The organism is Micromonospora sp. NPDC005686 (assembly GCF_042871665.1).
Taxonomy (GTDB): Bacteria; Actinomycetota; Actinomycetes; order Mycobacteriales; family Micromonosporaceae; genus Micromonospora.
Genome location: NZ_JBIAIY010000001.1, coordinates 380549 through 608949, shown reverse-complemented (window position 1 = coordinate 608949; position 228401 = coordinate 380549). Strand labels below are relative to the sequence as shown.

At 72.9% G+C, this 228401-nt stretch carries 206 protein-coding genes, 2 tRNA genes and 3 pseudogenes (1 of these 211 cut by a window edge); 80 read left to right on the top strand and 131 right to left on the bottom strand.

Annotated features, from left to right (window positions below; all coding sequences use genetic code 11):
- Together ACFYON_RS02790 and ACFYON_RS02785 are read left to right on the top strand one after the other, a co-directional pair.
- On the top strand, nucleotides 1–756 hold the 3' portion of the coding sequence (locus ACFYON_RS02790; RefSeq protein ID WP_354865111.1) for a MoxR family ATPase. It extends 222 nt beyond the left edge of the window; 756 of the gene's 978 nt are visible here — the last part of the coding sequence; the start codon falls outside the window, past its left edge; it ends in the stop codon at nucleotides 754–756.
- Nucleotides 753–2063: a DUF58 domain-containing protein gene (locus ACFYON_RS02785; protein WP_355095345.1), complete on the top strand. Its 1311-nt coding sequence runs from the start codon at nucleotides 753–755 to the stop codon at nucleotides 2061–2063. The genes ACFYON_RS02790 and ACFYON_RS02785 overlap by 4 nt, the downstream gene beginning before the upstream one ends.
- On the opposite strand, the gene ACFYON_RS02780 is transcribed toward ACFYON_RS02785, so the two are convergent.
- Complete coding sequence (locus ACFYON_RS02780) at nucleotides 2041–2994, bottom strand: stage II sporulation protein M (protein WP_355095343.1); 954 nt, start codon at nucleotides 2992–2994, stop codon at nucleotides 2041–2043. The genes ACFYON_RS02785 and ACFYON_RS02780 overlap by 23 nt on opposite strands.
- Before the next feature lie 41 nt (nucleotides 2995–3035).
- Between ACFYON_RS02780 and ACFYON_RS02775 the strand changes: the two genes are divergently transcribed.
- On the top strand, nucleotides 3036–3977 hold the full coding sequence (locus ACFYON_RS02775) for an RDD family protein (protein ID WP_387320493.1): 942 nt from the start codon (nucleotides 3036–3038) through the stop codon (nucleotides 3975–3977).
- A gap of 7 nt (nucleotides 3978–3984) precedes the next feature.
- On the opposite strand, the gene efeB is transcribed toward ACFYON_RS02775, so the two are convergent.
- The 14 genes from efeB to ACFYON_RS02705 all read right to left on the bottom strand — a co-directional run bounded on the left by efeB (nucleotide 3985) and on the right by ACFYON_RS02705 (nucleotide 20516).
- Complete coding sequence (gene efeB / locus ACFYON_RS02770; RefSeq protein WP_387320491.1) at nucleotides 3985–5307, bottom strand: iron uptake transporter deferrochelatase/peroxidase subunit; 1323 nt, start codon at nucleotides 5305–5307, stop codon at nucleotides 3985–3987.
- Nucleotides 5304–6428, bottom strand: a complete 1125-nt coding sequence (efeO, locus tag ACFYON_RS02765; RefSeq protein WP_355095337.1) for an iron uptake system protein EfeO — start codon at nucleotides 6426–6428, stop codon at nucleotides 5304–5306. Before efeO ends, efeB begins: the two co-directional genes overlap by 4 nt.
- A 28-nt stretch (nucleotides 6429–6456) precedes the next feature.
- Nucleotides 6457–7365, bottom strand: coding sequence for an iron uptake transporter permease EfeU (gene efeU / locus ACFYON_RS02760; RefSeq protein ID WP_387320489.1), 909 nt, complete (start codon nucleotides 7363–7365; stop codon nucleotides 6457–6459).
- A 190-nt stretch (nucleotides 7366–7555) separates the two neighbouring features.
- Nucleotides 7556–9055, bottom strand: a complete 1500-nt coding sequence (gene ahcY / locus ACFYON_RS02755; protein WP_357706556.1) for an adenosylhomocysteinase — start codon at nucleotides 9053–9055, stop codon at nucleotides 7556–7558.
- 289 nt (nucleotides 9056–9344) lie between these two features.
- Nucleotides 9345–10505 (bottom strand): mannose-6-phosphate isomerase, class I, encoded by a 1161-nt coding sequence (manA, locus tag ACFYON_RS02750; RefSeq protein ID WP_354865095.1) that lies wholly within the window; start codon nucleotides 10503–10505, stop codon nucleotides 9345–9347.
- Between the two features lie 3 nt (nucleotides 10506–10508).
- Nucleotides 10509–11585, bottom strand: a complete 1077-nt coding sequence (locus ACFYON_RS02745) for a cation diffusion facilitator family transporter (protein ID WP_387320487.1) — start codon at nucleotides 11583–11585, stop codon at nucleotides 10509–10511.
- A 28-nt stretch (nucleotides 11586–11613) separates the two neighbouring features.
- Nucleotides 11614–12810, bottom strand: a complete 1197-nt coding sequence (locus ACFYON_RS02740) for an SIS domain-containing protein (protein ID WP_354865091.1) — start codon at nucleotides 12808–12810, stop codon at nucleotides 11614–11616.
- Entirely contained in the window at nucleotides 12807–13013 is a 207-nt protein-coding gene (locus ACFYON_RS02735; protein ID WP_354865089.1) for a Trm112 family protein, read from the bottom strand. The genes ACFYON_RS02740 and ACFYON_RS02735 overlap by 4 nt, the downstream gene beginning before the upstream one ends.
- A 198-nt stretch (nucleotides 13014–13211) precedes the next feature.
- Nucleotides 13212–14216 (bottom strand): hypothetical protein, encoded by a 1005-nt coding sequence (locus ACFYON_RS02730; RefSeq protein ID WP_357706550.1) that lies wholly within the window; start codon nucleotides 14214–14216, stop codon nucleotides 13212–13214.
- A gap of 105 nt (nucleotides 14217–14321) precedes the next feature.
- Nucleotides 14322–15041, bottom strand: coding sequence for a deoxyribonuclease V (gene nfi / locus ACFYON_RS02725; RefSeq protein ID WP_354865085.1), 720 nt, complete (start codon nucleotides 15039–15041; stop codon nucleotides 14322–14324).
- A 16-nt stretch (nucleotides 15042–15057) separates the two neighbouring features.
- Entirely contained in the window at nucleotides 15058–15504 is a 447-nt protein-coding gene (locus ACFYON_RS02720; RefSeq protein ID WP_355096873.1) for a hypothetical protein, read from the bottom strand.
- Entirely contained in the window at nucleotides 15501–19286 is a 3786-nt protein-coding gene (locus tag ACFYON_RS02715) for a toxin glutamine deamidase domain-containing protein (RefSeq protein ID WP_387187284.1), read from the bottom strand. The genes ACFYON_RS02720 and ACFYON_RS02715 overlap by 4 nt, the downstream gene beginning before the upstream one ends.
- Nucleotides 19287–19742: 456 nt before the next feature.
- Nucleotides 19743–20099, bottom strand: coding sequence for a hypothetical protein (locus ACFYON_RS02710; RefSeq protein ID WP_354865079.1), 357 nt, complete (start codon nucleotides 20097–20099; stop codon nucleotides 19743–19745).
- A gap of 3 nt (nucleotides 20100–20102) precedes the next feature.
- Complete coding sequence (locus ACFYON_RS02705) at nucleotides 20103–20516, bottom strand: YbaB/EbfC family nucleoid-associated protein (RefSeq protein WP_354865077.1); 414 nt, start codon at nucleotides 20514–20516, stop codon at nucleotides 20103–20105.
- A gap of 78 nt (nucleotides 20517–20594) precedes the next feature.
- On the opposite strand from ACFYON_RS02705, the gene ACFYON_RS02700 reads away from it, so the two are divergent.
- Entirely contained in the window at nucleotides 20595–21830 is a 1236-nt protein-coding gene (locus tag ACFYON_RS02700; protein ID WP_387187282.1) for an SUKH-3 domain-containing protein, read from the top strand.
- Between the two features lie 3 nt (nucleotides 21831–21833).
- Here the strand turns inward: ACFYON_RS02700 and ACFYON_RS02695 are convergent, their stop codons facing one another.
- The gene (locus ACFYON_RS02695; protein WP_354865073.1) at nucleotides 21834–23273 is read right to left on the bottom strand and encodes an aldehyde dehydrogenase family protein; all 1440 of its coding nucleotides are present in this window, start codon (nucleotides 23271–23273) and stop codon (nucleotides 21834–21836) included.
- 142 nt (nucleotides 23274–23415) lie between these two features.
- Between ACFYON_RS02695 and ACFYON_RS02690 the strand changes: the two genes are divergently transcribed.
- Complete coding sequence (locus ACFYON_RS02690; RefSeq protein WP_354865071.1) at nucleotides 23416–24852, top strand: gamma-aminobutyraldehyde dehydrogenase; 1437 nt, start codon at nucleotides 23416–23418, stop codon at nucleotides 24850–24852.
- A gap of 5 nt (nucleotides 24853–24857) precedes the next feature.
- Nucleotides 24858–26129: a 4-aminobutyrate--2-oxoglutarate transaminase gene (gabT, locus tag ACFYON_RS02685; RefSeq protein ID WP_354865069.1), complete on the top strand. Its 1272-nt coding sequence runs from the start codon at nucleotides 24858–24860 to the stop codon at nucleotides 26127–26129.
- A 66-nt stretch (nucleotides 26130–26195) separates the two neighbouring features.
- Here the strand turns inward: gabT and ACFYON_RS02680 are convergent, their stop codons facing one another.
- Nucleotides 26196–26855, bottom strand: coding sequence for a hypothetical protein (locus ACFYON_RS02680; RefSeq protein WP_354865067.1), 660 nt, complete (start codon nucleotides 26853–26855; stop codon nucleotides 26196–26198).
- A 186-nt stretch (nucleotides 26856–27041) separates the two neighbouring features.
- Here ACFYON_RS02680 and ACFYON_RS02675 point away from each other — a divergent pair, with 186 nt between their 5' ends.
- The 4 genes from ACFYON_RS02675 (at nucleotide 27042) to ACFYON_RS02660 (ending at nucleotide 30761) form a co-directional block, all read left to right on the top strand.
- Nucleotides 27042–28325, top strand: coding sequence for a transcriptional regulator (locus ACFYON_RS02675; protein ID WP_354865065.1), 1284 nt, complete (start codon nucleotides 27042–27044; stop codon nucleotides 28323–28325).
- A gap of 39 nt (nucleotides 28326–28364) precedes the next feature.
- Complete coding sequence (gene adh, locus ACFYON_RS02670) at nucleotides 28365–29870, top strand: aldehyde dehydrogenase (protein ID WP_354865063.1); 1506 nt, start codon at nucleotides 28365–28367, stop codon at nucleotides 29868–29870.
- The gene (locus ACFYON_RS02665) at nucleotides 29870–30217 is read left to right on the top strand and encodes a DUF779 domain-containing protein (RefSeq protein WP_354865061.1); all 348 of its coding nucleotides are present in this window, start codon (nucleotides 29870–29872) and stop codon (nucleotides 30215–30217) included. Before adh ends, ACFYON_RS02665 begins: the two co-directional genes overlap by 1 nt.
- A gap of 100 nt (nucleotides 30218–30317) precedes the next feature.
- A complete protein-coding gene (locus tag ACFYON_RS02660) occupies nucleotides 30318–30761 on the top strand; it encodes a hypothetical protein (RefSeq protein ID WP_354865059.1) in 444 nt (147 codons plus the stop codon).
- A 19-nt stretch (nucleotides 30762–30780) separates the two neighbouring features.
- Here ACFYON_RS02660 and ACFYON_RS02655 read toward each other — a convergent pair whose 3' ends face one another.
- The 9 genes from ACFYON_RS02655 to ACFYON_RS02615 form a co-directional block, all read right to left on the bottom strand.
- On the bottom strand, nucleotides 30781–31092 hold the full coding sequence (locus ACFYON_RS02655) for a helix-turn-helix domain-containing protein (protein WP_013284175.1): 312 nt from the start codon (nucleotides 31090–31092) through the stop codon (nucleotides 30781–30783).
- The gene (locus ACFYON_RS02650) at nucleotides 31089–31436 is read right to left on the bottom strand and encodes a type II toxin-antitoxin system RelE/ParE family toxin (RefSeq protein ID WP_354865057.1); all 348 of its coding nucleotides are present in this window, start codon (nucleotides 31434–31436) and stop codon (nucleotides 31089–31091) included. Before ACFYON_RS02650 ends, ACFYON_RS02655 begins: the two co-directional genes overlap by 4 nt.
- Before the next feature lie 39 nt (nucleotides 31437–31475).
- Nucleotides 31476–32489 (bottom strand): agmatinase, encoded by a 1014-nt coding sequence (speB, locus tag ACFYON_RS02645; RefSeq protein WP_355094087.1) that lies wholly within the window; start codon nucleotides 32487–32489, stop codon nucleotides 31476–31478.
- Nucleotides 32486–33688, bottom strand: coding sequence for a saccharopine dehydrogenase C-terminal domain-containing protein (locus tag ACFYON_RS02640; RefSeq protein ID WP_354865053.1), 1203 nt, complete (start codon nucleotides 33686–33688; stop codon nucleotides 32486–32488). Before ACFYON_RS02640 ends, speB begins: the two co-directional genes overlap by 4 nt.
- Nucleotides 33688–35109, bottom strand: a complete 1422-nt coding sequence (locus tag ACFYON_RS02635; protein WP_354865051.1) for an FAD-dependent oxidoreductase — start codon at nucleotides 35107–35109, stop codon at nucleotides 33688–33690. Before ACFYON_RS02635 ends, ACFYON_RS02640 begins: the two co-directional genes overlap by 1 nt.
- Nucleotides 35106–35936: an ABC transporter permease gene (locus ACFYON_RS02630; RefSeq protein ID WP_354865049.1), complete on the bottom strand. Its 831-nt coding sequence runs from the start codon at nucleotides 35934–35936 to the stop codon at nucleotides 35106–35108. The genes ACFYON_RS02635 and ACFYON_RS02630 overlap by 4 nt, the downstream gene beginning before the upstream one ends.
- On the bottom strand, nucleotides 35933–36835 hold the full coding sequence (locus ACFYON_RS02625; RefSeq protein ID WP_354865047.1) for an ABC transporter permease: 903 nt from the start codon (nucleotides 36833–36835) through the stop codon (nucleotides 35933–35935). Before ACFYON_RS02625 ends, ACFYON_RS02630 begins: the two co-directional genes overlap by 4 nt.
- A gap of 76 nt (nucleotides 36836–36911) precedes the next feature.
- The gene (locus ACFYON_RS02620; protein ID WP_354865045.1) at nucleotides 36912–38069 is read right to left on the bottom strand and encodes an ABC transporter ATP-binding protein; all 1158 of its coding nucleotides are present in this window, start codon (nucleotides 38067–38069) and stop codon (nucleotides 36912–36914) included.
- Nucleotides 38066–39250, bottom strand: coding sequence for a spermidine/putrescine ABC transporter substrate-binding protein (locus tag ACFYON_RS02615; protein WP_354865043.1), 1185 nt, complete (start codon nucleotides 39248–39250; stop codon nucleotides 38066–38068). Before ACFYON_RS02615 ends, ACFYON_RS02620 begins: the two co-directional genes overlap by 4 nt.
- A 205-nt stretch (nucleotides 39251–39455) precedes the next feature.
- Between ACFYON_RS02615 and ACFYON_RS02610 the strand changes: the two genes are divergently transcribed.
- The 3 genes from ACFYON_RS02610 to ACFYON_RS02600 all read left to right on the top strand — a co-directional run bounded on the left by ACFYON_RS02610 (nucleotide 39456) and on the right by ACFYON_RS02600 (nucleotide 42848).
- Nucleotides 39456–39968 (top strand): Lrp/AsnC family transcriptional regulator, encoded by a 513-nt coding sequence (locus ACFYON_RS02610; RefSeq protein WP_354865041.1) that lies wholly within the window; start codon nucleotides 39456–39458, stop codon nucleotides 39966–39968.
- A gap of 148 nt (nucleotides 39969–40116) precedes the next feature.
- Nucleotides 40117–41463 carry an aspartate aminotransferase family protein gene (locus tag ACFYON_RS02605; protein ID WP_116504134.1) on the top strand — a complete coding sequence of 449 codons (1347 nt, stop codon included), beginning with the start codon at nucleotides 40117–40119 and terminating at the stop codon, nucleotides 41461–41463.
- A gap of 5 nt (nucleotides 41464–41468) precedes the next feature.
- Complete coding sequence (locus ACFYON_RS02600; protein ID WP_354865290.1) at nucleotides 41469–42848, top strand: FAD-dependent oxidoreductase; 1380 nt, start codon at nucleotides 41469–41471, stop codon at nucleotides 42846–42848.
- A gap of 163 nt (nucleotides 42849–43011) precedes the next feature.
- Here the strand turns inward: ACFYON_RS02600 and ACFYON_RS02595 are convergent, their stop codons facing one another.
- Nucleotides 43012–43383 (bottom strand): DUF3499 domain-containing protein, encoded by a 372-nt coding sequence (locus tag ACFYON_RS02595; protein WP_354865039.1) that lies wholly within the window; start codon nucleotides 43381–43383, stop codon nucleotides 43012–43014.
- Nucleotides 43384–43534: 151 nt separating this feature from the next.
- Between ACFYON_RS02595 and ACFYON_RS02590 the strand changes: the two genes are divergently transcribed.
- Nucleotides 43535–43984 (top strand): metallopeptidase family protein, encoded by a 450-nt coding sequence (locus ACFYON_RS02590; protein ID WP_018787548.1) that lies wholly within the window; start codon nucleotides 43535–43537, stop codon nucleotides 43982–43984.
- A 100-nt stretch (nucleotides 43985–44084) separates the two neighbouring features.
- Here ACFYON_RS02590 and ACFYON_RS02585 read toward each other — a convergent pair whose 3' ends face one another.
- The 6 genes from ACFYON_RS02585 to ACFYON_RS02560 form a co-directional block, all read right to left on the bottom strand.
- A complete protein-coding gene (locus tag ACFYON_RS02585; protein WP_013284161.1) occupies nucleotides 44085–44345 on the bottom strand; it encodes a WhiB family transcriptional regulator in 261 nt (86 codons plus the stop codon).
- 460 nt (nucleotides 44346–44805) lie between these two features.
- The gene (locus ACFYON_RS02580; protein ID WP_354865035.1) at nucleotides 44806–45144 is read right to left on the bottom strand and encodes a phospholipase; all 339 of its coding nucleotides are present in this window, start codon (nucleotides 45142–45144) and stop codon (nucleotides 44806–44808) included.
- A 13-nt stretch (nucleotides 45145–45157) separates the two neighbouring features.
- Nucleotides 45158–46555: a DUF4331 domain-containing protein gene (locus ACFYON_RS02575; RefSeq protein ID WP_354865033.1), complete on the bottom strand. Its 1398-nt coding sequence runs from the start codon at nucleotides 46553–46555 to the stop codon at nucleotides 45158–45160.
- Nucleotides 46556–46626: 71 nt separating this feature from the next.
- Nucleotides 46627–46920, bottom strand: a complete 294-nt coding sequence (locus tag ACFYON_RS02570; protein WP_354865032.1) for a hypothetical protein — start codon at nucleotides 46918–46920, stop codon at nucleotides 46627–46629.
- 151 nt (nucleotides 46921–47071) lie between these two features.
- Nucleotides 47072–49597, bottom strand: coding sequence for a bifunctional FO biosynthesis protein CofGH (locus tag ACFYON_RS02565; protein WP_354865030.1), 2526 nt, complete (start codon nucleotides 49595–49597; stop codon nucleotides 47072–47074).
- Between the two features lie 182 nt (nucleotides 49598–49779).
- Nucleotides 49780–50721, bottom strand: coding sequence for a hypothetical protein (locus ACFYON_RS02560; protein WP_354865028.1), 942 nt, complete (start codon nucleotides 50719–50721; stop codon nucleotides 49780–49782).
- 99 nt (nucleotides 50722–50820) lie between these two features.
- On the opposite strand from ACFYON_RS02560, the gene cofD reads away from it, so the two are divergent.
- Entirely contained in the window at nucleotides 50821–51768 is a 948-nt protein-coding gene (gene cofD, locus ACFYON_RS02555; protein ID WP_354865026.1) for a 2-phospho-L-lactate transferase, read from the top strand.
- Nucleotides 51765–52850, top strand: a complete 1086-nt coding sequence (locus ACFYON_RS02550; protein ID WP_354865024.1) for a coenzyme F420-0:L-glutamate ligase — start codon at nucleotides 51765–51767, stop codon at nucleotides 52848–52850. The genes cofD and ACFYON_RS02550 overlap by 4 nt, the downstream gene beginning before the upstream one ends.
- 14 nt (nucleotides 52851–52864) lie before the next feature.
- Here the strand turns inward: ACFYON_RS02550 and ACFYON_RS02545 are convergent, their stop codons facing one another.
- Both ACFYON_RS02545 and ACFYON_RS02540 read right to left on the bottom strand, forming a co-directional pair.
- On the bottom strand, nucleotides 52865–53854 hold the full coding sequence (locus tag ACFYON_RS02545; RefSeq protein WP_354865023.1) for a winged helix-turn-helix domain-containing protein: 990 nt from the start codon (nucleotides 53852–53854) through the stop codon (nucleotides 52865–52867).
- Between the two features lie 240 nt (nucleotides 53855–54094).
- Nucleotides 54095–55144: a hypothetical protein gene (locus ACFYON_RS02540; protein WP_354865021.1), complete on the bottom strand. Its 1050-nt coding sequence runs from the start codon at nucleotides 55142–55144 to the stop codon at nucleotides 54095–54097.
- Between the two features lie 39 nt (nucleotides 55145–55183).
- Here ACFYON_RS02540 and ACFYON_RS02535 point away from each other — a divergent pair, with 39 nt between their 5' ends.
- Nucleotides 55184–55753, top strand: a complete 570-nt coding sequence (locus ACFYON_RS02535) for an NUDIX domain-containing protein (protein ID WP_354865019.1) — start codon at nucleotides 55184–55186, stop codon at nucleotides 55751–55753.
- Nucleotides 55754–55813: 60 nt separating this feature from the next.
- Here the strand turns inward: ACFYON_RS02535 and ACFYON_RS02530 are convergent, their stop codons facing one another.
- Together ACFYON_RS02530 and ACFYON_RS02525 are read right to left on the bottom strand one after the other, a co-directional pair.
- The gene (locus tag ACFYON_RS02530; RefSeq protein WP_354865017.1) at nucleotides 55814–56905 is read right to left on the bottom strand and encodes a sugar phosphate nucleotidyltransferase; all 1092 of its coding nucleotides are present in this window, start codon (nucleotides 56903–56905) and stop codon (nucleotides 55814–55816) included.
- Between the two features lie 51 nt (nucleotides 56906–56956).
- Entirely contained in the window at nucleotides 56957–58102 is a 1146-nt protein-coding gene (locus tag ACFYON_RS02525) for a glycosyltransferase family 1 protein (RefSeq protein ID WP_354865015.1), read from the bottom strand.
- A gap of 150 nt (nucleotides 58103–58252) precedes the next feature.
- Here ACFYON_RS02525 and ACFYON_RS02520 point away from each other — a divergent pair, with 150 nt between their 5' ends.
- Nucleotides 58253–58942: a TIGR03089 family protein gene (locus ACFYON_RS02520; RefSeq protein WP_354865013.1), complete on the top strand. Its 690-nt coding sequence runs from the start codon at nucleotides 58253–58255 to the stop codon at nucleotides 58940–58942.
- A 16-nt stretch (nucleotides 58943–58958) separates the two neighbouring features.
- Here the strand turns inward: ACFYON_RS02520 and ACFYON_RS02515 are convergent, their stop codons facing one another.
- Both ACFYON_RS02515 and ACFYON_RS02510 read right to left on the bottom strand, forming a co-directional pair.
- A complete protein-coding gene (locus ACFYON_RS02515) occupies nucleotides 58959–60947 on the bottom strand; it encodes an acetoacetate--CoA ligase (protein ID WP_354865011.1) in 1989 nt (662 codons plus the stop codon).
- Nucleotides 60948–61101: 154 nt separating this feature from the next.
- The gene (locus ACFYON_RS02510) at nucleotides 61102–61617 is read right to left on the bottom strand and encodes an acyl-CoA thioesterase (RefSeq protein WP_354865009.1); all 516 of its coding nucleotides are present in this window, start codon (nucleotides 61615–61617) and stop codon (nucleotides 61102–61104) included.
- Nucleotides 61618–61640: 23 nt separating this feature from the next.
- On the opposite strand from ACFYON_RS02510, the gene ACFYON_RS02505 reads away from it, so the two are divergent.
- Complete coding sequence (locus ACFYON_RS02505) at nucleotides 61641–62297, top strand: hypothetical protein (RefSeq protein WP_354865007.1); 657 nt, start codon at nucleotides 61641–61643, stop codon at nucleotides 62295–62297.
- Between the two features lie 51 nt (nucleotides 62298–62348).
- On the opposite strand, the gene ACFYON_RS02500 is transcribed toward ACFYON_RS02505, so the two are convergent.
- A complete protein-coding gene (locus ACFYON_RS02500; RefSeq protein WP_354865005.1) occupies nucleotides 62349–63512 on the bottom strand; it encodes an acyl-CoA dehydrogenase family protein in 1164 nt (387 codons plus the stop codon).
- Between the two features lie 248 nt (nucleotides 63513–63760).
- Here ACFYON_RS02500 and ACFYON_RS02495 point away from each other — a divergent pair, with 248 nt between their 5' ends.
- Together ACFYON_RS02495 and ACFYON_RS02490 are read left to right on the top strand one after the other, a co-directional pair.
- Complete coding sequence (locus tag ACFYON_RS02495) at nucleotides 63761–65188, top strand: UDP-glucose/GDP-mannose dehydrogenase family protein (protein ID WP_354865003.1); 1428 nt, start codon at nucleotides 63761–63763, stop codon at nucleotides 65186–65188.
- Nucleotides 65189–65351: 163 nt separating this feature from the next.
- Complete coding sequence (locus ACFYON_RS02490; RefSeq protein WP_387320485.1) at nucleotides 65352–70259, top strand: SCO7613 C-terminal domain-containing membrane protein; 4908 nt, start codon at nucleotides 65352–65354, stop codon at nucleotides 70257–70259.
- A 471-nt stretch (nucleotides 70260–70730) separates the two neighbouring features.
- On the opposite strand, the gene purE is transcribed toward ACFYON_RS02490, so the two are convergent.
- The 6 genes from purE to mca all read right to left on the bottom strand — a co-directional run bounded on the left by purE (nucleotide 70731) and on the right by mca (nucleotide 78478).
- The gene (gene purE, locus ACFYON_RS02485; RefSeq protein WP_184682217.1) at nucleotides 70731–71222 is read right to left on the bottom strand and encodes a 5-(carboxyamino)imidazole ribonucleotide mutase; all 492 of its coding nucleotides are present in this window, start codon (nucleotides 71220–71222) and stop codon (nucleotides 70731–70733) included.
- The gene (locus ACFYON_RS02480) at nucleotides 71222–72379 is read right to left on the bottom strand and encodes a 5-(carboxyamino)imidazole ribonucleotide synthase (RefSeq protein ID WP_354864998.1); all 1158 of its coding nucleotides are present in this window, start codon (nucleotides 72377–72379) and stop codon (nucleotides 71222–71224) included. The genes purE and ACFYON_RS02480 overlap by 1 nt, the downstream gene beginning before the upstream one ends.
- A 67-nt stretch (nucleotides 72380–72446) precedes the next feature.
- Nucleotides 72447–74483, bottom strand: a complete 2037-nt coding sequence (locus ACFYON_RS02475; protein ID WP_354864997.1) for a thioredoxin domain-containing protein — start codon at nucleotides 74481–74483, stop codon at nucleotides 72447–72449.
- 49 nt (nucleotides 74484–74532) lie between these two features.
- Nucleotides 74533–77064 (bottom strand): putative bifunctional diguanylate cyclase/phosphodiesterase, encoded by a 2532-nt coding sequence (locus ACFYON_RS02470; protein ID WP_387187270.1) that lies wholly within the window; start codon nucleotides 77062–77064, stop codon nucleotides 74533–74535.
- A gap of 199 nt (nucleotides 77065–77263) precedes the next feature.
- Nucleotides 77264–77548 (bottom strand): hypothetical protein, encoded by a 285-nt coding sequence (locus ACFYON_RS02465; protein WP_354864995.1) that lies wholly within the window; start codon nucleotides 77546–77548, stop codon nucleotides 77264–77266.
- Nucleotides 77549–77596: 48 nt separating this feature from the next.
- Nucleotides 77597–78478, bottom strand: coding sequence for a mycothiol conjugate amidase Mca (gene mca / locus ACFYON_RS02460; RefSeq protein ID WP_354864994.1), 882 nt, complete (start codon nucleotides 78476–78478; stop codon nucleotides 77597–77599).
- A gap of 241 nt (nucleotides 78479–78719) precedes the next feature.
- Between mca and ACFYON_RS02455 the strand changes: the two genes are divergently transcribed.
- Both ACFYON_RS02455 and greA read left to right on the top strand, forming a co-directional pair.
- Nucleotides 78720–79154, top strand: a complete 435-nt coding sequence (locus ACFYON_RS02455; RefSeq protein ID WP_355047160.1) for a DUF4307 domain-containing protein — start codon at nucleotides 78720–78722, stop codon at nucleotides 79152–79154.
- A gap of 141 nt (nucleotides 79155–79295) precedes the next feature.
- Nucleotides 79296–79796: a transcription elongation factor GreA gene (greA, locus tag ACFYON_RS02450; RefSeq protein WP_354864991.1), complete on the top strand. Its 501-nt coding sequence runs from the start codon at nucleotides 79296–79298 to the stop codon at nucleotides 79794–79796.
- Nucleotides 79797–79949: 153 nt separating this feature from the next.
- On the opposite strand, the gene ilvA is transcribed toward greA, so the two are convergent.
- From ilvA to ACFYON_RS02425, 5 genes are all read right to left on the bottom strand, one after another.
- Entirely contained in the window at nucleotides 79950–81170 is a 1221-nt protein-coding gene (ilvA, locus tag ACFYON_RS02445) for a threonine ammonia-lyase (protein WP_355014911.1), read from the bottom strand.
- A complete protein-coding gene (locus tag ACFYON_RS02440) occupies nucleotides 81167–82054 on the bottom strand; it encodes a DUF4328 domain-containing protein (protein ID WP_387320483.1) in 888 nt (295 codons plus the stop codon). The genes ilvA and ACFYON_RS02440 overlap by 4 nt, the downstream gene beginning before the upstream one ends.
- Before the next feature lie 50 nt (nucleotides 82055–82104).
- Nucleotides 82105–83517 carry an amidase gene (locus ACFYON_RS02435; protein WP_355047162.1) on the bottom strand — a complete coding sequence of 471 codons (1413 nt, stop codon included), beginning with the start codon at nucleotides 83515–83517 and terminating at the stop codon, nucleotides 82105–82107.
- A gap of 16 nt (nucleotides 83518–83533) precedes the next feature.
- Complete coding sequence (locus ACFYON_RS02430) at nucleotides 83534–84676, bottom strand: cystathionine gamma-synthase (protein WP_387320480.1); 1143 nt, start codon at nucleotides 84674–84676, stop codon at nucleotides 83534–83536.
- Between the two features lie 98 nt (nucleotides 84677–84774).
- Nucleotides 84775–85821 (bottom strand): YncE family protein, encoded by a 1047-nt coding sequence (locus ACFYON_RS02425; protein ID WP_387320478.1) that lies wholly within the window; start codon nucleotides 85819–85821, stop codon nucleotides 84775–84777.
- A gap of 257 nt (nucleotides 85822–86078) precedes the next feature.
- Between ACFYON_RS02425 and ACFYON_RS02420 the strand changes: the two genes are divergently transcribed.
- Both ACFYON_RS02420 and msrA read left to right on the top strand, forming a co-directional pair.
- The gene (locus ACFYON_RS02420; protein WP_354864979.1) at nucleotides 86079–86492 is read left to right on the top strand and encodes an HIT family protein; all 414 of its coding nucleotides are present in this window, start codon (nucleotides 86079–86081) and stop codon (nucleotides 86490–86492) included.
- Between the two features lie 76 nt (nucleotides 86493–86568).
- The gene (gene msrA / locus ACFYON_RS02415) at nucleotides 86569–87228 is read left to right on the top strand and encodes a peptide-methionine (S)-S-oxide reductase MsrA (protein ID WP_354864977.1); all 660 of its coding nucleotides are present in this window, start codon (nucleotides 86569–86571) and stop codon (nucleotides 87226–87228) included.
- A gap of 66 nt (nucleotides 87229–87294) precedes the next feature.
- Here msrA and ACFYON_RS02410 read toward each other — a convergent pair whose 3' ends face one another.
- Together ACFYON_RS02410 and ACFYON_RS02405 are read right to left on the bottom strand one after the other, a co-directional pair.
- Complete coding sequence (locus ACFYON_RS02410; RefSeq protein ID WP_354864975.1) at nucleotides 87295–87648, bottom strand: hypothetical protein; 354 nt, start codon at nucleotides 87646–87648, stop codon at nucleotides 87295–87297.
- Nucleotides 87645–88112, bottom strand: a complete 468-nt coding sequence (locus ACFYON_RS02405; RefSeq protein ID WP_354864973.1) for a hypothetical protein — start codon at nucleotides 88110–88112, stop codon at nucleotides 87645–87647. The genes ACFYON_RS02410 and ACFYON_RS02405 overlap by 4 nt, the downstream gene beginning before the upstream one ends.
- 205 nt (nucleotides 88113–88317) lie before the next feature.
- Between ACFYON_RS02405 and ACFYON_RS02400 the strand changes: the two genes are divergently transcribed.
- The 5 genes from ACFYON_RS02400 (at nucleotide 88318) to ACFYON_RS02380 (ending at nucleotide 94868) form a co-directional block, all read left to right on the top strand.
- Entirely contained in the window at nucleotides 88318–90108 is a 1791-nt protein-coding gene (locus tag ACFYON_RS02400) for an N-acetylglutaminylglutamine amidotransferase (protein ID WP_355094396.1), read from the top strand.
- A gap of 2 nt (nucleotides 90109–90110) precedes the next feature.
- Nucleotides 90111–91943, top strand: a complete 1833-nt coding sequence (gene ngg, locus ACFYON_RS02395) for an N-acetylglutaminylglutamine synthetase (RefSeq protein ID WP_354864969.1) — start codon at nucleotides 90111–90113, stop codon at nucleotides 91941–91943.
- Nucleotides 91940–93124 carry an osmoprotectant NAGGN system M42 family peptidase gene (locus ACFYON_RS02390; RefSeq protein ID WP_355014909.1) on the top strand — a complete coding sequence of 395 codons (1185 nt, stop codon included), beginning with the start codon at nucleotides 91940–91942 and terminating at the stop codon, nucleotides 93122–93124. Before ngg ends, ACFYON_RS02390 begins: the two co-directional genes overlap by 4 nt.
- A 308-nt stretch (nucleotides 93125–93432) precedes the next feature.
- Nucleotides 93433–94362 (top strand): ribonuclease Z, encoded by a 930-nt coding sequence (locus ACFYON_RS02385; protein WP_354864965.1) that lies wholly within the window; start codon nucleotides 93433–93435, stop codon nucleotides 94360–94362.
- Nucleotides 94359–94868 (top strand): GNAT family N-acetyltransferase, encoded by a 510-nt coding sequence (locus tag ACFYON_RS02380; RefSeq protein WP_355047163.1) that lies wholly within the window; start codon nucleotides 94359–94361, stop codon nucleotides 94866–94868. Before ACFYON_RS02385 ends, ACFYON_RS02380 begins: the two co-directional genes overlap by 4 nt.
- A gap of 44 nt (nucleotides 94869–94912) precedes the next feature.
- Here ACFYON_RS02380 and ACFYON_RS02375 read toward each other — a convergent pair whose 3' ends face one another.
- Both ACFYON_RS02375 and ACFYON_RS02370 read right to left on the bottom strand, forming a co-directional pair.
- Nucleotides 94913–96283, bottom strand: a complete 1371-nt coding sequence (locus tag ACFYON_RS02375) for a cystathionine beta-synthase (RefSeq protein ID WP_354864961.1) — start codon at nucleotides 96281–96283, stop codon at nucleotides 94913–94915.
- Nucleotides 96284–96359: 76 nt separating this feature from the next.
- Entirely contained in the window at nucleotides 96360–96716 is a 357-nt protein-coding gene (locus ACFYON_RS02370) for a YkvA family protein (RefSeq protein ID WP_354864959.1), read from the bottom strand.
- Between the two features lie 140 nt (nucleotides 96717–96856).
- Between ACFYON_RS02370 and ACFYON_RS02365 the strand changes: the two genes are divergently transcribed.
- The 4 genes from ACFYON_RS02365 (at nucleotide 96857) to ACFYON_RS02350 (ending at nucleotide 101638) form a co-directional block, all read left to right on the top strand.
- Complete coding sequence (locus ACFYON_RS02365) at nucleotides 96857–97903, top strand: SGNH/GDSL hydrolase family protein (RefSeq protein ID WP_354864958.1); 1047 nt, start codon at nucleotides 96857–96859, stop codon at nucleotides 97901–97903.
- A gap of 76 nt (nucleotides 97904–97979) precedes the next feature.
- Complete coding sequence (locus tag ACFYON_RS02360) at nucleotides 97980–98792, top strand: SGNH/GDSL hydrolase family protein (RefSeq protein ID WP_354864956.1); 813 nt, start codon at nucleotides 97980–97982, stop codon at nucleotides 98790–98792.
- A 58-nt stretch (nucleotides 98793–98850) separates the two neighbouring features.
- Nucleotides 98851–100113: an acetyl-CoA C-acetyltransferase gene (locus tag ACFYON_RS02355; protein ID WP_354864954.1), complete on the top strand. Its 1263-nt coding sequence runs from the start codon at nucleotides 98851–98853 to the stop codon at nucleotides 100111–100113.
- 40 nt (nucleotides 100114–100153) lie between these two features.
- Nucleotides 100154–101638, top strand: a complete 1485-nt coding sequence (locus ACFYON_RS02350) for a CHAD domain-containing protein (protein WP_387257180.1) — start codon at nucleotides 100154–100156, stop codon at nucleotides 101636–101638.
- Nucleotides 101639–101677: 39 nt separating this feature from the next.
- Here ACFYON_RS02350 and ACFYON_RS02345 read toward each other — a convergent pair whose 3' ends face one another.
- The 4 genes from ACFYON_RS02345 to ACFYON_RS02330 form a co-directional block, all read right to left on the bottom strand.
- Nucleotides 101678–101998 (bottom strand): hypothetical protein, encoded by a 321-nt coding sequence (locus tag ACFYON_RS02345; protein ID WP_354864951.1) that lies wholly within the window; start codon nucleotides 101996–101998, stop codon nucleotides 101678–101680.
- Between the two features lie 17 nt (nucleotides 101999–102015).
- Entirely contained in the window at nucleotides 102016–102774 is a 759-nt protein-coding gene (locus ACFYON_RS02340; protein ID WP_355095627.1) for a Bax inhibitor-1/YccA family protein, read from the bottom strand.
- A 124-nt stretch (nucleotides 102775–102898) separates the two neighbouring features.
- A complete protein-coding gene (locus ACFYON_RS02335) occupies nucleotides 102899–103771 on the bottom strand; it encodes a Bax inhibitor-1/YccA family protein (RefSeq protein ID WP_354864948.1) in 873 nt (290 codons plus the stop codon).
- 110 nt (nucleotides 103772–103881) lie between these two features.
- Nucleotides 103882–103962 (bottom strand) — tRNA-Leu (locus ACFYON_RS02330).
- 90 nt (nucleotides 103963–104052) lie between these two features.
- On the opposite strand from ACFYON_RS02330, the gene ACFYON_RS02325 reads away from it, so the two are divergent.
- On the top strand, nucleotides 104053–105879 hold the full coding sequence (locus ACFYON_RS02325; protein WP_387320474.1) for a hypothetical protein: 1827 nt from the start codon (nucleotides 104053–104055) through the stop codon (nucleotides 105877–105879).
- A gap of 74 nt (nucleotides 105880–105953) precedes the next feature.
- Here ACFYON_RS02325 and ACFYON_RS02320 read toward each other — a convergent pair whose 3' ends face one another.
- The 8 genes from ACFYON_RS02320 to ACFYON_RS02285 form a co-directional block, all read right to left on the bottom strand.
- The gene (locus ACFYON_RS02320) at nucleotides 105954–107285 is read right to left on the bottom strand and encodes an NAD(P)/FAD-dependent oxidoreductase (protein WP_354864945.1); all 1332 of its coding nucleotides are present in this window, start codon (nucleotides 107283–107285) and stop codon (nucleotides 105954–105956) included.
- Between the two features lie 103 nt (nucleotides 107286–107388).
- Nucleotides 107389–107949, bottom strand: a complete 561-nt coding sequence (locus ACFYON_RS02315) for a hypothetical protein (protein ID WP_354864943.1) — start codon at nucleotides 107947–107949, stop codon at nucleotides 107389–107391.
- Nucleotides 107950–108063: 114 nt separating this feature from the next.
- Complete coding sequence (locus ACFYON_RS02310; RefSeq protein ID WP_354864941.1) at nucleotides 108064–109425, bottom strand: DUF58 domain-containing protein; 1362 nt, start codon at nucleotides 109423–109425, stop codon at nucleotides 108064–108066.
- Nucleotides 109425–110423 carry a MoxR family ATPase gene (locus tag ACFYON_RS02305; protein ID WP_354864939.1) on the bottom strand — a complete coding sequence of 333 codons (999 nt, stop codon included), beginning with the start codon at nucleotides 110421–110423 and terminating at the stop codon, nucleotides 109425–109427. The genes ACFYON_RS02310 and ACFYON_RS02305 overlap by 1 nt, the downstream gene beginning before the upstream one ends.
- On the bottom strand, nucleotides 110423–111007 hold the full coding sequence (locus ACFYON_RS02300; RefSeq protein ID WP_354864937.1) for a hypothetical protein: 585 nt from the start codon (nucleotides 111005–111007) through the stop codon (nucleotides 110423–110425). The genes ACFYON_RS02305 and ACFYON_RS02300 overlap by 1 nt, the downstream gene beginning before the upstream one ends.
- Nucleotides 111004–111732 (bottom strand): DUF4129 domain-containing protein, encoded by a 729-nt coding sequence (locus ACFYON_RS02295; protein ID WP_354864936.1) that lies wholly within the window; start codon nucleotides 111730–111732, stop codon nucleotides 111004–111006. The genes ACFYON_RS02300 and ACFYON_RS02295 overlap by 4 nt, the downstream gene beginning before the upstream one ends.
- A gap of 9 nt (nucleotides 111733–111741) precedes the next feature.
- Nucleotides 111742–112467 (bottom strand): uracil-DNA glycosylase, encoded by a 726-nt coding sequence (locus ACFYON_RS02290; protein WP_354865286.1) that lies wholly within the window; start codon nucleotides 112465–112467, stop codon nucleotides 111742–111744.
- A gap of 19 nt (nucleotides 112468–112486) precedes the next feature.
- Entirely contained in the window at nucleotides 112487–113191 is a 705-nt protein-coding gene (locus tag ACFYON_RS02285; protein WP_354864934.1) for a dienelactone hydrolase family protein, read from the bottom strand.
- A 177-nt stretch (nucleotides 113192–113368) separates the two neighbouring features.
- On the opposite strand from ACFYON_RS02285, the pseudogene ACFYON_RS02280 reads away from it, so the two are divergent.
- Together ACFYON_RS02280 and ACFYON_RS02275 are read left to right on the top strand one after the other, a co-directional pair.
- Nucleotides 113369–113730, top strand: a pseudogene (locus ACFYON_RS02280) (type II toxin-antitoxin system RelE/ParE family toxin).
- Complete coding sequence (locus ACFYON_RS02275) at nucleotides 113727–114044, top strand: helix-turn-helix transcriptional regulator (RefSeq protein ID WP_354864932.1); 318 nt, start codon at nucleotides 113727–113729, stop codon at nucleotides 114042–114044. The pseudogene ACFYON_RS02280 and the gene ACFYON_RS02275 overlap by 4 nt, the downstream one beginning before the upstream one ends.
- Nucleotides 114045–114126: 82 nt before the next feature.
- Here the strand turns inward: ACFYON_RS02275 and ACFYON_RS02270 are convergent, their stop codons facing one another.
- From ACFYON_RS02270 to ACFYON_RS02260, 3 genes are read right to left on the bottom strand one after another with little or no spacing between them, the layout of a single operon-like run.
- Nucleotides 114127–115104 (bottom strand): HAAS signaling domain-containing protein, encoded by a 978-nt coding sequence (locus ACFYON_RS02270; RefSeq protein WP_354864930.1) that lies wholly within the window; start codon nucleotides 115102–115104, stop codon nucleotides 114127–114129.
- On the bottom strand, nucleotides 115101–115433 hold the full coding sequence (locus tag ACFYON_RS02265) for a PadR family transcriptional regulator (RefSeq protein ID WP_041798804.1): 333 nt from the start codon (nucleotides 115431–115433) through the stop codon (nucleotides 115101–115103). The genes ACFYON_RS02270 and ACFYON_RS02265 overlap by 4 nt, the downstream gene beginning before the upstream one ends.
- 48 nt (nucleotides 115434–115481) lie before the next feature.
- On the bottom strand, nucleotides 115482–115670 hold the full coding sequence (locus ACFYON_RS02260; protein ID WP_355047172.1) for a hypothetical protein: 189 nt from the start codon (nucleotides 115668–115670) through the stop codon (nucleotides 115482–115484).
- A 178-nt stretch (nucleotides 115671–115848) separates the two neighbouring features.
- Between ACFYON_RS02260 and ACFYON_RS02255 the strand changes: the two genes are divergently transcribed.
- Nucleotides 115849–116037, top strand: a complete 189-nt coding sequence (locus ACFYON_RS02255) for a hypothetical protein (protein WP_176921700.1) — start codon at nucleotides 115849–115851, stop codon at nucleotides 116035–116037.
- 102 nt (nucleotides 116038–116139) lie between these two features.
- Here the strand turns inward: ACFYON_RS02255 and ACFYON_RS02250 are convergent, their stop codons facing one another.
- The 5 genes from ACFYON_RS02250 to eno are packed head-to-tail and all read right to left on the bottom strand — an operon-like array spanning nucleotide 116140 to nucleotide 120150.
- Nucleotides 116140–117069 (bottom strand): Ppx/GppA phosphatase family protein, encoded by a 930-nt coding sequence (locus tag ACFYON_RS02250; protein ID WP_355047185.1) that lies wholly within the window; start codon nucleotides 117067–117069, stop codon nucleotides 116140–116142.
- A gap of 42 nt (nucleotides 117070–117111) precedes the next feature.
- Nucleotides 117112–117621 carry an amino-acid N-acetyltransferase gene (locus tag ACFYON_RS02245; protein WP_354864926.1) on the bottom strand — a complete coding sequence of 170 codons (510 nt, stop codon included), beginning with the start codon at nucleotides 117619–117621 and terminating at the stop codon, nucleotides 117112–117114.
- A gap of 1 nt (nucleotide 117622) precedes the next feature.
- Nucleotides 117623–118180 carry a DUF501 domain-containing protein gene (locus ACFYON_RS02240; protein WP_151011594.1) on the bottom strand — a complete coding sequence of 186 codons (558 nt, stop codon included), beginning with the start codon at nucleotides 118178–118180 and terminating at the stop codon, nucleotides 117623–117625.
- Nucleotides 118181–118202: 22 nt separating this feature from the next.
- Nucleotides 118203–118838 (bottom strand): septum formation initiator family protein, encoded by a 636-nt coding sequence (locus ACFYON_RS02235; protein ID WP_354865282.1) that lies wholly within the window; start codon nucleotides 118836–118838, stop codon nucleotides 118203–118205.
- Nucleotides 118839–118866: 28 nt separating this feature from the next.
- Nucleotides 118867–120150 (bottom strand): phosphopyruvate hydratase, encoded by a 1284-nt coding sequence (gene eno / locus ACFYON_RS02230; protein WP_354864924.1) that lies wholly within the window; start codon nucleotides 120148–120150, stop codon nucleotides 118867–118869.
- A 212-nt stretch (nucleotides 120151–120362) separates the two neighbouring features.
- On the opposite strand from eno, the gene ACFYON_RS02225 reads away from it, so the two are divergent.
- Nucleotides 120363–121055: a hypothetical protein gene (locus ACFYON_RS02225; RefSeq protein WP_354864922.1), complete on the top strand. Its 693-nt coding sequence runs from the start codon at nucleotides 120363–120365 to the stop codon at nucleotides 121053–121055.
- Nucleotides 121052–121882, top strand: coding sequence for an NUDIX domain-containing protein (locus ACFYON_RS02220; RefSeq protein WP_354864920.1), 831 nt, complete (start codon nucleotides 121052–121054; stop codon nucleotides 121880–121882). Before ACFYON_RS02225 ends, ACFYON_RS02220 begins: the two co-directional genes overlap by 4 nt.
- Before the next feature lie 48 nt (nucleotides 121883–121930).
- Here the strand turns inward: ACFYON_RS02220 and ACFYON_RS02215 are convergent, their stop codons facing one another.
- From ACFYON_RS02215 to mfd, 4 genes are all read right to left on the bottom strand, one after another.
- Nucleotides 121931–123550: a DUF885 domain-containing protein gene (locus ACFYON_RS02215; RefSeq protein ID WP_387320473.1), complete on the bottom strand. Its 1620-nt coding sequence runs from the start codon at nucleotides 123548–123550 to the stop codon at nucleotides 121931–121933.
- Nucleotides 123551–123662: 112 nt separating this feature from the next.
- On the bottom strand, nucleotides 123663–124637 hold the full coding sequence (locus tag ACFYON_RS02210; protein ID WP_387188901.1) for a nucleoside triphosphate pyrophosphohydrolase: 975 nt from the start codon (nucleotides 124635–124637) through the stop codon (nucleotides 123663–123665).
- Nucleotides 124634–125404, bottom strand: a complete 771-nt coding sequence (locus tag ACFYON_RS02205; RefSeq protein ID WP_354864914.1) for a hypothetical protein — start codon at nucleotides 125402–125404, stop codon at nucleotides 124634–124636. The genes ACFYON_RS02210 and ACFYON_RS02205 overlap by 4 nt, the downstream gene beginning before the upstream one ends.
- Before the next feature lie 47 nt (nucleotides 125405–125451).
- Nucleotides 125452–129114, bottom strand: coding sequence for a transcription-repair coupling factor (mfd, locus tag ACFYON_RS02200; RefSeq protein WP_387188898.1), 3663 nt, complete (start codon nucleotides 129112–129114; stop codon nucleotides 125452–125454).
- A 157-nt stretch (nucleotides 129115–129271) separates the two neighbouring features.
- Between mfd and ACFYON_RS02195 the strand changes: the two genes are divergently transcribed.
- On the top strand, nucleotides 129272–130177 hold the full coding sequence (locus tag ACFYON_RS02195) for a cyclase family protein (RefSeq protein WP_355047174.1): 906 nt from the start codon (nucleotides 129272–129274) through the stop codon (nucleotides 130175–130177).
- A gap of 197 nt (nucleotides 130178–130374) precedes the next feature.
- Here the strand turns inward: ACFYON_RS02195 and ACFYON_RS02190 are convergent, their stop codons facing one another.
- A complete protein-coding gene (locus tag ACFYON_RS02190) occupies nucleotides 130375–131415 on the bottom strand; it encodes a S66 peptidase family protein (RefSeq protein WP_355047175.1) in 1041 nt (346 codons plus the stop codon).
- Between the two features lie 84 nt (nucleotides 131416–131499).
- Between ACFYON_RS02190 and ACFYON_RS02185 the strand changes: the two genes are divergently transcribed.
- Entirely contained in the window at nucleotides 131500–131706 is a 207-nt protein-coding gene (locus ACFYON_RS02185; RefSeq protein WP_355047176.1) for a hypothetical protein, read from the top strand.
- Between the two features lie 123 nt (nucleotides 131707–131829).
- A complete protein-coding gene (gene ppc / locus ACFYON_RS02180; RefSeq protein ID WP_354864904.1) occupies nucleotides 131830–134616 on the top strand; it encodes a phosphoenolpyruvate carboxylase in 2787 nt (928 codons plus the stop codon).
- A gap of 122 nt (nucleotides 134617–134738) precedes the next feature.
- Here ppc and ACFYON_RS02175 read toward each other — a convergent pair whose 3' ends face one another.
- Nucleotides 134739–135524 (bottom strand): hypothetical protein, encoded by a 786-nt coding sequence (locus tag ACFYON_RS02175; protein WP_354864902.1) that lies wholly within the window; start codon nucleotides 135522–135524, stop codon nucleotides 134739–134741.
- Between the two features lie 54 nt (nucleotides 135525–135578).
- Between ACFYON_RS02175 and ACFYON_RS02170 the strand changes: the two genes are divergently transcribed.
- A complete protein-coding gene (locus tag ACFYON_RS02170) occupies nucleotides 135579–136757 on the top strand; it encodes a DNA recombination protein RmuC (RefSeq protein ID WP_354864900.1) in 1179 nt (392 codons plus the stop codon).
- 148 nt (nucleotides 136758–136905) lie between these two features.
- Nucleotides 136906–140196: a S8 family serine peptidase gene (locus tag ACFYON_RS02165; protein ID WP_387188895.1), complete on the top strand. Its 3291-nt coding sequence runs from the start codon at nucleotides 136906–136908 to the stop codon at nucleotides 140194–140196.
- Between the two features lie 59 nt (nucleotides 140197–140255).
- Here the strand turns inward: ACFYON_RS02165 and ACFYON_RS02160 are convergent, their stop codons facing one another.
- Nucleotides 140256–140666, bottom strand: a complete 411-nt coding sequence (locus tag ACFYON_RS02160) for a hypothetical protein (protein ID WP_354865280.1) — start codon at nucleotides 140664–140666, stop codon at nucleotides 140256–140258.
- Between the two features lie 38 nt (nucleotides 140667–140704).
- The gene (locus tag ACFYON_RS02155; RefSeq protein ID WP_354864896.1) at nucleotides 140705–141700 is read right to left on the bottom strand and encodes a 4-hydroxy-3-methylbut-2-enyl diphosphate reductase; all 996 of its coding nucleotides are present in this window, start codon (nucleotides 141698–141700) and stop codon (nucleotides 140705–140707) included.
- 232 nt (nucleotides 141701–141932) lie between these two features.
- Here ACFYON_RS02155 and xseA point away from each other — a divergent pair, with 232 nt between their 5' ends.
- Together xseA and ACFYON_RS02145 are read left to right on the top strand one after the other, a co-directional pair.
- Complete coding sequence (xseA, locus tag ACFYON_RS02150; RefSeq protein WP_355047178.1) at nucleotides 141933–143099, top strand: exodeoxyribonuclease VII large subunit; 1167 nt, start codon at nucleotides 141933–141935, stop codon at nucleotides 143097–143099.
- Nucleotides 143100–143109: 10 nt separating this feature from the next.
- On the top strand, nucleotides 143110–143322 hold the full coding sequence (locus tag ACFYON_RS02145; protein WP_354864892.1) for an exodeoxyribonuclease VII small subunit: 213 nt from the start codon (nucleotides 143110–143112) through the stop codon (nucleotides 143320–143322).
- Between the two features lie 68 nt (nucleotides 143323–143390).
- Here the strand turns inward: ACFYON_RS02145 and ACFYON_RS02140 are convergent, their stop codons facing one another.
- Both ACFYON_RS02140 and ACFYON_RS02135 read right to left on the bottom strand, forming a co-directional pair.
- On the bottom strand, nucleotides 143391–144230 hold the full coding sequence (locus ACFYON_RS02140) for a hypothetical protein (protein ID WP_354864891.1): 840 nt from the start codon (nucleotides 144228–144230) through the stop codon (nucleotides 143391–143393).
- 93 nt (nucleotides 144231–144323) lie between these two features.
- Nucleotides 144324–145010, bottom strand: coding sequence for a DUF4245 domain-containing protein (locus ACFYON_RS02135; protein ID WP_354864889.1), 687 nt, complete (start codon nucleotides 145008–145010; stop codon nucleotides 144324–144326).
- 147 nt (nucleotides 145011–145157) lie between these two features.
- Here ACFYON_RS02135 and glpX point away from each other — a divergent pair, with 147 nt between their 5' ends.
- Nucleotides 145158–146189 (top strand): class II fructose-bisphosphatase, encoded by a 1032-nt coding sequence (gene glpX / locus ACFYON_RS02130; protein ID WP_091415773.1) that lies wholly within the window; start codon nucleotides 145158–145160, stop codon nucleotides 146187–146189.
- The gene (locus ACFYON_RS02125) at nucleotides 146186–147169 is read left to right on the top strand and encodes a DMT family transporter (protein ID WP_387188892.1); all 984 of its coding nucleotides are present in this window, start codon (nucleotides 146186–146188) and stop codon (nucleotides 147167–147169) included. The genes glpX and ACFYON_RS02125 overlap by 4 nt, the downstream gene beginning before the upstream one ends.
- Here the strand turns inward: ACFYON_RS02125 and ACFYON_RS02120 are convergent.
- Nucleotides 147166–148104, bottom strand: a complete 939-nt coding sequence (locus ACFYON_RS02120; RefSeq protein WP_354864887.1) for an NAD-dependent epimerase/dehydratase family protein — start codon at nucleotides 148102–148104, stop codon at nucleotides 147166–147168. The two genes, ACFYON_RS02125 and ACFYON_RS02120, sit on opposite strands and share 4 nt — an antisense overlap.
- A gap of 138 nt (nucleotides 148105–148242) precedes the next feature.
- Between ACFYON_RS02120 and ACFYON_RS02115 the strand changes: the two genes are divergently transcribed.
- The gene (locus ACFYON_RS02115) at nucleotides 148243–148929 is read left to right on the top strand and encodes a TetR/AcrR family transcriptional regulator (RefSeq protein ID WP_354864885.1); all 687 of its coding nucleotides are present in this window, start codon (nucleotides 148243–148245) and stop codon (nucleotides 148927–148929) included.
- Nucleotides 148930–148941: 12 nt separating this feature from the next.
- On the opposite strand, the gene ACFYON_RS02110 is transcribed toward ACFYON_RS02115, so the two are convergent.
- From ACFYON_RS02110 to ACFYON_RS02085, 6 genes are all read right to left on the bottom strand, one after another.
- A complete protein-coding gene (locus ACFYON_RS02110) occupies nucleotides 148942–149910 on the bottom strand; it encodes an NAD(P)/FAD-dependent oxidoreductase (RefSeq protein WP_354864883.1) in 969 nt (322 codons plus the stop codon).
- Nucleotides 149911–150014: 104 nt separating this feature from the next.
- Nucleotides 150015–150671 (bottom strand): rhomboid family intramembrane serine protease, encoded by a 657-nt coding sequence (locus tag ACFYON_RS02105; protein ID WP_354864881.1) that lies wholly within the window; start codon nucleotides 150669–150671, stop codon nucleotides 150015–150017.
- A 105-nt stretch (nucleotides 150672–150776) separates the two neighbouring features.
- On the bottom strand, nucleotides 150777–151478 hold the full coding sequence (locus ACFYON_RS02100) for a transglycosylase SLT domain-containing protein (protein ID WP_354864879.1): 702 nt from the start codon (nucleotides 151476–151478) through the stop codon (nucleotides 150777–150779).
- 233 nt (nucleotides 151479–151711) lie between these two features.
- Nucleotides 151712–153118, bottom strand: a complete 1407-nt coding sequence (locus tag ACFYON_RS02095; protein WP_354864877.1) for a PhoH family protein — start codon at nucleotides 153116–153118, stop codon at nucleotides 151712–151714.
- A gap of 311 nt (nucleotides 153119–153429) precedes the next feature.
- Nucleotides 153430–153855 carry a hypothetical protein gene (locus ACFYON_RS02090; RefSeq protein ID WP_354864875.1) on the bottom strand — a complete coding sequence of 142 codons (426 nt, stop codon included), beginning with the start codon at nucleotides 153853–153855 and terminating at the stop codon, nucleotides 153430–153432.
- A complete protein-coding gene (locus tag ACFYON_RS02085) occupies nucleotides 153852–154193 on the bottom strand; it encodes a hypothetical protein (protein WP_354864873.1) in 342 nt (113 codons plus the stop codon). Before ACFYON_RS02085 ends, ACFYON_RS02090 begins: the two co-directional genes overlap by 4 nt.
- A 264-nt stretch (nucleotides 154194–154457) precedes the next feature.
- Between ACFYON_RS02085 and ACFYON_RS02080 the strand changes: the two genes are divergently transcribed.
- From ACFYON_RS02080 to otsB, 3 genes are all read left to right on the top strand, one after another.
- A complete protein-coding gene (locus tag ACFYON_RS02080; protein WP_354864871.1) occupies nucleotides 154458–154898 on the top strand; it encodes an XRE family transcriptional regulator in 441 nt (146 codons plus the stop codon).
- Nucleotides 154899–155061: 163 nt separating this feature from the next.
- Nucleotides 155062–155415, top strand: a complete 354-nt coding sequence (locus ACFYON_RS02075; RefSeq protein ID WP_354864869.1) for a hypothetical protein — start codon at nucleotides 155062–155064, stop codon at nucleotides 155413–155415.
- A 69-nt stretch (nucleotides 155416–155484) separates the two neighbouring features.
- Nucleotides 155485–156309 (top strand): trehalose-phosphatase, encoded by an 825-nt coding sequence (otsB, locus tag ACFYON_RS02070; RefSeq protein WP_354864867.1) that lies wholly within the window; start codon nucleotides 155485–155487, stop codon nucleotides 156307–156309.
- Between the two features lie 44 nt (nucleotides 156310–156353).
- On the opposite strand, the gene ACFYON_RS02065 is transcribed toward otsB, so the two are convergent.
- The 4 genes from ACFYON_RS02065 to ACFYON_RS02050 are packed head-to-tail and all read right to left on the bottom strand — an operon-like array spanning nucleotide 156354 to nucleotide 161148.
- Entirely contained in the window at nucleotides 156354–157124 is a 771-nt protein-coding gene (locus tag ACFYON_RS02065) for an isoprenyl transferase (protein ID WP_354864865.1), read from the bottom strand.
- 31 nt (nucleotides 157125–157155) lie between these two features.
- Nucleotides 157156–158361, bottom strand: coding sequence for a geranylgeranyl reductase family protein (locus ACFYON_RS02060; RefSeq protein WP_354864863.1), 1206 nt, complete (start codon nucleotides 158359–158361; stop codon nucleotides 157156–157158).
- Nucleotides 158362–158408: 47 nt separating this feature from the next.
- Nucleotides 158409–159266, bottom strand: a complete 858-nt coding sequence (locus tag ACFYON_RS02055) for a hypothetical protein (protein WP_354864861.1) — start codon at nucleotides 159264–159266, stop codon at nucleotides 158409–158411.
- Between the two features lie 40 nt (nucleotides 159267–159306).
- Nucleotides 159307–161148 (bottom strand): phosphoenolpyruvate carboxykinase (GTP), encoded by a 1842-nt coding sequence (locus tag ACFYON_RS02050; RefSeq protein ID WP_354864859.1) that lies wholly within the window; start codon nucleotides 161146–161148, stop codon nucleotides 159307–159309.
- A 134-nt stretch (nucleotides 161149–161282) separates the two neighbouring features.
- Here ACFYON_RS02050 and ACFYON_RS02045 point away from each other — a divergent pair, with 134 nt between their 5' ends.
- Nucleotides 161283–162173 (top strand): GtrA family protein, encoded by an 891-nt coding sequence (locus ACFYON_RS02045; protein ID WP_387187502.1) that lies wholly within the window; start codon nucleotides 161283–161285, stop codon nucleotides 162171–162173.
- Between the two features lie 62 nt (nucleotides 162174–162235).
- On the top strand, nucleotides 162236–162925 hold the full coding sequence (locus ACFYON_RS02040) for a GtrA family protein (RefSeq protein ID WP_355014930.1): 690 nt from the start codon (nucleotides 162236–162238) through the stop codon (nucleotides 162923–162925).
- Nucleotides 162926–162982: 57 nt separating this feature from the next.
- Here ACFYON_RS02040 and ACFYON_RS02035 read toward each other — a convergent pair whose 3' ends face one another.
- Nucleotides 162983–163552, bottom strand: a complete 570-nt coding sequence (locus ACFYON_RS02035) for a PH domain-containing protein (protein ID WP_354864857.1) — start codon at nucleotides 163550–163552, stop codon at nucleotides 162983–162985.
- A gap of 109 nt (nucleotides 163553–163661) precedes the next feature.
- Complete coding sequence (locus tag ACFYON_RS02030; RefSeq protein ID WP_354864855.1) at nucleotides 163662–164534, bottom strand: biotin--[acetyl-CoA-carboxylase] ligase; 873 nt, start codon at nucleotides 164532–164534, stop codon at nucleotides 163662–163664.
- A 96-nt stretch (nucleotides 164535–164630) separates the two neighbouring features.
- Here ACFYON_RS02030 and ACFYON_RS02025 point away from each other — a divergent pair, with 96 nt between their 5' ends.
- A complete protein-coding gene (locus ACFYON_RS02025; RefSeq protein WP_354864853.1) occupies nucleotides 164631–166214 on the top strand; it encodes an acyl-CoA carboxylase subunit beta in 1584 nt (527 codons plus the stop codon).
- A gap of 43 nt (nucleotides 166215–166257) precedes the next feature.
- Here the strand turns inward: ACFYON_RS02025 and ACFYON_RS02020 are convergent, their stop codons facing one another.
- The 4 genes from ACFYON_RS02020 to ACFYON_RS02005 are packed head-to-tail and all read right to left on the bottom strand — an operon-like array spanning nucleotide 166258 to nucleotide 169471.
- Complete coding sequence (locus tag ACFYON_RS02020) at nucleotides 166258–167130, bottom strand: hypothetical protein (protein WP_355014900.1); 873 nt, start codon at nucleotides 167128–167130, stop codon at nucleotides 166258–166260.
- Complete coding sequence (locus tag ACFYON_RS02015; RefSeq protein ID WP_354864849.1) at nucleotides 167123–167626, bottom strand: SigE family RNA polymerase sigma factor; 504 nt, start codon at nucleotides 167624–167626, stop codon at nucleotides 167123–167125. Before ACFYON_RS02015 ends, ACFYON_RS02020 begins: the two co-directional genes overlap by 8 nt.
- 59 nt (nucleotides 167627–167685) lie before the next feature.
- The gene (locus ACFYON_RS02010) at nucleotides 167686–168669 is read right to left on the bottom strand and encodes a 2-dehydropantoate 2-reductase N-terminal domain-containing protein (protein ID WP_355014898.1); all 984 of its coding nucleotides are present in this window, start codon (nucleotides 168667–168669) and stop codon (nucleotides 167686–167688) included.
- Nucleotides 168670–168727: 58 nt separating this feature from the next.
- The gene (locus ACFYON_RS02005) at nucleotides 168728–169471 is read right to left on the bottom strand and encodes a M50 family metallopeptidase (RefSeq protein WP_354864845.1); all 744 of its coding nucleotides are present in this window, start codon (nucleotides 169469–169471) and stop codon (nucleotides 168728–168730) included.
- A gap of 239 nt (nucleotides 169472–169710) precedes the next feature.
- On the opposite strand from ACFYON_RS02005, the gene ACFYON_RS02000 reads away from it, so the two are divergent.
- Nucleotides 169711–170463 (top strand): GH25 family lysozyme, encoded by a 753-nt coding sequence (locus tag ACFYON_RS02000; RefSeq protein WP_354864843.1) that lies wholly within the window; start codon nucleotides 169711–169713, stop codon nucleotides 170461–170463.
- Between the two features lie 63 nt (nucleotides 170464–170526).
- On the opposite strand, the gene ACFYON_RS01995 is transcribed toward ACFYON_RS02000, so the two are convergent.
- Together ACFYON_RS01995 and ACFYON_RS01990 are read right to left on the bottom strand one after the other, a co-directional pair.
- Nucleotides 170527–170739 carry a hypothetical protein gene (locus tag ACFYON_RS01995; RefSeq protein WP_354864841.1) on the bottom strand — a complete coding sequence of 71 codons (213 nt, stop codon included), beginning with the start codon at nucleotides 170737–170739 and terminating at the stop codon, nucleotides 170527–170529.
- 87 nt (nucleotides 170740–170826) lie between these two features.
- Entirely contained in the window at nucleotides 170827–172815 is a 1989-nt protein-coding gene (locus ACFYON_RS01990) for a protein kinase (RefSeq protein ID WP_355014897.1), read from the bottom strand.
- Between the two features lie 91 nt (nucleotides 172816–172906).
- On the opposite strand from ACFYON_RS01990, the gene ACFYON_RS01985 reads away from it, so the two are divergent.
- The 6 genes from ACFYON_RS01985 (at nucleotide 172907) to ACFYON_RS01960 (ending at nucleotide 177499) form a co-directional block, all read left to right on the top strand.
- Nucleotides 172907–173119, top strand: coding sequence for an acyl-CoA carboxylase subunit epsilon (locus ACFYON_RS01985; RefSeq protein ID WP_355014896.1), 213 nt, complete (start codon nucleotides 172907–172909; stop codon nucleotides 173117–173119).
- 103 nt (nucleotides 173120–173222) lie between these two features.
- A complete protein-coding gene (locus ACFYON_RS01980; protein ID WP_355014895.1) occupies nucleotides 173223–173675 on the top strand; it encodes a hypothetical protein in 453 nt (150 codons plus the stop codon).
- Nucleotides 173672–175036: a hypothetical protein gene (locus ACFYON_RS01975; protein ID WP_387188889.1), complete on the top strand. Its 1365-nt coding sequence runs from the start codon at nucleotides 173672–173674 to the stop codon at nucleotides 175034–175036. Before ACFYON_RS01980 ends, ACFYON_RS01975 begins: the two co-directional genes overlap by 4 nt.
- A 14-nt stretch (nucleotides 175037–175050) precedes the next feature.
- Nucleotides 175051–176169, top strand: coding sequence for a S8 family serine peptidase (locus ACFYON_RS01970; protein WP_387189041.1), 1119 nt, complete (start codon nucleotides 175051–175053; stop codon nucleotides 176167–176169).
- Between the two features lie 10 nt (nucleotides 176170–176179).
- Nucleotides 176180–176836 (top strand): Maf family protein, encoded by a 657-nt coding sequence (locus ACFYON_RS01965; protein WP_355014894.1) that lies wholly within the window; start codon nucleotides 176180–176182, stop codon nucleotides 176834–176836.
- Nucleotides 176837–176845: 9 nt separating this feature from the next.
- Nucleotides 176846–177499: an O-methyltransferase gene (locus ACFYON_RS01960; protein ID WP_354864829.1), complete on the top strand. Its 654-nt coding sequence runs from the start codon at nucleotides 176846–176848 to the stop codon at nucleotides 177497–177499.
- Between the two features lie 13 nt (nucleotides 177500–177512).
- On the opposite strand, the gene ACFYON_RS01955 is transcribed toward ACFYON_RS01960, so the two are convergent.
- From ACFYON_RS01955 to ACFYON_RS01935, 5 genes are all read right to left on the bottom strand, one after another.
- Nucleotides 177513–177863 (bottom strand): hypothetical protein, encoded by a 351-nt coding sequence (locus ACFYON_RS01955; RefSeq protein WP_355094254.1) that lies wholly within the window; start codon nucleotides 177861–177863, stop codon nucleotides 177513–177515.
- Between the two features lie 136 nt (nucleotides 177864–177999).
- The gene (locus tag ACFYON_RS01950) at nucleotides 178000–178656 is read right to left on the bottom strand and encodes an MFS transporter (RefSeq protein ID WP_355094252.1); all 657 of its coding nucleotides are present in this window, start codon (nucleotides 178654–178656) and stop codon (nucleotides 178000–178002) included.
- Nucleotides 178657–178718: 62 nt separating this feature from the next.
- Nucleotides 178719–179474, bottom strand: coding sequence for an ABC transporter permease (locus ACFYON_RS01945; protein ID WP_355047183.1), 756 nt, complete (start codon nucleotides 179472–179474; stop codon nucleotides 178719–178721).
- 17 nt (nucleotides 179475–179491) lie between these two features.
- Nucleotides 179492–180451 (bottom strand): ATP-binding cassette domain-containing protein, encoded by a 960-nt coding sequence (locus tag ACFYON_RS01940; protein ID WP_354864823.1) that lies wholly within the window; start codon nucleotides 180449–180451, stop codon nucleotides 179492–179494.
- A 128-nt stretch (nucleotides 180452–180579) separates the two neighbouring features.
- Nucleotides 180580–181170 (bottom strand): PadR family transcriptional regulator, encoded by a 591-nt coding sequence (locus tag ACFYON_RS01935; RefSeq protein WP_354865270.1) that lies wholly within the window; start codon nucleotides 181168–181170, stop codon nucleotides 180580–180582.
- Nucleotides 181171–181303: 133 nt separating this feature from the next.
- Between ACFYON_RS01935 and ACFYON_RS01930 the strand changes: the two genes are divergently transcribed.
- A complete protein-coding gene (locus ACFYON_RS01930; protein WP_354864821.1) occupies nucleotides 181304–183055 on the top strand; it encodes a biotin carboxylase N-terminal domain-containing protein in 1752 nt (583 codons plus the stop codon).
- Between the two features lie 70 nt (nucleotides 183056–183125).
- Nucleotides 183126–184565, top strand: a complete 1440-nt coding sequence (locus ACFYON_RS01925) for a GuaB1 family IMP dehydrogenase-related protein (RefSeq protein WP_354864819.1) — start codon at nucleotides 183126–183128, stop codon at nucleotides 184563–184565.
- Between the two features lie 12 nt (nucleotides 184566–184577).
- Here the strand turns inward: ACFYON_RS01925 and ACFYON_RS01920 are convergent, their stop codons facing one another.
- A complete protein-coding gene (locus ACFYON_RS01920; RefSeq protein WP_354864817.1) occupies nucleotides 184578–185117 on the bottom strand; it encodes a TetR/AcrR family transcriptional regulator in 540 nt (179 codons plus the stop codon).
- Between the two features lie 87 nt (nucleotides 185118–185204).
- On the opposite strand from ACFYON_RS01920, the gene ACFYON_RS01915 reads away from it, so the two are divergent.
- Nucleotides 185205–185648 (top strand): DoxX family membrane protein, encoded by a 444-nt coding sequence (locus tag ACFYON_RS01915; protein WP_354864815.1) that lies wholly within the window; start codon nucleotides 185205–185207, stop codon nucleotides 185646–185648.
- Between the two features lie 48 nt (nucleotides 185649–185696).
- Here ACFYON_RS01915 and ACFYON_RS01910 read toward each other — a convergent pair whose 3' ends face one another.
- Nucleotides 185697–187319, bottom strand: a complete 1623-nt coding sequence (locus ACFYON_RS01910) for a DHA2 family efflux MFS transporter permease subunit (protein ID WP_354864814.1) — start codon at nucleotides 187317–187319, stop codon at nucleotides 185697–185699.
- A gap of 54 nt (nucleotides 187320–187373) precedes the next feature.
- On the opposite strand from ACFYON_RS01910, the gene ACFYON_RS01905 reads away from it, so the two are divergent.
- From ACFYON_RS01905 to ACFYON_RS01890, 4 genes are read left to right on the top strand one after another with little or no spacing between them, the layout of a single operon-like run.
- Complete coding sequence (locus ACFYON_RS01905; RefSeq protein ID WP_354864812.1) at nucleotides 187374–187889, top strand: MarR family transcriptional regulator; 516 nt, start codon at nucleotides 187374–187376, stop codon at nucleotides 187887–187889.
- Nucleotides 187890–187944: 55 nt separating this feature from the next.
- Nucleotides 187945–188469: a MarR family transcriptional regulator gene (locus ACFYON_RS01900; protein ID WP_355014893.1), complete on the top strand. Its 525-nt coding sequence runs from the start codon at nucleotides 187945–187947 to the stop codon at nucleotides 188467–188469.
- Nucleotides 188463–190196 carry an ABC transporter ATP-binding protein gene (locus tag ACFYON_RS01895; RefSeq protein WP_355014892.1) on the top strand — a complete coding sequence of 578 codons (1734 nt, stop codon included), beginning with the start codon at nucleotides 188463–188465 and terminating at the stop codon, nucleotides 190194–190196. Before ACFYON_RS01900 ends, ACFYON_RS01895 begins: the two co-directional genes overlap by 7 nt.
- Nucleotides 190193–192247, top strand: a complete 2055-nt coding sequence (locus ACFYON_RS01890; RefSeq protein WP_355014891.1) for an ABC transporter ATP-binding protein — start codon at nucleotides 190193–190195, stop codon at nucleotides 192245–192247. The genes ACFYON_RS01895 and ACFYON_RS01890 overlap by 4 nt, the downstream gene beginning before the upstream one ends.
- A gap of 70 nt (nucleotides 192248–192317) precedes the next feature.
- On the opposite strand, the gene thrS is transcribed toward ACFYON_RS01890, so the two are convergent.
- The 8 genes and pseudogenes from thrS to ACFYON_RS01850 all read right to left on the bottom strand — a co-directional run bounded on the left by thrS (nucleotide 192318) and on the right by ACFYON_RS01850 (nucleotide 201039).
- Nucleotides 192318–193532: a threonine--tRNA ligase gene (gene thrS, locus ACFYON_RS01885; protein WP_354864804.1), complete on the bottom strand. Its 1215-nt coding sequence runs from the start codon at nucleotides 193530–193532 to the stop codon at nucleotides 192318–192320.
- A 266-nt stretch (nucleotides 193533–193798) separates the two neighbouring features.
- Nucleotides 193799–194557 (bottom strand): annotated as a pseudogene (locus ACFYON_RS01880) (lytic polysaccharide monooxygenase); the annotation flags it as partial.
- A 195-nt stretch (nucleotides 194558–194752) separates the two neighbouring features.
- Entirely contained in the window at nucleotides 194753–195445 is a 693-nt protein-coding gene (gene urtE / locus ACFYON_RS01875; RefSeq protein ID WP_387188725.1) for an urea ABC transporter ATP-binding subunit UrtE, read from the bottom strand.
- Nucleotides 195445–196221 carry an urea ABC transporter ATP-binding protein UrtD gene (urtD, locus tag ACFYON_RS01870; protein WP_354864445.1) on the bottom strand — a complete coding sequence of 259 codons (777 nt, stop codon included), beginning with the start codon at nucleotides 196219–196221 and terminating at the stop codon, nucleotides 195445–195447. The genes urtE and urtD overlap by 1 nt, the downstream gene beginning before the upstream one ends.
- On the bottom strand, nucleotides 196218–197348 hold the full coding sequence (urtC, locus tag ACFYON_RS01865) for an urea ABC transporter permease subunit UrtC (protein WP_354864447.1): 1131 nt from the start codon (nucleotides 197346–197348) through the stop codon (nucleotides 196218–196220). Before urtC ends, urtD begins: the two co-directional genes overlap by 4 nt.
- Nucleotides 197345–198232, bottom strand: coding sequence for an urea ABC transporter permease subunit UrtB (urtB, locus tag ACFYON_RS01860; protein WP_354864450.1), 888 nt, complete (start codon nucleotides 198230–198232; stop codon nucleotides 197345–197347). The genes urtC and urtB overlap by 4 nt, the downstream gene beginning before the upstream one ends.
- A 76-nt stretch (nucleotides 198233–198308) precedes the next feature.
- Nucleotides 198309–199514 (bottom strand): urea ABC transporter substrate-binding protein, encoded by a 1206-nt coding sequence (urtA, locus tag ACFYON_RS01855; protein WP_354864452.1) that lies wholly within the window; start codon nucleotides 199512–199514, stop codon nucleotides 198309–198311.
- Between the two features lie 442 nt (nucleotides 199515–199956).
- Nucleotides 199957–201039, bottom strand: coding sequence for a substrate-binding domain-containing protein (locus ACFYON_RS01850; RefSeq protein WP_354864454.1), 1083 nt, complete (start codon nucleotides 201037–201039; stop codon nucleotides 199957–199959).
- Between the two features lie 96 nt (nucleotides 201040–201135).
- Here ACFYON_RS01850 and ACFYON_RS01845 point away from each other — a divergent pair, with 96 nt between their 5' ends.
- The gene (locus ACFYON_RS01845; protein WP_354864456.1) at nucleotides 201136–201600 is read left to right on the top strand and encodes a MarR family transcriptional regulator; all 465 of its coding nucleotides are present in this window, start codon (nucleotides 201136–201138) and stop codon (nucleotides 201598–201600) included.
- 7 nt (nucleotides 201601–201607) lie between these two features.
- Here ACFYON_RS01845 and ACFYON_RS01840 read toward each other — a convergent pair whose 3' ends face one another.
- The 7 genes from ACFYON_RS01840 to ACFYON_RS01810 form a co-directional block, all read right to left on the bottom strand.
- Nucleotides 201608–202354, bottom strand: coding sequence for an urease accessory protein UreD (locus tag ACFYON_RS01840; RefSeq protein ID WP_354864458.1), 747 nt, complete (start codon nucleotides 202352–202354; stop codon nucleotides 201608–201610).
- Nucleotides 202354–203124, bottom strand: coding sequence for an urease accessory protein UreG (gene ureG / locus ACFYON_RS01835; protein ID WP_354864460.1), 771 nt, complete (start codon nucleotides 203122–203124; stop codon nucleotides 202354–202356). Before ureG ends, ACFYON_RS01840 begins: the two co-directional genes overlap by 1 nt.
- The gene (locus tag ACFYON_RS01830) at nucleotides 203114–203806 is read right to left on the bottom strand and encodes an urease accessory UreF family protein (RefSeq protein WP_354864462.1); all 693 of its coding nucleotides are present in this window, start codon (nucleotides 203804–203806) and stop codon (nucleotides 203114–203116) included. The genes ureG and ACFYON_RS01830 overlap by 11 nt, the downstream gene beginning before the upstream one ends.
- Complete coding sequence (locus tag ACFYON_RS01825; RefSeq protein ID WP_354864464.1) at nucleotides 203806–205509, bottom strand: urease subunit alpha; 1704 nt, start codon at nucleotides 205507–205509, stop codon at nucleotides 203806–203808. The genes ACFYON_RS01830 and ACFYON_RS01825 overlap by 1 nt, the downstream gene beginning before the upstream one ends.
- On the bottom strand, nucleotides 205506–205946 hold the full coding sequence (locus ACFYON_RS01820) for an urease subunit beta (protein ID WP_387188729.1): 441 nt from the start codon (nucleotides 205944–205946) through the stop codon (nucleotides 205506–205508). The genes ACFYON_RS01825 and ACFYON_RS01820 overlap by 4 nt, the downstream gene beginning before the upstream one ends.
- The gene (locus tag ACFYON_RS01815; protein WP_073827834.1) at nucleotides 205943–206245 is read right to left on the bottom strand and encodes an urease subunit gamma; all 303 of its coding nucleotides are present in this window, start codon (nucleotides 206243–206245) and stop codon (nucleotides 205943–205945) included. The genes ACFYON_RS01820 and ACFYON_RS01815 overlap by 4 nt, the downstream gene beginning before the upstream one ends.
- A gap of 584 nt (nucleotides 206246–206829) precedes the next feature.
- Nucleotides 206830–206913, bottom strand: a tRNA-Leu gene (locus tag ACFYON_RS01810).
- Between the two features lie 158 nt (nucleotides 206914–207071).
- Between ACFYON_RS01810 and ACFYON_RS01805 the strand changes: the two are divergent.
- The 6 genes and pseudogenes from ACFYON_RS01805 to ACFYON_RS01780 all read left to right on the top strand — a co-directional run.
- A pseudogene (locus ACFYON_RS01805) lies at nucleotides 207072–207287 on the top strand (hypothetical protein); the annotation flags it as partial.
- A 1392-nt stretch (nucleotides 207288–208679) separates the two neighbouring features.
- Nucleotides 208680–210251, top strand: coding sequence for a hypothetical protein (locus ACFYON_RS01800; RefSeq protein ID WP_354873311.1), 1572 nt, complete (start codon nucleotides 208680–208682; stop codon nucleotides 210249–210251).
- 206 nt (nucleotides 210252–210457) lie between these two features.
- Nucleotides 210458–213019 (top strand): fibronectin type III domain-containing protein, encoded by a 2562-nt coding sequence (locus tag ACFYON_RS01795; protein ID WP_357711834.1) that lies wholly within the window; start codon nucleotides 210458–210460, stop codon nucleotides 213017–213019.
- A 19-nt stretch (nucleotides 213020–213038) separates the two neighbouring features.
- Entirely contained in the window at nucleotides 213039–214034 is a 996-nt protein-coding gene (locus ACFYON_RS01790; RefSeq protein WP_354873143.1) for a MoxR family ATPase, read from the top strand.
- A 2-nt stretch (nucleotides 214035–214036) separates the two neighbouring features.
- On the top strand, nucleotides 214037–215191 hold the full coding sequence (locus ACFYON_RS01785) for a DUF58 domain-containing protein (RefSeq protein WP_387188731.1): 1155 nt from the start codon (nucleotides 214037–214039) through the stop codon (nucleotides 215189–215191).
- Nucleotides 215188–217527, top strand: a complete 2340-nt coding sequence (locus ACFYON_RS01780) for a transglutaminaseTgpA domain-containing protein (protein ID WP_387320554.1) — start codon at nucleotides 215188–215190, stop codon at nucleotides 217525–217527. The genes ACFYON_RS01785 and ACFYON_RS01780 overlap by 4 nt, the downstream gene beginning before the upstream one ends.
- Before the next feature lie 144 nt (nucleotides 217528–217671).
- On the opposite strand, the gene ACFYON_RS01775 is transcribed toward ACFYON_RS01780, so the two are convergent.
- Together ACFYON_RS01775 and ACFYON_RS01770 are read right to left on the bottom strand one after the other, a co-directional pair.
- Nucleotides 217672–218472 carry an SDR family oxidoreductase gene (locus tag ACFYON_RS01775; RefSeq protein WP_387320466.1) on the bottom strand — a complete coding sequence of 267 codons (801 nt, stop codon included), beginning with the start codon at nucleotides 218470–218472 and terminating at the stop codon, nucleotides 217672–217674.
- A 1-nt stretch (nucleotide 218473) separates the two neighbouring features.
- A complete protein-coding gene (locus ACFYON_RS01770) occupies nucleotides 218474–219448 on the bottom strand; it encodes an LLM class F420-dependent oxidoreductase (RefSeq protein WP_354873314.1) in 975 nt (324 codons plus the stop codon).
- Nucleotides 219449–219573: 125 nt separating this feature from the next.
- Between ACFYON_RS01770 and ACFYON_RS01765 the strand changes: the two genes are divergently transcribed.
- Nucleotides 219574–220413, top strand: a complete 840-nt coding sequence (locus ACFYON_RS01765; protein WP_354873151.1) for a DUF1028 domain-containing protein — start codon at nucleotides 219574–219576, stop codon at nucleotides 220411–220413.
- A 6-nt stretch (nucleotides 220414–220419) separates the two neighbouring features.
- Here the strand turns inward: ACFYON_RS01765 and ACFYON_RS01760 are convergent, their stop codons facing one another.
- Together ACFYON_RS01760 and ACFYON_RS01755 are read right to left on the bottom strand one after the other, a co-directional pair.
- Complete coding sequence (locus ACFYON_RS01760; protein ID WP_354873153.1) at nucleotides 220420–221091, bottom strand: maleylpyruvate isomerase N-terminal domain-containing protein; 672 nt, start codon at nucleotides 221089–221091, stop codon at nucleotides 220420–220422.
- 6 nt (nucleotides 221092–221097) lie between these two features.
- The gene (locus ACFYON_RS01755) at nucleotides 221098–221979 is read right to left on the bottom strand and encodes a phosphatase PAP2 family protein (protein WP_354873155.1); all 882 of its coding nucleotides are present in this window, start codon (nucleotides 221977–221979) and stop codon (nucleotides 221098–221100) included.
- Nucleotides 221980–222071: 92 nt separating this feature from the next.
- On the opposite strand from ACFYON_RS01755, the gene ACFYON_RS01750 reads away from it, so the two are divergent.
- Nucleotides 222072–222743 carry a DUF3159 domain-containing protein gene (locus ACFYON_RS01750; RefSeq protein WP_354873157.1) on the top strand — a complete coding sequence of 224 codons (672 nt, stop codon included), beginning with the start codon at nucleotides 222072–222074 and terminating at the stop codon, nucleotides 222741–222743.
- Nucleotides 222744–223031: 288 nt separating this feature from the next.
- Here ACFYON_RS01750 and ACFYON_RS01745 read toward each other — a convergent pair whose 3' ends face one another.
- Nucleotides 223032–225929: a glycoside hydrolase family 48 protein gene (locus ACFYON_RS01745; RefSeq protein ID WP_387188751.1), complete on the bottom strand. Its 2898-nt coding sequence runs from the start codon at nucleotides 225927–225929 to the stop codon at nucleotides 223032–223034.
- An 859-nt stretch (nucleotides 225930–226788) separates the two neighbouring features.
- Between ACFYON_RS01745 and ACFYON_RS01740 the strand changes: the two genes are divergently transcribed.
- Nucleotides 226789–228282, top strand: a complete 1494-nt coding sequence (locus tag ACFYON_RS01740; RefSeq protein ID WP_354873159.1) for a GH1 family beta-glucosidase — start codon at nucleotides 226789–226791, stop codon at nucleotides 228280–228282.
- Nucleotides 228283–228401 lie beyond the last annotated feature (119 nt).

Sequence of the window (228401 nt, the reverse complement as noted above, 5' to 3'; positions counted from 1 at the left end):
CGGGTGCAGTTCACCCCCGACCTGATGCCCGGCGACGTCACCGGCTCGCTGATCTTCGACCAGCGCACCGCCGCGTTCACGTTCCGGGAGGGGCCGGTCTTCACCAACCTGCTGCTCGCCGACGAGATCAACCGCACCCCGCCGAAGACGCAGTCGGCGCTGCTGGAGGTGATGGAGGAGCGGCAGGTCTCCGTCGAGGGCGAGCGCCGTCCGCTGCCGGACCCGTTCATCGTCGCGGCCACCCAGAACCCCGTCGAGTACGAGGGCACCTACCCGCTGCCCGAGGCGCAGCTCGACCGCTTCCTGCTCAAGCTGACAGTGCCGCTGCCGGAGCGGGAGGAGGAGCTGGGCGTGCTGCGTGCGCACCACGCCGGCTTCGACCCGCGCGACCTGCGCGCGGCGGGCGTACGACCGGTGGCCGGCGTGGCGGACCTGGCCGCCGCCCGGGCCGAGGTGCGGAACGTGCACGTGGCCGAGCCGGTCCTCGGCTACATCGTGGACCTGTGCCGGGGCACCCGCTCCGCGCCGGCGCTGGAGCTGGGCGCGTCCCCGCGAGGCGCGACCGCGCTGCTGAACACCGCCAAGGCGTGGTCCTGGTTGGCCGGCCGCGACCACATCACCCCGGACGACGTCAAGGCGGTCGCCCGGCCCACGCTGCGGCACCGGCTGCGTGCACGCCCGGAGGCCGAGCTGGAGGGCGTGACCGTGGACGCGGTGCTGGAGTCGGTGCTGGCCACCGTGCCGACGCCGCGATGACCTGGCGGGCGGGTCTGCTGCTCGGCGCGGGCGCGCTGACGCTGCCGTTCTGGCCGGCGCCGTTCCTCGGCGTCGCCGTGCTGACCGCCGTGGTGCTGCTGCTGGTGCTGCTCGACCGGGCGTTGGCGGTCCCGCCGGACGCGCTGGTCGTGACCCGTTCCGGGGAGCGGACGGTCCGCCTCGGCGGCTCCGCCACCGTCTCGCTGCATGTGGCCAACCCGACCGACCGCACGCTGTACGCCCAGGTGCGCGACGCCTGGGTGCCGTCGGCCGGGGCTCGCCCGGACGTGCCGCCGGATCGCCTGCTCACCGTGCCGCCCGGTGGCGACGCCACGCTGCCGGTCCGGCTCACCCCGACCCGGCGCGGCGACCGGCCGGCGGTGGCGCTGACCGTACGCTCGCTCGGGCCGATGGGCCTGGGCGCCCGGCAGCGCGCCGGACGGCCCGCGACGCCTCGGTGGACGCTGCGCGTGCTGCCCCGCTTCGACTCCCGCCGGCACCTGCCGGAGAAGCTGGCCCGGCTGCGGGTCATCGACGGCGTGCAGGTGACCCGGGGGCGCGGTCACGGCACCGAGTTCGACACGTTGCGCGAGTACGCGGTGGGCGACGACGTCCGCTCGATCGACTGGCGGGGCAGCGCCCGCCGGGCCGACGTGCTGGTGCGCACCTGGCGCCCGGAGCGGGACCGGCGCCTGGTCTGCGTGCTGGACACCGGACGCACGTCGGCGGTACGCCTCGGCGACGAGCCCCGGTTGGACACCGCCATCGACGCGGCGCTGCTGCTCACCGCGCTCGCGGCCCGCGCGGGTGATCGGGTGGACCTGCTGGCGGCGGACACCGTGATCCGGGCCCGGGTCACCGGCAGCGGTCGTCCGGCGCTGCTCGCCCGGCTGGTCGACGCGGTGGCGCCGTTGCAGCCCGCGCTGGCCGAGACCGACTTCGAGCTGATCGCCGCCGAGGTGCTGCGCCGGGAGCGGCAGCGCAGCCTGGTGGTGCTGTTCACCGCGTTGGAGGCGGGCGCGATCGGCGACGGGCTGCTGCCGGTGCTGCCCCGGCTGGCCACCCGGCACCGAGTGGTGCTGGCCGCCGCCAGCGACCCGGTGCTGACCGGGCTCGCCACCGCCACTCCGGCCGGGCCGGACGACCCGTACGCGGCCGCCTCGGCGTGGCGGGCGCTGGCCGAGCGGGATCGGGTACGCGCCGCCCTGTCGCGCTACGGCGTGACAGTGGTGGACGTGCCCGCGCACCGGCTGGCCCCGGCCGTCGCCGACACCTATCTGCGCCTCAAGTCCCTCGGTCAGCTCTGACCACACGCCGGCCGAGCACCAGCGCGTACGCCAGGAAGGCCAGCCACACCGCGGCGCCCGCCGCCACCCGCAGCGGGATCGGCACGGGCGCCGGGGTGACGAACGCCTCGATCAGCGCGGAGACCGCGAACAGGCCGACCAGACCGGCCGCGACCACGACGGCGAGCTTTCCCGCCTCGGCGACCGCCCGGCCGCGCCCGAGGTGCGCGGGCGGGGCGATCCAGGCCCAGGCGGTGCGCAGTCCGACTCCGGCGGCGACGAAGATGCCGGTCAGCTCCAGCAGCCCGTGCGGGGTGATCATGCCGAAGAAGACGTCCGCCCGGCCGTAGGACACCATCACGCCGCCGACCACGCCGATGTTCAACGCGTTCTGCCACAGCAGCCAGAACACCGGCACCACGAGCACGCCGGCGGCCAGGCACTGGGCGGCCAGCCAGGCGTTGTGCGTCCACAGGTGGAACGCGAAGGTCGGCGCGGCGAACTCGCTGTAGTAGCCGGCGAAGCCGGAGTCGACGAGTTCCCGGGCGGCCTGCTCGCCGATGAACGCGGCGGCGGTGTCCGGGTTGCCGGCGACGAACCAGATGAGGAAGGCGGTCAGGGCGCTGAACCCGGTGGCCACGCCGCACCACCAGGGCCAGGCACGGTAGAGCGCGGCGGGCAGGTCGGCGGCCAGGAACCGGCCCACGGCCGCCCAGGACGGCCGGGGACGGCCGGTGACCCGGGCCCGCGCCGCGAGGACGAGATGGGACAGGCGGTTCACCAGCGCCGGCTCGGGGGCACGGGCGCGCAGCGCGGACAGGTGGGTGGCGCTGCGCTGGTAGAGCGCGACGAGTTCGTCGACCTCGGCCGCGTCGAGGCGACGCCGCCCGGTCAGGTGTTCCAGCCGCCGCCATTCGGCGTTGTGCTCGGCCACGTACGCGTCGAGATCCACTCACCCTCCCCCGTCCGGCGTCCATGGTGTTCACTGTCGGGGTGCGCGCGCAACCTCCCCCACCGGCCCGGTGGGCCGACGCCGGTCTGGTCAGCGGCGAGGCGGTGGAGCTGGACGTCCGGGCGGCCCGGCTGGGCTCCCGGGTGCTCGCCCTGCTGATCGACGCGGTGATCCAGCTCGTGCTGGCGCTGGTGCTCGGGACGGTGCTGACGGTGGCGGCGCTCGCCCTGCTGGGCGACGTCCTCGACGACGCCCTGGCCGGCGCGCTCCAGATCGTGCTGCTGGTGCTGGTCCTGCTCGGTTATCCGGTGGTGATGGAGCGCTTCGCCGGTGGCCGGACGGTGGGCAAACTGGCCGTGGGGCTGCGGGTGGTGCGGGCCGACGGCGGCCCGGTCGGTGTGGGCCAGTCGCTGACCCGGGCGCTCGTCGGCGTCGCGGTGGAGTGGCCCGGCCTGGTGCTGCCGCTGCTGAGCTGGGTCGCTGGCGTCACGGTGATGCTCACCGACCCGCGTGGTCGCCGGCTGGGCGACCTGGTCGCCGGCACGCTCGTGGTGCACACCCGCGGCGCCGCCGTGTGGCGGCCGCTGCCGCCGGCGCCCCCGCCGCTGTTGGCCTGGGGGACCACGCTCGACCTGACCCGGTTCGACGACGGGCTGGCGCTGGCCGTCCGGCAGTACCTGGACCGGTTGCCCCAGCTCGCCGAGCCGGACCGGTCCCGGCTGGGCCGGGCACTGTGGGCCGAGGTCGCGACGGTCACCTCACCGCCTCCGCCCTGGGCCGCGCCGGACTGGGTCTACCTGTCCGCCGTGCTGGCCGAGCGGGGGCGCCGGGCCGCGCTGCGGTTGGGCCGCACCCGGACGGTCACCGCCACGCTCTGGCCGGAGCTGGTCCCGGTGCCGGCGGGCGTATCGCACCCGGCCGCACAGGCCGCCGGGTTGCGGCCCGCCGCGCCGGAGGCCACACCCGGTCCGGTGCGCCGCTGAGCCGCGCTCAGGCGAACAGCGTCCGTCCCCACCAGTCTGCGGCGTCGCGGACGCCGGGCGGGCAGGCGAACAGGCCGCTGGAGACGTGCCGCAGGTACTCGTTCATCGCGTCGTTGCGGGCCAGCCGGGTCTGGATGGGTACGAACTGCCGGCGCGGATCCCGCTGGTAGGCGATGAAGAACAGGCCGGCGTCGAGCCTCCCGAGCCCGTCCGAGCCGTCCACGAAGTTGTAGCCGCGACGCAGCAGGCGGGCGCCGTTGTTCGCGTCCGGGTGGGCCAGCCGTACGTGTGCGGTGTCCGCGATGAGCGGCTCGCCGTCGTCGCCCTTCGCGGCGAAGTCCGGCTCGTCGAACTCGTCGCGCCGGCCCAGCGGGGCGCCGCTGCCCTTGGTCCGGCCGACGATCGTCTCCTGCTCGGTCAGCGGGCTGCGGTCCCACGTCTCGATCAGCATCCGGATCTTGCGGGTGACCAGGTAGGAGCCGCCGGTCATCCAGTCCGGGCCGTCGCCGGGCTGCACCCAGAGCTGGTCGCGCAGCAGGCCGGCGTCCTCGGCCTTGAGGTTTGCGGTGCCGTCCTTGAAGCCGAACAGGTTGCGCGGCGTGGCCTGGTCCCGCGACGTCGACGAGGTGCGTCCGAAGCCGAGCTGCGACCAGCGGACGCTCACCACGCCCATGCCGATGCGGGCCAGGTTGCGGATGGCGTGCACCGCCACCTGGGGGTCGTTGGCGCAGGCCTGCACGCAGAGGTCGCCGCCGGACAGCTCCGGCTTGAGCGCGTCCCCGGCGAAGTGCGGCAGATCGGCGAGGGCGGCCGGACGGCGGGCGGCGATGCCGAAGCGGTCCCGGCCCTGGGCGTCGCGGAACAGCGACGCTCCGAATCCGACGGTGAGGGTGAGCTGCGACGGCGGCAGGCCGAGCGCCTCGCCGGTGTCGTCCGGCGGCGCCTCGGGCATGCCGCCGACCGCGCCGATCACCCCGGCGTCCCGGCCGGCGGTCATCCGGGCCACGGCGGCGGTCCACTCCTGGAGCATCGCGACCAGCCGGTCCCGGTCCTTCGTGACCACGTCGAACGCGACGAAGTGCAGCCGGTCCTGGGCGGGGGTGGTGATGCCGGCCTGGTGCTCGCCGAGGAACGGCACGGAACCGGCGGCCGAGCCGGTGGCGGACGCCTCGTTCCCGCCGGCGAGCAGGGCGCCCGCGCCGCCCGCCACCCCGGCGACGCCGGCCACGCCGACGCCGGCCAGGGTCATCGCCCGGCGCCGGGACAGGCCGCGACCGGTCCGCTGGCTGTTCGGCTCGCTCGTCGCGTCACCGCCGGCCGGACCGGTCATCGCGCGACTGCCGCCGCGACCTTGCTGACCGGCTCGGCCAGCGCGTTCACCGCGTCCGACAGCTCCTTCAGCTCGGCCTTGCCGAGCTGCGTGTGCAGCTTCCAGCCGTCGCCGGCCCGGTGCCTGCCGAGCGTGGCCTCCACGTTGGCGAACTCGCTGTCGAGCTGCTTGACCAGGTCGGGCGCGCGCTGCTCCAGCGCCGGGCGCAGCGCGGCGATCGCCGCCTTCGAGCCCTCCAGGTTGGCGTTGAAGTCCCAGAGATCGGTGTGCGAGTAGCGCTCCTCCTCACCGGTGATCTTGCCGCTGGCGACCTCGTCGAGCAGCGCCTTGGCACCGTTGGCGAGCTGGAGCGGGGTGAGCTTCTCGGCGTCGGCCTTCGCCACGATCGCCTTCACGTCGGTCAGGAGCCGGTCGGCGATCGGACCGTCCTTGCTGATGTCGCCCGTGGTCCAGAGGTCCTTCTCGATCCGGTGGAAGCCGGTGAACTCCATCCCCTCCTCGACCACCTCCTCGCGGCCGTCGATCTTCGGGTCCAGGTCGCCGAAGCTCTCCGCGACCGGCTCGATCCGCTCCCAGTAGGTGCGGGCCACCGGGTACAGCGCCTTGGCCCTCGCCACGTCGTTCGCCTTGACCGCCGCCACGAACTCCTCGGTCTTTGTCAGCAACGCGGCGGTCTGGCTGCGCACGTACCGCTGGTAGCTCTCGGTGGCCTGGGTCAGCGCGGCGTCCGGTGCGACAGTCGCGGCGGTGCCGCTGACCTTGAGCGCGCCCCGGATGCCCCGGCCGCTCATCCCCGGCTTGCAGGCCGTCTCGTACGTGCCGGCGGCCAGCTCGACCCGCAGCTCACGGCTGAGCCCGGGTGCGATGTTCTCCACCTCGCCCATCACCCGGTCACCGGCCGCGTAGACGTAGAACTCGTTGACCTTGGAACCGCTGTTCGTCACCTTGAAGGTGACCTGACCGGCGTCGATCTCGGTGTCGCCGACCTCGCAGACGGTGTCGGTGGCCTTGACGGCGATCGGCCCGCCGTTCGTGGCGTCGGCGTCGTCACCGCCGCACCCGGCCAGTACGGCGACGGCGAGCAGCCCGGCGGCGGGCGCGACGAGTCGAGTGGTACGCATGGTGCGAGGTCTCCTCGGAAGGGGCGGGTCAGCCGCGGGGGGACGAGACGGCGGCCACGTCGGCCGGCACCGGCTCGGCGCGCTGAGCGGGGTCGACGGGCTGAGCGGGGTCGACGGGCTTGGCCGGCCGGCCCGGCCTGCGCAGGAACAGCGCGAGCACCGGCACCGCGTACGCGACCCAGGCGATCAGCTCCAGCACCGTCGGCGCGGCCGTGACGTTGAACATGCCGGCGAGCAGCGCGCCGTACCAGGAACTCGGGTCGAGCGTGCCCGAGATGTCGAACGCCAGGTCGTTCAGGCCGGGCAGCACGCCCGCCTCCTGGAAGTCGTGCACGCCGTACTTGAGGATGCCGGCGGCGACCAGGATGAGCAGCGCGCCGGTCCAGGTGAAGAACCGGCTCAGGTTGATCCGTACCGCGCTGCGATAGAGCAGGAATCCGATCACGACGGCGGTGGCGATGCCGCCGGCCAGCGCGAGCAGCGCGCCGGGCCCGGTGCCGCCGGCCGCGCTCTCGGCGGCCGCGTAGAAGATCAGCGCCGTCTCCAGGCCCTCACGGATCACGGCGAGGAACGCCATGCCGGCGACGGCCAGGGAGCCGACCGCGAGCGCGTCGGTGAGCTTGCCGCGCAGCTCACCGGCGATGGTGCGGGCGGCCCGGCGCATCCAGAAGATCATCCAGGTCACGAAGACCACGGCGGCGACCGAGGTGACCGCCTCGAACAGCTCGCGCGACTCGGAGGTGCGCAGCAGCGAGGTGGAGGTGTACTGGATCAGGGAGCCGAAGAGGACGGAGAGCGCCACGGCCAGGCCGACGCCGGCCCACACCTGCGGAAGCCGGTCCCGGCGCTGCGATTTGACCAGGAAGGCGACGAGGATGCTGACCACGAGCGTCGCTTCCAGGCCCTCACGCAGGCCGATCAGGTACGTGGCGAACATGGGAACTCCGTAGTCAGCCTTGCCTCAGTTAACTTAGGGCAGCCATACCTTGCTCCTGTTCTCAGCGAACGTCAAGCTGATCCGCGTAACGTCACCCGGTTCGACACTCGCAGGGCTTTCCCCCGTACGCGAAAAGGACCGGGGACGGCCGCGCGGCGGCCGACCCCGGTCCCTTCGGGAGCGTGGAGACTCAGTAGCGGTAGTGATCCGGCTTGAACGGACCCTCCGGGGAGACGCCCAGGTAGGCGGCCTGCTCCTTGGTGAGCGTGGTCAGCTTGGCGCCGAGCGCGTCCAGGTGCAGCCGGGCGACCTTCTCGTCCAGGTGCTTGGGCAGCACGTAGACGCCGATCGGGTACTCGTCGGTCTTGGTGAACAGCTCGATCTGGGCGATCGTCTGGTTCGCGAACGAGTTCGACATCACGAAGCTCGGGTGGCCGGTGGCGTTGCCCAGGTTCAGCAGGCGGCCCTCGGAGAGCACGATGATGGCGTGGCCGTCGTCGAAGTGCCACACGTCGACCTGCGGCTTGATGTTCTCGCGGGTCACGTCGCTGCGCTTGGCCAGGCCGGCCATGTCGATCTCGTTGTCGAAGTGGCCGATGTTGCCCACGATGGCCTGGTGCTTCATCCGCGCCATGTGCTCGTTGGTGATGACGTCGAAGCAGCCGGTCGCGGTGATGAAGATGTCGGCCTGCCCCACCACGTCGTCGAGCGTGGCGACCTGGTAGCCGTCCATCGCCGCCTGGAGCGCGCAGATCGGGTCGACCTCGGTCACCACGACCCGGGCGCCCTGGCCGCGCAGCGACTCGGCGCAGCCCTTGCCCACGTCGCCGTAGCCCATGACCACAGCCATCTTGCCGCCGATCAGCACGTCGGTGGCGCGGTTGATGCCGTCGATGAGCGAGTGACGGCAGCCGTACTTGTTGTCGAACTTGCTCTTGGTCACCGAGTCGTTGACGTTGATGGCCGGGAAGAGCAGCCTGCCGGCACGGTGCATCTCGTAGAGCCGGTGCACACCGGTGGTGGTCTCCTCGGTGACGCCCTTGATGTCGGCGGCGATCCGGGTCCACCGCTGGCCGTCCTCGGCCAGCGAGCGGTGCAGGAGTTCGAGGATGACCGCGTACTCCTCGGAGTCGGCGGACTCGACCGGCGGCACGACACCGGCCTTCTCGAACTCGGCGCCCTTGTGGACGAGCAGAGTGGCGTCGCCACCGTCGTCCAGGATCATGTTCGGGCCCTGCCCGTCCGGCCAGTTGAGCACCTGCTCGGTGCACCACCAGTACTCCGGCAGCGTCTCACCCTTCCAGGCGTAGACCGGCACGCCGGCCGGGGCCTCCGGGGTGCCCTCGGGCCCGACCACGATCGCCGCGGCGGCGTGGTCCTGGGTGGAGAAGATGTTGCAGGACGCCCAGCGGACCTGCGCGCCGAGCGCGACAAGGGTCTCGATCAGGACGGCGGTCTGGACGGTCATGTGCAGCGAACCGGTGATGCGGGCGCCGGCCAGCGGCTGGGCCTCGGCGAACTCACGTCGGATCGCCATCAGGCCGGGCATCTCGTGCTCGGCGAGCCGGATCTCCTTGCGCCCGAACGCGGCGAGCGACAGATCCGCCACCTTGTAGTCGCCCTCGGCGAGGGTGCTCGGCCGGGCCTGCGACGACGCGCCGCTGGAGGCCGCCGGGAGGGTGCTGGTCATGGAAGCTCCTGTCGAACGATGGTGGTGCGCAGCTTTCCACCTTACGCTCGCGGGCTACTCGCCCCGTGCTCAGTTGGCCGACCGCGCGATCGGCCGGCCTGCGGACAGCGCACGGGGCGGTCGGTGGTGAGCGGAATCTCCACTCACGGCCCGGCCGCCCCGCGCATCCCCCCGGTTTGGTTCCCCCGCACGTCACCGGACCTTTCGTCGCGACAACGCTGCGTACCCATAGGGTCACACCGCACCCAGGGACCGTCAAGCCGTTTCGGGAAAATCGGAATTGCCCGAATCAGGGTTCCCCGCAGGTGGCGACGAACGCCTCACCCGCCCCGCTCACCGCCAGCGGGCCGCCGGCCGCCGCACCGACCGCCGCCTGACCCGCGTCCAGCGTCACCACGCCCACGCCGTCGTCCACGGTCAGCTTCCCGGCCCGGCACAGCACCACCCGCGGCCCGGGCAGCGTCAGCCGCACCCCCGCCGACCCGGCGGCCACCTCGACCCGGTGCAGCGCGAAGTCCTCCACCGGCACCGGCCAGGTCAGCACCCCCGGCTCCACCTGCTCCGGCCGCAGCACCGGCCGGGTCAGCACCTCGAACCGGAGCACCCGTAGCAGCTCGTCCACGTCGACCCGCTTCGCGGTGAACCCGCCGCGCAGCACGTTGTCACTGGCCGCCATGATCTCCACGCCGGTGCCGCGCAGGTAGGCGTGCAGGTTTCCGGCCGGCATCCAGATGCCCTCGCCGGGCGCCAGCCGGACGTGGTGCAGCAGCAGCGCCACCACCACGCCCGGGTCGGCCGGGTAGCCGGCCGCCAGCGTGCGGACCAGTTCGGCGTCCGCCGAGCCCGGCGCGGCCTCCGCCGCCGCGAGCACGGCCGCCACCAGCCCGGCGCGCTCCGCCTGCGGCCAGCTCAACAGCAGGCGTACCGCATCCCGCAGCCCCGCCGGCTCGTCGCGCAACGCCGCCACCACAGGTTCCAGCGCGGGTACGCCGAACGCGGCGATGGCCGCCGCCGACTCCCCCGGGTCGCGGAAGCCGCACAGCGCGTCGAACTCCGAGAGCGCCACCAGCAACTCCGGCTTGTGGTACGGGTCGACGTAGTTGACCCGCCCCACGTCGGCGGCGTGCCCCGCGCGGGCCTGCTCGGCGTCCGGATGGGCCTGGAGGCTCAGCGGCGTGTCGGCCGCCAGCACCTTCAGCAGGAACGGCAGCCGGGTGCCGAACCGGCCGACCAGCCGCTCACCCAGCCAGTGGTCCGGCTCGGCCACCAGCAGTTCGGTGAGGCTGACCGGCCGGCCGTCGCGCTGCACGGTGGCCGGGGCGCCCGGGTGGGCGCCCAGCCACAGTTCCGCCTCCGGCCCGTTGCTCGGCACCGGCCGCCCCTGCAACTCGGCGATAGCGGTGCGCGAGCCCCAGGCGTAGTCACGGATCCGGCCCTGCAACAACTCCATCGGTCAGCTCCCGGGCCGCCCGGCCACCTCGCCGGTCGCGTGCGCCTCACCGGCCGTGTGCGTTTCACCGGCCGTGTGCGTTTCACCGGCCCTGTGCGCCTCGTCGGTTGTCGCCGCCTCCGGGACGGCGGTGTCCGCCGCCTGACCGGTGCCCGCGCGCTCGGCTGCCGGCGAGTAGATGTCCGGCTCCAGGTAGATCACCCGGGCGGTCGGCACCTCGCGGCGGATCCGCGCCTCGACGGCGTTGATGTCACGGGCCAGGTCGTGGGCGGTCTCCCAGGCCGGCACCGCGATCTTCGCGGCCACCATCAGCTCCTCCGGGCCCAGGTAGAGCGTCTTCATGTGGATGATCCGCTCCACCTCGGGACCGCTCGTGACGGCCTCTTCGATCTTGGCCAGCTCGCCCTGCTCGGCGCCCTCGCCGAGCAGCAGGCTCTTGGTCTCGACCGCCAGCGTGACCGCGATGACCACGAGCAGGACGCCGATCATCGCGGTGCCCGCCGCGTCCCACATGCCGTTGCCGGTGATCAACGTCATACCGACGCCGAACAGCGCGAACACCAGGCCGACCAGGGCGCCGAAGTCCTCCAGCAGAACCACCGGCAGCTCCGGGGCCTTGGCCCGGCGGATGAACCGGACCCAGGACTGGTTGCCCCGGATCAGGTTGGACTCCTTGATCGCGGTACGGAAGGAGAAGGACTCCATCACGATCGCGGCCACCAGCACCGCCACCGGCACCCACTGCCAGCTCTCGATCGGGTGCGGGTCGGACGCCTTGTGGTACGCCTCGTAGAGCGCGAACAGGCCACCGAGGCTGAACAGCACGATCGCCACGATGAACGCGTAGATGTAGCGCTCCCGGCCGTACCCGAACGGGTGCTGCGGCGTGGCCTGCCGCTTGGCCCGCCGGCCGCCGATCAGCAGCAGGCCCTGGTTACCCGAGTCGGCCACCGAGTGGATCGATTCGGCCAGCATCGACGACGAGCCGGTCAAGGCGAACGCGATGAACTTGGTGACGGCGATGCCGAGGTTCGCCGCCAGGGCGGCGACGATGGCCTTGGTGCCCCCGTTCGCGCTCATTCCCCGCCTCGCTCGATGCCCCGTATGTTCACTGGTTCGACAGCTCCTTCATCTCCGTGATGGCTGGTACCGCCATCGGGTCCAGTCCGTGTGCCAGGGCGAGGTAGATCGAGGCGAAGTCGGGGACCGCGACCAGCGACGCGAGCCGCTCCAGCGCGGAACCGCCCTCGGCGGTCACCACGTCGCAGCGCACCCCGCGCCGCTCGGCGAGCGTCTGCACCGCGTCCGCGCGCCGCTCCTCCACCGCGAGCGGCTCGTCGGTGTCGTCGTCGGCGTTGAGCCCGCCGTCGCGCAGCAGCACCAGCCGCAGCCGGGTGCCGTCGGACTCGTCGTCGCCCGGGTCGGCGAAGATGTCCCGCTCGCCCTCGGCCAGGCCGCCGAAGACCCCGTCGAGCAGGCCGACGCGGCCCCGGCCCGCCTCGCCCAGCGCACCGGCGACCACCGGGTAGCGGGCGTTCGCGGACAGCGTGTCGCCGAACCGCCGGGCGGCCACGGTGGCCAGCGGGGACGAACCCCACACGATCGGGATCGAACCGGACAGGCCCAGCGCCAGCGACTTCGCCGGGTTGACGAAGGACTCCGCGGTCGGCCGGCATCGATCGGCGTCGGCGTCCAGCCGGGCCGCCGTCTCGGCCAGATCGGCCTCGTTGACCTTCACGAGCCCGAGGGTACGGGCGGCGAGCAGAACCGGCACGGTGAGCGCCCAGAGGCTGGCCCGGGCCGGCGCGCGACGGGGCACCGGGATGAACGGGGCGCGGGCCCGCTCGGCCACCGATTGGAGTTGCGAGTCGGGCGCGCCGACCGCCACCAGCCGGGCGCCGCGCCGGTGCGCCGCCTCGGCCGCGCCGAGCGCCTCCGGGCTGCGACCGGACGCGCTCACCGCGATGACCACGTCCGCCGCGCCCACCCAGCCCGGCACGCCGGCGCTGCGGTGCGGGATGACCGGCACCGGACAGCGCGGCCCGGCGACGGTGGCCAGCACGTCACCGGTACGCCCGGCGGTGCCGATGCCGGCGATGACCACCGCGCGGGGCCGGCCGTCGTCGGCGAGCACTGACAGATTGGCCTCGGCGGCCAGCGCCGCCGACTCGCGTACCTGGGCGCCGGCGGACGCGATGTGCCGGAGCATGCCGCCCGGATCCCGCTCGGAGAGCTGCGCGGCGTCGTCCAGCAGGGCCTCGTCGGCGTGCCGGTGCCCGCTGACCCCGGCCGTACCCTCCATCACCGCGACGACCCGTCCTGCGCCTCGCCGGCGGCGGGTCCACCGCGCGCCTCATCGAGCAGGAGCACCGGGACGTCGTCCCGGATCTCGAAGATGCGACCGCACTCGGTGCAGGTCAGCGTCTGCGCCTGCGCGTCGTAGTCCAGCGGGGCGTGGTGCGTGTCCGGGCAGGCGAGGATGTCGAGCAACTGCGGGTCCAGGGCCACGGCGCGGCTCCTTCCACGTATGCGGTCTCACCGGTCGGCGGTGCCGATCGGCGCACGCGATCTTATCGGCCGGGCGGCCCCGGCACCGGGCCCGTTCGGCCCCGGTCTTCCGTCCTCCGGCCGGGCAGGTGGCGGTCACCGGGCCACGGCTTGACCACCCACCGTCACGGTAACCCCGGGAGCCGGTCGGGTTCCGGCTCAGTCCGGCAAGCGGGGCAGAACGGTCGTCGCGTCGCCGCCCGCCGGTGGCGGTGGCAGGACGGTCGTCGCGTCGCCACCCGCCGGGGCCGGTGGCGTCGTCGGGGCAGGCGCGGGCGCGGGCGCGCCGTACACGTTGCCGGCCGGGCGGGGCGGCGGCGTTCCCCCGTACACCGTGGGGGCCGGTACGGGCGTGCCGGAGCGGTAGGTGGTGCTGCTGCGCGGCAGCGGGACCGGCGGAAGGCCGCCGTCCGGGCCGCCGCCGACGCGGTTGCGGTCGGCGCGGTTGCGGCGTAGCAGAAGGACGATGAGGGCGACGCCGATGAGCACCAGCCCGATGCCGAACCACATGATCATGGATCCTCCGAACGACGAGTCGTCGGCCGCGGCGGTGGCCGGGGCGACGGCGGCGGCCACCGGCGACGTGCCGGCCGCCTCGGCCGCGGTGGTCTCGCTCGCGCTGGGCGTGGGCGAGGGCTTGCGGGACGGGCTGGGGCTCGGTGTGCGCGGGTCGCCCACCAGCCGAGCCGACCCACCGGCCCGGCCGAGCACCTCGCCGTCCGCGGCGCTCGCCTCGCCGGCCAGCTCCAGCCGCCCGCCGGCGACCCCGGCCAGGAAGGACACCCGGTAGCGCACGGTGACGGCCTTGCCCTTGCACAGCGGCCGGTCTACCGGCGCGACAGCGGCCGTGGCGACGGCGCCGCCGTCCCCGGAGACCTGCACCGGCACCCATCGCCGCCCGGACGCCACCTGCACCCGGACCTGATCGGCCCGCAGGCCGTCCAGGCGGAGCCCGACCGCGGTACGCAACCGCACGCAGCCGTCCGTCCGCTTGCGCACCTCGACCGCCACGGTGCCCGGCGGGCCACCGGCGGTGAAGCTGTTCGCCGAGCGCAGTCCCACCCGGTCGTCCCGGGCCGACGCGGGTGACGCGGGGACGGCGATCAGGGCACCCAGCAGCACGCCGACGACGGCCCACCGCGCCGCGTGCCACCCTGCCGACATCTCCACCTCACCGTTGCGTCCGGACCGGATCCGCCGGCCAGGTTACTACCGGCCCGGTCGGGCCCCGGAGCATCGAGCGGGCAACATGTGCGCCGCGCCACGCGGTCACCGCCCGCCCAGGTCACCGCCCGAACCGTCCGCCTCGGCGAGGGCCCGCCGGCAGAGCCGGTCGGCCGTCCGGGTCGTCTCCGGCAGCCGGTACCGGGGCGTCAGTGCCAGTACCCGTTCCACCGCGTCGTCCAACCCCATCCGGTGGCCGACGCTGACGAAGACCGGCCGGACACCGTCCCGGGTCCGCAGCACCCGCCCGACCACCTCGTCGCCGTCGCACAGGTCGGCGCTGTCGCCGCGCCGGGGGCCCGGCCCGGTCCACGTGCCGACGAGGGGCGTCTTGCCCACCCCGATCGTGGGCAGCCCGGTCACCAGGCCCAGGTGACAGGCCAGCCCGAACCGGCGTGGGTGCGCCAGCCCGTGCCCGTCACAGACCAGCAGCTCGGGACGGGTGGTGAGCCGGTCCAGCGCGGCGAGCAACGCCGGCATCTCGCGGAACGCGAACAGCCCCGGCACGTACGGAAACGCGGGTCGCCCCACGCACACCGCCTCGTCCACCACGTCGAGAGTGGCCGCGTCCAGAACCGTGACGGCCGCCGCGAGCAGGTCACCGTCGGGCGCGTACGCCACGTCCAGCCCGGCCACCGTCGCGGGCGCGACAGGACCGGGCCCGGTCAGGTCCACCCGGGACCGCAACTCCTCCTGTACGCGTCGCGCCTCGGCCACGTCGGCGGGCGGCACGTAGGCCACGCGTGGGTCATCGGTGGAGGGCATGACGTTCCGCCAGTTCTCAAGGTGCGGTGGAGGCGATGGTGGGGTCCGCGGCGGGGTCACCGGCCTGCTGGAGCTGCTCCTCGAACATCACGAACGTCCGCCGCCGGATGCCCTTGATCAGCGCGGCTTCCTCAGCGGTGAACGGCCGCCGCTCCGCGATGGCGGGCGCCTCGAGCGCCCGGACCGTCTCGTAGAGCGCGAAGATCGGCCCCTCGCCCCTCAGGCTCAGGCCGCGTTCTTCTTCGACCCGCTGCACGAACCGCTCAGGCGAAAGCACGAAGATTTCCTGCTCCCTGGCGAAGACGATCTCATCGATGATGTCGTTCGCAGGCCGCCAACCGCCCGTGGTGCGGTCCAGTCGCCACGCGGCTAGGCCGCCGTTGGCGGTCGGAAGGAACTTCACCGGATTGTCGTAGTAGTCGTAGTAGCCCGCGAGGCCGAGCCCGGCCACTGCATCCGTCACTGCGGCTCACCGTTCAAGGTCGTTTGAAGCGCGGCCCAGAAGTATTCACGCTGCCGTCGAACTATGCCCTTCCGGATCGCTACCTCCGTGGCAGACAGGCTACGTGCCTCGCTCCTGGGAACTGCCTCCAGGTCACGCCAGACTTCGAACAACGAGTGCTCCCACTCCGCCACCTGGTCAAGTGCCGCCAGATGAAGACGGAACTCACCGATGTGCCCGGCCGAGGTCTGCACTAAGAACTGAATATCTCGATACCCGCTGTCCTGGGGTTTGCGAAAGCGATCGCTGAAGTCCACCACCTGGAAACGAGGGTTGTTGCTCAGTTCGGCCAGTCCGGCATACAGGTCGTCAAGCGTCTGATAGGAGACCCTGCCTGCCGCAAGGTCGCGAAGGCGGGCAGCGTTTCCGCCATTCCGTTCGATCTTGTCCTCAGCCCGAACACGATCCTTCGGTCCGGGTCGTGGCTTGTACTCTGCTCCGTCCGCCGACATACCAGCCAGTTCACGCCCCAGCGAGTCAAGTTCACGCTGAGCGGTAACGGCCTCCTGGTAGAGGTGATCCAGATACTGATCGCGATACGCGAGGTCGTTAGAGCGTGATTTGTCGAAGCTCGGCTGGACAGCCACCGGCCGTTCGCCATCGAAGCGGCTACTCACCTGGATCTGCTGCGGACTGAGCGGGGTCGGCTCGATCGAAGGTGTGGGTGCCGTGGCAACAGCTTCGGAGCCGCGGTCTTGTATCTCCCCCAGTACGTCTTGCAACACGTCGATGGCCTGCTGGTGGCTCGCCAGGTGATGCAGGGTCAGCGGCCGGGCGGTCAGCGAGTTGGCGAGCTCCGGTGTCGCCAGGATCACCCGGACCAGGTCGGGCCGCTCCGCGAGCTGCCGCACCAGCGTCTCGGCGAGCAGTTCCTCCCGTCGCGGCGGCGCCTCCCAGCTCTGGTCGAGCATTCGCTGTACCCGCGGGTCGGCGAACAACCGGGTGAGGTCGGTCGCGGCGCCCTCGTCCAGCCCGGGTACGAGCCTCCGCAGCGCCGGCACGTCGGCGTGCTGCGCCAGTTCGACGGGCGTCACCCCGGCGGCGAAGGCGGCGTCCAGGTTCCCGCTCGCCGCGAGCACGTCGCGCACGTAGAGCCCGGCCGAGATCCGGTGGGCGTGCGCCTGCCGGTGGTCCTGCCGTACCCGGCTCGGTTCTGGCTCGACCGGCGGCGCGTTACCCGGCAGCGGTCCGTCAGCCCCGCGGTGGAAGGTGGTGGACTCGCCGAGCAGGTGAACATGGTTGAAGTCCGGGACGTGGCCGTCGGCGACTGGCGGCGGGGCCGGCGGCCGTGGCGGCTCCGGGCGGGGCAGCGGCTCGGGTAGGACGTTGTAGGTGCCGGGTGGGCGGCCGGTGAGCGGCAGCGGGCGGCCGTCGGGGCCGAGCACCAGAGCGTCGACGCCGACCACGTTGCTGCGATCCGGACGGCCGCTGTGGTGGTAGATCGGCCGGTCCGCCACCGCGCCCGTCTGCGGGTCGAGGAAGAGGACAGTGCCGTTCTGATTCAACGCCACCCACGCGTGCGACCCGCCGCCCTCGAAGCTGGTGATGAGGAACGCGTAGCTGCCGTGGCCGCCCGACGCGAGTTGCGCGTACAGATCCCGGTAACCGCCGTCCACCAACCGCTGCCGGTCCCGGCCGGTGATCCCGGGCCGATCCGGCGGGCAGAGGTTCTGGAACCGGCCGCCGGTCGTCTGCTCGACCCGCAGCGGTCCGTCCGCCTCGCCGCCCACCGGCCGGTTCACGTCGCCGTTCAGGTAGCCGTCGAACGTACGCGGCGCGGCGACGCGCGGCCTTCCGTGGACCCAGGTCTCGAACAGCGACAGCGTGCAGTCGAGGCAGTTGATCCCCCGGGTGGCGTCGGCCGCCGGGCCGCCGTCGTTGGCGAGACGGAACCAACCGCCGCGCCGGGGATCGGCGGTACGCGCGACGCTGCCGTCCGGGTTGCGCGGCATCTGCCGTTCGAGGTCGGTCTGGTGCAGCGCGAGCGGAGGCCGGAGTCCTCCCCGACGGCCGTAGGGCCGGGATCTGTCGATCGGCTCGGGATGGCCGTTACCGGTGAGCGCGGAGCGGTCGGCCGTCTCCACCGCACCGACGGCCAGGTCCGCCATGTCGTCGTTGATCCGGTAGAAGTCGAGGTCGTCCTCGACCATCACCTGCTCCGGAACAAGCCTTCCGGATAGGACGTGGCCCGCCTCCTCGCGCAGATCGGCCGCTTCCAGAGCGGCCTCATGCGACTCCCGGTGCCATCGTTCGGCTGCCAACGTCCGGCCGGTGCGACGCAACTCCATGGCCTGCGCGGCCCAGTCGCTGGCCCGTTCCTCGTGATACGTGGCCCGCTCGTGCAGCCAGTCGGCTCTGGTGTCACGCCGGCGGCTCTCGAACCACGTCCGCTGGGACTGCAAATAACCGCGATAGCGACGCCGGTCGAATGATTCCCGGTCGGCCACCAGCCGTTCCGCGCGCTCCCGGATGGTTCGCAGGTCGGGAGGCGGTGGGTTGAGCCTGCCGAGGTCGGGGCCCGGGGAATCGGCGGACGGCCGGGGCGGCGCCAATGACTCCAGCAGGGGGAAGCGGGAGTTCGGGTTCAGGTTCGGGCGTGGATCAGGGGCGGATGGTCCTGGGTACGGCGCCGTCTGCGGTTGCGGCGACGGCGCGGGCGGCGGCGTCGGGTGGCCGATTCCCGGGCCGGCCCGGTCCGACAGCGGCGCCGCCAGCGGCGGATGATCCGCAGTGGGCGGCGACAGCGCGGCCGGCGCCGCTCCCGCATGTACCGGGGTCAACGGCGGCGGGGCGTTGTCGATCGGCGCCACGACCGGACCAACGCCGCCATGGGCTCCGGTCGCGGGGAGGGACAGGCTGGCGACTGGCGCGTCCGTGACCACCGAGGACAACGTGGGGCTCGTGGCGACCGTCGGACGTGCCACGTCGTGCGGCACGGCATCGGTGTGCGGCGTCGTAGCCGTCGGCTCCAGGCCCGGGCGGGGCAGATCCACGGCGAGCGGGTGCGCCCCGGCGACTTCGGGCGAGACGTGCGTGGGGCTCACGGGGACCGCATCCGCCATCGCGCCGCCGCTCGGGACGACCGCCTCGGCGACCCGCTGGGCCGGGATCAGCCCGACCGGATCGGTAGCGGGCGGCACGTCCAGGCCGACCGGCGAGACCGGCAGCCCGCTCAACTTCCCGTCGAGGCGGTGGTGCAGTGCCGAGTCCGCCTGGCCGGTGGCGGAACCGGTCACACCGGAGGCCGCCGCACGTGCCAGATCCTCCAGCGACGGTCCGTTGCCGGTGGCCAGGCCCGCGGCGGTCTCGGCGAGCGTCTCCCCGGCCATCTCCCGCCCGAAGCGCTCGCCGATCTCCGCGAAGCGCCCGTTGGCGTGCCGGCCCAGACCGGCAAGCGGCGCGACCGCGCCGCCGGCGAATCCGCCGAGGGCCGACGTGCTCACGTCGGTCAGGTCGAGGCCGCTCCGCCGGCCGGTGGAGTTCTGGTACGCCTGGGTCCCGAGGCTGGTGGTCGCCTCCTGACCGGCCTCCAGCAGCCCGCCGATCGCGGCCCGCCGGGCCAGCTTGCGAGCGCCGGACTTGGCCACCTCCTTCGCGGCCCGTTCACCCGCCTCCTTGAGGCCCTGCTTGACCGCCTTGCGTGCGAGCTGGGCCACCAGCCGCTTGAAGATCTGCTGCACCACGACCCGCGTGGCGGTGACCGCTGCGGCGGCCGCCGGGGAGGCGGCGCCCAGGGTGAGCACGGCGGCCACCGCCAGCGACAGCAGCTCGATGACCAGGATGCCCAGCTCGATCCAGGCTTCCAGCTTCGCGCCCTCGATGTCGCAGCCGCAGGAGTCGACAAGTCGCGCCAGCTCGTCGGTGGCCGAGATCAGGACGTGCAGCGGCGCATCGTCACCCTCGGCGAGCTTGTGCCATGCCTTGTCGAACGCGCCGGCGACCAGGCCGACACCCCCGTAGCCGCTCCTCACCTCACCGGCGGCGGTTATCGCGTCGTCGCGCGGACGGGTCAGGACGCCGGCCACGCCGTACCACTGGTCGGCCAGGTCCCAGACGGACCGCTCGTTGCCCTCCGGCCACTCGACGCCGACCACCCAGTCGAGGGCCTCATAGATCCAGCCGGGCACGTCCCAAGGGCAGAAGTCGAGCGGGTGCGGGATCGGGCTGGGCAGCATGCTCACGCGCGGGTCCTCCGGTGGTCAGCGCCGGGGCCGATGGGGGTGGTGCCCTTGCTGCGGGATCTTCCCGAGGTCGCGGGCGTTGCTCAGGTCCGTCTCGACGGTGGCCGCGACCGAACGGACGACGTCCGACCCGAGCACCTCGAGCGATCGGCCGAGAAGCTCCCACGCGCGCAGCAGCGTCTCGGCGTAACCCTGGTAGTGCTTGTCGAAAGCGGCACCGATGTCGTCGCGGCCCCAGGGCCGCTGGGCGCTCGCGACGGCGATCGGATCGCCCGTCTCCTGCCGGGCCGCGCTCACCGCCCGCCCCGACAACTCCAGGTCAGCACCGCCGCGGCGGGCCCGGTCGGGGTCCAGCCAGATCTCTCCCCCGGCCACGTGTCACTCGCCGCGGGCCAGCACGGAGTCGGCCCGGCCGAGCAGCGCGCCGAAGTCGTTGGTACGCAGGAACTCGACCGACGGGGAACCCGGCGGCAGGTAGCCGGAGACCAGTTCCCGGGTCGCGGTGGTCGCGGCGGTGGAGGCGCGCAGCACGGTCTCGGTGATCTTCCGGCTCAACGCCCGGGCGTCCCGGTCGTGGAACACCCCCGGGCTCACCTCGACACTGATCAGCTCGCCTCGCGCGCCGACCACCGCGGTCACCTGACCGTCGTCGGAGCGTTCGGTTACCCGCAGCTCGGTCAGCTTGACCTGGAGTTCGTCCAGGCCGGACCGCAGGCGCTGGTATTGGCCGTACACCTCGTCGAATCGCGCGCGTAGTGCACGGTTCGCATCTCGGTCCGCACTCTCGGCCACCGTCGCTCCCCTTCCGTCACCGTGGGTAGGGCCGACCATACCGGGTGCCACGAAACCCGTGGGGTCCGGTAATTTCAGGTGGTGATCGAGCGACAGCAGGCCGAGCAGATCGCCTCCGTGTGGGCCCGGCGGGACTCCGAGCGTCTCGGTTTCCCCTGCACTCCGGTGGTCGAGGAATTCGACCTGGGCTACCTGGTCAGTTCCACGGTGTCGACCGACGCCCGGGCGCTGCCCGGCGACCTGCCGACCACTGTGATCGACAAGGAGACCGGCGAGGTGTCGACCTGGCCGCGGATCCCGGCACCGGCGGTCGAGGAGATGTACCGCCAGCGGCACCCGGCCGAGCCACGCGCGCCGCGTACCGTCGATCCGGCCGCCCAACTGCTCCGCGAGCTGACCCGGCTGCCCACACCCGGTGCGGCGGCGCACCTCACGCTCGACGGCCGGCGGCACGTCGCGCAGGGCGCGAAGGGCGACGTCGAGGTGCGCCACCATCCCCTCGTCCGGTCCTATCTGGACGAGCTACCCACCGGCCACCTGGTACGCGGCGGCGAGCGGCACGCCGAGATGATCGTCGTCTCCGACGCGCTGTACGAGCACGACCACCGCCGGACCGCCGAGGGCATGCCACCACTGTCCATCAAGGAGGCCCGCGACCTGCTCGGTGCCAGCCGGATCGAGAGCTTCCGCATCCGTGAGGCCGGTGACCCCGCCGCTGGCCCGGCCGAACTGCGCTGCGAGTCGTGCGTCAGGTTCCTGGTGCACGTCAACGTGCTGCCCTGGCCGGAACTGGCCCTCGCCGAGGAGTGGCAGTCCGAACCTCAAACAGCCCCCGAGCCCGGCCGGTTTCCCGACGAGGTGGCGAACGCGCTCGTGACCGCCGGCTGGCGACCCCACTTCGGCGACGAGGTGTCCGCCACCGCCTCGGTACGCAAGGTCAGCGAGGTCCGGGGCGCTCAGCACGCCCACGCCACCTTCCCGGCCGCGCTGGCGACGCTCACCGCCTTTCCCGGGCTGGTGACCGCACGCCAGGGCCCGGGCGAGGCGGTGTGGATCTCCCGCTTCGAGGTGCGGCCGCGAAAAGTGGCGCACACCGCCGACTCCCTCGCCGACTTCGCCGCCGTCCTGGGCGCCCGCCTCTTCCCGCTCGGCAGCGAACGTCAGGAGAGCATCCTCGCGGTCGACGAGCACGGCCGGATCTTCGCCCTCGACCAGGCCGGCGAGTGGTTCCTCGGCGAAGACATCGACGCCGCCCTCACCACCCTGCTACTCGGCCGCGCCCCCGCCCGGGTCCGCGACGACGGCACCTGGTGACGATCAGAGGGCCACGCCGGTCAGCACCGTGACCCGGGGCTCGGTGTAGTCGTCCATGGCGCTGCGCAGCCCTTCCCGCCCGACCCCGGAGCCCTTCATGCCGCCGTACGGCATCTGGTCGGCCCGGTACGACGGCACGTCGCCGACGATCACACCGCCGACCTCCAGCGTCCGGGCCGCGTCGAACGCCACGTCGAGCCGGTGGGTGAAGACACCGGCCTGGAGGCCGTACGCGGAGTCGTTGACGGCGGCGAACGCGGCCCGGTCGTCGGCGACCGGGGCGACCACCAGGACCGGCCCGAACACCTCCTCGGCGCACACCTTGGCGGCGGCGGGCACGCCGCTGAGCACGGTGGGCGGGTAGGTCGCGCCGTCGCGCCGTCCGCCGGTCTCGACGGTCGCGCCGGCGGCGACCGCCTCGTCCACCCAGCCCTCGACGCGCTGCGCCGCCTCGACCGACACCAGCGGGCCGACATCCGTCTGCTCGGAGCGCGGGTCGCCGGTGCGCAGCGCCCGCACCGCCGCGACGAGCCGGGGCAGGAAGCCGTCGTAGAGCCGTTCGTGCACGTAGACCCGCTGGACCGCGATGCACGACTGCCCAGCTTGGTAGTTGGAGAACGTGGCGATGCGCTGCGCGGCGAAGGCCAGGTCCTCGTCGGCCGACCAGTCCGCGCAGATCACCGCCGCGGCGTTGCCGCCGAGTTCCAGCGTGACGTGCTTGTCCGGCGCGGCCCGGCGGATGGCCGCGCCGACCGGCCCGGAGCCGGTGAACGAGACCACGGGCAGTCGGGGGTCGGTGACGAGTTCGGCGGCGCGCTCGTTCGGTAGCGGCAGCACCGAGAACATGCCCTCGGGCAGGTCGGTCTCGGCCAGGATCTCGCCGAGCAGCAGTGCGGTGAGCGGTGTCGCCGGGGCCGGCTTGACCACGATCGGGGCGCCGACGGCGAGCGCCGGGGCGACCTTGTGGGCGACCAGGTTGAGCGGGAAGTTGAACGGGGTGATGCCGAGCACCGGCCCGCGCGGCACGCGCCGGACCAGGGCGATCCGCCCGGTGGCGGCGGGGTCGGTGTCGAGCCGTTGCAGCTCGCCGGAGAAGCGGCGGGCCTCCTCGGCGGCCCAGCGGAACGTGGAGATCGCGCGCCCCACCTCGGCCTTGGCCCACTTGACCGGCTTGCCGTTCTCGGCGGTGATCAGGGCGGCGACCTCGTCGGCCCGCTCGGCGAGTCGGCGGGAGACGTGGTCCAGGGCCGCCGCGCGGGCGTGCGCGGGCAGGGCCGCGGCCTCCGCGGCCACCCCTGCGGCACCCGCGACCGCGGCTTCGACCTGGTCGGCCGTGGCGAGCGTGGTACGCCCCACCGCCTGCCCGTCGTACGGGTGGGTGGCTGTCAGTTCGCTCTCGCCGTGGGCGGGGCGGCCGGCGACGTAGAAGGCTCTCGGCTCCACGCCCGGCAGCCTAGACCACAGACGTCCACGCGGAAACAGTTGCTCAAACCCTTGTCTGCCTCGGATTTAGTAGCCAAGATGGCATTGAGATTGCGATAACCTCCGCCGACCCTCCCCCCGGCCACCTTCACGGAGACTACTGATGAGCGACCAGCAGCAGCTGCGCAACTTCGTCAACGGCGAGTACGTCGAACCGGTGGACGGCGGCTACGCCGACCTGATCGACCCGTGCACCGGCGAGGTCTTCGCCCAGGCCCCGGTCTCCGGCGCGGCGGACGTGGACGCGGCGATGAAGGCCGCCTCCGCCGCGTTCGAGACCTGGCGGGACGCCACGCCGGGCGAGCGGCAGCGGGCGCTGCTGAAGTTCGCCGACGCGGTGGAGGCGCGGGCCGCGGAGCTGGTGGACGCGGAGGTCCGCAACACCGGCAAGCCCCGGCAGCTCACCACCGAGGAGGAGCTGCCGCCGGCCGTGGACGAGCTGCGCTTCTTCGCCGGCGCGGCCCGCCTGCTGGAGGGGCGCTCGGCCGGCGAGTACCTGGCCGGGCACACCTCGTACGTGCGGCGCGAGCCGATCGGCGTCTGCGCCCAGGTGACGCCCTGGAACTACCCGCTGATGATGGCGGTCTGGAAGATCGCCCCGGCGCTGGCGGCTGGGAACGCGGTGGTGCTGAAGCCGTCGGACACCACGCCGGTGTCGACGCTGCTGCTGGCCGAGATCGCCGCCGAGCACCTGCCCCCGGGCGTGTTCAACGTGGTCTGCGGCGACCGGGACACCGGCCGGGCGCTGGTCTCCCACCCGACCCCGCAGCTCGTGTCGATCACCGGCTCGACCCGCGCGGGCATGGAGGTGGCCGCGGCGGCGGCGCCGGACCTGAAGCGGACCCACCTGGAGCTGGGCGGCAAGGCCCCGGTGGTGATCTTCGACGACGCGGATGTGGCGGCGGCGGCCGAGGCGATCGCGATGGGCGGCTACTTCAACGCCGGTCAGGACTGCACGGCGGCGACCCGCGTGCTCACCGGGCCGGGCATCCACGAGGACTTCGTGGCCGCGCTGACCGAGCAGGCCCGCAACACCCGCACCGGTGCGCCGGACGACGCCGACGTGCTCTACGGCCCGCTGAACAACGCCAACCAGCTCGCCCGGGTCAGTGGTTTCGTGGACCGCCTGCCCGACCACGCGAACGTCACCACCGGCGGTGGGCGGGTCGGCGAGCGCGGCTTCTTCTACGCCCCGACTGTGGTCTCCGGCGTACGCCAGACCGACGAGATCATCCAGGACGAGGTGTTCGGGCCGGTCATCACCGTGCAGCGCTTCTCCGACGAGGACGAGGCGGTGCGCTGGGCCAACGGCGTGGACTACGGCCTGTCCGCCTCGGTGTGGACGCGTGACCACGGCCGGGCCATGCGGATGACCCGCCGGCTGGACTTCGGCTGCGTCTGGGTGAACACGCACATCCCGTTCGTCTCGGAGATGCCGCACGGCGGCTTCAAGCACTCCGGCCACGGCAAGGACCTGTCGGTCTACAGCCTGGAGGACTACACCCGGATCAAGCACGTCATGCACAACATCGAGGGCTGATTCCGATGGCCACCAGCGAGGAGTTGCACAAGCGCCGGGTCGAGGCCGTGGCGCGGGGCGTGGGCAGCACGATTCCCGCGTACGTGGACCGGGCGGGCGGCGGCACGATCACCGACGTGGACGGGCGGGAGTGGATCGACTTCGCCGCCGGCATCGCCGTCACGAACGTGGGCAACTCCGCGCCACGCGTGGTCGAGGCGGTACGCGCGCAGGTCGAGCGGTTCACCCACACCTGCTTCATGGTCGCGCCGTACGAGTCGTACGTGGCGGTCTGCGAGCAGCTCAACGCGCTGACCCCGGGTGGCTTCGAGAAGCGCTCGGCCTTGTTCAACTCCGGCGCCGAGGCGGTGGAGAACGCGGTGAAGATCGCCCGGCACGCGACCGGGCGGCCCGCGGTGGTGGTGTTCGACCACGCGTACCACGGCCGGACCAACCTGACCATGGCGCTGACCGCGAAGAACATGCCGTACAAGCACCGGTTCGGGCCGTTCGCCGGTGAGGTGTACCGGGTGCCGATGTCGTACCCGCTGCGCGACGGCGGGCTGGACGGCGCCACCGCGGCGGCCCGCTCGATCGAGATGATCGAGAAGCAGGTGGGCGCGGAGAACGTGGCGGCGCTGCTGATCGAGCCGATCCAGGGCGAGGGCGGCTTCGTCGTACCCGCGCCGGGGTTCCTGCCGGCGTTGCGCGAGTGGGCGACGGCGGCCGGGGTGGTGTTCGTCGCCGACGAGATCCAGACCGGTTTCTGCCGCACCGGCGACTGGTTCGCCTGCGAGCACGAGGGCGTGCAGCCGGACCTGATCACGCTGGCCAAGGGCATCGCGGGCGGGCTACCGTTGGCGGCCGTCACGGGCCGGGCCGAGCTGATGGACGCGGTGCACGTCGGCGGTCTCGGCGGCACGTACGGCGGCAGTCCGATCGCCTGCGCCGCCGCGCTCGGGGCGATGGAGACGATGCGGGAGCTGGACCTGGCCGCCGCCGCCCGCCGGATCGGCGCGGTGATGGGCGAGCGGCTGGGCGCGATCGCCGCCGGTGACCCACGCGTGGCCGAGGTACGTGGCCGGGGCGCGATGCTCGCCGTGGAGATCGTGCAGCCCGGCACGCTGACGCCGGACCCGGCCGCCACGGCGGCGATCTCGGCGGCCTGCCACGCGGCCGGGCTGCTCACGCTGACCTGCGGCACCTACGGCAACGTGCTGCGGTTCCTGCCTCCGCTGGTCATCTCCGACGACGAACTGGGCCGGGGCCTGGACATCCTGGCGGCCGCCTTCGGCTGACCCCGGACGTGGAACACCATGGGCGTGACCTCCCCCGGGCCTGCCCATGGTGTTCCACCCGGGAACTCAGCGGATCAGCTCGACGGTGTTGCGCCGGACCAGGTTCTTGCCGGGTTCCCGGATCGCGTCCATGGCCGCCGTGTTCAGCAGCACGCAACTGCCCGACGGTCCGGTGACAGTCACCGTCACCGCCTTGCCGTTGTCCTGGTTCGTCACCCGCAGCCGGGTGCCCACCGGGAACTGACCGCTGGTGGCGGCCGGCGTACCGCCCTCGGCGAAGAACGTGATCGCGCCGGAGCAGACGCTGCCGCCGATCGGCTGCGCCGCGCCCGGCCGGGTCTCACCCGGCTGCGCGCCCGGCACCGGGGCGGCGGCACCGTCGAGGCGTTCCACCACGTTGCGGCGGATGACGTTCTTGCCCGGCTCGCGTACCAGGTCCATGGCGGCGGCGTTCAGCAGCACGCAGCTCCCGGACGGCCCGGCCACCGTCACCGTGGCCACCTTGCGGTTGTCCAGGTTCGTCACCCGCAGCCGGGTGCCCACCGGGAACCTGTCGCTCGTCGCGGCCGGCGGTCCGTCCTCGGCCGAGAAGGTCACCGAGCCGGCGCAGACTGATCGCGCGGCCGGCGCGGTGTCCGCGAAACCGAGTCCGGTCCCCACCGAGACCGCCACTGTCGCGGTCACCGCCACTGTCGCCGCCAGCACGTGCTTGCGCTGCACCCTCACGTTCTCTCCCGTCGTCGCTGTCGTTCGACGCGTGGTACGGACGGGAGGGCCGGACCGTTCGATCGGTCGACGGTCCACAACGGAACGTGACGCACCTGTGACGCTCCGGACGTCGTCGCCGATACGTGCCGCCGCGCCTTGGCGCTCGGGGGTGAGGTGGGTCACGATGGGCGGAAGGAGGCGCTGGTGGCTGACCCGTGGCTCGCCCTGGAGTTCGGCGTGGATCCGGCGGAGCGGATCGCGCAGGTCGGCGCCGCCCACGAGGCGTTCCTCGCCGCCGGCACCACCACCGGCGGGGTCCGGGAGGTGGTGGCCCGTTCCTGGAAGCGGTCCGCGCTGCTGGACCCGGAGGCCACGCCGCCTGTCGACCTCACCGACGGCGCGTTGGAGACCTACCGCGCCGCGCACCCGCTGGCCCGGGTGATGCCGCTGTTCCGTGACCTGCTCGGGGGCATCGCGCAGGACGGCGCGCACCTGATGGCCGTCTGCGACGCCGCCGGGCGGCTGCTCTGGGTGGAGGGCCACCCGGGGGTGCTGCGGCACGCCGAGCGGATGAACTTCGTGCCGGGTGCCCGCTGGGACGAGGCGCACGCCGGCACGAACGCGCCCGGCACCGCCCTCGCCGTCGACCACGGCGTGCAGATCTTCGCCACCGAACACTTCGTCCGGCCGGTGCAGCGCTGGACCTGCGCCGCCGCGCCGATCCACGACCCGGTCAGCGGCGCGCTGCTCGGGGCCGTCGACATCACCGGCGGGGACCACCTGGCCAACCCGCAGAGCCTCGCGCTGGTCCGGGCCACCGCCCGGGCCGCCGAGGCGTTCCTGGCCGGCGCCGCGCCCGCCGCGCCGGATGTGGCGTACGTGTCGGCGCTCGGCCGCGACGAGGCGGAACTGCGCGTCGGCGGCCGGCGCATCCGGCTCGGCCGGCGGCACAGCGAGTTGCTGGTGCTGCTCGTCGGCCATCCCGAGGGGCGCACCGGGGAACAGCTCGGCCTCGACCTGTACGGCGACGACAGGCGGCACCCGGTCACCCTGCGCGCCGAGCTGTCCCGGCTGCGCCGCGTGCTCGGCGAGGAACTGCTCGACTCCCGCCCGTACCGGCTGCGCCCGGCCGTGCGCGCCGACTTCCGTACCGTCACCGAACTGCTGGAACGTGGCGATCCGGCGGCGGCGCTGCGCGCGTACCCCGGGTCCCTGCTGCCCGGGTCGGACGCGCCGGGAGTCGCGCGGCTGCGCCGCCTGGTCGACGGCCAGTTGCGCGCCGCGGTGCTGGCCGGCGCCGACCCCGGCCTGCTGGTGGCCTGGACCGCGACAGCGGCCGGGTCCGACGACCTGGCCGCCTGGCAGGCCCTGGCGCGGGCGCTGCCGCCGGGCGCGCCGCGCCGGCCGCTCGCGTTCGCGCGGGCCCGCCAGCTCGCCGAGGAGTACGCGTTGCCGCGTGCAACGTTCCTGCAACGTCCCGGAAACTAGCCTGCCCGCCATCCACCCCAGACGGACGGCGAGGTACCCATGACGCGCTACGACGCCCCCACCCACTGGCAGTCCCGCTACGACCACTACATCGGCGGCGAGTACGTGAAGCCGCACGGTGGCAGGTACTTCGAGAACCCGACCCCGGTGACCGGGCAGACCTTCTGCGAGGTGGCCCGGGGCACCGCCGAGGACGTGGAGAAGGCGCTCGACGCGGCGCACGGCGCGGCCGGCGCGTGGGGCCGAACGTCGGTCGCCGAGCGGTCGCTGATCCTCAACCGGATCGCCGACCGGATGCAGGACAACCTGGAGTCCCTGGCGATCGCCGAGACGTGGGAGAACGGCAAGCCGGTACGCGAGACGCTGGCCGCCGACATCCCGCTCGCCATCGACCACTTCCGCTACTTCGCTGGGGCGATCCGGGCCCAGGAGGGCTCGCTCGGCGAACTCGACGACGACACCGTGGCCTACCACTTCCACGAGCCGCTGGGCGTGGTCGGGCAGATCATCCCGTGGAACTTCCCGATCCTGATGGCGGTGTGGAAGCTCGCCCCGGCGCTGGCCGCCGGCAACGCGGTGGTGCTCAAGCCCGCCGAGCAGACGCCCGCCTCGATTCACTACCTGCTCTCGCTGATCGGCGACCTGCTGCCGCCGGGCGTGCTGAACGTGGTGAACGGCTTCGGCGTCGAGGCGGGCAAGCCGCTGGCGTCCTCGCCGCGGGTGGCGAAGGTGGCGTTCACCGGCGAGACCACCACCGGGCGGCTGATCATGCAGTACGCCAGCGAGAACATCAGGCCGGTCACGCTGGAACTGGGCGGCAAGAGCCCGAACATCTTCTTCGACGACGTCAGCGCCGCCTCCGACGACTTCCTGGACAAGGCGCTCGAAGGCTTCACCATGTTCGCCCTCAACCAGGGCGAGGTGTGCACCTGCCCGTCCCGGGCGCTCATCCAGCGGGGCCACTACTCCGACTTCCTGGCCGCCGCCGTGGACCGGACCGGGCAGATCAAGCAGGGGCACCCGCTGGACACCGACACGATGGTCGGCGCGCAGGCGTCCAACGACCAGCTGGAAAAGATCCTGTCCTACCTGGACATCGGGCGGCAGGAGGGCGCGAAGGTGCTGACCGGCGGCGAGCGGTCCGACCTGGGCGGCGAGTTGTCCGGCGGCTACTACGTCCAGCCGACCATCTTCGAGGGCGACAACTCGATGCGGATCTTCCAGGAGGAGATCTTCGGCCCGGTGGTGTCGGTGACCTCCTTCGCCGACCTGGACGACGCCGTGAAGATCGCCAACGACACGCTGTACGGGCTCGGCGCGGGCGTGTGGACCCGGGACCTGACCACCGCGTACCGGGCCGGGCGGGCGATCCAGGCCGGCCGGGTGTGGACGAACTGCTATCACGCCTATCCGGCGCACGCCGCGTTCGGCGGCTACAAGCAGTCCGGCATCGGCCGGGAGAACCACAAGATGATGCTGGAGCACTACCAGCAGACCAAGAACCTGCTGGTCAGCTACTCGCCGAAGAAGCTGGGCTTCTTCTGATGGGCGACCCGGTGACAGTGACCCCCGCGGCGGCCGACCTGATCCGGTCGCTGCGGGGGCAGCACGGCCCGCTGATGTTCCACCAGTCCGGCGGCTGCTGCGACGGCAGCGCCCCGATGTGCTACCCGGCCGGCGAGTTCCGCACCGGCGGCTCGGACGTGCTGCTCGCCTCGCTCACGGTCGACGGGGTGCCCGAGCCGGTGGAGTTCTGGATGTCGAAGGCCCAGTGGGAGCTGTGGCAGCACACCCGGCTCACCGTCGACGTGGTGCCCGGCCGGGGCAGCGGCTTCTCCCTGGAGGCCCCGGAGGGCGTCCGCTTCCTCATCCGGTCCCACCTGAACCGCTGATCTGTCCGAGATCTTGCAGCTCCCGGGCATCGCGGCGGTGGGATGCTGACGCCGTCCACTTCGGAGTCGCGTCCCACCACCGCCCGACAGGAGCCCGCGCATGAACCCGGTCCGACAGCCAGTGCTCGCCGCCGGCCTCACCGCCCTGGCCACCGCCGCCACGCTCGGGCTCGCGCCGGGCGCCGCCGTGGCCGCCCCGGCGGCTTCCCCCAGCATCTCCGTCAACTGGTTCGGCGCGGCAGACGGGCGCGCGCACACCGCCACCGTCCGTGGCCGGTTCGACTGCGGCGCCGAGCGCGGCCTCGCGTACATCGAGGTGCACCTCGACCAGCGGCGCGGCTCGGTCACCGGTTTCGGATTCGGCGTGATCGGCGCGTGCACCGACGAGCGCACCGCCGGCACCTGGACCGCCACCATCCCCGCCGACCAGGGCAGATTCCGCCCCGGCCCGGCCACGGTGATCGCCCGCCTGGTGGTCGAGCCCAACTCCCTCACCGAGACCACCGAGCCCGTGCGCCTGCGCCCCCGCTGCGCCCGTCCCTGACCACGCCGACGGCCTCCGGTCAGGCTATCTGCCGGAGGTCGTCGCCGTAGTCGAAGATGATCCGCAGCCGGGCTCCGAGGGCGTTGGCGTACCGGCTCAGCGTGGCCACCTCGTTGACGTCGAGGTCGCCGTTCTCGATCTGGCTCACGCGGCCGGGCGTGACCCCCATGATCTCGGCGACCTGCCGCTGGGTGAGCCCCAGCCGCTTGCGCTCCTCGGCCAGGTGGAACGCGCTCACCCACGCGTCGGTCCGGGCGCGCTCCGCCTCGTACGCCTCGTCGTCGCCGCCGAGTTCGGCGCGGACCTCGTCCCAGTGATAGAACTCCGTCACGACTCCCCCCTTCGCTCGCGCTCGCTGTCGAGCCAAGCCTTGTAGGCAACCTCCGCCGCCGGGATGTGCTGCCGGTACCAGCGACTCCAGTTGCCCGCCTTGTTGCCGGCAACCAGGAGGACCGCCTGCGACCAGGGATCGAAGACGAACAGCACCCGGATCGCCACGTCCCGACCGGAGCGGGGCCGTAGCTCCTTCAGATTACGGAGACTGCTTCCGCGCAGCTTGTCCACCGCCACCCGAACGCTCTCGTACGACGCCGGGTCGTTGTCCCGCAGGTCGCGCAGCCAGTGCCGGACCTCTCCGGTCACCCGGATCGACCAGCGCTTCCCGTCCGCACCCACGCCCTGACTATAGCCCGAGCTAAACTCGGAGGGTAACGGTCAGCGGTCGTCCAACAGCGGCTGGGTGGGGTTCCACGGGGTGCCGGACTCCGCGTCGTGGCGGCGGCGGGCGATCGCTGACAGCGCCTCCAGCACCACCCGGTTGCCCAGGTACGCGGTGATGTCGGCGTGGTCGTACGGCGGGGCGACCTCGACCACGTCCAGCCCGACCACCGGCAGCTCGTAACAGACCCGGCGGACCGCGTCGAGCAGTTGCCGGGAGGTGAACCCGCCCGGCTCGGGTGTGCCGGTGCCGGGCGCCATTCCGGGGTCGACAACGTCCACGTCGACGGAGAGGAACACGCCCTCGCACTCGTCGGTCGCGATGCCGAACGCCTCGGTCAGGCAGGTGTCCAGCCCGCGCGCCACGATCTCGGTCATCTCGTACGAGCGCATCCGCTGCTCGGCCATCCACGCCAGCGTGTCCGGGCCGGGCCAGTAGCCGCGCAGCCCGATCTGGAGGAAGCGGTCGCCGCGCACCGCTCCGGAGGAGATGAGCCGCCGCATCGGCTGACCGTGCCCGTGCAGCGAGCCGAACTCCACGTCGCCGGTGTCGGCGTGCGCGTCGAAGTGCACCAGCGACACCCGGCCGAGCCCGTGGTGCCGGGCCACCCCCGTCGCGTCCGGCAGCGCGATGGAGTGGTCCCCGCCGAGCACCACCGGGATCGCCCCGGCGGAGGCGACCGCGTACACGGCGGTCTCCAGCGCGGCGAGCGAACGCTCGATGTCGCCGCCGAACATCTCCACGTCACCGGCGTCGTAGACGCACAGGTCCTGCAGAGCGTCCACACGCAGCGCCAGCGACGGACGGGAACCGTCGTGCGGCAGGTAGCAGGCCTGCCGGATGGCGGACGGGCCGAACCGGGTGCCGGGCCGGTGCGAGGTGCCGCCGTCGAACGGCGCCCCGATGATCACCACGTCCGCGTCGGCGTACGTGACCGGCTCCTCGACGGTGCACGGCGGCACGCCGAGGAACGTGATGTCGGGACCGTACATCGGGCCGTACCGGGTCATCGTTCCTCAATCCCCCACGGCGAACCGTAGCCGGTGAGCAGGTCCAGGAAGGGGGTCGGCGGGAACGCCTCCGGGCCGAGCACGCCCGTACCGGACCACGCGCCAGCGGCGAGCAGTTCCAGTGCGACGACCGGGTTCACCGCGGTCTGCCAGACCACCGCCTGGTGGCCGTACTCGGCCATCGACCACTCGTTGTCGACCACGTGGTACAGGTAGACGCGGCGCGGCCGTCCGTCCGGGCCGGTGCCGGTGACGTACGTGCCGGCGCAGGTCTTGCCACTCATCCGGTCGCCGAGCGTGGCCGGGTCGGGCAGCGCGGCGGCCACCAGGTCACGCGGCGACACCTCGACGCCGCGTACCCGCACCGGTTCGGTCGAGTCCAGCCCGAGCTTGTGCAGCGTGCGCAGCACCTCGATGAACTCGGCGCCGAGGCCGTACTTGAAGGTGACCCGCTTCGCCGGCACCCAGCGCGGGATGAGCAGCACCTCCTCGTGCTCGACGTTGACGCACTCGACCGGGCCGATGCCGGCCGGGAAGTCGAACACCTCCGGCTCGCTGAACGGTTCGGTGGTGAACCAGCCGCGCCCGGCCTCCCAGATCACCGGCGGGTTCAGGCACTCCTCGATGGTGGTCCAGATGGAGAACGAGGGCGCGAACTCGTACCCGGCGACTGTCAGGTTCGCGCCGTCGCGTACGCCGACCTCGTCGATCTCGGCGAACAGCTCGTCGGCGGCGTAGCGGGCGAAGACGTCGGACAGGCCCGGTTCGACGCCGATCCCGCAGAGCGCCAGCCGGCCGGCGTCGGCCCACCGCTGCCCGACGGCGAACTGCTCGTCGCCGAGCTTGACCCCGGTCTCGGTGTAGGGACGCTCGGGGTGCGGCCGGGACAGCGACATGGCCATGTCGAGGTAGTCGGCCCCGGCGGCGAACGCGCCGTCGAAGATCGGCATGACGAAGCGCGGGTCGACGGCGTTGAGGACGTGCGTGATCCGGTGCTCCCGGCACAGCGCGGCCACGGCGTCGGCGGAGGAGGCGTCGACCGTGGCCGCGACGAAACGGTCGCCGTGCCCGGCGACGGCCCGTGCCGAACGCGCCGGGTCGTGATCGGCGACCACCATGGTCTCGAAGAAGGAACGGCGGGCGGCGATGGATACGGCGGCGGAGCCGACGCCACCGGCGCCGACGAGCAGGATACGCATCAGGAGTCGAACCCCAGTCCAAGACGGTCGAGAGTACGGAGCCAGAGGTTGCGCCGACCGTCGTGCGCGTCGGCGCGGGCGAGCGACCAGCGGGTGAGGTTGATGCCGACGGACCGGACCGGTTCCGGCGGAAACGGCATCGGCTTGCGGCGCACCAGGTCGAGCCGGGTCAGCGGGGTGTCCTCGCCGGAGAGCAGGTCCAGCGTCACGCGGGCGCCGAACCGGGTCGCGCCGACGCCGAGCCCGGTGAACCCGGCCGCGTACGCCAGGCGCCCTTCGTAAGCGGTGCCGAAGAACGCGCAGAACCGGGTGCAGGTGTCGATGACGCCGCCCCAGCGGTGACTGAACCGCACGTCGGCGAGCTGCGGGAACGTGGTGAAGAAGTGCGACGCCAGCGTGTCGAAGGTGGCCTCGCGCTGCTCCAGCGCGGGCGCCACCCGGTTGCCGTAGTGGTAGATCGCGTCGTAGCCGCCGAACAGGATCCGGTTGTCGGCGGTGAGCCGGTAGTAGTGGAACTGGTTGCCGGTGTCGGCGAGCCCCTGCCGGTGCCGCCAGCCGATCGCGTCGCGCTGCGCCCCGGTCAGCGGCTCGGTCATCAGCGCGTAGTCGTAGACCGGCACGACCCAGGAGCGCAGCCGGCGCAGCAGCGGCGGGAACGCGTTCGTGGCGAGCACGACCTGCCGCGCCCGTACCGCGCCGGGTGCCGCGTCCGCGCCGCCCGCCGTGGTGGCGCGCAACCCGGCGCCGTCGCGGGCCAGCCCGGTGACGCGGGTGTGCTCGTGCACGCGTACGCCCAGGTCGAGCGCGGCCCGGCGCAGTCCCCAGGCGAGCTTCGCCGGGTCGAGCAGGGCCACCCGGTCGGTGTCCCACATCCCGCCCAGGTACGTCGGCGAGGCCACCTCGGCGCGTACCTCGTCCCGGTCGAGCAGCCGCACCTCGTGGCCGTACCGGCGGGCCAGTTCGGCGTCGGCGGCGAGCCCGTCGAGCTGGTACGGCTCGACCGCCACGGCCAGCTCGCCGGTCCGTTCGAAGTCGCAGTCGATGTCGTACTTCGCCACCGTGGCGGCGATGGCGTCCAGGTTCTCCCGGCCCAGCCGTTCCAGCTCGGCGATCTCGCCGGGGAACCGTTCGGCGCCGTTGGCGAGCCCGTGGGTCAGCGACGCGGCGCAGAAACCGCCGTTGCGCCCGGACGCCGCCCAGCCGCACGTGCCCGCGTCGACGAGCAGCACGTCGCGGTCCGGGTCGGCCTCCTTGGCCAGCAGCGCGGTCCACAGCCCGGCGTATCCGCCGCCGACCACCAGCAGGTCGGCGGCCTGCGACCCGGACAGCGGCGGCAGCGGGTCGGGGCGAACCGGGCGGTCCAGCCAGTACGACGCGGGCGCGGCGTCGGCCAGCGCCCGGCCGGTAGGCGGCGGTGTCATGGCTTCCCCGCCGGTGTGGCGACCACCGCGAGGGCGGCCCGCCGGGCCCGCCGCCCGCGCAGCGAGGTGGCCCCGACCAGCAGCAACGCGATCACGAACATGGCCGTGCCGATCACGTTCACCTGCGGCGGGATGCCGCGCTGGGAGGCGCCCCAGACGTACATCGGGAACGTGACAGTGGTGCCGGCGTTGAAGTTCGTGATGATGAAGTCGTCGAAGCTGAGCGAGAACGCCAGCAGCGACGCGGCCATGATGCCGGGCAGCACGAGCGGAAGCGTGATCCGGCGGAACGTCTGCCACTCGCTGGCGTACAGGTCCATGGCGGCCTCCTCCAGCCGCCGGTCCATGCCGGCGAGCCGGGCCTTCACGGTGACCACGACGAACGACAGGCAGAACATGACGTGCGCGATGACGATGGTCCAGAAGCCCTGCGGCACCCCGGCGGCGACGAACAGGGCGAGCAGCGAGGTGCCCATCACCAGTTCCGGGGTGGCCATCGGCAGGAAGATCAGCCCGTTGAGCCCGGACCGGCCGCGGAAGGTGTGCCGGACCAGCGCGAACGCCATCAGCGTGCCGAGGATGGTGGCGGCGACGGTGGCGATCAGGCCGATCTGCATGCTGCGCACCACGGCGTCGCACATGTCCGAGGTGACGCAGGGCTGCTTCCAGTTGTCGAGCGTGAACTCGTTGAAGTCGTAGGAGAGCCGGCTGGAGGGCCGGTTGAAGGAGAGACCGGCGACCACCATGATCGGCAGCGTCAGGTAGCCGAGGACGAGCAGGGCCACACCCATCACCCACCGGTCGGCGAGCCACCGTCGCACTCTCACAGGACCTCCTCCGTGCCGGCCCGGCGCAGGTAGACGAAGACGATCGCCAGGATCGCGGCCATCAGCAGGAACGACAGCGCCGCGCCCTGCGGGTAGTCCAGCCGGACCAGGAACGCCGAGTCGATGACGTTGCCGATCATGTACTCGTTCGGGGTGCCGAGCAGCTCGGCGTTGATGTAGTCACCGGTGGCCGGGATGAAGAACAGCAGCGTGCCGGCGATCAGGCCGGGCATCGACAGCGGCAGCGTCACCTTGGCGAACGCGCGCGCCGGGCTCGCGTACAGGTCACTCGCCGCCTCCAGCAGCCGGGGGTCGAGCCGCTCCAGGCTCGCGTACAGCGGCAGCACCAGGAACGGCAGGAAGTTGTACGTCAGACCGAGCACCACGGCGATCGGGGTGGCCAGCAGCCGGCCGTCCGACCCGAGCAGGTGCACGTCGCGCAGCAGCCCGACCAGCGCGCCGTTGTCCGACAGGATGGTCTTCCAGGCCAGCGTGCGCACCAGGAAGCTGGTGAACATCGGTGCCACCACCGCCACCAGCAGCAGGTTCTTCCACCGGCCGGCCTTCTGCGCGATCGCGTACGCCAGCGGGTAGCCCATCAGCAGCGCGAGCACCAGCGCGATGGCCGAGTAGAGGAAGGACCGGGAGAATTGCGGCCAGTAGGCCTGCAACGCGTCCGGGTAGTTGCTGAACGCCCAGGTCATGGCGTACCCGGTGGAGAGCGACCCGGCCGGGTCGTAGAGGCTGGCCGACGCGAGCTGCACCAGCGGAAGCGCGAAGAAGACGAGCAGCCAGACCGCGCCGGGCAGCAGCAACAGGTACGGCAGGAGGCGGCTGCGCCGCACCGGCGGCGGCGCCGGTTTCCCGGCGGAGGCCGGTACGTGGGCCAGCGCGCTCATGCCGCCACTCCGCTTCGCTCCGTGCCGTCATGAGGCACCTTCGCGCTGAGCCTGCCGATTCGCTCGCTGCGCGCGCTCATGGCAGCGCACCAACCGGCGGCTCGTCGAGCAGCGGCGCGGTCTGGTCGTCCTCACCGGCGGCCCGGGGCAGCAGGAACGCGTGCCGCGGATCCCAGTGCGCGGTCACCGCCGCGCCGACCGGCAGCTGACCGCCCAGCCCGCTGTTCGCGGCGAACGCGGTCAGCTCGCTGCCCCACGCGGTGCGCACCAGGTACTGGGTGCTCACCCCGACGTAGGAGGCGTCGGTGACGACGCCGCCGACGTGCTGGTGCCCGGCCGGCACCCGGTCCGGGCCGTCGGCCAGGTGCAGCTTCTCCGGACGTACGCCGAGGAAGGCCGGACCGTCGGTGAGCCGGGCCCGGCCGGCGGGCACCGAGAAGCGCGCGCCGTGCGCCGTGACCAGCACGTCGCCGGCGGCACGGCCGCCGGCTTCGGCGGCGAGCAGGTTGGACTGGCCGAGGAAGTTCGCCACGAACGCGGTGGCCGGGTATTCGTAGATGTCGGCGGGCGCGCCCAGTTGCTCGATCCGGCCGGCGTTCATCACCGCGACCGTGTCGGCCATCGTCATGGCCTCCTCCTGGTCGTGGGTGACGTGCACGAACGTGATGCCGACCTCGGTCTGGATCCGCTTCAGCTCGATCTGCATCTGCCGGCGCAGCTTGAGGTCGAGCGCGCCGAGCGGCTCGTCGAGCAGCAGCACCTGCGGGTGGTTGATGAGCGCCCGGGCAAGCGCGACGCGCTGCTGCTGGCCGCCGGAGAGCTGGGCCGGGCGACGCCGGCCGTACCCTTCGAGCTGCACCAGCGCGAGCATCCGCTCCACCTGGTCGCCGACCTTGCGGATGCCGCGGCGGCGCAGCCCGAACGCCACGTTCTCGTGGATGTCCAGGTGCGGGAAGAGGGCGTAGCTCTGGAAGACGGTGTTCACCGGCCGCTTGTACGGCCGCAGCCCGGCGATGTCCTCCTCGCCCAGCAGCACCTTTCCGCTCGTGGGCTGCTCCAGCCCGGCGATCATCCGCAGTGTGGTGGTCTTGCCGCAGCCGGACGCGCCGAGCAGGGCGAAGAACGAGCCCTGCGGGATGGTGAGGGTGAGGTCGTCGACGGCGGTGAAGACGCCGAAGCGCTTGGTCAGGTCGACCAGCCGCAGGTCACCGGCCGGGGTCTGCTGCCCCTTCACGCGCCGATCACCTGCTGGAACTTGGTCTCGTACTCCTTCTCCTGCGCTTCGTCGAGCGCCATGAAGACCTTGGCCTTGGACAGCATCGCGTCGTCCGGGAAGATCAGCGGGTTGGCCGCCAGGGCCGGGTCGATCTTCTCCATCTCGGCCTGCGCGCCCTGCACCGGGCAGATGTAGTTGACGTACGCGGCCAGCTTCGCCGCCACCGCCGGGTCGTAGTAGTGGTTCATCAACGCCTCGGCGTTGGCCTTGTGAGTGGCCTTGTTCGGCACCAGCATGTTGTCCGACCAGAGCATCACGCCGGACTCGGGCACCACGAACTTGATCTTCTCGTCGTCGAAGCCGAGCTGGACCACGTCGCCGGACCAGCCGATGCACGCGGCGATGTCGCCCTTGGCCAGGTCGGGCGCGTAGTCGTTGCCGGTGAAGCGCCGGATCTGCTTGCTGTCCACGGCCTTCTTGAGCTTGTTCAGCGCGTCGTCGAACTGGGCCGACGTGAACTTGGCCGGGTCGTGTCCGAGCGACTGGAGCAGCAGGCCGATGGTGTCGCGCATCTCCGACAGCACCGTCACCTTGCCCTTGAGATCGGGGCGGGTGAGCAGCTCGTCGACGGTGCGGATCTCCTTGGTGACGTTCGCGTTGTACGCGAGCCCGGCCAGCCCGGACTGCCACGGGACGGCGAGCTGGGTCTCGGCGTCGAAGGAGCGACCGCGCAGCGACTGCAGCAGGTTCGCCTCGACGTTGGGCATCTTCGACCTGTCCAGCTTCTGCACCCAGCCGAGGCGGATCACCCGGGCGGCCATCCAGTCGGTGAGCACCATGATGTCCCGGCCGGTGCTCTGACACCCGGCGAGCTGGTTGCGCACCTTGCCGAAGAACTCGTTGTTGTCGTTGACGTCCTCGGTGTACGTCACCTGGATGCCGGAGGCGGCGACGAAGGCGTCGAGCGTCGGGCGCTTCGACTCGTCCTTGTCGTCGGTGTCCATGTACTGCGGCCAGTTCGAGAAGGCGACCTTCTTCTCGGTGGCGGACAGGTCCTCGCTCTTGCATCCGGCTTCGGTCTGCTGGGCGCCCTTGGTCCCGCAGCCGGCCAGGGTGCCCGCGGTGGCGAGCAGTGCGGCCGAGCCGACGGTCCCGGTGAGCAGACCACGCCGGGTGAGGGGCCGGAGGGGACTACGCATGTGACGACTCCTTGGGGGGCATCGTCGGCGGCGGGACGGAGGGGGCGCGCCGGCGGGAGGGTCAGTGGCGATGGACGACTGATCCTGACATGAGAAAACCTCCCTTACAAGGGATTCCGTTGCCGGAATAGCTAGTCACCACGAAATACGCCAGACTGCGCGGGGCACTACGCTCAACACGGAGAATCGGACACGAGGAGCGTTGATGGTCAACCGGCATCACGAGAACGGAAACGGCGGCCGTCGTGTCACTGTGCGTGATGGGGCCAATCACGCTCTGCTCGATGACGTGGCCAAGCAGATCATCGAACAGCTCCAGGAGGACGGGCGCCGCCCGTACGCGAGCATCGGCAAGGCGGTGGGCCTGTCCGAGGCGGCGGTACGCCAGCGGGTGCAGCGGCTGCTCGACGCGGGCGTCATGCAGATCGTCGCGGTCACCGATCCGCTCCAGCTCGGCTTCCCCCGCCAGGCCATGATCGGGCTGCGCACCGACGGCGACCTGGAGTCGGTCGCCGACCGGCTCGCCGAGTTCGAGGAGATCGACTACGTGGTGATCACCGCCGGCTCGTTCGACCTGCTGGCCGAGGTGGTCTGCCGCAACGACGCGCACCTGCTGGAGATCCTGCAGAAGCTGCGCGGGGTTCCCGGCGTGCTCTCCACCGAGGCGTTCGTCTACCTGAAGCTGCGCAAGCAGACCTACAGCTGGGGCACCGCTTGATGCGGATTCCGTTGATACAGCGCTGACTCGACGCTGAATCCGTCGCGTTGAGGCTTGTTTACTTGCCTTATCCGCATCGCCTGTGGGATAACCGTGGGTAGAGCGGCCGGTGTCACCCCTGACCGGCCCGAGACCCGATGGGGCTGACATGGCCAACGCCACCGACCATCTCTGGATGCACTTCACCCGCATGGCGAGCTACCCCGCCGGCGAGGTTCCGACAATCGTCCGGGGCGAGGGCGCGTACGTCTGGGACGCGCAGGGCCGCCGCTACCTGGACGGGCTGGCCGGGCTGTTCGTCGTCAACGCCGGCCACGGCCGAGCCGAGCTGGCCGAGGCCGCCGCCAAGCAGGCCGGCGAGCTGGCCTACTTCCCGCTCTGGTCGTACGCCCACCCGAAGGCCGTCGAGCTGGCCGAGAAGATCGCCACGCTCACCCCCGGCGACCTGAACCGGGTCTTCTTCACCACCGGCGGCTCGGAGGCCGTCGAGGCCGCATGGAAGCTGGCCCGGGCCTACTTCAAGCGCACCGGCAAGCCCACCAAGCACAAGGTGGTCAGTCGCTACATCGCCTACCACGGCACCTCGATGGGCGCGCTGTCGATCACCGGCCTGCCCGGCATCAAGACCGACTTCGAGCCGCTGGTGCCGGGTGGCATCAAGGTTCCGAACACCAACTTCTACCGGGCCCCCGAGCACGGCGACGACCCCGAGGCGTTCGGCCGCTGGGCCGCCGAGGAGATCGGCCGGGCGATCGAGCGGGAGGGGCCGGAGACGGTCGCCGCCGTCTTCCTGGAACCGGTGCAGAACTCCGGCGGCTGCTTCCCGCCGCCGCCCGGCTACTTCGAGCGGGTACGCGAGATCTGCGACGCGTACGACGTGCTGCTGGTCAGCGACGAGGTGATCTGCTCCTGGGGCCGGCTCGGCGAGTACTTCGGCGCCGTCCGCTACGGCTACCAACCGGACATCATCACCACCGCCAAGGGCATCACCTCGGGCTATGCCCCGCTCGGTGCGATGATCGCCAGCGAGCGGCTGATGGAGCCGTTCCTCACCGAGACCGGCATGTTCGCGCACGGCGTGACGTTCGGCGGTCACCCGGTCTCCTGCGCCGTCGCGCTGGCCAACCTGGAGGTGTTCGCCCGCGAGGACCTGATCGGGCACGTCCGGGCCAACGAGGGCGCGTTCCGGTCCACCCTGGAGAAGCTGTACGACCTGCCGATCGTCGGTGACGTCCGGGGCGACGGCTACTTCTACGGCATCGAGCTGGTCAAGGACAAGACGACCCGGGAGACGTTCGACGAGGCCGAGTCCGAGCGGCTGCTGCGCGGCTTCCTGTCCACCGCGCTGTTCGACGCCGGGCTCTACTGCCGGGCCGACGACCGGGGCGACCCGGTCGTGCAGCTCGCCCCGCCGCTCATCGCCGACCAGCAGCACTTCGACGAGATCGAGCAGATCCTGCGCGCGGTGCTGACCGAGGCGTGGTCGCGGCTCTGACGCCGATGACGGGCTACCGGCACCTGTCGTACTGGCTGTCCGGCCTGGACGAACCGCTGACACCGCGACCCGGGTTGCCCGGCGACACGGACGCCGACGTGGCGATCGTGGGCGCCGGGTACACCGGGTTGTGGACGGCCTACTACCTGGCCGAGGCCGATCCCACGTTGCGCGTCGTCGTGCTGGAGCGGGAGATCGCCGGGTACGGCGCGTCCGGGCGCAACGGCGGCTGGTGCTCGGCGCTGTTCCCCACCTCGCTGCCGGCGCTGGCCCGGCGGCACGGCCGGGACCGGGCACTGGCCATGCAGCGGGCCATGCACGACACGGTCGGCGAGGTCGGGCGGGTCGCCGCCGCCGAGGGCATCGACTGCGACTGGCAGGCCGGCGGCACGGTGATGCTCGCGCGCAACGAGGCCCAGCTGCACCGGGCCCGGGCCGAGGTCGCCCAGGCCCACGCGCACGGGCTGACCGACGACGACCTGACGCTGCTCGACGCCGCCGAGGCCGCCGCGCGTTGCGACGCCGAGGGGGTACGCGGCGGCACGTACACGCCGCACTGCGCCGCCGTGCACCCGGCGAAGCTGGTCCGGGGCCTGGCCCGGGCGGTGGAACGCCGGGGCGTACGCATCCACGAGCGCACACCGGTGACCGCGTTGCGGCCGGGCGCGGCGGTGACCCCGGCGGGCGTGGTCCGGGCGCCGGTGGTGGTCCGCGCGACAGAGGGCTACACGCCAGGGCTGCCCGGTCAGCGGCGGACCGTGGCGCCCGTCTACTCGCTGATGGTGGCCACCCCGCCGCTGCCCGAGGAGACCTGGGCGCGGATCGGGCTGGCGCAGCGGGAGACGTTCTCCGACTACCGGCACGTCATCGTGTACGGCCAGCGCACCGCCGACGGCCGGCTCGCGTTCGGCGGGCGGGGTGCCCCCTACCACTACGCCTCCCGGGTGCGGCAGGGCTTCGACCGGGAGCCCCGGGTGTTCGCGGCGCTGCGCCGGGCGCTCGGGGAACTGTTCCCGGTGCTCGGGCCGGACGTGCCGGTGACGCACGCCTGGGGCGGGCCGCTCGGCGTGGCCCGGGACTGGGCCGCGTCGGTGGGGCTCGACCGCCGCACCGGGCTGGCCTGGGCCGGGGGCTACGTCGGTGACGGCGTCGGCACCAGCAACCTCGCCGGGCGTACGCTCGCCGACCTGATCCGGGGCGTGGACAGCGACCTGACCGCGCTGCCCTGGGTGGGGCACCGCTCCCCCCACTGGGAGCCGGAGCCACTGCGCTGGCTCGCCATGAACGCCGGCCTGAAGATCATGTCCTCAGCCGACCGCAGCGAGCCCCGCACGTCTCGCCCGTCCCGCCGAGCCGACCTCTTCAACCGCTTCCTGGGCCACTGACACCACCCGCTCCCCCCGTTCCCCCCGCCCACCCCGTTGATCATGAAGTTAGCGGCACTCAGGGAGATCGAAAACACCGTCAACTTCATGATCGACCGACGGGCGGGCGGGGCCCGGGCGGGGCGGGGCGAGGCGGGGCGAGGGCCCGGGCGGGGGCGGTGGGTCAGTGATGGGGTGGGATTACGCGCAGGTGGCCCCGGCGGCCCTGCTGGGGGGCCTGGGGCTTGGTGGTGGGCTCGTCCTCGGGGGGACGGGGCGGGGCCGGGCGGGCGGCTTCGCGTACCGCCTCGGCCAGCGCCACCAGGTCGTCGGTGGTGGGCGGCGGCGGCTCGAACTCGCCCTCGTGCCGCACCACGTCCCAGCCGCGCGGTGCGGTCAGGCTGCGGGCGTGCGGCTCGCACAGGTCGTACGTGTGCGGCTCGGCGAACGCGGCGAGCGGACCCACCACAGCCGTCGACTCGTTGTAGACATAGGTCAGCGTGGCGACCGCTTGCCGGGGGCAGCCGTTACGGGAGCAGCGCCGTGGTGACCTCACCGCGGCAGGGTATCCCCATTACCGGGTTTGGCGCACCGCTTCGCGTTACGACACGCCCGTCACGGAGATCACAATTCCGCCGATCGCGCACCGGCACGCCGGACGGCCGCGCGACGGCGGGTGGACCGCCGACCGGGCTACCCTGTCCGACATGACGAGCCCGCAGAACCGCCGCCCCGGCTCCGGCCGGCGCACCCATCGTGACCGGCACGGTCGCGGGCTGCGCGGGCGGCTGGTGCCGGCCACCGTGCCCCTGGCCCGGACGAAGGCCGAGGTCTTCGACGATCTGGTGCTCGACACGGTGGAGACGCTCGAACGCCGGTTCGCCAAGGAGCTGGCCGGGGTGGAGTTCGCGGTCGAGGACGTGCCGCCGGATCTGAACGTCTACGACTCGGACGTGCTGGAGGACGGCGAGGTGCCGCTCGCCCGGCTGCTGCCCGGGCGGCCCGGCCGCCAGGAGGTGCCGCCGCGGATCGTGCTCTACCGGCGGCCGCTGGAGTTCCGCGCGATGGACCGCGAGGACCTCGCCGACCTGGTGCACGACGTGATCATCGAGCAGGTGGCGAACCTGCTCGGGGTCGACCCCGACGAACTGGCCTGACACCGGCCGGCCCGGCTGGCGCCGCCACCCGGCCGGACGAGCCGACCGGACGGCGACCCGGGTCCGGGCGGCCCCCACCACCCACGGACCCGTACGCGGATCAGGCGGCGACCCGCCGCTTGAGCTTGCGCCGCTCCCGTTCGGAGAGGCCACCCCAGATCCCGAACCGCTCGTCGTGGCCGAGCGCGTACTCCAGGCATTCCGTCTTCACTTCGCACCGCGAGCAGATGCGCTTCGCCTCGCGGGTCGAGCCGCCCTTCTCGGGAAAGAACGCCTCCGGGTCGGTCTGCGAGCAGAGCGCTCGCTCCTGCCACTCCGGCGCGTTCCCGAGCAGGTCGGCCACCTCGAGCTGGCCGTCCATCGATTGCCTCCTTGTCGCGCACCGGCGTCATTCGCCGCTGCAACCCCCCACGCGAAAGGCGTGCCTGGCCGCACGGTCACCATTTGTTGCGTTCCGTGCGAACAACCCCATTCAAATTACACGCGTGTAATGCGTGCGCCGTCAAGCCAAACTTGATAATGGAGTCGCCCTCCCGACACGTCCGGGACGACCGCCGCGGTCGCCCGTAGCCTCGCAACCTGCCCTATCGATTCAGACCCCGGACGAGTAACGCCCTCCCCGGCGAGTTGCGGGAAGTTTTCTGCCGTGGCGCATCGCCGACAGGCCGGCCGGACGCCCCCGCCGGCCGCTCGTACCAAGATCAGAATTGGTGGGCCAAAGGGTAACGCGCCTCCCGCGGTAACGCCCGTCGAGCCGGCCAACGCCGACCGCGCCCCGTCCACCATGTGGACGGGGCGCGGGTTCCGGCACGACTGACGGATCAGTCCAGACGAGCTGGTTGGCTGGAGGGCCAGACGAATTCGGCGATCGACCCGCCGGTGACCGAGATCGCGCCGGCCGTCGTGTTCTCGTCCCACCAGACGGTATAAACACCCGCCTCCAGATCCGGGTAGACGGCACTGTGGAACACCCCGTCCCGGACATGCCGCTCGCGTACGGCGGAGTGGGTCCGCGGACCGTCGAGGTCCACGCGGCTGATCTCGATCTCCCGGCCGTGCAGGTCCCGGCCGGTGTGGATGATCAGTGCGCCCCGGTCGCCGCCGAGGTCGAGCACGACGCTGCCGACCTCCGACGGGCCGAGATCGTGGCGGTGTGACATTCGTCGGCTCCCGTCAGGACTTCTTCGCCTGCGGGTTGCCGAACCCGTCGTACGGCGTGCCGAGGAACGGGAAGTCGGCCAGGAACGGCGCTGTGACGTCGGCCGCACTCAGGCCCGGCGTCACGGCCGCCGCGGCGGCGTCCGGCCGGAACGTCTTGTCGACCAGCGGCACGGTCAGCCCGGCGATGGCGCGCAGCGCGATCGTCACCACGTCGTCGGCGACCCGGCGGCCGTTGGGGTATCCGGCCAGGTCGCCGCCGAGCACCCCGAACCGGTCCGGCGTGCGGGTGGGCCGGATCGCCGTGTTCAACCGCAGCATGTCCGCCTGCGTGTCGCCTGTGGTGTTGGCGAAGCCGTCGATCAGTCCGGCCGGGACGCCGGTGAGCAGGATCGCCACCAGATCGGCGCGCGGCTTCTTGGACTTGTTCAGCGCGTCCAGGTTTCCGAACACGCCCGGGTAGAGCGTCGGCAGCAGCGCGGCCAGCTCGGGCCGCTCGACGAACCCGGCGAACCGCTTGTCCTCCGACGGCGGCAGCGTGTTCCACAGGTCCTTCTTGGACATCGGCACGATGACCTCGTTGAACAACGGGTTACCGAGTCGCGAAACCTGGGTGAAGGGGCCGGCGGCGGTGTCGGCGGACACCCGGTCACCGAGCACCCGCACCTGCTGGCGGGACGCGCTGGTCCAGACCCCGATCGTCGAGGCACGGTCGGCGTAGCCGTAGCGGGCGGCCTTGCGGCGTACCTGGTTCAGCGGCACCTGCACGGCGAGGGAGTGCACGTTGAGCCGGTCCAGCGCGTTCACCGGCTCCCCCTCGCTCCGGAACAGCTTCTTGCCGGCGACGTGCAACTGCTGGAACGGCCGCAGCGTGCCCAGGTCGAACACCGCGCCCAGATCGACGAAGAAACCGTCGGCCCGCTGGCCGGCGAAGACCTTCTCGCCGGTGGACAGCTTGAACGTCGCCTGCCGGACCAGGTTCTGGTAGTTCGGGGTGGAGAGCGTGCCGACATTGCACGGCGGGCAGGGCAACCTGTGCGCCAGCACCCGGGCGCGGCCGTCGGCGATCCGGGTCAGCCGGTAGAACTGGCGCCGGTTCCAGTTCTTGCTCTCCAGCGACTCGATCGGCCCGGTGTTGTAGAGAAAACTGTTCTGGTTTGTGATCTCGGTAGTGAATTCGAAACGATAGGTGACGTCCGGATAACCGTCGCCGTCGTTGTCGATGTGAATCTCGTACCGGACGTCGTCACCGAACTCGAAGAAGTTCGGGCCGCCGGAGGGGAGCTGCACCGGCACGTAGTTGGCGATCAACGTCACGGTGTCCGGCTGGCTCGGTGTGACGAACGCGTACAGGTCGGAACTGTCGGCGACCGGATCCTTGGCGATCTCCGGGGCCTCGCGGTGAGAGGACATGGCGGACGCACCTTCGTCGGGGAACGGAAGTCGGAACCGGCACCGGGAGCCCGCGCCGGCGGAGCGTGGAATCAGCGCCGGCCGGCGGCGCGCACCAGGCGGTCGGCCAGGCCGCGGTCGCGTACCTCGACCCGGTTGGCGCCGACGAAGACGTCCATGACGCCGGCGGCGGCGTCGCGCAGGTGGACCACGATCGGTTCGTCGCGCCGGCTCGCCGTAGAGGCGTTCTGGGCGGCGGACAGGCCCGGCACGGTGAGAGCGGCGGCGCCCAGTGTCGCGCTCGCCGCGGCGGTGAGCGTCTGCCTGCGGGTCAACCGCGGCCAGGTCCGCCGTTTCGGCGCGTCGGTGGTCTCGTCAGTGCTCATCGGCAACCTTTCCGGACCGGCGCCGCAGCGCCGCAGCGGGCCGGGCACCCGGATGCCGCCGGGCCCCGGGTTCGGGGTCACCGGCGGCGGTCCTCGCCGAAACCGCCGCCAGCACCCACAGGTACGGCGCGCGGCGGGGAAAGGTTCGACCTCAGGCGCGGGCGTGACCGTACGCGGTCGTCCGCTTGCGGAACGGGCGCCCCGCGGCGGTGGCGATCGCCCGCAACTGCTCCTCGGTACGGGCCGAGCCGTTGCCCGAGCCGGCCATCCGGGAGATGGTCTCCTCCATCAGGGTGCCGCCCAGGTCGTTGCAGCCGCCGCGCAGCATCGCCACGGTGCCTTCGTCGCCGAGCTTCACCCACGAGCACTGGACGTTGTCGATCCGGCCGTGCAGCAGCAGCCGGGCCATCGCGTGCACCGCCCGGTTCTCCCGCCAGGTCGGCCCCGGGCGGGCGATGCCGGCCAGGTAGATCGGCGCGTTCGTGTGCACGAACGGCAGCGCCACGAACTCGGTGAACCCGCCGGTACGGTCCTGCACGCCGGCCAGCACCCGGAAGTGGGCGAGCCACTGGCCCGGGTGGTCCACGTGGCCGTACATCATCGTGGAGCTGGACCGGATGCCCAGCTCGTGCGCAGTGCTGACCACGTCGACCCAGGCGGCGGCCGGCAGTTTGCCCTTGGTGAGCACCCAGCGCACGTCGTCGTCGAGGATCTCGGCGGCGGTGCCCGGGATGGTGTCCAGCCCGGCCTCGCGGAGCTGGAGCAGCCACTCCCGCACCGGCACGCCGGCCTTCGCGGCGGCGGTGACGATCTCCATCGGGGAGAACGCGTGCACGTGCATGCCCGGCACCCGCGCCTTGATCGCGCGGACGATGTCGGCATAGCCGGTCACCGGCATCTTCGGGTCGATGCCGCCCTGGAGGCAGACCTCGGTCGCGCCGGCCGTCCACGCCTCCTCGGCGCGGTCGGCCACCTGCGAGAGCGAGAGCCGGAACGCGTCGGCGTCGCTCTCCCGCTGGGCGAACGCGCAGAACCGGCAGCCCACGTAGCAGACGTTCGTGAAGTTGATGTTGCGGTTGACCACATAGGTCACGTCGTCGCCGACCGCGTCCCGGCGTGCGTCGTCGGCCAGCCGGCACAGCTCGTCCAGCGCCGGGCCGTCCGCGCCGAACAGCGCCAGCGCCTTGGCCTCGTGCGCCGGCGTCAGCAGCGCGCCCGGGTCGTCGGCGGCCAGCCGCAGGCCCGCACGCAGGTCGGCGTCCGCGCCACCACCCAGGGGTACGCCCGCGCGCGCCTCCGGCGCCACCTTGCCGGCCACCTCGGCCCAGTCGCCGTAGACGCTGTCGAAGTCGCCCCGCCGGTCCTCGGTACGCCCGGTGACGTCGATGGTGGCGTGCAGGTCGGTCCGGCCGCCGTAGACCTCCTCCGGCTCCTGCCAGGGCCGTCCCACCGGGCGGGCCGCCTCGACCGCGAGCCCGGTGGCCGGGTCGGCGAGCGCGCTCACGTGCGGCAGCAGGCGCGGGTCCAGCCACGGCTCACCCGCCCGGACGTACTCCGGATAGACGGTCAGCCGCTCGCGCAGAGTGAACCCGGCACTCGCGGTACGCGCCGCCAGCTCCTCCAGGTGCGGCCAGGGCCGCTCCGGGTTGACGTGGTCGGGCGTGACCGGGGAGACGCCGCCCCAGTCGTCGATGCCGGCGCGCAGCAGCAGGTCGTACTCGCCCGCGATGAGGTTCGGTGGGGCCTGGATGCGCGCCTTCGGGCCGAGCAGCACCCGGGCCACCGCCACGGTGGCGGCCAGGTCGTGCAGCTCCGCATCGGGCATGCCCCGCATCGCGGTGTCCGGCTTCGCGCGGAAGTTCTGCACGATCACCTCCTGGAGGTGGCCGTACTCCCGCATCGCCCGGCGGATCGCGAAGATCGCGTCGACCCGCTCCGCCCGGTTCTCGCCGATGCCGATCAGGATTCCGGTGGTGAACGGCACGCCGACCCGGCCGGCGTCGTCGAGCACCCGCAGGCGTACCGCGGGCTCCTTGTCCGGCGAGCCGAAGTGCGGGCCGCCCGGTTCCGACCAGAGCCGGGTGGCGGTGGTCTCCAGCATCATGCCCATGCTCGGCGCGACCGGCTTGAGCCGTTGCAACTCCGACCAGGTGAGCACGCCCGGGTTCAGGTGCGGCAGCAGGCCGGTCTCCTCCAGCACCGCCACCGCGCAGGCGCGCAGGTAGTCCAGCGTCGAGTCGTACCCCCGCTCGTCCAGCCACCGGCGGGCCGCCGGCCACCGCTCCTCCGGCCGGTCGCCGAGCGTGAACAGCGCCTCCTTGCAGCCCTGCGCGGCGCCCTCGCGGGCGATCGCCAGCACCTCGTCGCGCTCCAGGTAGGCGGCGGGCAGCCGGTGCGGCACGGTGGCGAACGTGCAGTAGTGGCAGCGGTCCCGGCAGAGCCGGGTCAGCGGGATGAAGACCTTCTTCGAGTACGTGACCACGCCCGGCCGCCCGGCCTCGCGCAGCCCGGCGTCCCGGATGTCGGAGGCGATCCTCAGCAACTCGTCGAGCATCGTCCCGCGCGCGGCCAGCAACGCGCCCGCCTCGGCGGCGTCGAGCGCCCGGCCGGTGGCGGCCCGCCCCAGCGCCCGCCGGATGGTCGCCTCGGTCGGTTCGGGGTCGCTGCGATCAACCATTCGCCCAGCCTATGCGCTGCCGGACGTCCCGCCGCTCACGCCCGGTCACGGTCCGGGCAGCGGGACGCCGGCTGGCGACCCGCCGCACCGCAGCGGCCCCGGAGGCGTCGAGCCCGGCCGGGGAGGCCGCGCGCGCGACCCGGCGGCGGGCGACGGTCGTCCGTCGCCCGCCGCGACGGGGTTCAGCGGGGGTGGTTCGGGTCCTCGCGGTCGAACCGCTGGGTGCGCTCGTCGTCGGTGGCGGGCGACGGCGCGCCCGGCTCGGCGGACTGGCGCGGGATCGACTGCGTCGGGTCGGCCGACGGCGGCTGCCCGAACGGCGGCGCGGACTGCGGCGAACCGTACTGCGGAGAGCCGTACTGCGGACCGGCATACGGGACACCGGACTGCGGGTCGGCGGACGGCGGGCCGGACTGCGGCGCGTGCGGCGGGGCGGTGTTGAACGGCGGCGCCGACTGCGGCTGGCCGTACGAACCGGGCTGCTGCGGCCAGCCGGGCTGGGGCGAGCCGGCCGGCGGGTAGCCCTGGCCGGGCTGCTGCGGGTAGCCGCCCGGACCGGGGTAGCCACCGGGCTGACCCGGCTGCTGCGGCCAGCCGGGCTGGGCCTGGCCGTACACGCCCGGCTGCGCCTTGGGCTTCGGCACGTAGTAGAGCGTGCGCCAGATCTTGAACACCACGAACGCGGCGACCCCGAAGATCGCCAACCACGCCGCGCGGGTGAGCAGACCGAGGAACGCGTCCAGCACCTCGCCGTCGGCGAGCCGGCCGACCAGCCAGATCAGGAACGTCAGCGCGCCGAACACGACGGACACGGCGTACTCGACGAGCGCCACCTGCGTGATCAGCTTGGCCTTCGGGACGACCGGAAGGATCACGGTGGCGATCAGAACGGCGAGCAACGGCAGGACCGTCGCTTCCAGGCCGATGAAGGCGAAGTACGTGCTACCGGCCCGGCCGCTGAACGTGCTGTAGTCGTCGACCGGCACGAGCAGGCGCAGCAGGCCGACGAAGAGTAGGACGGCGTTGGCGCCGAGAAGGACGAGCGCTGCGAGTTCGCGCAGCGGCTTTATCAACTGGCTGGCCTGCGCGGCGTCACCGGACGCGGGCTCGGCGGGGCTGGTCACGGACTCCCCCAGGGGACGAAAGCGGACAGTTGCCGAAGTGAGCGTAGTCTCTCCGGCCACCGAACGATCGACGGCGGCGCGTGCGGAAGGATGGACGCCATGCGCATCGTGGTACTGACCGGCGGCATCGGGGGCGCCCGTTTCCTGCTCGGCGTGCGGGCGTACGCCCGCGAGGTGGGCGCCGAGGTGACCGCAGTGGTGAACGTCGGCGACGATCTGCTGCTGCACGGGCTGAAGGTCTGCCCCGACCTGGACAGCGTGCTCTACACGCTCGGCGGCGGCGCCGACCCGGAGCGGGGCTGGGGCCGGGCGGGCGAGACCTGGACGGTGAAGACCGAGCTGGCCGCGTACGGCGCGGAGCCGAGCTGGTTCGGTCTCGGCGACAAGGACGTCGCCACCCACCTGGTGCGCACCCAGATGATCAACGCCGGCTACCCGCTGTCCCAGGTCACCGAGGCGCTGGCGGCGCGCTGGCAACCGGGCGTACGGCTGCTGCCCGCCACCGACGACCGCCTGGAGACGCACGCCGTCGTCACCGACGAGCAGGGCCGCCGTGCGATCCACTTCCAGGAGTGGTGGGTGCGGTACCGGGCCGACGTACCCACCGACCGGTTCGTCTTCGTCGGCGCCGACGCGGCGAAGCCCGCGCCCGGCGTGGTCGAGGCGATCGCCGCCGCGGACGTGGTGCTGATCGCGCCCAGCAACCCGGTGGTGAGCATCGCCCCGGTGCTGGCAGTGCCGGGTCTGCGGGACGCGCTGACCGGCGGACCGGCCCCGGTGATCGGGGTGTCGCCGATCATCGGCGGGGCACCGGTACGCGGCATGGCCGACCGCTGCCTGGCGGTGCTCGGCGTGGAGTGCAGCGCGGCCGGCGTGGGCGCCCTCTACGGCGCCCGGCCGGCGGGCGGGCTGCTCGACGGCTGGCTGGTCGCCCCGGAGGACGAGCGCACCGTGGTGCCGGACGTGACGGTCCGCGCGGCGCCGCTGCGGATGACCGACGAGGCGGCGACCGCCGCGATGGTGCGCGCCGCGCTGGAGTTGATGTGAGGCTGGAGATCCTGCCGGTGCCGGGCATCGGCGACGTGACCGAGGGCGACGACCTGGCGGCGCTGATCACCGGCGCGGCGCCCTGGCTGCGCGACCACGACGTGCTGGTGGTCACCAGCAAGATCGTGTCGAAGGCGGAGGGCCGGCTGGTCGACGTGCCGGCCGACGGCCCGGAACGGCTCGCCGAGCGGGACCGCATCCTGGCCGCCGAGACCGCCCGGGTGGTGGCGACCCGGGGCGAGACCCGGATCGTGCAGACCCACCACGGGTTCGTGATGGCCTCGGCCGGCATCGACGCCTCGAACGTGGACAAGACCCGGCTGGTGCTGCTGCCTGCCGACCCGGACGCGTCCGCCCGGGCGCTGCGCGACGCGCTACGGGACAGGTACGGCCTCGACGTGGCGGTGATCGTCAGCGACACCATGGGACGGCCCTGGCGCAACGGGCTCACCGACGTGGCGCTCGGCGTGGCCGGCATGCCGGCGATCCGCGACCACCGGGGCGAGGTCGACCCGTACGGCAACGAGCTGTTCGTCACCCAGATGGCGGTGGTCGACGAGCTGGCCGGCGCCGGTGAGCTGATCAAGGGCAAGTGCGACCAGGTGCCGGTCGCTGTGGTCCGGGGTTACCTCACCGCGACCCGGGACGACGACAAGGGCGCCCGCGCGCTCGTCCGCGACGCCTCGATGGACCTGTTCTCGCTCGGCACCGCCGAGGCGCGCGCTGCCGGTCTGCGGGCGGCGGCGACGCTCGCCGACCGGATCGGCGCCGAACCCGCGGAGGCGGACGCGGTGCGGCGGGCTATCGACGCGGTGGCCGACGTGGTCGCGCCGGGCACTGTCTTCACCCACGTCACCGACGACGAGGTACGCGACGGGCTCGCCGCCACGGTGCCCGGCTGGCCCGCCTCGGCCACCGGCCTGCTGCTCGGCGCGGCACCCACCCCCGTCGACCGGCCGGACCTGGTCCGGTTCGGCGCGGACCTGCAACGCCTGCGCGCCGCGCTGGCCGCCGAGGGGATCGACTCGACGTTGCTTCCACCCCCGTCCGGCAGCACCGCGAGCGCCACGCTGGCGCTCTGACTCCGGCGGGCGGGTCAGGCGTCCAGGACGGCCCGGCCCAGCGGGGTCAGCGTGTGCAGGACGGTGTTGCGGTCGCGTTTGCTGACCAGCAGCCCCGCGTTGCGCAGCACTGTGGTGTGCTGGCTGGCCGCGGCGGCGGAGATGCGCAGCTTGCGTGCCATCTCGCCGGTGGTGCAGCCGCCGTCGGCGGCCTGGAGCACCCGGGAGCGGGTGCGGCCGAGCAGGGCGGCGAGCGCCTCGCCCTGCGGTGGTTCCCCGGCGGCCGAGCCGGACGTCAGGCCGGCGAGCCGGTCGACCGGGTAGACCAGCACCGGGGGCAGGGTCGGGTCGACGAGCGCCACCGGCGTACGCGAGCAGAAGAACGACGGCACGAGCAGCAGTCCCCGGCCGTCCAGGTGCAGTTCCCGGGTGTCCGGATAGTCGAGCACCTCCAGCACGCCCGAATCCCAGCGCATGTTCGGCCGCAGGCTGGCCAGCAGCCCTTCGGCGCCGCCGTCGAGCATGGCGCGGGCACGCCGGGCCCGGTCCGCCTCGACCGCCGCCTGCACCCGGGACCAGTACGGCGCGACGGCCAGCGACTGGTACCGCGCCATAGCGCCGGTCAGGTGGCGCAGCGTCTCCGGCTCGCCACGAGCGAGCGCGGTGGCCGAGGACGGCAGGGCGTTCTCCCCGGTCAGCAGCGTCAGGTCGCGGCGCAGCATGTCGACAGGGGTGCCCCGGATTGCCTCCAGACCGGCCTGGAGGCCGTCCCGGCTGGCGAACGGGGTGAGGAAGTCGGGGAAGTAGCCGCGTGGCGGGTTGAGCGCGAGCAGGAGGCGGTACCGCTCGGCGTTGGCGTCGGTGCGCAGTCCGTGCGCCACGGTGCGCCGCCACGTGGTCATCATCGGGTCACGACCGCGCCCCTGGAGCAGGTGCAGGCTGAGGACCAACTCCCACAGGGGGTCCGCGGCCGGGGCGACCCGGGTCCGCAGGACGTCCTCGCCGGAGAAAACGATCTTCAACATGGATTGCTCCCGTGCGGACGGCGGGGGTGCCAGCCACACTCCGACTGTACCCGTCGGCACTAATCTCCATCTTTAAGCGTCAGGTGAAAAACCTCGACGCTGAGCGGCGGGTTCGGCAAACTCTCTGTTGCCTGCCGACGCCGGGGAGCAACATCGATCCGGACGCCGGCTGACGGGCGTGGCCGGGCGGCACCACGAGGGTCTGCGGCATCAGTCGCAGGGGTGCCGCCCGGCCCTCGCTCATCCGATCCAGAGCGCCACCCGATGGTCCTCGTCGGTGACGTAATAGCAGCGTCCGGCCAGCTCGGCCAGCCCCTCCACGTGATGGAACGGCGCCAGCTCCGCGACCACCTCCCCCTCCACCAGCGCGTCCCCGCCCGCGTCGTGCCGGAACCGCACGTGCCGGGAGGTCACCTCGCCGCCGTGCGGGTGGTCGTCCAGCAGCACCGAACCCTTGCCCAGCGCGTCGATCGACCCGGTCACCGCCGCGTAGCCGCCGTCGCCGGTCGGCGTGATCGCGCGGAAGCCGGCGAGCGCACCGGGCGGGGTCACACCGGTCAGCGCGTACGCCCCGAGCGCGCGCAGGTCACCCGGCCGCTCCGGGCCGGGGTCGTCGAACATCTCCGGTACGCCGGCCAGCTCGACGTAGACCGGCTCACCCTCGGCGGTCACCGGGAAACGCAGGCCGAGCAGCGCCGTACCGGCCGGTGTGAACGCCGCCGCCTCGACGTTGATCGGCAGGTCGTCGGCGGCGAGCCGGGTCACCCAGCTCTTGGCGCGGGCGGTGCCCCGGGCCAGTGTCTCCACGATGAACCGCTGCCGGACCCGGTCACCGGGCGGCAGCAGCGCCAGCGGGGCGGTGGCGAGCGCGTCGTTGACCGCCCGGTGGAGCCGGAAACGGTTGCGCACCACGTGCAGCGGCAGCGGCCCGGCCACGGCGTCGTCCTCCCGGAACCGGGCCACGAAGGCGCGCCGGGGCCGCAACGGGCCGCCCTTGGAGCCGAAGTGCGAGCCGAAGACGTACACCCAGCCGTCGTGGTGGGCGAGCGCCTCGCCGTCCTCGGTGCGGCCGTTCTCCCGCCCGGCGTCGGCGGCCACGTGGTGCGCGTCCCAGTGGCCGTCGTCGCGTTCCAGCAGCAGCGCCAGGCACTGTTCGACAGGCCCCTCGTCCAGCACCGTCCAGAAGCCGCGGCGCGCGCCGTACGCCCGCAGCAGCGCGGCCGACCGCACCGGCAGGAGGTCGCTCGCCTCGTTGCCGGCCACCAGGAACTCGACGAGTCGCAGGGTCACCGCGCCAGAGTACGAAGCCGGCGCTCGTAGAGTGTCCGGGTGCCTGATCTGATCCCGTACACCGAGCTGCACGCCGACGCCGTCGTGACGCTGAGCCGCTGGACGGCGACCAGCCCCGCCGCCGACGCGGCCCGGACCCGGACCCTGGCGCTGCTGGCCGACGGGCCGGTGGCCATGAGCCGGACGCACCGGGCCGGGCACGTCACCGCGAGCGCGCTGGTGCTCGACCCGGACGGCCGGGTGCTGCTCTGCCTGCACGGCAAGATCCGCAGGTGGATGCAGCTCGGCGGGCACTGCGAGCCCGGCGACCGGACGCTGGTCGCCACCGCGCTGCGCGAGGCCACCGAGGAGTCCGGCATCACCGGCCTGACCGTCGACCCGGAACCGATCGACGTGGACATCCACCAGGTCGCCTGCCAGGGCGGGTCGTTCCACTACGACGTCCGGTACGCCGCGCTGGCCCCGGCGGGAGCGGTCGAGCGGGTCAGCGCGGAGTCCGAGGCGCTCGGCTGGTTCCCGCCGGACCGGCTGCCCGAGCCGCTGGCCCACGCCACGGCCCAGCTCGTACCGCCGGCGCTCGCGGTGCTGGCCCGCCACGCCGGCCGCTGAGCGACGGCGCCCGACGAGCCGCCGGACGCGTTCCACTCCGGCGGCGCGGCGCGCGGCAAATCAGACCAGGCCCTCCTCGCCGCGTTCCTTCAGCTCGTCCACGATCTTCTTCACGTCCTGCGCGCGGTCGCGCGGGCAGACCAGCAGCGCGTCGGGGGTGTCCACCACGATCAGGTCGTGCACCCCGACGGTGGCCACGAGCCGGCCGGAGTGCGACACCACGACGGTGCCGGTGGTGTCGTGCAGCAGCACGCCCGGCTTCGCGTCCCCGCCCAGCACCACGTTGCCGACGCCGTCGGCGGGCAGCACCTCGCCGAGCGTGTGGAAGTCGCCGACGTCGTTCCAGCCGAAGTCGCCGGGCACGGTGCCGACCCGCCCGGCCGTCGCCGCGCCCTCCATCACGGCGTAGTCGACCGAGATCCGGGGCAGCGTCGGCCAGACCCGGCCGAGCACGTCGTCCTGCTCCGGAGTGCCCCAGGCCGCCGCGATGGCGGTGATCCCGGCGTGCAGCTCCGGCTGCTGGCGGGCCAGCTCGGCCAGGAAGACGTCGACCCGCCAGACGAACATGCTGGCGTTCCAGAGGTGCCGGCCGGAGCGGACGTACACCTCCGCCACCTCGGCGGCCGGCTTCTCCTTGAACTCGCGTACCGGGCGCAGCGGGCCGTCCCCGACCGGCTCGCCGGTCTCCAGGTAGCCGTAGCCGGTCTCCGGGCGCGTCGGGGTGATGCCCACAGTCATCAGCAGCCCCTGCTCCGCGCCTCGGATGGCCTGCCGCACCACAGCGGCCAGCCGGGCCGGGTCGCCGATCAGGTGATCGGCGGCGAACGAGCCCATCACCGCGTCCGGCGTCCGGGTGGCGATCACCGCAGCGGCCAGCGCGATCGCCGCGCAGGAGTCCCGCGGTGAGGGCTCGACCAGGATGTTCTCCTCCGGCAGGCCAGCCAGTTGCCGAGCCACCGCCGCGGCGTGCGCGGCCCCGGTGACCACGAGCGTGCGCTCCGGAGTGGTCAACGGCGACAACCGGTCGACAGTGGCCTGCAACAGCGAGGCGGGAGTGCCGGTCAGCGGGTGGAGGAATTTGGGATGGCCGGCACGGGACAACGGCCACAATCTTGTGCCGCTGCCGCCCGCCGGGATGACGGCGTAGAACATCAGCACATCATGCCCGAAGCGGGCGAGCCGTCACGGTCGGTCGCCCGGGAGTCAGGAGCGGGCCCGTCGCCACGCCGCGATGTGCACCTCGGCGCTGGACTCCCAGGTGAACTCCTTGGCCCTGTCGAAGCCGGCCTTGGCCAGGGACAGCCGCCGCTGGTCGTCGTCCAGCAGGGCGCCCAGGTCCGTGGCGATCTGGTCCGGGTCCTCGCTGGTGTAGGCCACCGCGTCGCCGCCCACCTCGGGCAGGGACAGGCGCGGCGTGGTGAGCACCGGGGCGGCACACGCCATCGCCTCCAGGATCGGCAGGCCGAAGCCCTCACCGTAGGAGGGGTAGGCCGCCACGAGCGCGCCGCCGAGGAAGCCGGGCAGGTCGGCGTAGCGCAGGTAACCCGGGCGCAGCAGCCGCAGGTGCGACGGCACCTCGGCCACCGCGCGGTCGATGTCGTCGTCGTGGCCCTGGCCGCCGGCCACCACCAGCGCGGGCGGGTTCGGCCGGTCGGCCACCGCCCGGGCCCAGCCGCGGATCAGGTTGGGTACGTTCTTGCGCGGCTCCTTGGCCCCGAGGAACGCGATGTAGCTGCTGTCGCCCAGGCCCAGGCGCGCCCGCACGCGTGCCTTCTCCTCGTCGCCCGGCGCGTGGAACGCGTCCTGGTCGACGCCGTGGTAGGCGACGTCGATCCGGGTCGGGTCGGCGTCCAGCAGCCGGATCAGCTCGTCGCGGGTGGCCTTGCTCGGCACGATCACCCGGCCGGCGCGGCGCAGCGAGGTCTTGATCGCGCTGCGGAAGAAGGTCCGGCGCGACTTGTCGTAGTGCTCCGGCTCGGTGAAGAAGGTCGCGTCGTGCACGGTGACCGTCACCGGGCAACCGGCCCGCAGCGGGCAGGTGTAGAACGGCGAGTGCAGCACCTCGGCACCGACCTGCTGGGCCAGCAGCGGCAGGCCGGTCTGCTCCCAGGCCAGCCGCGCCGGCCGGTGCGCCACCGCCGCCGGGGCGGGGATCACCTCCGCGCCGGGCAGCATCCGGGAGTAGCGCTCCAGGTCGGTGCGGAGGCTGACCACAGCCAGGTCGACGTCGGTGCCGCAGACCCGGCCCAGCGCGCCGAGCAGTCCGTCGACGTATCTACCGACGCCGCCACGGTCGGCGGGGACACTCGTGGCGTCGATGAGAACGCGGGGCGGGCGACCGGCGGTCACGGGGCGACTCCTCAGGTGGCGCGGTTGTGGGAAAGAACACTCTCGGCAAGCCTACGCCGGGCCGTGCGCCAAGCGCTGACCGCGACCCGACGGTACGCCGACTTGTCGCTGTCATCGAGTACGCACGCGGGGCGCGTATCGTTCGCGCCGATGGCCGACAACATTGCCCGGGTGTTCGCCGACGCGATCGCGCCCGACCCCACCCGACCGCTCCTGACCTGGTACGACGACGCCACCGGCGAGCGCACCGAACTCTCCGGGGCGACGCTCGCGAACTGGGTGGCGAAGACCGCCAACCTGCTCACCGACGAGGTGGGCGCCGCGCCCGGCGACGCGGCCGGGGTGCTGCTGCCGCCGCACTGGCAGACCGCCGCCGTGCTGCTCGGCTGCTGGTCGGCGAAGCTGACCGTGGTCGACACGCCGGGGCCGGTGGAGGCGCTCTTCGTGGCCGTCGACCGGGTGGACGAGGCGGCCGGTTGGCCGGCCGGCGAGCGGTACGCCCTGGCGCTCGACCCGTTCGCGCTGCCGATGCGGCAGGCGCCGGCGGGCTGCACGGACTTCGTCACGGCGGTACGCGGACACGGCGACCACTTCACGCCGTACCCCGGTGCCGGGGACGGGGACGCGGCGCTGCTGGCCCGCGCGCAGGCTCGCGCCACCGAGCTGGGCCTGGCCCCCGGCGACCGCCTCCTGGTCGACGTGACAGCCCACCCCGACCCGGTCGACTGGTTGCTCACCCCGCTGAGCGCGGGCGCCAGCGTGGTGGCCTGCGCCCACCCCGACCCGTCCCGCCTGCCCTCCCGCGCCGAAACCGAGAAGACTACGCAAACCCTGACCTGACTCTTCCCCTCCCGGGTCAGGCGGGGGTGGGGTGGCCGGTGGCGGAACGGCGCTGGGCGAGGGCGGCGAAGGCCGTGAGGGACTCGGGGTTGGCCAGGGCGCCCTTGGCCGCCGCGCTGTCCACAGGGGTGCCCGTCAGGATCTTCTTGACCGGCACCTCCAGCTTCTTCGCGCTCAACGTGCGGGGCACGGCCCGGACCTGGTGGATCTCGTCCGGCACGTGCCGGGGCGACAGCGCCGTACGCAGCTCCCGGCAGATCGTGCGCCGCATGTCGTCGTCGAGTTCCAGGCCCTCGGCGAGCACCACGAACAGCAGCAGCTCACCCACGCCGCCCTCGTCGTCCTCCAGGTGCACGACCACCGAGTCGACGACCTCGTCCAGCCCTTCGACCACCGAGTAGAACTCCGCGGTGCCCAGCCGTACGCCGCCCCGGTTGAGCGTGGCGTCGGACCGCCCGGTGATCACGCACCCGCCGCGCTCGTTCACGGTGATCCAGTCGCCGTGGCGCCACACGCCGGGATAGACCTCGAAGTACGCCTCCCGGTAGCGGGCGCCGTCCGGGTCGTTCCAGAACCCGACCGGCATGCTCGGCATCGGCTCGGTGATCACCAGCTCGCCGAGCTGCCCGATCACAGCGCCGCCGTCGGCCGAGCGGGCCTCCACCTTCGCGCCCAGCGCCCGGCAGGCGATCTCACCGGCGTACACCGGCAGCAGCGGCACACCGCCGACGAATCCGGTGCACACGTCCGTGCCGCCGGACAGCGACTGGAGCTGCAGGCGGTCGCTGACGTTCTCGTACACCCAGGTGAAGCCCTCGGCCGGCAGCGGCGCGCCGGTCGAGCCGAGGCCGCGCACCGCGGACATGTCCGCGACCCCGCGCGGCACCAGGCCGGCCTTGCGGCAGGCCAGCAGGAACGGCGCGGACGTGCCGAAGTACGTGGTGCCGGTGTCGGCGGCCAGCCGCCACAGCGCGCCCAGGTCGGGGTGGCCCGGGTTGCCGTCGAACAACACGATCGCCGCGCCCACCGCCGGGCCGGAGACCAGGAAGTTCCACATCATCCAGCCGGTCGTGGTGAACCACAGGAACCGGTCGGAAGGACCCAGGTCGTGGTGCAGCGCCAGCATCTTGAGGTGTTCCAGCAGGATGCCGCCGTGGCCGTGCACGATCGGCTTGGGCAGGCCGGTGGTGCCGGAGGAGTAGAGCACGTAGAGCGGGTGGTCGAAGGGCACCGGGGTGAACGTCAGCGGCTCGTCGGTGGGCGCCGCGAGCTCCGCCCACGGCAGCGCGCCGTCGGGGGCCGGGCCGTCCGGATCGAGGTACGCGATGGCGACGGTGTGCCGCAGCGACGGCAGCGCGGCCCGGATCGCGGCCACCTCGGCGCGCCTGTCGACAGGCTTGTCGCCGTACCGGTAGCCGTCGACGGCGACCAGCACCGTGGGCTCGATCTGCTGCCAGCGGTCGGTGACGCTGCGGGTGCCGAACTCGGGCGCGCAGGAGGAGAAGATCGCGCCGAGGCCGGCGGTGGCGAGCAGCAGGACGTACGTCTCGGGGATGTTCGGCGCGTACGCGGCCACCCGGTCGCCCGGCCCCACGCCGAGGCGGCGCAGCCCGGCCGCCACCCGGCGGACCCGCTCGCGCAGCTCGGCGGCGGTGAGCGTCTCCGGCGCGCGGGTCTGCCCGTGCGCGATCACCGCCGGGTCGTCGTCGCGCAGCCCCGGCATGCGCAGCACGTTCTCCGCGTAGTTGAGGGTCGCGCCGGGGAACCAGCGGGTGCCCGGCATGGCCCGGCCGGTGAGCGTGGCGGTCGGCGGGGTGTGCGCGACCACGTCGAAGAAGTCCCAGATCGAGCGCCAGAAGGCGTCCAGGTCGGTCACCGACCACTGCCACAGCCCGTCGTAGTCGGCGAACTCCAGCCCGCGGTGCTCGGCCAGCCAGCGCAGGTAGTCACCGATCCGGGACCGCTCCCGCACGTCCGCCGGCGGCTTCCACAGCACGTCAGCCACTGTTCCACCCTCCCCTGGGCCCGCCACGACGGTGTGCCGGGGCCGTGGCGCCATCTTGCCCTACCTCGTGCCGCCATTGTCCGTGCCGGGTGCGCCGTACGGGGCGTGTCCCGCCCACACCCCGCACCCCCGGCCGGTGTGGGCGGGCACCGGCTCAACCGGCGCGGTGGGCCTGGATCGCGCGGCGCCGGGCGAGCCGGTGCGCGCGCCGGATCTCGGCCTCCCGGAACCGGCGCTCGTCCTCCGGCGTCTCGGGCAGCACCGGGCGGACCGGCCGTGGCGCACCGCCCACGTCGACGCCCACGAAGACCAGGTACGCGGTGGCGACCCGCACCGGCTCCTCCTCGGCAGAGTCCCAGCGCTCGGCGACCACCCTCACCCCGACCTCCATCGAGGTCTGGCCGGTCCAGTTGACCTGAGCGTGGGCGTGCACGAGATCGCCCACCCGGACCGGCTCGGAGAAGACGATCTCGTCGATGGACGCGGTCACCGCGGTGCCGCCGCTGTGCCGCGCCGCCGCCGCGCCGGCGACGTCGTCCACGAATTTCATCAGTACCCCACCGTGCACGGTCCCGTACAGATTGACATCGACCGCGGTCATGATGCGACTGAGCGTGACGCGGGAGTACGACGTGGGCTTACCCGACGGGACCGCGGGATGATCTGTCATGCCGAAAACGGTACGGTGCGCGGATGCGACATCTCTGGAGCTTCCTCGCCGGGTTGGCGGTGGCGCCCGTCACCTGGGTGCTCGTCACGCTCGGTCAGGACGGATCTGAGCGGACCGTCGACCGCTGGGTGGAGATCGGGACGTACAGCACACCGAACCTGATCGAGCCGGCCGTCTATCTGGGCGTCGCCGGCATCCTGCTCGGTCTGCTCGGCACGTTGCGTTTCTCGCCGTTCGGCCCGCTGGTGGCCGGCCTGCTGCTCGCCGCCCCCTACGTCGGGCTGTTCGTCGCGCCGTTCAGCGTGCGGGACCGGGTGCCGGACGACCTGAAGCTGCTCGGTGACCCGCTGCCGCTGCGCGACCCGCTGGACAACGGCACCCTGTTCCTCATCGGTGTGCTGCTGCTGATGGCCGTGTTCAGCACGAGCCGGTGGCGGCGTCCCGCCACACCCCCGCCGGCCGGGGCGGAGCTGACCCCGGCCGCCGCGCCGGTGGAGCACAAGCCGACGCTCACCGACTGGCCCCCGGCCGACGCGCCGAAGGACCCGGACACGGCCCCGCTCACGCTGGCCTACCCGGAGACCCCCACCGAGCCCCTGCCCCGCCGTACCGGCGGCGAGTCGCCGTGGTCAGCGCCCCCACGCGGCAGCGGCCGGTCGGAGGGCACCGAGACCCGTTGACGAGCGCGGGCGGGCAGGTGTCACCTGCCCGCCCGCCCGAACGCCCTGCGGTCAGCCCTTCAGAAGCTGACGGGCCATCACGATCCGCTGGACCTGGTTCGTGCCCTCGTAGATCTGGGTGATCTTGGCGTCGCGCATCATCCGCTCGACCGGGTAGTCGCGGGTGTAGCCGTAGCCGCCGAGCAACTGGACCGCGTCCGTGGTGATCTCCATGGCCGCGTCCGAGGCGAAGCACTTCGCGGCTGCGCCGAAGTAGGTCAGGTCCGCGTCGCCGCGCTCGGACTTGCCGGCGGCGGCGTACGTGAGCTGCCGCGCCGCCTCCAGCTTCATGCCCATGTCGGCGAGCATGAACTGGATGCCCTGGAATTCGGCGACCGGCTTGCCGAACTGCTTGCGCTCCTGGACGTAGCCCTTGGCGTAGTCCAGCGCGCCCTGCGCGATGCCAACCGCCTGGGCGGCGATGGTGACCCGGGTGTGGTCCAGCGTCTTCATGGCGGTGGCGAAGCCGGTGCCCTCGGCGCCGATCATGCGGTCGGCCGGGATACGCACGTTGTCGAAGTAGACCTCGCGGGTGGGCGAGCCCTTGATGCCGAGCTTCTTCTCCGGGGCGCCGAAGCTGACGCCCGGGTCGGACTTCTCCACCACGAACGCGGAGATGCCCCTCGACCGGGCTGTGGGGTCGGTCACGGCGAACACGGTGTAGTACTCCGACACGCCCGCGTTGGTGATCCACCGCTTCACGCCGTTGAGCACCCAGTGGTCTCCGTCACGTACCGCCTTGGTGGTCATCGCGGCGGCGTCGCTGCCCGCCTCCGGCTCGGAGAGGCAGTAGGAGAACATGCCGTCCCCGGCCGCGACCGGGGTCAGGTACCTGCGCTTCAGCTCCTCGGAACCGGCCAACAGCAGCGGCATGGTGCCCAGCTTGTTCACCGCCGGGATCAGCGAGGACGACGCGCAGGCCCGGGCCACCTCCTCGATCACGATGGCCGTGGCCAGCGCGTCCGCGCCGGCACCGCCGTACTCGACCGGGATGTGCGGGGCGTGGAAGTCGGCCGCGCGCAGGGCCTCGTAGGACGCCTTGGGGAACTCACCCGCCTCGTCCGCCTCAGCGGCGTGCGGAGCCACCTTGGCCGCACAGACCTCACGTACCGCCTCCCGGATCGCCTCGTGCTCCTCCGGCAACCGGTAGACGTCGAACGACTGCTCTGCGGCCATGTCGGCCCTCCCCTTCCACCGCTATCATGCGCAGTCTGTGCCGCCCGGGGGCCGACGACTGCCGCAAACTGAAGGATAGCCACCGGTCCCGGCCGAACCTTACCGGCGGGTAGGCTCGCGCCCGAGCCTCGCCCGCCCGACCCGATTACCCTCACAGCAGACATCCAGTTCCCTCGGTGCCCGGCCTCGGCGCCCCAGCAGAATGCGACGCGTGGAAGCGCCGCCCAGTGCGAGCGGAGAAGACAGGCGTGACGATTCCGTACCCGAACACCCAGCCGATGCCCGCCATCGCCGCGGTGACCCCGCCGTCCGGCGCCGCCCGCCCGCGGGTGACCTTCCTCGGCACCGGCTACCTCGGTGCGACCTACGCCATCTGCTACGCCGAGCTGGGCTACGAGGTGCTCGGGTTCGACGTGGACGCGGACAAGATCGCCAAGCTGAACGCCGGCGAGGTGCCGATCCACGAGCCCGGCCTCGACGAGCTGCTGCGCCGCAACCTGGCCGCCGGCCGGCTGCGGTTCAGCACCGACATCCAGGAGACCGCCGACTTCGGCGACGTCCACTTCATCTGCGTCGGCACCCCGCAGCGGGCCGACGGCATGGGCGCCGACCTGTCGTACGTCGAGGCGTCCGTCACCAGCCTCGCCCAGCACCTGACCCGTAAGGCACTGATCGTCGGCAAGTCCACCGTGCCGGTGGGCACCGCCGAGTGGGTGGAGCAGCTCGTCGGCAAGCACACGCCGGCCGACCTCGGTGTCGAGGTGGCATGGAGCCCCGAGTTCCTCCAGGAGGGCTTCGCCGTCGACGACGTGCTGCGTCCGAACCGGATCGTGGTCGGCGTCAAGAGCGAGTGGGCCAACGGCATGCTCTTCGCCGCCCACAAGGGCGTCTTCGACCTCGCCGCCACCGAGGACCGCGAGGTGCCGCTGGTGGTCACCGACTTCGCCACCGCCGAGCTGGTCAAGGTCGCCGCCAACGCGTTCCTCGCCACCAAGATCTCCTTCATCAACGCGATGGCCGAGGTCTGCGAGGCGGCCGGCGGCGACGTCACCCAGCTCGCCCGCTCGATCGGCTACGACCCGCGCATCGGCAACCGCTTCCTCCAGGCCGGGCTCGGCTTCGGCGGCGCCTGCCTGCCCAAGGACATCCGCGCCTTTCAGGCCCGTGCGCAGGAGCTGGGCGCCGGTGAGGCGCTGCGCTTCCTGCACGAGGTCGACCTGATCAACCAGCGCCGCCGCAGCCGCGTGGTGCAGCTCGCCGCCGAACTGCTCGGCCGCCGGTCCGGCCCGGCCGGCCCGGACCTGTCCGGCACCCGGGTCGCGGTGCTCGGCGCCACGTTCAAACCCAACACCGACGACGTACGCGACGCGCCGGCGCTCGCGGTCGCCTCACTGCTCGGCAAGGCCGGCGCCGACGTGCACGTGTTCGACCCGCAGGGGATCGAGAACGCGCGTCGGGCGGTGCCCGAGCTGGCGTACGAGGAGAGCATGAACGACGCGGTCCGCGGCGCCGACCTGGTCTGCGTGCTCACCGAGTGGGCCGAGTTCCGCAACGCCGACCCGGTGGCCCTGGGCGAGCTGGCGAACGGCCGCAAGGTGGTCGACGGGCGCAACTGCCTCGACTCCACACTGTGGACACAGGCCGGCTGGGAGTACCGCGGCATGGGCCGGCCCTGACCCGCTGACCGGCTCGACCGGCCCGCCGGGGACACCTCCCCGACCGGGCCGGTCCTTTTTGTTGTCCGGAACGCGGCGGCAACTGTCGAAATCCCGGCCCACTCAAGGCATGCTGCCTCTGGGAGGTCCACAGTGCGAAGGCACGGGCGGACGGGAGACTGTCGTGGAGAGCTTCAGGTGCGCTTCGTGCGGGCAGGACATCAAGCCCGCCGTCGTCTGCCCGCACTGCGGCGCGCACCAGCCGCAGTGGGCCGAGCACCTGGCCGACATCGAACGCTCGATCGCCGAGATGAAGGCCCGCGACGCCGAGATCGCCCGGGAACAACGGCAGATCGCCGCCAAGATGCAGGCCGCCCTCTTCCAGCGGGACATCCTCGCGCACGCCGGTGAGGAACGGATCCGGCAGGCCACCCGGCCGCGCCGGGTGCTGCGCCGACGGGCCGGCCGCCGCCCGCCCACCGCTGCCACCGGCGCGCCGCCCCGGGTGCCCCGCCAGGGCACCCCGCCGCCCGGCCCGGAGGACCTGCCCCCGTCGCCGCCGCGCGGTCGCCCGCGCTGGCTCGACGCGGACGATCCGGAGCACCCGCCCGAGGCGTCCTCGCGGGAGGTGCAGAACATCCCGCTCGGGCTGGGCGCGCTCCTGCTCGGCGTCGCCGCGGTGGTCTTCGCCGCGGTCGCCACCAGCTCGATGGACGCGCTGGCCCGGCTCGGCGTGCTGCTGGTGGCGACGGCACTGATGCTGCTCGCCCCGCCGGTGCTCGCCCGGCGCGGGCTCACCTCCACCGCCGAGACCATCGCCGCTGTCGGGTTGCTGCTGGTGCCGCTGGCCGGGTACGCGCTCTGGGCCGTCGACCGGATCGGCGGCGACGGGTCGGGCGCCGCCTTCGCCGGGACGATCTTCCTGGTCACCACCCTCGTCGCGCTCGGATACGCGTACGGGACCGGTCTGCGCGCACCACGCTTCGCGACAGTGCTGGCCGCCCAGCCGGTGCTGCCCCTGCTGGCGTACGAGCGGATCACCGGGCCGGTCGGCTGGGCACTGGTGCTGACCGTGGTGGCGGTGCTCGACCTGACGCTGGCGCGTTCGGCGGTGGTACGCGAGCGGCCCGTCCGGCGTGACCTGCCCGCCACCGAGCCGGCGCCGCCCGGCCCGTCCCGGCAGCGCGCCGACGACGACCGACCCGAGTCGGCCCCGGAGGAGTCCGCCGAGGTGCTGGGCGGTGAGACGACGACGCCGGGTCCGGCCGCCACCGCCCGGCCGGTGCCCTGGCTGCCCGAGCTGACCTGGCTGCTGCACGGCGTGGCGGTCGCGTTGGCGCTGGCGTACGCGGTCACCGGCCTGCTGCGCGCCACCACCGTGCCGCCGGCCGCCGCAGCGGGCACCGCGCTGCTGCTCGCCGCTCTGGTCGCGCTGGCCGGGACGCTCGTGCTGCGCCGGCCGCCGCTGCCGGACGTCGGTGCCGCCATCCTCACGCTGGCGGTCATCGGCGCGCTCGGGCGGGTCGCCTCGGTGGCCCTGCCCGGCCGGTCCCTGCTCCTCATCTCCGCCGTCATCGCGCTGACCGGGCTCGCCGTCCGGGCCGTACCCGAGTCGGCCCGGCGCGGTCCACAGATCGCGTCGGCGGTGGCGCTCACGGTCAGCGGCCTGGTGGTCGCCGGCGGCGCGCTGCGCGCCGGGCTGGCCCCGGTCCGGGCCGCGTTGCCCGCCTGGTCGGCGGACCTGAGCGGATGGCACGCCGAACTGGCCCGGGCGGTCGGCCCGACCGGCTGGCAGCTGGCGGCCAGCGCGTTGCTGCTCACCATCGCCGCCGTGATCGCCCTGCCGGCCGAGATCCGGCGCGAGTTCGCGGTGGTCGGGGCGGCGCTCACCGCGCTCGCCGTACCCGCCTCGCTCGGTCTGGGCTGGGCGGCGGCCTGCTGGCCGATGCTGCTGACCGCGGTCGCGATCGGCGTGCTCGGCCTGACCGCCCGCACCGAACGGGCCGCGGTGGCGCACGCGGTGACAGCGGCCGGCCTCGGCCTGGTCGGCGCGGGTGCGGCGCTCGCCCGCCCGGGGCTCACCGCCGCCGCGCTGACGGTGCTGTTCCTCGCCGGGGCGCTGGTGTCCCTCGCCCCCCGGGTCCGGCTCGCCGCCGCGGCGACCGAGACCGTCTGCGCCTGGGCCGCGGGCGGCGCGGCGTTCGCCCTGCCCGGCGCCGTCGCCGCGTTCGTCGCCGCCACGGTGCCGACGCCGCCGGTCGCCACGCCGGCGAACCTGCGCGAGATCACCGTGCCGATCCTCGCGGCGAGCTTCCTCGCCGTCTGCGTCACGCTCGGCTATGCCGCCCTGGTGCAGGTGGCGCAGCGGCACCTGAGCATGCCGCACGCGCTCGGTACGGTGCTCGGCGCGGTGGCAGTCGCCGCCGCCGCGTTCGGCGCGCCGGGCACGACCTCGGCCGACGCCTGGGTGGGCGGGCTGCTCCTGGTCGCCGCCGCGTTGCTGGCGCTCTCCCCGCGCATCGACGCCGGCCGTCGCGCCGACATGTCTCTCGACGGGTCCGACCTGGCGCTGGCCGCCACCACCGTGGCGCTCGTCGCCACGCTGGCCCGGATCGCCGCGGTGCTCGCCCCCGGGGGCCAGCTCGTGGTGGCCTCCGCGCTGGTGCTGCTGGTGGCGGTGGCCGCGCGTGCGCTGCCCGAGGAGTGGCGGCGCGGCCCGATCCTCGGCATCGCCGCCGGCGGCACGCTGATCGGCCTGATCGCCGCCTGGAGCGCGCTGCGCGGCGGGCTCGGCGTGCTCGCCACCCCCGGCCCGATCTGGGCCGGTGACCTGACCGGCTGGCCGGCCGCGCCGACCGGCGGTTCGACCTGGCAGGCCCCGGTCGCGCTGGGGCTGCTGGCGGTCACCGCGGCCATCCTGCTGCCGCCACCCTGGAAGTACGACGTCTCCGGCCTCGCCGCCGTGCTCGCCACGGTGGGCGCCCCGGCCGCGTTCGACCTGCCCTGGTGGTCCCCGGTGCTGGTCGGCTGCATGGTGGCCACCGTCTACGGCATGGCGGCCGCGGCCTCCGTCGATCCCCGGGCCGCGCTGTCCCGGGCCACAGTGGCCGGGGTGGTGGCGCTGCACGCTGCCGGGGCCGGGCTGGTACGGCCGTGGACCACCGCGCTGGCGCTGGGCAGCATCGCCCTGATCGGCGCGACGGTGGCCGCCGTCGCGCGGACGCTCGCGCCGTCGCTCGTCGACGACGTACGCACCGAGGGCATGCCGCCGCACCTGGTGCAGGTAGGTGGCGCGGGCGCCGGAGCCGCACTGCTCGCGGCGCCCGGCGCGGTGGCCGCGCTGGCGGTCGAGTACGGCCGCCCACCGCAGGTGGTGCTCACCGCCGCGCTCGCCGCCGCCAGCATCGGTCTGGCCGCGATCGCGGCGGTACGGCGACAGGTGCCGCAGTACCTCCCGTACGCCAGCGTCGCCGTGGCCGGCGCGGCCACCGTCACCGCCGCCGCCGCGCTCGCGGTCGGGCTGCCGGCCGGCGTGTTCGCCGCCGCCGCCGCGCTGCTCGGTGTGCTCGCCGAACTGGTACGGGCCGCCACCGTGCCGCCCGCCGGTTCGGGCCGGCCGATACGCCGCTGGACCGTGCTGCTCAACGGGGCGCTACGGCGTGCCCCGGACGATCCGGAGCTGCGCTGGCGGGTCAGCCCGGCCGCCGGGGCGCTCGCCGCCGCGGCGCTGCCCGTCGCGCTGGCCCTGGCCACCCTGGCCCCTTCGCTCGTGGTGGCGTTGTTCTCGCCGTACGCGGTCCTGAAGCGGGTGTGGCAGGGACCGCCGCCGGAGTTGCTGACCCCGCCGCCGAGCGCGGTGAACCCCACGCATGTGCTCACCGCGTTGCTGCTGACCGTGACCGCGGCGCTCGCCGCCACCGGGTTCAGCGGCGGCCGGCGGTCCCGGGCGGTGCCGGTGATCCTGCCCGGGGCGGCGGTCACGCTGCTGATCACGCCGGTGGCGCTCGGCCGTGGCTGGCCGGTGACCGCGCTGGCCGCGCTTGCGGTGTTCACCATCTCGATGCTCGGGCTGGCGCTGACCCCGCCGCCGGCGCTGGCCGAGCCGGGCCGGTCGATCCGGGTGGCCCGGGTGCTGGTCTTCGCGCTCGGGCTCGCCGCCGGTGGCGCCGGGCTCGCCGGCAGCCTGGGCACGAGTGACATGACCGTGTTCACGCTCGGCGGGGCGGTCGGCGTGGGCACTGTCGCCGCGCTGTTCGGCACCACCCAGCGGGCCCGCATCCTGGGCTGGCTGTTCGGCTCGGTGATGGCGCAGCTGTTCGTGCTCACGATCGGTCTGAAGGCCGGGCTGGCGGCGGTCTGGTCCGCGTTCGGGGTGCTCGCGGTCGGCGCGGCGTTGCAGGTGTTCGCCGCCACGCTGCCCCGGCTGCGCCGTCCCGAGGCGTACCGGGAGGCGGCAACCGTCGAGTGGAGCGGCTACGGGGCGGCGCTCATCGCGCTGGCTCTGGCGTACGACTCGCCCCGGCACATCGCCGCGCTGCTAGCCGCCTGGGGCGCGGTCCTCGGGGTGGCGGCCAGCCGTCCGGGGCGGCGGCCGATGGAGCGCAACCTGCTGTTCTGGGCGGTAGTGGCCTGCGAGATCAGCGCCTGGTGGATCCTGATGCGGGTGGCCGACGTGGCGCTGCCGGAGGCGTACACGCTGCCGTTCGCCGCGCTCGCCCTGCTGGTGGGCGTGCTTCAACTGCGGCACCGGCCCGACCTGTCGAGCTGGGTGGCGTACGGCCCGGCGCTGGTCACCGCGTTCCTGCCCACACTGGCGATCGTGATCGCGACCGACTCCAGCATGCTGCGTCAGGTGCTGCTGCTGCTCGGTGCCGTCGCGGTGCTGATCTTCGGCTCGACCAGCCGGCAGCAGGCCCCGGTGATCGTGGGTGCGACGGTGACCGCGATCGCTGCCGTACACGCGCTGTTCAGCCTCGGCCCGTGGCTGGTGCTGATCCCGGTCGGCATCGTGCTGCTGGTGCTCGGCGCGAGCAACGAGCGCCGCCGCCGCGCTCAGGAGCGCCTCCAGACCGCACTACGCGGCATGCGGTGACCCGGTCGGGTCGGCCCTGGCCCGGCCGGGTCGCGTCGGCTCGCCGCGCGCACCCGCTGTCACGCCGACCAGCCTCGCTTCCTACCCCGGCCGGCGCGATGTCCCCGAGGGCTCGGGTTCGCCCACGGTCCGCAGCGCCTCCGCCCTATCGCGCGCAGCTCAGTCACAATCCGTGTCGGCGGGCCACGCCAGGGGCGGCTTTCCCTTCCGCCTTTGCTCTGCACCCACGGGCGCAACGATTACCCGTCGTGACGAGAGCCGTCGCCGCTCCAATTTGCGACATCACCTGAACCGCAGGTCGGAGCCGTGCTGCGTCAATGGCGGCAGAGCAAAGTCGACGGAGGGCACAAATACCCGCCAGCCCGCCAGCCACTTTGAGTGACCGAGAGCCCTGAATACCCAGAGTGAGCAGACCCGGCCGCCGAGCCGGTCGAGGGCGGCGGCCACAGCCGGTGGCGTCGCGCCGCGCGGTCAGGTCAGGGAGGCGCGCAGCGCGGCTTCCTTCTCGGCGACCAGGTCCTCCAGGCTCGCCTGGTAGGCGGCCATCTTCTCGCGCAGCACCGGGTCGGAGGCTCCCAGGATGCGTACCGCGAGCAGGCCGGCGTTGCGGGCGTTGCCGATCGACACGGTGGCGACCGGCACGCCGGCCGGCATCTGCACGATGGACAGCAGCGAGTCCATGCCGTCCAGGTACTTCAGCGGCACCGGGACGCCGATCACCGGCAGCGGGGTGACCGAGGCGACCATGCCGGGCAGGTGAGCCGCTCCGCCCGCGCCCGCGATGATCACCTGGACACCACGGCCGGCGGCGGCCCGGCCGTACTCGATCATCTTGACCGGGGTGCGGTGCGCCGAGACCACACCCACCTCGTACGGCACGCCGAACTCGTCGAGCGCCTCGGCGGCGGCCCGCATGACCGGCCAGTCCGAGTCGCTACCCATGATCAGCCCGACGGTGCTCATCACTGCCCCTCCTGGAGCCAGCGGGCGGCACGCGCGGCCCGGGCCCGTACGTCGTCGAGGTCGTTCCCGAGCACCGTGACGTGCCCGATCTTGCGGCCCGGGCGGACCTGCTTGCCGTACAGGTGGACCTTGGCCCCGGGCTCGGCGGCGAACAGGTGGTGCAGCCGCTCGTCGACGGAGATGCCGCCCGGCTCGCCGCCGAGCACGTTCGCCATCACCACGACCGGCGCGGTCAGCGAGGTGTCCCCCATCGGGTAGTCGAGGACCGCCCGCAGGTGCTGCTCGAACTGCGAGGTGCGGGCCCCCTCGATGGTCCAGTGCCCGGAGTTGTGCGGTCGCATCGCCAGCTCGTTGACGACCAGCCCGGACGGCGTGTCGAACAGCTCCACCGCGAGCAGGCCCACCACACCGAGTGCGGTGGCGAGGTCGATGGCGAGCTGCTGCGCGGCGACGGCCTGCTCCTCGGGCAGGTCGGGCGCGGGCGCCAGCACCTCGACGCAGATGCCGTCGCGCTGCACCGTCTCCACCACCGGGTAGGCGGCGACCTGCCCGAACGGCGACCGCGCGACCTGTACGGCCAACTCCCGGCGCAGCGCCACCCGCTCCTCCACCAGCAGCGGCGTGCCACCGGCGAGCAGCGTGGCGGCCAGCTCACCGGCCTGACCGGCGTCGTCGACCATCCAGACGCCCCGACCGTCGTAGCCGCCCCGGGCGGCCTTGAGCACCACCGGCCAGCCGGTCTCCTCGCCGAAGGCGATCAGGTCGGCCGGAGACTCCACCGGACGCCAGGCGGGGTTCGGTGCGCCCAGCTCGCCGAGCCGTTCCCGCATCACCCGCTTGTCCTGCGCGTGCACCAGCGCGTCAGCCGGCGGGAACAGCTTCACACCCTCGTCGGTCAGGGTGCGGATGTGCTCGTTCGGGACGTGCTCGTGGTCGAAGGTGACCACGTCACAGCCCTTGGCGAACGTGCGCAGCGCGGCCAGGTCGGTGTGGTCGCCGTACTGGACGTCGGCGGCGACCAGCGCCGCGCCGTCGTCCGGGGCGAGCGCCAGCACGCGAAGCGACTGGCCGAGAGCGATGGCGGCCTGGTGGGTCATCCGGGCGAGTTGGCCGCCACCCACCATGCCCACGACGGGGAGACCGGTACGGGAGTCCATAGCGCCGCCAGCCTATAAGGGCCGATGCCGGGCCGGACCGTGAGGGCGTACCGGCCCCCCACTCGGCTCAGCCGAGCTGCGCGATCAGCTCCTCGACGCCGGTCACCGGGCGCTGACAGACGAAGCCCCGGCAGACGTACGCGGCGGGCTTCCCGTCCACGAACGGCCGCCCGGCCAGCAGCGGCACACCGGGCTGGTCCGGTGCGCCGGCCACCACCACCGCGCCGGGCGGGGCGTGCCGCCGGGCGGCGGCCACCAGCGGGTCGCCCTCCGGGTCGCCGGTCGCCACCGCGATCTCGTACGGCCCGGACAGCAGCGCCTCCCCGACGGTGGCCGCGTACCCGGTGAACCGGGCGTGCCGGTCGACGATCGGCGCGACTGTCGACAGCGTCTTCTCGGCCGCCTCCCGGTAGCGCGTCTCCCCGGTCAGCGCCGCGTACGCCACGAGCGCCGCGACGATCGCCGAGCGGCCCGACGGTGTCGCGTTGTCGGTCGGGTCGGCGGGCCGGGTGACCAGGCGCTCGGCGTCGTCGGCGGTGTCGTAGAAGGCACCCTCGGGCCCGGCGAACCGGGCCAGCGCCACGTCGAGCAGCTCACCGGCCAGTGTCAGCCACCGCCCCTCGCCGGTGAGCTGATGCATCGCGCAGAACGCCTCGGCGACGCAGCCGTAGTCCTCCAGCACCCCCGCCGGCTGACCCACGACCTTGTCCCGGGAGACCCGCCGCAGCCGCCCGTCCACGAGATGCACGGTGGCCAGGTGCTCGGCGGCGTCCCGCATCGCGCCGTCGGAGACGATAAGCACGCCGTCCATCAGGTTCGCGTCCTCGTCGTCGGGCGACACGAGGAGCGCCGCGACCTGCTGGAATTCGGCGATGGCGGTGATCGCGAGCCCGTTCCAGGCGGCCACCACCTTGTCGTCGCGGGCCGGCTGGGGCCGGGTGTCGCGGGCGGCCAGCAGCCGGCCCACCACGTCCTGCCAGCGGGCCCGCACCGCCGGGTCGGCGTCGTCGACGTCCCGCGCCAGCCGCAGCACGCTGGTGCCGTGCTCGAACGTGCCGTCGGTGGTGACGCCGAACAGGTCCGCGGCGAACCGGCCGTCGGCCTCCCCCAGCACCTCGATGAGCTGGTCGGGCGTCCAGGCATAGGTGAGCCCCTCGACGCCGTCGGTGTCCGCGTCCAGCGCCGAGGCGAAGCCCTCACCGGCGCGGTGCAGCTCGTCGGCGAGGAACCGGGCGGTGTCGCGGGCCACCCGGCGGGCCAGCCGGTCGCCGGTGAGCCGCCAGAGCTGGGTGTAGACCCGCAGCAGCAGCGCGTTGTCGTAGAGCATCTTCTCGAAGTGCGGCACGGTCCAGTGGCCGTCCACCGAATAGCGGGCGAAGCCGCCGGCGAGCTGGTCGTTGAGACCGCCGCGAGCCATCGCCTCGCAGGTGTGCCGGACGATCTCCAGGCTGCGCGCCGAGCCGGTGCGCTGGTGGTGCCGGAGCAGGAAGAGCAGGTTCATGTGCGGCGGGAACTTCGGCGCGCCGCCGAAACCGCCGTTCGTCTCGTCGTACTCCCGGGCGAGCTGACCGGCCGCGGCGTCGAGCAGTTCGGCGGTGAGCGGGGCGGTCACGCCGCCGACGGCCTGCGCGCCGCCGATCGCCTCGACCACGGCGGCGCCCTGCCGCAGCACCGCCTCGCGCTGGTCGCGCCAGGCGGTGGCGACCGAGCCGAGCAGGCGGATGAAGTTGGCCCGGGGGAAGTACGTGCCGCAGAAGAACGGCGTGCCGTCCGGCGTGGCGAAGACGGTCATCGGCCAGCCGCCCTGCCCGGTCATCGCCTGGGTGGCGGTCATGTAGACCGCGTCGACGTCGGGGCGCTCCTCCCGGTCGACCTTGACGCAGACGAAGTCGTCGTTCATCAGCCCGGCCACTGCCTCGTTCTCGAACGACTCGTGGGCCATCACGTGACACCAGTGGCAGGCCGCGTAGCCGACCGAGATCAGCACCGGCACGTCGCGCCGCTTCGCCTCGGCGAACGCCTCGTCGCACCACGGCCACCAGTCGACCGGGTTGTCGGCGTGCTGGAGGAGATAGGGCGAGGTGGCCTGGGCGAGTCGATTCACCACCCGACCCTATCCACCATCGCCTGACGACGCCGCCGGTGCGGCCGGGTCAGGAGACGCCGTCGGCGCGCAGCGGGAAGACGTTGCCGCGGGCGGAATCCCGCAGGGACGCGAGCACCGCGGCGATCTTGTCGGCCGGCATCGGCTTGAAGAAGTGGTAGCCCTGGGCGGCGGTGCAGCCCAGCTCGGCCAGCGCGGTGCGCTGCTCGGCGGTCTCGACACCCTCGGCCACCACCCGCAGCCCCAGCTCGTGGGCCAGGCCCACGGTGGTCCGGACGATCGCCGCCGCCTCCGGCGAGTCGGCCATCCGGAGCACGAACGAGCGGTCCACCTTCAACTCGTCGACGGCGATCCGGGTGAGGAACGTCAGCGACGAGAACCCGGTGCCGAAGTCGTCCACGGCGAGCTGCACGCCCATGGTGCGCAGCGTGGCCAGCACCTCGTCGATGACCTCCAGCTCGCTCATCACCACCGTCTCGGTGATCTCCAGGACGAGCCGGTGCGGCGGCACCTGGTGGCGGCGCAGCGCCTCCTCGATCTCGGCCGGCAGCCGCGGGTCGAGCAGGCTGCGCGCGGACAGGTTCACCGAGATCGGCACGTCCAGCCCGTCCCGCGCCCATCCGGAGGCGACCGCCAGAGCCTTGTCCAGCACGTACCGGGTGAAGCTGCCGAGCTGCTCGCTGTTCTCCACCGGGCGGATGAAGTCGGCCGGGCCGAGCCAGCCCCGGCGCGGATGCCGCCACCGGATCAGCGCCTCCACCCCGGTCGGCGCGCCGGTCGCCAGGTCCACCGCCGGCTGCAACGCCAGCACCAGCTGGTCGTCGGCGGCCAGCGCCTCCCGCATCTCCGCGAGCAACGCCAGGTGGTCGGTGCTCGCCGCGTCGCGCGAGCTGTCGTACGCGGCGACGCTGCCGCCGCCCTCCTTCGCCTGGTACATGGCGATGTCCGCCCGCCGCAACAGCTCGGTCAGGTCGGCCGCGCCCGCGTCGGCCACCACCACGCCCACCGCCACCTCGACGGACATGCGCACCCCGGCCACCTCGGTCGGTGCGGCGAGACGCTCGGCGACCTCCCGGGCCTGACGCAGCGCGTACGCCAGCGGGGCCGCGCGGTCCTCGACCAACGGAACCGAGGTGAGCAGCAGGGCGAACTCGTCGCCGCCGAGGCGCCCGAGCAGGTCGCCCGGCCGGGTCAGCGCGGCGAGCCGGTTGGAGGTGAGCCGCAGCAACTGGTCGCCCGCCGAGTGCCCCAGCGTGTCGTTGACCTCCTTGAACTGGTTCACGTCGAGCAGCAGCAGGGCCACCGGGTGGTCGTGTGCGCGCTGCCGCAGCGCCTGGTCGCCCTTTGCGAGCAGGGCGGCCCGGTTGAGCAGGCCGGTGAGCTGGTCGTGCACCGCGTCGTACGACGAACGGGCGGTGACCAGCCGCAGCTCGCGGTGCGTGGCGGCGTCGTGCAGCGCGGCGGCCAGGGCGTCCCCGAAGGCGGCCACGCCGTCGCGTTCCCGCGCGCTCGGCGGGGCGGACCGGGCGAACCGCACCCGCAGGCGGCCGACCTCGGCCGACCCCACCGCGAGGCGCCGCACCAGTTCGTGCTCCCCCACGCCGACGCCGGCCGACGGTTCCACCTCCCGGTCGCGTACCTGGCCGCCGCGGTCGGCCCGGTAGCGGCGCCAGCGCCCCTCTCCCCGGACCACGTCGACCTCGACCAGTTCCGCGCCGAACAGGGTGAGCGCGCCGGTCACCGCGGCGGTCGCCACGCCGCGCTCGTCGAGCTGGTTGAGTGCGGCGGTGGCCTCGGCGAACGCCCGCCAGGTACGCCGTTCCTGGTCGGCCCGGAGCCGGTGGCGGTAGGTCTGCTGGAGCAGCCAGAGCGGCGGCGGCAGGAGCAGCAGCCAGCGCGCGTCGAGTTCGAGCAGCGCGACGACCACCAGGCCGACCGCCACGTTGCCGACGAACATGAGCAGCTTGCCGTGCAGCGCGGCGAGCAGCGGCGGGCCGATGGCGATGCCGTGCCGCAGGGCGAGCACGACGGCGCCCAGGAAGGCGGTGGTCAGCAGGTAGGTCACCGCGGCGGCGGTGAGCGTGAGCGCCAGCTCCGGGGTGGGCGCGGCGAGCAGCGGCGCGCCGAGTGCGGTGGCCACTGCCGCGGCGAGCGCGGTGGCGGCGGTGAGCGAACCGGCGATCCCCACCAGTTCCAGGGCGGGACGGCGGTCGGAGACCACTGACATCACGGTCCAGGCGGCGCCCACGCCGAGCAGGGCCGCAGCCGGGAGCCAGCCCGCCGGCACCAGCCAGAGGCAGACCACCAGCGCGGCCTCACCCCAGGTGATGCTCACCATGCCCGAAGCGCTGCGGAAGCGCAGCCGGGCGAGCTGGGCCACCGCGAACGCGGCGACGGCGATGCCGAACCGCGCCGGACCCGGCAGTGGATGACCGGCCGGCAGGTGCGACGGGACGGTGAGGCCGAGTACGGCGGCGAGCAGACCGGTCAGCGCGACCGCGACGGTGAGCAGGACCACGCCCGTCGGTGTCCCGCGCAGGCCGATCCGGTCGGGGGAACGGCCGACCGGCTCGGTGGTCACGGGGCCGCCCCGTCGACGGGTCGGGCCGGGGCGTGGCCGGGCGCCTGGGCATGGTCGGGGGCCGGTGCTGCCATCGACATCGGCGTACCCCTTCCGCACAGGGTCCCGGGGCCTGACGGTCCCCCCGGCGGAAGGCTAAGCCAAAGCCGGTGGTCGCAACAGAGGGCGACGACCGGCTTCGACGTGATTCACGCGGTGTTCAGCTGTTGCGGCGCTGCTCGGAGCCGGTTGACGCGTTCGTGGGTGAATCCTGCTCGACGAGCCCGTCTGTCGGATCGACGACTGCGGAATCGGCCCGTCCCGGGCCGCCCTGCTGCGGGAAGCGGTCGGGCAGCCGGCGCAGCCGGGCGTTCATGTTGCGGATCAGCAGGACGGTGACGGTGGCCAGCGCGACGATGAGGAAGAGGCCCATCGGACCGGCCAGACCACCCGTGCGGGTGTCACCGAAGTTGTTCTGCGCGAGCACCTCGACGGTGGTCAGCATGGTGTTCCTCCGATGTGCGGCTGCGCACCAGGGTAGACCCCGGCCAGGTCAGTGGGCACGGCACGCCTCCCGTACGCCCGCGAACAGGTCGGACTCGGGCAGCGGGCTGTCGACCAGTGACCGGGCGAGTTGGAAGTCCTCCGTCGGCCAGGCGCGCTGCTGCAGCTCCATCGGCACCTGGAACCAGAAGCCGTCCGGGTCGATCTGGGTGGCGTGCGCGCGCAGCGCGTCGTCGCGGACCGTGAAGTAGTCGGCGCACTCGACCCGGGTGGTGATCCGGGCGCCCTTGTCGGGGCGCTCGTCCCACCGCTTCATCCAGTCGCCGTACGGCGATTCGAGCCCGGCGGCGAGCACCGCCTCGTGCAGGCTCATGATCTTGGCGCGGGAGAAGCCCACGTCGTAGTAGAGCTTCAGCGGCTGCCACGGCTCGCCCAGCTCGGGGTGGCGATCCGGGTCACCGGCCGCGTCGAACGCCGCCACGGTGACCTTGTGGGTCATGATGTGGTCCGGGTGCGGGTAGCCGCCCTCCTCGTCGTACGTGGTGACGACGTGCGGGCGGAACTGCCGCATCAGGCGCACCAGCGGCGCTGCGGCGACGTCCACGTCCTGGAGCGCGAAGCAGCCCTCCGGCAGCGGCGGCAGCGGGTCGCCCTCGGGCAGCCCGGAGTCGACGAAGCCGAGCCACGCCTGCTCGACGCCGAGGACGGCCCGGGCCGCGTCCATCTCGGCCCGCCGGATGTCACCGATGTTCGCCCAGACGTCGGGGCGGTCCATCTTGGGGTTGAGCACACTGCCCCGCTCGCCACCGGTCGCGGTGACGACCAGGACGTCCACCCCCTCGGCGACGTATTTCGCCATGGTGGCCGCACCCTTGCTCGACTCGTCGTCGGGATGGGCGTGCACCGCCATGAGACGCAGCTTCTCTGCCACCTTCGGCGCTCCTCGTCTGTGCCCGCCGACCGACCCGGGCCGGGCGGCTGACCTGCCGGAATCTTCCCCCGCGCCCGCGAAAGCCCCCGTGACGGCCGGTCGGGGGCCGCCACCGGAGTGGCCAGGGCCACGCCCGCCGGTCCAAGCCGACCTGCCATCCTTGACTCAGCGCCGGGCTGGGAAGATGGACCTAGCCATTCTTGCCGATGCCGCCGACAACAACGCCAGGAGACAGCCGCCGGTGAGCGAGACGCACGCCACAGTCGCCGCGGAGGCCCCGGCCTTCCCGCCGGGCCGCTACGGCCGCCGCCGGGAGCCGGGACGCCGCCGGCCGCTCCTGCTCGCCCTGACCGTCACGGTTCTGCTGGCAGTCCTCGGGCTCGGCGCGGCGAAGCTCTACTACCAGTACGGCGACCCGGAGTACCAGGGCGAGATGATCAGTTACTCCGACATCACCGACTCCCGGGTGATGGTCGACTTCCGGGTCACCGTGCCGCCGGGCGGTTCGGCCACCTGTCTGCTGCGGGCCCGCTCCCACGACGGGGCCCAGGTGGGCAGCGCGGAAGTCACCGTGACGGCGGAGCCCGGCCAGCGCCACATCCGTACCCGGCAGGAGGTGCCCACGAGCGCCCGGCCGTTCATCGGCGAGGTCCTGCGCTGCCGGCCGGCCGGCTGACCCGGACCGTCGGCGAGTCGCCGGCAGCCACACCCCGGCCCGCCGCCACCCGGGGTGATTGATCACACCTCGACGTGTACCGCACTGGTAGCCTTGCAAGTTCACCTGTCAGCCAGTCCGCACCAATCGAGGAGATCGCCTGTGTCCACACATGGAAACAAGGCGCCCGCCACCTGGCTGTCCCAGGACGCCTACGACCGTCTGCAGGCCGAGCTCGACGAGCTGATCGCCAACCGGCCGGTCATCGCCGCCGAGATCAACGCCCGGCGCGAGGAGGGCGACCTGCGGGAGAACGGTGGCTACCACGCCGCCCGCGAGGAGCAGGGCAAGGCCGAGGGCCGCATCCTCTACCTCAAGGAGCTGCTGCGCACCGCCAAGGTCGGTGAGGCTCCGGACACCGACGCGGTGTCGCCGGGCATGGTCGTGAAGATCTACTTCGACGACGACGCCGACGACAGCGAGACGTTCCTGCTCGGCTCCCGGGAGATCGCCGCCACCACCGACCTCACGGTCTACAGCCCCGAGTCCGCGCTCGGCAAGGCCATCCTCGGCGGCAAGGCGGGGCAGACCTGCACCTACACCGCGCCCAGCGGCGCCGATATCAAGGTGACCATCGTCTCCTTCGAGCCGTACAGCGGCTGACCCTTCCGGACCCGCGCCGGATGGCTCGGGTCCCGAACCCGACCGAGGCTGACAGGCCCTCCTCGGACCCGAGCCGCACACCCGAACGCCCCGACCGGATCATCCGGCCGGGGCGTTCGCGTTCCGCCGTGCGCCTCGCGTTTCGCCGAGGACTCAGCCCTCGCCGGTGAAGACCACCTGGTAGCCGCTGGCCCGCAACGCGCTGATCAGCGTGTCCGAGTGCTCCACCCCGCGGGTCTCCACGGACAGGGCCACCTCCACCTCGCCGAGGCGCAGGTGCGGGTTGGCGCGCTGGTGCACCACGTCCACCACGTTGGCGCGGTGCTCGGCGATCTCGCCGAGCAGGGAGGCGAGCTGGCCGGGCCGGTCCGTGCAGCGCACCGTGATCCGCAGGAAACGGCCGGCCGCCGCCAGGCCGTGCTCGATCACCCGGAGCATGAGCAGCGGGTCGATGTTGCCGCCGGAGAGCACCGCGACCACCGGCGTGGTCACCTCCACCGCGCCGGCCAGCAGCGCCGCCACGCCGACCGCGCCGGCGGGCTCGACGACCTGCTTGCCGCGTTCCAGCAGCATCAGCAGCGCCCGGGAGATGTCCTCCTCGGAGACCGTGACAACCTCGTCGACGAACTTGCGGACGTGCGTGAAGGTCAGCTCGCCCGGACGGCCGACGGCGATCCCGTCGGCGATCGTCGCGAACGAGGGCAGCCGTACCGGCTCGCCGGCCCGCAGCGAGGGCGGAAAGGCGGCGGCGCTCGCCGCCTGGACCCCGATCACGCGTACGTCGGGACGCAGCGCCTTGGCCGCCACCGCCATCCCGGAGACCAGCCCGCCACCGCCCACCCCGGTCACGATGGTGCGCACGTCCGGGCACTGTTCGAGGATCTCCAGCGCCACGGTGCCCTGCCCGGCGATCACGTCCGCGTGGTCGAACGGGTGGATGAACACCGCACCGGTCCGCTCCGCGAACGTCTGCGCCGCGACGAGCGACTCGTCGACCGTGTTGCCGACCAGCTCGACGTGCGCGCCGTACCCCTTCGTGGCGGCGACCTTCGGCAGCGGCGCGTTGACCGGCATGAAGACGGTGGCGTGCGCGCCGACCAGCCCGGCGGCGAGCGCCACCCCCTGGGCGTGGTTGCCGGCGCTCGCCGCCACCACGCCGCGGGACCGCTCCTCGGCCGAGAGCCGGGAGATCCGCACGTACGCGCCGCGCACCTTGTACGACCCGGCGCGTTGCAGGTTCTCGCACTTGAGCCAGACCGGCCCGCCGAGCGCGGCGCTGAGCGGCCGGGACGGCTCCAGCGGGGTGGTACGGGTGACACCGGCGATCAGCTCCCGCGCGGCCTGCACGTCGGCGAGGCCGACCAGTTCCGTCATGCCCCGATCGTGCCACCCGGACCCGGTGGGATTTGCGTCGACGTGGCCGACGGCGCGGGCGGCACCGGCGCGACGGGAGCGGCCCAGCCCGGGTGCCCCGGCCACGCCTGCTGACCGGGCCACGCCGGCACGGCCCGCGCGAGCCGGTCCTGCTGGGCGGACGAGATCCGGCGGATCAGCACGATGAACGCGATGCCGGCGACCAGGCAGGCCACCGCCGGCACCAGCCGGGGCGCGAGCGCCTGCTCGTAGAAGCGCACGTACGTGCCGAACTCCACGTCGTTGCGGGGCAGCTCGGTCAGCCGGTCGTAGCGCTGCTGCTCGGCCCGGGCGACGAACCGGTCACCGATCAGGAACACCAGCCAGCTCACCCACCACACCCCGACCAGCCACGACTGGCGCCGCCAGACGCTGTTGCGGAGCAGGTCGGCGAGCACCCGGGCCGGTACGACGAGGTTGACCAGCGGCACCAGCCAGCCGGCGATCGCCCACGCCGGGCTGAGGTTCGGCACCGCGCCCGGGAAGGCGTCCAGGTTCTTGCGGGTCCGCCAGGTCCAGATCACCACGAGTGTCCCCGCGGTCAGGAGGGCGAGCAGGTAGGGCAGGGTGATCAGCACCTCGGCCAGCACCGCACCGAGCAGCACGTCCCGGTCGAGCTGCTCGGCGGCCGAGCGGGCCATCCGCACCCCCACCAGCGGGGACAGGACCGTCAGCAGGTAGCAGAGGGTGGCGGCGCCGACCGCGAACGCGCTGGCCACGGCCAGGCCGCGTACGCCGTACGTGGGCGCGCCGGGGGTAACGGCGGGCTGACCGACGCGGGTGCCGCAGCGCTGGCACTCCTCATAGGCCGGGGACGTGGCGTCCCCGCAGGTCTGGCAGTGCATCGGGGACCGTCCGAGGTGGTGTGCGACAGGGGTCCGCACACGCTAGACGATCAGGCGGTGGCCGGTGACCCCGTTCCGACACGGGGATAGCCGGGCGCGTGCCGGGCCCACGGCGCCTGCATCTCGAACTGGCCGGCCACGCCGAGCAGCAGCAGTTCGGAGCCGGGCGGACCGACGAACTGCACGCCCACCGGCAGGCCGTCCGGGCGGCGGCCGACCGGCACCACGATCGCGGGCAGCCCGGCGATGTTCCACGGCGCCGCGTACGGGGCGTACCTGATGTTCGCCGACATGTTCGCCAGCCAGGAGCGGCCGGACCACCCGACGGCCTCCGGCGGCGGCCCGGCCAGCGCCGGGGTGAGCAGCAGGTCGATCGAGTTGTCGGCGAAGAAGTTCACCGACCGTTCGCGCCAGGCGGCCCGGTCGGCCTCCCGCACGTACCCCCGGCGCTGCGCCCACTCGCCGAGCGTGACGTGCCGGCGGCTGCGCCGCTGGAGCTGACGCGGCGCCACCCCGGCGGCGCGCACGTCGGCGGCGGCGGCCGCGAACCAGGTGGCGATGCCCTGCAGGCCGAGCCGGGTCGGGTAGACCGGGTCGGTGGGCACCGTGTCGTGGCCGGCGGCGGCCAGCAGCCGGCCGGCGGCGGCGACCGCGTCCCGGTTCGGCGCGTCCGGCGAGACGCCGCGTACCGGGGAGCGCAGCGAGACGCCCACCCGCAGCCGCGCCGGCGGGACCAGCTTGTCCGGCCGGCGCCCGGCCAGCACCGAGAAGCCGACCACCGCGTCGGCGACCGTGCTGGTCAGCATGCCGTGCTCGGTGAGGCCGAACCAGTCGTCCGCGCCGAGCTGGCACGGCACCACGCCCCGGCCGGGCTTGAGCCCGACGAGGCCGCAGCAGGCCGCCGGGATGCGGATCGAACCGAGGCCGTCGTTGCCGTGGGCCATCGGCACCAGCCCGGCGGCCACCGCGGCGGCCGCGCCGCCGGACGAGCCGCCGGGGGTACGCGCCTTGTCCCACGGGTTGCGGGTCACTCCGGTGTCGTCGTCGGTGAGGGCCCACAGGCCCAGCTCCGGCATCCGGGTCACACCGAGGATGACCGCGCCCGCGCCGCGCAGCCGCCGGACCACCTCGTGGTCGGCCTCCGCCACCTCGGTACGCATCGCGGCCGACCCGTTCCAGGTGGGCAGGCCGGCCACCGGCGTGTTCTCCTTGACCGCCACCGGCACTCCGGCAAGCGGCAGGTTCGCCAGTTCCTCCTGCTCGTCGACCTTCTCCGCCTCGGTGATCGCCTCGCCGCCGCGTACGGTGCGGAACGCGCCCAGCTCACCGTCGACGCGGTCGACGTGGTCCAGATGGTCGGCGACGACCTGGGTGGCGGACACGTCGCCACGGCGGACCGCCCGGGCGATCTGTTTCGCGGTCGTCCCGACCCAGCTCGTCGGCAAGATCTCCGGCACTGCCACCCTCCCCAGCCAGCGGTCAGCCCAGGGCCTGCTCCAGATCGGCGAGCAGGTCGTCGACCGTTTCGATGCCGACAGACAGTCGCACGAGATCGGCGGGAACTTCAAGCGGCGAGCCGACAGCGCTCGCGTGTGTCATCCGGCCCGGGTGCTCGATCAGGGACTCGACGCCGCCGAGCGACTCGGCGAGCACGAACAGCCGGGCCCGGTTGCAGATCTCCACGGCGTGCTCCTCGCCGCCCGCCGCGCGGAACGAGATCATGCCGCCGAAGCGGCGCATCTGCTTGGCGGCCACCTCGTGGCCCGGGTGCGACGGCAGGCCCGGGTAGAGGACCTGGGCGACCTTGGCGTGCCTGTCCAGGTAGGCCGCGATCCGCTCGGCGTTGTCGCAGTGCCGGTCCATCCGTACCCCGAGGGTCTTGATGCCGCGCAGCGTGAGCCAGGCGTCGAACGGGCCGTTGACCGCGCCCATCGCGTTCTGGTGGTAGCGCAGCTCCTCGCCGAGCGCGCGGTCCGCCGCGACGAGCGCGCCGCCGACCACGTCGGAGTGTCCGCCGACGTACTTGGTGGTGGAGTGCACCACCACGTCCGCGCCGAACGCGATCGGCTGCTGGAGGTACGGCGAGGCGAACGTGTTGTCGACCACCAGCAGCGCGCCCGCGTCGTGCGCCACCGCGGCCAGCGCCGCGATGTCGGCGATGCCGAGCAGCGGGTTCGTCGGCGTCTCCACCCAGACGATCCGGGTGGCGCCCGGGCGGATCGCGGCCCGCACGGCGTCCGGGTCGGAGACCTTCGCCGGGGTGTACGCCAGACCCCAGCGCTCGGCCACCTTGGCGAACAGCCGGTAGGTGCCGCCGTACGCGTCGTCCGGGATCACCACGTGGTCGCCCGGCTTGCAGACGGTCCGCAGCAGCGTGTCCTCGGCGGCGAGGCCGCTGGCGAAGGCGAGCGCCACCGGGCCACCCTCCAGCGCGGCAAGGCACTCCTGGAGCGCGTCCCGGGTGGGGTTGCCGGAGCGGCTGTACTCGTAGCCCTCGCGGGGCGCGCCGACGGCGTCCTGGGCGTACGTGCTGGTCTGGTAGATCGGCGGGATCACCGCACCGGTGCGGGCCTCCGGGTCCTGGCCGGCGTGGATGGCGAGTGTCTCGAAGCCGTGGCTCATGCCCGGAAGGCTAGTCCCTGCGGCCGGCCCCGGTACGCGATGTCCCCGTCACGGGTGCCGCGCCGCTCCCACCGGGCGGCGGGAGCGGCGCGGGACGGTCAGGCCGCCGGCACCGGCAGCACGTGCAGGGTGGCCGGCCGGGCTCCGGTCCAGTCCGAGGTGATCGCGTAGAGCCGGGCGCCGTTGGGAGACCAGGCCAGCCCTCCGGGTACGAGGTCCGCACCCAGCTCGAACCGGGCCTGCTCGGTGCCGTCCAGCCCGAACACGAACACGTCCGGGTCGTAGGAGGCGTCGGCGCCGCCGGCCACCCGGGTGCCGTCCCGGGTCAGCTCGACCGCGTTGGGGTAGGCGCCGGTCCGGAACGTCGCCGTCGGGGTGGTGATGGCGGCGAGCGGGAACGCCTGCACCTCGTACGGGGCGCCGGAGGCGGTGTAGAGCGTGTCGCCGGCCGGGTTCAGGGCGATGTCGCGCAGGTTGCTGCCGACTGCCATGAAGTCGTTCGTCCGCAGGAAGCTGAGCGCGCCGCCGGTGCCGATGGCGTAGGCGTCGACCGACGCCGGGCTGACCCCCGGCTGGCCGACGAGCAGCACGGTGCGGTTCTGCTGGGGGGCGGTCATCAGCGGCGCGCCGTAGTAGGTCTCCCGGGCCAGGCCGGTGGTGAGGACGGCCGGCTGACGGCCCAGGTCGAGCCGCCCGATGTTGCCGTCCCACCCGCCGCAGCCGTAGCCGAACCACAGGAAGCGGCCGGTCAGCGCGAGCGAGGCCGGACAGGCGGCCGCGCCGGTGTCGAACCGGGCGAACTCGGTGAGGGTGCCGGTGTTCACCGCCGCGATCGCGTTCGCCGACGGCAACGCCACGTAGAGCGTCTGCCGGTCCGCGCTGAGCTGGAGGTCGGTCGGGCCGGGCAGGCCGGACAGAGTGCTGACCAGGTCGCCGTTCGCCGCGGTCACCACCACGTCGGTGGAGTTCCGGCCGCCGCTGACGAAGATCCGGTCGCCGGTCGCGACGACGTCGGCGGCGTCGGCGATCGGCAGGGGTACGGCCCGGGGCGCGGCCGCGGCGGAGGCGGACACGCCGGGTACGGCGGCGAGCAGCATGCCGGTGAGCGCGGCCAGGGCCGGCGCGAGGCGTCTGTCGAGGCGCAAGGGTGTTCCCTTCACGAGGTCGGCCGCGGCGGTGGCCACGGCCGGATGGCTGCCGGACCGTCCTCGGAGGCGGTCGGCGAGCACACCCGGACGGGGACCGGACCGGTCCCGTCGCGCGTCAGCACCATCGCCCCCGAACGTGCTGATCCAGACTCATGAATAGTTACCACATTCGCTTCCCGCCGTGGGGGCGCTCACTCGCCGGCGTGGGGCGCGGCCGGCGCGCGTGACGCCCCGGGCGGGCATACCCTGCCCGGATGAGCGGGTGTGTGTTCTGCGGGATCGTGGCGGGTGAGGTGCCGGCCTTCCGGGTGACCGACGAGCCGGACGGGGTCGCGTTCCTCGACACCCGGCCGGTGTTCAAGGGCCACGTGCTCGTGGTGCCCCGGCCCCACCTGGTCACCCTGCCCGACCTGCCGGGCGACGCGCTGCCCGGCTACTTCCGGCTGGTGCAGCGGATCGCCGTGGCGGTGGAGGCCGGTCTGGGCGCCGGTGGGACGTTCGTGGCGATGAACAACCGAGTGTCCCAGTCCGTACCGCACCTGCACACCCACGTGGTGCCCCGGACCAAGGGCGACGGGCTGCGCGGCTTCTTCTGGCCGCGCACCCGGTACGCCGACGACGCCGAGGCGACGGAGTTCGCCGGCCGCATCTCGGCGGCGCTGGCCTGACTGCGGCGCGGGCGGGTAAGGAACCGGGGGCCGGCGCTGTTGCACACGCTGGGAAAGCCAAGAGAGGAGTCCCACCGTGTTCCTCCGCCGTATGAAGGCCGAGATGATCTCTCCTGACCAGGCTCTGCCGGGCCGCCCGATCGCGATGCCGATCGCCGACCGGCACGAGGTGCTGCCCGCCTCGCTGAAGGGCCCGTTCCCCGAGGGCGCGCAGGTCGCCGTCTTCGGCATGGGCTGCTTCTGGGGCGCCGAGCGGCTGTTCTGGACCCTCCCCGGCGTGATCACCACGTCCGCCGGTTACGCGGGCGGCTACACCACCAACCCGACGTACGAGGAGGTCTGCTCGGGCATGACCGGGCACGCCGAGGTGGTCCAGGTGGTCTACGACCCGTCGAAGATCGCCTACGAGGATCTGCTCAAGGTCTTCTGGGAGAACCACGACCCGACCCAGGGCATGCGCCAGGGCAACGACGTGGGCACCCAGTACCGCTCGGCGATCTACTCGACGACCGACGAGCAGCTCGCCGCCGCGAAGGCGTCCCGGGACGCGTTCGCGCCGATCGCGGCCCGGGCCGGCAAGGGTGAGATCACCACCGAGATCGCCCCGCTCGGCGACTACTACTTCGCCGAGGACTACCACCAGCAGTACCTGGCCCCGACGAAGAACCCGAACGGCTACTGCAACCACGGACCGAACGGGATGTCCTGCCCGGTCGGCGTGGCCCGCACCGCGTAGCCAGACGGACTCGCCCCGATCGGGCCCCCCACCCCGCAGGGGGAGGTGGGCCCGACCGGACCGCCTCTAGTCGGTGGCTCTCGGGTGCCCGGTGCCGGCGTGCTTGATCCAGCAGGTCCGGCTCTGGTGATCGACCAGGTACCAGACGCGGCCACCGGCGGTCACCTCGTACTGCCACTGCGGCAGCTCCCTGCCGTTGTGCACGGCCTTGGCGAGGGAACCCTTGAGGGGGTGCTGGCGGCTGGTCGGCGGGGAGGGGCAGGGGCGGATCTCGATGGCGTCGAAGGCGGCGCGGGTGTTGGCCGCGGCCTGGCGGCACAGTTCCTCCCAGCCCTTGGCCGCGTCGTTCGTGGCGAAACGCAGCGTGTAGCCGCCGGGGCGGGGCGGCGGCGCGGCCCGATCGCCGCGCTTCGCGCTCACTCGCCAGCCGGGCGCGCGACCGGCCCGAAGTCGTCAGAGCTGGGCGCGGCCAGGACCCGGTGCAGGTCGGGGTCGGCGTGGACCTCGGCGGTGTGCCGCCACTCGGCGAGCAGTTGGGAAACCGCCGCGGTGCTGCCGACAGCTGCCGCCGCCGTGGCGGTGTCGATGAACTCGTCGGTCATCTGCTCGACGTCCCCAGGTGGCAGAAACCGCATCCAGGGCAGCACGGTCGGCAGCGTCTCACGGACCAAGGCCGGGTCCCGACGAGCCAGGCCGGCCAGCAGCCGGGCGGTCAGATCGACCACCTCGCCCTCGGCCTCAGCCCGTTCGGCGGACATCAGCACCAGATCGGCGGCGTCCCGGCGACGCAGCCGCAGCGCCCGGGTACGGGCGAGGCGTTCGGCGGTTTCGGCCGGCTGGCGGAGCAGCTCGGAGAACGGCACCGACTCCAAGGGCATCGACATGACTTCAACACTACTTCAGAAGTAGTACGTTGCGGCATTCCTCACAGCTTCGGGGAAGCCGAACCCCGACATCGGGTGGACCGAGGCAGGAACGTACGCCGTAAGCGGTGGGCACCCTGCGTGACGGCGCATGGTAGCAAGCTGTCACACGTTCGTCATCGTCTCAACAGGCGAACCGCAACAAGCTCTGGCAGCATTGGATCGTATGTGCGGACTTGCGGGAGAGTTCCGTCGTGACGGTTCACGAGCCGACGTCTCGGCCGTGGAGCGGATGGCGGCCACGATGAGTGACCGAGGGCCCGACGACAGCGGCGTCTGGTCGCAGGGCCCGACCGCGCTGGGACACCGGCGCCTGAAGATCATCGACCTGTCCGCGGCGAGCGGCCAACCCATCGTGGACGCCGCCGCCGGGCTCACCGGTGTCTTCAACGGCTGCATCTACAACTACCGGGAGCTGCGCGCCGAACTCCAGGCCAAGGGCCACCGGTTCTTCTCGTCCGGCGACAGCGAGGTAGTGATCAAGGCGTACGCCGAGTGGGGGCTCGACTTCGTCGACCACCTGATCGGCATGTTCGCGGTGGCGATCAGCGAGCGCGACACCGGACGCCTGGTGCTGGCCCGGGACCGCCTCGGCATCAAGCCCCTCTACCTGGCCGAGACCCCCGGCGTGGTGCGGTTCGCCTCGACCCTGCCGGCGCTGCTCGCCGGTGGCGGCATCGACACCACCATCGACCGGGTGGCGCTCGCCCACTACCTGAGCTTCCACAGCATCGTGCCGCCGCCGCGCACCATCCTGGCCGGCGTCACCAAGCTGCCGCCGGCCACGGTCCGGGTGTACGAGGCGGACGGCTCCACCCACGAGCGGGTCTACTGGGATCCGTCCTTCGCCCGTGCCGCCGAGCGGGCCGGCTGGTCCGAGCGGGACTGGCAGGACGCACTGCTCGACTCGCTGACCACCGCCGTACGCCGCCGCATGGTGGCCGACGTGCCGGTGGGCGTGCTGCTCTCCGGCGGCCTCGACTCCAGCCTGGTCGTCGCGCTGCTCGCCGGCGAGGGGCAGGCCCGCTCCGGCCTGGCCACGTTCTCCATCGGCTTCGACGCGGTCGGCGGCCGGGAGGGCGACGAGTTCGTCTACTCCGACCTGGTGGCGAAGACGTTCGGCACGGACCACCACCAGATCCGGGTGCCCACCGGCGACCTGCTGCCGCCGCTGGAGGCCGCCGTCTCGGCCATGAGCGAACCCATGGTCAGCCACGACTGCGTCGCGTTCTGGCTGCTCAGCCAGGAGGTCGCGCGGCACGTCAAGGTGGTGCAGTCGGGCCAGGGCGCGGACGAGATCCTGGGCGGCTACCACTGGTACCCGCCGCTGGCCGGGGTGGACCGGGAGCAGGCGCTCGAGACGTACGCGAAGGCTTTCTTCGACCGCGACGCGGCCGGACTGGCCCGGGTGCTCAACCCGGCGTGGCTGGCCGACGGCGATCCGGCGCGGGAGTTCGTGGCCGCGCACCTGGGCAGCCCGGGGGCGCAGACCGCCGTGGACGCCGGCCTGCGGATCGACACCCAGGTCATGCTGACCGACGACCCGGTCAAGCGGGTCGACAACATGACCATGGCGCACGGGCTGGAGGCCCGGGTGCCGTTCCTCGACCACGAGTTCGTCGAACTCGCCGCGAGCTGCCCGCCGGAGCTGAAGCTGGCCCAGGGCGGCAAGGGCGTGCTCAAGGAGATCGGGCGCCGGGTCCTGCCGCACGAGGTCATCGACCGGCCCAAGGGCTACTTCCCGGTGCCCGGCCTCACCCACCTGGAGGGCAAGCTCCTCGACCGGGTACGCGACGCGCTCACCGCCCCGGAGGCGCGCCGTCGTGACCTGTTCCGCGCCGACTACGTCGACGCGCTGCTCGCCGACCCGAATGCCGAACTGACCCCGTTGAACGGAAACAAGCTGTGGCAACTGGGACTCCTGGAAATGTGGCTCCAGAGCCACGGAATCGACTGACAGTGACCGACACCCTCGCCACCGGAACGGCACGTACCGACCGTGAGCGGGTGCTGGGCCGGCGCCGGGAACTCACCGGCCCCGGCGGTGACCCGGTCGCCCCGGGTACGCCGGAGCCGCGGCAGCCGGACACCACCCACGCCTCGGGCGTGGTGCTGGACTGCGGCTGGGGCCGGCTGGTGTTCGGGCAGACGTTCGACGACCAGGTGCACGTCGCCGACGTGCTGCGCTCCGAGGCGGTCGGCGCCCGGGACATCTGCATCTACCTGCGCGACCCGCACGTGCTGGTGTCCCGGCTGCCGGACGAGTTGTTCATCGACCCGTCGCTGACCTACCGGCTGCCGCTGGGCGAGAGGCGGCCCGCCGCCACCGAGAGCGGCGAGGTGCCCGGGCTGACCGTCCGGAACCTGCGTGACGCCGCCGACGCGGAGGCGGTGAACCGGATCTACGCGCGCAACGGCATGGTCACCGCCCCGGTCGAGGTGCTCGTGGACAACGCCGGCACGGACCGGTTCCTGCACCTGGTGGCCGAGGACACCACCGGCGAGGTGGTCGGCACCATCACCGGCGTGGACCACGTCGCGGTCTTCGGCGACCCGGAGAACGGCGCCAGCCTGTGGTGCCTGACTGTCGACTTCAACACCGCACCGCCCGGCACCGGCCAGGCGCTGCTCACCACGCTCGCCGACCGGCTCGACGAGCGCGGCCGGGCGTTCGTGGACCTGTCCGTGCTGGCCGAGAACTCGGGCGCGATCCGGCTGTACGAGCGCCTCGGCTTCCACCGCACCGGCACGCTCTGCGTCAAGCGGAAGAACCCGATCAACGAACGCCTGTTCCTGCCCGCCATGCCCGCGGGGTACGACAAGCTCAACCCGTACGCGAAGATCGTCGCGGACGAGGCGATGCGCCGGGGCATCCGGGTGGAGGTGACCGACCCGCACTGGGGTGAGCTGAAGCTGACCACCGGCGGCCGGACCATCCACACCCGCGAGTCGCTGTCGGAGCTGACCTCGGCGGTGGCGATGAGCCGCTGCGACGACAAGCGGGTGACCCGGCGCATCCTCACCGAGGCGGGGCTGGCGGTGCCGCGCGGGCGCACCGCCACCGGCGAGCCCGACGACGTCGCGTTCCTCGACGAGGTGGGCCCGGTGGTGGTCAAGCCGGCGCGGGGCGAGCAGGGCAACGGCATCACCGTCGGCGTGCGTACGCCGGAGGCGCTGACCGCCGCCGTCGAGCTGGCCCGCCGGTTCTGCCCGGACGTGCTGATCGAGGAGCTGCGCGCGGGCGAGGACCTGCGGGTCGTGGTGATCGACCACGAGGTGGTCGCCGCCGCGGTGCGCCGGCCGGCGCAGATCACCGGCGACGGGGTGCACGACATCACCGAGCTGATCGAGCGGCAGACCCGCCGCCGGGCCGCCGCCACCGGTGGCGAGTCCCGCATCCCGATCGACGACATGACCCGCGAGGTGGTGGCCGAGGCCGGCTACCGGATGCACGACGTGCTCCCGGAGGGCGAGGTGCTGGCGGTCCGGCGGACTGCCAACCTGCACACCGGCGGCACGATCCACGACGTGACCGCCGAGCTGCACCCGGCGATCGCCGAGGCGTGCGTGACGGCCAGCCGGGCACTGGACATCCCGGTCACCGGGTTGGACCTGCTGGTACCGGCCCCGGACCAGCCGGAACACGTGTTCATCGAGGCGAACGAGCGCCCCGGACTCGCCAACCACGAGCCGCAGCCCACCGCCGAACGCTTCGTCGACCTGCTCTTCCCGGGTACCCGGGCACCGCAGCGACTCTGGTCGCCTGCCGGTGCGGCAGGCTCTGGGGTATGACCGCACGCAAACCCCAACCGCTCAAGCTCGACCTCGACTACCTCCGCCAGGTGCTGGTGGAGCTGCTGGAGATCCCCAGCCCGTCGGGGCGCACCGATCACATCCAGCAGTACGTGGGCGAGCGGCTCTCCGCGATCGGGATCAGCTCCACGCTGACCCGTCGCGGAGCGCTGAGCGCCTGCCTGCCCGGCCCCCGGTCGACCGGCGCCGACCGGGCCGTGGTGGTGCACACCGACACCATCGGCGGCATGGTGAAGCGACTCAAGGAGAACGGCCGGCTGGAGATCAATCAGATCGGTACGCACAGCGCCCGCTTCGCCGAGGGCGCCCACGTGCGGATCTTCACCGACGACCTGGAGCGGGTCGTCACCGGCCAGGTGCTGCCGCTGAAGGCGAGCGGCCACCGCTACAACGAGGCGGTCGACCTCCAGGGCGTCGGCTGGGAGCTGGTCGAGGTGCGGGTGGACGAGCCGGCGCACGACGAGGCCGGGTTGCGGGCGCTCGGCATCGACGCCGGGGACTTCGTGGCGTTCCTGCCCAACCCGAGCATCACCCCCAGCGGGTACGTCAAGTCCCGGCACCTGGACGACAAGGCGGGCGTGGCGGCGGTGCTGACCGCGTTCAAGGCGATGGTCGACGCCGGGGTCACCCCGGCGGTCACCGCGCACCTGCTGGTCACCGTCACCGAGGAGATCGGCCACGGCGCGAGCCACGGGCTGGACCCGGACGTCGCGGAGATCGTCTCGGTGGACGCGGCGGTGGTCGCGCCGGGCCAGCAGTCCCGGGAGACCGCTGCCACGCTGGCGATGGGCGACGGCGTCGGCCCGTTCGACTACCACCTGACCCGGAACCTGGCCTCGATCGCCAAGGAGCACGGCGTCGACCTGGTCCGGGACGTCTTCGACTACTACCGCTCGGACGTGGCAGCGGCGGTCGAGGCCGGGGCGCACGCCCGGGTGGCGCTGCTCGGCTTCGGCGTGGACGCCACCCACGGCCACGAGCGCACCCACCTCGACGGGCTGCACCAGCTCACCCAGCTGCTCTGCCTCTATCTCCAGAGCCCGCTGGTCTTCCCGGAGTGGGACGCCGAGCCCGAGGGCGACCTGGCCGACTTCCCGTCGCTGGCGGTGCAGCCGGCGAACGAGGAAGGCCCCCGCGAGGGCCCGATCGGCCTGGACTGACGGGCCTGTGATCGAAATCCGTTGCCGTGGCCGCCGGGAAGTGGATAGCGTGGCGATACACGGGAAAGGAGGTGGTCCAGACTTGTATAGCAATCGGACTCGTGAGGTGGCTGTCCGCTAGCCGCTGTCCTCGACAGTGAAAACTCGTCCGCCGCGAGGCGGGCACCTGCAGGATCGTCGAGACCGTGTGGCAGCGGTGCGGCGAAACCACGACAGCCACCCGACCCCCGGGGTGCCGGCCCAGTCCAGCCGGCCCGCGCGCGAGCGCGGAAGCCCCGGGGGTCGCTTTTTGCCTTCCGGAGGATGCCGTGTCCATGCGTGAGCTGGTGGTGCTCGGTACGGCCAGCCAGGCCCCGACCCGGCAGCGCAACCACAACGGCTATCTGCTGCGCTGGGACGACGAGGTGATCCTCTTCGACCCGGGCGAGGGCAGCCAGCGGCAGATGCTGCACACCGGGATCACGGCCACCGACCTGACCCGCATCTGCGTCACCCACTTCCACGGCGATCACTGCCTCGGGCTGCCCGGCATGATCCAGCGGCTCTCGCTGGACCGCGTACCGCGCCCGGTGGCTGTGCACTTCCCGGCCGGCGGCGCCGAGTACTTCGCCCGGCTGCGCCACGCCTCAAGCTTCCACGAGACCGCCGAACTCGCCGTCGAGCCGGTCGCCACCGACGGGCAGCGGTTCGCCCTCGGCATCGGCACGCTGGAGGCCCGCCGGCTGCGGCACCCCGTCGAGACGTACGGATATCGCCTGGTCGAGCCGGACGGCTGCCGGATGCTGCCGGAGCGGCTGGCCGCGTACGGCATCGCCGGTCCGGACACCGGAAGGCTGCTGCGCGAGGGCCACCTGGACCGCGACGGACGCCGCGTCAGCCGGGACGAGGTGAGCGTGACCCGGCCGGGACAGCGGTTCGCCTTCGTGATGGACACCGGGCTCTGCGACGGCGTGTACGCGCTGGCCGAGCACGCCGACCTGCTGGTGATCGAGTCGACGTTCCTGGAGTCGGAGGCGGCGCTCGCCGCCGAGGTCGGGCACCTCACCGCCGGCCAGGCCGCGCGGGTGGCAGCCGAGTCGGGGGTACGCACGCTCGTGCTCACCCACTTCTCCCAGCGGTACGCCGACCCGCGCCGCTTCCAGGAGGAGGCCCGGGAGCACTTCACCGGTGATCTGGTGATCGCCGAGGATCTCCAGACGGTGCAGGTGCCGCCCCGGCGGGTACCGTCGCCCGGGTGACGATCTCCCTACGTTCCGCGACCGAGGCCGACCTGATGGCGGTCGGCGCTCTGCATCAGCGCTCACGGGTGGCGGCGTACTCGTCGTTCCTGCCGGCCGAGGCGCTGGCCGACCCGACGCCGGAGGCGATGGGCCGCTACTGGGTGGAGCGGCTGACCTGGGAGGGCGCTGACCATCGGATGACCGTGGCCGAGCGGGACGGGCTGCTGGTGGGCTTCAGCTACCTCGGGCCGGACGACGAGGGCGATCCGGCGACGGGGCTACTCAGCGCGATCCACCTGGAGCCGTCCGAGCGGAGCCGGGGCACCGGCCGGGCGCTGATGGTGGACGCGCTTGACGCGATGCGGGCGCGGGGATGGACCCGGGCGGCGCTGTGGGTGCTGCGGGACAATGCCACCGCCCGCCGGTTCTACGAGCGCGGTGGCTGGGCCGCCACCGGTCTCCAGCGGGACGAGCACATCGGCCAGGTGCCGGTCCCCCAGCTCCGCTATGCCCGGCCCCTGTAGGGAAGGGCCCTCTGGCGACAGAGGGCCCTTCCCTACAGTCGGGCTCAGCGGGTGCCGAGGTGAGCCAGCAGGTCCTGCCGGGTCAGCACGCCCTTGGGCTTGCCGTCGACAAGCACCAGCGCCGCGTCCGCCTTCTCCAGCAGCCCGACCGCCTCGCTCACCGGCTGGCCGCCACCGATCATCGGCAGCGGCTCGCCCATGTGCCGTTCGATCGTGTCGTGCAGGTGCGCCTGGCCGGTGAACAGGGCGTCGAGCAGGTCCTTCTCGGCGATCGAGCCGGCCACCTCACCGGTCACCACCGGCGGCTCGGCCTTCAGCACCGGCAGCTGGGAGACGCCGTACTCGCGCATGTAGTCGATCGCGTCGCGGACCGTCTCGGTCGGGTGCACGTGCACCAGCTCGGGCAGGCCACCGGGCTTGCCGGCGAGCGCGTCGGCGACTGTCGGCTCGGTGCCCGAGCCGTCGAGGAAGCCGTACCGGGCCATCCACCTGTCGTTGAAGATCTTCGACAGGTAGCCCCGGCCGCCGTCCGGCAGCAGCACCACGATCACGTCGTCCGGGCCGGCCTTGCGGGCCACCTCCAGCGCGCCCACCACCGCCATGCCGCAGGAGCCGCCGACCAACAGCCCCTCCTCGCGGGCCAGCCGGCGGGTCATCTCGAAGGACTCCTTGTCCGACACCTCGACGATCTCGTCGGCGATCTTCCGGTCGTACGTCTCCGGCCAGAAGTCCTCGCCGACGCCCTCGACCAGGTACGGACGGCCGGTGCCACCCGAGTAGACCGAGCCCTCCGGGTCCGCGCCGATCACCTTCACGCGGCCCTCGGACGCCTCCTTGAGGTAGCGGCCGATGCCGGAGATGGTGCCGCCGGTGCCGACGCCCGTGACGAAGTGGGTGATCTTCCCCTCGGTCTGCCGCCACAGCTCCGGGCCGGTGGTCTCGTAGTGCGAGCGCGGGTTGGCCGGGTTGCTGTACTGGTTGGGCTTCCACGCGCCGGGGATCTCCCGGGCCAGCCGGTCGGAGACGTTGTAGTAGGAGCGCGGGTCCTCCGGCGCGACGGCGGTCGGGCAGACCACCACCTCGGCGCCGTACGCGCGCAGCACGTCCTGCTTGTCCTGGCTGACCTTGTCCGGGCAGACGAAGACGCAGCGGTAGCCGCGCAGCTGGGCCACCAGGGCCAGCCCGACGCCCGTGTTGCCGCTGGTCGGCTCCACGATCGTGCCGCCCGGCCCGAGGATGCCCGCCTTCTCGGCGTCCTCCACCATGCGCAGCGCGATCCGGTCCTTGACCGAGCCGCCCGGGTTGACGTACTCCACCTTCGCCAGCACGGTGGCCTGGATGCCCTCGGTGACGTTGCGCAGGCGGACCAGCGGGGTGTTGCCGATCAGCTCGACGACGTTGTCGTAGTACTGCACCTCGTTGTGCCCTTCGTCGCGCCGCCGTCGTGGGGCGGTCGGTCAGCCGTCAGTTCGCCGACCAGCGTACGTGCCCTCAGGGCACCGCATGCCCCGGGATGACGGAGCTGCGACGCGTCTCCCACTCCAGGAACCGCTCGGTCTCGGCGAGCACGCTGCCGGCCAGCCAGGTGACCATGACCGCGTCGTCGGCCAGTCCGAAGATCGCCAGTGGGATCTCCGGCAGCAGGTCGATCGGGGAGACGATGTACGCCGTCGCCCCGGCCATCAGCGCCAGGCGCAGGCCACCGTCGTACTCGCCCCGGCTGGTCGCGCGGATCATCCGCGGCAGCGCCGCCAGCCGGGCCCCGAGCGACGGCCCGCCCCGCGTGCCCGCCGCCAGCGCCCGGGCCAGCGCGGCGAACGCGGCGCTGCGCTTCAACGTCTTCCCCATGATGTCGCCCCTCTCTGCCCGACCATGGTGCGGCCCGGTGGCAAGTCCGCACCCACTACCCCACCGGTACCCATTCCGGGCGTCGCCCAGCCATCCGATCACGGACAGCAGTGGTCGTACCGGCGCGATACTGTCGGTTCATGGGGGACGCTGGTTCCGTCGCGCCGGTCCGCCGGCAGCGCGCCCGGCAGATCGTCCGCCTCGCGGCGGTCGGCACGGGCGCCACGGTGGCGGCCACCCTCGCCACCGGCGGGGTGCTGCTCGGCCAGGCCCGGCAGGCTCGCCGCACCATCCCGATGGCCCAGGCCCCGCCGCCTCGCTGCGACGGCGTCTACGGAGCCAGGCTGCCCGGTCCTCCGATCACCGTGGTCGTCCTGGGCGACTCCTCCGCGGCCGGCTACGGCGTGCACAGGCGCCGGGAGACGCCGGGTTCGCTGCTTGCCACCGGGCTGTCCCGCCGGCTGCACCGGCCGGTCCGGCTGCACCGGTTCGCCGTGGTCGGCGCGCTGTCGTCCGGCCTGAAGCCGCAGGTCGAATCCGCCCTGGAGGTCGGGCCGGACGTGGCGGTGATCCTGGTCGGCGGCAACGACGTCACCAACCGCACACCGTTCCCGGTGGCCGTGCGCTACCTGGTCGACGCGGTCCGCACGCTGCGGGCAGCCGGCTGTGAGGTGGTCGTCGGCACCTGTCCCGACCTGGGCACCATCCGGCCGATCCAGCCGCCGCTGCGCTGGCTGGCCCGGCGCTGGAGCCGCCAGCTGGCCGCCGCGCAGACGGTGGGAGTGGTCGAGGCCGGCGGCCGTGCCGTCTCGCTCGGCGACATGCTCGGGCCGCGGTTCGCCGCCGACCCCGGTCGGATGTTCGCCTGGGACCGATTCCACCCCTCCGCCGAGGGGTATGCGATAGCAGCGGCGGCGTTGCTGCCCACCGCGCTGTCCGCCCTGGGCGCGGTCCCGGAACGCGGGCCTGTCCTGCCCGGCGTGGAAGGCGTACGGTCGCTCCCGGAGGCCGCCCAGCAGGCGGCCCGGCACGCCGGCACGGAAGTCAGCGGCGCCCAGTTCCGGGGGCGCGACCGCGGGCCGGGCGGGCGGTGGGCGCAGCTTCGCCGGCGGGCCTTCTTCGGCGTCGGCGCGGTGCCATCGACCGGCAGCGCCGCCGACTCGGCAACGCTGGAGGGAACGGCATGAGCGAGCGCAGCGAGCGAATCGGCCGGCTCGGCGCGGAGGTGCCTCATGGCGGCACGGAGCGAAGCGGAGTGCTGTCATGAGCGAGCGCAGTGAGGTGGCCCGGTGGGGCCGGGCGGCGGCCCTGTCGCTGCTGGCCGGCACGGTGGGCGGGGCGGCGGTCCTGGCCGGCCAGGCCGTCGCCGCCCGTAGCCGGGAGTACGCCCAGCCCGAGCTGGGTCTGATGCTGCGCGCGACGGTCGGACGCGCCGACGCTCTGCCGCTGCGACTGGTGCTGCTGGGCGACTCGTCGGCGCTCGGCGTGGGCGTCGACCGGTTCGAGGACACCATCGGCGGCCAGCTCGCCAACCTGCTCGCCGAGGGACCGTCCGGCCGCCGGGTGCAGTTGTCCAGCGTCGGTGTCTCCGGCTCGCGCGCGACCGATCTGGCCACCCAGGTGGCGCGGGCACTGCTCGGCGAGCGGCCCGACGTGGCGGTGGTGCTGATCGGGGCAAACGACGCGACTGCCATGGCCCGGCCCGGTGACGCGGCGGCCTATCTCGGCTCGGCGGTACGCCGGCTGCGGGAGGCGCACGTCGAGGTGGTCGTGGGCACGTGTCCGGATCTCGGCGCCGTCCGCGCGGTCGCCGCCCCGCTGCGCCAGGTGCTCGGCTGGTCCGGACGGCGGATGGCACGGGCCCAGACGGCGGCCGTGCTGGACGCCGGCGGCACCGTCGTCGACCTGGGCACCGAGACCGGTCCGGTATTCCGCGCGGACGCGGGCACGCTGTGCCACGACGGCTTCCATCCGTCTGCCGACGGCTACCGGGTGTGGGCGCACGCCCTGCTCCCGGCAGTCGAGGCCGCCGCCGCTGTCGCGTTCCGGCACCACCGGCGACCGCCCACGGGGTGACATTTCCCGCCCGCCTCGCGGCTTCCCGGGCATGTTACTAGCGCGTTAACGTTGGCTCATGCCGATTGAGTCGCCCCGCGACGCCGTCATCGTCGCCACCGCCCGGTCCCCCATCGGCCGCGCGTTCAAGGGTTCCCTCCGCGAGGTCCGCCCGGACGACCTCGCCGCAACGATCGTCCAGGCCGCCCTCGACAAGGTCCCAGCGCTCGACCCCACCACCATCGACGACCTCTACCTCGGGTGCGGTCTGCCCGGTGGCGAGCAGGGCTTCAACATGGCCCGGGTCGTCGCCACCCTGATGGGGCTGGACGGCCTGCCCGGCGCCACGCTGACCCGTTACTGCGCGTCCTCGCTCCAGACCACCCGGATGGCGATGCACGCGATCCGGGCCGGCGAGGGCGACGTGTTCATCTCCGCCGGTGTGGAGATGGTCTCCCGGTACGCCCGGGGCAACTCGGACACGCTCCCGCCGGAGGCGCAGGCGCTGGTCGGGGGCGGCTGGGAGAACCCCCGCTTCGCCGAGGCGCGGGAACGTTCCTCGGCCCGCGCGAAGGGCGGCGCCGAGGTGTGGACCGACCCGCGCGAGGCCGGTCAGCTCCCCGACATCTACCTCGCCATGGGGCAGACCGCGGAGAACCTGGCCCAGGTCTACGACGTGACCCGCGAGGACATGGACGCGTTCGGCGTCCGCAGCCAGAACCTCGCCGAGAAGGCGATCGCGGACGGCTTCTGGGCCCGCGAGATCACCCCCGTCACCACGCCGGACGGCACCGTGGTCAGCACCGACGACGGTCCGCGTGCCGGGGTGACCCTGGAGGCGGTGGCCGGGCTGAAGCCGGTGTTCCGCCCGGACGGCCGGATCACCGCGGGCAACTGCTGCCCGCTCAACGACGGCGCCGCCGCCGTGGTGATCATGAGCGCGCAGCGCGCGTCCGAGCTGGGGCTCACCCCGCTGGCCCGGATCGTCTCCACCGGTGTCACCGGGCTCTCCCCCGAGATCATGGGCCTGGGCCCGGTCGAGGCGTCGAAGCAGGCGCTCAAGCGTGCCGGCATGACCATCGACGACGTCGACCTGGTCGAGATCAACGAGGCGTTCGCCGCCCAGGTGATCCCCTCGTACCGGCAGCTCGGCATCCCGGAGGAGAAGCTGAACGTCGCCGGTGGCGCGATCGCCGTCGGCCACCCGTTCGGCATGACCGGCGCGCGGATCACCGGCACGCTGCTCAACTCGCTGGAGTGGCACGACAAGACCATCGGTCTGGAGACCATGTGCGTCGGCGGCGGCCAGGGCATGGCGATGGTGCTCGAACGACTGAGCTGAGACCGGTTCGCCGGAGCCCGGGCCGGGTACGGGAAGCCGCATGGCAACCGTCGTGGAGCGTGAGCGCAAGTACTCCGGCGACGAGGGTTTCCAGCTGCCCGACCTGACCGGGTGCGGTGGCGTCGTGACCATGTCCGACGCCACCGTCTCGGATCTGGACGCCGTCTACTGGGACACCGACGATCTGCTCCTGCTGCGCAGCGGGCACGCGCTGCGTCGGCGTACCGGCGGGCACGACGCGGGCTGGCATCTCAAGGTGGGCGCGGTCGGCGGCGCCCGGGTCGAGCATCAGTTCCCGGCCGGGGCGTCCGACGACGGCCCGCCGCCCGAGCTGGCCGCGCTGATCCGGGCCGCGTCGCGCGGTCGTCCTGTCGCTCCGGCGGCCCGGGTCGTCAACCGCCGCCGGGAACGCAAGCTGCTGGACGCGGACGACCGGGTGCTGGCCGAGGTCGCCGAGGACGACGTCCGGTCCGAAGACCTCGTGGACGGCGCGGAGCGGGCCTGGCACGAGATCGAGATCGAGCTGGTCGAGGGCGACGAGGGTCTGCTGGACGCCCTCGGCGAGCGGCTGCACGCGGCCGGCGCGCAGGACGTGGCGGTCAGCAAGTCGCACCGGGCCGTCGCCGCCCGGATCGAGCGCTTCGACGACCGGGAACCGGACGGCCCGGCGGCGCCGGTCCTCGCGTACGTCCGGGCGCAGCGGGACGCGATCGTCGGCAACCACGCGGCCGCGTACCAGGGGGACGAGGACGCGGTCCACGACATGCGCGTTGCGACCCGCCGGTTGCGGGCGACGTTGCGTACCTTCCGGGGCCTGTGGGACCGCAGGGAGAGCGAGACGCTACGAGCCGAACTGCGCGGACTCGGCAGCGAGCTGGGGCGGGTCCGCGACACCCAGGTGATGGCCGTTCGGCTCACCGACGCGGTGCACGAGCTGCCGGACGAGTTGGTGCTCGGCCCGGTGGCCGCGCGGATCGGCGAACGGTTCGCCGCCGACCTGGCCGAGGCGACCGCGGCGCTGCGGTCCGCGCTGGACTCCGACCGCTACCCCGAACTGCTGGCCCGCCTCGACCGGCTGGCCGACGCCCCGCCCGCCGACGTCGGCCGACGCTGGGTGGACCGCAGGATCCGCCGGGCGGTACGCCGCGCCGATGAGCGGCTGGACCGGGCGTTCACCGTCGCCGGGCCGTCCGGGGACGGCGCGCTGCACGAGGCACGCAAGAAGCTCAAGGCCGCCCGGTACGCGGTGGAGGTGCGGAAGCCGGCCGCCGGCAAGCCGGCCGCACGCCTGGTGAAGCGATTCAAGGCGCTCCAGGATCTGCTCGGCACCCACCAGGACTCGGTGGTGACCCGCGAGGTGCTCCGGCGTCAGGCGCTCCAGGCGTACGCCGACGGCGAGAACACGTTCACCTACGGCCTGCTGCACGCGCGGCAGGCCGAGGCCGCCGGCCACGACCGCCCGGCGGTGCTGCGGGCGCGCGACCGGGCCCGGCACCGGAAGGTACGCCGCTGGCTGAAGCGCTGAGCGGACGGTTCTCACCCACTGCCACCCGGGGCGGCGGGCCTACAGAGCCGAGCGGGTGCGAGCCACCGCCTCGGCCGCCTCGGCCAGCACCGGCTCCGCCGGAGCCGCAAGGGCCAGGTCGGCGGCGACCACGCGGAGCTGGTCGGGCAGCGCCAGGTCGGTGGGGAGCCGGGGCACCACGCGGCGCGGTTCACCGGCCGCGTCGGCGGCCAGGTTGGCGATCTCCTGGACCAGCTTGTGCACCAGGTCGGCGCGGGACATGTTGCCGCCGTCGGCCTTGGCCGACCAGCGCGGCTGCTGCCAGTGGCCGATCTGTCGGACCAGCAGGGTCACCGCCCGGTCCAGTTCCGCTGCGCTCATCGCCGCCGAGTCTACGGTCAGCGGCGTACGTAGCTGAGCAGGCGGAGGATCTGCCAGTACAGGAAGATCAGCCCGACCAGCAGTCCGAACGCGCAGTACCAGGCGTACCGGCGGGGCAACCGGTTCGCGGCCGACCGCTCGACCAGGTCGAAGTCGAGGATGAAGCTGAGCGCGCCCGCGATGATCGCCACCACCGAGAACAGGTACGGCAACCAGCCCACCCGGTCACTGAGGCTGTAGACGACCGCCCCCTGCCGCCCGGTGAACAGGTACGCGAACAGGTTGACCAGCCCGATCGCCACGATCCCGACGAGCGTGCCGATGACCAGGCGGGCCAGGCGCGGGGTGGCGCGGATCAGCCGGGCCCGGTAGAGCACGGCCATGCCGAGGAAGACGCCGAACGTGCCGACCACCGCCTGCGCCACGATGCCCGGATAGACCAGTTCGAACGCCCGGCTGGCCACCCCGAGCAGCAGCCCTTGAAGCACCGCGTACCCGACGATGACCGGCGGGCTGGTGATCTGCTTCAGCGAGATGACGAGCACCAGGGCGAGGCTGGCCAGCGCGCTTCCGGCGAGCGCTGCGGAGATCCACGCCGCCTGCGGCACCACCACCCAGGACACCGCCGCCGTGACGCCGGTGACCAGCAGCAGGCCCACGGTCCGGCTGACCACGTCGGCCACCGTCATCGCGTCGGCGGTCCCGACCCCGAGCACCTGCCGCTGCGCGCGGCCGACGTCGTCCAGCCGGTCCAGCACCGGATTGGCACTGCGCACCGTGACCACCTCCCGCCCACGTACCGAATCCCACTCTGCCCCCGGCGGGGCGGCCGGGACGGGGAAACGGCGACGCCCGCCGCCGCGGATGCGGCAGGCGGGCGTCGTCGGGGAGGGCGTGCTGTCAGTCGTCGCCCTGGAAGTAGCTGAGCAGCCGCAGGATCTCGATGTAGAGCCAGACCAGGCCCACCACGATGCCGAAGGCGGCAGTCCACGAGTAGCGCTGCGGGAGGCCCATCCGGACCCCCTCCTCGATGTCGGCGAAGTTGAGCACGAAGCTCAGCGACGCCACCACGATGCAGACCAGGCTGAAGCCGATCGCGAGCGGGCTGCCGTCACGCAGGTGCGTGTTCACGCCGAACAGCGCCAGCACCAGGTTGACCATCATGACGCCGAACAGGCCGGCCATGATCGCCACCATGATCCGGGCGAACTTCGGCGTGGCCCGGATGATCCGCGCCTTGTAGATCATCGCCATCAGGAAGAACACGCCGAACGTGGCCACGACCGCCTGGAGCACGATGCCGTCGTAGAGCGACTCGAACGCCTTGCTGACCATGCCGACGAAGACGCCCTCGATGACCGAGTACGCCACGACGAGCGCCGGGTTGGCCATCCGCGAGAACGAGATGACCAGGCCGAGCACCAGGCCGACCACCGCGGCGCCGATCCAGGCCACGCCGACGAGCGAGTCCGGCACGAGCACCCAGGCCGCCGCGGCCGAGGCGCCGAGGATGGCGAGCATGAGGACCGTCTTGACGACCACGTCGTCGAGGGTCATCGGAGTCACGGTGGGCGGGGCCACCGGCTGGCCGTAGCCGCCCGGGTAGGGCTGGGCGTAGGGCTGCTGGGGGTACTGCTGCGGGCCGTACTGCTGCTGCGGGTACTGCTGGGGGTATCCGGGCTGACCGTACGGCCCGGGCTGGGCGTACCCGGCCGCCCGCTCACGCTCTGCCGCCTGGCCGAGCCGGGCGAGCACCGGGTTCGAGGTCTTCACTTCTCAGGCCTCCCTCAGGGGGTCGATCGCACGTAGACGTGCTACTCCAGGGTAGACGTGGCCGCAATCGCCCGTGCGACGGCTAGCTGTGGGAAAGCTGAGAGTTCACGTGCCCGGGGCGGGGGTCGAACCCGCACGCCTTGCGGCAGCCGCTTTTAAGGCGGCCGTGTCTGCCGTTCCACCACCCGGGCGGGTGACACCGGCGCGTCGACACGCGGCGGTGCAGATCTCACCGTAGCGGCTCGGCCGCGACGCGGCGTACCCCGACGGGTGCGGCCGTTATGGTCGAGGCCGTGACCAGCGCCGCCCGCACGGCACCCGGGCCCGATCACGCCCGGGCGGCCCGCCCGGCGGCGGTCACGCGGCGGGTGACGGCCGCGCTCCGGCGGCACCGGGCGGACCTGCTCGTCGGGGTGGCGTTCGTCGCGCTCGCCGGCTGGCTCACCCACGGACTCTGGCCGGCGCCGGGCACGCGCGTGCTCGCGCTCAACCCGGCCGACCAGACGCTGTACGAGTGGTTCCTGGCGCTGGACGCGCGCGCCCTGCGCGGCGAGCTGAGCCTGGTCACCGACCGGTTGAACGCGCCGGACGGGGTCAACCTGATGGCGAACACCTCGGTCGTGGCGCTGGGCGTGCTGTTCGCCCCGGTCACGCTGGCGTTCGGGGCGCCTGTGACGTTCGCCCTGCTCGTGGCCGCGAACATGGCCGGTACGGCGCTCGCCTGGTATCTGCTGTTCACCCGTGTCCTGCGGGCCCGCCGGTTCGCGGCCGCGCTCGGCGCGGCGCTGTGCGGCTTCGGGCCGGGCATGGTCTCGCAGAGCAACGGCCATCTGCACATGACCGCGCAGTGGCTGGTCCCGGCGCTGGTCTGGCTCGTGGTCCGGCTGCTGCGCGCCGCCGACCCGGCCGGCCGCGCGGACGGTCCGGACCGCCGCCGGATGGCGTCCTCGACGGCCGGGCTGGCGGCTGTCGTCACCGTGCAGGTCTTCGTCGGCGAGGAGGTGCTGTTCCTCGCCGCGCTCACCCTGGCGGTGATCGCCGTCGCGTACGGACTGGCCGACCGGGACCTGCTGCGCCGGGCCGGCCGCGGCTTCGCCGGTGGGCTGCTCGCCGCCGCCGGGCTGGCGCTGCCGGTGCTGGCGTACCCGCTGTGGGTGCAGTTCGACGGCCCGCAGGGCGTGGCGGACGGGATGTTCCCGCCCGCCTACTTCTCGGCCGACGTGATCGCCTGGACCCGCCTCTCCGCGCTGTCGGTGTTCGGCAGCCCGGAGGCGGTACGGCTCACCACCGGCCCGGCCGAGTTCACCTCGTTCCTGGGCTGGCCGCTGCTGCTGGTCGCCGTCGGCTGCGCGGTCTGGCTGGGCCGGCGTGCACCGGTGGTGGCGCTCGTGGCCGGCGCGCTGGTGATGGCCGCGCTCGCGCTCGGCCCCGAGGTGGTGGCCGGCGGTGAGCGGACCGGGATCCCCGGCCCGTACGCGTTGCTGGCCGGGCTGCCGGTGGTGGACGGCGCGCTGCCCACACGGTTCGCGCTCGCGGTGCTGCCGCTCGTCGGCACGGTGGTCGCGCTCGCCGTGGACCGGGCGCTCGGCGAGTCCGGCCGGGCCCGCCGGATCGTCCCGGTCGCGGTCGGCGCGGCGGTGCTCAGCGTCTTTCCCACGCCCCTGCCCACCATGGACCGGCCGCCGCTGCCCGAGTTCGTCACCGGCGGCCACTGGCGGCAGTGCGTACGCCCCGGCGGCGTGCTGGTGCCGGTGCCCACCGCCACCCCGCAGGATCCTTGGCCGATGCGCTGGGCCACCGCCACCGGCGTCGCGTTCGCCATGCCGGAGGGCTTCTTCATCGGCCCGTACGGCCGGAACGGCTCGGCCACCATGGGCACCTGGCAGCGTCCCACCTCGGCACTGCTCGCCGACGTGGCCCGCCGGGGCGTGGCACCCGCGGTCGGTGACCGGCAACGCCGCCAGGCCGCCCGGGACGTCGAGTTCTGGCACGCCTCGTGCGTCGCGGTGACCGACGACACCCCGCACGCCGAGATGCTGCGCCGCACCCTGGAGCAGCTCTACGGCCCCGGCGTCCGGCTCGCCGACGCCTGGACCTGGCGGTTCTGAGGCCGGGCAGCGGTTCGGAGCCCGGACACGGCGAAGGGCCCCTCCCGTACGGGAAGGGCCCTTTCGCGAAGGCGTCAGACGCGCGCGGCGACCGGCGGCGCGGACGCCTCGGCGAACTCCTCACGCGGGTCGTGCAGCTGGCCCAGCGCGACCACCTCACGCTTGAGGAAGAACGCGAGCGTCCAGTCGACCACCACGCGCACCTTGCGGTTGAACGAGGGGATCCGCGACATGTGGTACGTCCGGTGCATGAACCAGGCCGGCCAGCCGGTCATCTTGATGCCGTAGACCTGCGCCACGCCCTTGTGCAGGCCGAGGCTGGCCACGCTGCCGGCGTGCTTGTGCTTGTAGTCGACCGGCTCGCGCCCGCGGATCACGTTCGCGATGTTGTCGGCCATCCGCGCGGCCTGCCGCACCGCGTGCTGGGCGCTCGGGGAGCAGAAGTTGCCCGGCTCCTTGGTCAGGTCCGGCACGGCGGCGCAGTCACCGGCGCTCCACGCGCCCTCGACCACCCGGTCGCCGTCCACGATCTGCAGCGTCGGCCGGCAGGTGACCCGGCGACGATCGTCACGCGGGAAGTCGGTCGCGTCGAGCATCGGCGACGGCTTCACACCGGCGGTCCAGACGATGGTGTCGGACGGGAAGCTGTCGCCGTCGGAGAGCTTCACCACACCGTCGACGCAGGACTCCAGCCGGGTGTCCAGGCGGATGTCCATGTCCCGCTTCATCAGCTGCTGCACCGTGTAGGCGCCCATATCCCGGTCGACCTCGGGCAGCACCCGCTGGGTCGCCTCGACGAGCACCCAGCGCATGTCCTCGGGCTTCAGCTCCGGGTAGTAGCGCAGCGCGTCCCGGGCCATGTCCTCCATCTCGGCGAGCGCCTCGATGCCGGCGTAGCCACCGCCGACGAAGACGAACGTCAGCGCGCGGCCGCGTACCGCCGGGTCGGTGGTGGAGGCCGCCACGTCGAGCCGGTCCAGCACGTGGTTGCGCAGGAAGATGGCCTCGCCGATGGTCTTGAACCCGATGCCGTTCTCGTGCAGGCCGGGGATCGGCAGGGTGCGGGAGACCGAGCCGGGGGCGACGACCACGTGGTCGTACTGGATGTCCCGGGCCGGGCCGCTGATCGGCTGCACCACAGCGGTCTTGCGGTCGTGGTCGATCCGGGTGACGGTGCCCGCCACCACGGTGCACTTACGCAACTCCCGCCGCAACGGCACCACAGCGTGCCGAGGGGAGATGTTGCCCGCCGATGCCTCCGGGAGGAACGGCTGGTACGTCATGTGCGGCTGCGGGTCGACGACGATGACCTCGGCCTCACGCCTGTTCAACTTCTTGGACAGGCGCAGAGCGGCGTACAGGCCCACGTGACCGGCACCCACGACAAGGATCCGCTTCGGGTTCACGTCATCTATCTTTCCCCGGGGTCCCCGGGTAATCCCGCTCGAGACCCCCTTCTGTGACGGAGCACAACCCGTGTGACCTGCGCAACGCCACCGGAACGCTACGTCACCTGCGTCGTAGCAGCCACCCCAGCAGCGCGCTCAGACCCACCGCCACCAGCAGCCCCACCACTGTCACCGCCTGTGAGCCGTCCGTCCCGCCCACTCCCCCGAGCCAGGCCAGCGCCACGCCCAGCACGGCGCTGGCGAGCACCACGCCGCCTGCCCGGCCCAGCCACCGCGACACCACGTCCGGGTCGATCAGACCGTCGTAGGGCAGCAACGCGGCGAGCGCGCAGAGCGAGTGCGCCAGGTAAAGCAGCGTCGCCACGGCGAGCAGCCGCCACAGCGACGGCGGACGGTCGAAGCCGAGCGCGGCCAGCAGCCAGCCGCCGACCGTGACCAGCGCGGTGAACGTCGGCCAGATCCGGCGCGGCCCGGCCGCCGGCAGCACCGCGGCGACCGTCAGGACCAGCAGCGAGCGCGGGGTGAAGGCCTGCACCGGGTACGCGAGCAGGAAGCCGGCCAGCACGGTGAGAAAGATGCCGCCGCGTACCAGCAGCGGCAGCGGGCTGACCCGGGCGGCGGCGTACCGCAGGGCCCGCACCCGCTCGACGACAGCGTTCACCGGGCTGCCTCATCGTTCGCGACTGCGGGACTCCGCTTCGCTGCGTTCCTCGCGCTCACCGGGCTGCCTCATCGTTCGCGACTGCGGGACTCCGCTTCGCTGCGTTCCTCGCGCTCACCGCAGCCCTGCCTTCGGGGCGGTCGCCAACCTGGCCACGTCGCGCAGCACCTCGTCCAGGCTGCCGGAGCCCGCCCAGCGCACCACCGGCACCCCGTGCTCCCGGAGCTGGCCGATCATGGTGTCCCGGTCCAGCCGCCACAGCCGGTACGCCACCTCGGCCCAGCCCCGCTCCTTCGGCACCGGCAGCTCGGCCGGCAGCGTGTCCACCGCCACCACGAACCGCCCGCCCCGGGCCAGCCGGGCCAGCATCTGCGCGGACCGCTCGTCGAGCAGCGGCGTGAGCACCACCACGAGCGCGTCCGAGGAGAGCACCTGAGGGCCGAAGACCTGGTCGTACGGTTCGTGTGGGGACGAGTCGGCCTGCACGTCGAGCAGCCACTCCAGCACGGTCAGGTACTGCCGCCGCCCGGTGGCCGGGCGCAGCCGGCGGGCGGACGGCCCGTACTCCAGCATCGACACCCGGTCGCCGCGGTGCAGGTAGTGCTCGGCGATCGCGGCGGCGGCCCGGACCGTGGTGTCCAGCACCGACGCGGTCCCGTTCACGCCGCCGGAGCGGCCCGCCTCGGCCAGCACGTCCAGCAGCAGCACCACCTCGGCGTCGCGGTCGGACAGGGTGGCCGCGACGTGCAGTTGCCGGGCCCGCAGCGACACCCGCCAGTCGATCCGGCGCAGCCGGTCGCCGGGCGCGAACACGCGTACCCCGGCCAGTTCGCCGCCCTCGCCCGGCCGCCGCGAGCGGTGCGCGCCGACCAGCCCGGCGGCCCGGGGCATCGCCTCGACCGCGTCGAACGACTCGGTACGCGGATAGACCCGGGCCCGGATCGGCTCGGTGATCACCGCGCGGGAGACCAGCAGCCCGTCGGCGGCGGCGACCCGCGCCCCGGCCGGGCCGATCGGGTGCCGTCCCCACCGCAGCGCGGTGCCGGTCAGTTCCACGTCGACGGCGCTGCCCGGGGGTACCGAGGTGACGAACGGCCGGTCCGCGCCGCCGGAGCGGCTCACGTCCAGCCCGGTGCCGCCGAAGCCGACCTGCTCCACCCGCAGCCAGCGCGACATCCGGGTGCGGACCACCGCCAGGTCGTATCCGACCAGGTCGGGGTTGGCCACCGCGACCGTCGCGGCAATCGGCGAGCCCTCGACCAGGCGGGTGTCCGCGACGCCCAGTTCCAGCTCGGGCAGTCCGGCGGGACGGCGGCGCAACGCGTACGCGGTCCCCAGCGCGAACGGCGTGGCGAGCACCACCAGATCGATGCGACCGAGCAGGACGGCGGCGACGAGCAGCACGCCGGTGAGCAGCACGGCCCGGCCGAGCGCCCAGGTGGGCGCCCAGCCGTTCGCCGCGTCGGCCCGGTCCATCAGCGTCCGGCGGCGTAGCTGGGCAGCGCGCCGCTGGCCGGGGCGGGCGTCGACTCCAGCACCTCGCCGACCACGAAGGACGGATCGACCCGGCGCAGCCACATCTCCGGCCGTAGCGTGATCCGGTGCGCCAGAGCAGGCGCCGCCACCGCCTTGACGTCCTCCGGCACCACGTAGTCGCGGTTGGCGAGCACCGCCCGCACGCGGGACAGCAGCAGCAGCGCCAGCGAGCCGCGCGGGGACGCGCCGACGAGCGCCGACGGGTGCTCCCGGGTGGCAGCGGTGAGCGCCACGATGTAACGGCCGATCGAGTCCTCCACCACCACGTCCTCCAGCGCGGCCTGCATCGCGCGCAGCGTGGCCGCGTCCACCACCGGCTTGATCTCGGCCTCCTCGCGGCGGCGGGCGATCCGGCGGCGTAGCACGTCCCACTCCTCGTCGTGACTGGGGTAGCCGAACGACACACGCAGCAGGAAACGGTCGAGCTGCGCCTCCGGGAGCGGGTACGTGCCCTCGTACTCGATCGGGTTGGCGGTGGCGAGCACGTGGAACGGCTCGTCCAGCTTGTAGGTCACGCCCTCCACCGAGACCTGCTTCTCCTGCATCGCCTCCAGCAGCGCCGACTGCGTCTTCGGCGGCGTCCGGTTGATCTCGTCGGCGAGCAGCAGGTTGGTGAACACCGGCCCGGCCCGGAACGCGAAGTCGCCGCTGCTCTGGTCGTAGAGGAACGAGCCGGTCACGTCGGCGGGCAGCAGGTCCGGGGTGAACTGGAGTCGCCGGAAGTCCAGCCCGAGCGCCTGCGCGAAGCACCGCGCGGTGAGCGTCTTGCCCAGGCCGGGCAGATCCTCCAGCAGCACGTGACCACCGGCGAGGATGCCGGCCAGCACCAGCTCCAGCGAGTCGCGCTTGCCGACCACGACGGTGCCGACCGCGTCCAGGACGGCCCGGGCGAGCCGGCCCACCTCGGCGGGGGCCATGCTCCGGTCCACGTCGTTCATCAGATCTTCTCCAGTTCGGCGACGATCGCCGCGAGGTCGCGCGGCGACGGAGGGCGGCGGACGGGGGCGGCGAGGAACGTCCACAGTGGCTCGCCCAGCACCGACCGGGCGCGGGCCGGGTCGGACTCACGGGTGACGCCGTGGCGCTGGCGCAGCCGTTCGTCGGCCAGCTCGCCGAGGCGGGGCAGGATGCGCTCGTTGAACCGGTCCCGGTTGTCGGCACACCAGTCCAGCGGGCGCTCCCAGCCGTTGATCGCGACACGCAACGCGTCCCGGACGGACCAGTTCCAGGTGCCGGGCTCCTCACCGGCGGGCGCCCGGGCCCCCGCGCGGGGCGGCGGCGGGGGTGAGAGCGCGGTGGTGACCCGGCGTACGGCGAGCACCGCGAGCACACCCGCCACGATGATCCAGATCGGCACCCGCAGGCCGACCGTGCGCAGGACGACCACTGCCACGACCACGATGGCGGCGGTGACCGCGGCGGTCCGCAGCAGCAGCCGGGCCCGGCTGCCGCCGGAGGGCCGGGTCTCCTCCCCGGCGGGCTCCTCGCCGAACGAGAGCAGGTCGTCGATGCTGGTGCTCACGACGCCTCCCCCGTCGCCAGGCTGGTCAGCTCGCCGCGCAGCCGGCGCAGCGCGGCACGGGCCTGGTCCCGGGTGCGCTCGTCGACCGGGTGCGTGGCGTACCGGGCTTCCCGGTAGACGTGCGCGAACCCGTCCAGCACGTCGGCGCTGGCGATCGCCGGGATGCCGGCCGCCGGGTCGCCGCGCAGCAGCCGCGCAACCAGATCGGTCGGGGTGTCGCCGGTGCGCCGGGGCACGCCCACGTCCTCGGCGGCCTCCTCCAGCCGGACCCAGCAGGCGATGACAGCGGTTCGCGGGTCGGTGGCACGGTCGTCCAGTTCCTCCAGCCCGGCGTCCAGGGCGGCCACCACCTCGCGGGCGGTGCCCTCGGCGGTCCGCCGGGTGCGCCGGACCGGCACCGCGCGTGTGGTCCGGCGCAGCGCGCCGCCTACCACGCTGTAGAGCACGTAGCCGACGACGCCCAGCACGATCACGGCCACCAGGGCCACGGCGGCGGTGCCCAGCCAGTCGGCCACCCCGCTCGAGGAGGGGATGCCGGCTTCCCGGGGCTCGACGGGGATCGTCGGCGGCGCCTCGGACGGATATTCCGGGACGTACGGGATGTTCTCCACTGGCGGGATCCGGCTGGCGCCGATGGCGGAGTGGCCGGCGGCGAACGCGGCGGCCACGAGCAGCGCCGCCACCGCGACGACCGGCCACCACCTGCGCAGCACGCCGAAATCCATCCCACCGCCTCAGGTGTCGCTCAGTCCACCCCCGGACAGGTGCTTCGCCCGGGTGAACACGTCGTCCAGCATCGAGGGCGTGAGCCGGCCGGTGAAGGTGTTCTGCTGGCTGACGTGATAGCAGCCCAGCAACTCCGGCACGGACTCGCCGGACCAGTGTGCCCCATGACCGAACGCCGGTCGCGGCGTGGGCGGCCGCTGCCCGTACACCTGACGTAGCACCGGCCACCACGCGGCCCAGGCGAACGCGCCGAGCGCGACCACGACGCGCAGCGTGGGACGGATCAGTTCGACCTCGCGGTGCAGCCACGGCGCGCAGGTGTCCCGCTCGGCCGGGGTGGGTTTGTTGTCCGGCGGCGCGCACCGCACGGCCGCGAAGATGCGGGTGTCGCGCAGCGTCAGGCCGTCGTCGGCGGAGACGCTCGCCGGCTGGTTGGCCAGCCCGGCGCGGTGCAGCGCGGCGAACAGCACGTCGCCGGACCGGTCCCCGGTGAAGATCCGGCCGGTGCGGTTGCCGCCGTGCGCGGCGGGCGCCAGGCCGAGGATGGCGATCCGCGCGTCCGGCGGGCCGAGGCCGGGCACCGGCCGCCCCCAGTAGTCCTGGTCGCGGAACGCCGCCCGCTTGACCCGGGCCACCTCCTCGCGCCACGCCACCAGGCGTGGGCAGGCGAAGCAGTCGCTGACCGCGCCGTCGAGGTCGGCCAGGTCGGCCGCCCGCGCGGCGCGGGCGACCACGTCCTGCGGGGTACGCGACTCAGCCAAGCTTCGCCCGGAACAGTTCCAGCGTGCGGGCCCAGGCGGTGGCGGCGGCCCGCTGGTCGAAGTGCTCCGGCCGGTCCTCGTTGAAGAACGCGTGCGCGGTGCCCGGGTAGTCGAACGTCTGGCAGGTGCCACCGGCCGACTCGATGGACCGGCGTACGCTCTGCACCCCGTCGGCGGCGGACAGGCCGTCGGCCTCGGAGCAGTGGATGAGCGCCGCCTTGCCGGCGTAGCCGGCCCAGCCGCCCTCGTCAGCCGCCCCGACGGCCATGCCCTCCCAGGGCAGTCGCGGGTAGAACCCGGCGGTGGCCACGATGCGCTCGGAGGACGTGCCGGACCACAGGGCCAGGCTGGCGCCCGCGCAGAACCCGGCGCAGCCCACCTTGCCGGCGACCTCCGGCCGGCTCGCCAGGTATTCGGCGGCGGCGGCGATGTCGGTCGCCGCCTCGTCCATCTGAGAGCTGTTGAGCATCAGCTGCGGCTCGGTCGGCTTCACGGCCGGCCCGCCGTGCCGGAAGTCGGGCGCGAGGGCGACGAAACCGGCCTCGGCGAAGCGGTCGACCACGGCCCGGACGTGGGGCGCGAGACCCCACCAGTCCTGGATGACGATGACCGCCGGGCTGGCCGCACCGCCGGAGGGTATCGCGAGATACCCCTCGCTCGTCCCCCCGTTGCCGGTGAAGCTCACCATCTCGCCCATGGGCCCGTCCTCCTTGCGGTCAGTCAACGTTGGCTGGTCGCACAGTTGGCTGTTACGTGCCGGTAGCGTGCCACGCGGTCACCGGCCCGGGGAAGACGGAACAACAGTGGCATTCACCTCCTGTCGACCTGCCGGACAGGCACACACACCGGGTATAGCGATTGCTAAACTGGCCACGTGGTAGCTGGAGACTGGGACGTCTACCTGGTCGACGAGGTGCGGCAGTGGCTCGACACACTCGACGCGTCCACCCACGCGCGGGTGGTGCAGGCGATCGACCTCCTGGCAGAGCACGGACCAGGACTCGGGCGACCCCTCGTCGACACCATCCACGGTTCGTCCATGGCGAACTTGAAGGAGCTACGGCCGGGCACCGTGCGTATCCTTTCGCGTTCGACCCGTGGCGTTCGAGCATCCTCCTGGTCGCCGGCGACAAGTCCGGCCGCTGGAAGACGTGGTATCAGGAGGCCATTCCCGTAGCCGAGCACCGCTACGAGCTCTACCTCAAGGACCGGGCACGAGAGGAGGGGAACGCATGAGCGACTACTCCCGATGGCAGGACATCCGCGCCGACCACGTCGCCCGGGCCGGCGGGGAAGGCGCGGTCGACGCGGGTAAGCAGGAACTCCTCGCCGAGGTCATCGGTCACCGCCTCGCGGAGGTACGGCGAGCGCGCGGCCTGACCCAGCAGCAGGTGGCCGACCGGATGGGCGTCACCAAGGGACGGGTCTCCCAGATCGAGCAGGGAAAGATCTCCGGCCAGGAAGTGGTGGCGCGGTTCGCCGCAGCGCTGGGTGGCCGGCTCCACCAGGCGATCTACTTCGACGACGGTGACATCGCCGCCATCGCCTGACAGCGAATCCCCGCGAGATCTTGGAGGGTTCCGGCCCCTGTGGGGGCCGCTTCCTACCAAGATCTCGCGGGGTCGAGCGCGCTCAGGGCGTCGACGTGGGTTGCGCGGAAGCGCTGGGGGTTGACGCAGAGGGCGCGGCGGGCGTCGGGGCCGCGGACGGGGTGACGCTGTCCGTGGGCGCGAGTGCGGGCGGGGCGATCGACGGCGAGGCCGGTGCGCCGAACGGGGCCAGTTCCGGGCAGTACGGATAGGCGTTGCGGGGTGCGGGCACCGCGCCGGACGAGTCCAGGCAGTTCGGCCAGCCGAGCCGGATCGGCACGCCGTTCTGGTCGAACAGCTGCGCGTCGCGGATCAGCAGCCCCTGCTGGTCGTAGACGAAGACGTCCTCGATGCGCTCGTACCGCCGGTCCACCGACGTCTGCTCGTAGCCGCTGTAGACGTCGGAGCTTGCGTTCCGGTCCACGTCGACGAGCACCGCGAAGCCGAACAGCAGCAGCGCGACCGTGCCCAGCCTGTGCAGGCGACGCGGCCAGCCGGTGAAGCCTGCGGAACGGCGGCCGAGCCACAGTGACGCGACCACCGCGCCGATGAGCAGCAGCAGCCCGGCCGACGCGTTGTCGTTCGGCCGGGGCAGCAGACCGGGCCGGGCACCGTCCACCATCACGCTGATCAGCAGCGCGGCCAGCCAGCCGCGGAGCAGCCACCAGGCCGGGCGCAGCGGACGCAGGAAGTCGCTCACCGTCGCGTGCCCGAGCAGCGGGCCGAGCTGGCGGTCCAGCAGTCGCATCTGAGTGGCCGCCTGAGCCCGCGCCTCGGCCAGGCGGTGGAAGCGCGCCGGTCGCCGCCCCTCCTCGGCGCCGGCGGCGGCGCGCAGCTCGGCCGCGTACGCCTCGGGGGTGCCCAGCCGGTCCACGAGCGCGCCCTCGCCCTCGGCGGCCACCTCGGCGAGGTGTTCCGGCAGGTCCTCGGTCAGCTCGTCGCGGACCCCCGGCGGCAGGTCGGCGAGCGCCGCGCGTACCCGGTCGACGTAGTCCGTGATCTCCTGCCCAGTGACGGTCATGCCGCCATCCCCCGATCGTCGAGCAGTGCGTCCATGGTGGTGGCGAACGAGCGCCAGGTCTTGCCGGAGCGGGTGAGCTGGTCACGCCCGGCGGTGTTCAGCGAGTAGTACTTGCGGTGCGGCCCGGACTCGCTCGGCACCACGTACGTGGTGAGCAGGCCCGCGGCGAACAGCCGGCGCAGCGTGCCGTAGACCGAGGCGTCGCCGACCTCGGTGAGGCCGGCCTCGCGCAGCCGCCGCAGGATGTCGTAGCCGTATCCGTCCTCGTCCTTGAGCACGGCGAGCACCGCCAGGTCGAGCACGCCCTTGAGGAGCTGCGTGGTATCCACGCTCAGCACACTAGTGCGCATTGCGCATTAGTGTCAACGACACAACACCTACTGACGGGCGGTCCACCCGATGAAACGGTCGAACAGGTCGGCCGGATTCGGGTTGGTGCGAAGCAGGTCGGCGGTGGCGTCGAACAGGCAGCCCGCCATGTGGATCGACAGCGCGACGCGGTCACGCCGGTAGTCCAGCAGCAGCAACAGGCGGGCCGGCTGACACGGCCAGGGGGCCGCGCACACCCGGCACAACCACAACGGCCGCATGGGCACGTGCGGCCGCACGACCCGGCGACCGCGATCGGGTACGGGAGAACAGTTCCGCACGCTCACCCCTCGATCGTGTCGCCTCTTGTTGTCTACGTCAATAGTCTCCGTAGTTGTCGCTGTGTGGCGACGCCGACGCTGCCATCGTCAACGCGTGGAGCTGGTAGGCGTGTCGGAGATCCGGGCGATGCTCGGTAACGTGTCGCGCCAACGCGCGTCAGTGATCGCCAATCAGCGGAACTTCCCGGAGCCGATCGCCGTACTGGCGATGGGCAAGGTCTGGCGGAAGTCGGACGTCGAGAAGTGGATCAGGGAACACCGCCCCGACCTGGCGACGGACTAAGGCCCGGCCCCTCCTCGTCGACCAAGGAGTAGGCGTCCTCACAGGCGCCCCGACAGGACACAAACTCCTTGATCACGCCTGAGGAGGCAGCGGGGACGAGGGCTAGGCGAGGCTCCAGGCGATGCCGTCGAGGATGTCGTGCTCGGAGGCGACCACCGACCGCATACCGGCCCGCTCCATGATGATCCGCAGCACCAGCGCGCCCGCGCCGATCACGTCGGCCCGCCCGGGGTGCATCACCGGGTACGCCAGCCGCTGCTCACTGCTCTTGCCGAGCAGGTCGGCGGTCACCTCGGTCACCTGCTCGTACGAGATGCGGGCGTGGTGGATGCGGCTCGGGTCGTACTCCCGGAGCCCTTCGGCCAGGGCGACCACCGTGGTGACCGAACCGGCGAGCCCGACCAGCGTGGCGGCCTCGCGGCCGGGCACGGCGGCGAGCGCCCGGTCGACGGCCGCCGCGATGTCGGCCTCGGCGGCGGCGATCTCGGCCGCGCCGGGCGGGTCGCCGTGCAGGTGCCGTTCGGTCATCCGGACGCAGCCGATGTCCACCGAGATCGCGCCGCGCACGCCCTCGGCGCGGGTGCCGACGACGAACTCGGTCGAGCCGCCGCCGATGTCGACCACCAGGTACGGCGGCTCGGCGTCGGCGGGCAGGCCGCGCACCGCGCCGGTGAACGACAGGCGTGCCTCCTCGTCGCCGGTCACCACCTCGGGCGGTACGCCGAGCGTGCGCTCGACCATGGTCCGGAAGTCGGCGGCGTTCGAGGCGTCGCGGGAGGCCGAGGTGGCGCACATGCGTACCCGCTCGGCGCCGGACTTCTCGATCTCGGCCGCGTAGCCGGCGAGTGCCACCCGGGTCCGCTCGATGGCCTCCGGGGCGAGCATGCCGGTCTGGTCGACGCCCTGCCCCAGCCGGACGATCTCCATCCGCCGGCTGACGTCGCGCAGCGGCGCCGCCTCCCCCGCCGACGGGTCCGGCAGATCGGCGATCAGCAGTCGGATCGAGTTGGTCCCGCAGTCGATGGCGGCCACACGCGCACTCACGGCGCCCACCCTACGGCAGCCCGCGCCCGGTCAGAGGCGCAGCAGCATACGGGTGTTGCCGAGGGTGTTGGGCTTGACCCGTTCCAGGTCCAGGAACTCGGCGACGCCCTCGTCGTACGAGCGCAGCAGCTGCTCGTAGACGGGCTGCGGGACGGGGGCGCCGTCGATCTCGCGGAAGCCGAACGAGCCGAAGAATCCAGTCTCGAACGTGAGCACGAAGATCCGGGCGATGCCCAGCTCGCGCGCCGAGTCGATCAGCTCACCGACGATCCGGTGCCCGATCCGGTGGCCCCGGCAGGACGGGTCGACGGCCACCGTCCGGATCTCGGCCAGGTCCTCCCACATCACGTGCAGCGCGCCGCAGCCGACCACCGTGCCGTCCGGCGTCACCGCGACCCGGAACTCCTGCACGTCCTCGTACAGCGTCACCGTGGCCTTGCTGAGCAGCCGACGATCGTCGGTGTAGGTGTCCACCAGCCGCCGGATCCCGCGCACGTCCGTGGTGCGGGCCCGGCGGACCGTGATCTCGTCGGCGCTCATCTCACTGGACCGCGGGCACGTCCACGCAGGGGCCGGCCGCCCACCACTTCTCCACCAGCGCCAGCGTCTCGTCGCCGAACGGGTTGACCCCCGGCCCGGCGGCGAGCGCGTGCCCGAGGTGCACGTGCAGGCACTTCACCCGCCCCGGCATGCCACCGGCCGAGATGCCGGCGATCTCCGGCACCTCGCCGATCGCCTCCCGGCGGGTCAGGTAGTCCTCGTGCGCCGCCCGGTACCTCGCCGCCAGCTCCGGATCCTCGGCGAGCCGCTCGGCCATCTCCTTCATCAGCCCGGCCGACTCCAGCCGGCTGCACGCCGCTGTGGCACGCGGGCAGGTCAGGTAGAACAGCGTCGGGAACGGCGTGCCGTCGGCCAGCCGGGGCGTCGTCTCCACCACGTCGGGCAGGCCGCACGGGCACCTGTGGGCCACCGCCCGGGTGCCGCGCGGCGGGCGTCCGAGCTGCGCGGCCACCGCGGCCAGGTCGGCCTCGGTGGCCGGCTGGCGCTCCGGCGGGGGTACGGAGTCCGCCGCCGGCTCCTGCGGTGGTACGACGTTCAAGGTTGTGCCTTTCGTGTGGTGCTCACTTGTCCCCGCGATCGGCGTTCGCCGCCTGCACACTTGACCAGAGGGTGTCGTACCAGGGCTCGGGCGGTTTCGGCGCCCCCGGCTTGACGTCCTTGCCGGCGTCCTTCGCGGCGCCCTCCGGGTCGGAGAGCACCACGAGCAGCGTCTCGCCCGGCTTGCCCATGAAGAACCGTTCCCGGGCCTGCGTCTTGACGTACTCCGGGTCCTTCCACTTGGCCGCCTCGGCGGTGAGCCGCTCGATCTCGGCCCGCTGGGAGTCCTGCGCCGCCTCCATCCGCTCGATGTCGGCCTGCTGGTCCAGGTAGACCCGGACCGGATAGGTGTACGCCAGCGCGAGCGCGATCAGCACCGCGAACAGCACTGTGGCACGCCCGGTGAAGCGCCGGGGTTGGGGTGCGGTGAGCCGCTTGACCGGACCACCGGCGGCGGTGCGCCGGGCCGCGGCGGGGCGGCTCGCGGGGCGTACGCCGTCGGTGGCACGGGACGCGCCGGGTGACCGGCCGGCGGCGCGCGCCTCCGCGCGGACGCCGTTGTCGCGTGCCGTGGACCGGACCCGGGCCCCGCCCGCCCGGCCCGGCTGACCCGGCCGGCGGGCGGGCCGCTGGCCACCCGGTGTGCGGCGCTGCTGCATCGTCACACCCCTCCCCCGGAGCGCTCGCTCAGGCCGAACGGTAGCGCGGGAAGGCGCCCGCGCCGGCGTACCGCGCCGCGTCGGCCAGCTCCTCCTCGATCCGCAGGAGCTGGTTGTACTTGGCCACCCGGTCCGAGCGGGCCGGCGCGCCGGTCTTGATCTGCCCGCAGCCGGTGGCGACGGCCAGGTCGGCGATCGTGGTGTCCTCGGTCTCGCCGGAACGGTGGCTCATCATGCACTTGAAGCCGGCCCGGTGGGCCAGGTCGACGGCGTCGAGCGTCTCGGTGAGCGAGCCGATCTGGTTCACCTTGACCAGCACCGCGTTGGCGGCCCGCTCGGCGATGCCCCGGGCGATGCGCTGCGGGTTGGTCACGAACAGGTCGTCGCCGACGATCTGGATGCGGTCGCCGAGCGCGGCGGTGAGGGTGGCCCAGCCGCTCCAGTCGTCCTCGGCCAGCGGGTCCTCGATCGACACGATCGGGTAGTCACCGGCGAGCTTCGTGTAGTAGTTGCTCATCTCCTCGGCGCTCTTGGCGCTGCCCTCGAACGTGTAGGTGCCGTTGTCGAAGAACTCGGTGGCGGCCACGTCGAGCGCGAAGACGATGTCGGTGCCGAGCCGGTAGCCGGCCTTCTCCACCGCCTCGGCGATCAGGTCCAGCGCGGCGGCGTTGGTGGGCAGGTTCGGGGCGAAGCCGCCCTCGTCACCCAGGCCGGTCGACAGGTCCTTCTTCTTCAGCACCGACTTCAGCGCGTGGTAGACCTCGGCGCCCGAGCGCAGCGCGTCCCGGAACGTCGGCGCGCCGATCGGCGCGATCATGAACTCCTGGACGTCGACGTTCGAGTCCGCGTGCGCGCCACCGTTGAGGATGTTCATCATCGGCACCGGGAGCAGGTGCGCGTTCGGGCCGCCCAGGTAGCGGAACAGGCTCAGCTCGGCGCTGCCGGCGGCGGCCTTGGCCACGGCCAGGGAGACGCCGAGGATGGCGTTCGCGCCCAGCTCGCCCTTGTTGTCCGAGCCGTCGATGTCGATCATCTTCTGGTCGATCAGCCGCTGCTCACTGGCCTCGTAGCCGATGAGCTGGTCGACGATCCGGTCCTCGATGTTGGCGACCGCCTTCTCGACACCCTTGCCCAGGTAACGATCCTTGTCACCGTCGCGCAGCTCGACCGCCTCGAAGGCGCCGGTGGAGGCGCCGGACGGCACCGCGGCACGGGCGATCGTGCCGTCGTCGAGCCCGACCTCGACCTCGACCGTCGGGTTGCCCCGCGAGTCCAGGATCTCCCGGGCGACGATTCCCTCGATGGTTGCCACTGAGTCGCTCCTCGTTTGTGTGGTTCCGGTCCGTATGGGCCGCGACGGTGCGGCTGAGGCAGGTGTTGAACGCAGCGTATCGGTCCCCGCCCCGCCGCACGCCGCTCGGGGCGGCCCCCGGGGCGCCTGCTGAGACGGACATTCCCGGATTACCGGTCGTCAACCGGCAACCGGTTTGCGATACGTTGCGCCGATCGACAAGGCTGGGCATCATGCCTGCCGCCACGACGACTCTCCGCGTGCTCGCCGCCTCGGTCATCGCGTCGCTCTCGGTCACCGGCTGCCAGGCCCTGGACGACGCGAACGTCGCGCTCGGCCGCTCCGACCTGGTAAACGACCTCGCCGCGCGGATGGACCGGGCGCTGGAGCAGACCTGGGCCGCCGACTACCAGATCGACGGCGGCCGGACCGCCTCGATCGCGCAGACCAAGAAGCCGCTGCGCTCCACGTACACCTGGCCGGGCGGCAAGATCACGGTGACGCAGGAGTCGGTGACCCGGTGCGCGAGCACCGCCGCCCGCACCTCCTGCACCGTCACACCCCCGGTGCTCACCGCCGGCAAGCCGTCGGTGGTCGTCTACGACGAGGCGCGCAAGGAGGGCCTGGTCACGCCGCCTGCGGTGATCCGGCTGCTCACCGAGGCGGCGCTCGATCCGCAGGCGGTCATCGAGCAGAGCGACACCACGCTCGCCGGACGCCACGCCACCTGCGTCGACGTCACCCACGACGGGGAGCGCTTCAGCGCCTGCGTGACGACCGAGGGCGTGCTGGGGAGCTTCTCCGGCACGCTCGACGGCAAGCCCGCCGAGGTGACGCTGAGCCGCTACACCGAGAGCGTCGAGGCCGCCGCGTTCGCCGTGCCGGCCGGCGCCGGTGTGGTGGACCGCCGCCCCGCCACGTCGTGACCCCGTCCGGGTTCCGGCCCGTCGCCGACCACGGGCGGCAGCCGCAGCCGCACGACCTGGCGTTGCCGGTCGCCGGCCGGAAGCTGCTGACCGGCCCCGACGACGCGCAGCCGCTACGGGTCGGCGCGCTGCCCGGCGACCTCGCCTGGACACCGGTCGGCACGCTCGACGGCGTACCGGCCTGGGCCGCCGAGGTGACCGATCCGGAGTCGCTGCCCGGCCGGTGGCGCAGCTGGCGTGGCCTCGCCGCCGAGCTACCCGCACCGCAGGCGGACCTTGCCGGGCGGGCGCTCGCCGTGGTCACCTGGCGGCGTACGCACAGGTGGTGCGGCGCGTGCCGGGCCGAGCTGGCCGACGTGCCGGGCGAGATCGCCCGGCGCTGCCCGGAGTGCGGGCTGACCGTGTTCGTGCCGCTGTCCGTCGCGGTGCTGACCGCTGTCACCCGCCCCGGCCCCGCCCATGGCGCCGACGAACTGCTGCTGGTCCGCCACGCGCACGGGCCGACGCAGCTGTGGGCGCTCGTGGCCGGGTTCGTCGAGGCAGGCGAGTCGCTGGAGGCGGCGGTACACCGCGAGGTCGCCGAGGAGGTCGGCTTGACACTTCGGCGACCGGCCTACGTGGACAGCCAGCCGTGGGCGCTGTCCGGGCCGGGCACGCTGCTCGCCGGTTTCACCGCCGAGGTGACCGACCCGGCCGCCGAACCGGCCGCCGACGGCACCGAGCTGACCGAGGCGCGCTGGTTCCCGGTCGACGCGCTGCCCGCCGAGCTGCCGCCCGCGTACTCGCTGTCACGCTGGCTGATCGACGCGGTCGCCGCCGGTTCGTGACCGCCGGCCGGGTTGCCGCCGGAGCGGTGGCCGCCGGAGCGGTGGCCGTCACACCCCCAGCAGCGTCCGCAGGTGGCGCGGCGGCGGGCAGTCGTGCGCCAGCATGGCGTCGTGCCAGTCGCGCAGCGGCATGTCGTCCGGCCGCGCGGCGGCGATGCCGGCCATCTCGCTGTAGCCGACGAAGTATGTGGAGAGCTGCGTCGAGGTGAGCAGCGCCCGCCGCCACTTGCCGGACGCCTCGCCCTCCTCCTGGAAGCCACGCCCGGTCATCAGCGCCATCGCCTCGGACTCGGGCAGGTCGTCGCAGTGCACGAGCTGGTCGAGCAACGCGTTGATGGTCATCCGGAGCTGCATCTTGAGCTGCTGCAACCGCACCGGCAGCCCGCCGAAGCCGAGCCCTGCCATCAGCTCCTCGGCGTAGACCGCCCAGCCCTCGATGAACACACCCGACTCGGTGAGCGCGCGTACCCGGGTCGGACCGTCGTACCGGCGGGCGTGCGCGAGCTGGAGGAAGTGACCGGGCATCGCCTCGTGCACGGTCAGGTTGCGGATCATGTGGTCGTTGTATTCCCGGTAGAACGACTCGACCCGCTGCGCCGGCCAGTCCGCCGGGGTCGGCGAGATGCAGTAGAACGTCGGCACGTCGGCCGTCTCCAGCGGGCCCGGCGAGTCGCAGTACGCTACCGCCACGCCGCGCGCGAACTCCGGCATCTCCTGGATGACGCACGGGTCGCCGACCATGCTGACCAGGTCGTGGTGGCGGACGAAGTCACTCGCCTCGTCGAGCGTCACCGAGGCCAGGTCGACGATGGTGGCGTCGTCCGGGTGCTCGGCGGCCAGCAGGTCCAGCGCGCGGCGTACCGTCTCGTCGTCGGCCGGGCCACCGACCAGCTCGACCGACGCCGCGCGGATCTCCTCGGTGACCCGGTCGAGGTTGGCCCAGGCACGGCGCTGCACCTCGGCGGCGCTCAGCTCGGTGTCGAGCGTGTGCCACAGCCGCGCCTCCCACCGCCGCCGGCCCAGCCGCGGATCACGCCCCGGGCCGGCGTCGGCGGCCAGGCCCTGCCGCAGCCAGGCCACGAACTCCTCCAGCGCGGCGATCGCCTCGGTGGCCGCCGCGCCGACCCGCCCACGCAGCGCCGGCGCCTCGGCCAGCAGCCCGGGCACCTCGTCGCGGATCAGCGCCGCCGTACCGGTGAACTGCCCGACCGCCGTCTCCGCGTGGACCCGCGGCATGTCCCGCAGCGTCGCGCGCGCCGTCGACAGCGCATCGGGTACGGCCGACAGACGCCCGACGAGACTGGTCAGGCGCTCCTCGGCCGGGGCGAAGGGACGGGCCAGCAGGGCGTGCAGCAGCGGTCCCGGGTTGTGGCGCAGCGGATCCCACTCGTGGCTGCGGATCTCGGTGGCCTCGAACAGGCCCCTGTCGACGAGACTGGTGAGCAGCGCGTGGTCGACGCCCTCCGCCGGGTCGAGCGCGTCCGGGTCGATCTCCGCGAGCGCGTCGGCGGCGTCCTTGAGCATCGCCTGGTCGGCGGCGAGGGCGTCGGCGGAGAGGTTTGGCAGCCGGTCGTCGTAGCGGTGGTCCCCGGCGGAGGTCGCCAGCCCGGGCCGGCTCTCCAGCAACGCCTCCACGATCCGCTCCGCCAGCGGTACGAACGACTCCATCCCTCGACCCTACCGGCGGGCGGACGTTATCGGCGATCTTGCACTTTGCGCCCAGGCGGACGGGACATTTGCGACACCTTCGGGGCCGCAACTGCAAGATCGCGAGGGCTGGTCAGGTGGGGCGCTCGGCGGCTCGGACGGCTTCGGCGTACGCCAGGGCGGCCCGCCGCAGGGCGGCCTCGGGATCGATGCCGGCCTGCCGGGCGGCGGCGACGGCGGCCAGCAGGCTCGCGCCGAGCCGGGCCTCCGGGTCCACCTGCGACTCGGCCAGCGGGGGCGGTACGGCCAGGCCGACCCGGCCGGCCCGGTCCAGGATCTTCGCGGCCAGCGAGAGCGCCGGCTGGCTCAGCGCGATGCCGTCGAGCACCGATTCGCGGGTCTTCTCGGCCCGCTTGATCCGCTCCCAGTTCGCCTCGATCTCCTCGATCGAGGCGGCCGGCTCACCGGAGAAGACGTGCGGGTTGCGCCGCACCATCTTGTCGACCAGAGTGCCCGCCACGTCGTCGACGGTCCAGCTCTTGCCCTCCGGCAGGTTCTCCGCCAGCCGGGCGTGCAGCAGCACCTGGAGCAGCACGTCGCCCAGTTCCTCGCGGAGCGCATCGGTGTCGTCGGCGCTGATCGCGTCGTACGCCTCGTAGCACTCCTCCAGCAGGAAACCGGCCAGGGTGCGGTGGGTCTGTGCCCGCTTCCACGGGTCGCCGCCTGGCGAGGCCAGCCGGTCCATCACCTCGACCGCGTCGAGCAGCCGGGCGCCGGGCGGATCCCATGAGCCGTACATCAGCTCCAGTTCGGCCAGGCCGGGCTCGCGGGCCAGCCTCAGGCCGAGTTCACGGGCCAGTCTCTCGTCGCCGGTCGGGCCGGCCAGCCACACCGCCCCACCGTGCGCCGCCGCGGCGTCGAGCAGTGCCTGGGTCGCACCCTCGGTCACGACGTTCACCTCGGCGCCGGCCATCCGGACGGCCCGGGTCAGCTCGCTCTCCCCGCCGGCGAGGACCGGAGCGGAGCGTACGGCGTCCCAGGCGGCCGAGGTCAGCAGTCCGGCGGGCAGCCGGGGCGAGGTGACGAGCAGGATGATGCGCGCGGTCATGCGGCTCCGGGAGCCGGCGAACCGGAGGCCGGCGCCTCCGGCGTCGAGATGTCGGTGACCGGGCCGTCCTGGTTGACGTACGGCAGGGAGTAGAAGACGAACGACTGGCCGGTGTTCACGAGCGACGGCACGCCGGTCACGCCGAACCGGGGGTTGACGCGGACGTCCGTCTTCTCGGCCTGCTGCTGAAGCGCGTTGCTGAGGGCGGTGGCGGTGCGCACGAACCCGGCCTCGCCGAACGCCTGACGAACCTGGTCGACGCTCAGGCCCGGCTGGATCGCCCCGGCCTTCTCGATGGCTTGGTAGACGGCCATCAGGGACTCGTCGCTGAGGTCGGCCGGGGGCAGGCTCTGCTGGAGCGTGCCGGAGAGGTCGACCCACTCGCCCCACAGCTTCGTGTACTCGGTGGTCGCCGGCATGCGCAGCTCCTGCTGGAGCTGCTCCGGGGAGATCTGGTCGGCGACCTGGAGACCCTTCTCGGCCGCCACGCGCTTGCCCAGGTCGATCGCGACCAGCAGGTTCAGCACGTCCTGCCGGGTCACCGGAGACCGCAGCTCCGCCGGCGACGGCGTCTGCGGCGACTGGCTACGGACGGCGTCCGCGTACTGCCGTTGCGCGTCCTCGTAGATCGCGTCGACCCGGTCGACCGAGTACCGGTTGTCGCCGACGTATGCGGCGACGTCCGGGGCGGAACGGCCACAGGCGGCGAGAGAGAGCGCGGCGAGGACCGCGACGCTGACGGCGACGAGGGAACGGCGAGCACGCATGAGGGTCACTCTCTCACGCCCCGTACCGGCCTGTGACTCCACCCACCTCATCCCGCACCCGCCACGGAACCTGCGGGGCTGGCAGAACCGGCCAGCTCCTCGGGCTTGCCGAGGACGTCTGCCAGGAGCTGCCCGCACCACTCCAGCAGCGCCTGGTCGCGCAGCGGCTCGCCGCCGATCCGCCGGGTGCTCGGCCGGGGCACGCTGACCTGGTCGAGCGCCTGCTTGTAGACCGAGTCCGGGTGGTAGCGCTTGAGCCGCATCTGCTTCGAGTCGGGCAGCGGCAACGGGCCGAACCGGATGTGCTTGCCCTGCATCGACACGTCGGTCAGCCCGTAGCGGCGGGCCAGCAGCCGGAACCGCGCCACCGCGACCAGGTTCTGCACCGGCGCGGGCGGCTCGCCGTACCGGTCGGTCATCTCGGCGACCACCTCGCGCAGCCGTTCGGAGTCTCGCGCCTCGGCGAGCTTGCGGTACATCTCCAGGCGCAGCCGCTCCACCGCCACGTAGTCGTGCGGGAGGTGCGCGTCGATCGGCAGGTCGACCTTGACCTCCGTCTCCTCCTCGGTGCTCTCGCCCTTGAAGGCGGACACCGCCTCGCCGACCATCCGGACGTAGAGGTCGAAGCCGACGCCCTCGATGTGGCCGGACTGCTCGCCGCCGAGCAGGTTGCCGGCGCCCCGGATCTCCAGGTCCTTCATCGCCACGTACATGCCCGCACCGAGTTCGGTGTGCTGGGCGATGGTGGCCAGCCGCTCGTGTGCGTTCTCGGTGAGCGGCTTCTCCGGCGGGTAGAGGAAGTAGGCGTACGCACGCTCCCGGCCCCGGCCGACCCGGCCGCGGATCTGGTGCAGCTGGGCCAGGCCGAGCAGGTCGGCCCGCTCCACGATGAGCGTGTTGGCGTTCGGGATGTCGATGCCGGACTCGACGATGGTGGTGCAGACCAGGACGTCGAACTCCTTCTCCCAGAAGCCGACCATCACCTTCTCCAGCGCGTCCTCGCCCATCTGGCCGTGCGCCACCGCGACCCGGGCCTCCGGCACCAGCTCCCGCAGCTTGCGGGCCGTCTTCTCGATCGACTCGACCCGGTTGTGCAGGTAGAAGACCTGACCGTCGCGCAGCAGCTCACGGTGGATGGACGCGGCCACCTGCCGGTCGTCGTACGCGCCGACGAACGTGAGCACCGGGTGCCGCTCCTCCGGCGGGGTGGCGATGGTGGACATCTCCCGGATGCCGGTGATCGCCATCTCCAGTGTGCGCGGGATCGGGGTGGCCGACATGGCGAGCACGTCGACCGAGGCGCGCAGCGTCTTCAGGTGCTCCTTGTGCTCGACGCCGAACCGCTGCTCCTCGTCGATGATCACCAGTCCGAGCGACTTGAACCGGGTGGACGCCTGGAGCAGCCGGTGGGTGCCGATGACGATGTCCACGGTGCCGGCGGCGGCCATCTCCAGCGTCTGCTCGGTCTCCTTCGGCGTCTGGAACCGGGACAACTGCCGGATCGACACCGGGAACTGGCTCATCCGCTCGGCGAACGTGTTGTAGTGCTGCTGCACCAGCAGCGTGGTCGGCACCAGCACGGCCACCTGCTTGCCGTCCTGCACCGCCTTGAACGCCGCCCGTACCGCGATCTCGGTCTTGCCGTAGCCGACGTCGCCGCAGATCAGCCGGTCCATCGGGACGGTCTGTTCCATGTCCCGCTTGACCTCCTCGATGGCGGCCAGCTGGTCGGGCGTCTCCTGCCAGGGGAACGCGTCCTCCAGCTCCCGCTGCCACGGGGTGTCGGGGCCGAAATTGTGCCCCTTGGACGCCTTGCGCGCCGCGTAGAGCTGGATGAGCTGCGCGGCGATCTCGCGTACCGCCTTGCGGGCCCGTGCCTTGGACTTCTGCCAGTCCGAGCCGCCCATCTTGTGCAGCGTGGGCTGCTCGCCGCCGACGTAGCGGGAGAGCTGATCGAGCTGGTCGGTGGGGACGAAGAGGCGGTCACCGGGCTGGCCGCGCTTGCTCGGCGCGTACTCGATGACCAGGTATTCGCGGCTCGCGCCGTTGACGGTGCGCTGCACCAGCTCGACGTACCGGCCGATGCCGTGCTGCTCGTGCACCACGAAGTCGCCGGCCTTCAGCTCCAGAGGGTCGATGGTGTTGCGCCGCCGGCTGGGCATCTTGCGCATGTCGCGGGTGGACGTGCCCCGGCCGCCGGTGACGTCGTTGCCGGTGAGCAGCACGAACTTCGACGCCTCGTCGACGAACCCGGCGGTCAGGCAGCCGCAGGACACCAGCAGCTCACCCGGCGCGGGCGCGGTCGGCACCTCCTCGGTGAGCCGGGCGCCGAGACCGGCGTCGCGCAGCACCTCGACGGCCCGCTGGGCGGGGCCGTGCCCCTCGAACACGAGCGCGATCGACCAGCCCTCGCCGGCCCAGCGCAACAGGTCGTCGACCACCCGGGCGGTCTCGCCGTGGTAGAGCGGGGCCGGCTGGGCGGCCAGGCTCACCGCGATGGCGTCGTCGGGCGTGACGTCGACAGCGGCCGGCTCGTCCTCCCAGGGCTGCCGGGCCGGTGCCGCGTCCGCCTCGACCAGGCCGAACGGGGCGAGCGTCCACCAGGGCTGGCGCAGGGCCCGGGCCGCCGCGCGTAACTCGGCCAAGGTCTTGAAGGCGGCGGCGCCGAGGTCGACCGGGGCCTGGCCGCCGACGGCGGCCGCGGCCCAGCTGGCCTGAAGGAACTCCTCCGAGGTACGGACCAGGTCGTGCGCGCGGGTGCGGATGCGCTCCGGGTCGCAGAGGAGTACGTGGGTGCCGGCCGGCATGCAGTCCACGAGGAGTTCCAGCGCGTCCGCGCCGATCAGCGCCGGGGCCAGCGACTCCATGCCCTCGACCGGGATGCCCTCGGCCAGCTTGTCCAGGATCTCGGCCAGTTCGGGGTGCTCGGCGGCGAGCGCGGCAGCCCGCTCCCGCACCGCCGGGGTCAGCAGCAGCTCCCGGCACGGCGGCGCCCAGAGCAGCGCGACGCCTTCGATGGTGCGCTGGTCGGCGACCGCGAACGTGCGGATCTCCTCCACCTCGTCGCCCCAGAACTCGACCCGGGACGGGTGCTCGTCGGTGGGCGGGAAGATGTCCAGGATGCCGCCGCGTACGGCGAACTCGCCGCGCTTGGTGACCAGGTCGACCCGGGCGTACGCCATGTCGGTGAGCCGGCGGGCGACCTCCTCCAGATCGGCCTCGTCGCCTGCGGCGAGCCGCAACGGCTCCAGGTCGCCGAGGCCCTTGAGCTGTGGCTGGAGCAGCGAGCGGACCGGCGCGACGACCACTCGCAGCGGCCCGGTGCGGCCGTACGCGTCGGCGGCGTCCGGGTGGGCGAGTCGGCGCAGCACGGCAAGGCGCCGCCCGACCGTGTCGGAGCGGGGCGACAGCCGCTCGTGCGGCAGCGTCTCCCAGGACGGGAAGACCGCCACCTGCTCCGGCGGCAGCAGGCTGCCCAGCGCGGAGGCCAGGTCGTCGGCCTCACGGGTGGTGGCGGTGACCGCGAGCACCGGGCGGCCCGCGCCGCCGGCCGGTTCGTCGGCGGCGACCGCGGCCACCGCGAACGGGCGCAGCGCGGCCGGGGCGGTCAGGTCGAGCCCGTCGACCTGCGCGGCACCGGAGCGCGCCAGGTCACGCGCCCGGGCCAGCCCCGGGTCGGCCAGGGCGGCGGAGAAGAGTCCGGTGAGCATCAGTGATCACTTCCAGCGGCTTCGACACACGACGACGACCCCGCGTCCAGCCGGACGGGGGGTGCACGGTTCGAGCCTATCCCCCTCCCCCGACGTTCCGGGGCCGCCCGGCTTGCGGATCTTGACGCTGCGCCACGGCACGTGATGCGGTGGGCGGATGGTCGAGTATCGGGCGGTCTTCGACGCCGAGGTGGACTTCGCAAACGGTGGTGGCCTGCGCACGGACGGGTTCCGGCTGGACGTGCCGCACCCGGATGTCACAGACGACGAGGTGGCCGCGCTGCTGGTCCGGCACCTCGGGCTGCTCATGGTCGGCGAGGTACGGATCACCAACCGGACCGTCGTCGAGGAGCCGCACAAGGGCGGACGCGGGGTGACCGCAGCGGCCACCGGCGGCGGGCGGCGGCTGGTCGAGTTGAGCCACGTGGTCACCGACGGCATGGTCACGCTGCCTGGTTGGCCCGGCCCGGCGATCAGCGAGTGGCTGACCCGGGAGGCGTCCCGGGGGCGGTACGCGCCGGGGGTCGAGTTCCAGGTCGGTCGGATCGACATGATCGCCAACACCGGCACGTACGTGGACACGCCGTCGCACCGCTTCGCCGACGGGCCGGACCTCACCGGGGTGCCGCTGGACCGCCTCGCCGACCTGCCCGGCCTGGTGGTACGCGTGCCGGCCGGTACGCGGGCGGTGGACCGGCTGCTGCTCGCCCCGTACGACGTGGCCGGGTGCGCGGTGCTGCTGCACACCGGCTGGGACGCGCACTTCGGCACCGACGGGTACGCCGGACCGGACGCGCCCTACCTGACCGGCGACGGCGCGCGGTGGCTGGCGTCGGCGGGCGCGGCGCTGGTCGGCATCGACTCGATCAACATCGACGACATGACCCCGGCGGCGGCCGGTCAGCGCCCGGCGCACACCGGCCTGCTGGCCGCCGGGGTGCCGATCGTCGAGCACCTGACCGGCCTGGAGGAGCTGCCACCGAGCGGTTTCCGGTTCACCGCCGCCCCGCCGCGGGTGGCCGGCATGGGCACGTTCCCGGTCCGCGCCTTCGCCGTCGTGTGATCCTCGCCGAGGCGCAGTAGATCTCTCCGCCCACCCGACCGCCGCCAGCAACGAGTGGAACGCCATGGGTGCCAAGACGGGCCCGGGACACCCATGGCGTTCCACTGACCGGCACTTCGATGCGTGAGTGGAACGGCATGGCGTCAAACGGGGACGTAGACACCCATGCCGTTCCACCGAGCCGGCGAGCGGCGGGCTCAGTAGCGCACGGCGATGCGGCGCTCGATCGCGTCGACGCGGATCTCGCCGCCGTACGGGATGATCAGCTGCGGGTCGGTGTGGCCCAGGTCGACGTCGAAGACCACCACCGGGTCGTCGGTGTAGGGGACGAGCGCCCGCAGGATCGCCGCCCGCTGGTCGGCGGCCCACGCCATGCGCTCCGCGACGGTGTGCGGCCGGTCGAAGTCCCACGCCTTCGGGCGGCCCACCACGATCGCCGGGACGGCGGCGAGCAGACCGCGCTCGCCCATGTTCCGCACGATCCGGAAGACCTCCTGCGCGGGCGGCAGCTCGTTGGACGTCTCCAGCACCAGCACCGACCCGGCCAGTTCGGCGGCCGACGGAATCCGGCCGGTGGCCATCAGCCAGTGCACGATCTCCAGGCAGCCGCCCCACGTGCGGCCCTGCACGACCCGGGCCGGGCCGTGCCAGCGCCAGCCCTCGGACGGGTACATCGGCGGCTCCTCGGCGAGCGTGGCCGGGTCGCGCCAGTCGCTCGGCTCGTCGCCCCACTCGGAGGCGGGGGTCAGCTCGTACCAGCCGGAGGTGAACAGCGCGGCGCGCAGCGAGTCGAGCGTGAGCGGGTGCGGCTTGCCGGAGCGCCCGAGGTGCACCAGCACGGACCCGCCGTGGTAGCCGACCACGCCCAGCCGGTACAGGTGGTTGAGCACGTTGGTGTTGTCCGAGTAGCCGAAGTAGGGCTTCGGGTTGGCCCGCAGCACGTCGTCGTTCAGGTGCGGGGTGACGGTGATCAGGTCGTCCCCGCCGACGGTGGCCAGCACGGCGGTGATCGTCGGGTCGGCGACCGCGGCCGTCAGGTCACGTGCCCGGTCGCGCGGGTCGGCGCCCATGACGCGGGTGGTCGGGTACTCCACCGGTTCCAGCCCCAGCTCGTCGCGGAGCCGGCGCAGCCCCAGCTCGTACACGTGGGGGAAGAGACCCGGCAGGCCGGCGGAGGGTGAGACGACCGCGACGCGGTCGCCCGGCTTCGGTTTGGGGGGATAGATGGGCGCCTGCATGCCCCGACGCTATCGGCCCGGGCCAGCGGTTTTCGCTCGACGAAAGCCCACGAGCCGGGCATATGGCCGCAATAGGCTGAGCGCGTGGAGGACGAGCCGGAGCTGCGTAGCGCCCGCACCGACACCGACCTGTTCAAATCGGCCATCTACTTCGACTGGCGCGGCGGCGGCTGGGCGCTGACCGGCCTGCTGATCTGGGTGGCCACCGGCCTGGCCGGGCTGCTCACCGCGACCAGGTTCCACGCCCGGCCGCGCCCGGAGCCGGGTCGGTACGCCGTCGACCGGGGCTGACCGGCGGGCCGTCCCAGAGTGCAGATCATCACGCCGTCCCCCTCCTGTCCACCGGGGGTACGCGGATACGATCCAGAGGAGTCGGACAGCGCTGTCCTTCGTCCTCGCGTAAGGAGCGCAACCGTGACCGACCAGCACGACCACGACGGCCCCGACGCCGCTCTCCGGGCCGACATCCGCCGCCTCGGCACGCTGCTCGGGCAGACCCTGGCCCGCCAGGAGGGCCGTCCGCTGCTCGACCTGGTCGAGGAGATCCGCGCCCAGGTCCGCTCCGACGCGCCGGCCGCGGCCCAGCGCCTCGCCGGGCTCGACGTCACCACCGGCACGAAGCTGGCCCGTGCCTTCTCCACCTACTTCCACCTGGCGAACATCACCGAGCAGGTGCACCGCGCCCGGGACCTGCGCCGTCGCCGCGCCACGCACGGCGGCTGGCTGGACCAGGCGGCCAAGATGATCGCCGAGCGGGGCGTACCGGCCGAGGAGATCGCCGCGGCGGCCCGGCGGCTTGCCGTACGCCCGGTCTTCACCGCCCACCCGACCGAGGCGGCCCGCCGGTCCATCCTGTCCAAGCTGCGCGCGGTCGCCGACGAGCTGGACACCGAGACCGCTAACGCGATCCTCTACGGCGCCAGCGACGAGGGCCCGGCGAACCGCCGCCTGGCCGAACTGCTCGATCTCATGTGGCAGACCGACGAGCTGCGGCTGGACCGGCCGGACCCGACCGACGAGGCGCGCAACGCCATCTACTACCTGCGGGACCTGTACGCCGAGGCCGCGCCCCAGGTCCTCGACGACCTCGCCGACACGCTGCGCACGCTCGGCGTGGAGACGTCGCCGACGTCCCGCCCGCTGAGCTTCGGCACCTGGATCGGCGGCGACCGCGACGGCAACCCGTTCGTCACGCCGGTGGTCACCCGCGAGGTGCTGCGCATCCAGCACGAGCACGGCATCGCCGCCACCGAGAAGGCGATGGACGAGCTGATCACCGAGGTCAGCGTCTCCCGGCGGCTGCGCGCGGTGTCGCTGGACCTGTCCGCCAGCCTGGCCAAGGACCTGGACGCGCTGCCCGAGGTGGCGCCCCGGTTCCGCCGGGTGAACGCGGAGGAGCCGTACCGGCTCAAGGCGCGGTGCGTGAAGGCGAAGCTCGCCAACACGCGCGAGCGGCTGCGCGCCGACACCCCGCACGTACCGGGACGCGACTACCGGGGCTCGGCCGAGCTGATCGCCGACCTGGAGCTGCTGCGCGCGTCGCTGGCCCGAAACTCCGGTCAGCTCACCGCCGTGGGGCGGCTGGCCTCGACCATCCGTACGGTGTCCGCGTTCGGCCTGCACCTGGCCACCATGGACATCCGGGAGCACGCCGAGAAGCACCACGAGGTGCTGACCCAGCTCTACGAGGCCGTCGGCGAGGTGCCCGACTACCCGGCGTTGTCCCGGCTGGAGCGCACCAAGCTGCTCGCCGACGAGCTCACCGGCCGCCGTCCGCTCTCCACCCAGGACAGCCCGCTCACCGAGTCGGCCCGCAAGACGTTCGACGTGTTCGCGGCGATCCGCGAGGCACAGGACCGGTTCGGCCCCGAGGTCATCGAGTCGTACATCATCTCGATGACGCTCGGCGTGGACGACGTGCTCGCCGCAGTGGTGCTGGCCCGCGAGGCCGGCCTGGTGGACGTGCACTCCGGGCGTGCCCGCATCGGCATCGTGCCGCTGCTGGAGACCCCGGCCGAGCTGAACGCCGGTGGCGAGCTGCTGGACGAGCTGCTGTCGCTGCCCGCGTACCGGGCGCTGGTGGCGGCGCGGGGCGATGTGCAGGAGGTGATGCTCGGCTACTCCGACTCCAACAAGGAGGCGGGCATCACCACCAGCCAGTGGTCGATCCACCGGGCGCAGCGCGCGCTGCGGGACGTGGCCGCGCGGCACGGCGTGCACCTGCGGTTGTTCCACGGCCGGGGCGGCACCGTCGGCCGGGGCGGCGGCCCCACGCACGACGCGATCCTGGCCCAGCCGTACGGCACGCTGGACGGCGCGATCAAGGTGACCGAGCAGGGCGAGGTCATCTCCGACAAGTACACGCTGCCGGCGCTGGCCCGGGAGAACCTGGAACTGACGGTGGCCGCGGTGCTCCAGGCCACGCTGCTGCACACCGCGCCCCGGCAGCCGGCCGAGATGCTGGAGCGCTGGGACGCGGCCATGGACGTGGTGTCGGAGTCGGCGTTCCGGTCGTACCGGTCGCTGGTCGAGGACCCGGACCTGCCCGCGTACTTCTGGGCCTCCACCCCGACCGAGTTGCTCGGCGCGCTCAACATCGGCTCCCGGCCGGCGAAGCGCCCGAACACCGGCGCCGGCCTGTCCGGCCTGCGGGCCATCCCGTGGGTGTTCGGCTGGACGCAGACCCGGCAGATCGTGCCGGGCTGGTTCGGCGTGGGCTCCGGGCTGGCCGCCGCGCGGAGGGCCGGACTGGCCGACGTGCTCGCCGAGATGAACCGCAACTGGCACTTCTTCCGCACGTTCCTGTCGAACGTCGAGATGATGCTGACCAAGACCGACCTGACGATCGCCCGACGGTACGTGGAGACGCTGGTGCCGAAGAAGCTGCACCCGATCTTCGACAAGATCGAGCAGGAGTACGAGCTGACCAAGCAGGAGGTGCTGGCGGTCACCGCGTCACCGGCGCTGCTCGACAACTCCCCGGTGCTCCAGCGCACGCTCGCCGTGCGGGACACCTACCTGGAGCCGCTGCACCACCTGCAGGTGGCGTTGCTGCGGCAGTACCGCGAGTCCGGCGCGGCCGGGCGGGCGGTGGCGACCGCGCCGGGTGGGCGACGCGCCCCGAACGACGGTACGGCCCTGGAGCGGGCGCTGCTGACCACCGTCAACGGCATCGCCGCCGGCATGCGCAACACGGGCTGATCTGTAAGGAAGGGCCCCCTCTTAACGCCTCGTGCATAAGAGGGGGCCCTTCTTAACGCGTGCGCCGAGCGCGCCGCCAGCAGCGCGTCCGAGGCGCGGCGTCCGAGGCGCGGCGGCGTCGGCTAGAAGTCGCCGCCGCCGAAGTCGCCGCCGCCGAAGCCACCGAAGTCGCCGCCGCCGCCGAAGTCGCCTCCGGCGTAGTCGCCACCGCCGCCCATGTCGCCACCGCCCGCGTCGCCGCCCTGGTCGCCGAAGTCCTGGCCGTCGCCGAAGCCCTCCTGGTAGCCGGCGTCGTAGCCGGGATCGGCGAACGCGGGCGAGAACAGCGCGTCCGCGATCAGCATGCCGCCGACCACGCCGACACCCGCGCCGAGCGCGGTCTTCCACCACGGCGTGGAGTACCAGCCGGCCGGAACCGGCCGCCCCTGGAACCGCCCACCGGGGTAGTAGTAGGGCGTCGCGTTCCCCGGCTGCGGGCCGGCCCGGAACGTCTGCCCCTGCACGTCGACCTGGCGTTCCTTGGTGAGCGCGCCGGCGCCCTGGGCGGAGGCCAGCGGCGGCAGCTCCGGGCCCGGGTCGATGCCCATCGCGGTCCGCGCCGCCCGGATGTACGCCAGCCCTTCCAGCGCGGTCTCCCGGGCCAGCCCGAACTGGCGCGGCGTGCTCGCCTGCTCCAGCTGTGAACCGGCAGCGTTGTACCGCTCACCGGCGTCGGCGAGCGCCTGCCGGACCGCCGGGGCGTCGCCGTGCAGGTTCATGAGCTGGCCGCCGAGCCGCTCGTACCAGCGCTGCGCCTCGGCGCGGGCGTCGGCCAGCTCGTTCGCCCGCCGCGACCTGCTCCCCCGTCTCCAGAACACGAACGCACCTCCGAGCAGCAGGATCAGGACCAGCCACAACGCGAACTCCATGACTCAAACGTACCCACCGGGCGCTCGTCGTACCCGTTTGGCAAGCTCTTGGCCATGAGCTTTGCGACGCTGGCCGTGGTGCTGCTCTGCCTCGCCGCGGGCGGCGCGGTGGGCTGGCTGGCCGCCCGGGCGCGTGCGGCGGCGGACATCGCCCGCCTGGAGGCGACGCTCGCCGCCACCAAGGCCGGCGAGGGGCGGCTGGAGCAGTCCATGCGGGCGCTCAGCTACGAGGCGACCGCGCAGTCCCAGGAGGCGGTGGCCCGCGCGGTCGCGCCGCTGCACGACACGCTGCGCCGCTACGAGCAGCGGGTGGCCGAGCTGGAGCGGGACCGGGTCGACGCGTACGCCGAGCTGCGCGAACAGGTGCGGTCCATGAGCGCCGTCTCCGGCGAGCTGCGCACCGAGACCAAACAACTGGTCGCCGCGCTGCGCGCGCCGCAGGTGCGGGGCCGCTGGGGCGAGCACCAGCTCCGCCGGATCGTCGAGGCCGCGGGCATGCTGGAGCACTGCGACTTCAGCGAGCAGGTCACCGCCGCGACAGACCACCAGGGAGTACGCCCCGACCTGGTGGTACGGCTGCACGGCGGCCGGACGGTGGTGGTGGACGCGAAGGCGCCGTTCGACGCGTACCTCACCGCGATGGAGGCGCGCGACGAGCGCGGGCGCGACACCCACCTGGACGCGCACGCCCGGCACCTGCGCGCGCACGTGAACGCCCTGGCCGCCAAGTCCTACTGGTCGGCGTTCGACCAGACGCCCGATTTCGTGGTGTTGTTCGTGCCGGCCGACCCGTTCCTCGACGTGGCCCTGCAACGCGACCCCACGCTGCTGGAGCACGCCTTCGCCCGCGACGTGGTGCTCGCCACCCCGGCCACGCTGGTGGCGCTGCTGCGCACAGTGGCCTACTCGTGGCGGCAGGAGGCGCTGGCGCGCAACGCCGCGACCGTCCACTCGCTGGCCCGCGAGCTGTACGGGCGGTTGTCCACACTGGGTGACCACGTCGGCAAGCTCGGCAGTTCGCTGAGCGGGGCGGTGACCGCGTACAACAGGGCGGTGGGCTCGCTGGAGGCGCGGGTGCTCGTCAGCGCCCGCAAGCTGGCCGAGCTGGGCGTCTCCGACGACGAGCTGGCCACACCCGCGCAGGTCGAGCTGGCGCCGAGGCAGCCGCAGGCGCCGGAGCTCCTCGAGATGCCGTCCACATCGTCCGATAGGTCGACGAACGTCGACCTTTAGCACGACGCACGCGATGACGTAGGCCGATCCGCATCACGGAGTGATCACAAACCCGGGCCGGGTAGTGACACCTGCCGTCGTGACACGCAGGATCACCGTCACACGTGCCCTGTCCCTCGAGGGCCCTGTTCTCTGGAGGAAGAGAACGTTGAGTAAACCCCGCACGCGCAGCCGGCGGTCGTCCGCCGCGCTCCTGGCCTCGGTCCTCGCGGCCGGCGCTCTGACCGTCGGAGGTGGCGCCGGCACCGCGAGCGCCGCCCCCGCCCCCCAGCCCTCGCAGCCGACCGCCGCGAAGGCACTGGGCGCACACGACGCCAAGCTGCTCGACGAGGCCGAGGCGAAGAACGCGCCGACCGTCACGATGATCGTCGCGGCCAAGAAGGGCTCGACCAAGAAGGTCGTCGACGGCCTGACCGGCCTTGGCGCAACAGTCACCCAGCGGTACGACCAGATCGGCTACGTGCTGGCGAAGGTCCCCACCGCCAAGGCGCTCAAGGCCGCCACGCTGCCCGGGGTCGCCGCCGTCGACCTGGACGAGACCATCAAGCTCCCCGACCCGGCGCCGGAGGCGGCACCGAAGGGCGCCAAGACCGCCGCGCAGGCCCAGACGCTGGCCGGGCCGGGCGGCGACACCGGTGCGGTGAACCCGTACATGCCGACGAACGAGACCGGCGCGGAGGCCTTCAAGGCCGCGAACCCGCAGTGGGACGGCCGCGGCGTCACCATCGGCATCATGGACTCCGGTGTGGACCTCGACCACCCGGCGCTCCAGCAGACCACCACCGGCGAGCGCAAGATCGTCGACTGGGTCACCGCCACCGACCCGCTGGAGGACGCCTCCTGGCGGCCGATGCTGACCGAGGTCAGCGGCCCGACGTTCACCACCTCGCTCGGTACCTGGACCGCGCCGGCCGGCAGCTACCGCTTCAACGTGTTCCGCGAGAACATCACCGCCAACAGCGACGCGCGCGGCGACCTCAACCGCGACGGCGACACCACCGACTTCTGGGGCGTGCTCTACAACCCCACCACGGGTGACGTCCGCGTCGACGCGAACCAGAACAACGACTTCACCGACGACGAGGTGATGCGGCCGTACAAGGAGAAGTTCCAGGTCGGACGCTTCGGCACGGACAACCCGGCCACCGCCGTACGCGAGCAGATCCCGTTCGTGGTCGAGTACCGGCGCAACGTCGACACCACCCCGGTCGGCGGCCCCGGCCTGGTCGACTACGTCAACATCGGCATCGTCGAGAGCACCCACGGCACCCACGTCGCCGGCATCACCGCCGCCAACGACATGCTCGGCAACAGCGCCTTCGACGGCGCCGCCCCGGGCGCCAAGCTGGTCTCCGCCCGCGCCTGCTCCTGGGGTGGCGGCTGCACCGCGGCGGCGCTCACCACCGGCATGGCCGACCTGGTGATCAACCGCAAGGTCGACGTGGTGAACATGTCGATCGGCGGCCTGCCCGCGCTCAACGACGGCTCGAACGCCCGCGCGGTCCTCTACAACGACCTGATCAACAACTACGGCGTGCAGCTGTTCATCTCGGCCGGCAACTCCGGCCCGGGCCTGAACACGGTCGGCGACCCGTCGGTCGCCACCGACGTGGTCAGCGTCGCGGCCAACATCAGCAAGGACACCTGGCTGGCCAACTACGGCTCGGTGGTCCGCAAGGACAACGCGCTGTTCAACTTCTCCTCGCGCGGCCCGCGTGAGGACGGCGGCTTCAAGCCGAACATCGCCGCTCCGGGCTCGGCCATCTCCACCGCGCCGACCTGGCAGCCGGGCAACCCGGTGCCGGAGGCGGGCTACCCGCTGCCCCCGGGCTACCAGATGCTCAACGGCACCTCGATGGCCGCCCCGCAGGCCACCGGCGCCGCCGCGCTGCTGCTGTCGGCCGCCAAGGCGACCGGCAAGGGCGTCACCCCGGCCGCGCTGCGCCGGGCCGTCTACACCTCGGCACAGCCGATCGCGGACGTCCCGACGTACGCGCAGGGCTACGGGATGTTCGACGTGCCGGGTGCGTGGAGCCTGCTCGCCAAGGGCGTGGCGACCCGCACCTACACCTCCGAGGCGTCGGTCTGCACCGAGCTGTCGCCGAACCTGACCCGCTACGACCGGGCCTCCGGCACGTTCGTGCCGACCCCGAACGTCGGCACCGGCCTCTACAACCGCTGCGCCGCCGACCGCGGTGGCCAGAAGGTCAAGGAGAGCCGCTACTACGAGGTGAAGCTGACCCGTACCAGCGGCCCGAACAAGGGCATCAAGCACGAGGTCGCCTTCCGCGGCAACGACGGCACCTACAGCGCCCCCAAGGTGGTCTGGCTGCCGCTGAACACGACCGTCACGGTCAAGGTGAAGGCCAAGCCGATGACGGCCGGCGCGCACGGCGCCATCATGACCGTCGACGACCCAGCCACCAACGTGGTCGACTTCGAGGTCGCCGCCGTCGTGGTCGCCTCGAACCCGGTGGCCGCTCCGGCGTACTCCTTCTCGGCCGAGGGCTCGGTCGAGCGGAACAGCTCCCGGTCGTACTTCGTGACGGTGCCGCAGGGTGCGGGCGCGCTGCAGGTCAACCTGTCCGGCGTCGCGACCGGCTCGCAGACCCGGTTCATCGCCATCAACCCGTACGGCGTGCCGGTCGAGAGCACCGCCAGCACCGCCTGCTTCACCAACTTCTCCGACGCCGCCGTCTGCAAGCCGCAGGAGCGGGACTACCAGAACCCGATCCCGGGTGTGTGGGAGATCGAGGTGGAGGCGCGTCGCACCTCGCCGGCGCTGGACAACCCGTTCCAGCTCCAGGCCGGCGTGCAGGGCGTGAAGGTGGAGCCGGCCGTGGTGCAGCTTCCGTCGGTCACCGCCGGCACGCCGGCCCCGGTGAGCTGGAAGCTGACGAACACGTTCGGCCCGGTCCAGGTGACCGGCGTCGGCGGCCCGCTGGCCAGCGTCCGCACCGAGCGGCCGAGCATCACCCAGGGCGCCAACCAGGAGTACCTGGTGGAGGTGCCCGCGGGCGCCACCTCGTTCACCGCACGCATCGGCAACCCGTCCGACCTGAGCGCCGACCTGGACCTGACGGTCTTCCGCGGCACCACCCAGGTGGGGCAGTCGGCCGACGGTGACTCGGAGGAGGCGGTGACGCTGACCAACCCGACGCCCGGCACCTACCGGGTCGTGGTCGCCGGTTACTCGATGAGCGACCCGAGCACCGCGTACGACTACCGGGACTCGTTCGCGTCCCCGGCGCTGGGCACGCTCTCCGCGCCGTCCACGCCGCTGTCCCTGGCCAACGGCGCCACCGCCACCCTCACCGGTTCGGTGACCGCCCTGTCCACCCCGGCCGCCGGCCGGGAGCTGTACGGCGACATGGCCGTGACCACCACCGAGGGCGCGGTCGTCGGCCGCGGCTCGGTCGAGGTCCTCGCGGTCAACTGAGCCGCTGACACGACGGAGCCCCGTCCCCCGTACGCGGGGGGCGGGGCTCCGTCGTGTCGTCAGGCGGGGCGGGCGGACTCGACCACGAACGGCGTGCCCTGCTGGCAGGTGGTCATCATGCCCGGCTCGGGGCGGCCGGTGACCTCGACCCGGGCGCCGGCCTTCAGCACGTCGCGCGGGCCGCCGACCAGCAGGTGGCCGTCGAGCAGCAGGCAGTTCGGCTCGACGCCGGCCTGCACGGTGCCGGAGATGACGGTGCCGCCGACGCCCGGCGGCGTGGACGGGCCACCCTTCCATGAGGGGTTCGGGCGGCTCGGGCTGGTGCCGGGGTCGGGCTGGCTGGTCACCGGGGCGGCTCCCGTCGTACTCGGGCTCGGGCTGGAATCGGCGGACCCGTCGCCGGGTGCGGGGCAGGCGGTCAGCGCGAGGCCGGCGAGCAGTGCGACGAGCACCGTACGAGGAGTCTTCATGATCGGTTGGACGCGGCGCACGGCCGATCCGTTCCCGGTCAGCCGCGCGCCGCGGCGGCGGCGGCGGCCTTCATGTCGCGCTTGAGCTCCTGCGGCAGCGAGAACGTCAGCCGCTCGTCCGCCGTGGTGATCTCCTCGACGTCGCCGAAGCCACGCTCGGCCAGGTGCGCGAGCACCTGCTGGACCAGCTCGTCGGGCACGCTCGCGCCGGAGGTCACACCGACCGTGCCGGCGCCGGCCAGCCAGGCGTCCTCGATCTCGTGCGCGAAGTCGACCAGGTAGCCGGCGCGGGCCCCGGCGTCGAGCGCCACCTCGACCAGCCGGACCGAGTTCGAGGAGTTGCGCGAGCCGACCACGATCACCACGTCGCACTCCGGGGCGATCTCCTTGACCACGTGCTGGCGGTTGGAGGTCGCGTAGCAGATGTCGTCGCTGGGCGGGGACTGGAGCAGCGGCAGCCGCTTCTTGAGGCGGGCCACGGTCTCCAGCGTCTCGTCCACGGACAGCGTGGTCTGGGACAGCCAGACCACCTTCTCCGGGTCACGCACGGTGACCTTGTCGACCCCGTCCGGGCCGTCGACGAGCTGGATGTGGGCGGGCGCCTCACCGGCGGTGCCGATGACCTCCTCGTGCCCCTCGTGACCGATGAGCAGGATGTCGTAGTCCTGCGCGGCGAAGCGGCGGGCCTCGTGGTGCACCTTCGTGACCAGCGGGCAGGTGGCGTCGATCGCCCGCAGCGAGCGCTGCTCGGCCTGCTCGTACACCTCGGGGGCCACGCCGTGGGCGGAGAAGATGACCGTGGCGCCCTCCGGCACCTCCTGGTTCTCCTCCACGAAGATCGCGCCCTTTGCCTCAAGCGTGCGCACCACGTGCTTGTTGTGCACGATCTGCTTGCGCACGTAGATCGGGGCGCCGTAGAGCTTCAGCGCCTCCTCGACGGTCTGCACCGCCCGGTCCACGCCCGCGCAGTAGCCGCGGGGGTTGGCCAGGAGCACGCGCTTGCCGGTCCGGGGAGTCGTCTCAGCGTCATTCACAGGGCCCATCGTACGTGCCGCTCTCCCGCGCGGCAGTGGCCGCGAGGCGCGCGCGGGCGCTGTCGGTGCCGGGCCGTAGGGTGGGCGGGTGAGCGCAGGCGAGGAGGGGCGGGGCACGTCTGACGGGCGGAGCAAGCCTGACGGGCGGGGCACGTCTGAAGGGCGGAGCACGCCTGACGGGCGGGGCACGCCTGACGGGCGGAGCACGTCCGAGGAGCCGTGGCCGGTCCGGGTGGTCAGCCAGAAGGTCGGCGCCTGGATCGCCCGCCTGGGCTGGGTGTGGGTCGACGGCCAGGTGGCGCAGATCAGCCGCCGCCCCGGCGCGAGCACCGTCTTCCTCACGCTGCGTGATCCGTCGGCCGACCTCAGCCTCACCGTCACCACGAACCGGGACGTGCTGGACGCGGGCACGCCGGAGCTGCGCGAGGGCGCTCGGGTGGTGCTGCACGCCAAGCCCGAGTTCTACGCCGCCCGGGGCACGCTGAGCCTGCGGGCCGACGAGATCCGCCAGGTCGGTCTCGGTGAGCTGCTGGCCCGGCTGGAGAAGCTCAAGAAGCTGCTCGCCGCCGAGGGCCTGTTCGACCGGGCCCGCAAGCGGCGGCTGCCGTTCCTGCCGGGCCGGGTCGGCCTGATCACCGGCCGCGCCTCGGCGGCCGAGCGGGACGTGCTGACAAACGCCCGCCGCCGGTGGCCCGCCGTCGACTTCCGCACGATCAACGTGGCGGTGCAGGGGCCGAGCGCGGTGCCGGACATCGTCGGCGCGCTCAAGGTGCTCGACGCCGACCCGGCCGTCGACGTGATCGTCATCGCCCGGGGCGGCGGCGGCCTGGAGGACCTGCTGCCCTTCTCCGACGAGGCGCTGTGCCGGGCGGTCTTCGCCTGCCGCACACCTGTGGTCAGCGCGATCGGCCACGAGACGGACGCGCCGCTGCTCGACTACGTGGCCGACGTACGCGCCTCCACCCCCACCGACGCGGCGAAGCGCATCGTGCCGGACCTGACCGAGGAGGTCCGGCTGATCGGTCAGGCCCGGTCCCGTCTGGAACGAGCGGTGCGCCACCTGGTCGACCGCGAGCAGCACCGGATCGACCTGCTGCGCTCCCGTCCGGTGCTGGCCCGCCCGCAGGTGATGGTCGAGCAGCGGGCGGTGGACGTCTCGGCGCTGCGCGACCGCGCCGGCCGGTCCCTGGAGCACCGGCTGCGGGGCGCCACCGACGACCTGCGGCACACGCTGGCCCGGCTGCGCGCGCTGTCGCCGGCGGCGACGATGGAGCGCGGTTACGCGATCGTGCAGCGCGCCGACGGCCACGTCGTCCGCGCGGCCTCCGAGGTGGCGAAGGGCGATGCACTGCGGGTACGCCTCGCCGAGGGCGAGCTGACCGCCACCGTCGACGGCTGAGGGAGACACGATGACCGGAACGACCACTGACGAACAGCTCAGCTACGAGCAGGCCCGCGCCGAGTTGGCCTCGGTGGTGGAGCGGCTGGAGGCGGGCGGCACCTCGCTGGAGGAGTCGCTGGCTCTCTGGGAGCGCGGCGAACAGCTCGCCGGGGTGTGCCAGCGCTGGCTGGACGGTGCCCGCGCCCGCATCGACGCCGCCCGCCAGCGCGCCGAGGACTGACAAGGCGAATCTCGGGCAGTTCCCGTCCGGAACGGGACGGAAACTGCCCGAGATCTCGGAGCGGACTGTCAGTTGAACAGGCCGTACAGCTCAGCGGGCGCCTCGACGACCTGGGCGGCCGAGGGCTTCTGGGCCGGGGCCGCGTTGCCGTAGTCGGTGTAGGTGATCTTCAGGTCCTGCGCGGCGCTCTGGCCGGCGGCCGGGATCTTGAGCACCATCTCGCTGAGGCGGCCCTGCGTGTCGACCTTGGCGGTGAACGGTACCGACTGGGCCTGCGCCCCGAGCGCGGTGATCACGGCCGGGTCGAGTGAGCCCGCCTGGGCGGCCTTCGACACGTCGACGGTGCCCTCATACGCGCCCTCGCCGGTCTGCCGTACCTCGGTGATGCCCTGGGTGAGCACGGCGCTGCCGGCCGGGTCGAGCTTCTCGAAGTCGAAGCCCAGCGCCCGGTTGCCCTTGATCCGGTTCTGGTCGAGGTGGTGGTACTTGCCGGTGTTGAGGTTCTTCACACCGGGGATCTGCGCGGCAGCCGTACCGCCGAGTTCCAGCTTGACCCAGCTGTCCGGCTTGGCGTGGATCAGGTCCAGCTTCATCATCAGGTCCGACGACGGGTCGCCGATGGTCATCCGCATGTCGGCGCTCTGGCTCGGCTCGTGCACCTGCCCTTCGGCGGTGGAGCCCGCACCGGTCATGGTGAACTTGAAGTTCCCCTCGCGGATGGCGTTCGTGGAGTCGAGCAGTGCCTGCTTTGCCGCACTGCTCGACGCCGTGGCGCTCGGTGCGACGCTGCCGGAGGCGCTCGGGGTCGCGGAGGCGTCGGACGTCGTCCCGTTGCCGTTGCAGGCCGCCAGGCCGGGAATGAGCAGCGCCGCGGCGAACGCGGTAGCGCTGAAGCGTCGTATCTTCACGTCAACCTCTCCAGGTGGGTCGTCCGGGCTCGATGTCCCTTCTGTTCCCGGAAGCGGCCTTCCGCAATCCCGCGTCCCCCGGAGGAAGGACGGTCAGCGCAGCGACGTGGCGAGTTTGCGCAGCTCCGCCTCGCCCGCGTCGCCGACCACGATCACGGTACGGTTCGGCTCCAGCAGGACGAGTGCCTGCTCGTTGCCGCGTGCGGTGTAGCGCTGCCAGCTCAGCTCACCGGGCAGGTCGGCCGCGCCCTGCGGCTGCCCCTCGGGCAGCTCGGCCGGCAGCAGCTTCTCCGCCGGGACGTTGCTCTCCACGAGCTGCGCGCCCCGGCCCTCCGGGGTCACGTACCCGATGCGCAGCGTCGAGCCGTCCCCCTCGGTCCGGAAGCGGGCGTTCACCGTCCGCCAGTCGTCGCCCAGCCCGGTCGGCTCGCCGACCGGGAACGCGTTCGCGGAGCGGGCCTGCTCCAGCGCGGGCGCCGGGTCGACGGTGACCGGCGAGTCGCCGCCGAGGAAGCCACGGTAGAAGGCGAGCAGCAGCGCGATCGGGACCAGCAGGATCAGCAGGGACAGCGCCATGTCCTTCGGCGACCGCTCGGACCGGGCCCTGCCGCCCGCCGGGGCGGGCGCGGGCGCACCCGCTGCCGGTGCCACGGCGGCGGGCTCGACAGCGGCGGGCCGACCGGCCGCGGGTGCCTCGGCCGCGGGCTCGACCAGCGCGGACTGGCCCTCCGGCGGGGTGGCGTCGGTCGGTGGGCGGTCGGCAGGCTGTGCGGCTTCCACCCGGCCATTGTCGCAGCCCACCGGGGGGCGTGATCCTGGCCTCCTCCGCCCCGCCGGGACGGCGAACCTGAGATCGTGTGAGGATCAGCGACAAAACCGGCGGTGGTGACCGCCGGTCCCACCCCGCAACGTCGCGAGGAGGCCGCCATGACAACCACCAGGACGCGGACGCCCCAGGATCTCGACCGCAACCTCGCCCTCGATCTGGTCCGGGTCACCGAGGCCGCGGCGATGGCCGCCGGCCGCTGGGTCGGCCGGGGCGACAAGGAAGGCGGCGACGGCGCAGCGGTCGACGCCATGCGAAAGCTGATCAACTCGATTCCGATGCGCGGCGTCGTGGTGATCGGCGAGGGCGAGAAGGACAACGCCCCGATGCTGTTCAACGGCGAGGAGGTCGGCGACGGGACCGGTCCCGAGGTGGACGTGGCGGTCGACCCGATCGACGGCACCACGCTGATGAGCAAGGGCATGCCGAACGCGCTGGCGGTGCTCGCGGTGGCCGAGCGCGGCGCGATGTTCGACCCGAGCGCTGTCTTCTACATGGAGAAGCTGGCGGTCGGCCCGATGTACGCCGACGTGGTGGACATCAACGCCGGGGTGGCCGAGAACATCAACCGGATCGCCAAGGTCAAGGGCACCGACGCCGCCGAGGTGACGGTCTGCGTGCTGGACCGCTCGCGCCACGACGACCTGGTGAAGCAGATCCGGCGTACCGGCGCCGGGATCCGGTTCATCTCCGACGGCGACATCGCCGGCGCCATCGCGGCGGCGCGTGGCGAGTCGGACGTCGACGTGTTGATGGGCATCGGCGGCACCCCGGAGGGCATCACGGCGGCGTGCGCGCTCAAGTGCATGGGCGGCATGATGCAGGCCAAGCTCTGGCCGAAGGACTCCGACGAACGACGCAAGGCGCTGGACGCCGGGCACGACCTGGACCGGGTGCTGTTCACCGACGACCTGGTCACCGGCGACAACTGCTTCTTCGTGGCCACCGGCGTCACCTCGGGTGACCTGCTGCGCGGCGTGCGGTACCGCTCCGGTGGGGCGTACACGCAGTCGATCGTGATGCGCTCCAAGAGCGGCACGATCCGGGTGATCGACTCGTACCACCGGCTGGAGAAGCTCGCCCTCTACTCGGCTGTCGACTTCGACGGCCGTCCACTGGCCGAGCAGGAGTGAGCCGGACCGGGACGGCGGCACCACCGGCACCGCCGACGCTGTCGACCGGACGACGTGTCGCCGGCGTCGGGCTGGCCACCGCCTCGGGCGTGATGGTCGCCGTCCAGTCCCGGATCAACGGCGAGCTGGGCGTACGCCTGGCCGACGGGATCGCCGCCGCGGTGGTCTCGTTCGGCGTGGGTCTGCTGATCCTGCTGGTGCTGGTTCCCGCCACCCCCGGTGGCCGGCGGGGACTGGCCGCCCTGCGTGACGCGCTGCGCGCCGGCTCGCTGCGGCCGTGGCAGTGCCTGGGCGGCGTGTGCGGCGCGTTCCTGGTGGCGACGCAGGGGCTGACCATCGGCACGCTCGGCGTGGCGGTCTTCACCGTCGCGGTGGTGGCCGGGCAGTCCGGCAGCAGCCTGCTCGTCGACCGGGCCGGCATCGGCCCGACCGGCCGGCAGCCGGTCACCCCGAACCGGCTGATCGGGGCGGTGCTCACCGTGCTGGCGGTCCTGCTGGCGGTGGGCGACCGGCTCGGCGACCCGAAAGCGCTGGTGCTGGCCGTGCTGCCGCTGGCGGCGGGGGTGGGCATCGCCTGGCAGCAGGCGGTGAACGGGCGGGTCCGGGCGGCGGCGGGCAGCGCCATGACCGCCACGCTCGTGAACTTCACCGTGGGCACCGCGGCGCTGCTGCTCACGTTCGCGGTGGACCTGGCGGTACGCGGCCGCCCGGACGGCATGTTCCCCAGCGAGCCGTGGCTCTACCTCGGCGGCCCGATCGGCATCGTGTTCATCGCGCTGGCCGCCGCCCTCGTCCGGTTCACCGGGGTGCTCCTGCTCGGCCTGGCCACCATCGCCGGGCAGATCGTCGGCGCGGTGCTGCTGGACCTGCTGCTGCCGACCGCCGCCTCGCACCCCGGGCTGGACACACTGCTCGGTGCGGCGCTGACCCTGGTCGCGGTGCTCGTCGCCGCCTTCGGGCCCACCCGCCCGCGCCCCTAACGGGCGGCGGCGGGCGCGGGGGCGCGCAGGCCGGTGACCATCTCGTCGACCACCCGGTCCAGCGGCGTCCCCTCGATCCCGAACGTCTCGCCGGCGGCGGTGGAGTCCATCACGAACGGTCCGGCGAACTGGTGCGCGGTCTCCCGCATCTCCTTGGCGAGCGGGTCGGCCAGGCCACCGAGCCAGAGCACCGGGTAGGGCATCCGGGTGAGCCGGGGCGCCGGCGCTCCGGCCCGCTTCGCCGCCCGGTCGGCGAGCGCCCGCATGGACACCGGGGGTGCGCTCGGCACGTGCCAGGCCCGTCCCCAGGCCCGCGGGTCGGTGGCGGCTGCGACGAGGGTACGGGCGACGTCCCCGACGTACGTCCAGGTGTGCGGGGCGTCCCAGGCCACCGGCAGGAACACCCGCCGTCCGGCGAGCACCTTGGGCAGCACCATCATGGGCAGCGAGTTGCCGCCGAGGCCGATGTAGTCGGAGCCGCGTACCTCGGTGATCCGGGCCCGGCCGGCGCGGTGGGCGGCCACGGCGTCGGCCCACATCCGGTTGCGGACCCGGCCCTTGACGCCGGTGGCGGCGAGCGGGGTCGCCTCGGTCATCGGGGCGTCGACCGGGCCGTACCCGTAGAGGTTGCCGACGGTGGCGAGCACGGCGCCGCTGCGCTCGGTGGCGGTGAGCAGGGCGGCTGCGAGCGGCGGCCAGTCCGTCGCCCAGGTGTGGTACTCCGGGTTGGCGCAGTTGTAGAGCGCGTCCGCGCCCTCGGTGAGCGCGGCGAGCCGGTCCGCGTCGGCGGCGTCGGCGGCCACCCGCTCGATCGCCGCGTGCTCGGGGCCGGTGCCGCGCCGGGTGATCACGCGCACGCGCTCGCCGCGCTCGGCGAGGAGGCGGGCGGTGGCGGTGCCGACGGGGCCGGCGCCCACGATCACGTGCAGTGCCATGGCAGGTCCACCTTCACTGAAGCAGTTGTCCAAAGCGAGAGCAGCGCTCTCGAAACAGAGCATGACTCATGGGGCCCGCTGCGTCAAGAGCACTGCTCTCTCTTTTGATTGCCGCTCTCTCCATGGCAGAGTGGAGACATGGTCGCTCCCTCGCTCCGCGCCCGCGTCCGCGCCGGGATGATCGAAGAGATCAAGACGGTCGCCCGGCGCCACCTGGACACCGACGGCGCGAACCTCTCGCTGCGCGCGGTCGCCCGGGACCTCGGCATGGTGTCCTCGGCGATCTACCGCTACTTTCCCAGCCGCGACGACCTGCTCACCGCGCTGATCCTGGAGGCGTACGACGCGCTCGGCGACGCGGTGGAGGCGGCCGACACCGCCGCCGACCAGACCGACCTGCGCGGACGCTGGTTGGCCGCCTGCCGGGCCGCCCGCGCGTGGGCACTGGCCCACCCCGCCGAGTACGCGCTGCTCTACGGCAGCCCGGTGCCCGGGTACGCGGCCCCGGACGACACGGTCGCGCCGGCCCAGCGCCCCCCGGTGACCCTGGTCGGCATCCTGCGCGACGGAGTGGTCACCGGTCGGCTCGCCCCACCCGACGAGGAACTGCCCGAGCCGTTGCGCGGCGACGTGGCCGAACTGGTCGAGCTGCTCGGCATGGACGTCCCGCCCGCGCTGCTGGCCCGCGGCATGGCCGGCTGGACCCAGCTGTTCGGGCTGATCAGCTTCGAGCTGTTCGGCCGGATCAACCGGGCGCTGCCGCACCGCGACGAGTACTTCGACCACCAGATCGGCCTGATGGCGGACCTGGCCGGCCTGCCCTGACGCCGGTCGGCGTCAGGTGCCGTCGGAGGAGTGACCGGGAAACAGGTGCGCTGTCGGGTCGATGACGACAGCCGCGTTGTTCACCGCGGTGGCGGCCTCGCCGAAACCGGTGGCGATCAGGCGGACCTTGCCCGGGTATTCGGTGATGTCCCCGGCCGCGAACACCCGGGGCAGGTTGGTGGCCATCGCGCTGTCCACCACGATGTGCCGCCGGTCGAGCGTCAGCCCCCACTCGGCGAGCGGGCCGAGGTCGGCGGCGAAACCGAGCGCCGCCACCACCGTGTCCACCGGGAGCGTCTCCACCTCGCCGCCGCGTACGGTCAGCTCGGCACCGGTGACCGTCTCCTCGCCGTACAGCCGGCTCACCTCGGCGTTGACCACGATCCGCACCGGCAGCGCGCGGACGCGCTCGATCGTGGCGGCGTGTGCCCGGAAGCGGTCCCGCCGGTGCACGAGCGTCACCGACCGCGCCAGCGGGGCGAGCGTGGCGGCCCAGTCGAACGCCGAGTCGCCACCGCCGACGATGAGCACGTGCCGGTCGGTCAGCTCGACCGGCTGCGGCACGAAGTAGACGATCCCGCCGCCGGTGAAGCTCTCCGCGACCGGCAGTGGCCGGGGCGTGAAGCTGCCGAGCCCGCCGGTGACCAGCACCGCGCCGCAGTTGAGCTGCTCACCGCCGGCGAGGCCGAGCACCGGCCGGCCGTCGAGGTAGGACAGCTTCTCCGCGCGTACGCCGAGCCGGTAGTCGGGGTGGAACGGCGCGGCCTGGGCGACCAGGTTCGCGACCAGCTCGCGGCCCTTGATCGCGGGGAAGCCGGCGACGTCGAGGATCAGCTTCTCCGGGTACATCGCGGTGACCTGACCGCCCGGTTCGGGCAGCGCGTCGATCAGCGACACGGAGAGTCCACGGAAACCGGCGTAGTAGGCGGCGAAGAGCCCGGCGGGACCGGCCCCGATCACGGCGACATCGACCTCGCGCATGGCGTACCGTCACTTTCCGCTTCGGATCACCCGTGCTGATGCGGAAACGGTAGGCGGGCGGGTGGCCGTGGGCAAGCACGTCCCGCGCTTCGATCAACGCGCCGTCAAGGCAGCGTCATCCTCGGTGACCCGAGACGGTCGTACTCGCCCGCGTCGTTGCGGCGCCGGAACAGAATCGCCGCGACCACGCCGCCGAGCAGCCCGAACAGGTGGCCCTGCCAGGAGACGCGCTCGTCGGTGGGGAGGATGCCGAGCAGTTGCCAGCCGTAGAGCAACCCGACCAGCAGGCCGACGGCGAAGTTCCACCAGCTCCGCTCCACCACGCCCCGGGTGAGCAGGATGCCGAGGTAGCCGAAGATCACGCCGCTGGCGCCGACCACCACCGAGTTGGGCGAGCCGGTGAACCAGACGCCCAGGCCGCTGACCAGGATGATGACCGCGGTGGACCAGAGGAACCGCCGGGTGCCCGCGGCCAGCACGAACGTGCCGAGCAGGATCAGCGGGATGCTGTTGCTGTAGAGGTGGTTCCACCCCGCGTGCAGGAACGGCGAGAAGAAGACGCCGTCCAGCCCTTGGAGCCGCTGCGGGATGATGCCGGCGGTGTAGTCGAGACCGAGTCGCAGGCCGACGTCGAGCGCCTCGACGAGGAACAGCACCGGCACGACCGCGCACATGGCGACGAAGGCCCGGCCGAGCGCCGCGTAGAACGCGTCGGTGCCGAACCGATGGGGGTCGCCACTTGGGCCGCCGTGCCAGGTCACCTACCAAGTGCTATCAGCAAATGCGGCGGGCCGCCAGTCGGGCGGCGGTACGACGACGGCGGGACACCCCGGTCTCCCGGTGTGTCCCGCCGTCGTGGTGCTGTGTCAGTACCAGCCGGAACTCTGCGACTTCTGCCACGCGCCACAGGGGGTGTCGTACCGGCCCTTGATGTAGCTGAGACCCCAGGTGATCTGGGTCGCCGGGTTGGTCTTCCAGTCGTCGGCCACCGAGGCCATCTTGCTGCCCGGCACGGCCTGCGGGATCCCGTACGCCCCGGAGGAGCTGTTCGACGCCTTCGGGTTCCAGCCGCTCTCCTTGGTCCAGAGCTTGTCCAGACAGGGGAACTGGTCGATGCCGAAGCCCTTGTCGAGCATGATGGCGCAACCAACCTTCCGGTTGCCGCTGTACTCCGCGCACGAGGACGGGATCGGGCCGTTGTACGGCTTGACCTTCGCCTCCTTCTCGGCCGCCTCCGCCGCCTCCGCCGCGGCGCGCTCCTTCTTGCGGGACGCGGCGGCCGCCTCGGCCTTCCTGGCCCGCTCGGCGGCCTCCTTCGCCGCCGCGGCGGCGCGCAGCTTCGCCTGGTACTCGGCGGCACGCTTCCGGGACGAGTCCAGGCGGTGGTCGGACAGCCGCTCACGCTGGTACGCGTGCTCCGCCTGGTCGACCTCCAGGCCGACCTGTGCGGTCAGGGCCTGCTGCCGGCCCTGTCGATCCTCGCCCAGATAAAAGCCGCCGGCAACGCCCACGGAGAGCAGTGCGACAGCGGCCGTACGGGCGCCGAACCGGCTCCACAGCCGACTCACGAGGTTTCCCTTCGTCGGGGGCAGGGACACGGCACACGTGGGTCCACTGTCGGTCACGCCGGGTGCCGTGAGCGCACCGGTACCGGTGTGACTCCGGGCCGTGTCCGGCTCTGGAGTGGTAGGCGACGCTCGATGGACACCATTGCGCACGGTGAGGCCGGTGGGAAATGGCCGGGCCGAAAAGTGATCTGCGTCACCATCAATATCGTGATGAAATAGGACAAAACCGGCGGTCAGCCTGGGATGTCCTCCAGCAGATCGGTAACCATGGCGGCGATCGGCGAGCGCTCCGATCGGCTGAGCGTGACGTGCGCGAAGAGGGGATGCCCCTTCAGCGCCTCGATCACCGCGGTCACCCCGTCGTGCCGGCCGACCCGCAGATTGTCCCGCTGGGCCACGTCGTGGGTGAGCACCACCCGCGACCCCTGACCGATCCGGGACAGCACGGTGAGCAGCACCCCCCGCTCCAGCGACTGCGCCTCGTCCACGATGACGAACGCGTCGTGCAGGCTGCGACCGCGGATGTGGGTCAGCGGCAGCACCTCCAGCAGGCCGCGCGAGGTGACCTCCTCCAGCACGTTCTCGTGCACCACCGAGCCGAGCGTGTCGAAGACGGCCTGCGCCCAGGGCGACATCTTCTCCGACTCCGACCCGGGCAGGTAGCCGAGTTCCTGACCGCCGACCGCGTACAGGGGACGGAACACGATCACCTTCTTGTGCCGGCGTCGCTCCATCACCGCCTCCAGGCCGGCGCAGAGCGCCAGCGCGGACTTGCCCGTGCCGGCTCGCCCACCGAGCGACACGATGCCGATGGACTCGTCCAGCAGCAGGTCGAGCGCGATCCGCTGCTCCGCCGAGCGTCCGTGCACGCCGAACGCCTCCCGGTCGCCCCGGACCAGCCGGATCGTCTTGTCCGGCAGCACCCGGCCCAGCGCCGAGCCCCGCGCCGAGTGCAGCACCAGGCCGGTGTGGCAGGGCAGACCCGCCGCGGCGTCCACGTCGAGCGTCTCCCCCGCGTACAGCCGGCCGACCTCCTCCTCGGCCAGGTCCAGCTCGGCCATCCCGGTCCAGGTCGGATCGCTGGCCTGGCCGTGCCGGTACTCGTCGGCGCGCAGGCCCACCGAGGCCGCCTTCACCCGCAGTGGCATGTCCTTGCTGACCAGCGTGACCTCGCGGCCCTCGGCGGCCAGGTTGAGTGCCACGGACAGGATGCGCGCGTCGTTCGACTCGGTGCGGAAGCCGGGCGGCAGCACGCCGTCGTCGGTGTGGTTGAGCTCCACCCGCAGCGTCCCGCCCTGGTCGTTGGCGGGCACCGGGCGGTCCAGCCGGCCGTGCCGCACGCGCAGCTCGTCCAGCATGCGCAGCGACTGACGAGCGAACCAGCCCAGCTCCGGGTGGTGCCGCTTGCCCTCCAGCTCGGAGATCACCACGAGCGGCAGCACCACCTCGTGCTCGGCGAAGCGGTGGAACGCCGCCGGGTCGGAGAGCAGGACCGAGGTGTCCAGGACGAAGGCCGGGCCGGCTGGTCGGGGCTCCTCGGCCTCGGCGGCGGCGCCGCGGCGGCTGCGGGTGGTCCGGCGGGTCGGGGCGGTCGAGGCCGGGGTCTGCTCGGCTCCGGCGGGGGTACGGCGAGTGGTCACAGGCCTGCTCCGCGGATGGGCACCCGGCCACCCGAGTTCCGCCTCTTCCGGTGCCCGGAGGACACGGGGTCGGATGCGGGCCCCGTGCGCGAGGACGCAGGTCCGGGCTGTCCGGCTGGCCCGGGAAAACCCCGCGCCATGCCTAGACGCTAATCGCCTCGGGGCCGCGGGGCTAGAGGCGCGCGTGGATCACCGCATGGTCTACGCGGGCGAACACCTGTGCGAGTGACGGGCGGACCGCAACCGGCCGGGATGCATGCCCCCTGCGCGCACCCCGGCCGGTCGTCTGGCGCCGCGACGCGGCGCGGGCCTCAGCCCTGCCGGCGCACCAGCGTGCCGGCCCGTGGCCCGGCGCCGGCCGCGCCGAACGACGATCCGGTGTACGTGGTGCCCACCCGGCCGGCGGCGCCGAGCTGGGCGGTCGCGGTGACCCGGACCGCCGGGGCGGAGCCGGGCCGGGTGGCGACGGCGGCGGGTACCGAGGTGCCGGCGAACGGCACCGCCGAGCGCCCGGCCGAGGTCACCACCGTCGGGCCGGGACCGGACAGCGCCGAGGCGATCGCCGCCTGGGCGTCGCGCCGGCGGCGGTTCCAGGCGCCCCGGTCGCCGTCGAAGTAGCCCTGGCGGTAACCGAACCGGTAGCCGATGCGGTAGCTGAGCTGGCCGTGCAGGCGCCCGGCCGCGTAGCAGGTGGAACCGAGCACGAGGACGAGCACCACGGCGAGAAAGGGGGTCATCGCTCGTCCGTCCCGGGCAGCGGGCCGACCACCAGCAGCCGCTCCAGGTCGTCGGTGCTGACCTCCTCGATCAACTCGACGCTGATCCGGCATTCGTCGAGAACCACCTCGGCCACCGACGCCCGGCGGATCTCCCCGCCGGAGTCGTAGACCCGCACGCTCAGCTCGGGGCAGCCGAGGTGGGTCCGCCAGGCGTCCCACTCCCCCCGGTCGCCGACGCTGAGCGAGAGGTACCGGCACCCGCGGGCGAGATAGAGACGCCAGGGGGCGCTCAGCCCGGCGGACACTCCGTCCGCGATCAGCCCGAAGGCCTGGGCGCGGGTCGCGAGCTCGGTCACGAGACCCCCTCGGCACCCGCGGAGTGACGCATGTGAGCACTGGTCGTCTCAGGCACGTGACACACCGTAAGTTGTCTCATGAGCGTGACAGTATCAGCTTTTCAGGCCTTTGCCGCCGTACTCGCGTCCATCTATTGTGGCCGGGTGACACCCCTCCTGAGCAGCACTGGATCGTTTACCGGAAATTCCCCGACAACGTCCCGTCGGCGTGACAGCAGCGTGCCGAGCCACCCCCTCGGGACCGACTGGCCGTACCGTCACGGGGTGACCGAGACGGCCAACGCACGGAAGATCGCCTTCGCCACCTTCGTCCGGCGCGCGCTCGACGACGCCCGCGCGCTGCGCGCCTGGAGCGGCACCGAGGTCTCCCGGCGCACCGGCGTCTCCCGCCAGACCATCAACCGATGGGTACGCGGCGACTGGGCCAGCGACCCGGAGGCGGAGCGGGTGGTCGCCTTCTGCGAAGGGCTCGGCCTCGACCCGATCGCCGCGTTCACCGCGCTCGGCTGGGACCGGGCCGCCGGGCCGCGCACCGAGCCGACGCCGCCCCCGATGGACCCGGATGTGGAGGCGTTGCTGCGCCGGCTGGTCGACCCGAACGTCTCCGACGCGGAGAAGTTCCACATCCGAGAAACCATCCGTTACCTCGCATATCGCCCCACCCTGCCGGGTGGTGTCCGAAATAGGGGGAAACAGGCGGGCTAGTTCCTCAGATGGCGAAAGAACGGAAGAGCAGACCCGATCGTTTCGCCGCGGGGACGGATCGGACCCGCTAGCGTCCACGTTTGTACTGCTAGGGGCTCGTCATCGGCGGGGGGACGGGACACAGCCGAACCCAGCCCAGCGGGACAGAAGGAGGGGTCTGTCGATGACCCTGAAATGGTTGGCAGTCGTGGTCGCGGTGGTGTCGCTGACATCGTGCGTGACCGGCAACGTGGTGGTCGGCGTACTGGACGGCGGGCAGCTCCCACTGGTCGTCAACCTCTTCGCGCTCACCACGGCCGGCACCGCGGTGATCCTCGCCGTCGTCGCCGAGCTGCACGATCGGCTCAACGACCGGGTCAGCGCGCTCACCGAGTTCCTGGTGGCGCGGCTCAACGAGATCGAGGCGCACAGCGGCGACCGCAACACCGGCTTCGTGGAGGGCTACCTGCTCAGCCACGGGCAGGAGGCAGCCGTGGTGCCGTTCGGTCGCCGGGGACGAGGAGCCGCCGAACGCTGATCCCCACGTCGTTCCGACGTCGCATCTCGGCCACGAATACGCCGCCCGGCGCGGGGTACGCTGACGCGCGTGCCGCCGTTGAATCTGGGCAACCAGCAGCCGAAGACCCCGTTGAACGCGGAGCACGCCTGGCGTGCGACCGCCGCCCGCGCGGGTGACATCGTCCTCTTCTTCGACTTCGACGGCACCCTGGCGCCGGTCGACGACGATCCCACTGCCGTACGGCCGGCGCCCAACGTGCTCACCGCGCTTGAGGCGCTCGCGCCGCACGTGCGCCGGATCGCGATCGTCTCCGCCCGCCCGGTGGACTTCCTCCGCGGTCACCTCGGCGGCCTCGCCGGCATCGACCTCTACGGGCTCTACGGCCTGGAGCACAGCCACTCCGGCGGCGAGACGGTCACCGAGCCGGCCGCCCTGCCATGGGTGCCGACGATGTCCGAGCTGGCCGAGCAGGCCCGCGCCGAGTTGCCGCCCGGCGCGCTCGTCGAGTTCAAGCGGCTCTCCGTGGCGCTGCACTGGCGTACCGCCCCGCAGCTCGGCGAGCTGGTGCAGGAGTGGGGCCGGGCCCAGGCCGAGCGGCTGGGGCTGCGCGCCCAGCCGGGCCGGATGGTGCTGGAACTGAAGCCCCCGGTCGACCGGGACAAGGGCATGGTGATCGGCGAGACGGTCCGGGACGCCGGTGGCGCCTGGTACTTCGGTGACGACGTCTCCGACATCAAGGCGTTCGCCGCGCTGCGCGCCCGCGCCGCCGACGATCCCGAATTCCTCGGTGTCTGCGTCGCTGTCGCCAACCCGGAGACCGGTCACGAGGTGGCCGACGCCGCCGACCTGACCCTCGACTCCCCCGCCGCCCTGGGCGACTTCCTCACCGCCGCCCTGCCCCACCTCCGCTGACGCCTCCCCGCCGAGGCGCCGGGGACGCGCGGCGGGCGGGGCGGTCAGGTGCCGAAGCGGCGTTGGCGGGTGGCGTAGGAGCGCAGGGCACGCAGGAAGTCGACCTTGCGGAAGTCGGGCCAGTTCAGCTCGCAGAAGTAGAACTCAGAGTGCGCGCTCTGCCAGAGCATGAAGCCGGAGAGCCGCTGCTCGCCACTGGTCCGGATGATCAGATCCGGATCCGGCAGCCCCTTGGTGTAGAGGTGCTCGGAGATGTGGTCGACGTTCATCGAGGTGGCCAGCTCCTCGATCGTGCCGCCGTTCGCCGCGTGCTCCAGCAGCAGCGAGCGGACCGCGTCGGCGATCTCACGCCGCCCGCCGTACCCGACCGCGATGTTGACCTGAGCCCCGCCGTCGCGGTCGCGGGTGCGCTCCTCGGCGGCCTTGAGCGCGGCGGCATGCTGCGCCGGCAGCACGTCGAGCGCGCCGACCATCCGCAGCCGCCAGGGGTTGCCCTCCTCGGCCAGCTCGGTGCTCAGGTCCTCGATGATCTGGAGCAGCGGGTCCAGCTCGGCGGCCGGGCGGGAGAGGTTGTCGGTGGAGAGCAGCCAGAGTGTGACGTGCCCGACGCCGGCCGCGTCGCACCAGCGGAGCAGTTCTTTGATCCGCTCGGCGCCCATCCGGTGGCCGTCGTTCGGGTCGACGAAGCCCATCTCCCGGGCCCATCTGCGGTTGCCGTCGCACATCACGCCGACGTGTGCGGGTACGGGCTTGCCCGCGAGCTTCGCCGTCAGCCGGCGCTCGTACACGGAGTAGAGGAGTTTCCGCAGAGTCATCACCTTGCAGGGTAGCGACCCGCGGGAGAGATCAGTGTCTCGGTGGCATATCACCTGAGGGCGAACCGCTCCGGCGCGGTCGCGGCAGGTCCGCCCCGATCGCCAGGAGCGTGCGCGCGTCCAGCCGGCCGTCGCCGAGCCCCAGCTCGACCACCGTGCGGTAGACGCGTTCGTCCCGCCCGGCCGCGCCGATCGCCGCGTCGACCACCCGGCGCCGCCGGGCCAGCCACGCCGCCACCGAGCTGTGCCGCAGGTGGGTGCCGAGCCGGGCGCGCAGCGCGGCGGCGTACGCCCGGGCGGCCCCGGCCGGGAAGCCGGCCGCCGCCGCACCGGCCAGCGCACCCGAACGCAGCGCGTAGAAGATGCCCTCACCGGTGAACGGGTTGATCAGCGACAGTGCGTCCCCGGCCAGCACGACCCGTCCCCGGCCCGGCGCCGGCCGGTGCGTGGACAGCGGCAGGTGGTGCGCCCGCAGGCCGGTCACCGTGGCCGGGTCGACGCCGGGGAGCAGCGCGGCCATCCGGTCCAGCAGGTGCGCGCGGGTCAGCGGCTCGCCGCGCAGCACCTCCCCGTACCCGACGTTCGCGCGACCGTCTCCGATCGGAAAGGCCCAGGCGTACGCGGGCCAGCGCGCCGCCGAGGTGACGATCAGCTGTTCCGGCGGCCCGGCGGGCGCGGGCGCGTAGCCCCGGATCGCGAGCGCCAGGTGCCGGTCCGGGTTGACCGGATGCCCGAGCGCGCGGCGTACCACCGATCCGGCGCCGTCCGCGCCCACCACCGCCCGCGCGGACAGCTCACCGTCGAGCAGCACCCGGTCGGCGGCGATCTCCACCCGGCGTACCGTGTGCCGCCGCAGCTCCGCGCCGGCCGCCACCGCCGCCGCCACCAGGCGTGCGTCGAACACCTGGCGGGGCACCGTGTACGCGGGCCGGGGCAGTCTCCGCGCGACGGCGCCGCCACCGGGGCCGACCAGGCGCAGCGCGGGCAGCGGCGGGTAGCCGTCGACCGCGCCGGTCACGCCCAGCTCGGTGAGGACGTCCAGCGCGTGCGCGGCGATGCCGTCGCCGCACGCCTTGTCGCGGGGGAAGTCGGACCGGTCGAGCAGCAGCACCCGCGCCGCCCCGGCCCGCCGCGCGCCGAGCGCCGCGGCGGCCCCCGCCGGCCCCGCCCCCACCACGACGACGTCCCACACCCCCTCATCCTCCCCGCCGCGCCGCCTTCCTGGGGCGTCGATCATGAAGTTGACGGCAGTCAAGGAGATCGAACTCGCCGGCAACTTCATGATCAACGGAGTGGAGGCGGGGTGCGGGTGGCGCGGTTCAGGGAGTAGAGGGTCAGGGCGGCGGCGGTGACCAAGGGGGCGCCGTCGCGGATCAGGCCGTCGACGCCGAGCAGCCACCAGCACAGCGGCAGATCGATCGCGAGGACGCCCAGGGTGACCACGACCAGCGCTCGGCGCGCCCACGGGCGGTCGCGCAGCAGGAACGCGGTGCAGAACAGCACGGCGTAGCTGACCGCGATGCCAGCGCCGAACCAGAGGATCAGGGCCGGCACGGCGGACAGCCGCCCGTCCAGCACGGTGCCGGTGGCGACGAGTGCCGGCACCAGCATCAGCGGGCTGTAGGTGAACGCCGCGACCCGGGCGGTGAGCAGCCAGCCGTTCGCCTGCGGGCGCTTCGGGGTGACCTCCCGCCAGGCGATCGTCCCACCCTCGACGACCAGGCCCTTGCGGTGCCGGACCAGGTGGGCGCGGATCGTCTCGGAGCGGTACAGCAGCACCACCACGGCGACGCAGAGCGCGGTGAGCACGGCGAACCCGGCCAGGCCGGGCAGCGCGGGCACCCCCTGCCGGGGCACGATCAGCCGCCCGACCGCGAAGATCGTGGTCACTGCCAGGATCAGCCCGAACGGCCGGGCGCCCACCCGGCCCTGGTTGACCTGCCCGATCAGCAGCAGGAAACCGAGCGACCGGAGCATCGCCCAGCCGGTGCGTACGGCCAGGCCGAACTCCTGCTCCGGGGCGTACCAGTAATTCAGCAGCTCGACCACGACGGTGGCCGCCGCGGTCACGGCGAGCAGCGTGGTGAGCGCCCGGACGGCGGACGGCCGCCGGACCTCGACAGGTTCAGCGGCCGTCCTCATGGCATCCGATGTTGCCCGGCTCGGGCAACAGGCACACCTGTTACTTCTGCGGCTCCGCGTCCAGCCGGGCGCGCAGCGCGTCCAGCTCGGCCCAGAGCACGCCGGGGAGCTTGTCCCCGAACTTCTCGAACCACTCGGTGACCAGCGGCAGCTCGTTGCGCCACTCGTCCGGGTCGACCTTCAGCGCGATCCGGACGTCCTCCGGGGTCATGTCCAGGCCCTCGACGTCGAGCGCGTCCTGCGCCGGGACCATGCCGATCGGCGTCTCCACGGCCTCGGCCCGGCCCTCCAGCCGCTCGATGACCCACTTGAGCACGCGGGAGTTCTCGCCGAAGCCCGGCCAGAGGAAGTTGCCCTCGGCGTCCTTCCGGAACCAGTTCACGTAGTAGATCTTGGGCAGCTTGGCCTCGTCGCCGTCCGTGCCCTTGCCCATCTCGATCCAGTGCCGGAAGTAGTCGCCGCCGTTGTAGCCGATGAACGGCAGCATGGCCATCGGGTCACGGCGGACCACGCCGACCGCGCCGGAGGCGGCGGCGGTGGTCTCCGAGGAGAGCGTGGCGCCCATGTAGACGCCGTGCACCCAGTCGCGCGCCTCGGTGACCAGCGGGATGGTGTCCCGGCGACGGCCGCCGAACAGGATCGCGTCGATCGGGACGCCGTTCGGGTCGTAGTAGTCGTCGGCCAGGATCGGGCACTGCGTGATCGGCGTGCAGAAACGGCTGTTCGCGTGCGAGGAGAGGTTCTCGCTCTCCGGCGTCCAGTCGTTGCCCTTCCAGTCGATCAGGTGCGCCGGCGGCTCACCCATGCCCTCCCACCAGATGTCGCCGTCGTCGGTGAGCGCCACGTTGGTGAAGATCGAGTTGCCCCGGTCCAGCGTCCGCATGGCGTTGGCGTTCGTCTTCCAGTCGGTGCCGGGGGCGACGCCGAACAGGCCGTACTCCGGGTTGACCGCGTAGAGGCGGCCGTCGGGGCCGAACCGCATCCAGGCGATGTCGTCGCCGATGGTCTCGACCTTCCAGCCCGGGATGGTCGGCTCCAGCATGGCGAGGTTCGTCTTGCCGCAGGCCGACGGGAAGGCGCCGGCGATGTGGAAGACCTTGCCCTCCGGCGAGGTGATCTTGAGGATCAGCATGTGCTCGGCCAGCCAGCCCTCGTCGCGCCCCATCACGCTGGCGATACGCAGCGAGTAGCACTTCTTGCCGAGCAGCGAGTTGCCGCCGTAGCCGGAGCCGTAGGACCAGATCTCCCGGGTCTCCGGGAAGTGCGAGATGTACTTGGTCTCGTTGCACGGCCACGCCACGTCCTGCTCGCCCGGCGCGAGCGGGGCGCCGATGGAGTGCAGCGCGTGCACGAAGTCGACGTCGTCGCCCATCGCCTCCAGGACCGACGACCCCATCCGGGTCATGATCCGCATCGAGGCGACGACGTACGGGCTGTCCGTGATCTCCACGCCGAACATGGGGTTCTCGGCCTCGACCGGGCCCATGCAGAACGGGATGACGTACATGGTGCGCCCGCGCATGCTGCCGCGGTACAGCTCCGCCATCGTCCGCTTCATCTCGGCCGGCGCCATCCAGTTGTTGGTGGGGCCGGCGTCCGCCTCGTCGACGGAGCAGATGAAGGTGCGCTCCTCCACCCGGGCGACGTCCGTGGGGTCGGTACGCGCGTAGAACGAGTTGGGCTTCTTCTCGGGATTCAGTCGGATCAGGGTGCCGTTCTCGACGAGCTCGTCGGTGAGGCGGCGCCACTCCTCGTCAGACCCGTCCACCCAGACCACGCGGTCGGGGGTGGTCAGTTCCGCGACCTCACGAACCCAGGCGAGCAGCTTGGGGTGGGATGTCGGGGCCTGATCGATACCCCGAACAGCAGCCGGAGCAACCATGTCACATCTCCTTGTGGTCGACGCTGACCGATCTATGGGGTGCACGAGTTCCGGCGGCCGGTACGCCGCCTCGTGGAAACCTGGGATTGGGCTCAGCGTAAACCGGACTGGCTCGTCAGTCAGTGGGACTGGTTGTGAACAACTGCACAAGGTACGGCCACGCTGCGGCTTCACGATCTGATACCCGCTTTCGCGAGCAGTTTCACGCAAATCCTGCGGCGAACCTTCGGCGGCCCACTCCGTCACGGAGTGACCGTGACGCCCGATCACGGGTGCGTGTACGAACATGTCGCGAAAGACGATTCCGTGATGCGCTCCACAGATTCGCACAGCGCGTTACGCTCTGCTCACGGGTATCGAGAACGGGCGACGCTCCCCGACCCGGGCGGTCCGAGTGCGCCGGCCGCGGCGAAGCCGTCGTGGCCGACTCGCCGTTGGAGTCCGCCCCGTTACCGGACAACCGGTACGCTCAGCGGGTGGCCGCGACGATGACCGGAGACCAACCGGGGGCTCCGCAGACCCGCCGGGGTCCGATCGGAGCACTGCTCGACCGCTTCGGCCACCTCATCCAGGAATTGAGCAAGTTCGCCACCGTCGGCGGGCTCGCCTTCGTCGTGGACTTCGTCCTCTTCAACTACCTGTCCAGCGGCCGGGACATGCCGCCACTGGCCGCGAAGACCATCTCCACGGTGATCGCCGCGACCGTCGCCTTCCTCGGCAACCGGTTCTGGACGTGGCGGCACCGGCAGCGGTCGAACCCGGCCCGCGAGTACGCGCTGTTCTTCTTCTTCAACGCTGTCGGCCTCGGCATCGCGGTGGCCTGCCTGGCGATCAGCCACTACGGGCTGGGCGCGCTCTGGCCCGCGGTGTTCAAGACCCCCCTGGCCGACAACATCGCCAGCTTCATCGTCGGCACCGGCCTGGGCACGCTCTTCCGGTTCTGGTCGTACCGAAGGTTCGTCTTCGTCGAGACGGGAACACCTCCCGTTCCGGCAACGAGCCACGACCGAGAGTCCGGGGCGTGACGACCCGCCCATCCCGACCCGCCGGGCCCAGCCGGCCCAGCCAACTGCCTAAGGTGTTCCGCATGCCTGGAGTCCGTCTGCTGCCCGAGCGCTGGCAGAAGTTCATCCATGAGGCGCTCAAATTCGGCATCGTCGGCGGCATCAACACCGTCATCAATTACGCGGTGTTCAATGCTCTCGCACTCACGGTTTTCCGCGACGGCCAGCTGAAGGCGACCGTGATCGCGACCATTGTCGCCACGATCACGTCGTATCTGATGAATCGCCACTGGACGTACCGTGATCGACCGAAATCGGCACTCCGGCGCGAATACGTCCTGTTCTTCCTTTTCAACGGCGCGGGCCTGATCATCGAGCTCGGCGTCCTGGCCCTGGCCAAGTACGGCCTCGGCGTACACGGCCTGCTCGCCCTGAACGTCGCCAAGACCATCGGTGTGCTGCTGGCCACGCTGTTCCGCTTCTGGTCCTACCGGACCTTCGTCTTCCAGCCGGTCGCCCAGCACGCCGAGGAGACCTGGCACTCGGTCCCGCGTGACGAGTGGGACAACGTCGCGGAGATGGACCCGGTGGCCGAGCTGGCCGAGTCGGTCAGCGAGCTGGAGGAGGAGGAACCGCCTCCGGGCCGGCCGGCCGACTACGCGCCGCCCCGGGGCCGCCCCGCACCTGCGGACTCCGGACTGGGCGGCGCGCTCGGCTCCGAGCTGGACGCCGAAATCGCCGCGGAACTCCAGCCCCGCCGCGCCCGCCGCTGAACGACGGAAAGGCCGGCGCCCCTGACGAGGGGGTGCCGGCCTTCTCCGTCGAACGGGTCAGGGCTGGTCGCGCAGGGACTTGCCCTCGGTCATGTCGGCCAGGATCTCGCGCATCTCGCCGTCGCCCAGGCTGTGCTTGTCGTGATGCGCCTCGACCAGCTCGTAGAGCTTCGTCTGCACCCGGTCCACACCCGGCACGTCGTGCAGCACCGACTGGCCGCGCTCACCGGCCGACTCGATGGTCAGCGTGCCGCAGCCGAGCAGCCGCTCCACGAAACGCTGATGCATGGCGTGGTCGTTGATCCGGGTCAGCGGCAGATCCCGCCGGTTGCGCGACAGCACCCCCTGCTGGAGCAGCACCCGCTCGTTCGTGAACAGGTAGTGCGTGGTGCGCCAGACCAGAAACGGCCACAGCCCCAGCCACAGCACGAGCGCCAAGCCGACCGCCGCGATCACGTAGAGCGCGATCGCGCCGCCGCCACCGTCGGGCAGCAGGAGCCACCCGACGACGACCGCCGCGACGGCGAGCACGAGCACGAGGACCGGCCGGATCAGGGCCTTCCAGTGCGGGTGCAGGTGCAACACGACGTGCTCGTCCTCGGTGAGCACGTCTTCGGGGAACGCCACGGCGGAACCTCCTCGCAGAACCGGACGCGCTGACCGTAACCGGTCGGGGCATCCCGTCGGCATCGGCCGCGCGGACGGCTGCCCGTGGTTGTGGAGAGAGGGCCCTTCCTTACCGCAGGTGCAGCACGTCTCCCGCCGCGAGCCGCAACGTCTCCCCGTCGGCGTCGATCAGGAGCTGCCCGTCTGCGTCCACGCCGGTGGCGGTGCCGTGCGCGTCGCTGCCGTCGGGCAGCAGCACCCGCACCCGCCGGCCGATGGTGGCGCACCCGGCCAGGTACGCCTCGCGCAGCCCGCTGGCCTCCGCATCACCTCCGGCGTCACGCCAGCGCTCGTACCAGTCGGCGAGCGAGCGCAGCAGCGCCCGAAGCAGCGGATCCCGGTCGGTGGCGGTGGCGCCGGCGAGCTGGAGCGACGTGGCGGGCAGCCCGGTCGGGTTCTCCGGCAGCTCGTCGGCGCGCAGCGTCACGTTCAGCCCCACACCGACCACGGTCGCGGGCGGCCGGTCGGTCTCCCCCGGCACCGCCTCGGCCAGCACCCCGGCGCACTTCGCGCCGTCCACCAGCAGGTCGTTCGGCCACTTCAGCCGCGCGTCCACCTCGGCCAGCAGGCGTACCGACTCGACCAGCGCGACACCGGCGAGCAGCGGCAGCCAGCCGTACGCGGTGACGGGCACCGGCGCCCAGCCTCGCTCGGGGACCGCCTCTCCGGGCCGCAGCAGCACGCTCGTGGCGAGGCCGGCGCGCGGCGGCGACTGCCAGACGCGGCCCCGCCGTCCACGGCCGGAGGTCTGCCGCTCGGCGACCACCACCAGACCCTCCGGCTCGCCGGCTCGCGCCGCGGCCACCGCGTCCGCGTTCGTCGAGCCGGTCTCGGCCAGCAGCTCCAGCCGGCGCCAGGGCCCGTTCGGCGCGATCAGCGCGCGCCGCAGCCGGGCCGCCGACAGCGGCGGTCGGTCCAGATCGGTGTACGGCGAGCCGGGCATCCCGCCAGCCTACGGCCACCGGGCTCGCCGGTCGCCGGGAAGCGGTGAGGCGCACTGCACAGCCTCTTCCACCTGAACCATCGTTATATTCCACGGGTGACTACCGACACCGGGTTCAACATCCACACGACCGCCGGCAAGCTGGCGGACCTGGAGCGACGGCTCGACGAGGCGGTGCACGCCGGGTCGGCACGGGCGGTCGAGAAGCAGCACGCGCGGGGCAAGAAGACCGCACGCGAGCGGATCGAGATGCTGCTCGACGAGGGCTCGTTCGTCGAGCTGGACGAGTTCGCCCGGCACCGATCGACGAACTTCGGGCTGGAGAAGACCCGCCCGTACGGCGACGGCGTGGTGACCGGCTACGGCACCGTGGACGGCCGGCAGGTCTGCGTCTTCTCGCAGGACTTCACCGTCTTCGGCGGCTCCCTCGGCGAGGTCTTCGGCGAGAAGATCGTCAAGCTGATGGACCTCGCCATGAAGATCGGGTGCCCGGTCGTCGGCATCAACGACTCCGGCGGCGCGCGGATCCAGGAGGGCGTCACGTCCCTCGGGCTCTACGGCGAGATCTTCTTCCGCAACGTACGGGCCAGCGGCGTCATCCCGCAGATCTCGCTCATCATGGGCCCGTGCGCGGGCGGCGCCGTCTACTCCCCGGCGGTCACCGACTTCACCGTCATGGTCGACCAGACGTCGCACATGTTCATCACCGGCCCCGACGTGATCAAGACGGTCACCGGCGAGGACGTGGGCATGGAGGAGCTGGGCGGCGCCCGCACCCACAACGCCCGCAGCGGGAACGCGCACTACCTCGGCACCGACGAGGAGGACGCGATCGAGTACGTCAAGGCGCTGCTGTCGTACCTGCCGTCGAACAACCTGGACGAGCCGCCGGTCTTCGACGCCCCGGCGATCCTCGACGTCACCGATGAGGACCGGGAGCTTGACACGCTGATCCCGGACTCGGCCAACCAGCCGTACGACATGCACCGGGTCATCGAGCACGTCCTCGACGACGGCGAGTTCCTCGAGGTGCAGCCGCTGTACGCGCAGAACATGGTGGTCGGGTTCGGTCGCGTCGAGGGGCGCCCGGTGGGCGTGGTGGCCAACCAGCCGATGCAGTTCGCCGGCACGCTCGACATCGCCGCGTCGGAGAAGGCGGCCCGGTTCGTGCGCACCTGCGACGCGTTCAACGTCCCGGTGCTGACCTTCGTGGACGTGCCCGGCTTCCTGCCCGGCACCGGCCAGGAGTGGGACGGCATCATCCGCCGCGGCGCGAAGCTCATCTACGCGTACGCCGAGGCCACCGTCCCGAAGGTCACGGTCATCACCCGCAAGGCGTACGGCGGCGCGTACGACGTGATGGGTTCCAAGCACCTCGGCGCGGACCTGAACTTCGCCTGGCCGACCGCGCAGATCGCGGTGATGGGCGCGCAGGGCGCGGTCAACATCCTCTACCGCTCGGAGTTGGCGAACGCCGAGGACCCGGCCGCCGTCCGCGCCGAGAAGATCGCCGAGTACGAGAACACGCTCGCCAACCCGTACATCGCGGCGGAGCGCGGCTACGTCGACGGGGTGATCCCGCCGCACGAGACGCGTACCCAGATCGTGCGGGCGCTGCGGGTGCTGCGCACCAAGCGCGAGACGCTGCCGCCGAAGAAGCACGGCAACATCCCGCTGTAGTGCGCCGGGTGCCCCCGCCGGTCCAGCGGCGGGGGCACCGGCGTCAGCAGCCCGGGTTCGAGGCCACGCACATCCGCTCGGCCGCAACCCGGCCCATCTGTTTCACCTGCTCCTCCGTCACCCGCGGCTCCGGGACATCGGTGCGCAGCCCGCCGGACGGGATCAGCACCGCCACCAGGTCGCCCACCCGCAGGACCAGCCGGTCCTCGGCCAGCGGCGGATAGCCGGGCGGCTGGCCGGTCACCTCGTCCTGCGGCACGGTGACCTCGTGCCGCAGCAGCAGCGCCTCATCTCCGGCGAAGCCGCTCGCCGCGACGTACCAGCGGTGCACGACCTCGGCGCCGGTCATCCCCCGCTCGGTGTAGACCTGGCCCGTCGTCCGCCACGCGCCGCAGGCCGCGACAGTGCCTTCCAGGTCGGCGACGAACCGGTCCGCCGCGCCCGGCGCCATCCGGTAGACGTCCTGGGTGAGGACCGTTCCGATGGTGGTCGCGGGCTCGGTCGGCGGTTCCATCAGGGTCTGCGACCGCGAGTAGCGCGAGCGCGGTTCCTCAGCCGGCCGCCCCTGTTCCCGGGCGCAGACCTGGAGGAGGTCGTCGACCCGGACCGGCTCGTCGAGGCCGGTCTCGCTGAGCCGCTCACCGGTCGGAGCGGGTATGTCGGCCGGTTCCAGCATCGCCTCGGCCACGATCTCCCCCGGCCCGTCGACCGCACCGGCGGCGGGCGGTGGCGACGCACCGGTCCGGTCCACCAGGGTCGCGGTGAGCGCCGCCACGACCACCACCGAGACCGCGGCGAGCGCGGCAGAGCGCCGGCTGCGCCGCCGGGCCGTGGCCCGGATGGCCTCCGGCTCCGGCCAGGTGACGTCGCGCAGGTCCCGGTGCAGCAACTCCACGAGCGCGACGTCGTCAGGCATCTGCCGCCTCCTCTTCCAGGTCCACCACGGCGAGCAGCTCGGCGAGCGCGGTCCGCCCCCGGAACAGCCGGGCCTTCACGGTGCCGATCGGCGCCTCGGTCTCCCGCGCCACCTCGGCGACCGGCATGCCGAGCAGGTAGTGCATGGCGATCGCGGTGCGCTGAGCCTCGGGCAGCCGGCGCAGCGCGGCGACCACCTCCAGCGTCTCGGTGCTCGGCGCCGGCACGTCCGCCACCGCGCCGTGCCGCAGGTAGGCGCGCGCCCGGCTGCGCAGGCTGCGCCAGCGGCTCACCGCGATCCGGCTCGCCACCACCCGCACCCAGGATTCCGGGTCGTCGTACCCGCGCACCGTGGACCACCGCTGCCAGGCCCGGATGTACGCCTCCTGCACGGCGTCCTGCGCCTCGGCGAGGTCGCCGGTGAGCACGTAGACGAAGCCGAGCAGCCGCTGCCGGCTGCCCCGGTAGAACTCGTCGAATCCGTCGCTGTCGGGCACCTGCCACCTCCCCGTGTTCGTGAGGGGACACGCCTGGCGGCGCGGCGCGGGTTGCCCGCTCAGCCGACCAATTTCTCCAGAACGCCTCGCGGGAAGCCGCCGGCCGGGATCCGGTCGCGGACCGCCCGGCGGACCGCGACCTGCACCGCCGCGTTGGCCGGGGTCGGCACGCCGTGCAGGCGCCCGAGCAGCACGATCTCGCCGTTGAGGTGGTCGGTCTCGACCGAGCCCGCGCCCCGGGCGAGACTCTGCCAGGTGGAGCCGCCGGAGCGCTCCTCGCCGCCGACCGGCCGGTGCGACACCCGGTCACCGCGCTCGGCGGCCTCCTCCTCGACGGTGGTGTGGACGATGCCGGCCGCCGCGAGCGCCGCCTCGCCCTCGGCGCGCACCCGCTTCGACAACGACTCGGGCACCTCCCGGCCGAGCAGCGCCTGGAGGCCGTTGCCGAGGTTGGCGAGCAGCTTGCCGTACTTCCAGCGCATCACGTCGTCGCGCACCGGGGCGACGAACCCGGCGACGGTCAGGTCGGCGGCGACCGCCCGGCTGGTGTCGTCGGCGCCGCTCGGGTAGCGGCCGATGTGCAGCATGCCCGGGTGCGGGTGGCCGTTGGCGACCACCACGCCCGGCTCCAGGTGGGTGGCGGGCAACCAGACGCACACCGGGTGTACGCGGGCGAAGCGGCGCAGCGCTTCCGGCTCGTTGGCCACGCCGTTCTGGGCCAGTACGACCGGCAGCCGTTCGCCCGCCGTTCCGCCGCCCTCGACCGGGGCGTCCGCCCAGGTGTCGAGCGCCGCCACGGTGTCCTGCGACTTCACGGTGAGGACCAGCACGGTGTCGGCCGGCAACGGCGGGCCGTCCGGCCCGGCCACCGCCGGGAGCCGGACGGTCACGGCACGGTCGGGCGTGCGCAGCGTCAAGCCCCGCTCTCGCAACGCGTCCAGGTGCGCGCCGCGGGCCACGAGTGTCACGTCGTGGCCGGCGTCGGCCAGGAGTACGCCGATGGTGCCGCCGACCGCGCCCGCTCCGATGATCACGTATCGCACGGTCCGATTCTGCCCTGCCGGGAGGCGGCCCGCTCCGCGACGCGGTGTGACGCGATGATCAGGCGGTGAGGCCCGTGTCGGCCAGGATCGGGCCGGCCAGCAGCAGCGCGCCGGCGGCCAGCGCGCCGACGCTCACCAGCAGGAACACACCCACCCAGAACAGCGCCGGGAACGGCGTGATCCGGGCGAGCTGGTCGGCGTCGGACTGCGGCATCCGGCCCCGGGCGCGCTGCCGGTGCAGCTCGAACACCGGCCGTACGCCGCCGAGCAGCAGGAACCAGACCGACGTCCAGGCGAACGCGGCCTGCACCTCGGGCGAGGTGTACCAGGACACGGCGAGCACCACGCCGCCGGTGACCAGCAGCGACAGCACGCCGAACAGGTTGCGGATCATCACCAGCATGCCCAGCAGCAGCGCGACCGCGAGCCAGAGCAGCAGCGTGATCCGGTTCCCGGCCAGCAGCCACGCGCCGCCGAGGCCGAGCAGCGATGGCGCGACGTACCCGGCGAGCAGGGTGAGGATCATCCCGGGCCCGGTGGGACGGCCAGCGGACAGCGTCAGCCCGGAGGTGTCCGAGTGCAGCCGGATGCCGTGCAGCCGCCGGCCGGTGAGCAACGCGACGAGCGCGTGGCCGCCCTCGTGCGCGATCGTCACCGCGTTGCGGGCGACCCGCCAGGGCAGCCGGGCCACGACCACCGCGAGCGCGACCACGGCGGTGAGCACCACGAGCAGGGGCGGCGGGTCCGGCTGGGCGCTGGTCAGCGTGTCCCAGAGCGTGGTGAGACCGTCGATCAGGGGCATGGGCGGGGAGCCTACCGGCCCGAGCCGTGTCGCTCGACCGATGAGCCTCACAGAGTGTGAGACGACGTGGACCGATGACGGCGTGATCCTCGACGGTGGCCACCACGTCGAGGTCGCGGTGGCCGCGCCACCTGGGCCAACGACAGCCGTCGATGAAAATTTCCTTCTCCCTATTGTGATCTAGGGCATTAACCTCCAAAGATGGACATCAATCAGTGCATGTCCCTCTGGAGGCAATCATGGCCCGTACCAGACTCTCCGTACGCCGGCTTCTCGCCGCCGGCCTGGCCGCCGCCGCCACCGCGGCCGTGGCCCTCGTGGCGACCGCCGGACCGGCCGCCGCCGCGACCACGCCGGGGATCGACGTCTCCCGCTACCAGGGCGGCATCAACTGGACCAGCGTCCGCAACTCCGGCATCCAGTTCGCGTTCATCAAGGCCACCGAGGGTACGAGCTACAAGGACCCGAACTTCAACGCGAACTACGTCAACGCGTACAACGCCGGGGTGATCCGGGGGGCGTACCACTTCGCCCGGCCGAACATCTCCGCCGGTTCCACCCAGGCCAACTACCTGGCCAGCAACGGTGGCGCCTGGTCGGCGGACAGCCGTACGCTGCCCGCCGCGCTGGACCTGGAGGGCAACCCGTACAGCGGCGGCTACTGCTACGGCCTGAGCACCACCGGCATGCGCAACTGGGTCCAGGACTTCCTCAACACCTACCGCTCCCGCACCGGCCGGTACGCGGTCATCTACACCACGACGAGCTGGTGGAACCAGTGCACCGGCAGCTGGAGCGGCCCGTGGGCCAACCACCCGCTGTGGCTCGCCCGCTGGGCCAGCTCGCCCGGCACCCTGCCGGCCGGCGCTCCGTTCTATAGCTTCTGGCAGTACACCAGCTCTGGCTCCGTCTCCGGGATCAGCGGCAACGTGGACCGCAACTACTGGAACGGCGACCGCAGCCGGCTCATCGCCCTGGCCAACAACACCTGACGTACGTGCGACACAAGTGGGACCGCCTCTTCACGAGGCGGTCCCGCTGTCGTCGTACCCGGGTCAGGCTCTGCGGCGCGCGGTGGCCGGGACGGGCACCGGCGTGCGGCGCGTCAGGCGCCACGCCGCCACACCGGCGACCGTGAGCGTCAGCACGCCGAGGACCGCGACCGGCGCGGACAGGCCGGCGGCGACCAGGAGCAGTACGACGTCGCCGAGCGCAACGAGCATCCACAGTGCCAGCCGCGGGCCGGTGTACCTCCGTCGGTAACCCATGTCGCGCCTCCTTCCGTCGTTGGAGGAATTCATACCCCCGAGGACGGAAAGCCATGCCAGCGAGTTTCGTGACCGGTGGGATTCCGGTCAGTTCCGGCGGTCCGGCACGAAGCCCTTGGTGATGATCTCCCAGTTCGCCAGGTTGGCGTCCCAGTCCTTCGCGGGCACCTCCCAGCGCAGCGCGAAGCCCCGGTTGCTGGCCGTCGCCACACCACGGTTGCGCACGTGGAAGCGGGTGTCGCCGTTGCGCGTCTCCAGCCAGTCCCAGTCGGCGCAGGTGCGGAAGTAGGGGTCGCACTTGGTGATGCCGACCAGCTTGTAGTCCCGGACGCGGGAGGCGCGGTACGGCTCCTGGCCCTTCCAGTCGGTGTACGCGTCGTCCTTCGGGTTCGGCGTCCACTGGATGAACAGCACGCGCCGGGCACCGCCGACCTCGTAGAGCACGACGTTGTCCCCGCCGACCCGCGCCTGGAAGTTCTCCGGGATCGGCACCTTGAAGCCGTTCGGGCCGGTGTAGAGACGCCAGCCGGCCGGCAACGCAACCCCGGACGCCGACGGGCTGGCCGACGGCGTGGGGCTGGCCGACGCACTGGTCGCCGGGGCGCTCGGCGACGCGCTCTCGCTCGGCGCGGGCGGCGGCGCCGCCGACGCCGAGGTGCCGGCCGTCGGTTCACCGCCGTCGCCGTCGTCACCGTTGTTCAGCAGCGGCACGGCCACCACCAGGCCGACGAGCAGCAGCAGGACCAGCGCGCCGATCAGCAGGTTGCGCCGGTTGGGCGCGGACTTCTCGACCGGCAGCACGGTGGCCCGGCCGGTCGACGGCGCCGGATCGGCGGAAGCCGGGCCGACCGGCGCGGAGCCGGACGTGGCCGGGCTGACCGGCACCGGAGTGCCGGTGACCGGCTCGCCGTCGAGCCGCGTCTCGTCAAGCGCCGGGTCCACGCCGTCCACCCGGGCCCCGTCGTCCACAAGCGTCTCGTCGGCCGAGGGGGCCGGATCGAGCTTCGCCGTCGGGTCGGCGGGCGGCGGGGTCACCTTCGCCGTGGGCCCGGCGTCCGAAGTGGGCGCCGGCGCCTCAGCTGCCGGGTCGGCGACTGCCGCCGTACCCCCGGTCGCGGCGACGCCGGACGCGGCGCTCGCCGCGCGTTCGGCCTGGTCGGCCGGGCGCGGCGCGGGCACCAGCGGCGGACGCGGCACACGCGGACCGTTCGGCCCCGGCCGGCGTACGCCGTCCAGCAGCGAGATGCTCTTGGCCCGTCGCCCTCCGGCCTTGCGCAGCATGCGCTCCGCCACCTCGGCGGTGATCCGCTCCTCCGGGTCCTTGCGCAGCAGGCCCTGGAGGAGCGGCTTCAGCGGCCCGGCGTTGCGCGGCGGCGGCATCGGCTCGGTGGCGAGCGCGGCCAGCGTGGCGATCGCCGACGGACGCGCGTACGGCGACTTGCCCTCGACAGCGGCGTAGAGCGTGGCGCCGAGCGACCAGAGGTCGGCCTCCGGGCCGGCCGTGCCTTCGCGGGCGCGCTCCGGAGAGATGTACGCGGGCGAGCCCAGCACCATGCCGGTGCGTGTCACGTTCGGGTCGCCGGGGATGGTGGCCAGGCCGAAGTCGGTCAGCACCACGCGGCCGTCCTCGCCGAGCAGCACGTTGCCCGGCTTGACGTCGCGGTGCATGACGCCGGCCTTGTGCGCGGCGTTCAACGCGTTCAGCACGCCGAGGCCGATCTCGACCGCCTTGGCCGGGGTGACCGGGCCGTCCTCGGCGATGGTGTCCTGCAACGACTTCGACGCCACGTACTCCATGACGATCCACGGATCGCCGTCGGTGCGCAGCACGTCGAAGATGCGGACCACGTTGACGTTGTTGAGGCGGGCGATCGCCCGCGCCTCACGCAACGAGCGCTCGCGCATCTCGCGGCGCTCGTCCGGAGTGAGACCGGGTGGCGGGACCAGTTCCTTGATGGCCACGTCCCGGTGCAGCACCTCGTCCCGCGCCTTCCAGACGCGGCCCATGCCGCCTTGACCGAGCGGCGTGAGAAGCCGGTATCGGTCTGCGACGAGTTGGGGGAGCGCGTTCGACATCGCAGAAACCGTACCCGGCGGCTGCGACGCTCACACCGTCGGCACGCCACTGTACGGCGAAGATCGAATTCACGACGCGTACCCTTGGGTCATGCCTGCCGAGGAGCCGCTGTTCCGCATCGTCCGTGGCGTGCCCACCGCCGAGGAGCTGGCCGCTCTGGTCGGCGCGATCGTGGTGCGCACCCGCCCGGCCCAGGCCGCCGCGCCGGCCCCCGTGTCGCACTGGGCGCACAGCGCGCGGCCCGCGCCGGCCGGCCCGATCGCCGGCCCCGGCGCGTGGCGGGCCTCCGGCTTGCCCCGCTGACGTCCCGTTCCGTCCGCCCGGCAACCCGTGTGGGGCTGCCGGGATCCACGTCGAGCCATTAACCTCACTCAGGGAAACCGTGTGGTGACGGGCAGGAGGCTCGATGATCCCGGAGGACAACCGTCCGGCTGGCTGGCTACGCGGCTACGGCGGCATCGAGGCCGACATCCGACAGATGCGGGAGTTCGCCGGCCGCCTCCAGGACGAGGTGACACGCAACTACTCGCCGCACCTGTCCTACATCGCCGACGACATGAAGGCCCCGGTGCCCAACCCGGCCGACGCCTTCATCGAGCTGGTCCAGTTCCTCCAAGCCCACCACGACACTCAGACGGCGGCGGTCAGCGCCGTATGGGACCTCGCACCGGCGACCGGCCGGCTCGCCGACGCCGCCGGACGGATCGCCGCTCGCTACGGCGACGCCGACGCGTTCTCCTCCGCCCGCGTGGCCGACGTGGAGCGAGCACTCGCCGGGCCGTCCAGCACCGTCGCCCGCCCGATGCCACCGCTTGCCGACCCCACCGCCCCCGAGCAGGGCCGGGTGAACCTGCCGTGATCGAACGGGGCAGCGGGCGCACCTCCGGGCTGACCGACTGGCGGCTGATGGACGTCCTCAGCATGTGGGCGTGTGTGCAGGACCAGGACACCGCCGGCCAGTGGAAGCAGGTGGCCGGCTGGCGCAAGGTCTGCGACCTCGCGCTGACCCACCTGAGTCGCCTGCGGGAATACCGGCGCGGCCTGGCCGAGGCGTGGCCGCCGGAGACCAACGGCGCCGCGCGGGCGTACATCGCCGAACTCGACCAGCTCATCGACCGCGTGCAGCGCACCCACGACGCCGCAGCCGCGAACTACGACGCGCTGGCAGCAGCCGCCCGCGCCATCGGCAGCGCGCGGGCCGAGCTGCAACCACTGCACGAGGAGTACGAGAAGAAGCTGCGGCAGAAGCAGGCGTACGAGGCGACGATCGCCGACACGAAGGCGGTGGCGGGCAGCCGGTTGCCGGAGCGGCCGCCGGTGACCGACGACGATCTGGAGCAGTTGAACGTACGGGCGCGCGGGTTGATGACGGGGTTGAGCGGCGAACTCCAGCAAGCCCAGGTCATGCTCCAGCGCCCACCCACACCGGTCCGGCCAGGCCGCCAGATCAACGATCCCGATGCCTATGGCGAGGCTCCACCGATCATCCCACCGGTTGCGCCAGTCCAAGTTTCGACCTCACCGCGACGGTCACTCACCAAGCCATCACCGATCTCCTCATCAGCAGTCAAGCCGCCGACGACACCTTCAAGCAACGTTGGACCGATATTGGGAGGGGCTGGACCGGGAACGGCGCCACCGCCGCTGGCGCCAGCGCCGCCAGTCAACCAAGCACCCCACCCCCCGGCTGGTAGTGGAGGGCAGATCGGCGTTCCATCAACGACAAACTTTGGGCGGAGCTCGACCAACCGCCCGGCGGCGCCAGCACATCCGAGCCCTCCCATAAATGACGTGGGGACATCTCGCCCACCTTCAGGTAGCGCTGGGCGCCGAGCCTTGCCTAATGGGTTTGTAGGAGTGCCCCCCAGCCAAGGCATCAGCCAACCCGCACCGAGCTCTCCCCGGCGAGTTAACCCGGTGGGTGGAGTAATCGGCGGAGGCGGAGCAGGCACGGCTCCCAGCGGCGCCGCAGGATCTAGGCCGGGAACTGGACGGAGCACTCAGCCCGGAGTTGGCCACGGCCCTTTCCCGATTGGCGGCTCCCCCTCGGCATCTGCCGACCCTAACTCTAGGAGCCGACGGGATCCCGACAGCGGGAGTAAGCCGGTTTGGGACGCCGACCACCCTTGGGAGACGAGCCAAGGCGTCGATCCAGTTATGCTTCCCCCGGACGAGGGTGGACCGATAGACCCAGGTCCAGCAATCGGCTTCAACCGGTGAGCGTAACGCGATCAATTGCAGCGGCTCTCTCAGTCTTGGTTGTCGCCGCGCCAGGACATCAGATTCAGCGTCAATCGGATTCTGATCCCGGGAACCAGATAAGAGCGGACCAGTGGCATCTTCGCTACTTGAAATCAGGCGTCGCAAATTCGATTACCCAAGGCGACGGAGTGCTTGTTGCGGTCCCCGATACGGGCGTTTTCCCTCATCCAGACCTCCGCAACAACCTGCTAGCTGGCACTACCACACTCCCGGGCGCAACCGGGGACGGTCGCGATGACAGAAATAGTCATGGCACAGGCATGGCTGGCCTAATCGCCGCTCATGGCCAGGGCGATGGGACAGGAGCGCTTGGGATTGCCCCACGAGCGAAAATCCTTCCCATCCAGTCGTCTGGGTCGAACAACACTGGACAACCGGATGATCTGGCGGCAGGCATTGAATTTGCTATCGCCCACCACGCGACCGTCATCAGCATTTCCAGCAGCGGCGTATCGAGCCCTGCGCTAGTTCGAGCAATACGTGCGGCTTTATTGGCCGATATTGTAATCGTTGCGGCCGCCGGAAATGAGCCCGAAGACGGATACGTTGGATATCCGGCCAGCGAATCAGGCGTGATCGCAGTTGGAGGGGTTGACCGCACCGGCGAACATGCCTCCGTTTCGGTGAGCGGCCCCAAGATTGATGTAGTTGCTCCTGCTGTCGATATCTACAGCACGAGCTACGGCGGCAAGTACTCGAAGGGCACCGGGACCTCCAGCGCAACCGCGATCGTTGCCGGGGCTGCTGCTCTCATTCGCTCCAAGTACCCCGACCTCCCCGCCGCGGAAGTCGCCCATCGGCTGACCGCCACCGCCGTCGACAAGGGACCACCCGGCCGCGACGACCAGTACGGCTACGGCGTGATCGACCTAGTCGCCGCGCTCACCGCCGACGTCCCCCCGCTCGGCTTCGAGTCCTCGAACGTCACGCCACCGGCATCGGCGGAGGCAGCCCCGGACAAGGGCGACGACAGCAGCGCGACCGTACGCGGGCTCGCCACCCTGGGTGTGCTGGTGGCAGCGGGCGGCGGGTACCTGTTCTGGCGTCGGCGCCGACGTGCCGACGACCCGCCGCCGAGGGTCAGCCGGTAGCGTCGTCGGGGTGTCGACCTCCGTACCGGTGCGCCTCGTGCTCGCCTCGCAGTCCCCCGCCCGCCGCAAGTTGCTCCAGGCGGCCGGAATCGAGCCCGACGTGCTGGTGAGCGGCGTGGACGAGTCGCAGGTGGTGAGCGATCGGGCCGAGGATCTGTGCCTGGAACTGGCCCGGTTGAAGGCGCAGGCGGTACGCGATCGGCTGCGGCCCTCGGCGGACGGGCGCACGCTGGTGCTCGGCTGCGACTCGGTGCTCGCCTTCGACGGCGAAATCCTCGGCAAGCCTGATGACGCGGCGGACGCCACCCGGCGGTGGCAACGTATGCGCGGGCGAAGCGGCGTCCTGCACACCGGGCACTGCCTGATCGACGTGACTCACGAGTCCCGCGCCGAGGGGGTCGCCTCGACCACCGTGCACTTCGCCGACATCAGCGACGACGAGATCGCCGCGTACGTGGCGACGGGCGAGCCGCTGGCGGTGGCCGGCGCGTTCACCATCGACGGGCTGGGTGGGGCGTTCCTGACCGGGATCGAGGGTGACCCGGGCGCGGTGGTGGGGTTGTCCCTGCCGCTGCTGCGCCGGCTGCTCGCCGAGGTGGAGCTGAGCATCGTCGACCTATGGACGAAGGTCGCGCCCGGGGGCCAGGAGATCGAACATCTCGGCTAACGTCCGGACATGACCACGAAGACGCTGCCGCTCACCCCCGAACTGCACGCCTACCTGGTGGCCCACGGGTCCACGCCGGACGAGATCGTCCGGGAGCTGGCCGAGGAGACCCGGGCGGCCCTGCCGGCCGAGGCGGTCATGCAGGTCGCGCCGGAACAGGCTGCGTTCCTGACGTTCCTGACCCGGCTCCTCGGCGTACGGCAGGCGGTCGAGGTGGGCACGTTCACCGGCCTCTCCTCGCTGGCGATCGCCCGAGGGCTGGCCGAGGGCGGCCGGCTGACCTGCTTCGACATCTCCGAGGAGTACACGGGCGTGGCCCGGCGCTACTGGGAGCGCGCGGGTGTGCAGGACCGGATCGAGCTGCGCATCGGTCCGGCCGCGGACACGCTGCGGGAGCTGCCCCGCGAGCGTTACCTGGACTTCGCGTTCATCGACGCGGACAAGGTCGGCTACCCGGTCTACTGGGACGAACTGGTGCCCCGGATGCGTCCCGGCGCGCTGATCGCCGTCGACAACACGCTGCGCGACGGCCGGGTCCTGGCCCCGTCCAACGCCGACGACCGGGCGATCGCCGCCTTCAACGACACGGTCGTCGCTGATGTGCGTGTGGAGGCGGTCATGCTGCCGATCGCCGACGGGGTCACGCTCGCCCGGGTGCGCTGAAGCCCTGCGGCTCTCAGGCCGGTAGGGCCGCCGGGCGCAGGGCACGGCCAAGCCGCACGGTGAGCAGCACCGCCACCGCGATGAACGCGGGCAGCAGCAGGAACGCCGGGTGCGGGCCGACACCGTCGGCCACCCACCCGAGCGCCACCGGCGCGATCCCGAAACCCACACCCATCGAGTACGCGGACCAGCCCGCCGCCTTGTCCGCGGCCGGACCGGCGACCGCGAGCCGGCCGGCGAACATGCCGCAGACGATCGCGGCGACCGCCGCCGACGCCCCGCCCGCGCTCAGCCCGGCATGGGTCCGCAGCACGTCGGCCGTCCACAGGGACAGGCAGACCTCGATCGACCCGGTGACGGACATCAGAACCCAGGCGATCCAGTACGCGCGCGGCAACCGCCCCGACGCCGAACGCGCCCCGGAGGCGGGCACCTCCGAAGCGGGCACGGCCGAGGCGGGCACGGGAGAAGCGGGCACGGGAGAAGCGGGCAGAGCGGCGTCAGACGCCCCGGATGCGGGGACTGCGGGTACCCACCCGGGTGGAGCCGGCCACGGGGACGGGGACGCCGGCAGCCGCGACAGCGGGGGCGCGTCGCGGCTCGCGTACCCGGAAGGCCAGGGTGGCGAGCGCGACCAGCGTGATCAGGCCGACCTCGACGGCCATCAGCGGTCGCCAGCCGAGGCCGGCACCGACGCTGGCGCCGATGACGAGCGGCGCCAGGATGCCCATGCCGGCGCAGGCGGCGTTGGCCTCGGTGAGCGCTGCGGGCGCGGCGGGTCCGTGCCGGGCGGTGAGCACCACGTTGACGCCGCTGATGACGAGCATGCCGGCGGTGGCGACGACAGCTACGGCGACGATGGTGGCCGGCAGCGGGCGGAGCAGGCCGAGCGCTGCGGCACCCGCGGCCACACCGGCGAGGCCGAGCCAGATGGCCGGGCCGCGCCCGAGCCGGCGGGCGACCGGGGCGAACAACGCGCCGCCGGCGAGCGCGCCCACCGCGATGCCGGTGCTGTGCAGGCCGGCGACGGCGGCGCCGGTGCCCTGTTCGTCGCGGAGCAGGGGTACGACCGGGCCGAACCCGTAGAGGAAGAAGCCCCACAGACCGAGCTGGGCGTAGGTCAGCCAGGTGATGCGGTCACGGGTGAGGCGAGGCACCGGCCCACGCTACGCGCGCCCGGCCGATGCCCCGCCCCTGCTGAGAGGTAGGTCTCCCCTGCTCAGCGGACGCTGCGGGCGAACTGGCGGGCGGCCCAGAACACACCGGCGGCGGCGAGCACCGCGATGATGCCGAGGCCCTGCCAGACCCGGTCGTTGCCGAGGTCGCCGTTGAACAGCGCGCGGGTGCCCTCGACCGCCCAGGAGAACGGGTTCCACTTGGCCACGCCCTGGAGCCAGCCGGGCGCGAAGGTGAGCGGCAGCAGGATGCCGGAGAGCAGCAGCACCGGCTGCGCGACGGTGTTCATCAGCGGGGCGAGCGCGTCCTCGCTCTTGACCTTGAGCGCGATGCCGTAGGAGACGGCCGAGGTCATCAGCGCGATGAGGGCGAGCATCAGGTACGCCAGCAGCAGGTTGCCGATGAACACGCGCAGGTCGAACGCGAGCGCCAGCAGCGTGATGATGACCGCCTGCACGAGGAGCGAGACCACGTCGCGCAGCGAGCGGCCGAGCAGCAGGGCGAGCCGGCTGACCGGGGTGACCCGGGAACGCTCGATCACGCCGGCGCGCAGCTCGGCGATCAGGCCGAAGCCCTGGAACAGGCCGCCGAAGATGGCGAGCAGCACGAGCAGGCCGGGCACGAAGATCTTGTACGCGGCGGCCTGGGTGGGCGCGTTCAGCGCGGGCTTGAGCAGCGGGGCGAACAGGAGCAGGTACATCACCGGCTGGAAGACGCCGACGAAGATCCACACCGGGTTGCGCAGGAGCAGCAGCGTCTGGCGCTGGAAGATCAGCCAGGTGTCGCGGGCGAGTTTCATGGCAGCTTCTCCGGGGGTCAGGACTCGCGCAGCGAGCGGCCGGTCTTGGTGAGGAAGACGTCGTCGAGGCTGGGTCGGTGCAGCTCGATCGAGCGCAGGTCCAGCCCGGCGTGGTCGAGACGGCGCAGCACCTGCGGGATGGCGGTCGCGCCCTCGTCGACGTAGAGACGCAGGCCGCCCTCGTCGACTGTCTCCAGCTTGCTCACGTACTCCTCGGTGTCGAGCAGTTCGGCGGCGCGCGGGGTGCTCGGCGCGTCCAGGCCGACGATCACCACCTCGCCGGAGATCTCCCGCTTCAGCTCGGCCGGTGTGCCCTCCGCGACCACCTCGCCGTGGTCCATGATCGCGATGCGGTCGCAGAGCGCGTCCGCCTCGTCCAGGTAGTGCGTGGTGATGAAGACGGTCATCCCCTCGGTACGCAGCCGGCGGATCTCGTCCCACATGTGCGCGCGGCTCTGCGGGTCGAGGCCGGTGGTCGGCTCGTCCAGGAAGACGATCTTCGGCTCGTGGATGATGCCGAGCGCGATCTCGACGCGCCGGCGCTGCCCGCCGGAGTAGGTCTTGCACTTGCGGTCGGCGTACTCGGTGAGCTGGAAGGCTTCCAGCGCGCGCTCGGCACGGCGGTGCGCCTCGGCCTTGCCGATGCCGTAGAGGCGGGCCTGGAGCACCAGCTCCTCGCGGGCGGTCGACTCGTCCCAGGTGCTGCCGCCCTGGGCCACGTACCCGATCCGGCGGCGCACCTCGGCCGGGTCCTTGCGCAGGTCGGCGCCGGCCACCGTGGCCTGGCCGCCGTCCGGCTCGATGAGGGTGGCGAGCATCCGCAGCGTGGTGGTCTTGCCGGCGCCGTTGGGCCCGAGGAAGCCGAAGATCTCCCCCGCGGCGACGTCGAGGTCGACGCCGCGGACCGCGTCCACGGTCTTCGTCTGGCGACCCTCGCGGGAGCGGTACGACTTCCGCAGCCCCCTGGTCTCGATCATCTCTGCTCCTGGTCGTCCGGGCGGACCGGAGTGGCCGCCGATCGTCCGCGGAGGACGCACGAATCCCCCGCGATCCTCGCCGAGGCTAACGCGATATAGCTTCTTTGGTCAACGTTGATTATGTCGTGTCACTGCGATCCGTCGGTCCAACCCGACCAGCCCTCCGCTCGTTCCATCCCATCGGGCAGGTACGACACTCCGGACTCGATCCGCTCCGCGATCCGCTCGCACCAGGCCGTCTCCGCCTCGGCGCGGGCCAGCCACAGCTCGAACATCCACCCGACGTGCACCGGCTTGCGGGTGCGCACCCAGTCCGAGTCGAGCGAGGCACGCATCGACTCCACCCCGGCGCGCAGCAGGTTCGCCCGGTTGCGCAGCGCCGCCGCGGCCTCCTCGCGGGGCATCGCCGGCAGGAACGAGAACGCCGCCACGAACGGGTCCGGCGACTCGTGGACCTGCCACCACTGGGCCCGCAGCAGCGTCTCGAACTCGTCCTCCCCCTTCGGCGTCACCTCGTACGTGGTGCGCGCCGGACGGGCGCCCACCTGCTCGACCGAGACGGTCCGCAGCAGGCCCTCGTCGGTGAGCTTGCGCAGCGCGTGGTAGATCGAGCCCGGTTGCACGTTCGCCCACTTGTCCGCGCTCCAACTGAGCAGCTCACGGCGCACGTCGTAGCCGTGCACCGGCTGCATCCACCTGACCAGACCGAGAATCATCATCCGCGTCGCCGACACGGACGCAAGCGTAATAGGCAAGTTTGACTACAGTGCCACATCCCACACTGAGCGATCGTTAGGCCCCGCAGCTCGGCCGCTAAACTCCCGGCAACGACCTCCCGGGAGGAGCCCCAAGGTGCGCAAGGTTCTCATCGCCAACCGCGGCGAGATCGCCGTCCGCGTCATCCGCGCCTGTCGCGACGCCGGACTGGCCAGCGTCGCCGTCTACGCGGACTCCGATCGGGACGCCCTGCACGCCACGCTCGCCGACGAGGCGTACGCGCTCGGCGGCGACACCGCCGCCGACAGTTACCTGCGCATCGACAAGCTGATCGACGTGGCGGCCCGCTCCGGCGCGGACGCGGTGCACCCCGGCTACGGCTTCCTCTCCGAGAACGCCGACTTCGCCCAGGCCGTCATCGACGCCGGGCTGACCTGGATCGGCCCCACCCCGCAGGCGATCCGCGACCTGGGCGACAAGGTCACCGCCCGGCACATCGCGCAGCGTGCCGGCGCGCCGCTGGTGCCCGGCACCCCGGACCCGGTGGCCAACGCGGACGAGGTGATGGCGTTCGCCGTCGACCACGGCCTGCCGGTCGCCATCAAGGCCGCCTTCGGCGGTGGCGGGCGCGGCCTGAAGGTCGCCCGCACCATGGAGGAGATCCCGCACCTGTTCGAGTCGGCCACCCGCGAGGCGGTCGCCGCCTTCGGCCGGGGTGAGTGCTTCGTCGAGCGCTACCTGGACAAGCCGCGCCACGTCGAGGCGCAGGTGCTGGCCGACCAGCACGGCAACGTGATCGTGGTGGGCACCCGGGACTGCTCGCTCCAGCGCCGGCACCAGAAGCTGGTCGAGGAGGCGCCCGCGCCGTTCCTCACCGCCGCCCAGCGCGCCCAGATCCACGACAGCGCCAAGGCCATCTGCCGGGAGGCCGGCTACCACGGCGCCGGCACCGTCGAATACCTGGTCGGCGCGGACGGCACGATCTCGTTCCTGGAGGTCAACACCCGGCTCCAGGTCGAGCACCCGGTCACCGAGGAGACCGCCGGCATCGACCTGGTGCGCGAGCAGTTCCGCATCGCCGACGGGGAGAAGCTGCGCTTCACCGAGGACCCGGCGCCGCGCGGTCACGCCATCGAGTTCCGGATCAACGGCGAGGACCCGGGCCGCAACTTCCTGCCCGCCCCGGGCACCGTCACCGCGCTGCGGCTGCCCTCCGGGCCGGGCGTGCGGGTGGACACCGGCATCTCGGCCGGCGACGTGATCGGCGGCAACTTCGACTCGCTGCTGGCCAAGGTGATCATCGTCGGCGAGACGCGCGCCGAGGCGCTGGAGCGGGCCCGCCGGGCGCTGGACGAGATGGTGGTCGACGGCATGGCCACCGCGCTGCCCTTCCACCGCCTGGTGATCCGCGACGAGGCGTTCGCCGCCGAGCCGTTCACCGTGCACACCCGGTGGATCGAGACCGAGTGGGACAACACCGTACCGGCCTTCACCGCCACCGCCGGCGCCACCGACGAGCCGGCCGCGCGCGAGACCGTCGTGGTCGAGGTGGGCGGCAAGCGGCTGGAGGTCGTCCTTCCCGCCGGGCTCGGCGCGGGTACGGCGGCAGCCGCGCCCGCCGCGAAGAAGCCGGCCCGTCGGGGCGGCGGGGGCAAGGCGGGCGCCGCCGTCAGCGGTGACGCGCTCACCTCCCCGATGCAGGGCACGATCGTGAAGATCGCGGTGGCCGACGGCGACGAGGTGGCCGAGGGCGACCTGGTCGTGGTGCTGGAGGCGATGAAGATGGAACAGCCGCTGCACGCGCACAAGGCCGGCACGGTGAGCGGGCTCGCCGCCGAGGTCGGCGCCGTGATCACCTCCGGCGCGGCGATCTGCACCATCGCCTGACGGCGCGGGCCGAGGGTGGTCTGAACCACCACCGGCGGCGGGACCGCGCCCGGGCGGGAATGATGGCCGGGTGCGGTTCCTTCACGGCGCGGTCCCCGCGCACGACCTGACCTACAACGACGTCTTCATGGCGCCCAACCGTTCCGAGGTGGGCTCCCGGCTCGACGTCGACCTGGCCACCACCGACGGGACCGGCACCACGATCCCGCTCGTGGTGTCGAACATGACAGCCGTCGCGGGCCGGCGGATGGCCGAGACGGTGGCGCGACGCGGCGCGGTGACGGTGATCCCGCAGGACATCCCGATCGAGGTCGTCGCCGACGTGGTCGGCTGGGTCAAGCAGCGGCACCTGGTGCACGACACCGCGATCACCCTCGGCCCGACCGAGACCGTCGGCGACGCCATCCACCTGCTGCCGAAGCGCTCGCACGGCGCGGTGGTGGTGGTCGACGCGGACGGGCGGCCGATGGGCGTGGTGACCGAGGCGGACACCGTCGGGGTGGACCGCTTCGCCCAGCTCCGGCACGTGATGTCGACCGAGCTGCACACCGTCCCGGCGGACGCGGATCCGCGTACCGGGTTCGACCGGTTGTCGGCGGGCCGGCGCCGGATCGCGCCGGTGGTGGACGGCGACGGCCGTCTGGTCGGAGTGCTGACCCGGCAGGGCGCGTTGCGCGCCACGCTCTACACCCCGGCCGTGGACGACAGGGGGCGGCTGCGGATCGCGGCCGCCGTGGGCATCAACGGCGACGTCACGGGCAAGGCCGCCGCCCTGCTGGAGGCGGGCGTGGACACGCTGGTCGTGGACACCGCGCACGGGCACCAGGAGCGGATGCTCCAGGCGCTGCGGGCGGTCCGCCGGCTGGACCCGCCGGTGCCGGTGGCGGCCGGGAACGTGGTGACCGCCGACGGGGTACGGGACCTGGTCGACGCGGGCGCGGACATCGTGAAGGTGGGCGTCGGGCCGGGCGCGATGTGCACCACGCGGATGATGACCGGGGTGGGCCGCCCGCAGTTCTCCGCGGTGCTGGACTGCGCCGCGGCGGCCCGTTCGCTGGGGCGGCACGTCTGGGCCGACGGCGGCGTACGCCACCCGCGGGACGTGGCGCTGGCGCTCGCGGCGGGCGCCTCGAACGTGATGATCGGCTCCTGGTTCGCCGGCACCTACGAGTCCCCCGGTGATCTCTACACGGACGCCGACGGGCGGCGTTACAAGGAGAGCTTCGGCATGGCGTCGTCGCGTGCGGTGAGCGCTCGTACGGCCGAGGACAGCGCGTTCGACAGGGCCCGGAAGGCGATCTTCGAGGAGGGCATCTCCTCGGCCCGGATGTATCTGGACCCGAGCCGGCCCGGCGTCGAGGACCTGATCGACGAGATCATCTCCGGCGTGCGCAGCGCGTTCACGTACGCGGGCGCACGCAGTCTGGAGGAGTTCCACGAGCGGGCGCTCGTCGGCGTGCAGAGCGCCGCCGGGTACACCGAGGGGATGCCGCTGCCGACGAGCTGGTGACGCCGGCCCGCCTCAGCTGAACAACCGCCTGATCACGGTACGGGCGGCGGCCTCCGGGTCGTCGCCCACCCGTGGCGGCAGCGCGCCGGAGAGCCAGAGCGTGGCGAAGCCGTGCACGATCGACCAGGCGGCCAGCGCGTCCGCGTCCGGCTCCCGCCCGGTGTGCCGGGCCACCCCGCCGCGCAGCAACTCGCCCGACCGGGCGCGGGCGGCGATCAGCTCCGGATCGTCGGCCCGGTACAGCTCGGGCCGGAACATGACGTCGAAGTGCGCGCGGTGCCGCACCGCGAACCCGACGTACGCCACCCCGGTGTCGAGCAGGTCGTCGCCGGCCCGCCGGAGCGCGTCGGCGAGCAGGTCGAAGCCCTGGGTGGCGAACGCGGTGAGCAGCCCCGCCTTGTCGCCGAAGTGGTGCGCGGGCGCGGCGTGTGAGACCCCGGCCCGCCGGGCCAGCTCACGCAGGCTCAGCGCGGCCGGCCCGGACTCGGCGATCGCCTCGGCGGCGGTGCTCAGCAGGACGCGGCGGAGGTCGCCGTGGTGATACGAGGCCATGCCGCCACCCTAACTTGTCATTGACAAGATGGTGCCCGTCGGCGCAATCTTGTCACCGACAAGATCCTGCGTCGGAGGGACTGACCCATGGCACCGCTGATCACACTCCTCGCCGGCACCGCGCTGGCCCGGCTCGCCGGCCTGCTCGGCGCGGACGCCCTGGACGGGTGGCACCCCGCGCTGCGGGTGGGGCTGGCGCTGATGTTCGTGCTGACCGGCGTGGCCCACTTCGCGTCCCGCCGAGCCGACCTGATCGCGATGGTCCCGCCGTCGCTGCCCCGGCCCGGCCTGCTGGTCACCGTCACCGGCGTGCTGGAACTCGCCGGCGCGCTCGCTCTGCTGTTCCCGGCCACCGCGCGTCCGGCGGCGGCCGGGCTGGCGGTGCTGATGCTCGCCATGTTCCCGGCGAACGTGTCGGCGGCGCGGCGCGGACTCACGCTCGCCGGCCGCCCGGTGACGCCGATCGGCGTCCGTACCCTGCTCCAGGTCGTCTTCGTGGCCGCCGCGCTGGCGGTGGCCCTGGGCGGGTGACCCGCCGCCTACCCGCCGGACGAGACCGGCGGGCCGGCGGGACGCGGCTCAGGCGCCGACCGGCTCCGCCTCGGCGGGCGGGGAGTCCCCGGTCCCCTCGTGGCGCACGGTCGGCAGGCGCAGGCAGGCGACCAGGCCGATCAGCAGGAACCCGGCGCCCGCGAAGGCCGCGTACCGGGTGGCCTCGGAGAACGCCGCCTTCGCCTCCTCGGCGATCGGCGCGGTACGCGGGTCCGCCTCCAGCCCGCCGATCGCCGCGCCGGCGCTCTCCTTGACCGCGCTCACCACCTGGTCCCGCTGGGCGGGGGTGAGTCCGGGCTGGTCGGCCAGGCGGTCGCCGAGGATCCCGCCGAGGCCGGCGAAGAGGACGGTGCCGAGCACCGCGATGCCGAGCGCGGAGCCGACCTGCCGGGCGGTGCTCTGCAGGCCCGAGCCCTGGCCACTGCGGCGTAGCGGCACCTGCGACAGGGAGACGCCGGTGAGCTGGGCGGTGGCCAGGCCGACGCCGACGCCGTACACGAAGAGGAAGCCCAGGGGCGCCCACCAGCTGGTGTCCGGCGCGACCACGAACCCGAGCCCGGCCACGCCGACCAGCTCGGCGGCGACGCCGAGCTGGACCACCCGGGCCGCGCCCCAGCGCTGCGTCAGCGGCGCCCCGATGCCGCTGGCCAGGAAGCTGCCGACCGCGAGCGGCAGCAGCGCCAGGCCGGTCCGGAAGGCGCTGTAGCCGAGCACGTTCTGGAACCAGAGCGGCAGCGCGAACAGCAGGCCGAACTCGCCCAGGCTGACGATCGCGGCGGCCAGGATGCCGTTGCGGAACGAGCCGATGCCGAACAGCGACAGGTCGAGCAGCGCCGGACGGCCGGCCCGGTTGCGACGTACCTGCTGGGCCAGAAAGATCCCGAGCGCGACGAGACCGACCAGCGCGGCCACCGGCACCGGCGAGATCGACGCGGTCCAGTCCAGCCCGAACAGGCTGAACGGCCGCTCCCGCTCCCACCAGCCGTAGGTGCGGCCCTCGATCAGGGCGAAGACCACGCCGGTCATGCCGACCACCGACAGCAGCGCGCCGGGCAGGTCCAGGCCGCGCTCGGCCTGCTCGTCGCGGGACTCGGCCACGAGCACGAGCGTCGCCACGATCACGGCCAGGCTGACCGGGACGTTGATGCCGAAGGCCCACCGCCAGGAGTACGTGGTGGTGAGCCAGCCGCCGAGCAGCGGCCCGAGCGCCGCCGCGCCACCGATCGTGGATCCCCAGACGGCGAACGCGATGCCCTTCTCCCGGCCGGTGAAGTTGGCGTTGAGCAGGGAGAGCGAGGTGGGCAGCATCATCGCCCCGCCGATGCCCTGGAGCACCCGGGAGGCGATGAGCGTCTCGCCGGAGCCGGCGAGCGCCGCGAGGACGCTGGCGACCACGAACACGGTGACGCCGACGAGGAACATCCGCCGCCGCCCGGACCGGTCGGCGAAGCGGCCGGCGACCAGCAGCAACGCGGCGAAGACCAGGGTGTACGCCTCCTGCACCCACTGCGCGTCGGAGGAGGTGATGTCGAGGTCCCGGATGATCTGCGGCACCGCGACGTTCACGATGGTCGCGTCCACGATGATCATCGCTACGCCGAGGCTGATGGCCAGCAGCCCGAACCAGCGTCCGCGCCCGTCGCCGCGCATTGCGCCCTCCCTTTAGCTAGATTCTCTAGCTACCTGAGATGCTAGCTTTATCCCATGGAGGAGGTGCCGTCAAGCGGGGAACCGACGCCGGCCGCGCCGCCGAGCAGCGAGACGTCCCGGGCGCTGCGCGACGCGCTGCGGATCGCGGGTGACACCCGGGCCGCGCTGGCCCGCCGCCTGGGCCTCAACGCCACCGACGCCGCGGCGATCGACCACCTGGTCTCCAGCCCGGAGCCACTGGGCCCGGTAGAACTGGGCAACCGCCTCGGCATCCGGTCCGCCTCGGCGACCACGCTCGTCGACCGGCTCGTGCAGGCCGGTCACGTCGCCCGGACGCCGCACCCGCACGACAGGAGGCGGCTCAGCCTCCAGGTGACCGAGAGCGCCGTCGGCGAGGTGCTGGAGGCGCTGCGCCCGATGCTCGTCGGCGTCGACCGGGCGGTCGCCCGGCTCACCCCGGAGCAGGCCGAGGCCGCCACGGCGTTCCTGCGCGAGGTCACCGAGGTGATGCGGGAGTACGTCGCCACCGCGCCGGACGAGCCGTCCCGGGCCCGCGCCGACCGCGACTGAGGAGACTCTCAGAAATAGTTTGGGCCCTGATGATTCGGGAGCTAATCTGACGCTCGTGAACACGGGCCCGCTCGTCCGCTTCCCCGACGCTCTGCACCACGCGCCCCTCGGCCGGCTGATCTCGATCGCCGGTCACGTCGTGGAACAGCACTGGGGGCGTTACCTCGCCGAACACGGGCTCACGTCCGCCGGCATGCGGGTCCTGATGATCCTCCTGCGGGCCGGCGAGGTGAGCCACCGGGAAATGGCCGAGCTGTGCTTCGTCCGGCCCGCCACGCTCACCGGCATCGCCGACACGCTGGAACGCGACGGCTTCGTCAGCCGCCGCCGCGCCCCGGAGGACCGCCGCACGGTCCGGCTCGCCCTGACCGACAAGGGCGGCGAGCACGCCCGCACCGTCATCGACATGATCCACAGCGACCGGCCGTTGACGTCGGTCGACGCCGACCCGGCCAACCGGGCGGTGATCCGCCAGTTCCTGATCGAAATCATCACCGGCATGTCCGACGGGGACCTCCGTCGGTTGGACCGGGACAGCGAGTCCGACACCGAGCCGCCGACGGGGAGCCATCCGTGTTGATCCGCCTGCTCCGCACACATCTGCACCCGTACCGACGATGGCTGGCCGCCGTGGTGGCGTTCCAGTTCGTCGGCACCATCGCCTCGCTCTACCTGCCGAGCCTGAACGCCGACATCATCGACCGGGGCGTCGCGGTCGGCGACACCGACCAGATCGTGCGTACGGGCGGGTGGATGCTGCTGGTCAGCCTGCTCCAGATCGCCTGCTCGATCGCCGCCGTCTATTTCGGCGCGAAGACCGCCATGGCGTTCGGCCGCGACGTACGCGGCTCCATCTTCCGGCGCGTCAACAGCTTCTCCGCCCGCGAGGTCGCCCGGTTCGGTGCGCCGTCTCTGATCACCCGCAACACGAACGACGTCCAGCAGGTGCAGATGCTGGTGCTGCTGAGCTGCACCATGCTGGTGGCCGCGCCGATCATGAGCGTCGGCGGCGTGGTGATGGCGCTGCGCGAGGACGTCGGGCTCTCCTGGCTGATGCTGGTCTGCGTACCGGTGCTGGCCGTCGCGCTGGGCCTGATCATCCGCCGGATGGTTCCGGGCTTCCGGCTCATGCAGACCCGGATCGACACCGTCAACCGGGTGCTGCGCGAGCAGATCACCGGCATCCGGGTGGTCCGGGCGTTCGTACGGGAGCCGTACGAGACCGACCGGTTCCGGGTCGCGAACACCGACCTGACCGCCACCGCGCTGCGGATCGGGCGGCTCCAGGCGCTGATCTTCCCGATCGTGATGCTGGTGCTGAACGTCTCCAGCGTCGCGGTGCTCTGGTTCGGCGCGGAACGTGTCGACTCCGGCCAGATCCAGGTCGGCGCGCTCACCGCGTTCCTGCAATACCTCATGCAGATCCTGATGGCGGTCATGATGGCCACCTTCATGCTGATGATGGTGCCCCGGGCGGCGGTCTGCGCCGAGCGCATCGAGGAGGTGCTCGACACCGACTCGTCGGTGGTGCCGGCGGCCGACCCGGTCACCGAGGTCACCGGCCGGGGCGAGTTGGAGTTGCGTGGCGCCGGATTCCAGTACCCGGGCGCGACCGCGCCGGTGCTGCACGACATCTCGTTCCGTGCCCACCCGGGCCGGACCACGGCGATCATCGGATCCACCGGCGCCGGCAAGACCACGCTGCTGACGCTCATCCCCCGCCTGGTCGACCCGACCGCCGGCGCGGTCCTGGTCGACGGCGTGGACGTACGAGAGCTGGCCCCGGACGAGCTGTGGCGGCGGATCGGGCTGGTGCCCCAGCGGCCCTACCTGTTCACCGGCACCGTCGCCAGCAACCTGCGCTACGGCAACCCGGACGCCAGCGACGCCGAACTGTGGGCCGCCCTGGAGATCGCCCAGGCGCGTGACTTCGTCGCCGAGATGCCGGGCGGGCTGGAGGCGCCGATCGCGCAGGGCGGCACCAACGTCTCCGGCGGCCAGCGGCAACGCCTGGCCATCGCCCGCGCGCTCGTCCGCAAGCCGGAGATCTACCTCTTCGACGACTCCTTCTCCGCGCTCGACCTCGGCACGGACGCCCGGCTGCGGGCCGCCCTCAAGCCGGTCACCGCGGACGCGGCGGTGGTCATCGTGGCCCAGCGGGTCTCCACGATCATCGACGCCGACCAGATCATCGTGCTCGAGGACGGGGGTGTCGTCGGGATGGGACGACATGAGGAACTGCTGGAGAGCTGCCCCACGTACGCCGAGATCGTCGCGTCGCAGCAGACGGCGGAGGTGGCCGCATGACCTCGTCGGTTCCGCAGCAGAAGAACGAACCCACACGACTACCTCCGGCCGGGCGGCGTCCCGGCGGTGGCCCACCGCACATGAGCATGGGCATGCCGGCCGAGAAGGCGATGAACTTCGGGCCGTCGGCGCGCCGGCTGCTGGGGCGGCTGCGGCCGTACCGGCTCCAGCTCACCGGCGTGCTCGCGCTGGCCCTGGCCAGCGTCGGGCTCAGCGTCATCGGGCCGAAGGTGCTCGGCCACGCCACCGACATCATCTTCAGCGGGGTGATCGGGCGGCAGTTGCCGGCCGGCACCACCACCGAGGCGGCGGCGGAGGCGGCCCGCGCCCAGGGCAACGGCAACTTCGCCGACATGCTGGCCCGGATGGACGTGATCCCCGGCCTCGGCATCGACTTCTCCGCACTGGGCCGGGTGCTGGCGTTCGCCGTCGCGCTCTACGTCGGCGCCGGCATCCTCCAGTGGGCACAGGGCTGGGTGCTGAACGGGATCGTGCAGCACACCGTGCTGACGTTGCGCGCCGACGTGGAGGACAAGCTCACCCGGCTGCCGCTGCCCTACTTCGACAAGCAGCCCCGCGGTGAGCTGCTGAGCCGGGTCACGAACGACATCGACAACGTGTCGCAGACGCTCCAGCAGACGCTGAGCCAGTTGCTCACGTCGCTGCTCACCGTCGTCGGCGTACTCGGGATGATGTTCTGGATCTCACCGCTGCTGGCGGTCGTCGCGCTCGTCGCGGTGCCGCTGTCGGTGGTGGTCACCGGCCAGATCGCCAAGCGGTCGCAGGGCAAGTTCATCGCCCAGTGGAAGCACACGGGCGAGCTGAACGGCCAGATCGAGGAGGCGTACACCGGGCACGAGCTGGTGAAGGTCTTCGGCCGGCAAAAGGAGGTCGAGGCCGCTTTCCACGCCAAGAACGAGGAGCTGTTCCGGGCCGGCTTCGGCGCGCAGTTCGTCTCCGGGCTGATCATGCCGGCGATGTTCTTCATCGGGAACCTCAGCTACGTCGCGATCGCCGTGGTCGGCGGTCTGCGGGTGGCGTCGGGCTCGATGAGCCTCGGTGACGTGCAGGCGTTCATCCAGTACTCGCGGCAGTTCACCCAGCCACTCACCCAGGTCGCGTCGATGGCCAACCTGCTGCAGTCCGGGGTGGCCTCGGCCGAGCGGGTCTTCGCGGTGCTCGACGCCGACGAGCAGAGCCCCGACCCGGCCGAGCCGGCCCGGATCGCCGACCCGCACGGGCGGGTCGAGTTCGAGCACGTCTCCTTCCGGTACGACCCGGAGAAGCCGCTCATCGACGACCTGTCGCTGGTCGCCGAGCCGGGCCACACGGTGGCCATCGTCGGTCCCACCGGCGCCGGCAAGACCACGCTGGTCAACCTGGTCATGCGGTTCTACGAGCTGGACGCCGGGCGGATCACGCTGGACGGGGTGGACATCGCCACGATGCGCCGCGACGAACTCCGTGGCCGGATCGGCATGGTGCTCCAGGACACCTGGCTGTTCGGCGGCACCATCCGGGACAACATCGCCTACGGCCGCCCCGACGCCACCGAGGAGGAGATCCTCGCCGCCGCCGGGGCGACGTTCGTGGACCGGTTCGTCCGCAGCCTACCGGACGGCTACGACACGGTGATCGACGAGGAGGGCAGCAACGTCAGCGCCGGGGAGAAGCAGCTCATCACCATCGCCCGCGCGTTCCTGGCCGAGCCGTCGCTGCTGATCCTGGACGAGGCGACCAGCTCGGTGGACACCCGGACCGAGGTGCTGCTCCAGCGCGCCATGGCGGCGCTGCGCTCGGACCGGACGAGCTTCGTCATCGCGCACCGGCTCTCCACCATCCGCGACGCCGACCTGATCCTCATGATGGAGCAGGGCCGGATCGTCGAGCAGGGCACCCACGACCAGCTCGTCGCCGCCGGCGGCGCGTACGCCCGGCTCTACCGGGCGCAGTTCACCGGCGCGGTGATCGAGGACGAGATCCCGGCGCCCACCCCGCCCGGTCCGTCGAGCGGGATCCGCGCCGGCGCCGGCACGCCGGTCGGGAACTGACGTGGACCCGGCGACCGGCCCGGCGCCGGTCCCCGTCCGGGTGCCTTCCCGGCACCCGGACGGGCCGGAGTCAGGCCGGCAGCAGCCCCGCCGACCGGCTCGCGACCACCGCGCCGATCAGGCCCAGCGCCTCGGCGGCGGGCATCGGGTCGAGCACCCGGCCGGCGCGCAGGCGCAGCGAGACCGAGCCGTCGGCCGCCTCCCGGGGGCCGAGGACCCCGGTGTACGGGACGCGGCGGCGGGACGCGTCCCGGATCCGGGCACCGAGCGAACCGGCGTGGTCGACTTCGGCCCGCAGCCCGGCCGCCTCGGCCCGGCGGGCCAGCGCGACGGCCGCGTCGGCCTGCGCCGCGTCCACCGGCAGCAGCAGCAACTGCACCGGGGCGTACCAGGCCGGGAACGCGCCCTGGTGCACCTCGATCAGGTACGCGAACAGCCGCTCCATGCTGCCGACGAGGCTGCGGTGCACCATCACCGGCCGTTTCCGGCGGCCGTCCGAGTCGGTGTACGACAGGTCGAACCGCTCCGGCTTGTCGAAGTCGAGCTGCACGGTGGAGATGGTCGACTCGCGGCCCGCCGCGTCCACGATCTCAATGTCGATCTTCGGCCCGTAGAACGCGGCCTCGCCCGGCGCCTCGACGACGTCCACCCCGTCGAGCGCGGCGCGGAGCAGTTCCTCGGCCCGCGCCCAGCCGGCGTCGTCGCCCACGTACCGACGGCCCGGCCCGCGCAGCGACAACCGGAACCCGGCGGGACGGACGCCGAGCGCGGCGTGCGCCTCCCCGATCAGCCGCAGGATCTCGCGGACCTCGTCGCCGACCTGCTCCAGCGCGCAGAAGTTGTGCGCGTCGTTGAGCGAGATGGCTCGTACGCGGGACAGCCCGCCGAGCACCCCGGAGCGCTCGGCCCGGTACATCCCGCCCAGTTCGGCGACCCGCAGCGGCAGCTCCCGGTAGGAGCGCCCGCGGGCCCGGAACACCAGCGCGTGGTGCGGGCACAAGGCCGGACGCAGCACGAACTCGTCGTCGGCGCTCAGCCGCATCGGCGGGAACATGTCGTCGGCGAAGTAGCCCAGGTGCCCGGACAGCTCGAACAGCTCCCGTTTGCCCAGCGGCGGCGAGTAGACGTGCCGGTAGCCGGCCCGGCGCTCCAGTTCCCGCACGTACTCCTCGACGGCGTGCCGGGCGGCGGCGCCGGCCGGCAGCCAGATCGGCAGTCCGGCGCCCGCGAGCGGGTCGGAGACGAACAGCTCCAACTCCCGGCCGAGCCTGCGGTGGTCGATCATGTCGCTCTCCTTGATCGGGTACGACCCGGAGGCGAGCAGGCCCGGAACGCCGCGAGGCCCCGGAGCGGATCGCCCCGGGGCCTCGTCGACGGAAACGTCAGTGCGGCACGCCGGGAACACCCGGCGTCGTCGTCACTACCGCGCTGCACATGCCCCGACGCTAGACGCGCGGGCGTCGATGGCGCACCTGAATTACGGAGAGCGGGGGGGGGGGGGGGGGGGGGGGGGGGGGGGGGGGGGGGGGGCGGGGGCGGCGGGGGGGGGGGGGGGGGGGGGGGGGGGGGGGGGGGGGGGGGGGGGGGGGGGGGGGGGGGGGGGGGGGTGGTGGGGGGCGGGGTCGTCGGCGGCGGGTTGTCGCCGCCGCCGAAGATCACGTCACTGCAGAGGTAGTACGGCTGGTCGAGGTGGGACGCCTGCCAGATGGTGTAGACGACGTGCCGCCCGGTGCGGTTGCCCGCGTTCACCTGCGCCTCGTAGAGCCCGGTGGTCGGGTAGCTGCCGGTACGGAGTACCAGCTCAAGGCTGTTCCAGGTGAGGGGCTGGGTGGTCGGGTCGAAACCCTGCTTGGTGATGTAGATCAACATGTAGTCGGCGCCGTGTCGAGCGCCGTCGGTCAGCGTCAGGGTGAAGTTGTTCGGCATCGGCTTCGCGGTCCACGCGCCGACCGCGTCGAGCGAGGCGTACAGGCCATTCTGGGTGCGGCCGCCGCTGCACAGTTGTCCGTCCGGCACGGCGGCCTGGTGGTTGCCGCCGACGTTTTCGCGGTACAGGCCGTTCCAGTTCCACATGGTGTTCGGGTTGGCCTGCCACGCCTGCCAGCACATCGGGTCGGTCTGGGCCATCGTGGGGTTGAGGTGGTCGGAACCCCAGCGCTCGTAACATCCGTAGTTGCGTGACGGCGGATTGGTGACCGACCCGTGCGCCGAGGCCGGACCGGCCTGGTTGACGACGACCATCGTGAGCGAGGCGACGAGAACTACGACCGCGCCCAGTCCCAGACGGCGTGCTGTCCGTGAGATTTTCATGATGCTCCAGTGGATGCGCCGGCGCCCAGTGGCCCTCGCTGGGTGCCCACCCCGGAGAAGGTGACGCCGATCGATTCAAGCCGTCCCAGGGGTGGACGGCACTGCTGCCCAGCAGCGCTTGGCGGCTCCCAGCCACGATGTTAGTAAAGGCGGCCGTCAATGTAAATCGATACCGAGAGCCGACCCCCACCCGGGTCAGACCGCGAGGGCCGCGCGTACCTCCCGCTCCGCCGTCACTCCCCCGTCGCCGTGCGAGGTGACCCGGCCGGATTCGAGGACGTGGTAGCGGTTCGCCACCTGCAGCGCGAACCCGAGGTGCTGCTCGACGAGCAGCACGCTGAAGCCGGACTGCCGGGTCAGCTCGACGATCCGCTCCTGGATCTCGGCGACCACCGACGGCTGGATGCCCTCGGTCGGCTCGTCCAGCATGAGCAGCCGCGGCCGGGTGATCAACGCGCGGGCGATGGCGAGCTGCTGACGCTGACCACCGGAGAGCAGCCCGGCCCGCCGCCGCAGCAGCGGACGCAGCGCCGGGAACAGGTCCAGCACCTCCGCGGTCGCCACCGCGCCGTCGCGCCGGGCGTCAGCGACGAGGCGCAGGTTCTCCGCCGCCGTCAGGTGCGGGAAGCACTGCTGGCCCTGCGGGACGTACGCCATGCCGCGCGCCACCCGCTCGTGCGGCGCGAGACGGGTGACGTCCTCGCCGTCCAGCTCGACGGTGCCGGCGGTCGGGCGCAGCAGGCCTGCCGCGACCCGCAGCAAGGTGCTCTTACCGGCGCCGTTGTGCCCGAGCACCGCGGCCACCCCGTCGGGCGGGACGGCGAGGTCCACGCCGTGCAGCACCCGGGAGCGCCCGTATCCGGCGTGCACCCCACTCAGGGTCAGCATCATGCCTCCAGACCGCTGGGGACCGACCCGGCGTCGACCGGGTGGCCGAGGTAGACCTCCTGCACGCGCGGGTCCGCCTGGACCTGCGCCACAGTGCCCTCGCTGAGCACCTTCCCCGCGTGCAGCACGGTGACGCTGCGCGCGAAGCGACGCAGGAAGTCCATGTCGTGCTCGATCACCACCACCGTGCGATCCCGGCTCACCGTCGCCAGCAGGGCGCCCGTGGCGTCGCGCTCCTCGTGGCTCATCCCGGCGACCGGCTCGTCGAGCAGCAGCAGCCGCGCGTCCTGCACCAGCAGCATGCCGATCTCCAACCACTGCTTCTGGCCGTGCGCGAGCGTGCCGGCGAGCTGGTCGGCCCGGCCGGTCAGCCCGATGGTCTCCAGCGCGGCGGCCACCTCGTCGGGGATCCCCCGCCGACGCCGGGCCAGGGTGGCCCAGCTCCGGCGGGCGCCCGCGGCGATGTCGAGGTTCTGCACGACCGACAGCTCCTCGAAGATCGTCGACGTCTGGAACGTCCGGCCGACGCCGAGCCGGCTGATCCGGTGCACCGGGCGACCCAGCAACTCCTGGTCGCCGAAGCGCACCGAGCCGGTGGCCCGCACCAGACCGGTGATCGCGTCGACCAGGGTGGTCTTGCCGGCGCCGTTCGGCCCGATCAGGAACCGGATGTCACCGGCGGGCACCTCCAGCGAGACGCCGTCGACGGCGGTGAAGCCGTCGAAGCTGACCCGCACGTCACGGACGGACAGCCCGTCCGGTCGGTCGTCGCTCATTTGTGCACCTCCGCCCGCTCGGCGCGGCGGCGGGCCAGCGCCCACAGCGACGCCAGGCCGCCGGGAAGAAACGCCACCACGACCACGAAGAGCAGACCCTGAAGGTACGTCCAGGTGCCCGGGAAACGCTCCGACAGGGCGGTACGCGCCCAGGCCACCGCGACCGCGCCGAGCACCGGGCCCAGCAGCGTCGCCCGGCCACCCACCGCCACACCGATGACGAACTCGATCGACGGGACGATGCCGATGAGGGCGGGCGAGATGATGCCCACCGCCGGCACGAACAGCGCGCCGGCGAGGCCCGCCATACCCGCCGCCACCACGTAGGCGACGAGCTTGACCGACGCCGGGTCGTAGCCGAGGAAACGGACCCGCTCCTCGCCGTCACGCACCGCCACCAGCAGCTCGCCGTAGCGGCTGTGGATGAGCTGACGGGCCAGCGCGAGCAACGCCAGCAGGACGGCGGCGATGATGAAGTAGACCATCCGCTGGTTGACCGGGTCGTCCAGGTCGTAGCCGAAGAAGCCCTGGATGTCGGTGAGCCCGTTGGTGCCGCCCGTGGTCCCCTGCTGGCCGATCAACAGGATCACCATGGCGGCGGCGAGAGCCTGGCTGAGGATGGCGAAGTACGCGCCCCGCACACGGCGGCGGAACACCAGTGAGCCGAGCCCGAAGGCGACGGCCATCGGCAGCAGGACCGTGGCCGGCAGCGCGAACCACGGGCTGGCGAACGGCTGCCACCAGACGGGCAGTTCGTCGAGCTGCCCGTACAGCTGCATGAAGTCGGGCATCCCACCGGGACCCGCGTCGGCGAGCTTGAGGTGCATGGCCATCGCGTAGCCGCCCAGGCCGAAGAAGACGCCCTGGCCGAGGGTGAGCATGCCGCCGCGCCCCCAGGCGATGCCGATGCCGACGGCCACCACGGCGACGCAGAGGTACTTGGCGAGCAGGGCCAGCCGGAAGTCCGACAGCGCCAGCGGCGCGACGGCGAACAGCAGCGCCGCGCCGAACGCGAACCCCGCCGCCGCGCGCAGCCGGGAGCGGTCACCGGACCGGCTTCCAGGCGCGATGTCGGCCGGGGCCGGCGCGTCGGCGGTGCTCGGCGGCGCGGGTGTCACGGCGGTCATGCGAGGCTCCTGGTCCGCAGGGTGAACATGCCCTGTGGCCGCCACTGGAGGAACGCGACGATCGCCACGAAGACGATCACCTTGGCGACGCTGAGGGTCGTGAGGTACTCCCCGGTGGCCTGGAGGACCCCGAGGGCGAAGGCGACGATCACGCTGCCCTTGAGCTGACCGATCCCGCCGACCACGACGACCAGGAAGGCGTCGATGATCAGGTTGGTGCCCATGGTCGGGCCGATCGGGCCGAGGAGGGTGAGCGCCACCCCGGCGAGCCCGGCCAGGCCCGAGCCGAGAAAGAAGGTCGTCCGATCGACCCGGGCGGTGGGGATGCCGGACACCGCGGCGAGGTCGCGGTTCTGCACGACCGCGCGGATCCGGCGCCCCAACGGGGTGAACCGCAGCGCCAGGGTCAGGGCGGCGACGGCGGCCAGGGCCAGGGCCAGGATGAACAGCCGGTTGTTGGCGACCGTCAGCCCGCCGGGCACCGCCACGTTGCCGGTGAGCAGGTCCGGCGCGCGGGTCTGCACGTTCGGACTGCCGAAGATGTCCCGGGCGAGCTGTTGCAGCATCAGGGACACGCCCCAGGTGACCAGCAGGGTGTCCAGGGGACGGGCGTAGAGCCGGCGGATCAGCAGGATCTCCAGCAGCACCCCCATCGTGCCGGCGACCACGAACGCCACCGGCAGCGCGACCAGCAGCGACAGGCCGGCGCCGGTGATGCTCTGTTGCAGCACGTACGTGGTGTAGGCGCCGGCCATGATGAACTCGCCGTGCGCCATGTTGATGACGTTCATCTGGCCGAAGGTCAGCGCCAGCCCGAGCGCGATGAGCAGCAGCACCGCACCGATGCTGATGCCGGTGAAGAGTTGACCGAAGAGGACTGTCACGGTGGGTACTCCCGTACTGCTGGTCGGGGACCCGGGCGGGGCGCGTCGTCGCGGTGCCCGCCCGGGGCCGGCGTCGTCAGCTCAGGCCGCTCGCCCACTGATAGGTCTTGAGGTACGGGTCCGGCGCGATCGGCTTGCCGGAGTTCCACACCTCGGTGATCAGGCCGTCCGCGCCGACCTTGCCGATGCGGGCGGTCTTGGCGATGTGCTGGGTCTTGCCGTCGACGGTGACCAGGCCCTCCGGCGCGTCGAAGGTGATCCCGTCGGAGGCGCCGCGGACCTTCTCGACGTCGAACGCGCCGGCCTTCTCGACCATCGCCTTCCACAGGTAGACGCTGACGTAGGCGGCCTCCATCGGGTCGCTCGTCGGCTTGTCCGCGCCGTACTTCGCCTTGTACGCGGCCACGAACTTGCCGTTCGCCGCGCCGGGCGTGGTCTGGTAGTAGTTCCAGGCGGTCAACTGGCCCTCCAGGTACTGGGTGCCGATGCTCTTGACCTCCTCCTCGGCGATGGACACCGACACCACCGGCATCGCGGCGGCGGTCAGGCCGGCCGACTTGTACTCCTTGAAGAACGCCACGTTGCTGTCGCCGTTGAGGGTGTTGAAGACCGCCTTCGCGCCGGACGACTTGACCTTGTTGACGATCGTGCCGAATTCGGTGGACCCGAGCGGCGCGTAATCCTCGCCGACCACTGTCATCCCGTTCGCCGCCGCGTACGCCTTGATGATTTTGTTGGCCGTCCGCGGGAAGACGTAGTCGCTGCCGACCAGGTAGACCGACTTCGTTCCCTGGGCCTTGAGATAGTCGAGCCCGGGGACGATCTGCTGGTTGGTCGTCGCGCCCGTGTAGAAGATGTAGGGCGACTGTTCCAGGCCCTCGTACTGCACCGGGTAGAACAGCAGCGCCTTGTTCTTCTCGAACACCGGCTTGACCGCCTTGCGGCTGGCCGACGTCCAGCAGCCGAAAACGGCTGCCACCCGGTCCTCGGAGATGAGCTTCTCGGCTTTCTCCGCGAAGGTGGGCCAGTCCGAGGCACCGTCCTCCCCGACCGGCTGGATCTTCTTGCCGAGGACGCCGCCAGCCGCGTTGATCTCCTCAACGGCGAGCATGATGGAGTCGCGGACGGTGACCTCGCTGATCGCCATGGTGCCGGAGAGCGAGTTGAGCAGGCCCACCTTGACGGTGTCGCCGGAGACGTCGGCGGTGACGCCGGCCGCGCCGCCCTCGTCACTGGTCTTGCTGCCGCACGCGGTCACGGCCGCCGCGGCGACGAGGGTCATGGCACCCGCCAGAATGCGGCGGCCCCAAAGAACTGACATCTAATCTCCCTGCGGTGCACTCAGGTAGCGAAAGGACGGTCGGTGCGGTCCGGTGGAGTTGGCGATGCCAAAGTCGACGGGTGGACGTCGCCCATGGTCATCGCATCGAATACGGGCACGCAAAGCGTCGACCGGCATGATTGCGTGGACGTTTCCCAGCCCTTAATTGACTGTTTCCCGCGCATCCGGGGAGCACGCATGCCACAACGGCTGACACCGTCGCACGTAAGACGGTTTCAGCCGTGATCAGTTCGGTGAAGAATTGCCACCAGAATGGTCGGCGAACAGATTCCGCCGACGGTGGACAGACATTCGCGGTATCCACCCTCCGGGGTAGATACTTCACGCAGGAAGTATCTTAGGGCCGGGCCGGGTGGACGTGTCAAGGGTCTGTACCGGGCGGTCAGATCTGGGCGAGCACTGTGAAGTCGAGACCGTCGGCCTCGGCGAGGTAGATCCGCTGGCGCACGTGCCGTCGACGCAGCTGCAGCCGACCGCGCGGCCCGTGGTACGCCACCGTGTCCGCAGCCGTCTCGATCGCCCGTACGTCGAGGGTGCGGGCCTGCCCGATCAGGGCGGCGAGCAGCATCACGCCCTCGTAGCAGGACTCCCCCAGGCTGCCCAGCGGCGGCGCCTCCACCCCGAACCGGCGGGCGAACTCACCGTGGAAGTCAAGGCTCTCCTGCGTCACGAGGCCGGCGAAGAAGCCCGCCGCGCTGTAGAGCCGCCGCGTCGCGCCCGCCCCGCTGGCCAGCAGCATGTTCTCGTCCATCAGGGTGCTCAGCCGCAGGCAGCGCTGGTCCATCGCGGCACGCGCGAACGCCCGGTTGAACCGCACCGCGTCCGCGCCGACGAGCAGCATCACCACGGCGTCGGCCTCGCTGCGCTCGATCTGGCGCAACACGTCGTCGAAGTCGTGCGTCTCCAACGGCAGGAACGCCTGCCCCACCACGCGGCCACCGCCGCGCAGCGCGTACCGCTGGGCCGCCCGCGCGGTGCGCCGGGGCCACACGTAGTCGTTGCCGACCACGAACCAGCGGCGCACGCCCTGCTCCCCCGCGAGCAGCCGCATCCCGGGCCACAGCTGCGCGTCCGGCGTCTCGCTGGTCAGATAGACCCCCTCGGTACGCTCACCGCCCTCGTACAGGGCGGTGTAGACGTACGGCACGCGGTGCGCGACCCGGGGCGCGAGCGCCTGCCGCACCGAGGAGATGTGCCAACCGGTCACGCCCTGCACGGCGCCCACCGACACCAGCGCCTCCACCTGGGCGGCGACCTCGGCCGGTGGGGCGCCACCGTCGACCGGCACCAGCCGCACCTCGCGGCCCAGCACCCCGCCACCGGCGTTGATCTCCTCGACCGCGAGCTGGGCACAGAGTTCGCAGGTCGGGCCGAACATTCCCGCCGGCCCGCGCATCGGGTACACCAGCGCGATGCTGACCACGGCCCGATCGACTGTGAGCCACGGCGGTGCCGGCGCGGACATGAGCCCATGATTGCCCGGCCGACGTGGGAAAACCACAGCTCTCCACGGACCGGGACGAGTCGCTACCATGGCAGGGCCACCGGCCCAGGGAGTTCCATGTCAGACGTGCCCGGGGCGTCAGCCGATCTGCTGCGCTCGCTCACCCGCGCCGAACGGCTGCTCTCCCGCCGGTTGGCCGCCGTTCTGGCCGACGACGACCTGACCACCGAGGCGTGGCGGGTGCTCTGCCTGCTCGCCGACGGTCAGGGCCATCCGATGAGCGAGGTGTCCGCCGAGGCGTCGTTGCCGCCGGGGACCCTCACCAAGCTGGTCGACCATCTCGTCGACCGTAACCTGGTGTTCCGGCGGATCGACCCGCTGGACCGCCGGCGTATCCGGGCCTACCTGACCACCCGGGGCCGCCGCGAGCACGCCCGCCTCGACGAGCGGGTCCGGACCAGCCTCGCCGAGGCGGGCATACCTGCCGACACCGCCCTGCTCGACGACCTCGCCGACCTGATCGCCCGGCTCGACCCGGCGGGTCGCCGCGACAACGCCGAGGCGGCCGGGCTTCGCCGCTGACCCCGCTTCACTCCACCTTGGTGAGCAGCGGCTCGACCTCCACGTCGAGGTGGGCGCGCAGCGTGTGCGCGTCGGGAGCGGTAGCGGTCCACAGTGTCGCCGGACCACCCGCCAGGGGCAGCCGGGCGACGGTGCCCTCGACAGTCGCGGGCTCGTCGGGAAGCGACGGGTCCACCACCAGCAGCGACCCGGTGGCCGGCGCGCCGCCGAGCACCGCGGGGCCGGCCCAGCCGGGCGCGCCCGGTCCCACGGCCAGCGACTGGCGCAGCAGCGGCCGGCCGTCGTAGTCGACCCGGGTGTGGACGACCGCGCCGCCCGGCGCCTCGCCGTACCGGCCGCAGATCACCTCGTCGCGCCAGGTCAGCCTCGCCCCGGCGGCCAGCTCGACCTGGGACTCGGCGAGGTGGGCGCAGCCGGCCGCAGCGACCAGTTGCTCGGGCAGCCAGTGCAGTGCGCCGCCGTCGTGCACCACGGCGCGGACCGCCATCCGCGACACGACGCCGGGCCGGCCGGGCAGGGCGACCGAGGCGGCGACGGTGTGCAGCCGCACCGCCGCCCCCGGTCCCACGTCGATCTCCAGCCGCAGGTCGTCGCCGGCGAGCGGACCGGCCGCCCCGCCGACGACGTACACCGTCACGGCACGACCGCTGCCGGGCGTCTGTCGCAGCAGCAGCGGTGTCTCACCGCGCAGCTCGGCGAGGACCGTGCCGCCCCGGCCGTCGGCCCGAGCCACCAGCCGGGCGTGCGCGCGCATCAGGCCGGGCCGACCCGCGCGGCGGCCGGGTGCATTGCCGCGTGGTGGGCCAGTTCGTGGCGGATCCAGTCGGCGATCCGCCCCGCCGTCGGGTCACCGACGATCGACAGGAACACGGTCGGCAGGTCGCCGCGCCGGGCCCGCGCGTCCCGGTCCATGACGGCCAGGTCCGCGCCCACCATCGGGGCCAGGTCGGTCTTGTTGATCACGAGCAGGTCGGCGGACGTCACCCCGGGTCCGCCCTTGCGCGGCACCTTGTCCCCGCCGGCCACGTCGACCACGAATATCTGCCGGTCCACCAGGCCCCGGCTGAACGTGGCGGTCAGGTTGTCCCCGCCGCTCTCGACCAGCACCAGGTCCAGCGGGCCGACCGCCTCGGCCAACTCGTCCACGGCGTCGAGGTTGGCCCCGATGTCGTCCCGGATGGCGGTGTGCGGGCAGCAACCGGTCTCCACGGCGCGGATCCGGCTCGGGTCCAGCACGCCGGCCCGCTTGAGGAAGTCGGCGTCCTCGGTCGTGTAGATGTCGTTGGTGACCACGCCGAGTCGCAGCTCACCGGCGAACGCCCGGCACAGGGCCGCCACCAGGGCGGTCTTGCCGGACCCGACCGGCCCGCCGATGCCGACGCGCAGCGCCCGTCCGGCTTGTGCCAGCGGCGGATGCGGGTCCACCCCCGGTTCGGGGTGGGTGTGCGGAACGGTCTCGTCGTGCGGGGCAGGATTCCGGTCGGCAGTGGGCGTAGCGGTCGGCACAACGGTGTCAGGACGCAAAGAGACGCACCTCCCAGGTGGCATGAGCTTCGGCATGGATGTCGGCAAGAGGAGCGGTCGCCGCGGGCAGCCGCTCGGGTGGGTCGTCGGCGGCCCGGGCCGCCTCGGCGGCGGTGCCGTCGCACCGGGAGGCGAGACCGACCAGCAGGGCCTGGACCTGGTACGGGTCGAGACCGAGCAGGCGTACGGCCGCACTGGCCGCACCGGTCACCGTTCCGTGGGTGGCGACCGTGGCGGTCTCGGCGCGGCTCAGGCCGGCGGCGGCGCAGAGCAGCCCGAGCACCAACGGCTGATGCGCTCCGCCAGGTGTGGAGGGCAGGTCGTCGAAGGACGCCTCCGGCCAGATGGCCCGGCCCGCGCGCAGCAGAGCCCGTCCCTGGCGACGGGACACCGTGCGCAGCGCCGGTGCCGCCGTCCGGGCGTCCAGCTCCGCGTCGAGCAATGCCAGCGTGGACCCGCGTACGGCGGAACCGGCCGAGGTGGCCGCCCGGTGCGCCGCCGCCGCGAACGCCGCACCGACCAGCCCGGCGGTGGCCAGCCGGCCGGCCAGGAACGTCTCCAACGTGGCCAGGTCGGTGACCCGGCCGGCGGCGACGGCGGCCTCCAGGCCGCCGGAGTGGGCGTGCGCGCCGGCCGGGAAGCGACCGTCGGCCAGCAGCAGGAGCAGGCTCGACGTCGCCATCAGAAGAGGAAGTACCGCTGGGCCATCGGCAGGCGTGGCACCGGGTCCGGCTCCACCACCTGACCGTCGATCCGCACGGTGAAGGTGTCCGGGTCCACCTCGATCCGGGGCATCGCGTCGTTCTCCGGCAGGTCGGCCTTGCCCCGCGAGCGCACGTCCGCGACGGGCACCACCCGTCGCCGCACGTCGAGGCGCAGCCCGGCGTCGAGGGCGGCCGGCGCGACGAACGCCAGGCTGGTGGCCGACGCCGCGACGCCGTACGCCCCGAACATCGGGCGCGGCAGCATCGGCTGCGGCGTCGGGATGGACGCGTTGGCGTCACCCATCTGGGCGTACGCGATCATGCCGCCCTTCAGCACCAGATGCGGTCGTACGCCGAAGAACGCCGGATCCCACAGCACCAGGTCGGCCAGCTTGCCCGGCTCGACCGAGCCGACCTCCCGGTCCAGCCCGTTCGCCATCGCCGCGCAGATGGTGTACTTCGCCACGTACCGGCGGGCCCGGTGGTTGTCGGCCGCGCCGTCGCCGGGCAGCGCGCCGACCCGCTCCTTCATGACGTGCGCGCTCTGCCAGGTTCGCAGGATCACCTCGCCCACCCGGCCCATCGCCTGCGAGTCGGAGCCGATGATGGAGATCGCGCCGAGGTCGTGCAGCAGGTCCTCGGCGGCCATCGTGGACGGCCGGATGCGGCTCTCGGCGAAGGCCAGATCCTCCGGCACGGACGGGTTGAGATGGTGGCAGACCATCAGCATGTCCAGGTGCTCGGCGAGGGTGTTGGCGGTGTACGGCCGGGTCGGGTTGGTCGACGACGGCAGCACGTTGGGCTCGCCGGCCACCGTGATGATGTCCGGCGCGTGCCCGCCTCCCGCGCCCTCGGTGTGGTACGAGTGGATGGCCCGGCCGGCGATCGCCCGCAGCGTGTCGGCCACGAAACCGGCCTCGTTGAGGGTGTCGGTGTGGATGGACACCTGCACCCCGGAGGCGTCCGCCACCCGCAGGCAGGCGTCGATCGCCGCCGGTGTGGTGCCCCAGTCCTCGTGCAGCTTGAAACCGCCCGCGCCGGCGCGCAACTGCTCCCACAGCGCCTCGTGCGAGACGGTGTTGCCCTTGCCGAGCAGCAGCACGTTGACCGGCAGCGTGTCCAGCGCCTCGTGCATGCGGGCCAGGTGCCAGGCATTCGGGGTGACAGTCGTGGCCCGGGTGCCCTCCGCGGGGCCGGTGCCGCCGCCGACGAGTGTGGTGATGCCGCCGGCCAGCGCCTCGGTGACGATCTCCGGGCAGATGAAGTGCACGTGGGTGTCGACCGCGCCGGCCGTGAGGATCCGGTCGTTCCCGGCGATGACCTCGGTGGCCGGGCCGATGACCAGCTCGGGATGGACACCGGGCATGGTGTCCGGGTTGCCGGCCCGGCCCAGCGCCACGATCCGCCCGTCGCGCAGACCCACGTCGGCCTTGACCACGCCCCAGTGGTCGAGCACCACCGCGCCGGTGATGACGGTGTCGAGTGCGCCCTCGGCGCGGGTCGCCCGCGACTGGCCCATCGACTCGCGGATCACCTTCCCGCCGCCGAAGACCGCCTCGTCGCCGCCCACGCAGTGGTCGGTCTCCACCTCGATCAGCAGGTTCGTGTCGGCCAGCCGGATGCGGTCGCCGGTGGTCGGCCCGTACAGGTCGATGTAGCGGTCCCGCCGCACCGCGCTCACCGCGCCGGCCCATCGGAAGTCGGCGCCCCGCTCGTCGGCGCGTCCGTTTCCGGCGCCCCATTCGTCGGCGCGTCCGTTTCCGGCGCCCCATTCGTCGGCGCGTCCGTTTCCGGCGCGGCCGGTGGCGCTTCGTCCAGCGGCCCGGCGCACTCGCCGCGCAGACCGGGCACGACGCGTGCGCCGCCGAGCGGAACCAGCTCGACGTTGCGGCTCACGCCCGGCTCGAACCGGACCGAGGTACCTGCCGGAACGGCGAGACGCTGACCCCAGGCGACGGCCCGGTCGAACATCAGGGCCGGGTTGGCCTCGGCGAAGTGGTAGTGCGAGCCGACCTGCACCGGACGGTCGGCGGTGTTGACCACGACCACTGTGGTCACCGGCCGACCCACGTTGATCTCGACCGGCCCGGTCGCCGGCAGGATCTCCCCGGGGATCACGGGATCGGGTGGTGCACCGTCACGAGCTTGGTACCGTCCGGGAACGTCGCCTCCACCTGCACCTCCCTCAGCATTTCGGGGATGCCGTCCTGGACGTCCTCGCGGCCGAGCACCGTCCGGCCGGCGGACATGAGGTCGACCACCGACCGTCCGTCGCGGGCCCCTTCGAGCAGGAAGGCGACGATGATCGCGACGGCTTCGGGATAGTTGAGTCGCAGGCCGCGCTCGCGGCGGCGGCGAGCGACGTCGGCCGCGACGTGGACGAGCAGGCGGTCCTGCTCGTGCGGGCTGAGGAACACGGGATTCTCCGGTGGGGATCGGCGTGGTCCGCTCGCCGTCGGCTCCGCGCGGAGCCGAGCCGGGCAGCACCACCCGGAGTACGAGCTGGAGTCACACGACCGCCGCGACACCGCCGACGGGGTGGCCCGGGACTCCACCGTCCCGGCCCGCGCGACGGGCACCCGGCGGTGTCGGTCGGATGCGGACCGCACCGCCCACCGCTTCAGCCGACCGTAGAGGATCGCCACCGGCGGGGGCAACAGCGTGCTCGGCATGAGGGATCGAGCTGTGTCGACGTCCGGGTCGAGTCAGAACCTCGGAAGACACCATGCACGCCCGCCGAAGTCGCTGACTCCATGTAGTCCATGTTCGCGAGCGAAGGTCGTTCTGGATCGCCTGCACCTGAGTCGGCAGCGCCCCGAACGGTCGCGCGTCTGCACCGCTGCCGCTTCCCTCAGGAGTACGTCACAGTGCTCCACGATGCGGGCCCGCCGACAAGGCCGAGGTATACCGCCAGCTCGGCCTGCGGCTGACGTACCACCCGCAAAACGCAAACGGTGCGCGCTGAAGTCGATCTCAGCGCACACCGTGGGGTTATCGTTTGTGTCCGAGGGGGGACTTGAACCCCCACGCCCTATACGGGCACTAGCACCTCAAGCTAGCGCGTCTGCCATTCCGCCACCCGGACCTGCACGTACCAGCCTACCCGGTCGGCCAAGGTGATCATCTCACCGCATCGGCCGGCCTGGCGGGCCGCACGGGGGATTACTGTACACGGCCCAGAACGATCATGCACATCAGCTCCAGCGCGGCACGTTTGAGCAGGTCAGCGGCCACAACAATCGCGTGGGTAGCGCGCAACAGGCGATTCCGGGCAGCATTGCTCACGTGTCCCACCCCTCCCCGTTGATCGCCACTCAACACCAGGCCCTCGCGCTGCGCGCCGCGGGTGACCTGACAAGCGCCCGCCGCCTGCTCGCCGACGCGATCGTCGCGGCCCGCCCGGCATACGGCGAGGACCACCAGGACGTCCTGGCCACCGGACACCTGCTGGCCCGGCTGCACCGCGAGGCCGACGATCCGGCCGCCGCCCGGCGCGTACTCGAAGAGGCCTACGCGGCCGGCGAGCCTCGCCGCGGCGAGGCCGACCCGCTGATGCTCGCGCTCAGCTTCGACCTCGCCGGGGTGGCCGAGGAGTTGGGCAACCGGCACGAGGCCCGCCGCAACTACAGCCGCGTGGCGACCGCCGGGCCCGCCGTGCTCGGTCCGGACCACCCAGCGGTACGCGCAGCCCGCCAGTACCTCGGCGGCTCCGCCGCCGCTCCCGCGGGCTACGGCCCCTTCCCCGGCGGCTCCGCCGCCGCTGCCGGACCGCACCCCGCCCCGTCCCTGCCCGCACACCCGCATCCGGGTCCGCCCGGACACCCGAATCCGAGCCCGGCCCAGCCCGGGCACCCGGGGCAGGCCCGAACAGGACGACCCGGTCCCGCTTCGCCCGGACACCCCGGGCACGGCCTGTCCGAGCCCACCGTGTCACTGGCAGCGATCACACCGCCCCACCCGCGCACGCCCTCCCGGCCCGCCGCGCCTGCCCCGGGTCCGCGGGCACCCGGCTCGCAGTGGGCTCCCCGCCCCGGGCCGGCGGTCCCGGTGGCCGGCTCCGGACAGCCGCCTCAGTCCGCGCCGGACCCGCGGACCGCTCCCCCGATCGCGCCCACCCCGCCGCCCCGGCCGCCCGCCGTCACGCCGAACACTCCCGCGAGCCCCTGGGCGCCGCCCGTGCCACCGGAAGAGGCGACGACCCGGTTCGCGCCGATCGCGGAGGAGGCGACCGCCCGGTTCCCGGTGGTGCCCGTCGAACCCGCCGCCCCGGCGAGGCCCTCGTCGGCTGCCGGAACGCCCTCGCAGATTCCCGGTGTCCGCCCGGTACCTCCGTCCCAAGGGGTCACCCCGGTTCCGCCGGCCCAGGACGGTGCCCCGGCGCAGCCCGGAACGTACGGTCGGCCGCCCGCCGCTTCCGCCGTCACCCCGGCACCTCCCCGCGCTCCGGCCGCCGTACCCCCGCGTCCGGCGCCCCCGCCGGGGCCCGCGACCGCGCCCGGACGGCCGACGACGCCCGGAGCCGCCGCCGCGTCCCCGCTGCCGCCACCGCCCGTCATCCCGCCGCCGCCCGCGACGCCGCGCACCGAGGCGCCCTCCACCGGGACCACCCTGCCGCCGTCGCGGCTGCCCGCTGCGGGAGCGGTACCGCCACCGCCACCGGCGGTTCTGCCGCCGGCATCGCGCGTCGTGGCGCCGGGGAGCGGCGCCCTGCCCCCACCACCACCCGTTCCGGTCGTGCCGCCGGTGGCCGCACCGGCCTCGGCCCCGCCCGCCCCGACCCCCAACGCACCGCCCCCGGTAGCCGCGTCCGCACCGCCTCCGGTCACCGCTCCGGACTCGGCATCCCCGTCGGTGCCCGCCACCCGGCCGGCGGCGGAACCGGCTCCGGCCGCCGCCACCGCACCGGCGCCGCCCGCGTCCGCCGCCCCGTCCGGGCCCACGCCCGCCCAGCGGCCGGCACCGGCTGCCGAGGCCGTTCCCACTCCCCCGCGGCACGCCGCGGCTCGGGTGGACGGCACCGGGACGAGCGGCGCCGGAGGAGGTACGACACCCCCCGTCCCCGGTGGACCGGGCTGGGACAAGCCGACGATCCAGGTACGGCAGATCGGCCCGCTGCTGGAGGAGGAGGCGGCGGCGCGCAGGGCTGCGACGGCGGTCTCCGACGCCCCTGCCACACCCGAAGCGACCGGCTCCAACGGCGACGCTCCGGCCAGCGCACCAGCGGTCAGCGGAGCACCGGTCAGCGCGCCCCCGGCGAGCAAGGGCTCGGCCGATCCGTCACCGGTCAGCGGGTCGCCCGCCGACGCGCCGCCGTCCGGTCCCACACCCGCCGGCCCCTCCCCGGCCGGCTCACCGCCGGTCAGCGCACCGCCCGTGGGCACGTCGGCGCATCCGGTGAGCGCGCCGCCCACGCACCCGACGGGCGGCGGTTATCCGCCACCGGTCAGCGGCCCGCCCGCTCCCACCTACCCGCCACCGATCAGCGCACCACCCGCACCCGGCTACCCCTCGCTGGCCAGCACGCCACCCGGGCCCGGGTACCCGCCACCGGTCAGCGGGCCGCCCGCCGGGTACCCGCCGGTCAGCGCTCCGCCCGGCACCTATGCGCCGCCCGTGAGCGGACCACCCGCCGCGCCGGTCAGCGCTGCGCCCGTCAGCGGTTCCTCCGTACCGCCGTGGGGCATGGTCGCGCCGCCGTGGAGCAGCGCTGCCCCGTCCCAACCGGTCGACCGGTCCGCCGGGCCCGAGGCCGCGCCGGATACGGACGAGCCGGCAACCGCCGATCCGGCGGCTGAGCCGGAGCCGAACCGGCCGATGACGATCTACGAGGACCTGCTGGACTTCCCCGAGCCCTCGCGACCGGAGCCGCCGGGCCAGCGGGGCCAGCCGGAGCAGGGCGCCTGGCCGGCGGCCCCGACGATGTTCCACCAGCCGCCGCCGGCTCACCCGCTGGACGCGTACCCGATGGAGCCGGAGCGGCCGGGCCGCAACCGCATGGTGCTGGCCCTGGTCGTCGGCGGCGCGGTACTCGCCGTACTGGCGGCGGTCGGCGCGGGCGCGGTGTTGCTGGACCGGGAGGCGGCGCCGCCGCCGGCCCCCGTGCCCGCGTCCGGCGCCGCGTCGCCGGAGGTGGCCGGTCCGCCGCCGGGGAACCTGGCGTTGCGCGACGACACGACCACCGTCACGGTGACCTGGACCGATCCGACGAACGGCGGGGTGCCGTTCGTGGTGGCGGGTGGCCGGGCCGGGCAGAAGCTCGGGGTGATGGCGACTGTGGACGCCGGGCAGACGCGGTACACGGTGAACGGGCTGAGCGCGAAGCTGGACTACTGCTTCACCGTGCTGGCTGTCTACTCGACCACCTCGTACGCCACCTCGGGTCAGGTGTGCACGGACCGCGAGGGTGGCGGCACGGCGAACTGAGCGCCCACGGGCGACACGCTCGGTGTCCACAGGAGGACGGTGCGGGTTTCACCGGCTCCGGGCGGCACCTATGATGGCTCCCGGCTCTGGGGAGGGTCGGCCGTGCGCATCGCCCCTCCCCCACCGACACGGGGAGGCAGCCGGCAGTGACCACCATCGAGGACGTCACGGGCACCGGGCCGGCGCCGGCCCGTCCACGGTCGCGGATGCGCGGCGGACTGGTCACCATCGGCACGGTGACCGCGCTGCTGGCCGCGATGGGTCTGACGGTGCTCGGGCTGGGCGCCGCCGACAACGCGGTGGCGAGCTTCGACGCGTCGTCCTGGTTGTGGAGCACCACTCGCAGCGAGCTGGCCCGGGTCAACGGCGTCACCGCGCGGGTGGACACCCGGATGGAGGTGCCGGGCGGGCGGCGGCACCAGATGCAGGTGGCCCAGACCGACCGGCTGCTGATCCTGCGCGACCTCAACACCGGTCGGGTCAGCTCGCTGGACCTGGCGACGTTGCAGATCACCGCCACGACGCCGACCGCGCCGGGCCTCGGGGTGAGCGTGGCGCTGCACGAGGACACGGCGTTCGTGGTGGACGCGGTGCAGGGCATCGTCCGGCAGCTCGACCCGCGGGCGCTGACGCCGGTGGGCGAGCCGGTCCGCTACCCGCCGGGCATCGCGGGCGGCACGTTCGACGGCGCCGGCAAGTTGTGGGTCGCGGTGCCGAGCGAGGGCACCGTCTCGGCGGTCACCGCCGCCGAGCTGCCGGAGAGGCCCGGTGACGCGCCGCCGCCCGGGCTCAGCCCGAAGCGGGTCGAGACGTACGACGTGGCCGAACCGGCGCACGACCTGGTGGTGTCCACGCTGGACGAGGGCGTGGCGGTGCTGGACCGCACCTCGGCGTCGCTGGTGACTGTGGTCGGCGGGCAGACGAAGCGGGCGGAGCTGAGCATGACCGCGCCGGGCAACCTGCCGACGCGTACCAGCGGGCCGCAGGTGCCGGTCACGGTCTCCGGTGAGCGGGCGGTGCACGTGGTGCGGGACAGCCGCGAGGTGAAGCGGTTCACCGTGCCCGGCACGGGTGCCCGGTTGAGCCCGGCGGTGGCGTGGGCGGGCCGGTTCTACTGCGCCGACGAGAACACCGGCACGGTGTACGCCTTCGACGGCGAGGGGCAGCTCGTGCAGACCGTCAAGGGCGCCGGCCGCCCCGGCCCGGTCGAGCTGGAGGTGCGCGAGAACCACCTGTTCATCAACCCGCCGGACTCGTCCACCGCGCAGGTGGTCGACGACCGCAACCAGGTCCGTGAGGTCGACAAGTACGCGAACGACGTGCTGGGCGGCGACCCGCCGCCGGTGGCCCCGCCGCCCCCGCCGAAGAAGCCCAAGGTCAGCAAGCCGGGTGCGCCGAAGTCGGTGACCGCGGCCGCCGGTGACGCGTCCGCGCGGGTGAGCTGGCAGGCCGCCGCGTCCAACGGCGCCGAGATCACCCGGTACGTGGTGGAGGGCGCCGGTCAGACCCACCAGGTCGGCGCGAACCAGCGCGCGTTGGAGATCACCGGCCTGACGAACGGTGAGACGTACACGTTCTCGGTGCACGCGGTGAACGCCAAGGGTGCGGGGCCGGCGCGGCGCAGCAACCCGGTGGTGCCGACCGCCGAGGTGCCGGACCCGCCGGCGGCGGTGACCGCGGAGGCGCGGCCGGACGGCACGGTGCGGGTGAGCTGGCCCGAGGCCGACGGTCAGGGCAACAAGATCGCGAAGTACGCGGTGACGGCGACCTCGGCGGGCGCGAGCGCCCCAGCCGGCGAGTCGGCGAAGACGGAGCTGGTGGTGCCGGCCGGGCAACTGGAGTACGGCACCCAGTACGCGTTCACCGTGGCAGCGGTCAGCGACTCCGGCGCGGGGTCGAAGGCGTCGCCGGTGAGCAACACGGTGGTGCCGTTCACCGTGCCGAAGGCGCCGACCGAGCTGCGCGCGTCCACCGTCGCCGACCAGCCGGGCACCGTCGCGGTGCAGTGGTCCCCGGCGGTGGAGAACGGCCGGCCGGTGACGAAGTACCTGGTCGAGGCGGCCGGGAAGTCCGTCGAGGTGACCGATGTGCGGGCCACTGTGGGCGGGCTGGGCAACGGCCAGAACGTGACGGTGAAGGTCAAGGCGGTGAACGAGGCCGGGCCGGGACCGGAGGCGAGCACGACCGCGCGGACGGTGGCGCAGCCCCGGATCACGGTGACCGGCTCGTCGGCGGACGCCACGTCGGTGACCGTGACGTTCACTGTGGACGCGGGCGGCGGGCGGGCCACCTGCACGGCGGCGACCGGCGGGAAGACGGCGAGCGGCAGTTGCTCCAGTCTGCGGGTGACCGGGCTGACGCCGGGTACCGCGTACACGGTGACGCTGACCGCGAGCAACGCCGCCGGTAGGGGCACCGCCTCCCGCGCGCAGGGCACGGACCCGCTGTACGGCGTCGCCACCTGCAAGAACGGTCCGGACGGCGATCAGCGGACGTACTGCGACAGGGACGTCGACGGTCGCAACGGCAACGAGATCTTCGAGGTTCCGCGGCAGGACAACGACCGGCAGGCGGGCTGGGTGCCGGACGGCCGGCGGCTGCGCACGTACTGCAAGGTGAAGGGCGAGGAAGTGGACGCCTGGATCTACAACAACAACAAGAAGAGCACCTGGTGGATCCAGGTGGAGTACAAGGGCAAGACGTACGTCCCGTGGGCCTGGCTCAACCTGGAGGGCGGCGACGACCTCGGCGTCCTGCCCACCTGCTGACCGCACGAGAGGCGCATCCGTGAACACGCACGAACCGCTGAGCCAGCCGGAGGTGCAGGGCTTCGCCGCCCTGGCCGCCCGGCTGGCCGACAACGTCAACGCGGTCGTGCTGGGCAAGCCGCAGGTGGTGCGGCTGGCGCTCACCGCGCTGTTCGCGCAGGGGCACGTGCTGCTGGAGGACGTGCCGGGCGTCGGCAAGACCACGCTGGCGCGGGCGATCGCGGCGACGGTGAAGGGGCAGTGGCGGCGGATCCAGTTCACGCCGGACCTGCTCCCCTCCGACGTGTCCGGGGTGACCATCTTCAACCAGGCCAGCCGGGGCTTCGAGTTCCACCCGGGGCCGGTGTTCGCCAACATCGTGATCGCCGACGAGATCAACCGGGCGTCGCCGAAGACGCAGTCGGCGCTGCTGGAGGTGATGGAGGAGCGGACCGTCACGGTGGACGGCGTACGGCACCCGGTGCCGCAGCCGTTCCTGGTGGTGGCCACGCAGAACCCGGTGGAGATGGACGGCACCTACCGGCTGCCCGAGGCGCAGCTCGACCGGTTCCTGGTGAAGCTGTCCGTCGGCTACCCGGACGAGGCGGTCGAGGTGGAGGTGCTGCGCGGCGCCACGGTCCGCTCCCCCGACTCGCTGAGCCCGGTCACCGACACCGCGACTGTGGGCGGGATGGTGAAGATGGCGCAGCGGGTGCACATCGCCGAGCCGCTCTACGCGTACGCGGTGCGGCTGGCCGCGGCCACGCGTACCCATCCGCAGGTGCGGGTCGGGGTGAGCCCGCGCGGGGTGATCGCGCTGACCCGGGCGGCGTGCGCGTACGCGCTGATCGACGGCCGGGGCTGGATCATGCCGGAGGACCTGAAGGCGCTCGTCGAGCCGGTGTTCGCGCACCGGCTGCTGCTCACCCCCGACGCGCAGGTACGCGGAGTCACGCCCGCCGAGGTGCTGCGCCAGGCGGTCGCGTCGGTGCCGGTGCCGTTGCCGACGGGCCAGGCCGCAGCGGTACACGGCTGAGCGTGGGGATCACCGCCCGTGGGGTCGGGTTGCTCGTCGCCGCCCTGGTGCTGCTCGGCGTGGGGTTCCGGTACGCGTACCCGGAGCTGACGGTGCTCGGCGCGGCGGCCGGCGTGGCGGTCGGCTACGCCGTGGTGAACGCGGCCTGGCGTCCCCGGCTGAGCGTGCGGCGGCGGGCCGATCCGGACCGGGTGGCCCGGGGTGAGCCGGCGGCGATGGAGCTGACGGTGCGCAACACCGGCCGGCTGCGGGCGGCGAACCTGGTGGCCGAGGACCGCTGCGCCGGGTCGCTGGTGCCGGTGCCGCTGCTGCGGTTGCGTCCGGGCCGGGACACTGTGGTGCGGTACGAGGTGCCGACCCAGCGGCGCGGGGTGGTGCCGGTGGGGCCGCTACGGGTGGTGCGCCGGGATCCGCTGGGCCTGGTGGCGCTGGCGCGCGGCTACGGCGGCACGGTGCCGGTGTGGGTGCACCCGCGGATCCATCCCCTGTCCGCGGTGCCCACCGGCGCCGGGCGCAGCCTGGACGGACGCACCGACGGCGTGCCGCACGGATCGATCACGTTCGACTCGCTGCGGGAGTACGTGGTGGGTGACGAGTTGCGCCGCGTGCACTGGCGCACCAGCGCCCGGGTGGGCGAGCTGATGGTGCGGGAGAACGTGGACACCAGCCTGCCGTGCCTGGTGGTGGTGCTGGACAACCGCTCGTCCGCGCACCCGGGCCGGGCCGGTGGTCTGGCGGAGTCGTTCGAGTCGGCGTGTGAGGCGGCGGCGTCGGTGGTGGCCGCCGCCGTGCGGGAGGACCTGCAGGTGCACCTGCTGCTCGTCGTGCCGGCCGAGGTGGAGCCCGCCGGCGCGGCCGGGCCGCTGGACCGGCTGGCCGCGGTGGAGCTGGCGGACACCGGGCCGGACGTGCTGCCCGCCGCGACCGGGCGGCTGCGCCGGGACCGGCTCGGCGACACGCTCGTCTTCCTGACCGGACCGGGTGGCCGGGACGACCTGGGGCACGTGGGCGCGTTGCGCGGCGCGTACCCCTCGGTGGTGGTGGGGATGTTCGGCGCGGACGGGCCGACGCCGGCCGGCGCGGCGGGCCTGACGGTGCTGGACGCGGCCGACGGCGCGGCGTTCGCCGCCGAGTGGGACGGGGTCCGCCGGTGGTGACGCCGCTGCGGACCGGCACGGCGGCGGAGCGTGTGGTCCGGGCGTTGCGGGCCGCGCCGGTCCCGGCCGCGCTGGTCGTGTTGGTCGCGCTCTCCGGCGTGGTGCTGGGCCGGGTGTACGCGGACCCGCTGCCGGCCCGGCTCATGGCCGGTGCGGCGGCCGGCTCGGTGCTGGTCGGCGTGGCCGCCCGGCGGCTGCCGTCCTGGCTGGTAGCGCCGCTGTCGGTGGCCGCGCTGACCGGGTGGACGCTGCTGTCGCTGCGGCTGGCCGCCGCGCACGCGGCACTGCCGGGAGGGCTCGGCGAGGTGGCCGCCGACGCGGCCCGTAACGCGATCCCCCGGCTGCTCACCGCGATGATCCCGGTCGAGCCGGCTCCGGACACGGTGCTCGTCCCGGTGGTGGCGGCCTGGCTGGCCGGGCTGACCGCCGCCGAGGTGGCGCTGCGGGCCGGGCGGGTGCTGCTGGGCTACCTGCCGTCGGCCTTACTCTACGCCGGCGCGCTCTACGTGGTCGGGCCGAACGCGGATCCGGCGATCGGCCCGACTGTGCTGTTCGCCGCCGTCGCGGCGGCCGGCCTGGCGGCAGCCGGGCGTCGTGACGGCCCGGCGCCCGATCCGGTCGCCGGTCTGACCCCTGCGGTACGCGCGGCGGTGCGCCTGCGGCTGGTGGCGGCGAGCGCGGGCGGGCTCGCGGTGGTGGTGGCGCTGGCGGCGCTGCTCGCCCCGGTGGTGGCCGCCCAGGTCGACGAGCGGCCGGTCGACCCGCGCCGCTACGTGGAGCCGCCGAAGGTGGAGTCGCTGGACGAGAACCCGCTGATCCGGATCTCCGGGTGGGCGCTGAACCCGGACCAGCGGCTGCTCGACGTGCGCACCGTCGCGGGCGCCGGCGACGGCGGGCCGCCGCGGATCCGGCTGGCGGTGCTCAGCGACTACGACGGGGTGACCTGGCGGGTCGGCGCCACGTACCGCAACGCGGGGCGGATCCTGCCCGCCGCCGAGCCGGCACCGGGCACGGACACCGACGAGGTACGCCAGCAGATCACTGTCGGCGACCTGACCGGGCGGCTGCTGCCGGCGGTGCCCACGCCGCGCGAGGTGACCGGCGCGCGGGTGGCGTACGACCCGGCGACCGGGACGCTGATCCGGCCGGAGGGGCTCGCGCCAGGGCTGCGGTACGAGGTGTCCTCGGTGCGGGAGCGCCCGGACCCGAACCTGCTGAGCACGGCGAACGTGCCCGCCGGTGACGAGGTGGCCCGGGTGCTGCGGGTGGCAGACGGGGCGCCGGAGCCGCTGCGAAGGCTCGCCACCCAGCTCGCCGAGTCGAACGGCGCCCCGTACGCGCGCGCCGACGCGATCGCCACGTTCCTGGCCGAGCACTACCGGGTGACAGCCGACGCGCCCAGCGGGCACGCGTACCCGAACCTGGCGTTCTTCCTGTTCGGACCGCGTAACGGCGGCGGGCAGCGGGGCACCTCGGAGCAGTTCGCCGCCGCGTTCGCGGTGCTCGGCCGCCTCACCGGCCTGCCGACCCGGGTGGTGGTCGGGTTCGAGCCCAAGGGTGACGGTCCGGTGCGGGCCGCCGACGCGTACGCCTGGCCGGAGGTGCTGTTCGACGGCGTCGGCTGGGTGCCGTTCGACCCGATGCCGCGTCCGGACTCCGAGCCCCGCCCGGTGGAGGAGGACTTCCGGCCGCAGCCGGAGGATCCGCCGCCGTCGGAGGTGCCCGCGCCCACCGAGGAGCCGAGCGCCACGCCCCCGGCCGCCGCGTCCGCCCCCGGCCGGGGCGAGAGCGGGCTCGGTACGCCGGTGCTGGTCGGTGGCGGCGTCGGCGGGCTGGTGCTGCTGGTCGGCGCGGTGCTGGCGGCGCTGTACGCGATGCGCCGCCGGCTGACCCGCTCCCGCCTCGACGCCGGTGATCCGCGGGCGCGGGTCGCGGGCGCGTGGCGGGAGCTGACCGACGCGCTGCGCCTGGCCGGGCACCCGGTCGGACCGGACCTGGCGGCGGCGGAGGTGAGCGAACGGGCCCGCCGCGTGCTCGCCGGCGCCCGCGCGACGCGGCCCGGAGCGGTGCCCGCGGCCGGGAGCCGGGAGCCGGGGTCAGACGTGCCTGTGCACGGCCCCGGCGGTGGGCGGATGCCCGGGCCGGAGGGGGACGTGGGCGAGCTGGCCGGCCTGGTGAACCGGGTCGCGTTCGCCCCGGGCAGCGTCGATCCGGCCCAGGCGGACCGGGCGGCGGCGGTGGCGGCCGATTACGTCGCGGCGCTGCGGGCGGCCCGGTCCCGGCCGGGACGGCTGCTGTGGTCGCTGCACCCGGGCCCGTTGCGCTGGCGCCGCTGACCGGCTCGGCAGCGGGCTGGGCCGTGCGAGGGGACGCTGTCGCCCGTCGGCGCGATGTCACAAACGACTCAGCTCGAAAGGCGCCCACGGAGAGACAGCCTGTCGAGGCGCCGGCCGGCCGCGGGACGGCGCGAGGCGTGGTGGTCAGCGGTCGGCGGCGCGCAGCTTGCGGACGAGTTTGCGCAGCCCGGCCTGCCAGCCGTCGGGGTCCTCGGCGCGACGGCGGGCATAGTCGGCCACCTCCGGGTGCGGCAGGATCAGGAACCGCTCCTCGGCCAGGCCGGCGACGACCGCGTCGGCGACCTGGTCGGGCGTGAGGATCGTCCCGGACGCGGCGATCACCCGGGCGCCCAGGTGCCCCTCGGCGAGGCCGTCGGCGAGCATCGGGGTGTCCACGCCCTGCGGGCACAGCGCGCTGACCCGGATACCGGCGTCCCGGTAGGTGATCGCCAGCCACTCGGCGAGACCGACCGCCGCGTGCTTGGTGGCGGTGTAGGGGGCGTCGCCGACCGCCGTGAGCACACCCGCCGCCGAGCACGTGAGCAGCAGGTGGCCCTGGCCCCGGCGAAGCATCCCGGGCAGCGCCGCGCGAGCGCTGTGCAGGTGCCCGAGCACGTTCACCCGCCAGGCCCGGTCCCAGTCCGCGTCGGGCGCGTCGATGCCGCCGCCGGTGGCCACGCCGGCGTTGGCGCAGAGCAGGTCGATGCGGCCGTGGCGGCGCTCGGTCGCCTCGACGAGGGCGCGTACCGCCGCCTCGTCGGTGACGTCGAGCCCGACGCCGCTGGCCACCGGGCCGATCGCCTCGGCGGTGGCGCGGGCCGCGTCGGCGGCCAGGTCGGCCAGGACGACAGCGGCGGCGCCCTCGGCGGCGAACCGGCGGCCCAGCGCCGCGCCGATCCCGCCGGCCCCGCCGGTGATCACCACGACCCGGTCGGTCAGGTTCATCTCAGGCCACCTTCCCGGGGGCGAGCCGGGGAAGCAGGTCCATCCAGGCCGCCGCGCCGCCCTCGTTGATCTCCGGCGTGGGCAGCACGGCGACCACCGGCACGTCCACGCCGTTGTCGGCGTAGCGGCGGACGGCGGCCACACACTGCTCGGGTGAGCCGTGCAGCACCAGCGCGTCGACCACCTCGTCCGGCACGGCGGCGGAGGCGCCCCGCCGGTCCCCCGCCGCCCACGCCTGCCACATCGGGCCGAGCGAGTCCTGGCGGCCCAGCCACCTGTGGAAGGCGGCGTACGCGGGCACCGTGAGGTAGGCGGTGATCATGCGGCGGCCCAGCGCGCGGGCGTACACGGCGTCCTCCGTCGGGCAGACGAAGATGCGGGCGGCGACCTCGAAGCCCGGCCGGCGCTCGCCCACCTCGGCCAGCGCGGTCGGCACGTCGTCGGCGGACAGCCAGTTGAGGATCACCCCGTCGGCCTCGGCGGCGGCCAGGCGCAGCATGCCGGGGCGCAGCGCGGCCAGCACGACCGGCGGCGGCAGGCTGGGCGGACGTTCCAGCGTGAACTTCCGGACGGCGAACGTGTCGAACGCGCCGTCGACCGTCTCGCCGCGCAACGCGGCCCGCAGGAACCGCAGCACGTCCCGGGTGCGCTTGAACGGCTCGTCGAACTCGATCCCGTTCCAGTCCCGCACCAGCACCGGCGACGACGCGCCGACGCCGAGCGCGAAGCGGCCCGGCGCTGCCTCGGCCAGAGCGGCGGCGCTCATCGCGAGCAGTCCCGGCCCGCGGGTGAACACCGGCGTGATGGCGGTGCCCAGCCGCAGCCGCGGCGACCAGGCCGCGGCCAGGGCCAGCGGGGTGAACGCGTCCGCGCCGGCCACCTCCGACGACCACACATCGGTGAACCCGGCGTCGTCGAGGGCCGCGTAGACGGCGGCGTGGTCGGCGAGCGGGATGCCGCCCAGCGGCACGGTCATGCCCCATCGGTTCGTCACCCGTCGATCGTGCCCGTCCGGCACCGCCGGGAGCAAGATCCAGGACGATATGGGCGATCGGACGGCGACGCCGGTCCCGCACGCCGCACCCGGGCTACGATCCGCGCGTGACCTTCTCGCTCGTCGCCCGCTCCGCCGACGGGCTTCTGCACGGCGTGGTCGTCGCCAGCCGGTTCCTCGCCGCCGGGGCGCTGGTGCCAGCCGCCGAGGCGCAGGTGGGAGCGGTCGCCACCCAGGCACACGCGAACCTCGCCTACCGGGCGCAGGCGCTCGCGCTGCTGCGTACCGGCGTCAGTGCCACCGACGCGGTGGCCGGGCTGGTGGCCGCCGACCCCGGCCGCGACGACCGGCAGCTCGCCGTGGTCGGGGCGGCCGGTGACGGGGCGACCTGGACCGGGCCGCGCTGCCATCCGTGGGCCGGCGGGCAGGCCGGCGACGGCTGGGCGGCGCAGGGCAACATCCTGACCGGCCCGCAGGTGATCGACGCGCTGCGCGACGCCTGGCTGGCCCGCGTGGATCTGCCGTTCCCGCAGCGCCTGCTGGCCGCGCTCATCGCCGGTGACCAGGCCGGCGGCGACCGGCGCGGCCGGCAGAGCGCGGCGATGTTCGTGGTGCGGCGCCACGGCGGCTACGCCGGCACCGGCGACGAGCTGGTGGACCTGCGCGTGGACGACCACCCCGACCCGGTCTCCGAGCTGAGCCGCCTGCTCGACATTCACCACATGCTGTTCGGCCGGCCCGACCCGGCGTCGCTGCGTGACCTCACCGGTCCGCTCGCGGCCGAGGTGGCGGAGCTGCTCGCCGCCACCGGCAACCCGGTCGGCCCGGCCGGCCTGGACGACGCGCTGGCGGCCTGGAGCGGTCTGGAGAACCTGGAGGAACGCTTCGTGCCCGGCCGGATCGACCCGATCGTGCTGGCGCACCTGCGGCGTTGCGCGGCGCGCTGAGCCCGGTCAGCCGCCGAAGGCCAGCCGGCCGATGCCCGCTCGCGCCAGCTCGGCGCGTTCGTCGCCGGTCGCCGGCAGCCGGCCGGTGGCCTTGCGCAGCACGGTGAGCGCGTCCCAGCGCAGGCCCGGCGGCACCGGCACGCCGCCGGTGAGCACCCCGACCACCACGTCCGCCGCGACCGGGGTCAGCCAGGGCGGCCGGTCCAGCGCGTCGGCCAGGTCCAGGCCGTGCACCGCGACCTCCACCACGCGGGTACGCAGGAACTCCGCCAGCGTCATCGCGTCACCGTGCCGGGTGCCTACCACCCGGCCGGGCGGCGCGGCCGCGACCGCCTCGTCGGTGGCCCGCCAGGCCCGGCCGAACTCCGCTGCCACGGCGGCGGCGCCCGAATGCTCCCGCGCCGCCCGCCGCGCGGACTCGACACGGTCCCGGTCGACCCGCGGGCTGAACTTGGCCGCTCCGAAGTAGGCAGCCGCGTCGACCTCGGCCCGGAGCGGCGCGGGTTCGGCGAGCATCCCGGCCAGGCGTCCGGCTCCGGTGCTCACGTGCGCGATCAGGTCGCGTACCAGCCAGGACGGGCACGGGGTGGGCCGGTCCAGCGCCGCGTCGTCCAGCTCGCGCAGCACCCCTTCCAGGCGTTCGCACTCGGCCCGGAACGCCGCCCGTACGGTCTGCACCGGCGGTCAGCCCTTCCAGCGGGGCACCAGCCGGTGCACCATGACCAGCACCAGCGCGGCCACCACGGCGATCGCGCCGCCGATGCCGGCCGCGCTGCCCGCGTAACCGATGAACAGCGGACGGCGGCCGAGCGCCTCGACGGGGACGGTCGAGCGATCGACCAGCCAGGACAGCGCCACCACGGAGGCCAGCAGCGCCACCACGCCGGCGCCGCCGAGCACGGCGGCGGCCACCCGGTGCGCGTCCCCCGGCTCCACCACCGCCTGCTCCCGCTGGAAGAACAGCAGCACCAGCCCGGCGACCGCCGCCCAGGCGCCGACCACCAGGTACGCGGCGACCGCGTCGCTGGGCCGGTGCCAGCCGGCGGAGAGCGTCGCGATGCCCGCGGCGGCGGCGTACCCGGCGCCGAGGAACGCCCCGGCCACCCGCAGCTTGCGCGGCAGCACCAGGATCAGCGCGACCGCCACCGAGGCCGCCACCGCGGTGTGCCCGCTGGGCAGGCTGTTGCCGGCGGCGGCCCGTTCCGGGTCGATGCCGAAGTCGGGGCGTACCAGGTAGTGCTTGAGCAGTTGCGTGGTCACGTTCGCGCCGGCGATCAGCAGCGTCGCGGTGACGGCGAGCGCCTTGCGGCCCCGGATCAGCGCGATGAAGCCGATCACGGCGGTCGCGGCCAGCAGCGACACCACCGACATGGCGTTGAGGATCGTGTCCACCGGACCGTCGATGCGGTCCTGGCCGATCCGGTTTCCGGTCAGCGCCACCGTGTCCAGCCACTGACCCAGTTCGGTGTGTACGGCGAAGCGCCACACCAGCCCGAACGCGGCTGTCTGCAGCAGGGCCAGTACGACCAACCAGACCGCCGTCCAACCCCTCGCCGTCTCACGCACCCGGACAACTTAGCGGTAGGACCGCTCCGGCGCGCGGCGGAGCGCCAGCGGCGGCGGCGTACGGTGAGGCGGGCGATGCGAGGAGGTGGGCCGTGACGGGCACGCCAGGGCGGCGACCGGAGGGCGAACCCCGGCCGGAGTCGCTGGCTGACCTGCTCGGCGGCCGGCGCGGGGCGCTGGACGCGACGCTTCCCGCCCTGGCGTTCGGGCTCGGCTGGGCGCTCGGCGGGCTGGGCGGCGGCGTGCTGGCGGCCGTGCTGACCGGCACGGCGGTGGCCGGCTGGCGGTGGCGGCGCGGCGACCGGCCCCGCTCGGTGCTGATCGGGCTGCTCGCGGTCTGCGTGGCCGCGCTGATCGCGTTGCGCACCGGCCGGGCCGCCGACTTCTTCCTGCTCCAGATCGCCGCCAACGCGGCGAGCGCGCTGGCCTGGGCGGTGAGCATCGTGGTGCGCTGGCCGCTGCTGGGTGTGGTGGTCGGCACGGCGCTGGGCCAGCGGACCCGGTGGCGGCGCGACCCGGCGCTGCTGCGGGCGTACGGCCGGGGCAGTTGGGTGTGGGCCGCGAGCTACGTGCTGCGGGTAGCGGTGTTCGTGCCACTGTGGCTGTCCGGGCAGGTGGTCGCGCTGACGGTCGCGCGGGCGGCGCTGACCTGGCCGCTGATCGCGGCGGCCCTGGCGGTGAGCTGGATGGTGATCCGGCGTTCACTGCCGGCCGGGCATCCGGGGCTGCGTCACCCGGCGGACGGCATGGCCCGGACAGAATAACGGAGAGGCCGCCACGGGGGGAGCGGCCTCTCCGTCAAATACGTTACTCCGTCCAGGGCCCGGATGTGATCCCGTGGACCGCTGAATTTCGCATGCCTTTTCGCGCCATGGGTCGTCGCCGGGCGGAGTGGTGGGCCGGCCGGTCCGCTGCGTCGGCCGGACGGCCGGCCCACCCGGCCTGACCGTGGGCGTCAGGCCGTTCGCCGACCCGGCCGCTCCGTTCCCCCATCGGCCGGGTCGGCCTCCTCCGCGGGCGGGCTCGCACCCGCCCACGGAGGAGGGATCACCTCACCCCTGCGGGAAGTAGGTGCCGTAGTCGGCGTACGCCATGGCGATGTCCGACTGGGCCCAGAACCGGTGGTAGTTGAAGACCGGCTCGGGACCGCCGTCCAGGTACGCCTGCACCTTCGGCCAGTCCGGGTCGTTCTTGTAGAACGAGCGGATGTCCAGGAAGCTCTTGCCCGGGGCGATCGCGTCGCCGTTGGGCATCTTCCCGGTCCAGCCGTTGGGGATGTAGAGGCCCTGGCCGTCGGCGGCGTTGTAGACGTCGTCGAAGCGCTTGTAGTCGCCGCGCTTCTCCGCCGTCGAGACGCCCTTGCTGTCGGCGGCGGCCGAGAGCGCGTCCAGCAGGCCCTTGGCGGTGTCCTTCGCCTCGGTGTTGCCGGACTTGGCCGCGTACGCGATGAGCGTGCGGGCGTAGGCGCCGGCGACGCCGACGTCCTGCCCCTTGACCGTCACCTCGACGTGCAGGTTGGTGTTCGGCTGCGGGCTGCTCGGGTTCCAGTTGGCCGGCTGGCCCGTCCACTTCATGTCCGACGGGATCGACCAGTTGGTGCCGAGCGTGGTGTTGGCGATCGCCCACGGTACCCACTTGTCCAGCAGCGCCTTGGCCTTCGCGTTGCCGGTCTCCAGGTACAGCTCGGCGATGCGCTGCATCGACCAGGCCTGCATGCCGAACCACTGGTTCGACGGCGGGTCGTTGTAGACCGGGTCGACGTCGTAGAACATGCCGTAGAAGGTGGCGGTGCCCGACGGCGGCTGGGCGTAGCTGCCGTCCCAGCTGTTGGTGGCGCCACCGGCGATGCCGCCCTCGGCGGACTGGAGCCAGGTGTAGAACTCCAGCTGCCGGTCGAGGCTCTTCTGCCAGTCGGAAGTGGCGGTCGGCGACTTCGGCTTCAGCTCCGCGACGCTGGACATCGCCCAGGCCGCGAACGGGTTCTGGTAGCCGAAGTGGCTGTGGCTGGAGCCGATCCGCCACGACCAGTTCTGCGAGGCGTCGTACGCGCCACCCCAGGCGTAGTACCAGGAGAGCAGGTAGTGCGCCGAGTCACGGCCGGTGGCGGCCGGGCAGGTGCTCGCGCCGACGCAGTTGCCGATCTTCTTGAAGTACTTGTCGAACAACGCGTAGCGCAGGTAGTCGCCCATCTTGGCGGCCTTTGCCACGGTGGCCGCCACGTCGGCCTGCTTGCCCTGCGCCTTGGCCCAGGTCAGCGCCCAGTAGGCGGCCTGGACGGCACGCGCGTCGGCGTCCGGGGCGTTCGTGTACTTCCACTGCTTGGCCGGGGCGCTGGACTCCTTGACGAACAGGTCCAGGTAGCCGCTCGGGCCGCCGTGCTTGAACGTGTCGCAGGACGGCTGCGGCACGGTCTCCCACACCGACTCCTGAGTGCCCCGCTGGAACGTGTTGATGTACGCGGGCCGGGTGGTGCCGTCGCCGCAGCGGCCGAAGCCGTAGGTGTTGTCCACGTCGAGCAGCCAGTGCATGCCGTAGATGTCACCGGTGCCGTAGGTGGACTGCAGTTCCGAGCGCAGCGGGTCCTGGCCGACCGGGACGCTGGCCTCCAGCGCCGACGGGTACTGGCTGGGCAGGTTGTGCTCGGACGCGTACTGCGGGGTGCCGGGCGAGCCGGCCGTCGCCTGGTCTGAATGATTCGGAATAATATATTTTTCCATCACCGTCCAGGCGTTGTTGAACGGGGCCCAGTTCTGGCTGACCCGGCCGTACTGCGCCTCCAGCCAGAGCCAGAAGCTGAACGCCTCCGAGGTGGTCTCGTGGCCGTGGTCGGGCGCCTCGACGATCAGCGCCTCGATCGAGTGGTACGGCACGCCCTCGGGGCTGAAGTAGCCCGAGTTCTTGATCTTGCCGTACTGGTCGAGGAACTTCTTGATGTAGGCGTTGTCGCCGCCGGGGGTGTCGTTGTCCGCCTCGGTGGCCACGACGGAGATCGGCGCGTAGCCGGTGGCCGACGCGGTGATGGTGGCGGTGCCGCCGACCGTGTCGGAGTCCTCCGCGGCGGATACCGTCGCGGTGACGCCGGTGCTCCAGTTGCTCGGGGTGAGCGTCAGCGTGGACGGCGAGACGGTGATGTCGCTGTCGCCGGAGACGGCGAGGGTCACCGGGACGTTGGCGGTGGGCGCCGCGCTGAGCGTGTACCGGAGCGTGGCGCTGCCGCCCTCGGACACGGTGACCGCCGACGGGCTGGCGACCAGCTTCGGCCCGCTCGCCGCGGTCACGCTGAAGGACTTCTCCGAGGTCGCCGTGCCGCCCGCGTTGTCGTACGCCTTGGCCTGCACCGTGTAGCTGCCGGCCGGCAGGTCGAGCAGGTCGTAGCCGTACGGCGCGGTGGTGTCGGTGTTGACCAGCAGGCCGTTGCGGTAGAACTCGACCTTGCTGATGGTGCCGTCGGTGTCGCTCGCGGTCGCGGTCAGCGGGACGTCCGCCGGCGCCTCGAACGGGCCGGCCGGCACGCTCAGGGAGACCGTCGGCGGCTGGTTGGTCTGCGCGCCGTTGCAGGCGACCCCGTTGAGCGTGAACGCGGTCGGCTTCGGGTTGCTGCCGCTGTAGCTGCCGTTGAAGCCGATGCTGGTGGACGCGCCGGCGGGCAGGCTGCCGTTCCACGACTCGTTCGTCGCGGTCACCTCGCTGCCGGACTGGCTCCACCGGGCCGACCAGCCCTGAACCACGCGCTGGCTGCTGTTCGGGAAGGCGAACTTCAGCGACCAGTTGTTCAGCGCGTCGCCCAGGTTCTTGATGGTGACGTTGGCGGTGAACCCGTTGTTCCAGTCGGTTGACGCATAGGTCACGTCGCAGGCGGGCGCGGCCTGGGCGGCGCCCGCGGGCAGGGCCACCCCGCCTATGACGAGGGCGGCGGCGGCGACCATCGCCGTGCGGCGACGTCTGGCCAGAAGTCTCATGTGGGCGATGTCTCCTCGGACCGGGCCGGGACCTCGGGGTCCCGGCAGGGCGCCTCCACGCGCCGACGGGGCGTACGCGGGGGGACGGAGGCGTCCGGAAAGGTGGTCGTCCCGGCCGTGCCGGGGATCGGGGCGCCGCACCGGTTCGTCACCGGGTGCCCTCGGCGGCCCGCGCTCGCGTTCACTGGCTCCGCGCTGCGTGACGAGAGTGTGACATGGAAGCGCTCCCACCACAACGGCCAGCGCAGATACGCCCATCCATGTTTCGATCTCGTTTAGGGGCTTTTCCAAACCCGTGACGAGCGTTACAGTCGCAGCATCGCCGATGGGAGCGCTTCCATCGACGGAGATGTAAGTACTGGATCGCCCGGGCACACCCGTGCCCGGCGCGTCGGCCCAGAGGCCGACGGCGGACCAGCCCGGACGCCGCCGCCGGCCATCACCCGCCATACGGAGGGAGGTGGAACCAGAGCCACTCGCGTGGCCCGGCTCCCGCGCGACGCGCACGACGGACGCCAATCCACTTCGTGCGTGTGTGCACCATCAGTGGGGACGGGGGTTGCCCTCCCCCGTCCCCACACTAAACCCCCGTTGTCGACGGCAAAAGAGGCCGACGGGACAGGCGTGACACGCCACCCGGACGGCCTTTCTCGCTATCCACCCCACCCCTCGCCGCTCACGCCGCCGCGAGCGACGTTCCCGAGCGACGCCCCCGCCCTCACCCACCCTTCCGGCCGCCCGCCGGCCGCGCCGCATCCTCGCCGCGACCGCCGGATCGGGGCCGGCCGCCCCTGGCTACGCTGGGAGCGCTCCCGGCCCAGGGCGGCCCGTCACTCCGAGGAGAAGCCTCATGTCGTTACTCACCCGACGGCGCCTGCTCCGCCGCGCCGCCCTCTCCGCGACCGCGGCCGGCGCGGCCCGGGCCGGGCTCGCCGGCGCCACCGCGGCCGGCGCCACCGCGTCCACCGTCGCGCTCGGCGGCTGCGACAGCCGGCCCGAGCGCACCACCGACCCGGAGCCGGATCGCGGGCTGCGTTTCCCGGACGGCTTCGGCTGGGGGGCGGCGACCTCGGCGTACCAGATCGAGGGGGCCGCGAAGGAGGACGGGCGGGGTGAGTCCGTCTGGGACACCTTCAGCCACACGCCGGGCCGCACGCGCAACGGCGACACCGGCGACGTCGCGGCCGACCACTACCACCGGTACGCCCAGGATCTGGACCTGATGCGCGAGCTGGGGCTGCGCAGCTACCGGTTCTCCATCTCCTGGCCGCGCATCCAGGCCGACGGCTCGGGCCGCCCCAACCAGCGCGGCCTCGACTTCTACCGCCGGCTGGTGGACGGGCTGCACGAGCGCGACATCGCGCCGATGGCCACCTTGTTCCACTGGGACCTCCCCCAGGCCCTCCAGGACGCCGGCGGCTGGGAGAACCGGGACACCGCCGAGCGCTTCGCCGAGTACGCCGACGTGGTGTTCCACGCCCTCGGCGACCAGGTGCCGGTCTGGCTGACCATCAACGAGCCGAAGACGGTGGTGCAGAACGGCTACATCTGGGGCCACCACGCGCCGGGCATCCGCGACGAGGACGCGGCGTACCTGGTCGCCCACCACCTCCAGCTCGCTCACGGCCTCGCCGTGCAGGCGCTGCGCGCCTCCGGCGTCACCGGCCGGATCGGCCCGGCGCTCAACCTGCACCCCTGCTACCCGGCCGACGACTCGGCCGAGTCGGCCGCCGCGACCCGGCTCCACGACGGCTACGAGAACCGCCTCTACCTCGACTCGATCTTCAAGGGCGCGTACCCGGAGGACGTGCTGGACGACCTCGGCCCGGACAGCCGGATGGCGCGCGGCGTCCGCGACGGCGACCTGAAGATCATCTCCAGCCCGATCGACCTGCTCGCCGTGCAGTACTACACGCCGCTCTACGTCACCGGCGACCGCGACACGGTCCGCAAGTGGCCCACCTCCGAGGCGGAGTGGCAGCAGATCTACCCGGAGGGCATGTACGACATCCTGACCCGGGTCACCCGCGACTACGGCCGGGTGCCGATCACCATCACCGAGAACGGCCTGCCCTGCCCCGACGCGCCCGGCCCGGACGGCAACATCGACGACGTCGGGCGGGTCACCTTCCTGCGCGACCACTTCGCCGCCGCTCACCGGGCCATCGCCGACGGGGTGCCGCTGGAGAGCTACCACGTCTGGTCGCTGCTTGACAACTTCGAGTGGGCCGAGGGGTACGAGCAGCGCTGGGGCCTGGTCTACGTCGACTACGCGAGCCAGCGGCGGGTGCTCAAGCGCAGCGCCCACTGGTACCGCGACGTGATCCGCCGCAACGGCCTGTGAACCGGCGCGGGGGGGGGGGGGGGGGGGGGGGGGGGGGGGGGGGGGGGGGGGGGGGGGGCGGCGCGGGCGGGGGGGGGGCGGGCGGGGGCGGGGCGGGGGGGGGGGGGGGGGGCGGGCGG

Bases quoted from the DNA above. Each gene is read 5' to 3' on its own strand.
- ACFYON_RS02785 (WP_355095345.1), top strand. From the start codon at position 753: ATGACCTGGCGGGCGGGTCTGCTGCTCGGCGCGGGCGCGCTGACGCTG.
- efeB (WP_387320491.1), bottom strand. From the start codon at position 5,307: ATGACCGGTCCGGCCGGCGGTGACGCGACGAGCGAGCCGAACAGCCAG.
- efeO (WP_355095337.1), bottom strand. From the start codon at position 6,428: ATGCGTACCACTCGACTCGTCGCGCCCGCCGCCGGGCTGCTCGCCGTC.
- efeU (WP_387320489.1), bottom strand. From the start codon at position 7,365: ATGTTCGCCACGTACCTGATCGGCCTGCGTGAGGGCCTGGAAGCGACG.
- ahcY (WP_357706556.1), bottom strand. From the start codon at position 9,055: ATGACCAGCACCCTCCCGGCGGCCTCCAGCGGCGCGTCGTCGCAGGCC.
- manA (WP_354865095.1), bottom strand. From the start codon at position 10,505: ATGGAGTTGTTGCAGGGCCGGATCCGTGACTACGCCTGGGGCTCGCGC.
- ACFYON_RS02745 (WP_387320487.1), bottom strand. From the start codon at position 11,585: ATGAGCGCGAACGGGGGCACCAAGGCCATCGTCGCCGCCCTGGCGGCG.
- ACFYON_RS02730 (WP_357706550.1), bottom strand. From the start codon at position 14,216: ATGTCGGCAGGGTGGCACGCGGCGCGGTGGGCCGTCGTCGGCGTGCTG.
- nfi (WP_354865085.1), bottom strand. From the start codon at position 15,041: ATGCCCTCCACCGATGACCCACGCGTGGCCTACGTGCCGCCCGCCGAC.
- ACFYON_RS02690 (WP_354865071.1), top strand. From the start codon at position 23,416: ATGAGCGACCAGCAGCAGCTGCGCAACTTCGTCAACGGCGAGTACGTC.
- gabT (WP_354865069.1), top strand. From the start codon at position 24,858: ATGGCCACCAGCGAGGAGTTGCACAAGCGCCGGGTCGAGGCCGTGGCG.
- adh (WP_354865063.1), top strand. From the start codon at position 28,365: ATGACGCGCTACGACGCCCCCACCCACTGGCAGTCCCGCTACGACCAC.
- ACFYON_RS02665 (WP_354865061.1), top strand. From the start codon at position 29,870: ATGGGCGACCCGGTGACAGTGACCCCCGCGGCGGCCGACCTGATCCGG.
- ACFYON_RS02660 (WP_354865059.1), top strand. From the start codon at position 30,318: ATGAACCCGGTCCGACAGCCAGTGCTCGCCGCCGGCCTCACCGCCCTG.
- speB (WP_355094087.1), bottom strand. From the start codon at position 32,489: ATGACCCGGTACGGCCCGATGTACGGTCCCGACATCACGTTCCTCGGC.
- ACFYON_RS02640 (WP_354865053.1), bottom strand. From the start codon at position 33,688: ATGCGTATCCTGCTCGTCGGCGCCGGTGGCGTCGGCTCCGCCGCCGTA.
- ACFYON_RS02635 (WP_354865051.1), bottom strand. From the start codon at position 35,109: ATGACACCGCCGCCTACCGGCCGGGCGCTGGCCGACGCCGCGCCCGCG.
- ACFYON_RS02625 (WP_354865047.1), bottom strand. From the start codon at position 36,835: ATGAGCGCGCTGGCCCACGTACCGGCCTCCGCCGGGAAACCGGCGCCG.
- ACFYON_RS02615 (WP_354865043.1), bottom strand. From the start codon at position 39,250: ATGCGTAGTCCCCTCCGGCCCCTCACCCGGCGTGGTCTGCTCACCGGG.
- ACFYON_RS02610 (WP_354865041.1), top strand. From the start codon at position 39,456: ATGGTCAACCGGCATCACGAGAACGGAAACGGCGGCCGTCGTGTCACT.
- ACFYON_RS02605 (WP_116504134.1), top strand. From the start codon at position 40,117: ATGGCCAACGCCACCGACCATCTCTGGATGCACTTCACCCGCATGGCG.
- ACFYON_RS02600 (WP_354865290.1), top strand. From the start codon at position 41,469: ATGACGGGCTACCGGCACCTGTCGTACTGGCTGTCCGGCCTGGACGAA.
- ACFYON_RS02590 (WP_018787548.1), top strand. From the start codon at position 43,535: ATGACGAGCCCGCAGAACCGCCGCCCCGGCTCCGGCCGGCGCACCCAT.
- ACFYON_RS02585 (WP_013284161.1), bottom strand. From the start codon at position 44,345: ATGGACGGCCAGCTCGAGGTGGCCGACCTGCTCGGGAACGCGCCGGAG.
- ACFYON_RS02580 (WP_354865035.1), bottom strand. From the start codon at position 45,144: ATGTCACACCGCCACGATCTCGGCCCGTCGGAGGTCGGCAGCGTCGTG.
- ACFYON_RS02575 (WP_354865033.1), bottom strand. From the start codon at position 46,555: ATGTCCTCTCACCGCGAGGCCCCGGAGATCGCCAAGGATCCGGTCGCC.
- ACFYON_RS02570 (WP_354865032.1), bottom strand. From the start codon at position 46,920: ATGAGCACTGACGAGACCACCGACGCGCCGAAACGGCGGACCTGGCCG.
- ACFYON_RS02565 (WP_354865030.1), bottom strand. From the start codon at position 49,597: ATGGTTGATCGCAGCGACCCCGAACCGACCGAGGCGACCATCCGGCGG.
- cofD (WP_354865026.1), top strand. From the start codon at position 50,821: ATGCGCATCGTGGTACTGACCGGCGGCATCGGGGGCGCCCGTTTCCTG.
- ACFYON_RS02545 (WP_354865023.1), bottom strand. From the start codon at position 53,854: ATGTTGAAGATCGTTTTCTCCGGCGAGGACGTCCTGCGGACCCGGGTC.
- ACFYON_RS02530 (WP_354865017.1), bottom strand. From the start codon at position 56,905: ATGTTCTACGCCGTCATCCCGGCGGGCGGCAGCGGCACAAGATTGTGG.
- ACFYON_RS02520 (WP_354865013.1), top strand. From the start codon at position 58,253: ATGGCCGACAACATTGCCCGGGTGTTCGCCGACGCGATCGCGCCCGAC.
- ACFYON_RS02510 (WP_354865009.1), bottom strand. From the start codon at position 61,617: ATGACAGATCATCCCGCGGTCCCGTCGGGTAAGCCCACGTCGTACTCC.
- ACFYON_RS02505 (WP_354865007.1), top strand. From the start codon at position 61,641: ATGCGACATCTCTGGAGCTTCCTCGCCGGGTTGGCGGTGGCGCCCGTC.
- ACFYON_RS02500 (WP_354865005.1), bottom strand. From the start codon at position 63,512: ATGGCCGCAGAGCAGTCGTTCGACGTCTACCGGTTGCCGGAGGAGCAC.
- purE (WP_184682217.1), bottom strand. From the start codon at position 71,222: ATGAGCACCGTCGGGCTGATCATGGGTAGCGACTCGGACTGGCCGGTC.
- ACFYON_RS02480 (WP_354864998.1), bottom strand. From the start codon at position 72,379: ATGGACTCCCGTACCGGTCTCCCCGTCGTGGGCATGGTGGGTGGCGGC.
- ACFYON_RS02465 (WP_354864995.1), bottom strand. From the start codon at position 77,548: ATGCTGACCACCGTCGAGGTGCTCGCGCAGAACAACTTCGGTGACACC.
- ilvA (WP_355014911.1), bottom strand. From the start codon at position 81,170: ATGACGGAACTGGTCGGCCTCGCCGACGTGCAGGCCGCGCGGGAGCTG.
- ACFYON_RS02440 (WP_387320483.1), bottom strand. From the start codon at position 82,054: ATGCACTGCCAGACCTGCGGGGACGCCACGTCCCCGGCCTATGAGGAG.
- ACFYON_RS02430 (WP_387320480.1), bottom strand. From the start codon at position 84,676: ATGAGCCACGGCTTCGAGACACTCGCCATCCACGCCGGCCAGGACCCG.
- ACFYON_RS02420 (WP_354864979.1), top strand. From the start codon at position 86,079: ATGAGCGGGTGTGTGTTCTGCGGGATCGTGGCGGGTGAGGTGCCGGCC.
- ACFYON_RS02405 (WP_354864973.1), bottom strand. From the start codon at position 88,112: ATGTCGATGCCCTTGGAGTCGGTGCCGTTCTCCGAGCTGCTCCGCCAG.
- ACFYON_RS02400 (WP_355094396.1), top strand. From the start codon at position 88,318: ATGTGCGGACTTGCGGGAGAGTTCCGTCGTGACGGTTCACGAGCCGAC.
- ACFYON_RS02390 (WP_355014909.1), top strand. From the start codon at position 91,940: ATGACCGCACGCAAACCCCAACCGCTCAAGCTCGACCTCGACTACCTC.
- ACFYON_RS02370 (WP_354864959.1), bottom strand. From the start codon at position 96,716: ATGGGGAAGACGTTGAAGCGCAGCGCCGCGTTCGCCGCGCTGGCCCGG.
- ACFYON_RS02365 (WP_354864958.1), top strand. From the start codon at position 96,857: ATGGGGGACGCTGGTTCCGTCGCGCCGGTCCGCCGGCAGCGCGCCCGG.
- ACFYON_RS02360 (WP_354864956.1), top strand. From the start codon at position 97,980: ATGAGCGAGCGCAGTGAGGTGGCCCGGTGGGGCCGGGCGGCGGCCCTG.
- ACFYON_RS02355 (WP_354864954.1), top strand. From the start codon at position 98,851: ATGCCGATTGAGTCGCCCCGCGACGCCGTCATCGTCGCCACCGCCCGG.
- ACFYON_RS02350 (WP_387257180.1), top strand. From the start codon at position 100,154: ATGGCAACCGTCGTGGAGCGTGAGCGCAAGTACTCCGGCGACGAGGGT.
- ACFYON_RS02345 (WP_354864951.1), bottom strand. From the start codon at position 101,998: ATGAGCGCAGCGGAACTGGACCGGGCGGTGACCCTGCTGGTCCGACAG.
- ACFYON_RS02325 (WP_387320474.1), top strand. From the start codon at position 104,053: ATGGTCGAGGCCGTGACCAGCGCCGCCCGCACGGCACCCGGGCCCGAT.
- ACFYON_RS02310 (WP_354864941.1), bottom strand. From the start codon at position 109,425: ATGGACCGGGCCGACGCGGCGAACGGCTGGGCGCCCACCTGGGCGCTC.
- ACFYON_RS02305 (WP_354864939.1), bottom strand. From the start codon at position 110,423: ATGAACGACGTGGACCGGAGCATGGCCCCCGCCGAGGTGGGCCGGCTC.
- ACFYON_RS02295 (WP_354864936.1), bottom strand. From the start codon at position 111,732: ATGGATTTCGGCGTGCTGCGCAGGTGGTGGCCGGTCGTCGCGGTGGCG.
- ACFYON_RS02285 (WP_354864934.1), bottom strand. From the start codon at position 113,191: ATGGGCGAGATGGTGAGCTTCACCGGCAACGGGGGGACGAGCGAGGGG.
- ACFYON_RS02275 (WP_354864932.1), top strand. From the start codon at position 113,727: ATGAGCGACTACTCCCGATGGCAGGACATCCGCGCCGACCACGTCGCC.
- ACFYON_RS02270 (WP_354864930.1), bottom strand. From the start codon at position 115,104: ATGACCGTCACTGGGCAGGAGATCACGGACTACGTCGACCGGGTACGC.
- ACFYON_RS02245 (WP_354864926.1), bottom strand. From the start codon at position 117,621: ATGAGCGCCGACGAGATCACGGTCCGCCGGGCCCGCACCACGGACGTG.
- ACFYON_RS02235 (WP_354865282.1), bottom strand. From the start codon at position 118,838: ATGCAGCAGCGCCGCACACCGGGTGGCCAGCGGCCCGCCCGCCGGCCG.
- ACFYON_RS02225 (WP_354864922.1), top strand. From the start codon at position 120,363: ATGCCTGCCGCCACGACGACTCTCCGCGTGCTCGCCGCCTCGGTCATC.
- ACFYON_RS02215 (WP_387320473.1), bottom strand. From the start codon at position 123,550: ATGGAGTCGTTCGTACCGCTGGCGGAGCGGATCGTGGAGGCGTTGCTG.
- ACFYON_RS02210 (WP_387188901.1), bottom strand. From the start codon at position 124,637: ATGACCGCGCGCATCATCCTGCTCGTCACCTCGCCCCGGCTGCCCGCC.
- ACFYON_RS02205 (WP_354864914.1), bottom strand. From the start codon at position 125,404: ATGCGTGCTCGCCGTTCCCTCGTCGCCGTCAGCGTCGCGGTCCTCGCC.
- mfd (WP_387188898.1), bottom strand. From the start codon at position 129,114: ATGCTCACCGGACTCTTCTCCGCCGCCCTGGCCGACCCGGGGCTGGCC.
- ACFYON_RS02195 (WP_355047174.1), top strand. From the start codon at position 129,272: ATGGTCGAGTATCGGGCGGTCTTCGACGCCGAGGTGGACTTCGCAAAC.
- ACFYON_RS02190 (WP_355047175.1), bottom strand. From the start codon at position 131,415: ATGCAGGCGCCCATCTATCCCCCCAAACCGAAGCCGGGCGACCGCGTC.
- ACFYON_RS02175 (WP_354864902.1), bottom strand. From the start codon at position 135,524: ATGGAGTTCGCGTTGTGGCTGGTCCTGATCCTGCTGCTCGGAGGTGCG.
- ACFYON_RS02170 (WP_354864900.1), top strand. From the start codon at position 135,579: ATGAGCTTTGCGACGCTGGCCGTGGTGCTGCTCTGCCTCGCCGCGGGC.
- ACFYON_RS02160 (WP_354865280.1), bottom strand. From the start codon at position 140,666: ATGAAGACTCCTCGTACGGTGCTCGTCGCACTGCTCGCCGGCCTCGCG.
- ACFYON_RS02145 (WP_354864892.1), top strand. From the start codon at position 143,110: ATGACCGGAACGACCACTGACGAACAGCTCAGCTACGAGCAGGCCCGC.
- glpX (WP_091415773.1), top strand. From the start codon at position 145,158: ATGACAACCACCAGGACGCGGACGCCCCAGGATCTCGACCGCAACCTC.
- ACFYON_RS02120 (WP_354864887.1), bottom strand. From the start codon at position 148,104: ATGGCACTGCACGTGATCGTGGGCGCCGGCCCCGTCGGCACCGCCACC.
- ACFYON_RS02115 (WP_354864885.1), top strand. From the start codon at position 148,243: ATGGTCGCTCCCTCGCTCCGCGCCCGCGTCCGCGCCGGGATGATCGAA.
- ACFYON_RS02110 (WP_354864883.1), bottom strand. From the start codon at position 149,910: ATGCGCGAGGTCGATGTCGCCGTGATCGGGGCCGGTCCCGCCGGGCTC.
- ACFYON_RS02090 (WP_354864875.1), bottom strand. From the start codon at position 153,855: ATGACCCCCTTTCTCGCCGTGGTGCTCGTCCTCGTGCTCGGTTCCACC.
- ACFYON_RS02075 (WP_354864869.1), top strand. From the start codon at position 155,062: ATGACCCTGAAATGGTTGGCAGTCGTGGTCGCGGTGGTGTCGCTGACA.
- ACFYON_RS02065 (WP_354864865.1), bottom strand. From the start codon at position 157,124: ATGACTCTGCGGAAACTCCTCTACTCCGTGTACGAGCGCCGGCTGACG.
- ACFYON_RS02060 (WP_354864863.1), bottom strand. From the start codon at position 158,361: ATGATCGACGCCCCAGGAAGGCGGCGCGGCGGGGAGGATGAGGGGGTG.
- ACFYON_RS02055 (WP_354864861.1), bottom strand. From the start codon at position 159,266: ATGAGGACGGCCGCTGAACCTGTCGAGGTCCGGCGGCCGTCCGCCGTC.
- ACFYON_RS02050 (WP_354864859.1), bottom strand. From the start codon at position 161,148: ATGGTTGCTCCGGCTGCTGTTCGGGGTATCGATCAGGCCCCGACATCC.
- ACFYON_RS02040 (WP_355014930.1), top strand. From the start codon at position 162,236: ATGCCTGGAGTCCGTCTGCTGCCCGAGCGCTGGCAGAAGTTCATCCAT.
- ACFYON_RS02030 (WP_354864855.1), bottom strand. From the start codon at position 164,534: ATGCCCGGCTCGCCGTACACCGATCTGGACCGACCGCCGCTGTCGGCG.
- ACFYON_RS02020 (WP_355014900.1), bottom strand. From the start codon at position 167,130: ATGCCTGACGACGTCGCGCTCGTGGAGTTGCTGCACCGGGACCTGCGC.
- ACFYON_RS02005 (WP_354864845.1), bottom strand. From the start codon at position 169,471: ATGCCCCTGATCGACGGTCTCACCACGCTCTGGGACACGCTGACCAGC.
- ACFYON_RS02000 (WP_354864843.1), top strand. From the start codon at position 169,711: ATGGCCCGTACCAGACTCTCCGTACGCCGGCTTCTCGCCGCCGGCCTG.
- ACFYON_RS01995 (WP_354864841.1), bottom strand. From the start codon at position 170,739: ATGGGTTACCGACGGAGGTACACCGGCCCGCGGCTGGCACTGTGGATG.
- ACFYON_RS01990 (WP_355014897.1), bottom strand. From the start codon at position 172,815: ATGTCGAACGCGCTCCCCCAACTCGTCGCAGACCGATACCGGCTTCTC.
- ACFYON_RS01985 (WP_355014896.1), top strand. From the start codon at position 172,907: ATGCCTGCCGAGGAGCCGCTGTTCCGCATCGTCCGTGGCGTGCCCACC.
- ACFYON_RS01980 (WP_355014895.1), top strand. From the start codon at position 173,223: ATGATCCCGGAGGACAACCGTCCGGCTGGCTGGCTACGCGGCTACGGC.
- ACFYON_RS01960 (WP_354864829.1), top strand. From the start codon at position 176,846: ATGACCACGAAGACGCTGCCGCTCACCCCCGAACTGCACGCCTACCTG.
- ACFYON_RS01955 (WP_355094254.1), bottom strand. From the start codon at position 177,863: ATGTCCGTCACCGGGTCGATCGAGGTCTGCCTGTCCCTGTGGACGGCC.
- ACFYON_RS01945 (WP_355047183.1), bottom strand. From the start codon at position 179,474: ATGAAACTCGCCCGCGACACCTGGCTGATCTTCCAGCGCCAGACGCTG.
- ACFYON_RS01940 (WP_354864823.1), bottom strand. From the start codon at position 180,451: ATGATCGAGACCAGGGGGCTGCGGAAGTCGTACCGCTCCCGCGAGGGT.
- ACFYON_RS01935 (WP_354865270.1), bottom strand. From the start codon at position 181,170: ATGATGATTCTCGGTCTGGTCAGGTGGATGCAGCCGGTGCACGGCTAC.
- ACFYON_RS01920 (WP_354864817.1), bottom strand. From the start codon at position 185,117: ATGGCCTCGTATCACCACGGCGACCTCCGCCGCGTCCTGCTGAGCACC.
- ACFYON_RS01915 (WP_354864815.1), top strand. From the start codon at position 185,205: ATGGCACCGCTGATCACACTCCTCGCCGGCACCGCGCTGGCCCGGCTC.
- ACFYON_RS01910 (WP_354864814.1), bottom strand. From the start codon at position 187,319: ATGCGCGGCGACGGGCGCGGACGCTGGTTCGGGCTGCTGGCCATCAGC.
- ACFYON_RS01905 (WP_354864812.1), top strand. From the start codon at position 187,374: ATGGAGGAGGTGCCGTCAAGCGGGGAACCGACGCCGGCCGCGCCGCCG.
- ACFYON_RS01890 (WP_355014891.1), top strand. From the start codon at position 190,193: ATGACCTCGTCGGTTCCGCAGCAGAAGAACGAACCCACACGACTACCT.
- thrS (WP_354864804.1), bottom strand. From the start codon at position 193,532: ATGATCGACCACCGCAGGCTCGGCCGGGAGTTGGAGCTGTTCGTCTCC.
- urtE (WP_387188725.1), bottom strand. From the start codon at position 195,445: ATGCTGACCCTGAGTGGGGTGCACGCCGGATACGGGCGCTCCCGGGTG.
- urtD (WP_354864445.1), bottom strand. From the start codon at position 196,221: ATGAGCGACGACCGACCGGACGGGCTGTCCGTCCGTGACGTGCGGGTC.
- urtC (WP_354864447.1), bottom strand. From the start codon at position 197,348: ATGACCGCCGTGACACCCGCGCCGCCGAGCACCGCCGACGCGCCGGCC.
- urtA (WP_354864452.1), bottom strand. From the start codon at position 199,514: ATGACCCTCGTCGCCGCGGCGGCCGTGACCGCGTGCGGCAGCAAGACC.
- ACFYON_RS01850 (WP_354864454.1), bottom strand. From the start codon at position 201,039: ATGTCCGCGCCGGCACCGCCGTGGCTCACAGTCGATCGGGCCGTGGTC.
- ACFYON_RS01845 (WP_354864456.1), top strand. From the start codon at position 201,136: ATGTCAGACGTGCCCGGGGCGTCAGCCGATCTGCTGCGCTCGCTCACC.
- ACFYON_RS01840 (WP_354864458.1), bottom strand. From the start codon at position 202,354: ATGCGCGCGCACGCCCGGCTGGTGGCTCGGGCCGACGGCCGGGGCGGC.
- ACFYON_RS01830 (WP_354864462.1), bottom strand. From the start codon at position 203,806: ATGGCGACGTCGAGCCTGCTCCTGCTGCTGGCCGACGGTCGCTTCCCG.
- ACFYON_RS01795 (WP_357711834.1), top strand. From the start codon at position 210,458: ATGCGCGGCGGACTGGTCACCATCGGCACGGTGACCGCGCTGCTGGCC.
- ACFYON_RS01775 (WP_387320466.1), bottom strand. From the start codon at position 218,472: ATGAACCTGACCGACCGGGTCGTGGTGATCACCGGCGGGGCCGGCGGG.
- ACFYON_RS01770 (WP_354873314.1), bottom strand. From the start codon at position 219,448: ATGACCGTGCCGCTGGGCGGCATCCCGCTCGCCGACCACGCCGCCGTC.
- ACFYON_RS01740 (WP_354873159.1), top strand. From the start codon at position 226,789: ATGTCGTTACTCACCCGACGGCGCCTGCTCCGCCGCGCCGCCCTCTCC.